Source organism: Gelidibacter algens, from assembly GCF_001678675.1.
In the GTDB taxonomy this organism is placed as follows: domain Bacteria; phylum Bacteroidota; class Bacteroidia; order Flavobacteriales; family Flavobacteriaceae; genus Gelidibacter; species Gelidibacter algens.
Genome location: NZ_LZRN01000002.1, coordinates 1 through 208,657, shown reverse-complemented (window position 1 = coordinate 208,657; position 208,657 = coordinate 1). Strand labels below are relative to the sequence as shown.

The window sequence follows — 208,657 nt, the reverse complement described above, 5'->3', positions numbered from 1 at the left end:
AAGATATAATTAAAGATAAATTTTTGGGACCAATATTATTGACTCTATTTTTTATGCTTTTTAGTATTAAAAAAACAAATGATTTACTTTTCCTTTTAATCTTTTTGCTGATTATACTAGCTGTTTTATGCTTGGCATTCTATCTGCGAAAAGACTTTTATATCATAAAATTCTCAGCAGATTCTGAATCCACAAACATTGAATACCAAAGGAACTTTTCGGAACAGGTATCAGACAAGTTTTCAATTCACTCAAAATCAATTAAAACACTAGACTTCAGTTCAAAATCTTTTCTTGAACCATTCCATAAAATATCGATTCGATATGTAGATGAAAGCGGACTTTATGATAAGAAGACCTTTAAAACTAATGACGACAAAACATTTATCGAACTAATTTATAAACTGAAATAAAAACCTAAGCACAACACCTAAATTAATTGCTTGGTCCTCGCCTACTTTTTAAATCCTGCGGACTTCCTAAAACCAGTATTACTTTGGAGAGTTTCGTGTTTTTTACGCCAAAGCTTCTATACCATAAACTTTTCTCAGAATTCCAGAGCGACATTCAGCTAAAATCAAATTAGACCTAATAATCAATTTTTTTGTTTATTTTTAGAAGGTGCGCTTATTACTTGAACAGATCATACAGCAAGCTATTATATTAAAATAATCCTTAGTTCATTGAACTTTGTAACAGATGTAGTTAATCTTTAAATTATGGGAATAGATGTTAAACCACCAACTTCCTTCTGGGTCGTGGCTACTTTTACACTTTTGTGGAATATAATTGAAATATATTTTAGTTCTTTTGAGATTGATTTTCTACAAGAAAATTTGACTGTTGAGGAATTTGAAAACATACAGTCGATACCTTTTTGGTATACTATTGTATTTGTAGTTGCACTATTCTCTGAGATATTAGGTAGTTTTATGCTTTTTATGAGAAAAAAAATTGCAACTAAATTTTTTGCAGTTGCATTACTTACTTTGCTATTTGTAGAATTTTACTGGCTATTTGTGGTCGACATTAAAAAAACGTCAATTGTATTTTCTTTATTTATACCTGTTGCAGTTATTGCGATAGCCGCATTTCTTTATGTATATAGCAAAAGAGCCACTAGAAAAGGCTGGCTCAAATAGACTAAGATGAGTTGATTTTTATCTTTCGATAACTAAAAGATTAAAAAAACCAGCAGCTACTATTGTTTCATTTCAAGGCGTTACCTCCGTCCATCGCACCTTCTTTGTATTTGCCTTCTGGTAAATTAAAGATGCCTCAATGGGGCACACAAACAGTATCTAAGCTATTGCTCGGTCTGTCCTCACTTGGGAAATCCTGCGGATTGCCCAAAGCTAGTTTTTATTTGCCAAATTAGGTGCTTGAACCACGTAACAACTCCTAAAGATAAAGGTTCCGCACAAGCTGAAAAAAACCGAACAACCATTAAAAATCCGAAATGAAAAACACCAGCGCCCAAACACAACATTTATTTTACCCCAACGTAAAACGCCAACACATTATAAAAAGAAAGAGCCTATCCTGAATTTATTTCGGGAAGCTGTTTCTTTCTTTGAACACCGAAATAGACTGCCTTCAAATAAATGAACCAAGAAATCCAATTATAAATTATTACATTTGCATCTGATGCAAAAACACAATCACATAAAAGCACTGTTATTTTTAGGCATATTCAGTCTATTTCTTTTGCATCAGATTGTACCACATTTACATCACCAACACGAAGTTGAGCACTCTCATAAAGCTGTTGCACATAGTGAAAGTCATTCTCACGATGTTCCAGAAAAGGAAAGTCCTAAAAAAGGGCTTTTAGATTTATTTTTGGAGGTACATATACATACCGTAGGTTCTAATGAAGTATTGGTAACACACGAAAGTAGCGTAAAACATCTCAAGTTTAAAAGGAATGTAAATACTTCAATTTATGTTAATCATTATAGCCTTTCTATAGACTATGATGAAGCCGAAAAGGTAGCGGTCTATCAACCCCCCAATACATATTTCAATCCTTATCTCTCTTGTCTCGATTCCAGAGGCCCACCATCTTTAGGTTAATCATTTAGGCATACTTTACCTTGGGTAAGTATTCCATTTTACAAATTCAGACCTGTCTGCCCACCCGGATGAACCGTTCGGGCGGGCCGACGGGCATGATTAAACCTAAAATTTCACACAATGAATAAATACATCGTATCTGCAATTTGCGGGTGCCTGTTCTCTGTTACTGGCTTCTCACAAACTATTAATGTAGAGGAACTGCTAAACCAAATAGAACAGAACAATATAGAGCTAAAAGGCTATCAAGCGTTTATTGAAAGCCAGCAACTCGAAAATAAGAGCACTAACAATTTGCCCGACCCACAGCTGTCTGGATATTATTTGCCTTTCGGAGATAATACAACCGGAGATTATACCGAATATGAAGTCTCACAATCTTTTGAATTTCCGACGGTTTATGGGGCGCGCGGCAAATGGAACGCATCTAAATCGGAGCAATTAGCATCCGCATATGCTACAAAAAGACAAGAAATCTTGTTGCAAGCAAAGGGCATTGTTTTAGAACTTGTTTTCTTACAAAAGCAAAAAGCGATTGAAACCGAAAGGAGAACCCAAAGCAAGCAGGTTTTCGACCAAATTCAAAACCTTTTTGATAAAGAGCAAGTAGGTATTTTAGATTTGAACAAGGCGAAAATTGCTTGGATTCAAGAGCAATTTGTTGTGCAACAGATTGAAAGCGATATCCAAATTCAATTATCCATACTTAAAACATTGAATGGTGGAAATCCTATTGAGGATATTTCATCGCAAATAGTTTTGCGAGCTGAAATTGAAACACTTGAAAATCTCTGGCTGGAAAAATTGACAAACGACCCTCGATTGCAAGAATTGAGGGCCAATGAAGAAACTTCGCTTCAAAAAATAAAATTGGAAAAAAACAAGGTGTTGCCCAATTTGGCACTTGGCTACAATTATCAGGGTGTCAGCGGAAGCAACTATTCTGGTCTTTATGGAGGTGTTTCCATTCCGCTTTGGAACAGCAAGAACAAAGTAAAAGCTGCCGAAGCAAATTATGAATATCAGCAATCCAATACCCAAGTCATCACGACCTCGCTTTATTCACAATTTCAACAAACCTATAATCGCTACGCGTTGATGCTCGAAAAATACAAGGAGTATCAAACCACAATGGACAATTTAGATAGTGAGCAATTACTTTTTAAGGCTTATCAGTTGGGCGAGTATTCGTTTATGGATTATTATGTGGAGCTTCAGTTTTACCGAACAGCAACGCATAGAATGCTGCAAATGGAAAAGGAATTACAACTGCTTCAAGCACAATTATTAAAACATCAATTATAACTTTTAAAATAAAATATTATGAAAATTTCAAAACTAATATTCGCAATCGCGACGGTTTCAATTTTTACACTAACATCTTGTAGAGATACAGAACCAAAATCAGAGACTCCTGAAGAACATGGTCACGAACACGATGCCAATGGAGGCCATATGAACGAGGAACCTGTGGAGCAAGAAGAATTTGAAGTAAAATCAGATTCTATGGAAATGAAAGAGGAAACACACACGCACGATAGCGGTGCAGAACATCACGACCACTAAAAAAACAAAAGGTATAACAGATGAAAACCTTATGATTATTTAATCATAAAAGGATCTATGTGACCACAAAAAAAATATCAGACCCATGAAATATATAATACTAGTAGTGTTTGCCTTTTTGGCAATGTCCTGTAATAACAAGGCGGAAGATGCACACGCACATAATCCTGATGGAACGCACGCAGGTGAAGAAATTCCTCGTTTGGGCCATACCATTTGGACGGATAAAACAGAATTATTTGTAGAGTTTCCTGCCTTGATTGTTGGTAATCAAAGCAGATTCGCAGCTCATTTTACAGAATTGGACGAGCACCAACCCATACATGAAGGTTCGGTTTCGGTTAGTTTGATAAAAGGCGATAAAGGGTTGCGCAATACTGCTGAAGCACCTTCATCACCAGGTATATTTTCGCCAACCATTCAACCTAAAGAAGCAGGAACCTACCAACTTGTTTTTGAGTTGAAAACACCTGACTATTCCGATAAAATCACGATTGATGACGTTACCGTTTATGCAAATACCGATGATGCTATAAAAGCGTTGGGTATTGCTGAAGAAGATGGGAGCATTTCGTTCTCAAAAGAGCAGGCTTGGAAAATCGATTTTCAAACCGCGCCTGTGGTTTCAGGTAAAATTTACGAGGTCATCAACACCTCTGGCGTTTGGATGCCTTCACCCGGTTCTGTAAAATCGTTGGCAGCAAAATCCAATGGTGTGGTTGATTTTAAAGTCAACAACCTTACGGAAGGTACTGCAGTAAAACAAGGTCAGTTATTGATGAGTTTAAGCAGTCAAGGCTTGGCGTCCAATAATTTGAGTACTGAAATTGCTAATGCACGCAGCAGTTTTGAACAGGCAAAATCTGAATACGAACGGAAAAAGGAATTGTTCGAATCTAAAATTATCCCAAAAGCTGAATTTGAAAAAGTGGAGAGCAATTTTTCAATAGCTAAATCCAATTATCAATCGTTGACATCGGGAGTTTCAGGCGGAAGCAAACAAATCCGCGCACCTTTTGATGGGTTTATTAAATCTATTACGGTTTCCAATGGGGATTATGTAGAGCAAGGGGTTGCGTTGATTTCCATTGGCACGCACCAATCCAAAGTTTTGAAAACCCAGTTAGCACCAAGCTACGGACTTTCAATGGAGAATGCACAAGATATTTGGTATCAAACCAAGGATGGGCAATGGAAAAATATAAAAGATGGCGAAGGAAAAATACTTTCTATTGGTAAGGATGTAGAACGTGAAAACCCATTGATTTCGGTTTTTGCCCAGGTAAATGCAGAGGTCGATATGCCAGAAGGAAGCCTGACACCAGTTCAAATAGCGATGGGAGATGCCACCCAAAACACAATGGTTCCTGTTAATGCCTTATTGGAAGATTATGGAAGTTATTCAGTAATCGTGCAACTTTCAGGAGAAAGCTTTGAAAGAAGACCTGTGAAAATTGGAAAGCGCAATGGCGAAAATGTAGAAATACTTCAAGGTCTGGGAGTGGGCGAAGTGGTCGTCACAGAAGGAGCGTACCAAGTTAAAATGGCTTCAATGTCAGGCTCAACACCTGCACACGGTCACGAACATTAATAAGTTGTGAGTTGTGGGTTGTGAGTTATGAGTAAGGATGTCACAAATTGAACATTCAGATTCAAAAATTGGCTCTGTGTTGTTTCGAGTGCATAACGGTTTACTCAATAATAGTTATTACTTAATTTCTCTGTGTAACTCCGCGGAACTCTGCGAATCTCTGTGTAATAGCTATAACGCAGAGATTCGCAGAGACGAAAGAGATTCACGGAGAGATTGGTTTAATTTCTGATAACATATCTGTTAATTAGGCCATTGCATTTTGCCCACAATATTCAACATAGAACCCAAAAATTAAACATTAAAAATTAGAAAAAGATGTTAAACAAAATATTATCAATTTCACTTCATAATAGATTGCTCATTCTGTTGGGAGCGGTTGCGTTGAGCGTGTTGGGCATCTATTATGCTCGCACAATGAATGTTGACGTGTTCCCAGACCTTACTGCGCCAACGGTTACAATCCTGACCGAAGCGCACGGAATGGAATCTGAAGAAGTAGAAAAATTAGTGACCTATCAATTGGAAACCGCCCTAAATGGTTCGCCTAATGTGAGACGGATCCGTTCATCATCCGCAGCTGGAATTTCCATTGTTTGGATAGAATTTGAATGGGGAACCGATATTTATCGGGCACGGCAAATTGTAAGTGAGCGCATCCCGATGGTTCGTGAAAATTTACCCGAAGGTATTGGCGCACCAACAATGGCGCCTATTTCATCCATTATGGGCGAAATAATGCTGTTGGGAGTAACCTCCGATAGCCTATCGCCAATGGAATTGAGAACTTTATCTGATTGGACAATAAGACCGCGTATTAAAGCGATTGGTGGCATCGCGAATGTGGTGGTGATTGGCGGCGAGTACAAACAATACCAAGTATTTGCCAACCCTGAAAAGATGAAGCATTACAATGTAAGTCTTTCTGAATTGGTAGAGCACGTTAAGGAAGCAAACACCAACGCTCCAGGCGGAGTAATCAATCAATATGGCAATCAATACATCATTAAAGGAAGTGGTAGAGCTTATGCGTTGGAAGATTTGCAGGAAGCCGTTTTAAAACAAGTGAATGGGCAAACTATCAAAATAAAAGATGTGGCAACTGTTCAGATTGGTGCTGCCGATAAAATTGGTGATGGTTCTTTAAATGCAAAACCAGCAGTTATCTTGACCATTTCAAAACAACCCGATGTCAACACTTTGGAACTGACTGACCGCTTGGATGTAGCGATTGCCGATTTAGAAAAAACCTTGCCAAAAGGGGTCAACATCAAAAATCACATTTTTAGACAATCCGATTTTATTGATGCTTCTATTAGCAATTTGAACCAGACCTTATTGGAAGGTGCATTCTTTGTCATGATAATTCTGTTCATCTTTTTGATGAATTGGAGAACAACCTTAATATCCTTATTGGCAATTCCTATTTCATTATTAGTGTCCATCATTATTTTAAAATGGTTGGGTTATACCATCAACACAATGAGTTTGGGCGGTATGGCAATTGCGATTGGTGCTTTGGTGGATGATGCCATTATTGATGTAGAAAACGTGTATAAACGCCTGCGCGAAAACATCAGAAAACCAAAAGAAGAACGTGAATCAACACTTACGGTTGTACGTGATGCTTCGGTAGAAATACGAAGCTCTATCATCATTGCAACCTTAATTATTATAGTGTCTTTTATTCCCTTGTTCTTTTTAAGCGGAATGGAAGGACGTTTGTTGCAACCGTTAGGTATAGCATTCGTGACTTCGGTTTTAACATCGTTGATTGTTGCAGTAACCGTAACACCAATTTTGTGTTCCTATTTATTGGATAATGAAAAGCTTTTAAAGAAACAATCCGATGGTACAAAAGTGGAACGTTGGTTACAGAAACATTATGGCAACCTATTGGAACGTGCCACTAAAATTCCTAAAACGATTATTGGAACTACAGTAATCGCATTTATCATTAGTATGCTGGTTTTAACCCAATTGGGACGGAGTTTTTTGCCCGAATTTAATGAAGGCTCTTTGGTTATTAGTGTCGTTGGCCCACCCGGAATGTCTTTGGAAGAAAGTAATAAAACAGGGAATTTAATAGAGACCATATTACTGGATTTACCGGAAGTAGAAGTCGTAACAAGAAGAACTGGAAGAGCACAATTAGATGAACACGCACAAGGCGTAAATGCTTCGGAAATTGACGTTCCTTTTGTTCTCGAAGACAAAACTAAAGAAGAATTTTTTGAAGAAGTTAGAAATAAATTGAGTATTGCACCAGGCGTTAATATTACCTTGGGACAACCCATTGCCCACCGTATTGACCATATGCTTTCTGGTACTCGTGCCAATATTGCCATTAAAATATTCGGTTCAGATTTGCAACGTTTGTTTGAAGTTGGAAAAAGTGTAGAGCAAAACATCAAAGACATCGATGGATTGGCAGATGTTGCGGTTGACCAACAAATTGAAGTACCACAAATACGCATCCAACCCAAACGTCAAATTCTTTCAGCGTATGGAATGACAGTTGGTAATTTAATGGATCAAGTAGATATTGCATATGCAGGCGAAGAAGCAGGCGAGATTTATGAAGGACAGCAGTATTTTGATTTGGTGGTTCGCTATGAAAAACCATTTCGGGATACTATTGAAAATATTGGCAACACCTTAATCAGTTTACCAAATGGTGGTCAAACCACTTTGGGCGAATTGGCAACGATAGCTTCAGTAAGTAGTCCCAACACCATCAATCGAGAAAATGTACAACGTAAAATTGTAGTGGCTGCCAACGTTCAAGGCAGGGATTTGCATGGTGCTGTAAACGAGATCAAAGAGGTTGTGGCAAATAATGTGAATATGCCAGAAGGCTACCGTGTGCAATATGGCGGGCAGTTTGAAAGCGAATCTAAAGCCTCGCAATTACTTTTGATAACCGCAATTATTGCCATAGCTATCATATTTCTGTTGCTTTATTACGAGTTTAAAGATGTGAAACTGGCTTTTATAGTCTTAATAAATCTGCCATTAGCTTTAATTGGTGGTATCTTGATTGTGTATTTTACATCAGGCATCATCAGTATTGCAGCAACAATAGGTTTCATTAGTTTGTTTGGTATTGCAACTCGCAACGGCATCTTATTGGTTTCCCGTTATGAAGATTTAAGAAAGGAAGGAATGAAAGGATTTCAGTTGATTAAAACTGGCGCATTGGACAGATTAAACCCAATTTTAATGACAGCCTTTACAACAGGCCTGGCACTAATCCCATTAGCTCTAAAAGGAGGCGAACCCGGAAGTGAAATACAAAGCCCAATGGCTGTGGTTATTTTGGGTGGGTTGCTTTCTGCTACGGTTTTGAATTTGGTGGTCATTCCTTGTGTGTATCAATTGGTTATTAGAAAACAGTAGTTTTTATTACAGAATGAAATTTAAATTAGGGCTGTTGTAAATATAACGACAGCCCTAATTTTTTAACCGATTTTAAAAATAATCTGACAGCCTGACTTAAATAGACCATTTATAAAATAATTCAGATTGACAAAGCCAACACTAAAAGCCATATACATTTGTAATTACTCATGGTTTTAATATTTTGTTTTGGTGTTTGTGACTATTTCACATTTCGCGCAAAGCCAACACGCCATCAAAATCACAAGCAACCAATTGAAATTCAGTTTGGCATAAGAAGAACTAAATCACTATGGACTAAAGTGCCATAGTATTTTTAAAAAAGACTGAAAGTCTGTTGCATTCGTGAAATATACAGTAAATGATTTACGACTGTATTTTCAATGAACCAATGAATTCGTGAAAATTCGTGAAATTCGTGTCAAAATTTTTAGAAGCTAAAGCGAGATGCACTAAAGTACATAGTTTTAACTAAATCTGAGACCAATTAAATAGCTTTATCGCGAATATTTTGGAATTTCTTATACATCTGGTTTTACAATGCTTCACTTAATTAAGTACATTAGGATACGTAAAAACAAAGGATTTTTGGAAATTTCCCAATTACCCTTAAAATAGTAATCTTATGAAAAGAAATGGATTCATTGCAGCACTTCTTACGTTCATGACCATACCACTGTGGGCGTTTACCCCAATTGAAAAAGTGACCAAACGTAAAGACAAAGGATTTAAAATTAGTGCGGGCGAAGGCCGACTACATGGGCATTTAAAACTAAAAGGTGTGAATTCCAATATTTTGGATCTTAAAATATCCGGTACGGACACCAATGGCGACCTGGCAATATTTGAGCAGACCTCGCTTTCCCCAGGACGTGGAACACCATTGCACATTCATAATTCACAGGACGAAATATTCTATGTTATTGACGGTGCGTACTATTTTCAGGTAGGAGATGAAAAATATCATATGGCCGTTGGAGACAGCATATTTTTACCACGTAAAGTGCCTCACGCATGGACACAAAAATCAAAAAAGGGTAGAATGAACGTGATCTTGCAACCGGCCGGAAAACTTGAAGATTTCTTTGTTACAATGGCAGCATTGGACCACGAACCTACCCCAAAAGAAATCGAAAATATTTTTGCGGATAATGACATGCAAGTTGTCGGACCACCTTTGAAACTATAATAATCCCAATTCAAAACCCGATTTCCTAAACTGAATTGAAGCAATAGAATTCTTTATGTTAATCTTTATAGCAAGCAGTACAGAAACCAAATTTTCAGACCTTTTTACTAAGACCGCCAAATTTTTAATTTATCTAAAAACTGATAATCTGCACGAGATCCATCAAAAAAATAAAATACATGATACCAAGGAAATTGCATTAAATTGCGAAACAGAATAAAAGGAAATGCCAAAGTGACACTTTCCCATTTCTAACACCACACCAATGCAGATGATTTTTTTATATCGTGTCAAAGCGACTACATTAACATAAAAACTTAAAAACCTTACCAACCTATAACGCATGCTACTAACCTATTATCTACTATCGGGACTGTTCATCTTAGTTTCCACATTACCATTTATAACGCATCAGCATTGGATGTTTCGGGTTTGGGAGTTTGGACGGATCCAAATAATGTTTCTTCAATTGATCACCCTAGCCATAGGACTTGTATTTATAGAAGATAGAACAGCATTTTTTTGGAGCACCGTACTCGTGCATTCAGGGCTTTTAATTAACCACCTCATTATCTTAATTCCGTATACCACCTTATACAGCAAAAATAAAAAAACCCAAATCCCGAAGAATGCCCAGACCATTTCTATACTATCAGTAAATGTTTACCAATTTAATGATCGGTATGATGAGTTGTTAAATTTGGTTATGGAAGTCAAACCTGATATCTTACTTACCATGGAATCCAATCAGGCTTGGGAAGATGCCCTCACTGAAATTGAAGGCGACTATCCCAACTTCAAAAAAGTAGCTTTAGAAAACACCTATGGCATTCATTTTTACACCAAACTAAACGTAAAATCCCTGAAGGTTAACTACTTTATTGCAGACGATTTGCCAAGTATTGAGGCCGCTCTGTTCACTGAAAATGGAATTCCTTTTACCTTTTTTGGGGTCCATCCACCGCCGCCAAGCCCTACCGAAGAGGACACCTCAAGAGAACGTGACGGAGAGTTGCTTTCTTTAGGCAAGAAGGTTATAGAAACCAAGGGACCAGTCATCGTTGTTGGCGACTTTAATAATGTTGCTTGGGCAAAATCGTCAATTTTATTTAGAAAAACTTCAGAATTAATTGATCCGAGAATCGGCCGCGGATTTGTTTCTACATTTCACGCCAAATACCGATTGCTAAGCTTTCCTATTGATCTTTTTTTCCATTCTACAGATATTTTTATTCAAGATTTTAAGACGCTGCGCGCTATTGGAAGCGACCATTTACCGCTTTTCTGTAGTTTTTTTATCGACAAAAACGAGGATATCCAGGAAGAAGAAGTAGAAACACTGGAAGCCGGCGAAAAGGAAGAAGTAGAAGAAATGATTGCAGATGGGATTGAAGAAGAAGGTGATCGGCCTGCTGTTGCTACAGAATAAGATTGTGTGTTGCAAAAAAAAGGAAGTTCAAACAACATATTACCATAAGATAATCTCATGACTAGAAGACGAACTGACGGAATTGGAGCTTTTTTTAGAGATGTTCAGCCATCCCGACAATTTTAACCATAGTGACTTATACAGGTTGTTTCTTCTTTTCGTTATGAATTTCTTTTCGAAATCAACAGTGCATTAACACTCCCTAACTAATGGCAAAGAAAGGATTGGAATACGATAAATTTCAAAACCTTATGTTTTTTTTATAATAGAGCTACAAAATATTTTGTTTCTTAAGGCTTACAGAAAAAACATTAATATGAAAGCAATTCATATCACCACATCCGGAGGCCCAGAAGTATTACAATTACAGGAAACCCCAAAGCCAACACTTGAAAAGAACCAAGTTTTAATAAAAGTGAAAGCTGCAGGCGTCAACCGTAGCGACGTTATCACCCGTAAAAATATGTCTGCCTATGGCAAAGGGTCAAATGAGACGGTGATCCCCGGGTTGGAAGTTTCTGGTATAATCACCGAAATTGGGGCGCATGTAAACGACAAAAAAATTGGTGATAAAGTCTGTGCGCTTATTGCAAGCGGGGGCTATGCTGAATATGTTGCTGTTGAAAGTACGCACTGTCTTCCCGTTCCTGAGGGTATAAGTTTGACTGACGCTGCGGCAATTCCTGAAACTGTGTTTACGGTTTGGTTCAACGTATTCCATTTGGGGAAACTTCAGCCCAATGAAAAATTACTGATTCACGGTGGCACCAGTGGCATTGGCACGATGGGTTTACAAATGGCCAAAGCTTTGGGCTCTACAATCTACACGACCGCTGGCACTGATAAAAAAATTGAGTTTCTTAACAAGATGAATCTTGGCAAAGCAATAAACTACAAAAAGGAAACTTTTGAAGAGGTCTTTAAAGATGAAAAAATAGATGTCATTTTAGATATGGTTGGAGGAGATTACACTCAAAAAAATCTCGATATTCTGAATAATAAAGGACGCCTAATTAATATTAACGGCATGAAGAGTACTGACGTAACTATTGATTTACGCACCATAATGAGTAAAAACCTGATCTTGACGGGAAGCTTTCTAAAGCCGCAATCTGCTGCCGTGAAAACCCAGATTGCGCAGGACGTGGAGAAAACGATTTGGCCATTATTCCAATCTGAAAAAATTCACCCTATTATTTACAAAAAATTTCAACTTGAAGACGCTGCAGAAGCGCATAAGCTCATGGAAAGCAGCAAGCATATTGGGAAGATTTTATTGACCATGGAGTCATAACTTGAGTGCGACCTAATTTTAAGCTGCTCTAACAAAGCGAGGCCTGCAAATGGATACCCAAAGGCATTAGGGTTGAAGAAATTGAGATCATAGCCTATTACTTTGTCATTCAATTCATTATAAAAATTATAATTTCAATCTTTCTTTTTTTAAGTTATATTTAGCAAACAGAAAATTGAACTCTATTGCCTTTTGCAACAGGTCATGTATTTTAATTATAATCTAATAACAATTAATTATGAAAAACCCTCATTATGAAAATGCGAGCTCCAAAATTGTTGAAACATTAATCAATCCTACTTTGATCCATTCCACACCTACTCCCCAGAAAAAGAGCCACTTTATGCGGCTTTTAACTTTCGGAAGCATCTTGTGTTCGTTGTTGTTCATTTCCTGCACTGATGACACCATCGAAACTGACGCCTCAGTTCCTGACACCAAGGCCGACCTTGCGTTTACCTTGGCCCCTGCTGAGAGCGAACTGATACGCATTGATGGCACATCAAGTAGCTCTGAAGAAGAATTTAATAGAGCCTCAAATGCAGCTGGAAATGACCGTGGACGGTTTAATATCACATTTAGATATTTAGTTGATTTGACACCTAGGCAACTTGATGTGTTTGAATCTGCCGCAGCACGATGGGAGCGAATTATTATAAAAGATGTTCCGTCATTTACCGGGACTCTTCCTTCCGCCTTTATAGGTGTCCCCGCTATTGAAGGCACCGTTGATGATATCGTGATTGAAGTAGTCATTGCGCCAATTGATGGCCCTGGTAGAATTCTTGGCCAAGCAGGACCTCGCTTTGTTCGTAATAGTGATAACTTAACATTGAGTGGTGTGATGTTTTTTGATGTGGATGATCTCGATTTTCTAGATGAATTGGATCTATTTGAAGATGTGATCGTACACGAAATGGGCCACGTTTTAGGTATTGGAACCTTATGGAACTTTAACAGAATGTTGCGTCAAGGACCCAATAGCAATCCATATTTTACTGGAAAGTTTGCGAACATTCATTGGAACGCTGAGGGTGGACTAAATGAGCTTCCTATTGAAAATATGGGAGGCCCAGGTACTAGGTTATCACATTGGCGTGAATCTTTGCTTCGTAATGAACTGATGACAGGCTTTATTAATTTAGGCGAGAATCCGCTAAGTCGTATCACAGCCGGTTCATTAAGAGATCTTGGGTATGGCAGTGCGATGGTTGGAGAACAATATGATTTACCAAAAGGAACACCTGGAGTTGATATCAATGAACTTGCAGCAAGCAGATCAGATCAAGGTATAAATATTGCAGAAATGGAAGTTATTTTGGAGCCTATTGGTGTCGTATCCACTAACGAGTAATGTGATAAAATTGTAACACTTCATTTAATTTATAAATCTAAAAAAGAGTTTGATCATGTCCAGATGGACGAGATCAAACTCTTTCTTTTATCTTAACATGATCAGATTTAATTGTATAGGCTTCCCCTAATTAGAACTGCTTATAATTCCAATGTTCTTTTCAACCTTCTTTTTTATTTCAATTATAATGATTGTTTCTGTAACTATTCTCTGCAGACACTTCAAGAGTTTACTAATATACAGTCTATGTCATTTATGAGCATCCTATGGTCCTTTTTTAAATGACAACTCTTGAATACTATAGTATCTGAGAATTAAAAAATTATTCAAGGCCTTGTGATATATCAGTAGGATAGCGATTGCCTTTTCATTCTTAATTTATTTCAGTATATTAGAATGAATTTCAATTATTAAAAAGAATCGCATTATCCTTTTAAATACCGACGGGCACTGACCTAAACGTATTGCATTTGCGAACTTATTTTAATTTTAGGAGCAGCGTTATTATCATAAATAAAATTAAGTGAATTATGAGCAGAGGATTCGTCAAAGAAGATGATCAGGAAGAAGTTCCAATCGTACCCCCAAGAGCTGATTTGCCAGAGGGCACCATTAACTATGTGACCCAATTTGGCATGGACCAACTCTTGGCTGAAAAGGAATTGTTAATTTCTGAACGGGATGACTTGCCAATGACCAACGAAACTGAAAAACGGATCTCCACCAATTATATCAATGCCAAATTACAACTGTTGAATAACCGCATTGCTACCGCAAAAATAGTGGACCTTAGCATGCAGCCACAAGATGAAGTCCGATTTGGAGCCTTGGTAAGTTTAAAAATTGGAAATGATAATAAAATCCAGAAGTATCAAATTGTTGGCGTTGATGAAGCCGATATTGCTAAGGGGAAAATCTCATTTATTTCGCCCATTGCAAAGTTATTGACCGATAAACATGTGGGCGATACAGCCCTATTGAAACTGGCTACAGAAGATCGGACTTTTGAAGTGATGGCCATTGTTTACCCGTAACAGCAAACATTAGCCCACAAGAACCCTTAACCATAATCCATAAAAAAACACGACTAAATAAAGTCGTGTTTTTGTGTATAACAATTCTGCTTCAGAATTTAAAATCATTTACCGCGAGTAGTTAGGCGATTCTTGAGTAATGGTCACATCATGTGGATGGCTTTCATTGATTCCTGAAGAGGTGATTTTCACAAAGCGTCCGGTCTCCTTAAGCGTTTCAATGTCTTTAGCGCCACAATATCCCATACCAGCACGCAAACCTCCAACAAATTGGTGGACGCTTTCAAAGAGGTCCCCTTTGTAAGGCACACGCCCTACGATACCTTCTGGTACCAGCTTTTTGATATCATCTTCAACATCCTGAAAATAGCGGTCCTTACTCCCCTCTTTCATGGCGTCTACAGAACCCATCCCCCTATAGGTTTTAAATTTCCGCCCTTCGTAAATGACGGTTTCCCCTGGAGATTCTTTAGTTCCTGCCAATAAAGAGCCCAACATGACGGTATCGGCACCAGCAGCTATCGCTTTAGGGATATCGCCAGTATAACGAATACCTCCATCAGCAATTACTGGAACACCAGACCCTTTAATGGCTGCCGCAACTTCCAACACCGCAGAAAACTGAGGGTATCCTACGCCAGCAACCACACGGGTTGTACAGATAGAACCAGGTCCGATCCCTACTTTAATGGCATCAGCACCAGCTTCAACCAGATACTTTGCAGCTTCAGCGGTTGCAATATTGCCTACCACAACTTCGAGGTTAGGAAATTGTTGCTTGATGGCTTTCAAAATGGTTACCACTCCTTTGGTATGTCCGTGAGCGGTATCAATAATTACCGCATCAACCCCTGACTTCACCAGAGCTTCTGTTCTATCAACCGCATCAGCAGTTACACCAATGGCAGCTGCCACACGTAATCTACCATACGTATCTTTATTGGAAATGGGTTTTGTAGTCAATTTTGTAATATCTCTAAAGGTGATTAAACCGGCCAGATTATAATTCTCGTCAACAATAAGCAGTTTTTCAATTTTGTTTTTTTGGAGAATACCTTCAGCATCTTGCAAAGACGTGCCAACCGGGGCGGTAACCAAATTTTCTTTGGTCATGACCTCCACAATTGGGCGTGAGCTGTCTTTTTCAAAGCGTAAATCACGATTGGTGACAATACCTTTCAATTTGCCGTGAGCATCAATGATAGGAATACCACCAATACTGTGCTCTGCCATGTTTTGTTTGGCATCCAGAACAGTTGCCGTTAATGGCAAGGTCACAGGATCTGTAATCATGCCACTTTCCGCACGTTTCACCTTTCTTACTTCATTAGCCTGTTGTGCAATACTCATGTTTTTATGCAACACCCCAATACCACCTTCTCGCGCCATAGCAATAGCCATCGCACTTTCAGTTACTGTATCCATAGCAGCAGAAATAATAGGAATATTAATTTTAATATTACGAGTAAATTGAGTTTGGATATTGACTTCTCTTGGTAGAACTTCAGAAAAGGCTGGGACTAAAAGGACGTCATCATAGGTCAATCCTTCACCTACTATTTTGCTTTCGTGTGCTGTCATTGCAATTGTGGTTTAATTGCGTGCAAAGATAATTAATTTAATTGGAAAACTTTTACGCATAAAAAATTAAAGCCGAATTCTTCGTTAAGGTTACCGCATCCCTTCAATAGTTATATTGAGAGACGCGTCACCTCAGATAGCGTTATTAAAACTTAATTTGAAGAGTGGCATACCAATTTTGAGGTGCTGAAGGAATAATTCCCGGTCCTGGATAACCTGTTGCACGCCTCGTAAAGTAGGCGTTATCCAAGAGATTATTGATTCCGGTTTCCAATTTAAAGCGTTTGTAAGCATACGACAAAGACACATCCATAACATCATAATTTGGAATTTCTCCAATGACACCACTGATATTTGCCGCTTGTGAATTGGTCGCATCTGTAAACTGTTGGGAGAGATATGTATATTGGATATTGGCCAAAAGATTTTTATAGCCAAATTTCAGTCCTGTTTTGATATTCACATCTGGAACAAATTCCACCTGATTTCCTTTCACATTTTGTTGTTCAGAAGCTGTATATTCTGATGAGATAAAAGAGGAGTTTATAAAATAATTTAGACTAAAATCGTTATTGAGTTTTAAGATTTTTTTCAGATTAAAATCGAATAAGGATTCTACACCGTACAAAACGGCATCCCCGACATTGCCACGTTCACTGATAACGCGACCATCTGAAAGTCCTTTTTGAACAAATCCAATGCGACCGTTATAAAATAATCCGAAGACACCCAAATCATAGGACACTGTATTTTTAAAATTACCACGCATCCCCAAATCTGCAGTAAATCCTTTTTCATCCGTAATATTCGGATTGATGGCGAAAGCAGGATTATTGATATTGATGTCAGCATAGGTTACTGAACGGTAATTTTGGGAGAGGTTGCCATACATTTCCAATCCTGTGGTTGGTTTATAACTTAACCCCAATCCCAATAACACAAACGAACGCTCAAAATCTCGGTTGTCTTCTACCGCTTCCTCAAAAATCACATTGCCAGCGGCGTCCGTGTTGATCCGTTTATAAAAACCTTCGCTTTGAGTTTTTATGTATTCAAATCGAAAACCTGGCGTGACCGAAAATTGATCCGATACGTAAAGAATATTTTCTCCAAAAACAGCCACATTCAAATTGGGAAAATCAAATTTGGATTGACTTGGATAATTGGGAAATCGCTCCGATTGAAGTTCAAAATTTGGGCCGATGCCATCGCTACCTGGGCCTTGCTGCTCTGAATTATTGGCACGATAAAATTTAGTTCCCAATAAAAATGTCGAGGCTTTATTAAACACTTCATATTTACTTAGTATTCTGGCTTCAAAACCGTAGTTTTTAAAGTCGCCTTTGATCAGATCGCGTTCAGTATTGGGGTCGATTTGATCCACACGGTTGGTTCTGAATCCGAGTGAATAACGGGACGCATTCAGTCCGAAGGCATTGAAAGTGAAATTGGTATTTTCCGAAAGTTTATGATCAAATTTCAAATTGTACAATAACCAATCTACCTGAAACCAATTTCTGGCTCTGTTGCTTTGGTAAGGATCTTCTTCAAACATCTGATCCGTAAGTCCGCCACCTTGTTGTGCCAAATAGCGCAAATAGCTCAGCTCGCCTGTGAGTGACGTCTTATCATTAAATTGATACCCAATGTGTGCATATGTATTTTTGGATTCAAATTCAGAATTTGGACGAAAGCCATCACCTTTTTTATAGTTGAAATAGCCATAATAACTCCACTTATTTTTTGTGCCACTGACGCTGGTAAAATTGGTGTATAGTCCATTGCTGCCCAAAGTGTTTCTGGTAATCAGCTCAAAGGGCTTGCTCGGATTAGGTTCTTTCATCTTAAAATTAATCAAGCCGCCAAACTGCGTTCCGTATTGTAGCGAGGCAGCTCCGCGAATGATCTGAATTTCTTTTAACCCTTCAGACGCTGGCGTATAGTAACTTTCGGGATAGCCCAAAACGTCAGCACTGATATCGTAACCATTTTGTCGGGTATTAAAATTTGCGGTACGATTGGGGTCCAAACCCCGTCCACCAATATTGAGCTGCAAACCAGCATCATCATTTTGGTAAATGTTCAATCCTGCCACTTGGCTATAAATTTGTCGTGCGTTATTAGTTGCCAAGTTTGCCATGGATTGCTCTACCAAAACCACTTCGGTTTTCTTACCAGCAAAAATAGCGGTGCCTTCCACGTCCTTTAATCGGGATAATTCAAAAACTTTAGTCTTTCTAGCTGTGATTTCCACTTCTGACAAAGCAATTCCCAATTCATCCATGGAAACGTTTAAAACCATGTTGTTGTCCACTTGAATTGGCAATTCTTTCACTTCAAATTCATACGAAAAAAAGACAATCGTAAAACTACTTTTTGTGATTTGGAATTCGTAAAATCCTGATGCATCTGTTTTGGTCAACAACCCTGTAAGCTTATCATAAACCTCTACGTTAGCAACAGGTTGTTGGGTTTGTGCGTTGGTGACAATTCCTGAAATGGTATTTTGCGATAGTGCAGAAACACTCATCAACAAAACAAAAAATACTTTAAAATCCTTTAATCTCATAATGAAATGGTAAAATCCAGCTTTTGTGCCGGAATGATTCTTTTTCTTTATATAAGTCCACCGTGGTATCAATATAAGGCTGACTTAAACGGCCGTTAAGTGCCACATAACTTGTGGCATACACTTGAATGTTTTGATGCCCTTGGCGTTTAAAATGATCGCCCAAATAATGCGCATATTCCAAAATAAAATCAGGCTGGAAGCTCATTTGTTTTTCTTGCAAAGGCGTTAAAAAATCTGAATTATCCACCAAAAAACCTTGTCCCGTTGAAGCATCTACAATTTTAAACGTGGTGTAACCCATTTTCTCCATCAACATCACACGCCATGAAAACCGATAGCCTTCTTCTGTCCAAAACAATTCATTGGGATAAAATAGATAGCGCACAGGAAATACTAATTGAACCACGAAAAACAATGTGATGACTGGTACTACTAATTTAGGAGATTTGTAACGGTAACTTTTTAGGTCGAACTTCTCTATATTAATTCTTAATGGTTTGAAAATAAACCTAAAACCATCCAAAATGCGTTGGTGCACGTCTGCATCAAAAAATATAAGTGCTGCTACAATCATGACAAACGGAAACATCCCGATAGGAAATAGCACACGTGTAAATACATGAAAGAAAACGACCAAGGCGAAGGCAAACCAGCGGGTTCGTTTATAGAGCAATAAAAATGGGATGCATAAATCGTACACCATTCCAGACCAACTCATGGCATAATGGAACCATTCCTGTTGCATAAAGGAATTTCCTAAAAACGGCAAATCATATTTAGAAGGCAGCCAAATTTTTAAGGGCATGGCCTTAAAAAGCCAATCCGAATTCAATTTAGCAAGACCAGCATAAATGTATACGATGCCAATCAGCAATTTGATACTGTCGATGGTCCATTTAGGTATTGAAGTATAGGTTTTCCGCTTGAGAAGATTGTCAACCGAAAAATAGGCGTTTGCAGGTAAAAAAATCATCAAGAAACTCAGGATGCTAATGAAGTAATAATGATTGAGATAGGTGGTTTTGTCCATAAGCTCAATGTAAGTAAAGCTCAAAAAGAATGTGATGATAGCCAAGCGATATTTTAATCCAATTGCCACTAGAAAGGCCGAAAGACCACAGACTGCAAAAATGAGATAGGTATAGTTGCCAATAGGCTTGACCCACTCAAAACCATAATATGAAAAATGAAATTTGGGCTGAAGGTAGAGCGTTTCTATCCAGCCATTCAACCAAAAACGCACCATACTGATGAGCATCATGATGCCAAAACCAATGCGAAATACTGCCAATGGTGCTGGAGGCGTTTGCAGTTTGAAATATGTTGTGAAACTTTTGTACATGAAACCAAAAAGAAGATTCTCTAGGCATGTAAAGAATCTTCCTTATTTTATTTATTTATCCTAATATTAATCACCGTCTGCATCCACATAATCAACACTGATGTTAAAGGCCTGAACCATATCCACCTTTAAATAAACCACAGCCATTTGCAGCACGTCATAAGTATCTGTCATTTTTGAATTGTCAGCGGTAACCTGTTGGCTGAAACTTGAATTCAAACCCTCAATTTTAGTTCTCGCTAAATTGAACTGGTCATTAATAATAGTACTTAAATTTTGTCCCCCTCTATTGGTGTTTAAATGTTCCAAATACGTTTTAAAACTTGCACCCGTTGCAGAACTGTTGAACGCTTTACCGTTGAACACATTTTGAACTGCATTTAAGGCTTCAAGACTCAATGCTTTTGAAACCTCCTGATTGTAATAGGCCTCCACTTTTTCTGGTAAGGGGGCTGTAGAAAAAACACCCGCCGGAATTCCGAATTTATTTGCACGTAAACCTTTTTCGTAGTAAAAGATATAATCGTTAACAAATTTGTTCAGTGAACTTGTGGCTGTGTTTTGCGTGGAGTTCACAAATTGATTACGATAAACCGTTGTCCAATCGGTGATCACTTGTTGCGTCAAGCTATCCATTTGGTCGATAACCGCCGTCAAATAATCTTTGTAACCTTGAGCGTTGGCATCAGAAGCGTATTTTGAAAGTATGCCAGCATCATCCGAGGCAACGCCATACAGCAAGTAATCCAAAGCTGGAAAACCTTGTGCGTCATGGTAATTGGACGAATTTAAATCATAACTTCCAGTGTTTACGCCAGTTTCAATATCAGAAACCGTTACAGGATAAATGTTCATAAAGTAATAATACTGATTTAAGGCTTCAGCTTTTCCGATGTTGAACATTTCCACATGTTGCCAAGCTTTATAGGCCGTGAGCCAATTGGTTCGAGCTGTATTCAAAGTGCTTTGATTAGGTGTTGCCACAAAGCTCTCAATAGCACCTTTTAAGGTGGACAATTTTGGACCAAAATCCTGATAGGATGGAATGATAATATTATCTGCGAGGTTTGTCAATAATGCGGCACGGTCAAAATCGTCAGTAGTTCCTCCTGATGGTGAATCATCTGAAGTGCTACAGGAAACAATGAGTGCCAAACCGAGGAATAAAACAATTTTCTTAATCATGGTTATCAATTTTTTTAATTCGTGCAAATTTTAAATAGCAGTGATTGCATTCCTAATAATGCAATCACTACAACATATTCTTAATTTTAATCAGCTGCCGCTGCCACGGTAAAGCCAAATTTTGCAGCAATGGCAGCAGACATGCTGTCTAAAGTTTCAGGCGTTACATCCCAAAATCCATTGCTTTCCATCAATTTTGCCATAAAACCAGTCACCTCTTCATGCGTAAAATAGGGTGCATCAGTATTTGGTTGTCTTGTAAATTGCAAGCTATTGATAAATCCGAGCCCTTCAGATAATTCATGAAACGCTCTTGCAGTATCTCCAGCTGCCAATTCTTCTTTTCCACCTTGCAAATAGTGGACTGCACGAACGGCTATTACAAGTGAAATGTTTTCTCTAATAATCGCAACCTGTGCATCTCTTACGTCGTAATTTTTAGCTACAATTGCAGCTCTCCCCAATTTTAGGGCATCATAAACGGCTGAAGCGGTACCCGCAAAATCAGGATCAGCATCGACTTGGTTTAAATAAGTGTTCAAGAAACTGTCTGCATCCAACACTGGAGATTCAGGGTTATCTTCATTCCCGTACAAATAACCATAAGCCTCGTCCCATTTGTGTTCCATGGTAGTATACGGTTTTCCGTTTTCGACGACATCCTTATTATTGTTATCAATGTTTGACCCTTCATCCAAAACCGAAGTGCTCAAATAATTGTTTAACATTTGGTCGGTCATTAAAGCGCCAATCAATGTTTTTGATATGGCTTGATTCAATTCAAGACCCTTAGCGTTCACATATCTAATAGACCCTCCGCCTGCTTGTTGCAATTTACCAGCTGTTCCAGTAGTTGCAGTGACGTCCTTATTTACAAATACAGTAGTTGCCTGCTGTTCAATCCATGAATCCATAAGATTTTTGATGTCATTTGAAACCGTGGTATTGGCAGAAAAATAATCCTTTGAAGCCGCTACTTTACTGCGAATATTTTTACCAGATGCGTTTAACTCAGCATCAGAAAAATTATTTTCACCTTCCATATGCGAAAACATTCCTTGCAAATCGGCAGCTGTTTTCGTATTATCGTTCAAGGCTGAACTGAATGCCATTGCCATTTGAATTCTGGTGGTTTGACCCTCAAAATTAACGGTGGAATTACCTCCTCTTGCAAACTGATAGGTTAATGGTGCTTCCACTTGTGTGTTTTGGTTGTTACTATCATCATCGTTAGAACATGATGTGAAGAGCGTTGAAGTGATCGCTATTCCTAATAAAATTTTTCTCATATTTATTTAGTCTTAATATAAATAGTGTTTTGATTCGAGCACAAAAATAAGTCAGGATTTTGAATCTCCAAAGCTTATTTAGATTAATTTAAAATAGATGAATTCAAAAAGGAATAGATTATTGACAATGAGCTTATTGGAAAGTGTTAAAATTTAAATCTAATTTCATTGTATTTAGGGCAAACATGAGAATTTTTTCAATGATAAGCCGTAAAAACCTTAGTAGCCTCGTTATAGGCACTTTCAAAACTCAAGGCATTGAGGTCATTATTTTGTTGTGACGTAAAATAGGATAACAATTTTTCAGTGGGCATATTCCCGGTCAATTCATCTTTTGCCATTGGGCAACCACCAAAACCTTGAATGGCACCATCAAAGCGCTTACAGCCGGCTTTATAGGCGGCATCAACTTTTTCATGCCAAGATGTAGGCGTGGTATGTAGGTGAGCTCCAAATTCAATATGCGGATATTTTGGAATCAAATTAGAAAATAGATAGTCAATATTCTCAGGGTTGGAATTACCAACGGTGTCGCTCAACGATAGTATCTTGACGCCCATTTTTGCCAAACGCTCAGTCCAATCGCCCACAATATCCACATTCCATGGATCTCCGTAAGGATTTCCAAAGCCCATAGAAATGTAAACCACAACTTCTTTGTTAGAGGTATCAGCGATTTCTAAAATTTCGTTTAAGGCTACCACAGATTGCGCAATTGTTTTGTGGGTATTTCGCATTTGAAAATTCTCAGAAATTGAAAACGGATAACCCAAATAGTTTATTTCAGGATGTTTTGATGCTTCTTCAGCACCTCTTGTGTTGGCAATGATGGCCAAAAGTTTGCTTTGAGTTTTTGAAAGGTCCAATTTGGAAAGCACCTCAGCGGTGTCTACCATTTGAGGAATGGCTTTTGGAGAGACGAAACTACCAAAATCAATGGTATCAAAACCAACCCGTAATAACGATTGAATATACTGCACTTTCTTATCCGTAGGAATAAAATTCTTAATGCCCTGCATGGCATCTCTTGGGCATTCAATAATTTTTACGGTGCTAGACATGTATCAATTTTCGATCCCCAAAAATACTATTATTTTTCTGATGCCCATAATGGTGAGTTGATAAAAGGAAAATGGAATTCGCTATCAAAGAAATAGAGGCCATTTGATCAAAAATTCAAAGTTCAGAGAACAAAATGAGCATTGCAATCCCAAGGAAAACAACAATCTGCAGCCATTTTAAGAAGACACCTATACCCTTGTGCTTTGTGATGTAAGATGAAATAGCACCAGATAATATGGCAATTGTAGCAAACACAAGAAAAGATACGATGATGAAGAGAACGCCTAAAATATAAAATTGAGCAACAGTATTCAAGCTGTCACTGAATAAAAAGCCAGGAAAAAATGCCAGAAAGAATATAGATACCTTAGGGTTCAGGACATTCATTATAAAGCCCTGCTTAAACAATTGTACCGTGCTTTTTTTTGGTATTGAAGTGCTCCCAAGACTGATATCGCTGCTACTTTTATAAACTTTAAAAGAGAGATAGATCAGATACGCTGCCCCTAACAATTTCAAAATAAAATATAAGGTTTCATTCGCTTTTATAAGGGCTGACACGCCAAAAGCCACTAATGTGGTGTGAACTAAACAGCCGGTCATCAATCCGATTACCGTGGCCAAACCAAATTTTCTGCCATGGACCAAGCTTTGCATCAAGACATAGATGTTATCAGGACCAGGAGAAATTGCCAGTGCAAATGTGGCAATCATAAATGATATGAGGAGATCATAGTTCATCAACTACGCTTCATAAGTGCTTTGTTAATGTCCTTAATCAATTGAGGCCCTTCATAGATAAAACCGGTATACAATTGAATTAAATCAGCGCCAGCATCCAATTTTTCTAAGGCATCTTCAGCAGTATGAATGCCGCCTACCCCAATGATTGGAAAGGCCTTGTTACTTTTTTCTGAAAGAAAGCGGATAACTTCCGTTGACCGTTTTGTCAAGGGTTTACCGCTTAACCCACCCATTTCATTTTTATGTTCTGAAGAAATACCCTCGCGGGAAATTGTGGTGTTTGTAGCAATAACACCGTCTATTTTTGTGATAGCAACAATCTCGATAATATCTAAAAGCTGCTCATCCGTCAGATCGGGTGCAATTTTTAAAAGAATAGGCTTTCGTTTTTCCTTTAGGTTATTTTTATCTTGAAGCGTTTGTAGCAAATCAGTCAGCGGTTTCTTTTCTTGCAAGGCGCGAAGATTTGGCGTGTTGGGAGAACTCACGTTGACCACAAAATAATCTACAACATCAAAAAGTGAATCGAAGCAAATTAAGTAATCATTTACGGCCTCTTCATTGGGCGTGTTTTTATTTTTACCGATGTTTCCACCAATCAATACTCTTTTACCCTGTTTAAGGCTAGCGTTTACTTTCAACCGTTCTACTGCTGCTTCCACCCCACCGTTATTGAAACCCATACGATTGATAATGGCCGAGTCTTCTTTCAATCTAAACAAACGAGGCGTCTCATTTCCTGGTTGTGGTTTTGGCGTGACGGTGCCAATTTCAACAAAGCCAAAACCCATATTGGAAAGTTCCTTATAAAGCTTGGCATCTTTATCAAAACCAGCAGCAAGTCCGACAGGATTTGGGAATTTCAACCCAAAAAGTTCACGTTCAAGAGAATTATTTTTTACCTGATACATGTTCCTAAATACACCCCCAAGGCCTAAATTATGTGCACGGCGTATCAGTTTAAAGGTGAAATAATGGACAGCTTCAGGATCGAATAAAAAAAGAAGGGGACGAAGAATAGTTTTATACATAGATTGCAAAAATAAAAAACTACCCAAAGATAGGGTAGTTTTTATGGTGATTCAATTTAAAAATTATTATTTGAGCGATAAGCTTAGTCTTGCGAACAAAAATCGTCCACCAACGCCAAACTGCTGAGCTCTTCTTGACCAGTCAAAGCGTCCGTCACTTCTATTATTGCCATCGCCATTAATATCTTTACTTGCACGATCTGGATACATATCAAACAAATTATTTGCACCAACCGTAATTAAAAAACTATCTGACAGATTGTAGCCTATTGAAAGATCAGTCACTATTTTTGAGCCAAACACTTGCTGTAGAGCTATATTTGTTGTCGCTTCAGTAACTTCTCCAAAATAAACATTTCTCAAAAAGAAATTGAGCTTGCCTGTACTTAAGGTATGGGACAGATTTACTTTGGTTCTTGGGACCGCTTCTTCTAAATAGACACGGCTATCTTCTGGGAAATAAGTATCTACTAAACCAGCATTCTCAAGAACACGAGACGCTTTGATATCTCCAACTTGTTTGGTTTTCGATAATGTTGCTGCCAAATCATTTTTCAGCACCACATCATTCCCTATGTTGATTTTATGGGTGACCACCAAGTCAATACCTTTTGATTCAGTGTCAATAGCATTGGCAAAAAAGGAAGCTGCAGTAGCATTGGCTTGAGACAATAGTTTTGCCAATTCTTCATTTGCCGCATCTATGGGGTCACCACTGCTATTACGTTTTGGAGTAAACTGTCCTGTATATACTACTCGATCGTCTATTGCAACAAAATAACCATCTAGCGTTATATTGATGCCTGCGTCAGGCAATTTTACAGTAAAGCCCAAACTTACACTTTTGGAGGTTTCCTGCTTGAGCTCTGGAATTCCCAATAAGTTAGCCGCACGACTATCATTTGCAAATGTTCCAACTTCTTGTGGATCTCCGTTTTGATCAAAAATTGTAGAGGTAGAATTGAAATATAATTGGTGCAATGACGGCGCCCTAAAACCAGTATTACCAGCAATCCTTAAATTTAAACTATTATTTACTTTATATAATGCCGCTAATTTAAAGTTAATAGTTGATCCAAAATCAGAGTAATTTTCAAAACGAGAGGCAAGACTCAACAGAAATGATTCAGTAACATCGGCTTCCAAATCAATATATCCTGCAACACTATTACGACCTCTATCCACTTCATTTTTTGGACTAAAACCTGGAAACACTTGTGAGCCACCTGGTCTTTTAGAGCCAAAAAAGTCTACAGAAGGTTGTTGACTAGCTAAGGTCACCACTGCGCCTTGAGCCGTATACTGTGCATATGAATCTTGTTCTCCTGCCACTATTTGGTAATTTTCGAGACGGTATTCTGCTCCAAATGCGACGTTAAGCCCTGACAAAATATCTTCATAAAAATGGTTAAGATCCAAATTCACTGTATTTTGTGCAAAGTTAAAACCACCGGCATCAAAAGTGGTTGGCGATGCATTTTGCAAAGACGCATTGAATGTATTACCGATGGTATAGAGAAATGCATTCTTGCCATAGGTGTTACTAAAATCAACATTCCAATCTCCTAATTTACCTTTAACCCCAACAGAAAGCGATTGGTCTGTAATGGTTGAATTGATTTCTGGTAAAAACCCATTGATATAAGCCGGGGTATAGGTCCGGCTTTGGTTAGGCAAACGGTAAAACCCTGCTGAATTTCCAGTACGGGAACTTAATCCTCCAAAAGAATACACCTCAGAACCATTATCATCTAAAGGCAAGGCCATGTTTGCAAAAAATCTACCACCCCTTACTTTAGATTGCCCCACTCTCATATTAAAATCTGATTTGGTCAGGTTTCTACTGGCCAATTCAGCGTCTGTGTTATTTGCCCCTAAAATTGTACGAAGTTCGCCCTTGGTGGCGTTAGGATCGAGATTAAAACCTGCCTGATTTCCATAATTGATCACATCACTCACATCATCATCCAACAGTTTTTTTAGATCATAGCCATCGTTTGAGGCAAAACGTTCAATAGTATTATACCTATTAAAAATAGAGCCTTCCCATTCTTTCATACGGTTATAGTCGTCTCTGTAATCAAAATCCCCAGTGAAATTAATATAGCCACCCCTGTCTCCAAGTTTTAAACCATAGTTTGCACTGATGTTAGTTGTGGCTCCATCAACCCCACCAGTTTGTTCATTAGAATTTTTTGAAAAATGAGCGCCGGTGGTGATATTAAATTTCAGTTCGTCTGTTGAATTTTCCAACACAATATTAATGACTCCGGCAATGGCATCACTCCCGTATTGGGCGGCTGCACCATCCCTCAATACTTCAATACGCCGAATAGCTACAGTAGGAATAGCATTCAAATCTGTCCCAACACTTCCCCTACCAAATGTTCCGTTGACATTGACAAGTGAAGAGGTATGCCGCCTTTTACCATTAATAAGTACTAAAACCTGATCTGGTCCAAGACCTCTAAGAGAGGCAGGATCGATATGGTCAGTTCCATCTGCAATAGTTTGGGTATTGGAGGAAAATGAGGGTGCAACAAAATTCAGAATCTGATTAAGATTTACCTGCGGACTGACTGCAACAAGTTCTGATACATCGATCACATCCACTGGAGCCAATGAATTAACAGCAGTTCTGGAAGGGTTTCTACTGCCTATTAATGTGATTTCATTTAAAGATACTCCTGGTTTCATGGTGACATCCAGTGTGGTTCCTTCTACTGTTTTTTCTAAGGTATTATAACCAACATAAGAAAAAATCAGTTTGTCGCCTAGAGCTGCCTTTACCTCGTATTTACCGTCGAAATCAGTAATAGTACCCACTAAAGTGCCTTTAACCACTATGGTGACACCACTTAAGGCTACGTTGTTTTCATCAATTACAATACCCGAAACTTTTTGGGCATACAGTGAATAAGAAAAGACAATTAAACAAAATAATAGATAATTTTTCTTCATAATAACTAGTTTTAAGGATTAATAAGTTCGTAATTCTTTAATAAAGAACGGAATACCATAGAATACCATGGATCGCCATGAGATTCATAGATTTCATATTTTGACAAGTATCAAAAACTAAATCGGTCCTGTAAGCCTTAACAATTTAACTTATAAGTTTTAGGACTGTTTACTTCAAAATACCAATGCTTATGTATACACTATAGTTTAAAGGGCGGCTAATTGAAAGAAATGGGGAGTAAGTATAAAAAAATGAATTATTTGATTCGAATGTAAACGCCAATTAAACTCATCCTGATTAAAATTTTTAAAGAATGAAGTTAAAAAAACAAAAAATGACATTTTCTTGTAAAATCATTAAATATTTAATTACCTCTTAACCAAATATATGAAAACAATTCAATATAAAAAGTAAATAAAAAAATAAAGAGATTTGAGTTAGGATCATATATTGAAAATATTTACGCGAAACATCCATGACAGGCTTAATATTATTTTGAATATGCTTTATTTTGCATAATAAAAGAAAAAGATATGATTGAGAAACAACACATCATTGATAGATTTATAAGTTATGTCACTATTGACACCGAGTCTGACCCTAATTCTGAAACTACACCGAGTACCGAAAAACAATGGAATTTGGCACATGCACTTGTGAAGGAACTCACTGCCATTGGCATGAAAGAAGTTTCCATTGACCAGAATGCGTACATTATGGCAACACTGCCAAGCAATGTTGACCATAAAGTTCCTGTGATCGGATTTGTATCCCATTTTGATACCTCTCCTGATTTTACTGGCGCCAATGTCAAACCTCAAATTATTGAGAATTATGATGGCAAGGACATTATATTAAATGCTGAAGAAGATATTATCCTGTCCCCTGATTTATTTGATGATTTGCTACAGTATAAAGGGCAAACATTGATCACGACTGATGGTAATACGCTTTTAGGGGCTGATGATAAAGCGGGAATTACAGAAATTGTATCGGCTATGGAGTATCTCATCAAGCATCCAGAAATTAAGCATGGTGAAATTAGAATTGGATTCACACCTGACGAAGAAATTGGTCGTGGTGCGCATAAATTTGATGTCGAGAAATTTGGCGCCGAATGGGCCTACACGATGGACGGTAGCCAAATTGGCGAATTGGAATATGAGAATTTCAACGCTGCAGGCGCCACAGTAAAAATAAAAGGAAAGATTGTGCACCCTGGTTATGCCAAGGGCAAGCTCATCAACTCCATGTACATTGCTACCGAGTTTATCAACTCTTTACCAATGCTTGAAACTCCTGAGCATACTGAAGATTATCAAGGATTTTTCCATTTGGCAGGCATGCAAGGCAGTGTTGAAGAAACGGTTTTGAAATATATTATTAGAGATCATGACGAGAATCATTTTAAAGCCCGAAAAGAAGCGATGCGCCAATTGACTTTCGATTTGAACACACAGTACGAGAGAGAAGTGGTAACCATTGAAATTAAGGATCAATACTTCAATATGAAGGAAAAGATTGAACCGGTAATGCATATTGTTGACATTGCAGAAGAAGCTATGATGGCGCTCAACATTAAACCGATCATCAAACCTATAAGAGGCGGCACGGATGGTTCTCAATTGAGCTATATGGGCTTGCCATGCCCAAATATCTTTGCAGGAGGCCACAATTTCCACGGTCGTTATGAATATGTTCCTGTGGAGAGTATGATCAAGGCTACCGCGGTGATTTGTAAGATTGCTGAGTTGGTGGCTTTAAAGAAGTAGGCAGTGTTCAGTGTTCAGTGTTCAGTGTTCAGTGTTCAGTGTTCAGTGTTCAGTGTTCAGTGTTCAGTGTTCCGTGTTCCGTGTTCAGTAAAAGTAAATTTCTAATTAACTTATCGAAATAAATTCTATAGAAGACTGTTTTTGATGTCAATTCTCATTCTGCTGAAGCATTCAATGTTTTATGATACGATAAATGAGCTGCACTAAATTGGAGATAATTTGAAAATGAAACTCTAGCTTCTCTGATCTCTTTAGGAAGCAAATTATGGATTGGGTTGAATACTAATAAAAACTGCTAAAACTAAAAAAGCCACTTTGCAGTGGCTTTTTCTAATTTTATAAACAAAAATTATTTTGTTGTTGTGGTTGTTGCAGTAGTTGCAGGATCAACGTTGAGTTTGCTACTCATCTCCATTGAAATGGCAGAACGATCAAACTTGATTTTTCCTGCCAAGGTTTCAATAACACAGCTGCTATCTTTATCATTTAGGTCAACTATTTTACCGTGCATTCCGCTTTTGGTAATAACTTTGTCACCTCTCTTTAATTCACTTGCAAATTTCTTTTCCTTTTTAGCGCGTTTCATTTGTGGTGCAATCATAAAGAAATACACTACAGCAAACATGGCGATAAAAGGTAAAAACGAACTTATTCCTTCCATTTATTCTTAATTATTATTCGTGGTTATGTTAATCGTGGTTATGGCCTTCGTGACCAGGTTGTGTGCTCGATTTTCGAGCGGGTTGTTGTTGCATTATTGATTGTGCTCCTGACGCATCCATAACGGGCGCTTGAGCATTAGGACCGCCTTCTATCATAGCTTTGATTCTAACAGTCTCGGCACCCTTTTCAGTATTGGTGGTCATGGTAATTGATTTGGTAACAACGCCATTTCCTTTGCCATCAAACTCTACTTTAAATTGACCTGTTTCTCCTGGAGCAACTTGTCTTGTCCAATCTGAAGGCACAGTGCATCCACAAGTACTTTTAATGTCACTCACTATCAATGGAGAGCTCCCTGTATTTTTGTATTTGAAAATAGTCGATACAGGCGTCCCACTTTTTATTGTTCCAAAGTCATGCTCAGTCTCATTGAAATCAATGGCCGCAGCGTTTCCTGAATTGGCATCTCTTTGTGCAGCTTCTGCAACATTTTCTGATTTTATTTTTGCTGTAGCATCCTCCTTACAGGACATAAATGCTACCATACATAGTGCACTAACACCTAACATTATTTTTTTCATAGTATTTTTTTTTAGTTATTTGTACAGTTATTAATAGATTTGAGAATGCAAAAATAGCGATAATTTCTTATTACATCAACCCTCGTCCTATTTTATTTAATTCGCCGTTTTCTTTATATTCCTTAACTATTTTGTCCAAAATTCCATTAATAAAGAAACTGCTTTTAGGTGTCGAGTATTCTTTTGCAATATCAATATACTCGTTAATGGTTACCTTTACTGGTATGGATGGGAATTTTTGAAATTCACAAATTGCCATCTGAAGTAAAATTGCGTCCAAACTTGCAATACGGTCAGCATCCCAATTTGTCGTTTTAGCTGCCACCTCTTGATTGAATTTTGACTTATTTAGTACGGATTTTTTGAACAACGTAGTCGCAAACTCCTTGTCTTCAGTATCCTTAAAAAGTTTTGGCGTAAAATAATTGGCTTTGTTTTCTTTCTTTAATTTACGGAGCAATTTCAAAATACCGGTGTTGACTACTGGCAAATCATCCAACCAGGTTAGTTTCTTGTCTTCAATATAGTCATAAAGCTTCTCATTTGGCGCAATGATTTCACTAAACACATCCATAATAAAGTGTTTATCTTCTTTAAAGTCAGAAACCGTATTCGTCATATAATCCTTATAAAGTGTACTCTCTAAAATGCTCTTAAAAATAATGTCGACATATTCAAAATCTAGGTACCAATAATCCATTTTACGATTTTCAATCTCAATTTGAAGTGCTCTGTCTTCTCTTAAGATTTGTAAAACTTGATTATTTATAAACTTTTTGTTGGGATTTTTTTCTTCTTGTGTTGCTAAAATTTTCCGTTGGGATTTTTCCTGATAATCTTCTGCGCGCTTTTGTACTTCAATTAAAAGCGAGAGCATCAAAAGATGCAAATCATACATGTGATCAAGACTTTGAAGCAGGAATCTCTCGTCTTTTTTGAAATCATCACTTTCTCCACCATCAAACGCATAAAGGGTTTGCATCACTTTTATACGAATATGTCTTCTGTTTAGCATTTGTAAGAACTTATTAAATTAAAAAAGGCGAAAAGTGTCATTGACTTTTCGCCTTGCAAAAATAGTATTAATTTATAACTTCAAAACAATATCGTAAGATATATTGCTCTTATTTTGAATGTTCGCTCTTTCGTTTTGCGATTCGTTCTTTGGCTGTATTAACCGCAGCTACATTAGGAGTCACGTCATTTGCCTCGGAGCGTTGCAGAATTTCCAAAGTCGTATTGTAAATATTTTCTGTTTTACGTATAATTTCCTGTCTATCATAGTTTTCAAGTTCCGCATACACATTAATGATGCCTCCGGCGTTGATCAAGAAATCTGGCGCATAAACAATGCCTCTTTCCTGCAACATCACCCCATGTCTATCCTCAGCCAACTGATTGTTAGCTGCGCCAGCGATGATTTTGGCTTTCAATCTATAAATGCTGTCATCATTTATTGTAGCGCCAAGTGCACAAGGTGCATAAATGTCCATGGCTTCACTATATAAATCCTTTCCAGTATAAATGGAAACGCCATATTTGCTTCTCACGCTCTCCAAACGTTCTTGGCTAAGATCAGTAATGGTTACTTTCGCACCTTCATTAACCAAATGCTCCACTAAAGCTTCTCCAACATTTCCGATACCTTGGACGAATACCGATTTATCTTCCAAAACATCAGATCCAAATTTAAATTTTGCAGCAGCTTTCATTCCCATAAAAACACCATACGCAGTTATTGGAGACGGATTACCCGCACCACCTTTACTTTCAGAGATTCCCGTAACATAAGGGGTCACTTCTCTTACCGTATCCATATCTTCAGTAGTCATACCTACATCTTCCGCGGTAATATACTTTCCACTCAAAGAGTGCACAAACTCACCAAATTTGCGCATCAATTCAGGTGTCTTTTGAGTCTTGGCATCGCCTATGATAACAGCTTTGCCACCTCCTAAATTTAAGCCTGTAATTGCCGCTTTGAAGGTCATGCCACGAGAAAGTCGCAACACATCATTCAAAGCTTCCCATTCATTGGCGTAATTCCACATTCTTGTACCACCTAAGGCCGGTCCTAAAACCGTATTATGAATGCCAATTATTGCCTTTAAACCAGTATCTTTGTCATTGCAAAAAACAATTTGCTCGTGATCATCAAAAGAAAGTTGTCCAAAAACAGGATCTGCCTTTGAAAGTTCTTTACCACTAATAACTTTTGAATTCATATCATTAAAATTATTTCAACGTTTTTTAGATTATCTAAAAATTAGGCTCAAAAATAGAGCAATATTAAAGTATGAGCAAAAATATAGTCGCTAAATTATCAAATCGTCAATTCAAAAACGGCCCACTATTATAAATGAGAGAGTTACAGCACGTTAATAAATATTTTTACAAGTACAGATATAAGTTATTGGCAGGAGTTTTAATTACGATTGTCGCAAGGATTTTTCTCCTTTTTACGCCAGAATTAGTTGGTAATTCAGTAGATGTTATTGACAATTACAGAAAAGGTGTCACTACAGACCTAGATGTGGTCAAGAGTAAATTGCTTATAAATGTCCTTTATATTGTTGGTGCTGCAGTTATAGGTGGGGTGTTTACCTTTTTGATGCGGCAGACCATTATTTATGTGTCTCGACAGATAGAGTATGATCTCAAAAACGAAGTGTATCAACAATACCAACGCTTGTCCTTAGATTTTTACAAATCTAACCGAACCGGAGATTTGATGAGCCGTATCAGTGAAGATGTAGGAAAAGTGAGGGAATACGCAGGCCCTGCCCTCATGTATAGTATCAATACTGTAACACTGTTTGTAATTGCGCTTATTTTAATGTTCAATTCCGCGCCTACACTGACCTTGTACACTATTATCCCATTACCCATCCTTTCCTATTTTATCTATATTTTAAGCAAATCTATTCATAAGCGAAGTACCATAGTTCAGCAATGGCTTTCCAAACTTTCTACATTTACGCAGGAAACTTTTAGTGGTATTAGCGTTATCAAGTCTTATGGAATTGAAGGTGGCACCAATGCTGATTTTGATAAACTTTCTGCAGAAAGCAGACAAAAAAATATTGACTTGGTTAAAATCCAAGCCCTATTTTTCCCACTGATGATCTTCTTAATTGGTTTAAGCAACATCATCGTGATCTATATAGGCGGTAAACAATATATAAATGGTGAAATTGAAAGTTTGGGGGTGATTGCAAAATTCATCATCTATGTCAACCTCTTAACATGGCCTGTAGCCACTGTAGGGTGGGTAACTTCTGTAATACAACAGGCAGAAGCTTCCCAAAAAAGGATCAACGAATTTTTAAAACAGGAACCAACTATAAAAAACAATGTTACTGAACCTTCCCATATTGAAGGTAACATTGAATTTATAAACGTGTCCTTCACCTACCCTGACACCAATATTCAAGCCTTGAAAAATGTAAGTTTCAAACTCAATAGAGGTGAGACATTGGCAATTATTGGCAAAACAGGTTCTGGCAAATCGACCATACTAGATCTTATAGGACGCTTATACGATGTGACATCAGGTGAGATTAAAATTGATGGGACGCCTATAGAAAATTTGAATTTAATAAGTTTGAGGGATCATCTTGGTTATGTGCCTCAAGATGCCTTTTTGTTTTCAGATTCCATAAAAAACAACATCATGTTTGGCAAGGAAGACGCTACTGAAGAAGAAGTGATCAATGCCGCAAAAAATGCCGATGTCCATAAAAACATCAAAGGGTTTACCAAAGGTTATGATACTGTTTTGGGCGAACGGGGCATGACGCTTTCTGGCGGTCAAAAACAGCGTATTTCCATTGCAAGGGCTATCATTAAAGCGCCACAAATTTTGTTGTTTGACGATTGTTTATCTGCCGTTGACACTGAGACCGAAGAAAAAATATTGAACAACCTTAAAACCATTACTAAAGGCAAAACGACTATTATTGTGAGCCATAGGGTGTCTTCGGCTAAAAGTGCCGACAAAATTATTGTACTTGACCAAGGTAAGATCATACAAACAGGTGCCCACGATACTCTCATTGGTGCGGATGGCTATTACAATGAACTCTATATCAAACAACTTACACAAAACGAATAGGGTCTTCCAAATTTTGATGGTTTAAACATCAAATTCGGCATATGCGATAAGCACTGCTCAAGGATAGACCAATTCACTTGCCAGTATCACCAAAAATCATCCCAAATAACTAGCCATTCTTAATGAGTTGCAAGAAGATTCTTATCAGTTAGTTAAAAGAAATAACAGAAATTGTTGGTTACTATTCTTTTTTTTTAGATTTTTGGTACGTAAACTGTTACTAATTAAAATAAAAATATATGAGTGATCACGGAATGATGGAGAAAGAGGAAATATTCTCTAAAGTATTACGCGCAGGAAGAAGAACCTATTTTTTTGACGTTAGGGCCACAAAAGCTGAAGACTATTACCTTACTATCACAGAAAGTAAAAAATTCACTAATGACGATGGTTCTTTTCACTACAAGAAACATAAAATTTATCTTTACAAAGAAGATTTCAGCGAATTCAATGAGATTTTAAAGGAAATGACAGATTATGTTGTCAATGAAAAAGGTGATGAAGTGATCAGCGAACGTCATCAAAAAGATTTCAAAAAAGACGATTTTGATTCTGAAGACCACAACTCAAATTCTGAGCCAGTTAAATCAGCTGAAAGCTTTACTGATATTAACTTTGAGGATATCTAATCTGAAAACACATAAAAAATATTACCAAAAACCGGTACATTCTGTAGCGGTTTTTTATATTTAAACGTTAACTAAACCTATGAAATTTTTATATTAAACGCTTATGAAATTTTTGTATACTATCATTCTTTTATCGTCGTGTTTCATTTTTGGCCAAAAACAAACGGATTTATCGTATTATTTACCGCAAAGCACAAGTTACAATAAGGCCATTCCAACACCACAATCAGTCATAGGCCATGAGGTTGGTGAATGGCATATTACCCACGACAAACTTGTGGAATACATGAAAGCACTGGCTGAGAGCTCAGAAAGAATCACGCTAGAAAACAGAGGCATGACGTATGAAGGCAGGCCGTTGATTTTGCTTACCATTACCTCTCCAAAAAACCATCAAAATATTGACGCCATCCGTCAGCAACATATTGCGGCCACTGAAGACAATGCTTCGGTAACCACCAGCAATATGCCAATTGTGGTCAACCAAGGCTTTTCCATTCATGGAAACGAAGCAAGTGGCTCCAACGCAGCACTTTTGGTGGCCTATTATCTTGCTGCCGCAGAAAGCAATGATGTGAAAGAGATGCTGGATGATATGGTGATTCTTTTTGATCCCTCATTCAACCCTGACGGCTTGCAACGCTTTGCGTATTGGGCAAATTCCAACAAAAGCAAAAATTTAAATCCAGACCCAAATGACCGCGAATATTCTGAAGTGTGGCCTGGAGGGAGAAGCAACCATTATTGGTTTGATATGAACAGAGACTGGTTGCCAGTGCAATTGCCAGAATCAAGAGCAAGATTGGAAACCTTTCACAAATGGTTGCCAAACATCCTTACAGACCATCATGAAATGGGGACTAATTCTACCTTCTTTTTCCAACCCGGAATCCCGAGCAGGACGCATCCACTAACACCAAAATTGAACCAAGAACTGACCAGGCGTATTGGAAATTTCCATGCTGAAGCCTTAGATAAGATTGGATCTTTCTACTACACTGAAGAGAGTTTTGACGATTTCTACTATGGAAAAGGATCCACGTTTCCTGATATTAACGGCGGTATCGGTATTCTTTTTGAACAAGCCAGTTCTAGAGGCCATGTTCAGGAAAGTGAAAACGGCCTTTTGACCTTTCCATTTACCATCCGCAATCAATTTACAGCAGCTTTATCAACATTGGAAGCTGCGAAAAACATGCGTGACGTGACCATCGATGGCAAAAAATTCAAGAAAGGTTATAGCTACGTCATCCCAAAAAATCAAAAAAACACGCGATTGATCAATGCGATGTTTGAAAAGCGCACGACATTTGAAGACAGTTTGTTTTATGATGTATCTGCCTGGACCTTCCCATTGGCTTTCAATTTAGATTATGTTGAAGGCGCGGCCTCCTCAAATATGGGTGCAGAGGTAACGGATTTGAAAATGAAACCTGGACAAGTATCTGCAAAAAGCAATTATGCCTATTTGATGGAATGGCATGAGTATTACACTCCAAAAGTGCTTAATCAAATTCTTAAAAGTGATTTACGTGCAAAAGTTGCCATGGAGCAATTTGGCGCTAATGGTAAGGATTATGATTATGGCACCATATTGGTTCCCGTTCAAAACCAATCTAAAGATGCCGATGAACTCTACAACTTTTTGAATGAACTGGCCAAAGAAGGACATGTGCAAATAGATGCGGTTTCTACAGGTTTAACAAAAGGTATCGACTTGGGTAGCAATCAATTTAGAGCATTGACACAACCAAAAATAGCATTAATTGTGGGCAGTGGTGTGTCGCCTTATGACGCTGGAGAAATCTGGCATTTACTTGACCAACGCTATGATATGACCTTGACAAAATTAGATACTGACAATTTAGAGCGTGCAGATTTAAGCCGCTACAACACCATCATCTTGCCAAGTGGTAGCCTCAGTAAAAGCGCTGCTGAAACCTTAAGAAAGTGGGTTGAAAATGGTGGTACACTCATTGGTTTTGAAAGCGCAGTACGTTGGTTGAACACCAACAAATTCATGAAATTAGACATTAAAAAATCCGAACGTATCGCCAAAAATGTAACTTATGGGCAACGCAGTGATTACAATGGTGCCCAAGTGATTGGTGGTGCTATTTTTGAAGCGAAACTGGACCGTTCACATCCTATCAATTTTGGATATAAAAATGACAAACTTCCACTATTTAGAGGTTCTACCCTATTTATAAATCCTGACAAACAGAGTTATAACAACCCCATTCAATACACAAAAAACCCCTTATTGAGTGGATATATTTCCAAATCAAATTTAGATAGTCTGGCGTTGAGCGTCCCTTACCAAATGCAACGTATGAAACGTGGAAAAGTGGTTGCATTTACAGACAATACCAACTTTAGAGCATTTTGGTTTGGCACCAATAAACTGATGATGAACGCCATCTTTTTTAGAGAAGAATTATAATTGAATGGCTTTTAAATTAAGCACAGATTGAAGTCAAAATAATACATAAATCAACCCAAAATTGAGTCTTCCTTAATTTTGGGTTGTTCTGTTAATTGCCGTAGCTCATAAAATTAGTCAAGCCCGACACCACTTTTTCGCAAGAATTGATAAAGAGATTGCGCAAATGGTGTTTATGTTTAATCTTAAAAATATTTCAAACTACAGGTGAACCGTTTTTAACCAGTATTTCGGGACTCAATAAGCAAACATCCTGATCCTTTACTGCACCAACCACCAAACATTCACTCATAAACTTTCCAATCTGCTTTTTAGGAAAGTTCACCACTGCTACAACCTGTCGGTGCAACAAGTCTTCCTTTGCATAAAGTGTGGTAATTTGTGCGGAAGATTTTCTAGTGCCAAGGCTACCAAAATCAATAACCATCTGATAGGAAGGGTTTCTTGCTTCAGGAAAATCATTGACTTCTATAATAGTGCCAACCCGCAAATCAACTTTGGTGAACTCCTCAAAAGTTATTATCTTTTCCATGTTCAAATTTTAAATTAATTTACAAGATAAAAAAATAATAGTATGGCCCAAACTCCTTCAAACATGTTGCCTCTAGGCACGAAAGCTCCAAATTTTAGATTATTGGATACTGTAAGCGATGAAAAGCTTTCCTTGGATGCTTGCAAAGGCGTTAAAGGAACGGTCATAATGTTTATTTGCAACCATTGCCCATTTGTTAAACATGTAAATTCAAAACTCACAAAACTAGCAAAAGATTATAAATCTAAGAGCATTGATTTTATAGCAATTTCGAGTAATGATGTCACCAATTATCCACAGGATGGACCGGAATATATGAAGAAAATGGCTGTGGATGAAGGGTATATTTTTCCGTATTTATACGATCAGACCCAAAGCGTTGCGAAAGCATATAATGCAGCCTGTACTCCAGATTTTTTTCTTTTTGACTCCAACTTGGAATTGTTTTATAGAGGTCAGTTGGATAGTTCAAGACCAGGAAATGATATTCCTGTGACAGGAGAAGATCTGATCAATGCACTTAACGCACTGTTGAATAATAACCCATCGCCTGAAAACCAAAAACCGAGCATTGGCTGCAATATTAAATGGCGGAGTGAAAATGAAAAATAAACCAAATGGTCGCCGTTAAGAAAATATAATATTGCATTAGACCATACGTACTAAAAAAAGGAACACAACTCATAGAAAAAAATAATTTTAATTATAGGCGTTGTGCTGGTTCTGTTTATCATAGTGTTGTATTGGTCATTAAACAGCACCCCAGAAAACTTTAAAACCTCAACCGTTGTCAATTTGGATACTATTGATAGCATCAATTTTAAAGATTATGATTCATTAACCATTGCTGCCAGCACGTTATATAAAGCAAACGACTTAAAAAAATTGATGCAGGGAGAGCACTACCGTGACGCATGGTCTACACCCATAAAAGTTAAGGTGGCGTTTTTGGACACCCTTTTAGGTGGGCTTACCGTTATAGAGGAAGGTGGTGGTAACCAGACCAAATCTTTAAAACTTGAGGACAGCATTGGTAATAAATACACGTTAAGAAGCGTCAACAAGACACCCGCGCCTCTAGTGCCGGAATTCGCCAAAACCCTCGGACTTGAAAATATCATCGTAGATGGTATTAGTGCGCAGCACCCCTACGCCGCTACAGTAGTAGCTTCTTTGGCAGAGGCGGCCCATGTACAACACACCGCTCCAAAACTGTACTTCATTCCCAAACAAGACGCATTAAAAGATTATAATGACACTTATGGAAACAAGCTTTTTCTTTTTGAGCACGAAACCGAAAGCAGTACCAATTGGACGTCCATCAAAAACGTTACTGAAATTGTAGAAACTGATGACCTTCAACTCCTAAAACTAGAACGTGGTAAGACACTTAAGATAGATGAACACGCCTTGGTAAGAGCACGTTTATTCGATTTGGTTATTGGTGACTGGGACAGGCATGCCAAACAATGGGGCTGGATTATCAAAGAAGAACAGAATGGTCAAGTTGCAATTCCGCTGCCAGCAGATAGAGACAATGCTTTTTTTAATATCAGTGGCATCATTCCGAGTATTTTGGCCAATAAAAATGTCACGCCTGAAATGCGTCCTTTTGATAAGGATATCGATTACATGCCTGGACTGATCCACGATTTTGATGTCTATTTTTTAAAGAGCACTGAAGAAGCTGTATTTATTGAAGAAGCACAACAATTGCAACATCTCTTAACAGATTCAGTTATTGAAAATGCCCTTCGCCTATGGCCGTCACAGCTATACGATCTGGATGGCAAGACTATTGAAAACAAGCTTAAAAGCAGAAGGGACGAACTGCTCATTTATGCCAAAGCATTTAAACGTATTCTGAATGAAAAAGAATATCCTTCAAAACCATTGAAAGGGTCAGAAGACCTTGAGCTTAATGGCCACTATTTAAAATGTTTTGAATGTTACTAAACGCGGAGAATTTCACATATAAAAAAAACAGTCGTAAAACCGTCTTTTTCAAATTTGAGCAAAAAATAATCACTTTAACGCCGATTCTAGGGCGTTAGCTGTCATACTTAAAACACATTAGAAGGCTCCAATACCGCAAAAATTCAAATTATAACGCTAATCACTTTTCGTTAAATAAAAGTAAAACCTGCCCAATTGCAGCTAAATAAATGTATTTTGAGGCTTCTACCTTATGAAGTATCTCATCTTTTTAATTATTACACTAAGCACGTCAATGAACGCACAACATATAATTCCTGATTCCATCTCTGAAGAAATCCATAAAGCCTTGGCGTATTATCCTGAACTGCAAGAAACGTCCATAGAGTTTAGATTCAAGGAAAACATCAAAAAATCAACAATGCAGGCAAGACCAACATTTGACAGCTTTTTTAGAAGTCGGAAAAATAGATCCTATGTGGTGCTTATCAGCGAAACCTTTAAAATTGCAGATAAAAAATTCCTGACCACAAATATTCCTTCAGATGTGTTGGTTGGGTGGATTGGTCATGAACTAGGGCATATTATAGATTACACCAATAGAAGCAAACTCAACCTCTTATGGTTTGGAGTAAAGTATGTGATGTCTGACAATCATATTGTGGAAGCTGAACGTGCTGCAGATACTTACGCGGTACAGCACAATATGGAAGACTATATTCTTAAAACAAAGGACTTTATTTTGAACAATGCCGAGATACATGAAGCTTACAAACTCCGTATCAAAAAATACTATTTATCACCTGAAGAGATCATGGACATTATTGACAAAAGAAACACAGCAGCAAAAGAAACTGAGGCTATTGTTCAGTAACAAACTGCTCCCATTCCTCAAACTTATCCTCATTCATTACTCGTTCCATTTTTACTTGGCCACCTTTTTTCTTGTTGGCACCACTCCACTCATAAAAGATAGACGGTATTATACGTTTGACCTTTACACCTTTTAAAGCCTTACTACGGGCAACTTTATAGTTTTTGTTGGCCTCTTTTAAAAAATTGTCCAAACTTTCTGCTATTGCCGCTTCATTAAGATCATCTTCAGTACCAATATACCAGCAATGGTAAAATTCTCCATCTTCACAGCGTTTCGCACAAATAGTATATTCAGGAATTTTTGTAGAGAACTCCGCTTCCAAATGCTTCATGGCATCATCCATTTTGTTGACGGATAATTGCGACCCCACAGTATTTAAGAAAAACTTAGTGCGCCCCGTAATTTTAATTTCGGCACGGGCCACATCTGTAAAAGCAATAGTGTCTCCAATTTCATAGCGCCATGCACCACTAACAGTACTCATTACCAATACATAATCTTGATCTAATGTGACGTCTTTCAATGTTACAGACGGCGCATCCGTAATTAATGCACCATCATCATTGATATACTCTGGTTTGAAAGGGACAAATTCAAAGTACACCCCTTCATCAGTTACCAATTTCATAGCATCGGTTTCTGGTCTTGATTGAAATGCCACAAAACCTTCCGATGCCAAATAGGTATCAATTACAGTGATGGAATGGCCCATTAACGCATTGAAACTTTTTTCATAAGGCCCAAAAGCTACACCACCTGACGTATACACTTGAAGATTAGGCCAAATGTCGTGGATATTGTTCAGTTTGTGATGACTGATAACTTTTTGAAGCATAAGTTCAATCCAAGATGGAATCCCACTTAAGGCGCCAATATCCCAATTTTCTGCATTCTCGGCAATTCTTTGCACGCGAGCATCCCAATCGTCAATTTTAGAAATCTCCTCTCCTGGCTTGTAATATGACCGAAACCAAAATGGAATATTACTGGCACTAATCCCACTTATTTCGCCCTCCAAGTGGTCATTGTTTTCTTTTAGTTCTGTTGAACTTCCCAACATCATGATTTCCTTTTCGAAAAAATCACCCGGAAAATCAAAATTACTCAGTGCGAAAACCTGTTGAATACCTGTTTTTTTTATCGCCTCTATCATATCATCAGTTACAGGAATGCGCTTGCTAGAATTTCCTGTAGTACCAGAACTCAAAGCAAAATATTGTGGATGCCCTGGCCATGTGACGTTTTCTTCACCTTCCTGAAGGCGATACCACCATTCTTTTTGAATTTTATTGTAATCAAAATAAGGCACTTTGTTTGCAAAAACATTTGCCGGTTCTTCTGATTCCAGTATGGATTCAAAGTCATAATGTTTTCCGAAAGCAGTGTCTTTAGCTTTAGTTAAAAGCTTTTTTAAAACTGCTTGCTGTTCTTCAACAGGATTGTGCCCTGAAGAAAAAGATTCTTTGACATCAATGAATCCTTTAATGATATTACCGAGTATTGCCATGGGCTAAAGATAAAATACGATTGAGTTTATGCGGCTATTTTTCTGCATTCTTCTGCACACTTTCTACAAGATTCTGCGCAATTTTGGCAGTGTTCATGATCATGTTGGCCACATTGTTCTGCACACCAATCGCAAATATCAGCACACAATTTGCAGTATTCCGCTGTATAGTCACTGTTTGCTGACATCATTTTGATGCAAACCAAACACGCATCAATACACTGGACACAACATTTGGGACAGTCGTTCATACTTTTCATCCCAGCCATTTGAATGAGACAATTTTGACAGTCTACCAAGCACTTTTGGCAGGCTTCAATACAATTTAGATACGCTATATTCATGATATAAAGTTTTACGCAATTTCTTTAATTCAGAAGAGAAAATGTGTTTCAATTGATAAAAGCTTTAACGCTAATCCTTTATTTTGATGGGCTATTGTAGTGTATTCCATAATTATCACTACTTTGATAAAAAATAAATATTTGTGCTCCTAAAGAAAATTTTATTCGGGTTTGGCATCATTGCCATAATTTTTACGTTAATTCCATTAATTCCAACAGATTACTGGTGGATACGGATGTTTGATTTTCCACATATTCAGCTGACGACCCTCACTTTTATTGCAATTGTTGTCTATTGCATCAAATTCGATTTTAAAAACATTAAAGACTATGCGTTCATCTTAATGCTCATCGCCTGTTTTATTTATCAATTTTACAAAATAGTTCCTTATACACCCTTCCATGAAAAAGAAGTTATGGCTGCAACAGTGACCAATACGATACCAAAAATAAAATTGTTAACGGCAAATGTCTTACAGAAAAACGAAAATAACGACCATTTAATAGACCTCATTAAAGAATTGGACGCAGACATTATGGTATTTACGGAAGCAAATAAACGTTGGAAAGATGCCATAGTTCAAAACCTTACTTCAGATTACAAATACAAATTAGAACTACCTCTAGAGAACACCTACGGCATTTTAATGTATTCCAAACTAGAACTCATAAACCCAGAAGTGAAATTTTTGGTAACCGATAGCATCCCATCCATACATAGCAAGGTACGCTTACCTTCTGGAGATGTGATACAACTTTATGCCATCCATCCCACACCACCAATGCCACAAGAAAACCCCTTGTCTACAGATAGAGATGCGGAACTTATGATGACTTCTGCATTGGCACGTGAATCAGAGGTTCCTGTAATAGTTATTGGCGATTTCAATGATATTCCATGGTCATCTACCTCCAAACTGTTTCAAGCCACAAGTGAATTGTTGGATATTAGGGTTGGACGTGGTTTTTTCAGTACGTTCAATGCCCAGAAGTATTTATTCCGATGGCCTTTGGACCATGTTTACGTGTCTCCCGAGTTTAGATTATTACATATGAAGAGTTGCGAATCAATTGACTCAGACCATTTTCCATATTATGTAGAATTGACTTTTGAGCCAGATGGTGCCAAAGAACAATTGCCCGAACCAGCCACTAAGGATCAACTAGAAAAAGCGCAAAAACAGTTGGCGAAGCTCAAAACAAAAAATGAGTCCTGAGGAAATTGCTTTAGGCCTGTGCCCACTTTTGCGTTGCGTTTTGTAAAATCTCCCATAGGCTTTAGGCTATTGCATATCAAATTTTAAAATCATTCTTGGTACTTGTGCAAACTGAGTAAGAACAACATTCCTTAATAAAAATACATTCTAAGACTACAAGTTGTCCAACTGATTATCTGTTCCTTTATCACTGATTGTCCAAAAGAATCCCACAAAAAAGAATTGATCTGCAGCGGGACGCAAAGCTCTCCTTGAAAAGCTGCCATTGACATCTGCTGTATTTGCATATTGGTAGCCGTTGATATTCTTGAAGCCCAAAGCATTATTCACTGAGGCATACAGTATCTTTTGGGGACTTAATAAATACGCCCAATTAAGGCTCAAGCTGTTATAAGATTTTGTTTTGGCATTCAAAAATCCTTCCTGATTAGGATCGGTGTAATTTCTTCCAGAAGCAAAACCATAACTAAAACCAACCTGACTTTTCCAATCGTCTATCCAATATTTAGCCACTACTGAAATATTGTGGGTATTGACAAAATTAGGCTGTGCGGCACTAGGATAGTTTTTATAATCACGTTTTGTATCCAAAAATGAATAACTCACCCAATAATCTACATTCTTGATGTTCTTATTATCACGCCAAAACAAATCAATACCCTTCGCATAGCCACTGCCTGTGCTTTTGAAATTACTATCAAAATCAACAAATTCAGTATCGTATTTTACCAATCGTTTATAGTTTTTATAGTAAGCTTCGGCCCTAAAAATTCGGCCTTCAGCATTGTATTGATAGTTAAAGATATAATGGTCAGTATGCTGCGGTTCAAGATTCTGATCAAACTTTAAAATGTCATTACTTGGGTTTTGATAGAAATTACCATAGGCAAATGACACTTGGCTATTTTTGGCTGTCTTATAGGCCAATGATAATCGGGGCGCAACGGCAACAGACTCGAACATTTGGCTATAGTCTGCACGCAATCCTGCTTTTAAGGCCAATTTTTTTGAAAAAATAACATCCGCTTCAACAAATGAAGCTGCTATGTTGTTAGTGAACCCGTTAGTGGCAGATGACACCAAATCGTCTTTGTAATATTCATTAAAATGGGTTGAAAAATATTCGGCTCCAAGAGCCAGCTTCAACCGATTGCTAAAGCGGCGTTTAAATTTGAGTTTGGTGTGGTATGAATTTTCAATGTTATCGATATCGCTGTCCATAATACCAACATCGGTTTTAGCATGCGTATAGCTCAACCCGCCAAAAACAGTCCAAACATCGGTTAGCATACCTTGATAAGAGCCATTAAAATAGAAGTTTTTATTGTTGAGTTTAAAATGGACCCCATCAGTGCTGTTGATGTCTTCTTGGGTCAATTCAAAATTGGAGGTATCAAAAGCACTGTAAAGTTTGAGTAGCCCAGTCTCAAAATGCCGTCTATAGACAGCTTCACCTGAGGCGGACTGAAAAGGTTTGTCCCATTTATTTCTATCCGGAAGCAAGGCAATATAGGGCGCCAGATTAATATAAGAGGCATTGGCGCTCAACGAACTTTTATCCCACTTTTGAGTATTGCCAATGCCACCACCCAAGGTCATAATGGCAATATCTGTTTTGTTTTGATCGGGTTCATCAATGGTATTGAGCAATAAAACGCTGGAGAGCGCCTGGCCATATTCTGCCGAATACCCACCAGTGGAAAAGGTAATGCCGTCAAATAAGAATGGCGAATAACGGCCGCGGGTTGGTATATTATTGGTTGTCGGACTATAAGGCGTAAATACACGAATGCCATCTATGAAAATTTGGGTTTCATCTGCCTCGCCACCACGTACAAATAAGCGGCCGTCTTCAGCCACGGTTGATGTTCCCGGCAAGGTTTGCAACGCCCCAACAAAATCGCCCAAGGCACTTGCGGTTGTTACCACATCTAAAGGCTTCAGTACGGAGACTTTACTATTATCACCTGCTTCAAAGGTTCCGGCAGAAAGTACAACAGCATCCAAGGCGTTCACATCTTCCATAAGTTTGATCTGTAATGCGGTCATTGTTGAAACATCAGCTAGCTTTTTAAAGGTTTCAAAGGACAAAAAGGAAATGACCAAGGTCTGGGTTCCTGTCTCGCTCGTTCTGAAAGAAAAGAATCCTGAAATGTCAGTGGTGCCGCCATCATAGGAACCTTCCAAGTATACATTGGCGCCTTCAATCGGGAATCCTTTAGGATCCGTTACCTTTCCTGAGATTGTAGTTTGGCTAAAACTTTTGATAAGTGCGAAAAATAAAAATAAGGTCGGTAAAGCTTTCATAATGATCGATTGATTAGTTGATGGGACAAATGTGGACCGAATCAAACAGAATAAAAATTCATAAGTTCCCAACTGTCATAATTGGAGGATGAACTGGCAGAACGGCTTATAATGTGCATAATACTTTCATTTTAGTATATTAGATCCAAATTCCCAACCATGCTCACCAAAACTGACAAACTATTTACCTCCATTTTTATACTGCTCATTACTGCTGAGCTCATTTGTGGCAGTATACAAAGCCTTTCAGCATGGCATTACATAACCAAACCTTCTCTGCTAATAGCTTTAACAGTCTTCTTTTATAGCCAAAGTAAAGGGTTGGCCTCAAAAACAAGAATCATTACGGTACTGGCGCTCGTTTTTTCTTTGCTGGGCGATGTGCTTTTAATGTTTGTGGACATGTCACCGCATTATTTTATGCTTGGTTTGGTTTCATTTTTAGTGGCGCATGTATGCTATTGTTTGGTTTTTCTGATCTATAGAAATCCTAAAATAAATCTTTTAGGGGTAAGTGCTGTTTTTTTTATTTATGCCCTAGGTCTTTTTTATCTGCTTAAAGATGGTTTGGGCGACTTGTTAATTCCAGTATTAATTTATATGATTGTCATTTTAATGATGGCCATTACGGCATTCTTAAGACAGAAAAAAGTACCCTCAAAAAGTTTTATTTTGGTATTTTTAGGCGCGTTATTGTTTTTAATTTCAGACAGTCTTTTAGCCTTGAATAAATTTTATATGCCTTTAAGATTTTCTAGCATCAGCATCATGCTCACGTATGCCTTGGCACAATATTTCATTGTCTTAGGCCTTTTGAAACAGCGATAGCTTTTATCAATAGTAACAGTTTAAATATATAATAATCAGGTATATATGACATTTTATAACAACTTTTAATTTAACCCATATATACTTTATTTTTCTTTAAAAATAAACTCAAATTCCTGTAACAATTTCCACAATTCCTCTACTAACACTATAACTAACTACCCGATTTGGACAAAGAATTAGAACATAATTTTGTTGCGTTGCTAGAAGAGCATCAAAACATTGTGCATAAAGTTTGTAGACTCTATACAAACCACAGAGAAGCGCACAATGATTTGTTTCAGGAGATCACCATACAATTATGGAAAGCTTACCCTAAGTTTCGTGGCGATGCAAAATTTAGCACTTGGATGTATCGTGTTGGACTTAATACTGCCATCACCCTATACCGAAAATCTAAACGCACAATTAATACGTATGAATTAGAAACGTTTCAGTTTAAGATTAAAGCTGAAGACTATGACGATACGGAAGAACAACAATTAAAATTATTATATGATGCCGTACGCCAACTCAATGATATTGAAAAGGCACTTGTATTTCTTTATCTAGAGGATAAAGATTACAGAGAAATAAGTGAAACCTTAGGGATCAGTGAGGTTAATGCAAGAGTGAAAATGAACAGGATCAAAAACAAATTAAAAACAATCCTTAATCCGTAATCTTATGGATGAATTAGAATTATTAAAAAACATTGGAAGAAGGAGGAGATCGAGTACCCTCACGTCTCTGCCAATGCTATCTATAAAATGATCTTAAAAAGATCATCGTCCATCGTTAAGTGGATTTTCATTATCAGTCTCTTGGAATTTGCCCTATGGACAGGACTTTCTTTATTTTTTAAAGACTCGAAAAACGCACAGGAATTTGACAAAATGGACTCTGATTGGCTTCTCATTCCATTATCCGTTGTAGGATATTTGATATTGGCATATTTTTTCTTTTTATTCTACAAAAATTTCAAACGCATTTCAGCGACTGACAATTCCAAAGTGTTAATGGAGAATATTTTAAAGACTCGGAAAACGGTTAAAAACTATGTATTTTTCAATTTAGCATTAATGGCCACAACCGTTATTGCTGTATTGTATATTGAGTTTGACCAGGATAAAGCGTTTATCAGCAAAGCTCAAACTGCAGCTGCCAACGGTGAGGTTTTTATTTTCTACGCGAAGACCATCCTTATTGTTGCGGGAGTATTCGCGGTTTTTGCAGGTATTTTACTGTTTTTCTATTGGCTGATTTATGGCCTATTGCTCAGAAAACTCAACCGGAATTATAAAGAATTGAAAAAGTTGGAAATGTTGTCTTAACTAAAAGTATTTCCTACTCCTTAACTTTCCATTTACGGAGTTTGTTAAGCTGTTCTTGTGCCATAATTTCGTCTTGCGGAATAACTTTCAGGAATGAAGGATGCTGCTCAATGGCATATTCAATTTTTTCTACAATCTGATCTATGGATTCGTTCTCATAGTCAATCACCAGAGGTTCTTTAATTTCCATGGACTGAAGAATGTTCTTTTTTTTGATGCGGATACCTTTTTTATCGAAAGAGCGTCTAAAGCCATCAATCACAATAGGCACAACAACTGGCTTGTATCGTTTAATAATGTGAGCTGTCCCTTTTCTAATAGGTTTAAAAGGCGTTGTTGTGCCTTGCGGAAATGTGATGACCCATCCATCATCCAAAGCCTTGGAAATAGCCGTAATGTCACTCATTTTAACCTGACGGTTCACCTCTTTACCTTCTGCCCTCCATGTACGCTCAATACTGATAGACCCCACATAAGCCAATATTTTTGGCAATAATCCAGAACTCATGGTTTCTTTAGCAGCCACATAGTAAATGTTCAACTTCGGGTTCCATAAATAACCAATGTTTTTGATACTATCATCACGGTCACTCAAACTGGCATTGAACACGTGGAACATGGCCACCACATCAGCAAAATAGGTTTGATGATTGGAGATGAAGAGCACGTTGGTTTCAGGCAAATTTTTAATGATTTCAGAACCTTCTATTTGAAGTTCATTAAAACCCCTAAATCGCCTATGAGTCATGGCACCAACGATGCGGATAAGCCATTTTTTTACAAAAAGTATATGTCCAAAAGGGTTTCTTTTAAATAATCCCATTATTTCTATTTTCGAATTACGAACCGCTGAAAACAAACAAGGTCATTTCAGCATATTACAGAACACAAATTTAACAAAAACCTCAACTTAGAGCACTGTTTTTAACAAGTCTTTTATTTCACTGAGCATCATTGCTGTTGCGCCCCAAACCGTGTGCCCGTTCAATTTGAAAACCGGAACTTCAACCTTCTTATTCAACGAGGTCATTATCATTTGGGAAGTAACATGGTCATCATTCAAAAAATCACTGAAGGTCACCTCTATCAAATCCTCAACCTCATCATCTTGTTTAAGGAATCGTGGCGTTTGCATCGTGATCCCCAAAAACGGATGCACGGTAAAATTACTCGGGGGAATGTATAATTTGGTCATTTCTTTCAACACTGTAATAGTGCCTAATGGAACGCCTACTTCTTCAAAAGTCTCTCTCAATGCAGCATATTCCAAAGACGGATCATCGGCTTCCAACTTACCTCCCGGAAAACCAACTTGAGCGGAATGGACGCCCCTATAGGTTTTTCTCAATATCAAAATCAACTTCGTATTTTGCGCCACGTCAGGATAAAACAATGCCATAACTCCAGCTTTTTTTGCAGTTTTCATAGCTTCTTCTTGCTCAAGAATCAGATCGTTACGATAAGGTGGCGACATTTTAAACTGCGAATCATGGCCTGGAAGTGGAATATGTTCTATTTTTGAAATAGATTTTAAAAATGTATCAAAATTCATTTAGTCATGAGAATTTTAATGTTTATTAGCGTATTTTTTATATTTCTCAATTGTGAAGATAAACAATCCCGTCAACAAAAAAACAATTCAAATATAGATTCCTTGGCTACTGTTAATAGTGAGGACAAGAAAAAAGCACCTAAAATAAAACAACGCAAATTTCCAAAACTCACTGATAAAAATGCGATGGACTTCTTTCTGGAGTACGAGAAGGAAAACAAGGAAAACAAAGTACGCATCACCACTGATTTTGGAACCATAGACATTCTTTTGTATGATGAAACAAAATTCCACCGCGCCAATTTTATCTTCTTGACCAAGCAGGGCTATTTTGATAACACTCAATTTTATCGTGTTGTTGAAAATTTTGTCATTCAGGGGGGCAGTAGTGATGACATGTCCATAGCCGAAAGACGGCGTAAAATTGGAAAATACCTCCTCCCCAAAGATACCCAGCATGGTTTTTTGCACGACAGAGGTGTTATTAGCATGCCAAGCAGTGAAATAGAAAACCCATATAAAATGGCCTCCCCCTATCAATTTTTTATTGTACAACAGCAAGGTGGCGCGCATCATTTGGATGGTGATTATACAGTATTTGGAAGAGTAACAGACGGCATGGACGTTGTGGATAAAATTGCAGCACAAAAAACCGATGACGGCGAATGGCCCTTAAATAACATCTATATCCAAAAGGTGGAAATTATAAATTAATTAAGAAAACTGCGCCCCAAATTCAATATCTTGAAAAACTTTAAAATCAACATTAATTCAATGACAAAAAACAATCTCAGACACATTAAAACTCTAGGTTTATGTGCGCTTATCGCCTTTACAGGCTGTAAGGATGAAGCAAAAAAAGAAGATACTATGGCTAAAAATGACAACATTCTGTTACAGGAATGGACAGGTCCTTATGATGGCGTTCCCGCATTTGATAAGATGGACATCAGCGATGTGAAGGAAGCTGTTGAAAAAGGAATGGAACTAGGTTTGGAAGATATTGAAAAAATAGCCAATAATCCTGAACCTCCAACGTTTGAAAACACCATTGCTGCCATGGAGCGCTCAGCAAAAGAGCTTGATCGTGTTTTTACATATTATGGTATTTTGAGCAGTAATATGTCTTCTCCTGAGTTTAGGGACATTCAAACAGAGTTGGCTCCTAAACTGTCAGATTACAATTCTAAAATTTCCCAAAATGAGAAATTATTCCAGAGAATTAAAACTGTTTATGAAGCGTTACAAAGCACGCCCTTGGAAGACGATCAACAACGTGTGGTCGACCTGACCTACAAGAGTTTTGAGATGAACGGTGCCAATTTGGATGCAGAGAAAAAGAAGCGCTATGCTGAAATCAATAAAGAATTGTCATCACTCTACACCAAGTTTTCAAACAACGTCTTGCATGATGAAGAAAATTATGTGACCTACTTGAACGAGAACCAATTAGGCGGATTATCAGAATCATTTACCAAATCTGCAGCAAAAATAGCCACAGATAAAGGTCAGGATGGAAAATATGCTATTACCAATACACGATCTTCAATGGATCCATTTTTGACCTATTCTACAGAACGCGAGTTGCGTAAACAAGTGTGGAACAATTATTATGCTCGTGGTGATAATGCTGACGATTATGATAACAACGCCTTGATTGCACAAATCTTAAAACTCCGTAAAGAGCGCGTAGGCTTGATGGGTTATGATAATTATGCAGAATGGCGTTTACAGGACAGAATGGCAAAAACACCAGAAAATGCGATGGACTTAATGATGGCTGTTTGGCCAGCTGCCATTGCAAGAGTGAAGGAAGAAGTAACTGACATGCAAACAGTAGCCAATGCCAATGGTGATAAAATTACAATTGAGCCTTGGGATTACCGCTACTACGCTGAAAAAGTACGTCAAAAGAAATATGATCTAGATAGCGAAGAAGTTAAGCAATACCTACAACTTGACAAATTAACCCAAGCCTTGTTCTACACTGCAGGCCGTTTGTTCAACTACGAGTTTACGCCAGTTAAAGAAGGTACAGTTCCTGTTTTCCATGAAGATGTAAATGTTTGGGAAGTGACTGATAAAGATACTGGAGACCATATTGGATTATGGTATTTAGATCCGTTTGCTCGTGAAGGGAAACGCTCTGGCGCTTGGGCAACTACTTACAGAAGCTATACTACTTTTGATGGTAAAGAGACCGTTCTGGCCTCTAACAATTCCAATTTTGTAAAACCTGCTCCAGGCGAGCCTGTCTTAGTTTCTTGGGATGATGCGACCACATTTTTCCATGAATTTGGACATGCGCTGCATTTCTTCTCTTCTAACGTCAAATATCCAACATTAAATGGTGGCGTAAGAGATTATACTGAATTCCAGTCGCAGTTATTGGAGCGTTGGCTTTCTACTGACGAGGTGATCAATCAGTTTTTGGTACATTATAAAACTGGCGAACCTATTCCGGCAGCATTAGTAGCTAAAATCAAAAAAGCATCCACCTTTAACCAAGGCTTTGGAACTACAGAATATTTGGCTTCGGCATTAATTGATATGAAATTACATTTGGCAGACCCTGAAAATATTGATATCGATAAATTTGAGCGTGAAACCTTGAACGAACTCAACATGCCAAAAGAAGTAGTGATGCGCCACAGAACACCACAGTTTGGACACGTATTCTCAGGCGAAGGTTATGCCACTGCATATTATGGTTATATGTGGGCAGATGTGTTGACCAGTGATGCTTCTGAAGCATTTAAGGATGCTCCTGGCGGATTCTATGATGCAGAACTTGCTGAAAAATTGGTGAAATATCTCTTCGCACCGAGAAACTCAATGGATCCAGCAGAAGCGTATCGCTTGTTTAGAGGACGTGATGCTAAAATTGAAGCCTTAATGAAAGATAGAGGGTTTCCTGTTCCACAGAGTTAATTAACTAAAATCCTATAAATTGAAGCCACGTTTTTTGAAGCGTGGCTTTTTTTATGGAAACTGTTTGAGCCGAATATTGATGAAATGTATTTAAGGATTTATAAACACATCCATTGTACGGGTTATTTGAGTATATTTGTACGTATAACTTTTAACGAATGGACACAAAATTGACTTTAAAGCTTAATCAAAAGATCATAGAGAAAGCGAAAAAATATGCTTCGAATAAAAACATGAGCCTTTCCAGAATAGTTGAGTCTTACCTTCAATCATTGACGACAGAGAGCTCAAATGATGAATTTGAAATATCTCCTTTTGTCAAAAGCATTGCTACCGGAAAACAGGTTCCCACCGATTTAAATTATAAAAAAGAGTATTCAGACTACCTTCTTGAAAAACACAAATGAGTAAAAGACTGTTCATAGACACCAATGTTATGTTGGATCTATTGGGTGAAAGAGCACCATTTTATGAACCGATAGCTAAAATTGCAACCTTATCCGAAAAAGGGATAGTGACGATGGTAGTATCACCCATTTCATTTGCTACGGTCAATTATTTTCTTTCAAAATTTGAGAATTCAGTAATTGCACGGGAAAAACTAAGGAAATTTAGCATCATTAGTGACATTTGCGTGCTTAACGAACAGACCATTGAAAAAGGACTAAATTCCTCTATCAAAGACTTTGAAGATGCCCTACAATATTTCCGTGCTACAGAATCAGAATGCGACATCATCATCACAAGAAATGGTAAGGATTTTAAAAAATCCTTGATTCCGGTAATGACTGCCGATGAATTTTTAAATAGCTTAAAAAAAAATAATTACTGAAGTAATCTTGATGTCTATTGGACATTCGACAGGAGTTTTAACCTATAGCTAAATAGGTTCCTCATTTTTATAGAGGCTCGGTAAGCTAATCTTGAATTTTACGGCAACCAATCTCACGGTGATCACGATAGATCCTGCGGCCATAAAGATGATATTATCAGGTATTGGAAATTGTCCTAAAATAAAATAGGTAATTCCTCCCAAAATACATGCTGTTGCGTAAATTTCCTTTCTAAAAATCACTGGGATTTCATTACACAGAATATCTCTGATCACCCCACCAAAACAGGCCGTCATCGTGCCCAATGCAATACAAATGATGGGATGCAAACCTGCCGCCAAACCTCTTTCGATACCCACAACTGTGTAAAGTCCAATCCCAATAGTGTCAAATAGAAATAAAGACGTACGCAAGTAATTAATTTTCTGCCTGAAGATCACTGTAAAAATAGTAGCGCCAAATATCACATAGACATAAGTGATATCAGTCATCCAAGAAACGGGTGTGATTCCAATCAAAACATCCCGCACCGTTCCACCTCCTACTGAGGTTACAAATGCAATGATAAGAACACCAAAGGCATCCATTTTTTTGTCCATCGCAATGGATACACCAGAAATAGCGAAGGCAATTGTCCCAAGAATGTCAATGGTTTGAAGAAACATAATCTGTCATTAAAAAATTCAGCATTCAAAGATAGCAACACGTTTTGGGAATTAGAATTTTAATACCTAAAAATATGGAATTGTTGTTTTTTAGTTGTGATTGCAGTATGAGCATATAAAAAAATTTGCTGGTACATAAGCTTTATAAATTGTTTGCAAGCTGCACGAAGTTGATGGTATCTGTTTTATAAAAAGAAAACTTGGCTTTGAGAGATTCGCCCAAAAAATTTTGAAAGACTTCAATTTGAGCGCAGTCTAAAATGGTACTATTCTGATTTAAAATCCATTTGAAATTTGCTCTCTGAGATCCCGCCCGAATGCGGGATAAGCGATTCGCACAAGTTTTGTGAAAAACAAACACGCTATATATAATTTAAATGGAACTCGGTGAGATCCCGCCCAAATGCGGGATAAGCGATTCGTGCAAGTTTTGTGAAAAACAGTTACGCCTCATAATTTAAATCGACCTACCTGAGATCCCGCCCAAATGCGGGATAAGCGATTCGCGCAAGTTTTGTGAAAAACGTGTATACTACATAACCTCAATGGCACTATCCGAGATCCCGCTCAAATGCGGGATAAGCGATTCGCGCAAGTTTTGTGAAAAAAAACACCCTATATAATTTAAATGGAACTCGGTGAGATCCCGCCCAAATGCGGGATAAGCGATTCGCGCAAGTTTTGTGAAAAACAAAACTTGGCTCTCTGCTTACATGCTTTGGGTATAATAATTATAATCTTTTAAAATAGTGTCGATAAATTGAATATCGTTGCCATTGATTGCGGTCACTCCAATCACTTCTGTTATTTTGTTTCGCAACTTAATCAGCGTTTGGTAGTCACTGGCCAATTTTGCCGTGGTAAACGTGTCTTTTATAATTCGCGCATCATTATCTGACAACTTAATGACCGCTGGATACGTTGGTTTGTAATCTTCATGCAAATCTTCTAAAATGGTGTGACTGATATTGACCTTGTCCTTCAACATAATCACCGACGTACCTGCAGCCATGTCTCCCAAACGTTGTGATCTTTTACTGAAAAGAATCACGAAAAATCCCAAACCTAAAATGTAAATATCCACAATTCTAAAAAACCATCGCACCACATAATCTGAAAGTGAGGCTTGATACCCATCAATTTTAACGACCTTTATCTTCATGATTTTTTTACCAATAGTCTGACCTTCCATAAGGGCTTCCAAAACCAAAGTATAAAAGACCACTGGCAGGCCAAGTAATGTATTGAGTCCAACCTGAGACCATTGGTCCATATCCTGAAAAGCACCAACGCTCATATTCAAAATAGTGATGTAACCAAGCTTGATCAAGGTATCAATAATAAAGGACAACAAACGTTCTCCAGCTCCGGCAGCTGTAAAATTTATTTTTACATTTTGAGTGGTGTTAATTTGTAACTCTGACATTTTATTTTTTAATTTAACGACCGTATGAGAGAAGTTGCATTTATTAAGCAAAATAAAGAAAAATGGTTAAGTTTTGAGACCGCTGTTTTCAATAATGATTTTAAAAATCCTGATGAACTCGCTTCACAATACATTCAACTCATCAACGATTTATCTTACGCACAAACTTACTATCCCAAAAGTAAAGTAATTACCTATTTAAATCAATTAGCAGCCAAAGCTTTTCAAAAAATTTATAAAACGAAGCGGGAAGACCGCAATAGAATTGTCGCTTTTTGGAAAACAGAAGTCCCTTTGATCATGTATCAATACCGCAAATTTGTATATATCGCTTTCATCATATTTACCCTTTTTACAACCATTGGCGTAATTTCAGCCGCAAATGATGGCGAGTTTGTCCGCTCCATTTTAGGCGATGAATACGTCAATATGACTTTGGAGAATATTGAAGCTGGCAATCCTGTAGCGGTTTATAAAAGCGGCAGCAATTGGGGCAGTTTTATTGGGATTACGGTAAACAATTTGCGTGTGGGGATCATTGCTTTTATCCTTGGCGTTTTTGGCGGATTGGGCACTGTGTATATTCTGTTCAAAAACTGTATCATGCTGGGCTCATTTCAATATTTCTTTTATGAAAAAAATGTGTTCTGGGAAAGCGTCAGAGGCATTTGGATTCATGGATCTATGGAAATTTTTGCCATAGTCATTGAAGCGGCAGCAGGTTTGATTTTAGGAGCAAGCATTTTATTTCCTGGAACACATTCAAGATTCACCTCATTTAAACACGGTGCAAAAACTGGTATTAAAATAGTCATCAGCACTTTTCCGTTCACCTTTTTTGCTGGATTTTTAGAAGGTTTTATCACAAGATATTCCCAAGAAATGCCCAAAATGATTTCTGTTGGCATTATCTTGGTCACGTTAGGATGTATTAGTTACTATTATTTAATATATCCTTTTTTGGTAACTAAAAAACTCAAAGAAAAATTGATTCCCATAGTCGCTTAAATGAAACTTAATCTGACGCTTATTTTTATGGTCTGCTTGTTCTTGCCCAGTACAAAGTCTACACTTTGGGCTACTGCCACTATGCAACAACCGCAAACTGAACGCCAGTTTAGCAATGGTTTTAAGGATGATTATTCTGGCAGAAAGTATGATTATGAGGGAAAAGCTAAAGTACGCTCCGGATCAACACAACAAGGCCAAGACGCTGAGTACTCTGAAGATCAGCCCGATATAAAAGAAGACAATATAACCAATGATTTTTCATTTGACTTGAGCGCCTTCAACTGGTTGTTTGTTCTTATTCTGATTTTTGCCGTAGGTTATTTAGCATATACACTTCTAAATGAAGGGAGTAGCAAACTCTTTTCTTCAAGAAACAATGAACAACTAAAATCTTACAGCGAGATCACTGCTGAAAATATAGCACATGCCGATATCAAAACGCTCATTACGAATGCAGAAAACACAAATGACTACAGATTGGCTATTAGATATTATTATTTATTGGTACTAAAACAATTGACCCTCAAAAATTTTATAAAGTTTGAGGACGATAAAACCAATGCCGATTATATGAATGCCATCGCTTCCCAAAAGTTCAGCAAAGGTTTCGCGTATACCTCCTATCTTTATAATTACACCTGGTATGGTGAGTTTACGTTGGATACAGAGCAATACCAACTGGCTAAAAATAGTTTTGTAAAACTTATTAATGAGGTCAATTCATGAATAAGACCTTAGCCATCATACTTGTTATTGCTGCTACCATCGTCACCATCGCCATGACGCTCGATTATAGCAATAGGCGCACTATTGATTGGGAAGAGAGCTTTAATGAAAAAAGCAACAAGCCTTATGGCGTAAGTATATTTTACAAAGAGTTGCCAAAACTTTTAGAAGGACAGAAACTAAAAACCATTTATTATACACCTTATAATTATTTCTACGCCAATTCAGAAGATGGTTATGGCGATCATGTAGCGGAGGGCAATTATGTTTTAGTTGGCAACTCAGATTATTTGGAATTGGGAGACATTGAAGAACTCCTACTGTTTGCAGGGCGTGGGAATACACTTTTTATGTCAGACTATACGTTCCCACAAACGTTGTTGGATACCTTGGATATTGCGATTGATGTTGTTCAAAACAAAGACAGCATCTCACAATTAAGTTTTACAAATCCGAATTTAAAATCAAAAAACTCAACAATTGACAAAAACGAAAGTTCATCCTATTTTTCAGAATTTGAACCTGAAAATTATACCGTTTTAGGCTATGTAAATGGTAACCCTAAGCTCACCAACTTCTTGGAAATTCCTTTTGGCGAGGGCACCATCTATTTGCATTTGGAACCAAAGGTGTTTACCAATTATAATATACTAAAGGAGCAACGCTACCGCTATACTGAAGGCGCCCTCTCCTACTTGCCAAATGCCACTATATATTTTGATTCGTATACCAAATATTTTAATTCTCAATATGGTGATGCAGAAGAAAAATCAGATTTAAGTTGGTTCCTACAGCAGCCCGCCTTTAAATGGGCGTGGTATTTGACGCTCATCTTAACCTTGCTGTTTATGGTTTTCAATGCAAAAAGACGGCAACGGATTATTCCCATCGTCAAACCATTGGAAAATACAACGGTTGGTTTTGTAAAAACAATTTCCAACCTTTACTACGAAACCCAAGATCACAAAAATCTCATCGATAAGAAAATCACTTATTTTTTAGAGAAGATACGATCCGACTATAATTTAGACACCACCACCTTAAATGAGGAGTTTATAACCAAGCTTGCTCAAAAATCTGGTAAGAGAAAAGAAACCGTTAAAAAAACCATTAATTTCATCAATTGGTTACGGACAAAAAATGAGTTTTTTGAAGAGAATCTTTTAAAGCTCAATAAACATATTGAAGAATTTTATTCATAAACCCATGGAAGAACAAAAACCTATTGAAGGACATACACCAGTAGAACACACGCCTGTTTCAGATAATTTTCAGGAAGAGACAACGCAGGATTTAAAATTCACCAACCGTTTAGACCTCTCTGAATTGCAAACCAATGTGCAAAACATTAAACATGAAATAGGCAAAGTCATTGTTGGGCAAACCGATATGGTAGACATGCTTTTGGCTTCCTTACTTGCCAAAGGCCATTCCTTAATTGAAGGTGTTCCTGGCGTTGCAAAGACGATTACTGCCAAATTAATGGCGAAGTCCTTGAGTGTTGGATTTAGCAGAATTCAATTTACGCCAGATTTAATGCCAAGTGATATATTGGGAACTTCAGTGTTCAATTTGAAATCAACCGAATTTGAGTTTAAAAAAGGACCTATTTTCAGCAATATGATCTTGATTGATGAGATCAACAGAGCCCCAGCAAAAACACAAGCGGCATTGTTTGAAGTCATGGAAGAACAACAGATCACCATTGACGGCAATTATTACAAGCTAGACTCCCCTTTTATGGTCTTAGCAACCCAAAACCCCATCGAACAAGAAGGCACGTATCGTTTGCCAGAAGCACAATTGGATCGTTTTTTATTTAAGATCAATGTCAACTATCCAAATCTTGAAGAAGAAATTGAGATTTTAGTGCGTGAACACAATCTGCAAGACCGTGTCAAAACGGATGCGATCACACCTTTTTTAACAGCAGAACAAATTGTCCACTACCAAGCCCTGGTGACTCAAGTATTGGTGGAAGAACACTTATTGAAATATATTGCCGATTTAATTATTGCAACACGCAATAATCAGTTTTTATATTTAGGCGCTTCACCTAGAGCGTCCATTGCGATTTTAAAAGCCAGCAAAGCGTTTGCAGCCATGAGTGGTCGGGATTTTGTAACTCCTGAAGATATTAAACGCGCCGCAATCCCGGTGTTGCACCATCGTGTGATTGTAACTCCAGAACGGGAAATGGAAGGCATCTCAAGTACAGATGTAATTAAGCAGATTATTGAGAATGTTGAGATTCCGAGGTGAGATTTAGTTAGCAGTTTCAGTCTCAGTCTCAGCCTGGCTCGGCAATAGAACAGAAATAGATCAAAAAAACATGAGTATCCTGATGTATCGGGAGTAGCAAAAATCCATTATAACCTTGAAATTCTTTACACCATTTTACATACAGCCTCGGTTTTTTTATAGTGGATTGTTCATTATAATACTCTTCGCGTTCAGTTATTTTGTTCCTGTTTTATTTGGTGTTGCCCAACTCTTAATTTTAGTGCTGCTTTTATTGTTTTTTTTGGATATGCTCATTGTATTTATGGGTAAAGACAAAATTGTTGGTCAACGGTTGCTACCTGATAAATTCTCAAATGGCGATAAAAATGAAGTAGAGATTAATATTATCAGCGCTTATCCATTTGCGATTTATCTGACTATTATTGATGAAGTTCCCATTCAATTTCAAGAACGGAATTTTAAGCTTCACTTAAATATCACACCCAAAAAGGAGGAACACATTGCCTATACTCTCAAACCTACAGAACGTGGCGAATATCATTTTGGAAACCTTAATATTTATGCGTCCTCAAAAATAGGCCTCGTAGCCAAGCGCTTTCGTTTTGATGCTGATGCCATGGTGCCAACTTATCCTAGCTTTAAACAATTGCGAAAGTTTGAGCTCCTTAACATCAATCATAATTTGCAAGATTACGGCGTTAAAAAAATCCGAAGAATTGGCCATACCATGGAGTTTGAGCAAATAAAAGATTATGTTATTGGTGATGACTTACGCACAATCAATTGGAAAGCCACCGCTAAGAAGAATAGTTTGATGGTCAACCAATTTCAGGATGAGAAGTCGCAACCCATTTATTCCATTATCGATAAAGGTCGTGTGATGAAAATGCCGTTTGAAGGCTTGAGTTTATTGGACTATGCCATTAATGCCACCTTGGTGATCAGCAGTATCGCTTTAAAAAAGCACGACAAAGCGGGAATGCTTTCTTTTTCCAAGAAGGTAGAAAATATGGTGGTTGCACAGCGCCGAAGTTCACAAATGCGCTTTATTTTAGAATCGCTTTACAACGTAAAAACCGATTATTTTGAAAGTGATTTTAGCCGATTGTATGCCAACATCAAAAGACATATTACGCAACGTAGCCTGATCTTGCTCTATACAAATTTTGAAACTTTAGATAGTCTCAATCGGCAATTGCCCTACTTAAAGGCCATTGCTAAAAATCATTTAATTGTGGTGATTTTCTTTAAGAATACCGAATTGAACAGTATTGTTAATGAAAAGGCGGCTACCATTCAGCAGGTTTATGATAAAGTTATTGCTGAAAAATTTGCATTTGAAAAACGCCTCATCGTTCAGGAATTAAAAAAGTATGGCATCTATTCTATTTTAACGACACCAGAAAACTTGACCATCGACACCATCAATAAATATTTGGAGATTAAATCGAGAGGCTTGCTTTAAGTAAGTCAGCAGTCTTCAGTTGGCAGTTGGCAGTTTTAGGTCTTCGGTCTTCGGTCTTTCAATTGACAGTACGCATTCCATGTCTGCCGATAGGAAGCTTCGCAAAAGCTATTGGAGGGGCAGGCTGTGTTCAGATTTAAATGGGCATATTCGTGAAATCGTTTGTGGCCAATTGTGCATAATACCTTCAACTTCGCCATAAAAAACATTTCATCCCCATAAATCAACGCTTCAGTAAACGTTTTTGTGAACTGCTAAGCAGTTTAAAGATATTTGATCCATCATTAACCTGTAAATCAATTTATATGAAACATTTATTTTTAAGTATCGCAATCTCAGTGACCTCCTTTTTAGGATTTTGTCAAGAAACTGAAGGACACAAAATCACAGTTACCATTGATAATGTAAAAAATGACAAAGGGCATGTCTTACTTGGCCTTCATACTAGTGAAGATTTTATGAAAGGAACTGGAATACAATCTCAAAAAAGTGAGATTAAAAATGGAAAGATCACTATTACTTTTACAAACGTCAAACCCGGAACCTATGCCATTATGGCTCTGCATGACAGCAATGACAATGAGCGTATGGATTTTGAAAATGGGATGCCCCTAGAATCCTACGGGATGTCAAACAACCCGGTGAGCTATGGGCCACCTCAATTTAGTGAGGCTAAATTTGAAATGGGTGAGGAAGATGTGGAGATGGCTATTCGATTTTAGTTTTCCCCTCTAATATTCTTTAAATTAGTATAGCACCGATGAACGAAAAATGGAGAATTCATTAACTGAATTCTCCATTTATTTTAAATCACAAAAGTAACTTGACACTTCGTGCTTCATGCTTGAAACTTTATACAGTCTCGCCCAACCAAGCTTTCATCATCCACACCGTTTTCTCTTGTTCAGTAATAAAATCACTCATCATAGAGTTGGTACCTTCATCTCCAGTTTTGTCGGATTTATCTAAAATCATACGCTCAATACTTAGCAATTCAGATAAAGAATGTACAATCAACTCTACAGCTTTTTCATCTTGGGAGATGTTTTTCCCCACTTTTACTTTTGCTGTCTTCGTGTAATCCTCAAATGTGTGTAGTGGCGTTTCGCCCAAAGTTAAAATTCGTTCTGCAATTTCATCAACCTTCAAATTGGCATCGGTATAAAGCTCCTCAAATTTTACATGTAAATCAAAAAAACGTTTCCCTTTTATATTCCAATGGATGCCTCTCAGATTTTGATAGTATACTTGAAAGTTCGCTAATAAATCATTTAAATCTTTTGCCAAATCTTTGGTTTTTTTGGTATCTAAGCCAATCGTATTTAATGTCATCTTCTTTAATTTTTTTCGTTCTTTCAAATTTAAGGTTAAATTAACTCAAGCGACTATAGTTTTTATAGATAGTTTTTATATTTTTATAGTTTAAATGAATAACCATGACCATAACGCAATTAACCTATGTATTAGCCATTGCTGAACATAAAAATTTTACCAAGGCTGCTGAAAAATGTTTTGTAACACAACCCACACTAAGTACCCAAATACAAAAATTGGAAGAAGAATTAGATATTCTGATCTTTGATCGTGGTAAAAAACCTATTGAATTGACAGAAGTTGGGCGTAAAATTGTCCATCAGGCCAGAAATATTGTCAATGAATCTGACCGTATCCAAGATATTGTAGACCAACAAAAAGGATTTATAGGTGGCGAGTTTAGAATTGGCATTATCCCTACCATCATGCCCACTTTGCTGCCGATGTTTTTAAAAGCTTTTATTAAAAAATATCCGAAAGTGAAACTTAAAATTGAAGAGCTGACCACTGAAGACATCATCCAGCGTATTAATGATGGACATTTAGATGCGGCCATTGCTGCGACACCTTTAGAAAACAGCAATATTAAAGAGCGTGTACTTTATTTTGAGCCTTTTGTGGGATACATTCCTGAACATCACCGCCTCTATAAAAAGAAAACCATTGACGTCTCTGATCTAGAGATAGAAGACATGTTGCTACTTGAAGATGGCCACTGTTTTAGGGATGGCGTGATCAATTTATGCAAAGCATTTAAGGATCAAACTAACGAAAATTTTCAATTGGAAAGTGGCAGTATTGAAACCTTGATCAAGCTTTCCAATGAAGGATTGGGAATGACACTCTTACCGTATTTGCACACTGTTGAGCTTAACGAGAATCTGAATCACAATCTTAGGTACTTTAATGAACCGTCTCCGGCACGAGAAGTGAGCATTATTTACCATAAAAGTGAATTAAAAATGCAAATTATTGACGCGTTGCACAACGTGATCTCTGGAATTATAAGAGGTGCAATTGCATTTCAAAATGTAAAGATCATCAGTCCACTAGCAAAATAAAAAAGCGACCTGATGGTCGCTTTTTATTATGTTTTTAAATAGATTAAACATTGATTTAAGTCTGGATTCTGTAGGATCAAAGATTTGATAAAAACCTTTAGCTCTTCAAGTTCATAAGGTAATAGTCGATGAATTGCTTTTTGGACTTCCCTACAGAACAACGCAGTATCAAAACTGACTTTGCTTAGTACAGTTTTAGTGTACTCAAACATTGCTCTTGCCATGATTATTTTAGTTTAGGTTATGATTAATTAAGTAGATTTCAATAATAGGCAGTTGCTTTTAAGTTGTCTAAATTTAGTAAAAAAAATGACATTAGCCTACAACCATGTAGACTTTAACAAATTGGATTTAACCTTGCCTTTAAAACCGGTTGTCTCCATCCAGTATATTGCCCAATCCACCAAGAATACTGCCTTCTCCCCTATCTTTTCCTCCACCTTGTGGCGCACTTGCCCATACTCGGGCTGCCAATCTACTAAACGGCAACGACTGAATATAGACAGTTCCCGGGCCTTGGAGCTTGGCATAAAACAACCCTTCACCACCAAATAATTTGTTTTTAATGCCACCTATAAATTCAATATCATAATCTACATCTTGCGTAAATCCTATCAAACATCCTGTATCTACCCGCAAGGTTTCTCCAGCTTGAAGCACCTTTTTGGCCATGGTGCCACCTGCATGAACAAACGCCATACCGTCACCTTCCAATTTTTGCATGATAAAACCTTCACCGCCAAAGAAGCCTCGTCCTATTTTCCTCGAAAATTCAATACCCACGCTCACCCCTTTTGCAGCACAAAGAAAAGCATCCTTTTGACAGATAAACTTGCCTTGGAATTCTGTGAGATCAATAGGAATTATTTTACCTGGATAAGGAGACGCAAAGGACACGTTCTTTTTACCAGAAAGGGTATTGTAAAACGCAGTCATAAACAAATTCTCACCTGTAAGAATCCGTTTTCCAGCACCTAATATAGAGCCTAAAAAGCCTTTGTTTTGCTCAGAACCATCACCAAAAATGGTTTCCATTTTTATACCATCGTCCATCATCATAAAGCTTCCGGCTTCTGCAATGACGCCTTCTTGTGGATCGAGTTCGATCTCCACATATTGCATTTCTTCGCCGTAGATCCGGTAATCAATTTCGTGTGCTGTCATGGTTGTTATTTTTATTATTATTTTTAATTCTTTGCTATATTGGTACGGAATTTTTCAAAATTGTTACAAAGGGTTAAAATTCCATATCCTTCATGCTTCTAACTTCTGACTTTTATCGTCCATTCAAAGTTAAAATTTGAAACTTCAATACCATCTTCATTGGTACCAACTGAATTCATCCAAATAGTCTGTCCTTCTCCAGTCTCAATAGTTTTCTTTAGTGCTGCATCAACTTTTTTACCATCAGTGCAAACAAAATTAATACGTCCCGTTGCCTTTTTCGTAAAGGAAGCATTGTTATTGGCTACTAACATTGATATGGGCTTGCCACTATCTTTTATTTTTGACATTACCAATGCGCCTGTTGTCAACTCCGCAGCCATACCTTGTACAGCCCAGAACATTGAATTAAATGGATTTTGATTGATCCATCTGTGTTTGACACTTACTTTACATTGCTCATCATCAATAGACTTTGCTCTCACGCCACACAAATAGGCCGATGGTAATTTGAAACCCAAAAATACGTTGAGTTTTCTTGGAGATATTTTCATCATAAATATTTAGGTATCGCTAAATTATCGAATTTATTCCAAATTCCAATTTGTTAATTTTATGTTAAAATATACTACTATGTTTTACATAATACCTTCTTTTGGATATATATTTGTATAAGCAACTATTATATACTTTTAAAATGATCGACAACCATCAAAAAAATATCGCAACATTCATCCATTTATCGACCTTTTCAAGATTCATAATTCCTTTTGGAAATTTTATTGGTCCCATAATCCTATGGACGATCAATAAAGAGAAATCTGAATTTATAGATGCACATGGTAAGCAAGCCATTAATTTTCAAATTAGCATTTTATTATATGCTGTAATTTTGGGCGCGTTGACCATTCCATTTTTTATTTTCAATCTTTTGTCTCATATCGATTTTTTAGATTTTAACGGATTTGATAATGTCCACATTAATATAGGCAAGCCTTCGCCTCTACTTTATATTACTGGCGGTTTTGGGGTTTTGGCTATCATAGGATTTATTCTAGAACTTATATTTATAGTCGTGGCAAGCTTAAAAGCTAGAGATGGCGAATTTTATAAATATCCTTTGACCATCAATTTTTTAAAATAGTATTTCATCAACCCGCCCTTACCGAAAAGGCGCGTCAGGCCGGGTAATCAATCAATCAAAGAATGAACAGTTTAACATTAAATCAAGAGAACATGACACAAACATTGTCTACCATCATCAATCAAACACAACACAGCTCTTATGCATCCCAAAGCTTTAGGAGCATAAAACTATTATTAAACAAAAGAACAGACTTATGAAAATTGAAAATACAAAAGCACAAATGCGTAAAGGTGTTCTAGAATATTGCATACTCTCCGTCCTAAAAGATGAAGATGCCTACGTAGCAGAAATTTTAGACACCCTTAAAAACGCAAAGCTGCTTGTCGTGGAAGGCACAATATACCCTCTACTGACAAGGCTGAAAAATGCCGGCCTTTTAAATTACAGATGGGAAGAATCTACCTCAGGACCACCCCGTAAATATTATGGTCTTACAGAAACAGGCAAATTGTTCCTGAAAGAATTGAATACCACTTGGAGTGAATTACAGAACGCAGTTAACTTAGTAACCAACACAAAAAAATCAAGAAATGAATAAGACAGTCAATATAAACTTAGCAGGTATATTTTTTCATATTGATGAAGATGCATACTTAAAATTGCAACGCTATTTGGAGGCCATCAAACGTTCATTTACTGACTCTCAAGGTCGTTCTGAAATTATCGCCGACATAGAAGCACGTATTGCAGAACTCTTTAATGAGCGCGTTCAAAACGACAAACACGTCATTAGAATAAAAGAAGTTGATGAGGTGATTTCGATCATGGGTCAGCCAGAGGATTATTTGGTGGATGATGAGATTTTTGAAGATGAACCACAAACCAATTATCAACATAAAAACAACAGCAGCTTTTCTAAAAAATTATTTAGAGATACAGATAACTCATACATTGGTGGCGTTGCCTCAGGACTTGGATACTATTTAGGGATTGATGCGGTTTGGGTGCGTTTAATTTGGATCCTTTTAGCCTTAGGCTCTGGAGGAACATTTGTGTTCATCTATATCCTCTTTTGGATGCTGGTTCCTGAAGCTCTCACTACTGCCGAAAAGCTGACTATGACTGGAGAACCCGTCAACATTAGCAACATCGAAAAAAAAATAAAAGATGGGTTTGAAAATGTCTCACAAAACGTTTCTGATGCCGTAAAAAATATCAATTTGCCCAAACAAGGCAACCGAATCAAATCAAGTTCCAAGAACTTTTTTGATACCATAGGCGATATTATTATGTTCTTTTTAAAAGTGTTTGCAAAATTTGTAGGTATCCTCTTGATGATCATAGGAGCCGGAATGCTCATTGCCTTAGTGATTGGATTATTTTCAGTGGGTGTTGCTGATGCCATACATATTCCTGGAATTGACTTATTTGATGCTGCTAACGCTTCAAATGTTCCTATTTGGCTAATGTCAATGCTCTCGTTCTTCGCCATTGGTATTCCCTTCTTTTTCATTTTCTATTTGGGACTGAAAATATTGGTGAACAACCTAAAGTCTATAGGAAATGTTGCAAAATTCTCATTGTTTGGTTTATGGCTTATAGCCATCATAGGTTTGGTCATTGTAGGCATCAAATGGGGTAGCGAATATTCTGAAGAGGCTATGGTTCAACAAACCGAAAGTTTCAATATTACTGCCAAAGACACACTTTACTTAAGTATGGCCCACAATAGGTCATACAGCAAACAATTTGGAAGACACAGCAACGACTTGAAACCTATATATGATGAAAACGATCGTAAATTACTTTATTTAACTGATGTTAGCCTCATTTTGAAGTCCACAAGAGATTCCGTGGCCTCTATCAGGATTGATAAAAATTCAAGAGGAAATTCGTATCAAAATGCTAAAATGCGAGCTGAAAAAATCAATTACAATTACAAATTGACAGGCAACAGACTCGATCTTGATGGCTTTTTAACGACTGCTTTTGAGAATAAATTTAGAGATCAAGAGGTTGAAGTAACGCTGTATTTACCTGAAGGAACGGTCTTGTTTGCTGATAAGAACACAAACTCTTTCCATAGGAATTCTAATTTCAGCTTTAGTTCTGATTTTGGAAATTATAAAGAACATATGACATTTAAGAACAGTGACGATATCTTTGAAGATGGCTTGGAAGGTCATTATCTTCAGATTTCAAACAACGAAATCAAATGTTTGGATTGTCCTGAAGATTTTAAGATCAAGGTGGACATCAATGACGATGGTTCTGAATTGAAGCTAGATGAAAATGGTCTCAAAATTAAAAGTGACAGTAATTCTCTCGAAATCAATACTAATGGTGTTAAGTCTAATAATGAAAGGGTTAGAGTCAATATTGACAGCAATGGCATTGAAATAACATCAGACGACAATTAACAACCTATCATTATAAATCAACAGTTCAAGTATTTAGGTTGGTCATCAACAACTATTTAATAGATATTTGAATTAATAATCAACCTGCTACGACATTGGCGTAGTTAAAAAACCAACAATTATGAACACATTAATTAAAATTATCGTGACCTCCATTCTGAGTTTAAGCCTGTTTTCCTGCAATTTCGATTACAATTTTGGCGTTAAGGGCAACGGAAATGTGACTACTGAGGAGCGCACTATCGAAGGAACTTTTGACCACATTGAAGTGAGTCGTGGACTTGATGTCTATCTCACCCAAGGCGACACTGAAAGCTTAACAGTTCAGGCAGATGAGAATTTGCATGACATTATCATTACTAAGGTTGAAGGCAATACGCTCAAGATTTATGCTGATGAGAACATTAGCTATTCTGAAGCACAAAAGGTAAAGGTGAGCTTTAAAACTATTAGAAAAATTTCTGCTGCCAGTGGTAGTGATGTTTATGGAACAAACACCATCTCATCAGTTGATTTAGAACTTGATACCGCCAGTGGCAGTGATATGGATTTAGAGGTAAAGGTCAGCAATTTAGTATGTAATGCAGCAAGTGGCAGTGACTTAAAACTTAAGGGGGCGGCTGATACTTTGGTAGCTAATGCCTCTAGTGGGAGCGATATTAACGCAACAGACTTGATGACCTTAGTTACAAATGCCAAAGCATCCAGTGGTGCTGACATTAAAGTAAATGCGTCCAAAGAACTGACCGCCAAAACTTCAAGTGGAGGCGATATAACGTTTGCAGGAAACCCTGAAAAAATCAATAAATCTGACGATGTATCAAGTACTGTAAACCAGCACTAACACGAGAAATTTAGCAGTCCACTAACGTGTTTTTAAAACCATTTCAAAGCTTGTTAAAAGTTTGGGATGGTTTTTGTTTATATTTGTTAGTATAAACCTTAAATCGTTAAAATGAATAAAATCATTTTTACATTTCTATTGGCACTTATTTCCACCGCCTACACCTCTGCACAAGATGAAGAGAAAATCAAAGGTGATAGAAATGTGACCATAACCCAAACCTATATTGATCCATTTAACAAGATTGTTGTAGGCGAAGATTTTTCTGTTGAAATTATCTATAACAGCAAACCTTCCGTTGAAATTGAAACAGACAGCAACCTTCATGAATACGTTATTTTTGAAGTAGTTAATGGCACCCTAACCTTTAAAACTACCAAAAAAATCACCTCCAGTAAACTCATGAACATTAAGGTCAACTACACTGATGGATTGGAAAACATTGAAGTTTTGGAAGATGGTGAAATCCGTTCTTTGACCTCTTTGGAGTTGAAAAACGCGACGCTAAAAACGACAGGATCGTCACGCGCCTATCTGAATATAAAAACGAATGAATTCAACTACACAGCATCAGATAAGTCAAAAGTAAAATTGAATGTCAATGCCACCAACGCTGTCATTATTCTTAATGATAATGTGAAGATGGATGCCTTGCTCAATTCAAAAACAGCTAAAATTGACCTCTATCAGCGTGCCACCGCTAATTTGGAAGGCACCTTAAATAGCACTCAGTTGCGCGTGGACAATTCATCTACCTTTAATGGAAAAGAATTTTTGACCACTACCTGTAGCATCATTGCTGAAATGAGTAGTGCAGCTACCATACGTGTCAATGACACGGTAACTATTGAGGCCACCGGTAATAGTGAAGTGTATTTATATAACGAACCAAAAATAACCTTGATTAAGTTTGTTGGAACTTCAAAGCTACAGATGAAAGAGTAAAGAAAATTATAAGTTAGAAATACTAAAAGTGCCAAAAGTTTAGTTGATAACTGAACTTTTGGCACTTCATAATTTAAAATATTTTTAACCTTTAGTAATTGGTAGCCGTATTAACTTCAAAAGTAGAATCTATTGCAGCTAAATAGCGTTCAGCGTCCAAAGCGGCCATACATCCCGTACCTGCAGCAGTAATGGCTTGCCTGTAAACATGGTCTGCGGCATCCCCAGAAACAAAAACACCTTCTACATTAGTTTTTGCAGTTCCTGGTATATTGATGATATAGCCTGTTGGATCCAACTCTAAAAAGTCTTTGAAAACACCAGTATTTGGTGTGTGCCCAATAGCGACAAAAAAGCCGGTTACAGCAATTTCACGCACCTCGCCGCTTACATTATTTTTTACTCGAACACCTGTCACTACTTGCCCATCACCCAAAACCTCCTCGGTATCAGTATTAAATAAGATGTCAATATTTTTGGTGTTTTTCACTCTTGTCTGCATAATTTGTGAAGCTCTAAACTCATCACGTCTTACCAACATAGTTACTTTTTTGCAAAGTTTTGAAAGATAATGTGCTTCTTCACAAGCAGAATCACCTGCTCCTACAATAACAACTTCTTGATTTCTATAAAAGAATCCGTCACAAATAGCACAAGCAGAAACGCCTCCACCTAGTTTCAAATATTTTTGTTCTGATGGTAAGCCTAAATATTTCGCAGATGCGCCTGTGGAAATGATTACAGTTTCACAGTGAATTTCCTTGGTATCTTGCACCCACACTTTATGTACATCTCCTGAAAAATCAACTTTTGTAACCCAGCCGTCTCTGACATCAGTTCCAAAACGTTCAGCTTGTTTTTGCAACTCTATCATCATTTCAGGTCCTGTAATACCATCTGGATATCCTGGAAAATTTTCGACATCATTTGTGGTTGTCAATTGCCCCCCTGGTTGCGCCCCTTGGTAGAGTACTGGAAACATATTTGCTCTAGCTGCATAAATAGCAGCTGTAAATCCTGCTGGTCCTGACCCTATAATTAGGCATTTTACTTTCTCTATTGAATCTGACATCATATGTATTACATTTTTAACTTAACAAAAATAGATATTTTGATACAAAACCCTCCATAATATCATTAAAAGTTATTATTTAACAATTGCTTTTGACAGTGTATTATTTCGTCTTTTTTTTATATATTTATTTTTTTACCCACATTTCCATATACTTGACTTAGTGTTCTATTCTTCAAGTGTTTAATGGATATCAAAATAGGACAAAATAATTCAATATCTTAATTATAAAATCAAATGGGCGTGATTTCAACAGACAAAAACGAAATAAAGTTGTTCTTTCATTCTGAAAGTTCAATTGGAAAGCAAGTACTAGCATATGTTTTGGCTTCTGAGAAGAAAATACTAACTATAGATATTTCAAAAACTAATGTTACCGGAACCCAATGGGTTGAGTTGGCCAAAGGCTTGGGAGTTTCTATTTCAGATCTAATCGATCAGGAACATCCCGATTTTGTAAAAAATTATGGAGATCATCCAAATTTGGACCAGGAAGATTGGTTAAAATTACTCGACAAACAACCCGAAGTGCTCACTAAGCCAATTGCCATTATAGGAAATCAGTATGTTCAACTCGAATCCGAAGCGGACTTTGTAAAATATATTGAACCAGATAGTAAAGACGTAAAATAAGAAGAGGCCGTCATTAAAATGACGGCCTCTTTTCTTATAAAAATGTAGATCCTACATTTATTAGTTAACAGCATCTTCAACATCGTCAGCCGCATCTTCAACTGCGTCTCCAACATCATCTGCTGCTTCTTCCAATTCAGTCTCATTTGTTTCTCTACAACTGGTAAAAGTTGTCATTGCCGTTCCTAAAGAAAAAAGGATTGCAAAAGTCATCATTAGTTTTTTCATAATTTCAATTTTGGTTTAAAGTTATTAAATATAGCTTTTATTTTTTTAATCCACCTCTCAAGAGAGATAAAATGAAAAGCACTATAAAAATAAAGAAGAAAATTTTAGCTATTCCAGCGGCACCTCCAGCAATACCACCAAACCCTAAGATACCAGCGATAATAGCAATTACTAATAAAAATAATAGTCCAACGTAACATTAATTTTTTGATTTTAGTTAATGTACAATAAAGGTACATTTTAATAGAGCATAGGCCTTAACGTAATCAAAAGAGAATTTAACTCAAAAGCATGATATCAAAAAACGGCACTATTTCATGGACGGTATCAAACGGCTATCAATTTCATAAGTAAACTTTAACGAAATGTGATCTGCACATAACCTATTAATTTGATCTATTGAAGTTGATCTATCAAGCCATTGCTTTAGTTCATCAGCATTTAAAACGAGCGGCTTCAAATTGGAGATATTTGGAATGTTCTTAAAAGATTCATCTACGTCAGTAACTACCAAAGAGCATGTTAAAAATCCATCACTAAGTTCATTAAAGATGGCCGCTATTGGAAATGGTTCAAAATTTGGAAGATGTACATGGCACCTCTCTACAGATCCTTTGGTCAAGAAGGTGGTATAAAAACCAGAAGCAATAACCACACATCGTCGCTTTTCAAGCGCTTTATTGTAGACTTTATGGTCATTTTGAAGCAACTCCTTTTTAACATTCAAAGTATTGAAAACATCTTGAAAGACACTCCAATTGTCCTCAAAATCTTCAGGTAAAAGCCCCCAGATGGCGTAACTAACCTTTTTAGGTTCAGAAATTGTAATCACAGAAACCGTTGACTCTTTTAATCCCTCAATAAATTCTTCAGGTTTATAAAGGTTTGGAAATTCAAAAGTTACGTGAAATTTTTTTTCAATTAATTCCTTACTGGCGATGTTGGAGATTTTGTAAAACATTGTTAAAAATTCTGTATCTAAGTAACATCTATTTAATCGTATGATTTAACTTGAATGCTTCAATTAATAACGCAAAAAAGGCATCATTTTGTTTTGAACTAGATCATTGGATATAGAAAAGGACACCTGAAAAAAGTGCCCTTTGAAATATACATGTTTATAATCATTAGTTAAGATCTTCCAATCTTTTAATTTTTGTAAGACCTTGTTCTATGGTAGTTTTTTGAGACTCCAACAATTGTTTTGTTGAACCAGGAAGAGTACTTTCTTTAAGCACATCATGATATTCATCTACTGAAGCTTTTTCACCTCTGATGGCTTCTTCCAACATAGACTCATCATCGTCAGCTGAAAACCATGATTTAACTTCCATCCACGTGCGATGTGTCGCTCCTGCAATACTGCCACCTTTGTCTGGCTCTTGACCAAAATTCTTCATTTCCGATTTCAATTGGTGTCCAAAATCGTAGCGTTCCTGAGCTTTATTTGAAAAATATGTTTTAAGCCCTGAATGTTCTGCATTTTCAGCTGCTTTCTTGAAACCCTTCTCGGCGTCATAGGTCTTCTCAAGCAAATCGTTTAATTTGTTACCTAATTTATCTGTGTAATTACTCATAATTGTTGTTTTAAAGTTTTTATAAAGTTACATGTCAATACTATAAACAGTTACTTCAATACAGTGGAAAATTGACGCATTTAATTTAGGTTCAAAATATTAACCTTTTGTTCACTTTCGCTAAGTTCTTTTTCTTGTTGAACTATACTTATTCTGGTTAGGTCATACGTAATTGCAATGTAAAGTTGATGGGTTCTGTTGGTATTGAATAAGGAAGTTGATAGAACAATTCTCGGAGCTCATTTAGTGTCAAACTTTTTATTTTGAGGATCAAACTTATCTGCTTTTTGTTCTTTAGCCTCGAGAATAATAAGAATTAACAGGGTCAGCGTAAGACAAAAGAAAACCTCAGCATTTTGAAGTGTTGCTGAGGTTGTTCTCCCTAACTAACCAACCAGTGTATAGAGTACTAGACTCTTTTTGTATACCACTAAATTATATAGTTAGATCTGTTCCGGCGATCTCTATTCAAAAAAAGATTGACTGTATTCAGTTTTATCTTTTCGTATATCTAAAATATTATAAATTTGTGAAAGATTTTTAAAATATTTAAGATGGACTGAACACTGTTTATATTTGTTTAAAACAAATTTGCGTTCTGAATCTTTTTTTTGCTTACTCTCTATTTTTTTAAAAATTTATCGTGCCAACCTTTTACATATTTTGAGAATGTTATGATACAAGTAGTCACCAAAGCTGAGAGCACTGAAGATGCTTTAAGACAGATCCAGGATTTTTTGGGAGGAGATATTAGCGAACGATGGGGAGAATACACCTTAGCTTTTGACAATGACATCGCAAAAGGCTGCATCAGATGTATTACTTTTGACTGGGGCGTAAGTTTAATGGAATTTGATGCCATATTCTTTGAAGATATTCTGTTTATTGATGATAATGAGAATAGCAATCCTATACACTTCTCATATTGCTCGCAGGGCTACTTCAAACATCGCTTTGAGGACCAAGATGAATTTAACACTATAGAACAGTACCATTCTTCCATCGTAGTTGCCAAGAAAAAGCTTAGACATTTTACGCTTTTTCCTAAAGGCCTACATACTATTATTAACAATATCCGTATTTTAAGAACCGAATTTAAAAAGAAACGTAACAATCAACTCTCAGAACTTAATGAAAAACTTCATAAGGTATTTGTAGATGAAAACCATGAAGATGCATATGCCTATTACAGTCCCATCCATTTAAGAATGGAAGATCATGTCAAGGCTCTTCGAGATCTTAGCACTTTAGGCATAACTCGTATCCTTCAAATAGAAGGTGAAATTTACCACTTGTTGTCCATGCATATTGCACGACATGATAGATATCAGAAAAATGAAGCTGTACCAAACTCTTTACTAAAGGATGAGTTGAAAACCATTAGAAGGCACGCAAAAAAAATATTGAATGATCCATCCGTAAGTTATAATTTAGATCAAATTTCTAGAGATTCTGGGCTTTCTCAAGCCAAATTACAGGAAGGATTCAAATTCTTGTATGCCAGAACGGTCACAGAATATATCAGACATATACGCCTCGAAGCTGCTAGAGATCTTATGAATACAACAGATTTGAATATTTCTCAAATTGTGTACACAATAGGTTTTACCAGTAGAAGTTATTTTTCTAAAATCTTTAAGGACAAGTATAAATTGACACCACACGAATTCAGAAAGCAGATTGTTGTTTTAAATGTTGAAGAAATTGAAAATTGAAAATTTATTTTCCAATAATTTTTTTTAATAATACAAAAACACCGTATTTTCCAGCAAATTTCAAGCCCGTACTCACCCAATTGAATGGTCTTAAATCTTCTTGAAATTCATTTTTGACGACCTTTAATTCTTCCCACGCAATTTCTCTTTCAAGTTTAAGCTTATTCAACTCATAATCAATATCATCAAAGGATTTATAGCTTTTCATAGTTTAATCTTTAAAAATTTTGATTTGAATTTTTTTAATTATTTGTTCATCAATCAGGTATCTTGCCTTGTAGATAATCAGAGCCACTATTAAAAAGAGAACACCAACAATTAGATAACCCAAGGACACGTGGCCCAGTAAATGACCCAGATAAATAGCCAAAGCAAAAGCCAAAAAAATTAAACCTATAAATAATACAGCCCCAATAATTAAAGCCTTCCCAACCATACTAACGGTATAAGAAACTTGCTGAAAAATTTTTAATTTAACATACTCGCGAGTTTTATCAAAGTATCTTTCTCCAATATCTGTCGCTTTATCGGAAGTATTATTTATAGATTCAAAAATATTCATAATTTAGATTTGTGATTTTTGGACTGGCGATTTTTGTAGTGTTTTGTTTTTTTCTTTGAGCTCAGCCAATCTGCGTTCCAAAGTCGAAATGACATCTTCAGCTTTATGGCTTGTATCAGAAACAATAGACTCTACTTTTTCGTCAAGAGTCTGTTTTTTATGGCCTACAGTGTCTACAATATCATCTTTCCAGCCTGCAGCTCTATTAGCCAAATGTGATGCTCTATTAGCAATATTCTCTTTTGCTGCCAAAGCGCCCTCAGTAAGTCTTTCCTTAGCAGATATAGCTTCATCAGAAATTCTTTGTCTCGTGTTAACACCTTTATCGGGTGCGAATAAAATTCCTAATGTTGCTCCAATTGCAGTACCAGCCAAAATGCCGATAAGCGTATTACTACTATTATTTCCCATAATATTTTCTCGTTTTTTAAATTGTTAATATTGATTTACAAGTTCTATCAAATTTATAATTAAAAATTAATCTCTGTTAGCTCAAAAAAATAAAATGTTAACTAATACACAATTGTTCTTGCAGACCTTAATTATTTCATATATTTTCGATAATGACTCGTCTTTATTATAATAAAAATAGACTTATTAACCAAAATGTTAAATCAATTTACGACGAAATTAACATAAAACAAGGCCAATATGAATAATTCCATCAAGACTGTTAATCCTTTTAACAACAATTCTATAAAAGAATATAAATTTCACACCTCTCAAGAACTTGAAGCTATTTTAAGTACCGCTAACGATAGGTTCTATGAGTGGCGAAATACATCCATTAAAGAGCGCTGCAGGCTCTTATCGAGTCTTGCACAAATTATGGAGGACGATAAACAAGAGCTGGCTGAACTGATGACTCAAGAAATGGGCAAACCTATAAACCAGAGTATTTCAGAAATTGAAAAATGCGTCTCACTCTGTGATTTTTATGCCACTAACGCTGATGATTTTTTAGCGGATGAACTTATAGAAACCGATGCCTCTGAAAGTTTTATAAGCTATGATCCTTTGGGGACTATTTTGGCCATTATGCCTTGGAATTATCCGTTTTGGCAAGTGATGCGGTTTGCGGTACCCACATTAACTGCAGGAAATACCGCGATTTTAAAACATGCCGCCAATGTCACAGGATGCGCTATGGCCATTGAACAACTTTTTGAAAAGGCTGGCTATCCTAAAGGTTGTTTTACCACCATTTTAGCAGATCATGATGCCATTGAAAATCTAATAAGTAATGACATCATTAAAGCTGTCACGTTGACCGGAAGTGAAAAGGCTGGTAAAAAGATTGCTGAAACTGCCGGTAAAAATTTGAAGAAAACAGTATTGGAGTTGGGTGGCAATAATGCATGTATTATTTTGGATGATGCTGATTTAGACAAATACATGGCCGTTATTGTAAATGCCAGAATGCAAAATACTGGACAAAGCTGCATTGCAGCCAAGCGATTTATTGTTACTGAGAACATTTATGATACCTTCTTAAAGCGCTTTAAAGAAAAAGTAGCAGAACTAAAGTATGGGGATCCAATGAAAGAAGATACTACTTTTGGCACCTTGGCAAGAACAGATTTGGCAGACACTTTAAAAAAGCAAATTGAAGATTCCGTTACTCTTGGTGCAACCGTAGTTATGGGAAACAAACAAGACAATGCTTATTTTGAACCAACAATACTTACGGATATCACTAAAGATATGCCCGTCTTTAAAGAAGAAACATTTGGTCCTGTTGCACCTATTATGAAAGTCAAAAATGCAGAAGAAGCTTTTAAAATGGCCTCAGAAACCAGATATGGTTTAGGCACTATGATTTTTACACAATCTATTGAAGTAGCCCAAAACCACATTGCGACTATTGAAGATGGCGCCTATTTTATAAATGAACTTGTAAAATCTGATGCACGACTTCCTTTTGGCGGCACTAAAGCTTCCGGTTATGGAAGAGAGCTTTCTAAGGAAGGCATCCACGAATTTGTAAATAAAAAAACAGTTTATATTAACCACTAAAGAAACACCTATGAGTTTAATTAAAGAAGATGATGAAAAAACGCGAGATTATATTTTGCAAAAAGATAAAACCACAAAATCCACAACCTTATTTGTAGCCATAGTGCTCATTGTTTTGATAGTTGGGGTAGTTTTATCAGGTTTGTATTTCGAATGGTTTTAAGAACTAGTCGACAGACATTAGAATCACGGCGCTGTTTATTGAAAAAGAACTTGACACGAAATATGGAGTGTTAAATACTGAATGCTTCTTTTTGGGCAAGCGTCGTTTTAATTTGATTTTTAAAATATTACTATTTCAGAACTTATTTAGTAATCTCGAGTTGCACATAAACAGGAAAGTGATCTGAAGGAAACTTGAAGTCAATGGAGCTTGAAAACACAGCATACTTCTTTACCCTAATTTGATCAGAAACCATAATATAATCAATGCGCCGCGTTACGGGTTCGTTATATTTAAAGGCATTAGATGTGCCTTCAGGTCCAAAGACTACTTCGGCTTCTTCTTTAGAATCCTTCATTTTAGACATTATAACTGATATCAATTCTGAATCAGGTTCTACATTAAAATCACCCATTAAAATTACGGGAAACTGTTGAGTGTTAAGGTTTTTAATCTCCTTCAAAATAAGCGTCATGCCTTCCTTTTGAGCAATTGTGCCAACATGATCTAAATGGGTGTTGAACACCCAAATTTTTTGGTTACTTTCTTTTAATGTAAACAGTCCGTAGGTGCAAACCCTTGGATAAGCGGCATCCCAACCCTTGGATATTGTTTCTGGCGCATTTGAAAGCCAAAATGTGTGTGCTTGTTCTACTGTTATTTTTTTGCTATTGTAATAGATTCCAGCATGCTCACCTTCTTGCCCACCATCTCGCCCTTCGCCGATAAATTTGTAATCTTTTAAGGCTTCTTTTAAATCTTTTACTTGATTTGGTCTTGCTTCCTGAACTCCAAGAATGTCAGGTTCTAGGAACATAATTTGGGAGCTTAAAAAATCCTTTCTATATGGCCATGCATTTTCTCCGTCAGACGCAATATCCAAACGTACATTGTACGTCATTACATTTAACTGCTGGCTTTTGGCACTTCCAAATACCATCAAAAAAATGAGTAGGTAAAATATATTAAACTTCATAATCAATTATTGAAATAATGCCTATGTGGAGCTACTTTAATGAGTTTCTCAGTAGCGTGTTGATCTGTTCCATAACTATTAAAGGCTTGCAAGCTTTGCACCTCTAAATAAAAAAATCAAACCTAATCTATCCCGTGGTTAATCCAACAAAATATCCAACATCTGAATGGCGGCATCACTGATTCGAGTTCCAGGGCCGAAAACTGCCACCGCACCAGCATCAAATAAATATTGGTAATCTTGTTTAGGGATGACGCCGCCCACAATCACCATAATATCTTCACGACCGTAATTTTTCAATTCTTCAATCACTTGCGGCACTAAGGTTTTATGACCAGCTGCCAATGACGATACACCTAAAATATGTACATCATTTTCCACTGCTTGTTTGGCAGCTTCTTTTGGAGTTTGAAACAGTGGCCCAATATCCACATCAAAACCAACATCAGCATATCCCGTTGCAACCACTTTGGCCCCCCGGTCATGACCATCCTGTCCCATTTTTGCAATCATGATGCGCGGTCTACGCCCATCTTGATCTGCAAATTTATCGGCAAGCTCCCGTGCTCTTTTAAAGGAGCTATCGTCTTTTATTTCTTTACTGTACACGCCTGAAAATGATTTTATCTGAGCTTTATATCGACCAAACACTGCTTCAAGCGCATCACTGATTTCACCCAAAGTAGCACGTTCTCTTGCTGCTTCTACTGCTAAAGCTAACAAATTACCTTCGCCTGTGCGAGCAACTTCTGATAATTTTGACAATGTCGCCTTAACTTTTTCAGTATTGCGTTCAGATTTTATGCTGTTTAAACGTTCTATTTGTGAGATTCTAACGGTTTGGTTATCGACTTCCAAGGTCGAAATTGGATCTTCTTTTTCCAACCTGTACTTATTGACCCCTACAATAATGTCCTGTCCAGAGTCAATACGTGCTTGTTTTCGAGCTGCGGCTTCTTCAATACGTAATTTTGGGATGCCCGCCTCGATAGCTTTCGTCATGCCTCCAAGCTCTTCAACTTCCTCTATTAATTCCCAAGCTTTTTGGGCAATGTCATGGGTCAGTTTTTCAACATAATAGCTTCCCGCCCACGGATCGACCGTTTTCGTTATTTGGGTTTCTTGTTGGAGAAACAATTGTGTGTTACGCGCTATACGTGCAGAGAAATCGGTTGGTAAGGCTATGGCTTCATCCAAGGCATTAGTATGCAAACTTTGAGTACCTCCAAAAGCAGCAGCTGTCGCTTCAATGGTGGTTCGTGCCACATTGTTGAAAGGATCCTGCTCTGTTAAACTCCATCCAGAAGTTTGGCAGTGGGTACGTAATGAAAGTGATTTATCGTTTTTAGGCTTAAATTGCTTCACCATTTTTGCCCATAACATTCGGGCAGCGCGCATTTTGGCAATTTCCATAAAATGGTTCATCCCAATGGCCCAAAAGAAAGTCAAACGCGGTGCAAAAGTATCAATGTCCATGCCCGCTTCGAGTCCCTTTTTGATATATTCCAATCCGTCGGCAAGGGTGTATGCCAATTCAATATCAGCAGTAGCACCTGCTTCTTGCATGTGGTAACCGGAAATACTGATACTATTGAATTTCGGCATATTCTTGCTCGAGTATTCAAAAATATCAGAGACGATTTTCATAGAAGGTGTGGGCGGATAAATGTAAGTGTTCCGAACCATAAATTCCTTTAAAATGTCATTTTGAATGGTGCCTTCCAATTGCTCAGGTTGCACACCTTGCTCTTCAGCCGCCACGATGTAAAATGCCATGATGGGCAATACAGCACCATTCATAGTCATGGATACACTCATTTTATCCAAAGGAATTTGATCAAATAGAATTTTCATATCCTCTACCGAGTCAATAGCCACGCCTGCTTTACCAACATCGCCCACCACACGTTCATGGTCAGAATCATAACCTCTATGGGTTGCCAAATCAAAAGCTACCGACAATCCTTTTTGTCCTGCCGCTAAATTTCGTCTGTAAAAAGCATTGCTTTCTTCGGCCGTTGAAAATCCAGCATATTGACGGATCGTCCAAGGTCTGCGCACATACATGGTTGAATAGGGACCGCGAAGGTTTGGTGCCAGTCCAGCTATAAAGTTGAGATGCTCTACGTTACTTAAATCATCTTTGGTATAAGTAGGTTGAATGTCAACGTCTTCCGCAGTTTTGAAGGTTTCAGATTGAGAAGATTCAAGACGCGTTCTCTCATCATCCGTCATCAGTCTTCGGTCCAGTTTAATATGTTGCAAATTCTTTCTACTCATTATTTTTTCTTTAAAAGATATTAAGGTCACTATCTTTTGATGAATGACATATCAATTTAATCACAATTTTAGATTCATAACAGAATAATGAATAAGATAGGGAAATGTTTTAAGCATCTTTATTCTCACATTATCATATCTCAATTGACAACGTAAAGGTTCACTTTTAATACTCTTGAGACTTTCTGTAACTGATCCATAAAATCTACCAGAAAGCTTGGGATTTATATTCTTATAATAAGCGATTGCTTCCTTAAATTCAATTTTAGCTTCAGGAAGAATTACTGTTTTATAATTCACCTTCTATTTCTTTCAAAAAATCATCGATATCCGTGACATCCTCCGGATTATTTAAATAGTTCTCTGTCCGGTCCCTTACGCGATCAATCTGCCATTGGGGGACATTATATTCCGAATTATCAGACTTCTCGGAAGGAAAAATAATAACTTCTACCTGATTCGCATCAAAATCATCCGGAAGCACGATAGTAATCGTACGATTCTTTACGCTTACAATTTTTCTTATTGCTTCCATAAGACACTTATTTAATTTATTCTTTTTCCAATCGTTTTTGTTCAACAGTCTCCGCCAAACGTTTTTCAATAATAGGCTCTATTAAGGTTTTAATTGGATTTTTCTTGACGAAAGGATACAACTCCAGTTCATGCTTCATTTTGTCATCAGCATTGGGATGTTTATTGGTGCCTAATAGAATCAATTCGCCTTTATCAAACTTTTCTTGCTCTTGTGCGGCACTTTCCTTAATCTTCTTTTGAATAACTCCTTCTTTAAGTTGGTGTAAAAATCCACCGGAAGACTCTATGTTCTTGAACAACTCCAAAGCCTTTTCTGCTAATTGATCGGTTAGACTTTCAATATAATAAGCACCATCTGCTGGGTTATTTACCTTATCAAAATAACTTTCATGCTTTAAAACTAATAGTTGGTTTCTGGCAATGCGTTCTCCAAATTCATTGTCTTTGTGATAAATGGCGTCATAAGGCACATTAGAGATGGTATTTGCACCTCCAAGAACGGCGCTCATACATTCCGTAGTAGTACGCAACATATTGGTATTGTAATCGAAAAGTGTTTTGTTGCGTTTTGTTGGTTTTACAAAAATTGAGCACTCTGGATGGTAGCCATACGCCTCTGCCAAAGAGCGCCATAAGTCTCTTAGCGCCCGGAGTTTTGCAATTTCAAAGAAATAGTTGGTTCCTACCGAGACGTTGAAAATTACTTTAAAAGATTGTTTGTCTTCTTCTGAAAGCACAGCGTCAAAATGATTTAAATATTCATTGACATGTGCCAAAGCGTAAGCCAGTTGTTGTACCATGTTGGCACCAGCATTTTGGTAAAGACCAAGATTGACAGTACACGTATTAGTATTGTTTACAATGGTTTCAAATTCGGAATGGTCCGCTTTTAAATTTGTGAACCAATTACCTGTTTTAGCAAGATTTCCTATAATATCGGTTTGAATATGGATGTTTTCCTTGCTTGGGATAAAAAGGAATTGTTTTACAAACCTGGCAGACAAGAATTGACATTCAAAAAAAACTGTGACCTTTGCTAAATTGATATTGACCAAGAGGTCTTTGATTACGACATCTTCAGAAGGCAGAATAAATTTGATGCTTTCAGCACCGCGTTCAAGGGCATTGACCGCTTTCAGATTTGATTTTTCAGTATTTGCTACAAAAATTGTTTGGCAAATCTCCCATTCTGTGGCTTTCGTGCCGGAAACATCTGGAAGTTTTTCAAACTCATCTGCATGATAAAAAGGCTTTACGTGAATGCCCTCATCAGTTTTCCAAATGAGCGACTCATTATAGTCAGCGCCTTTTAAATCATATTGGATAAGCTGTTTCCATTGTTTGGATGATGCTTCAGGAAACTCTTCAAATAGCGTTTTAGTCATGGTCATCTTGATTTTCTATACTATCCTCATATTCGATAATATAAATTTCTTCATTGTCTCTCTTCATATAATATTTTTCTCGAGCCAGTCGTTCAAGACCTTCTTCGGTACTCAAACCTTTTATGGCTTTCTTGTCTTTTACGATCTCTTTTTTATAATAATCCCGCTCATCTTCCAAATCGTTCATTTCTGAATTCAATTCACGGTGGATCAAATACGAATTGGCATCAAAAAACAGCATCCACACTGCAAACACAACACATATGAGCACATACATGTTTTTAAGTGGTTTAATATATTTGCGATTGATTTTCAAGTTATACTAGGCGTTGGTTAATGATAGTCTTTACAATATCTACTGCTACGGTGTTGTACTTATTGTTTGGGATGATGATGTCAGCATACTCTTTCATCGGTTCAATAAATTGCTGATGCATTGGTTTGAGTGTATTTTGGTAGCGCGCTAAAACTTCATCCAAATCCCGACCACGTTCTGAAATATCGCGCTTTAAACGTCTGATCAAGCGTTCATCACTATCAGCATGCACAAAAATTTTGATATCAAACATGTCTCGCAATTCTGGATTTGTCAAAATCAAAATCCCCTCAACAATCATCACTTTCCTTGGATGCGTCAGGATTGTATCTCCCGTTCTATTGTGCTTTATGAAAGAATATACGGGTTGGTGAATGTCTTTACCTTGGCGCAAATCTTTCAAATGGCTTTCCAACAATTCAAAATCAATAGATCGCGGATGGTCAAAATTAATTTTTAGACGTTCGTCAAAATTTAAATGTGTGGTGTCTTTATAATAGGAATCTTGTGAAATAACACCTACCTCACCTTCAGGCAATTCATTTAAAATTTGATTGACAACGGTTGTTTTACCGCATCCTGTGCCCCCAGCAATTCCTATAATCAGCATCTTTTAATGTTTAGATTTCAGGGCAAATTTAACCAAATATTAAGAACTACTAGGGCTCAATTTTAGAAACTTCAACAGGCGTTACAATTTTGCCATCCTCATTTCCCCATGAATTTAAAATATAGTTCATGACGTCAGCCACTTCATCATCAGAAAGTCCCAAAGCCGCCATGGCACCATAATACGTCGTGCCATTGACGACAATTTCGCCAGATAGTCCGTACTTAACCGCATGAATGCTTTCTTTACGTTTGTTCAACAAATAATCGGCACCTGCCAGAGGAGGAAAAGTACCGGGCGCCCCCTCGCCATTTGGCATGTGGCAGTTCATGCAAAAGTCTTCATAAATCACCGCACCACGCACCATACTTTCTTTTAATTCTGGTGTTTGTTTTGGGGTGGAATCACAAGAGAATAAGACACTTAAAAATATAATTATAGCTATCATTTTCATTACTATTTTTTAGGTAAAAGCTTAACAATTCCCTTATTTTCAATGCCTACATAAATATATCCATCGGGTCCTTGGTTTATTGTTCTGACACGGCCCAGGCCATCTAAAAGTCGTTCTTCCTTTACTACTTGTCCATCTTTTAAAACTACCTTATCCACATATTGGAATTTTAGCGAGCCTACCAATAAATCACCTTTCCAGCCCGGATAAATATCGCTAGTAATAAAAGCCATTCCGCTTGGTGCAATTGAAGGATCCCAATAATGAAGTGGTTGCTCCATACCTTCTTGCGCGGTTATATCTGTGAACTTGGTGCCCACATAATTGATACCATAACTTATAACTGGCCAACCATAATTGGCGCCTTTCTTAACAATATTAATTTCATCGCCACCTCGAGGTCCATGTTCATGTGTCCAAACTGCTCCTGTTTCTGGGTGCAAAACCATTCCTTGCGGATTGCGATGGCCATAGGAATATATTGCTTTTTTAGCATTCGCATCATTGACAAACGGATTATCATTTGGGATGGATCCATCGTCATTTAACCGATAGACCTTACCTCCATCTCTGGTAATATCTTGTGGATTTACATCGCGCTCGCCACGATCACCTATGGTAAAATAAAGATAGCCTTCATTATCAAAAACGATACGTGAACCAAAATGCTGACCTTTTGTGGTGTTTGGGGTAGCTTTATATAGTAATTCCTTATTTACAAGTGTATTATTTTGAAGTTTGGCGCGCATCAATGCCGTGTGACCACCCTCTTCTTCTCCCTCAGAAGACGCATAGGTGATATAAATCCACCCATTTTCTTTGTAATTGGGATGTAGAGCAATGTCCAACAAGCCGCCTTGGCCCCTGTTATAGACTTCCGGAACGCCTTCGACCATGGTTTTTTTACCTTCCTTAAAATGGATGATTTTCCCTTCTTTTTCATTGATCAACATAGAGTTATCGGGTAAGAATACAAAACCCCAAGGAATAGATAAATCTGGAACAACAAGTTCAAAGTCGTGATTGGTATTTACTGGATTTTTATCTTGCGCACAAGAAATGAATCCGACAAATGCGAATACTAAAACAGCATATTTTTTGATTTTCATACGATTAGAGATTAATCCATAAATTTAGAAATAATAATTGTTACAATTTAAAGAAAAGCTATATATTTGCACCTCGATTTCAAGGAGTCGACAACAGATAACCACTTCGGGGTGTAGCGTAGCCCGGTTATCGCGCCGCGTTTGGGACGCGGAGGTCGCAGGTTCGAATCCTGCCACCCCGACCATTAAAAGCCTAAAAAATCAAAGATTTTTTAGGTCTTTTTTCATTTGGCAGCATTGCCAACGCAGTTGAGCAATAGTGGTCAAATGAGAAAAGCCCTAAAACCGCTTTTCGTGGTTTTAGTATTTTAATGAGCAACGACTCTAAACTCAGGATCAATGAAGTTAATCCTGTCTCCATATTCATAGGAAGGTGGTTAAGCCCTAAAGCGTGACCACGAAAGAACCTAGTAATAAGTCAAACAACTAAAAGGTGTGCAATCAGGTGCGCACTCTTTTACCAGAGAAACCACTTTTCTTGCCTTTTGAATGATGATTTCAAAATGCAACCTCCATAGTTTCAAAATAATTTTTCCATATTCTTACTGTAACTAATGGACACAATTAAGAGTATCAAACAGATGCCTATTCCTCATACTTTACAATTTAACTAGTTTATCTTTTATGTTTTTTTGTACTTCAACCACTACACTTTTGTTTGGAGAAGCAATTTGGCGATTAATATTCTCACCTCATCGAAAAGTGAGAAAATACTCCATCTCAAAGGCTATTGCTTATCCTATCTCATTATACATTTGCACAACCAAACCAACCACCTACACAACTAATGAAAAATTTTACCTTACTTTTCGCATGTTTATTACCGCTTTTTATTTTTTCACAAGATGATCTAGCCAAATGGTCTTCAGAAAGTTACGCTCCATCTATCACAAACGAATATGTAAACCCTGCAAATACGGCAATTTCTGTTTCAGGTATAAAAATGGAGACATATAATTACGGAACGGCCGACACATTTTTTGAATCATCAAAATGGCCCACTCCACAAAAATCTTCACGAGGACCAGATTCTAAAAAGTATATCCAATTTAAAATAGCTCCAAAAGCAGGTTTCAGACTTCAAGTAAATCAATTTAATTTTACAGCCAGAACTCAAGGAATTCCAACAGAATTTAAAATTGAATATTCTAAAGTGGCGAATTTCTCTTCCGGAGTTGTAACATTAAGAACTGAAACTGTTTCTTCAACTTCTTACGTAAATTATACTAATAATTTTCCCATTGATACGGTTGTACTTTCGAATGAAATACTATATGTAAGAGTGTATGTTTATAACACAAATAACAACTTTCACATAAAATATGATAACGCAACAAACACAGGCACAGCGTTTAAAGGAACTGTACTTAGCAATACTATATTAGCTGTAAATGATATCAAAAATGTTGATTTAAATACCTCCACTTCAATAGATGTCTTTGCCAATGACTTCGCAGGCCCATCTGGGACTATCAACCGTATTACTACTGTAACAACGCCAAGTAATGGACTAGGAACTGTGACCATTAATGCTAACAATACATTACAATTTGTTCCAACAACAAATGCCATTGGAACAACAACTTTCAATTATACAATAACAGGAAATAGTAGCACATCAACCGCGACAGTTACTGTAAAAATTTCAAATCCGATTATTGCGGCATGGAACTTAATTAAAGATAATGATGTTTCTTATCAAATTTCCTCAGTCACCGCCAGTGCATTATCAAATAACGGCGCCACATCGCTCTACAGCAGTTTGGGAATGACCTTGGCTAATTTTGATGGAAGTGATTATCAACACTTCCGCTTTTTCGATATAAAAATCAAACCTAAGGCAGGGCAATCTATAGATGTTTCTCAATTGGTTTTCGATCAAGAGCAACTTCTTTCTGGAAAATCGGCTGGTCCAACTGATTATTCCATTCGTTATAAAGTTGTAACCACAGAAATACCATCAGATTACGATTTTTTTGGTAGTTCAACCCTTCTTATTGATGAATCAATTTCGTCAAATCCAGCTAAAGAAATTCCTTTGACCGTAAGCTTAAAGGACAACGAAACATTACTAATAAGATTTTATGCGAATAAAGCTAACAATTACAACTTTGCAGGATGGCGAATTAAAGCAAACTCTCTAAAATTACGCGGCACAGTAGTAAAGCCATGTGCGCCTCCTACCAATGACAATGCATTTGGAGATGAGCTGTGGAATGGGTATGTATATACCTATACTGGCAATAATAATAATTTTGAAACTGCCACCTATATTGGAACCGTAAAAGAGGATATGATTTTTGATAGAAATTTAAGTTCCGGTGCTGTGGATGGCAAAGCCGGAACCAGAAACATACCTTGTGTGACACCTCCAATAAATCAATTCATGGTGCGCTATAAAAAGAAAATGACCTTTGGCCCAGGAGATTACAATTTTATAGTTGGTGGTGATGATGGCTATCGTTTGAGCTTGGATGGCGGTAATAATTGGGTAATTGATAACTGGACAACACACTCTTATGAAGTAACATCTAAGTTGATAAATTTAAGTGGCGAAAAAGATGTGGTTTTAGAGTATTTTGAACAGTATGGTGATGCTAGGGTTTCATTTTCTTATCGCAAGGTAGAAGGTAACACTCTGGTTTATGGCGATAACACTTGGAATGTGTATGGTTTCAATAACAATAATACTGGTAACGAAATTTTAGTTCCTATTGAAAATTACAGAGGTTTTTATAACCAATCTACGCTGGGTGTGAACACTAAGGATATAAAAAATAATGGATGGGATCAACAACTATCGCCATCGTCTTCTGAAGGTTGGCAAGGCGCCCCAGTTTCAAATGATAATTTTACGATTGCACACAAACGTAAAGGCTTTCCTTGTGGTAGATACAAGATCATCATGTCAGAATGGGATGATAAGGCAATCCTTTTTATAGATGACGTTGAGATATGGAAAGTGGATACCTGGTATAATAATAGGAACTCTTTAGAACTAGGCACATATCTTTTGAACGAAGACTCTAAAATAGAACTCAGATTGAAAGAAAACTATGGAGACGCAGGAATTAAAATGGAATTGATTAACATCCCGTATGTGTTGAATGCAACTTCAGCTCCATCAGCTGCAGAAGTAAAAGGAAGCGCTCTCAGAATTGAAACTAATTTAACGCTTTCTGAAGACTTAGAGGTGTGTTCCTGTACTGTAGCCGCTGGTTATACCTTAACTATTCCGGAAGATAAAACCTTATTGATTCATGAAAATCTGACGGTTGAAATCAATGCCAACATGGTTGTGGAAAACAACGGTAGCCTTGTTCAAATTAATGACAACGCCGTAAACACCGGTATCATAACCGTAAGAAGAACAACGGCACATGTAAAAAGATACGACTTTACGTATTGGTCAGCTCCTGTAGGCTCAGGCTTTACGTTACACCAATTATCTCCAAAAACATTGGGAGACAAATATTACAGTTATAATTCAACAGGTGGATGGGTTATGCATCGCAATGGAAATCAGGCCATGGAAGCCGGTAAAGGCTATATTGTTAGGGCTCCTCAAGACCATGATCTCAAATTGGCCAAAAAATATGAGGCTACGTTTGTGGGAACACCAAACAATGGCATCATTACTCAAAATATTGCTGCTGAACTGTATAGCTTGATTGGAAACCCTTATCCGTCGGCAATTAACGCTGACGCCCTCTATGCTGAAAACAGCAATGCCATTACTGGGACATTCTATTTTTGGACGCATAATACGTCACCAAACGGAACAAATTCTGGTAGTCATGCTTACAATTACTCCTCTGATGATTATGCAAGCTATAACTTGGTCGGCGGCGTTAAAACCACAAAGACCGCGTCAGGCGGTAATGCACCTACAGGCAACATAGCTTCAGGACAGAGCTTTTTTGTAACAGGAACAGCAAGTGGTGGAGACCTTAAGTTCGACAATGCAATCCGAGTTAAGAAAGGTAAAAATACGCAGTTTTTCAGATCGAGCGATATGGTTACACCTGAAAAGGAAGCAGTAGCAATTGAAAAGCACCGATTGTGGTTAAATATCTCTAACGATGCTGGTAGCTTTAACGAGACGCTAATAGGCTATGTTACTAATGCAACAGACGGATTAGATCAAGCTTTCGACGGTGTCAGCTTTTCTTCTGGAAATACAATCCTTTATTCAATTGTAAAAGATGAATCCCTCGTTATTCAAGGTCGTGCGTTGCCCTTCTCAGATCAAGATAGTGTTGCATTAGGTGTAAAAATTGGAACTGCAGGACAATATACAATCAACATGGATCAATTTGATGGACTTTTTGCCGATCAGAACATCTATTTATTTGACAGTTTGACAAACACTTTTCATGACTTAAAAGCAACTGATTATGTTTTTACTTCAGAAATAGGCACGTTCAACTCAAGATTTCAAATTCGATACGTCACTGATAACACCCTTGGACTGGATGTTCCAATACTCTCAAACCGTGATGTTATCGTGTATCCAACAGGAAGTCAAATTGCAGTAAAATCTAAAAACTTGACAATCGATACTATTCAGATATATGACTTGACGGGAAGATTGATTTTTTCTAAAGCTAATGTAAACACTAATGAATTTGTAACTAGTGGTTTGAATATTGGTACTCAAGTAGTGATCGTAAAAGTAAACTCAGATGACACACAATCAGTTTCTAAAAAAGTAATGATGAATTAACAAAAGTTGAGCTAGTTAATTAATACATGTAAATTCTACCTGTCCTAGGATACACATAAACGTATTAAGGTTAATTTTTGTATTCTTTAGCGAAAATTCATTTACCATAGTGTCAAAGATTGGGTCGAGATTACTGTTAATTATTGCGTTGTTATCAAAATAAATACCATCTAGTTTAATGCGCTTGACTGCCGCGTTCTCCTTGTTTGGCATCATCATAGAAAGGAACCCCTATAATCAAGAAAATCAAGTCGGTAAAAAAATCAACTGTGACAACTTGCACATTTTTTGCGCAAAAATTAGATGCCCATCGATTTCTCTTTCAATGAAAATTCCACCATCATTTACTTTATAATATCAAACTTACTAGTGGCAGAAATGATGTTTATCATATTGGGCGATGTGTTTGTTAAAACACACGACTCACTTAGAAACCCAAATTTTACAGCCCCGAACCCAATTTTAAAGAAAACATAATTCTCCTTAACTCTAAGTTAATCACACATAAAAACTTGTTTAGAATAGTTGCCAAAAGTTGTTTCAACCGATAAAGGAGGACAATAAATTTTGCATTTATAGTTGTTGAGTTCAGACGCTTATTAAAAATTCTTAGATTTAGAATAATGGTTTGTAGAAAATATCTACCTTCCTCCAATAAGTGAACAACTTGATTTAGACTTTAATTAAACACTACACTAATCCAGTATTGATTGCTATAATTTGAATTCAAAACAGAAAAATCATCTTTTATAACAATTCAAGGTTTAAGAATAAAACAACGAAAAAATAGAAAAAATAAGCCATTTGTACTTCAATTGTTTTTTTAATCTTGTCAGGCACCAGTTGCCGTTCCCTGAAACATTCCAAAAAAAATTTCGACACCAAAAAAAATGAAGTTTACATAGATTCGATGATGACAAATGCAATTGAAAACGGATTTTTTCCTGGGGCTCAAATTGTCGTGGGTAGCAAAGATTCTGTTTATATCATGAAAAATTATGGGTATCATGATTACTCAGAACAACACCAAGTAAAAACAGATGATGTTTACGATTTGGCTTCTATGTCCAAGGTTTTGGGAACAACCCTAGTAGCAATGCGTTTGGTTGGAGAGGATAAGCTAAATTTAGACGATAACTTGGGTGATGTAGTTGCCGTGTATAAGAATACGGCCATTGCTGATTTGAACCTTTTTGAATTGTTAACGCACACAACAGGGCTAAAATCTGGCATAACTTTTTATAAAAACCTGCTGTCAACACCCGATGGATTACCGTTTTTGAGTAGTGAAAAATCAGAAGATTATCCTGAACTATTTGATAATGTGTATGTCAATAAAAATATTGTTTACGATACAAATTACCTCTCTTTTGAAACCAAAGACAATTATGTTCAGATTTCTAAAAACATGTGGTTGAATCCCGAATTTTATAAAACGGTGTCTGATCAAATAGCTCTGGCCCTTATCAACCCTAGAGGAAAGTATTTGTACAGCGATTTGAATTTGATTCTTGTACAACAAATGTTGGAGGCAAAAACTGGTATGACATTGGATGAACTGGCCAATAAAAATTTTAGCGAGTTAGATCTTTTGAACATTGGATACAATCCTTTGAAATGGACTTCTGAGCAAAATGTGATTCCCACCGAGATTGATAATTTTTTCAGAAAAGATACCTTAAAGGGTTATGTGCATGATGAAGCTGCTGCCATTTTCGGTGGGGTTTCAGGAAATGCGGGTTTGTTTGCAAATGCAAAATCCATCTCTGTAATTTGCCAGATGCTACTCAACAAAGGAAAGTATCTGGAACAACAAATTCTAAAAAGAAAGGTCATTAGAAAATTTAGAAAATCGCCACTCGCAACAAAGGGTATTTACCGTGGGATCGGTTTCGATAAACGAAAACCCAATGAGTTTTATAAGAAAAATGATTTCGGCCACACGGGCTATACCGGAACTTTTTTCTTTTTGAATCCCGATAACAATAGGTTTTTAATTATTCTTACCAATCGTGTACACCCAACGCGAACCAACACATTGATGTATAAAGATGATTTTTGCTCGAAAATTTGGAAACACATCAATAATTTTGAATTATAGGTGAAAGACACTACATCCAAGGATTAAATCATGCAATCATTTTACCCTAATTTATATACAACTTACAGCAGTTTCTTTTCCACAAAAAATAAAAGCAGACGCACTGAATTATACTGAATATTACCTTTTATGAATATTCTCGATGCAAAGCCGTCGGAGAATGTATTAAAAGAAAGTTTATATCATTTGATGAAAACCGTTTCCTCATCCTGTAAAATCTTTATTATATTTGTTTGGCAGCAATCTTTGCCACTCTTTTGATACCTCCACTTATATGAAATATTCTACAGTTCTTTTTTTTAGCCTTTTTTAGTTTCATACTCGGGTGTGACAAAAAAACTCCCTCAGAGAAAATAGAATCCGTCTCCACAGACCATCATTTGGAAAAATCGACTGCCAAAACGGACAGCGTATTTAAAACAAAAAAAGTATATGTACCCGTATATTCTGACATCTACCAACGTACGAGAAATGACAGGACCTTATTAACCTCTACCCTAAGCATCCACAACACAAGTGAAACCGATACCTTATACATAAGCCGCCTGGATTATTACAATACCGAAGGAAAACTGGTAAGAAAGTATATTGAATCTACCATCTTTTTAAACACCTTCGAAACTTTAGAATATGTTGTAGATGAAGAAGACAAAACCGGTGGCTCAGGTGCCAATTTTATAATTGAATGGTATGGAAATGAAAAGCTAAACCCTATTTTTCAAGCGGTTATGATTGGTGGCTTGGGTAATAAATCATTTTCATTTACTACTGACGGTGTTGAAGTTTATTGAATTTGAAACTTCAGCAGTCTCGTCAATTAATTCTTTATAATTTTTCAGCTATTTCTGAAAGCTTCCCACTTTGTTGGCTCACATTAATAAGACGAGATTTAAATCAAAATCATTCCACAACTTCTATTATATACCATGGTTCTAATGCTCTAATGAAAGTAATTTTATAAATTGAGCATCTCTAAGAATAATATGTCACACCAATTTTGATTATTCAGGGAGGTAAAGATTACCGAGTGCCAGTTGAGCAAGGCTTGAGTGCTTATCAAGCGGAGCAGATGTTAGAAATAGAAAGTAAGTTACTTTATTTTCCTAATGAAAACCACTGGGTACTAAAACCCCAAAAATGCGTTGGTATGGCTAAACGAGTTTTTTCAAATGACTCAAAGAAACACTTTAGTTGTAATGGCCATTTTTATAATTAATAGCTAAACTTATTAAATTTAAACAAACACCAATGAATTTCAGTCTTACAAAGAAAACCACAGCCTTATTTTGCTTATCATTATGTTTATTGTCGGGAGTTACAACTAACGCCCAAGGTAAAATAAAAAACATGCCAGGATACGATCAGTATCAAAAAATGGCATCGCAATTATATAGCTCTGTACAAAGATTATCACCTAAGGTCGACTGGAGCGCAGACGGTAATACATTTACTTATATTGAAAATGACACCGTACATACATTTGATGTCAATAAAAAGAAGGTTATTACATCTGAAGTTTACAAGTCGCCTCCAAGAACGCCATATAGCGGACAGGGCAGACCAGCACGTGGGAGACAATATGCATCGGTCATTTCACCTGACGCCAAATTAAAAGCATTTACAAAAGACAGAAACGTATACATCAGTAATCCTGATGGCAGTAATGTTGTAGCCATAACCAGCGATGGTAATGAGGAAAATCTTGTAAAATACGGAATTGCAACATGGGTATATGGCGAAGAGCTGGGCCAAAATACAGCAATGTGGTGGTCACCTGATAGTAAAAAAGTCGCTTTTTATAGATTTGAAGAAAAAGATGCTCAGATGTATTATGTACTGTATAATCAGACAAAAATACAAGACTCGCTTGAAGTTGAAGCCTATCCAAAAGTGGGGGCTAAAAACTTGCCGGTTGACTTGTTGGTGTACGATTTGGAAACTAAAAAAACCATTACTGTTGATACTCGTGACGGCAAGCCGTTTAATGATGGTGCCATTGGCACGTATTTATATGAAATAGACTGGTCTCCTGACGGAAAAGAATTGCTTTTTCATAGCACCAATAGGAAGCAAGATCTTATGGAGTTCAAAGCCGCCAATCCTATCACTGGTAAATCTAGAGTTGTGGTTAGGGAAGAGTGGGTTCCTAGTTTCACGGAAAATTCTCCTGAAATCTATAAGCTAAAAGACAACCAACATTTTATTTGGGCTTCTGAAAGAAATGGTTTTAAAAATTATTACCTCTACAATTTCAACGGAAAATTAGTCAACAAACTGACCCAACACGATTTTGAAGTGGACAGAATTATTGAAGTTGATGAAGCAAAAAAGCTGGTCTACTACATGGCAGCTAGTGGTGACAATCATATGAAAATGCAGCTGCATCGTGTCAACCTTGATGGCACCAATGATGTTCGTTTAACAAATCCTGCCTACCACCATTCGGTTGTTTTATCCCCTACAGGATCACATTTTATTGATATTGCACAAACACACAACAGTCCTCCTTTTATGAACCTCGTGAACGAAAAAGGAAACGTGATTGCAGAACTTTTAAAAACTGATTTATCAAAATTTGAAGCGTTGGGCTTTAAAACTGTGGAAACATTCGAATTCACGTCTGCAGATGGTGAAACAAAATTGCACGGTATGATTCACTTTCCATCGCAATTTGACCCTACAAAAAAATATCCCTTAATTCTGAGCAATTACGGTGGGCCAGCAACGAACGCTTTTACGGAAACTTTTCGTCTCCCAAATCCAATCACTGAATTTGGTTTTTTAGTTGTGAATATAGATGGAAGAAATGTTGGTGGAAGAGGTAAAGAAATGCTCGATAAATTATATGGAAATTTGGGCATTGTGGAAATGGACGATTTTGCAGCAGGTATAAAATCATTGTATGACCGTCCTTATTTTGATAAGACTAGAGTTGGTGTGTATGGAACGTCGTATGGAGGAACAGTTGCAGCTATGAGTCTGTTAAGATTTCCAGAGGTTTATCATGCCGCGGTAGCCAATTCGGCAGTAACTGACTGGAGAAATTATGACAACATTTATACAGAGCGCTATATGAACTTATTGGAAAATAATAAGGAAGGGTATGAAGCATCTAGTGTCATGAACTATGCAAAGGATTTAAAAGGAGAATTGATGATTTTTTATGGTACTAACGACAATAATGTACACCCATCAAATTCTCTGCAATTAATACAGGCTTTGCAGAAGGCTGAAAAAAGCTTTGAAGTACAAGTGGGTCCAGACCAAGGGCATACCGCTGTAAATTTCAGTAGAATGATGGAATTTTTCATTCAACACTTAATAATGAAATGAGAATTATAGGAGAATTATTTTTTTAAAAGGCAACAATGTTATTCGCTGTTTGAGAATGCACACCCACCTATAATTAATAGTTTTACTTGTAGGTGGTTGTGCTTTCATTCAGTTTTTAAAGGTGTAAACTACGGAACCATTAGAATAAATCAAAATCTATTCAGTTTAAAACTATCCACGTGCATGATTGGACTCAAAAATTCGATATTTAAAAAGACCTACCACAATGGCGCCGCCAATTCCATTCCCCATCAAAGTAATTAAAAGAAACATGAGATAGTCGGTCAGGGTTATGGCATCAGAATGCAAAAAAGCCCCAAACACTTCAATATTACCAACAATACTATGATGAAAGCCTACAAAACCGATGGTTCCCGTTATTAATGTAATGATAACAATGCGCGTCAATGTTGTTGTGGTGCTATTCAAAAGCCAGGTCAGGAGCCCCATAAGCCATCCTGCAAAAATAGCACTTACCAAAAGCACCCAATAATCATGGTCAAGAACATGAGTCCCAATAACAACCATCGTCTCCTCATTAAATACATTGAGTTTTGAAGCTAAAGACCCAATAAAAAAAACAAAAGCAATGCCACCGATGACGTTGCCAATGATAACGATTCCCCAAATTTGTAACAGTTCCCAAATTGATCGTTGCCCATTAAGAACTGGTAAGGCCAACACGGAAGTTTGTTCAGTAAAGAGCGCCGATTTACCCAAGATAACAAGAATAAAACCCAACGGATATACCAGTCCAAACAATTTATAAATAAACGTATCATCAACTGAACCCTGCAAGAGAAAAAATACAGTACAGACCAAGACATAACTAAAACCTATTTCAAGTCCTGCAATGCCAGCACTCAAAAACATGGCTCTTTTTTTTATTTTAAATATTTCTTCCCCTTCATGAATGACACGGCTGAGAATTTCTGTATACTTATTTGGTTCTTTAACTTCCTCTGACTTTTTTTCTAAGTCTTTTTGATGTTTCTCTTGATCTTTATTTTCCTCTTTCATAAATAGCAAATTATGTATAGACGTTTACACAAATTTAAGGTTTTTTATAGTTATCGTCTTCAAGTCTGAGTATGTAATCATAAAGAAAATAGTCAAAAAACGTTAATAGTATTGTAATACATCCTATTAAAAACCCCATTACGTTAAGCTTTTCTTAATTACACCCGATTAAAGCCTCAAAACCTTGGCAGCCACCCTATAAATGATAATTTTGTAACTTATAATAACATTAAAAAGGATTTATGAGTCAAGTAAAGAAAAACGATACGGTAAAAGTACATTACACAGGAAAATTAACCAACGGACAAGTTTTTGACAGTTCATTGGAGCGTGAGCCATTAGAAATCACCATTGGTGAAGGCAAATTGATTCCTGGTTTTGAAAATGCTATTCTTGATATGCAAGTGAACGATAAAAAAACAGTTGAAGTAGTTAAGGAAGAAGCTTATGGCGACGTTCAAGAAGAATTGTTTCATCAAGTACAAAAAGACCAATTGCCACAGGATATGGAACCAGAAGTTGGAATGGGTCTAGCATCTAAAGGGCCTGATGGAACAGAACATCAGTTCAGAGTGGTTGACATTAAAGATGACCACATTGTGGTGGATGGAAATCATCCATTAGCAGGTCAAGATTTAGTTTTCGATCTAGAATTGGTTGAGATTAAATAAAGATCTAAGAGTTTTATATAAAGCCATTTACTGATGTAAGTGGCTTTTTTTGTTTCCATTAAGGGCTAAACTCTAAACAACTAAACGGCTAGAGCTTACTCTGTACTCTCCATCAAAGCATTATACCATCAATCCTTCTACCTCACCAAAATCCAAACCACCATACGTGCCTGAACTCATCAACAACAGCGCTTTGTTCTCAAAACTTTGCGAAAACAAAAACGCTCTAAAATCATCAGGATTGGTATAAATAATTAAATCGTCACGTTCAAAAGCATCAGCAATTTCTTCTTTTGACACGGCATTCATCTTTTTAATTTCCAGCGCGTGCGGCGAATAGAACACGACCGCAACATCAGCGGCATCTAAGGTGCCTTTATATTCTTTTAGAAAATTAGCATTCAAGCTACTATAAGTATGCAACTCCAAACAGGCCACAACGGTTCTTTCAGGAAACTGTTCTTTTACGGCATTGGTTGTTGCTTTGACCTTACTTGGCGCATGCGCAAAATCTTTGAAAGCAATGCTATTGCTACCCTCTCCTATTTTCTCTAAACGTTTGCTTGCCCCTTTAAAACTGGAAATGGCCTCATAAAAATCATCTTCGTCAACGCCCATGTGTTGGCAAATCCATTTGGCACCGGCAAGATTATTCAAATTATGCTTCCCAAAAACTTCAATTGGCAAGGGGCCTTCTGGAGTTTCCAAAAGGGTTTCGCCATTGTCTACAGTATACGCTGCTGTGTGGTATGGTAATTTTCTGATGGTGTTTTCTGAAGCTTCCACTACCCTTTTCACTTCTAAATCTTCCTCATTATAGGTAATACTTCCACCATTGACGATGCTATCCACAAAAATCTCAAACTGTTCCACATAATTCTCATAGGTTGGAAATACATTGATATGATCCCAGGCAATGCCACTCAACAAGGCAATATTTGGTTGATATAAATGGAACTTTGGACGTCTGTCAATAGGAGAACTCAAATATTCATCCCCTTCCAACACAATAAAATCATTGTCATCTGTCAGTTTTACCATCACATCAAAACCCTCCAATTGTGCACCTACCATATAATCTACATCAATGCCATGGTAATGCATGACATGTAAAATCATGGAAGTAATGGTCGTTTTGCCATGACTTCCACCAATGACTACGCGGGTTTTATGTTTGGACTGTTCGTATAAAAATTCAGGATAGCTGTAAATTTTCAAACCTAGCTCTTGGGCTCTCAAAAGCTCGGGATTATCTGCTTTGGCATGCATTCCTAATACAATGGCATCAATGTCACTATTGATTTTTTCAGGAAACCAACCGAAGTTTTCTGGCAACAAGCCTTTTTGTTTTAATCTTGATTTGGAAGGTTCGTAAATCTCATCATCACTGCCTGTTATTTGAAACCCCTTGTTGTGCAAAGCTATGGCAAGGTTGTGCATTGCACTCCCACCAATGGCTATAAAATGTACGTTCATAGTCTAATTTTGAAGATTTCAAAGATAACTTTTTGATGCTAAAATCAGGAACTGCTTTGCTAAGTTTTAAAAAAGAAATCACACATTGTCCATTTTCAAATAGTAATGGATGTTATCAATTTCTCAGAACTTGAATCAAAGATTGATTTTCAAAATCAAAAAGTGCTTCGGCAATTAATAAAAGTCTTTATAAATTAGGATTTAACGCCAGTTTATTGAACAATAAAGCTTTTGAACTTAATAACTTATTTTGTAACTCTATTGCTTTTAGTTTGGCATCTATTAGCTTACCTTCTCTGCTGTTAACTAGAAAAAGTGAACTCTCTCCAAGTGTAAACTTCCGTTCTTCGGCAGTGAGCATTTGTTCATAGTCTTCAAGAACATCTTCAAATATGCTATTCTGAACAGACAGAGAGGCCAGTTCTTTTTTCAGGGCTTGAATTTTATTCTGAAGTGTCACTTTTGTGCTTATCATTTCATATTCAGTATCCTTGAGTTTTAGTTTAGCAAGCTTCAAATCTGCACGTTCCTTTCTCAAAAATAATGGAAAACTGATATGTAAACCACTTTTATAAGCTGAAGCGCTGAACGATCTGACAACTTCTGGTGTTTCTGATAAAAAATTATACTGCAGGTCAATCTTTGGTAAAAGCAGATTCATTTTTAATCTTTTATTCAAAACAAACTGCTCATATTTAGTGGACAACGACTTAAGTTTTGGATGTTCATCAACCTGAAACATTTCTGTAATTATCAAATCAATATTTAAAGTTTGGTCAACAACCAATGCACTGTTTACATCGGGGATGATAGTTTCTTCCAGCTCAATAGGCACATTATCATTTATCCACAAGTAATTTGACAATTCGAGTTTGGCCTTCATTAATTTTAAGCGTGAATTTTCTAGATTAAGCTTGCGGTCATTAACTACAATTCTTGCTTCTATGGAATCAATTGTAGGCAACTCGCCTACTTCAACATATTTTTTGACGCCTTTAAACCTTACTTGTGCATTGTAAAGGAAATCTTCGAAAATTAAATTCTCATTATAAGCTTGGAGCCAATTAAAATAACCTAGCGCCGCCTCGTACAATACTGTATTTACCAAAATATCTCTATCTGCCTTAGCTTGCTCACGATAAATTTTCGCTTGTTTTAATGCCACCATGCGTTCATTGATCAGAAACCCGCGAGCAATGGAAAACGACACACCTGCACTGTACAAACCTTCATCTGGAAAGGTGTTTTCAGGATTGAGAAAAACCCCGTCTGCATCTTCAAACGCGCCTTTAAGTTCTATTCCATACCATGTAGGGATTTTGAAAGCAGCATCCAACGTATCATAGTATACGGCATCTTTGAATTTTTTTCGAGCATAGTCTACTTCCATTTTTGGATCAAACCCACCTCTTGCCTTCATTAATTTCGCCTGACTTTCATCAATGAGCAATTCTGCCTGCTTTACAATGGGATGATAGGTTTTAACAAAACCCATAAACTCATCAAATCGCAAGACATCTGATTTGAAGGTCTGCCCATTAACGTAGACGCTTAGGCTACAACATAACATCAAACATGCATAAAACTTGCTATTTAACATCAGTAGAAGATTTTGAAGATTTATAGTAATTTGGTGGAAACCCATTAATCTTACGCCACAGCTCATACCAAATTGGGACATCTTCTAAAAGTGCCAAAGTTTGCGCACCAGAGCCAACCCTTATTGCTGTGGGCCACGCATTTTCTTTATCATCTGGCGCTAAGAGCACACGGTATTTTCCATTATCGCTGATAAAATTTTCAATAGCCATTACCTTTGCTCCATAAGTACCATAAGAAACATCTGGCCAACCACTGAATACTATAGCTGGCCAACCATCAAACTGAACCCTTACCTTTTCGCCTACATGTAATAACGGCAAATCTATAGGTTTGATATAGGTCTCTACCGCCAAATCAAATTGTGATGGCATTATGCCCACTAATTGTTCGCCTTCTTTAAATGCTTCTCCAAGTCCGCCTCTCAAGGCCTTATTGATAAAGCCGTCCTGTGGCGCGGTAATATATTTCATTTGGTTTCGAATCTCATAATTTGAGTAAGCGTTTTCAAGCTTACTCACTTGCGCTTCTGTGTCAAACTGATTGGATTGGGCAGTAAATTGATCGCTTTGTGCCTTGGATATTTTATCATTGTAGGAAGCCCTCACAGTCGAGATATCCACAACGGCATTGATAACCTCATTTTTACTGACCAAAAGTTTATTTTCTTGAGATAGCAATTTGGCTTGTGTTTCCTGTAATTTTAATCTTTTTTCTTCAACATCCTTTACGGCCTTTAAACCTTCTTCTTGCAGTTGAACCGTTCGCTCATATTGACTTTGCGCGATATTGAAATTAGTACGCGTAGCCTCCAAGTCAATACTATCTGTTTTGACTTTTAGTTTTGATTGGGTCAATTTATTTCTCGCCTGTTCAAGTTTCAATAAAGATTCTGTATTTAAAGCCTCAATTTGGCGCTCAAGTGCCTTTACTTTTCCGGTATAAGAAACCACTGATGATGATTTTGCCGCAATTTGATCACCTGTTCTTTGTACAAGATTCGGATCAAAATAATCGCTTTTCACTTCTGAGATCTCTAAAATGGTATCTCCTTTTTTAACAAAATCACCCTCTTGTACAAACCATTTTTCAATACGTCCCGGAATTGGAGATTGTATGGTTTGAGGTCTCTGATCTAATTTGAGGGTCGTCACTTGACCTGTGCCATTAATTGTTTGTGTCCAAGGCATAAACAACAAAATAAATATGAACACGGCAAAACCAATCAGAAGTCTATTGAAAATCTTGAAATATTTTACCTGTAACACCCGTTTACCTGATACATAAAGAGACATATCAAAGAGTTTATCTACTTTATTATGAGAGATATTCAACATAAGTCTAGCTATTTTTTATAATTCTACCATCCTGCAATTCAATAATACTTTTACATACCTTCTCCCAAGTAGGGTTCTGGCTCACAACAACCAAAGTCCATTCATGTGATGCATCCGTTAAGAACTTCATAATCTTTTTGCTCTCAGCTTTATCAAATTGATCCAGAGGATCTTCAAGCAATAGCAGTTTAGGTTTTTTTACGATAGCTCTTGCCAAAATAATTTTTTTAGCTATTGTATTAGATATCCGCATTCCTTGTGGATATAGATAGGTATCTAGACCATGGGATTGTTCCTTAATAAATTCAATTAAACCCACACTTTCAATAGCCCAATAAATATGGGCATCTTTAACCTCTGGATTTCCAAAAGTGATATTCTCTCGAATAGTCCCTTCAAAAGGTACTTCTTCAGAAAGAGACAGCCCCACTTGAGAACGATATGTATTGATATGGATATTTTCCATAGAGAATAAATCTAGAAAAATAGCCCCTTGATATGGCTTCACAATACCGGCAATGATTCTCAACAAGCTCGATTTACCGGATCCATTTTTACCTTTTATGAGGAGTCTTGTGTCAGATGTGATTATAAGATTTATCCCTGATAAAATAGGTTGACCTTTGTCAGGCACTCTGTACATCACATCTCTCAATTCTATTTTATAATTATTATCAAGTAGAATTTTTTGTCCTTTTTGAGGTTCTAAATTTTTATCGACCACCTGTCCAATTTTGTCTAAAGATGTCATGACATCATAAAAAGATTCCAATCCGGTAATGAGCTTATCCACAGAAGCAATCACCAATAAAATAATGATTTCAGCAGCTACAAATTGACCAATATTTATTTCCTGATTCAGAACGAGCGCACCTCCAATAGTCAATAGTCCCGCTGTTACGATCACTTTAAAACCAATCATCTGTATAAATTGGATCACTAGAATACGGAAATGCTTTTCTCTAGAATCTAAATATTTCATGACCAATGCATCATTTTTCTCCAACGCCAATGTGGTTTTTCCTGAGAGTTTGAAACTGATTAAAGAACGGGCAATTTCCTGAATCCAATAGGCTACCATATATTTATGTTTGGACTCTTCCAAACTTGTTTCCAAGCCTTTCTTACCAGTAAGTTTAAACACAGTGAAAACGAGTAGCAGTAACAACATTCCGAAAAGAATAAAAAACGGATGATAAAACGACAGTAGAATTAATGCAAATAAAATTTGCAATACGGCAGCAGGAACATCGATTAAAATTTTAGTCAATCCTTTCTGAACGGTAAGTGTATCAAAAAATCGATTGGCCAATTCTGGAGGATAATATTTATGGAGTTCTTCCATCGTCATTTTTGGAAAACGATACGTAAACTCGAATGAAGTCCTTGTAAATATCCGTTGCTGTATAGTCTCTACAATACGCATTTGCATGAGTCTTAAAACCCCCACGAAAGCAACACCTAAGGTTACCAAAACAACAAGTAATATCCAAGAGGTGGTAATTTGTGCCCCTTGGATCAAATTGATGATTGTTTGAATTCCCAGAGGCAAAGACAAGCCAACAATACCTGAAAAAATGGCATAATAAAATACTTGTAAGACCGCGCGTTTTTCTAACTTAAGAAGTCCGACAAGTCTTTGCCAGGGCGTCATAATCTGATTGTTCATAATTCTGTTATAGAGTATTTGAAGTGGAATCTATAAAAATTGAGAAGGAAGGACATCCTTATCGCAATCTGTAATAGACTTGAAAAGGGCTGAAATAATATGGATGCCAGCCGCCTTCAATTCTGTGGTGCAAGAACAAGTTGGTACTTCTCCCAACCCCAATACCACGTGGTCAAACTGACGAGGAGTTTATGTTTAATTTCAAAATAATGGTATATCGAGCTTTCGTTACTCTCAATCTTGGCACCTAATTTTTTAAATGTGAATGCATTAAACCCTATTTCATCAATTATAAAAATATTATGTTTACTAATAATTTTACCTGAATTAGATGATCCAGGATCTTTAATAAACACTTTTTTAGGCACAGCTATTTTTAGATTTGAAAGTAAATATATCATGAATAATAATTTTGACTGCAAAAATAATAGTATTACTATCATATTCGCACATAAGTATGTTATTATTTTCAAAAATTAGTGGCTAAAAATCTTGTTCACTAGAAAATCACACACCCTCGTTATGCCTATTTTATCTTAAATTGATCTGTCTTCTAGAAAAGAGATCCATAAAGGCTAGCTCAATAGTAATAAAAGAGAGCTAGAATGGACACAAATTACCATTTGAATAATCAGCTCATAGATAAAAATTAAAAAAGCATTCTTAAATGACCTATATCTTTAAAATGTGCACCTTTTCAAGTTTGAATGGCTGTATATTGGGCAACTCAGTAATAGCAAGATCTATATACTTAATAGCTGCCGACTTCTTTTTTTGATGTTTGTAAATTTGCGCCAATCGGTAATTGGCCCATGCTTTCGGCACGCCATCTTCCGCAGAATAATTTTTAATATAAAGCTGCAAATAGTTTTCGCCCTTATCGAGCTGAACATTGTATTCGGCAGCAACCTTTCCTATCTGATAATGCAGCGCATTGTGATTGTGCTTACCTAAAGCGGCTTCCATATTGGCAATAGCCTTATCAGGTTGCTTTTGGGTTTCATAAAAGTTGGTCAGCTTTTCGAAGCAATTTAAAGAACCGCCCTCTGTAATGGCGAGTTTGTAATATTTTTCTGCCAACGCTGGCTCCTTATCATACTCATATATATAACCTTTGGCCAAATACCCATCTACTTTTGATAGATTTTGCAATTCATCAGCATATTTAAGTGACTTGCTTTTACTCCCTCCAATAATTCCTGGCAATTGCATATACAACTCCACTAACGCCCATCGGGCATCAATATGTTTGGGATCTAATTGCGCCGCTTTTGTGAATGCTTCTCTGGCATCGCCGATAATGCCTACAGCTTTCAATTTATTTATAGACAAGGCTTTCATACCCAAAGCACCGCCGTATTTGTAATGATAATTGGCAGTTCTAGGACTTAAGTCCACTAATTTTTTATAATTTTCTATAGCTTCATCCCATTTTTTCTGATGCCCATAAGCATCACCCAATAACTCTATACCCTTTAAGTCATCTGGATGATCTTTTACATAAGAGACCATAAGATCCTGCGCTTTAGTAAATTGTTTAGAATCGAAAAGTTTTTCAGTTTTTTGAAAATCTGTCTGACCTAAAGCCGCCACAGAAAAAAAGAAAAGATAGAATAAGAATTTCATATTGGAGTTTCTGAATTCAAAAATAGTCATTGTTATGGTATTGTTTTTGCTTAACGATAAAAAGTTAACTTCAAAATGAGTTAACTTCCCTCAAGCAAACGCAGTTCTCACAATTTCTTATAGTTAGTAAGAGAATTTGATAGTAGCTTACGAAAAAAATTTATTCAGGATTAAATTATTCAACATGATGAAACACATTATCGCCTTCTCTATGGTCATTCTTTTCGCAAATTTTGCACAGGCACAATCTAAGAGTTATGAAAATCTTTGGAAACAGGTGGAGAAACTCGATACTGAGGGTTTGCCAAAATCGGCATTGGAAGTTGTTGAACAGATTTCCAAATTGGCAGTTGCAGATAAGAACACCTCACAACACATTAAAAGTTTATTGTACCAAAGTAAATATGCGCTCGTTTTAGAGGAAGATGCACAACTGAAGATCATCAACAATTTTAAATCACAAATTACTACGAGTGAGATCCCAACCAAATACATTTTAGAAAATATGCTAGCCAATCTCTACTGGCAGTATTTTCAGGAAAATCGGTATCAATTTTATAATAGAACATCCACCGAAAGTAAAGTTGACACTGAAGATTTTAGAACTTGGGATTTGAGAACCTTGTTTGAAGAGATTGATAGTCACTATCAAAATTCACTTAAAAACGGCTTGATTCTGCAACAAACACCGTTGGCCAATTCTGATGACTTATTGCAAAAAGAGAAGGATTCAAAACTGTACAGACCCACACTTTTCGATTTTTTAAACCATAACGCTCTTGAGTTTTACCAAACCGATGAAAACAGCATCACCCAACCTGCCTACAAATTTATCATTGATACTCCTAAGTATTTATCGGATGCCCAGACGTTTTCAGACTTGGATATCACACATCAGGATTCGACCTCCCTACAATTGAAAGCGCTCAAGATTTACAAAAATTTAATAGCCTTTCACCTAAAAGACAAAGCGCCTTACGCGCTCGCCGATGTGGATATAAAACGACTCCATTTTATTAAAAATAATGCCACCTTTCCTGATAAAGAGACTGTTTATTTAAATACACTCAAACAAGCTTCTGAGACCTATAAAAGTCATGAGGTGTCGGCGCTTTATGATTTTGAAATCGCCTCGTTTTATTACGAGCAAGGCCAGAATTTTGATCCTAAAACCAATGCGGATGTCCGCTGGAAACTTAAAGACGCGATTGCTATTTGTGATGCCGTGACGCAGCGTTTCCCAAAAAGCAAAGGGGCCGAAAAATGTACTGTTTTGAAGACGATCATCTTAAAACCTAGCTTACAGCTAACAGCAGAAAACACTATTCCTATTCAAGAAAATAGTCTCCTATTCGTGCGCTACTCCAATTTGAACAGCTTAAAATTTAAAGCCTACAAGCTGTCTGAAAATGAGTTGGAGACCTTCAACAAGACCTACCGACAAGAAGAGCGCTTCGCGTTTATAAAAGGTTTAGCAGCCTCGGAAGAATGGCAAAGCCAACTCCAAGACGAAAAGGATTTTCAAGTGCACACCACTGAAGTTGTGGTTCCAAAACTTAAAAACGGACAGTATCTTCTTGTAGCTACCCCTGATTTTTCAAACGGTGAATTTTTCGCGTTTAAGACGCTTCAAGTAACCACTATGGCTTTGGTTACGAAATCTGATGCCAAAAGAGAATTGTTTCAGCTCATCAATCGCACCAATGGAGCACCTATAAGTGGCGCAAAAATAACCGTTACCTATCAAGAAAATTACAACAACAACTTTAAGACGGAAAATTTCCAAACGGATAAAAATGGTGAATTTAGTCTGGAAAATTCCGAAAATCACTACTATAACATGGACGTCACCGCCGTTTATAATCAAGAAACTGCATCCTTCAAGGATTATTATAGCAACAATTATTACAATGAAGATGACCCTCAAGAACAGATTACTTACACGCCGTTTCTATTTACTGACCGAAGTATTTATAGACCCGGACAAGTGGTTTATTTTAAAGGTATAGCCACAAAAAGGGAAGAAAAAAAGACCACGGTTTATGCAAATCAGTCAGTAAAAGTCACTCTTAAAAACACGAATGATGAAGTGGTGAAGGAATTACAACTTAAAACCAACGCTTATGGTTCAGTTTCTGGAGAATTCATCTTACCAAGAAATGGTCTGACAGGCAGTTTCAGTCTCGTTATGCATGCTGGCAGCTTTGGTTATACTACCATTTCTGTGGAAGAATATAAGCGACCAAAATTTGAGACCACTTTCAACCCGGTTACCGAGACCTTTAAAGTTAATGACTCTGTTACCGTAAAAGGAAAGGCGCTGGCCTATGCAGGCAGTAACATTACAGATGCTAAAGTGGTGTACCGTGTACATCGTAAAGTTCAGTATCCGCGTTGGTATTATTGGTACCGACCTTGGTTTAACAGTGAGCCACAAGAGATCGCCCATGGCGAAACAACTACCGATAAAGACGGGAACTTCGAAATTACTTTTAAAGCCATTCCTGATGAAAGTGTGGACAAAACTGATTTGCCAGTCTTCAATTATGAAATCACCGCAGATGTCACTGATATTAATGGTGAAACACGCAGTGCTACCACCGTTGTAAATGTTGGTTACCATGCGCTTTTAGCGACTATAATCATACAGGAACAGTTAGACAAAACAAAGAAAAACCACCAACTAACGCTGAGTACAAGTAATTTGAATGGCGAATTTGTAGCCGCTCAGGGTACTATCAAGATTTACAAACTTGAAGCACCAGAAGAAGTTTTAAGACCACGCCAATGGCCGGCACCAGAATACCCCGCACTTTCTCGTGAAGAATTTAAAAAACTATTCCCACATGAAGCTTTTCAGGATGAACATAACCCTGAAACTTGGGACAAAGGTAAGATGGTTTTAGAGAGCGATTTTGATACTTCCAAATCAAAAGAAATTGACTTGGGAAGTATTAAAAAATGGGATTCGGGAAACTATGTGATTGTTTTGGAGAGCACCGACAAATTCGGTCAGTTAGTAAAAGATCAGGCTAGAACGTTTGTGTTCAGCCCAGAGGACAAAACCCTTCCAGACCATCAGCTATTCAGCGTTTCCACAGATCAATCTACTTATAAAACAGGTCAAAATGTTATCATCACTTTTGGCAGTGCTGCAGAAGATATGGTGGTTACAGTTGATGTAGAAAAGGATCAAAAAATTATCAAAACCTATTTAATTCCGCTGAGCGATAATAAAAAAACAATTGCCGTTCCTGTCACGGATTCAGATTTGGGCGGATTTGCCATACACTACAGTTTTGCGGCATTTAACAGTTTTCAATCGGGGACAAAAACCATTTCGGTGCCTTATCCAAAAACAGAGTTGACCATCGAAACTAAAACCTTTAGAGATAAATTAGAACCAGGAACCGATGAAACATGGAGTTTCAACATCAAAGGTCCTCAAGGTGATAAAGTAAGCGCTGAACTACTGGCAAGCATGTATGACATGTCCTTAGATCAGTTTCAACCGCACCAATGGCAATTTAGTCCGCTATATCAGCCTTTGTATTATAGCCAAAACAAACGGCGCGCCATTAAAAGTTTTGGAAGCGGTGCTTTTTACGCATATGTGCCAACCAATACTTTAGGCTATTCAGATCAAAACTATGACCAATGGAATTGGTTTGGATTTCATTTTGGTTATGGGACAGCGATTAGATTAAGAGGCAATGCTTCAATAACTGTAGCTGAAAACATAGAAATGGAAGATTCAGAAGGAAAAGCATTGGAGACTCCTTTTGTCAAAGGAGCTGGAAATGTTGAAAAAGATTCCTATGATGCTCTTGCAGCACCTGAATCAAAACCAAAAGAAGATCTAGAATCCGTTGCGATCCGCAAAAACCTTCAAGAAACGGCATTTTTTTTCCCGCACCTACAAACCGATGCGGAAGGCAATGTCAGCTTCAGTTTCACAACACCAGAAGCTTTGACCAAATGGAAATTGCAATTGTTGGCGCATACTACATCATTGGAAAGTGCAACCACATCTTTAGAAACTGTGACCCAAAAAGAATTGATGGTCATCCCAAATGCGCCTCGATTTTTACGTCATGGGGATACGATTTCAATAAGTACGAAAATTGCAAACCTCACAGAACAGCCATTGTCCGGAGAAGCCATTTTACAGCTTTTTGACGCCATAACCGGAACTCCTATTGATGCGCAACTTGGCAATGCTGAAAACAGAACGTCTTTTTCTGTAGATGCAAAAGGGAATACCCAAATCACTTGGAACCTAACTATTCCTGATCACGTGGATGCCGTTCAATATAAAGTAATAGCAAAGTCAGGTGCTTTTAGTGATGGCGAGCAAAACGCACTTCCTGTGCTTTCCAACAGAATGTTGGTAACGGAAACTTTACCCATGTGGATTCGTTCCAATGAAACGCGAACCTTCACTTTGAATAAATTAAAAACCAATACCTCAACAACCCTTAAAAACCACAAACTGACTTTGGAGATGACCTCCAATCCGGCGTGGTATGCCGTTCAGGCACTCCCCTACTTAATGGAATATCCTTATGATTGTAACGAGCAAATTTTCAGCAGATATTATGCGAATGCGCTGGCAAGTCATATAGCGAAAAGCAATCCGAGAATTAGGGAAGTTTTCGACCAATGGGCTTCTCAAGATGCTTTAATGAGTACTCTTGAAAAGAATGAAGAGTTGAAAAACATTCTCATTCAAGAAACACCTTGGTTGCGTGACGCCCGATCTGAAACAGAACAAAAGAAACGCATCGCCTTATTGTTCGACATGAACAAAATGAATAACGAATTGCAATCGGCACAGCGCAAACTTCAAAACAACCAAATGACCAATGGCGCTTGGGCTTGGTTTAAAGGCGGACGGGCAAACCGATACATAACGCAACACATTATTACTGGGTTTGGGCATTTGAAACAACTCAATGTCAGCACAGTCGAAGGGCCTTCTGATCAAATAATTAAAAAAGCCATCGCTTATTTAGATGCCGAATTTATTCAAGAATACAAAGACCTTCGCAAATTCGATAAAGATGCGGACTTGAGTAAAAACCATTTGAGCTACACGCAATTGCATTATTTGTATCTGCGCAGCTTTTTTCCTGAAATAACCAGAACCAAAGACCTACAAACCATAACCACCTATTATCAAACACAAATCCAAAAGTATTGGTTGAGCCAATCGTTATATGCCAAAGGATTGATGGCGATGGTATCTCATCGTGCAAAGGATTCCAAAACTGCTGAGAAGATCTTAAAATCATTGAAGGAAAACAGCATTACCTCTGATGAATTGGGCATGTATTGGAAAGACAATAAAGCATCTTGGCATTGGTACCAAGCGCCCATTGAAACACAGGCCCTTATGATTGAAGCTTTTTCGGAAATCCAGAACGACACCAAAACAATTGATAATTTAAAGATATGGTTGCTTAAAAATAAACAAACCAACAGTTGGAAAACTACCAAGGCCACAACTGAAGCGGTTTACGCGTTGTTGTTGCAAGGTAGTGATTGGTTAAGTGTTACAGATATGGTTGATGTTGCTGTAGGTGGTGAGAAAATAATGCCTTCAACATTAGAAGATGTGAAAGTAGAAGCTGGAACCGGTTACTACAAAACATCATGGAGTGGATCTGAGATAAAACCCGAAATGGCAAATGTGACCTTGACCAAAACAGGAGACGGGATTGCTTGGGGTGGTTTGTACTGGCAGTATTTTGAGGATCTGGACAAGATTACTTTTGCTGAAACTCCGCTACAATTAAAGAAAAAACTGTTCTTAAAAACCAACACCGATAAAGGCGAACAGCTTTCTGAAATGACTCCTGAAACTGATTTGAAGGTTGGCGATTTGGTAAGAGTCCGCATCGAATTACGAAGCGATAGAGACATGGAGTTCTTACATATGAAAGATATGCGTGCTGCAGGTTTTGAACCAATTAACGTGATCTCAAGCTATAAATACCAAGACGGGTTGGGCTATTATGAAAGCACAAAAGATGCCGCCACAAATTTCTTTTTCGACTATCTGCCTAAAGGCATCTATGTGTTTGAATATGATTTACGTGTTAACAATAGCGGGAATATGAGCAACGGCATCACAACCATTCAGAGTATGTATGCGCCTGAATTTACGAGTCATAGTGAAGGGGTACGAGTTAATGTGGAGTAAAGGGAAAAGTGTGAAGCTGGAAGCTAGGAGTTAGGAGTTAGGAGTTAGAAGCTGGACGCGAGAAGTTGGAAGCTGGACGTGCAAAACTGACAAAAAACCCTTCCCTTACTTCAAGGGAAGGAGGATTTAAGCTCAGAAAAGAGCTTAAAGACGGAAGGGTTAAAAATCACAACCCTGAGCAGTCTAGCATCTAAAATCTAACAGCGAAGCGGTCTTATATCTATAAAAAAATCAATCAATATACCCCATCTTCTTCATCCATTCATCATTGAACATTTTACCTACATAGCGGCTGCCATGATCATGGAATAAAACCACAACCACATCATCTTTTGTAAAGTGGTCTTTTAATTGCAACACCCCTTTTATGGCTGCACCTGCTGAATTCCCTAAGAACATGCCTTCTTCTTTTGCCAATAATTGTGTGTACACGGCGGCATCTTTATCGGTTACTTTCTCAAAACCATCGATAATATCAAAATTGACATTTTTCGGGAGGATATCTTCACCAATCCCTTCGGTCACATAGGGATAAATTTCCTTCTCATCAAAAATACCAGTTTCGTGATATTTTTTAAAAACGCTTCCGTATGTGTCAATTCCCCAGATTTTAATATCAGGATTTTGCTCTTTCAGATATTTCCCTACGCCAGAAATTGTGCCACCAGTACCAACACCAACCACAAAGTGTGTAATCTTACCATCCGTCTGTTTCCAGATTTCAGGACCCGTACTCTCATAATGAGCTTTGGTATTGCTTAAATTGTCATATTGATTCACATACCAAGAATTTGGCGTTTCTTCACCCAAACGTTTGGAAACCGAATAATAGCTTCTAGGATCTGTCGGTTCCACATCTGTAGGACAGACAATAACCTCAGCACCAACCGCACGCAGAATATCCATTTTTTCTTTTGATTGTTTATCGGAAAGCACAAAAATACATTTGTAACCTTTTACAATGGCAGCCAAGGCCAACCCCATGCCGGTATTGCCCGAGGTTCCTTCAATAATGGTGCCTCCAGGTTGCAATCGGCCATCTGCTTCAGCATCTTCAATCATTCTAACCGCCATTCTATCCTTAACAGAGTTGCCTGGATTGAACGTTTCATATTTGGCCAAAACCAAACATGGTAAGTCTTTTGTTAATTTGTTGAGTTTTACCAAAGGGGTGTTCCCGATAGTTTCAAGTATGTTTTCTGCGTATTGCATGTGTTTCTTTTTAAGAATGCAAAGGTAAGGGGAATTTTTGATTTACTAAACTTAGAACTGTTATGCTTAATTATTACACAGAGATTCACAGAGGGTCACAGAGATTTTTTTATGGAATATACGTGTATAAGGGAAAAACATGACTATTGTGATAAATCCTTATTCTGCCATCAACTGCAGACTGATGACTGATGACCGAAGACTGAAGACTGATCACTGAAGACTGAAGACTGAAGACTGAAGACTGCAGACTGAAGACTGATGACTGATGACCGAAGACTGAAGACTGAAGACTGAAGACTGCAGACTGAAGACTGAAGACTGCAGACTGCAGACTGATGACTGCAGACTAAACTAATCAAACCGCATCGCCTTAACCGGAGAAATTTTAGTAATGATCACTGACGGAATTAATAGCATCAACAAACACACAACAAAGGTTCCAAAATTGAGCATCAAAATATAGTCTATATTGAGATACACAGGAGCTTGGGTAACATAATACACCTCAGGGTTCAAAGTCACTAAACCAAAATATTTCTGGGCCAACAACAATCCCAAACCGATTGAATTCCCCCAAAATAATCCCAGTCCAATCAAATAGGTTGCGTTGTATAAGAACACTTTTCTAATACTCCAATTATTGCTTCCCAAAGCCTTGAGAATACCAATCATTTGGGTACGCTCTAAAATCAAGACCAATAAAGCGGTAATCATATTAATACCAGCTACAAGAATCATAATGCCGATAATGCCATAGGTATTGTTGTCAAAAATACTGATCCACTCAAAAATGGAGACGTACTTTTGCTCCACTGTGGTTACATCGAGGTCTGACGGAATGGTATCGTAGATTTCCATGCCTTTGGTTTCAATTTGATTGAAATCGTCAATAAAAACCTCAAAATTCCCTACTTGATCTGCATTCCATTTATTGAGACGTTGTACATGACGAATATCCCCCATCACAAATTTTTCATCGAGTTCCTTAAATCCGGAATTATAGATCCCCACAATTTTAAAGGCTCTTAACCAAGGCATCTGATCAATACTTTCCTTTTTAAAAACGGTTTGAAAACTATCGCCCACCTCGAATTGCAAACGGTTGGCCAAATATTCTGAAATAACAACGTCATTGCTCATTTCACCGGAATAATCAGGGAGTCTTCCTTCAGTGAGAAAATCTTTAAAATAGCGCCAATCATAATCGGAGCCCACCCCTTTGAGTACGATCCCTTCAAAATCAGTTTCTGTACGGATCACCCCAAATTTGGTAGCCGTAGCTTGGATATGGCTAATACCGGCAACGCTTTCAAACTCAGGATAAAAATCTTGGTTTTTGCTGATTGGAATTTCAGATTCGTCAGACGCATTACTGTCAAAATTAGTAATGGTCACATGGCCATTGAAGGCCACCACCTTATCTCTTATTTTTTGCTGAAGTCCGATACCCGTTGCAATCGCAATAAGCATTACCACAATACCGATAGCAATGGCAGCAATACCAATTTTTATTATTGGTGCTGACACACTGCTTTTATAAGCTTTGCTGCCAATAATACGTTTCGCTATAAAAAACTCGTAATTCAAAATTTTCAGATGCTGTTAAAGATGTTCAAAAATACGTTTTTCCAGATAATAACTGGAATTGTTTTGGGATTGATTTCTTGTGGAAACGGTTCTAAAAGTACAAAGTATGAAGTACAAATTACAAAGACTGAAGACGCTTTAAAAATGGAAGAAGCTCAAAGCGCGGCGCTAGAAGAATTACGACTGCAAAAAAGTATGTTTTCCTGAACGGAGCTTTAGAGGTACTGCAGATACCGACAAAAAAAGCCTAAAACCGGAACAACTATATCTGTTATTCGAATAAAATAAGATTTTCTAGGTTGACTTAACATCGTCAATAGTTGTTGGTTTCCGATACTTGTGAAATGGCTGTTTTAATAACGCTTTGATATTTCCATTTGCAATTTCATCAGGAAAAGTATCGACGCCATAGATTATTTTCTCTCGATCTAAAACCATAAATGTCCCAAACAATCGGTCCCAGATTGAAAAGATATTCCCGTAGTTAGAATCTGTATATGGCAAAACGTAGTGATGGTGGACCTTATGCATGTCTGGAGATACCAGAACATAGCTCATGAGCTTGTCCAATTTTTTTGGCATTTTAATATTGGCATGGGTAAATTGTGTGGCCACTAAAGACATGGATTGGTACAAAAACACTAAAGCAATGGGCGTGCCTATGATAAATACGCCGAAAAGTGTGAATGTAAACCTAATGACACTTTCCAATGGATGATGGCGGTTTGCGGTTGTTGTATCAACATTATGATCTGTATGGTGCACCAAATGCACCCGCCACAAAAGCTTCACTCTGTGCTCAACATAATGCGGCAAATAGGCCCCCACAAAATCAAGCAACATCACACCCAATAAGGCATATAACCAAAGTGACATTTCTGGCAACCAGTTGATGATTCCGAAGTCGTTGATTTTGACCCAATCGGCAGTTTTTTAATAATAAAAAAGCCAATCCGAAATTTATAATAACTGTTGTTAAGGTGAAGAACATATTAGGGATGGCATGTGTCCATTTTTTATAGGTGAACTTAAATAAGGGCAAAATACCTTCCAACAGCCAAAACAACGTAATACCCCCTACAAGAATAAGACTTCTGTGGAGTGATGGGATGGTTTCGAAATAATCGATGATCGCTTCCAATAGGTTATAAATGGAGATTGGTGATTAATTCAGCTTTTCTCAAATTTACTAAAGAAACTTTGCTTTTCCATTGCTCAGCATCCTTTTTATCATTCTTAAGTTGATACGCCGTGTAATACAGAAAAGCAAGCAACCCCTCATTAGTCTCATCAGTTTCTGACCCGTCATACTTTTTTAGCTGCCGAAGTACCTTTCCAGGTCGGTTTCTTATGAGGTCTTGAGATAATCTCAATAAGTTGCTCTTATTGGTTAGATTATTCTTATCGTTCACATCACTTTGCAACACATACTTATCAGCATTGTCTAAATACATGTTGGCCATATTAATAACATCCTTTCTGAGTTTTTCATCAACCAAAATGGCATAATCCATATATTTAAATGCCAAACGAAAAGCGGAATTGAAATCTTTGTGCTCAGCATAATTGCCCAATTCAGCCTTCAAAAAAGAGGTATTTAAAGCATATCTACTGATGAATTCTGAGAGATTAAAATAAGCTTCCGGAGACACAGATCTATTCAGGATAAAACCATTAACATCCATAATCTTGATATTGTCATCTTCAAATTGAGCGATATAGCTTCTATTGCGCGTATCTTTTATCTGATCATACAATTTGCCATAAAGATCTTCACTCAACTTTACAGGCACAAAATACTCCCAAATAATTTGGTTGATCTCCTGATGGTCAAACATGTTATCAAAAACAATCTCGTTCCCTTTTGCATCATTCATAATTACAGGATATGGTATTAAAGCCGCATCTTCCCATATCACGAATAGAAATTTGTCCTGAACTAAAGCGATGCGTTTTGCAGCATCAAAAGATGTCATCCACTGTTGTGAAAAACACAAACTAGAGGCCGATAAGATTACTATTAAAAACAGAATACATCTTTTCATGGCATAAACTTTATAGTTTTATACGTCGTTTCATTTCTTCTACAATATTAAAGGCTGCAGGACAGATAGCGACATTTTTTAATGTAAGGTAGGAAATTTGTTGAAATTTCTTTCTATCGGTATGTGGAAATTCTCTACACGCTTTTGGTCTGACATCATAGATGGAACAATAATTATCTTCACCCAAAAACGTACACGGAACGCTTTGCAATACATAGTCATTATCTTCATCTACTCTCAAATATTGCTCAATAAATTGTGAGGGTTTTAACCTGAAGTGTTTTGCTATTCTATCTACATCTTTATCTGTAAATAGTGGCCCTGTCGTTTTGCAGCAATTGGCACATTTAAGGCAGTCGGTTTGTTTAAATTCTTCCTCATGCAATTCCTCCATGATATAATCAAGCTGCTTTGGTGGCTTCTTTTTGAGTTTGGTAAAGAAGGTTTTATTCTCCTTATGCTTATCTTTGGCGAGCTTTGGAAGATTGTGGATAACGTCTTGCATTGTGCGAAAATAACACTTTAGATAAGAACTTATGATTTTCGCAACCACGCAATTTAAAAACAACTTGCAATGAAAGACCTTTTTGGGAACGCTTTATTAGACTATTTCAATGGCGATTTTACAGAAAACATTATCACGTCCACCAATATTTCTGAGGACGATGAACTACCACTCGCCTACTTATTCAGAGCTTATGGTGAAATGCCTAAATTAGAGCAAAAAGCTTTGCAACTTACCCATGGAAAAGTGTTGGATGTGGGTTGTGGCGCAGGAAGTCATAGTTTATATCTTCAAGAAAAAGGTTTTGATCTGAAAGCGATTGACATCTCAAAAGGTGCTGTTGAAGTTGCTACAAAAAGGGGTGTCAAAAATGTAAAATTGAACTCTATATTAGAAGAAACTGAAACTTTTGATACCATTTTATTATTGATGAACGGCACGGGAATTTTTCAAGAACTCACACAACTGCCTCACTATTTAAAACACCTCAAAGCTCTTTTGAATGTTGATGGTCAGATTTTAATTGATTCTACTGATATCAATTACATGTTTGAAGACGATGATGGTGGGTATTGGCAAGACATGCATGCCAATTATTATGGTGAACTTGATTACTTTTTGAGTTACAAAGGTGAAGAAGAACTACCAATGAAATGGCTCTACCTCGATTTCAACACCTTGCTAACTGCCAGTAAAGCGGTGGGGTTAGAATGCGAATTGGTAATGGAAGGCGAACATTTTGACTATCTGGCACGTCTATTTAAAAAGAACTAACGCAGAGATTCTCAGAGAATAATTTGCGTGTATTCTGCGATTATCCACGCCATCTGCGGAAAAAAAAATTCGCACTCAAACTAGATTTGAAATGAAAATCCTCCCGCAGATTTCGCGGATTGACGCAGACAAAAAATTATTGTTTTTCTCCTCCCACAAAAGTGTTCTCCACTTTGATATTTGGAATGTCATGCACCTCAACAGTCATAATATCTTTATCAAGAATTATAAAATCCGCAAATTTCCCTTTCTCGATACTTCCCTTTTCGTTTTCTTCAAAATTGGAATAAGCTGCCCAAATGGTCATTCCTTTTAAAGTTTCTTCCCTGCTCAGTGCATTTTCCATTTGATAGCCATCTTTCGGGAATGCTTTTAAATCCTGACGTGCTACTGCGGCATAAAATGTCAAAAACGGACTCACCTGCTCCACCGGGAAATCAGTTCCTAAGGCCACCTTACCGTAAGCGTCCAATAACTGCTTGTAGGCATAAGCGCCTTTGATGCGTTCTTCTCCTAGTCGATCTTCCGCCCAATACATGTCAGAAGTAGCGTGAGTTGGTTGAATAGACGGCATGACGTTTTTGTACAAGTCAAAATCTTCAGGAGATATAATTTGCGCATGCTCCACACGCCAGCGTCTGTCAGAATTATCTTTTAAGAGTTTATTATAAGTTTGCAGAACCGCATGATTTGCAGAATCTCCAATAGCATGCGTATTCATCTGAAATTCAGATTTAGCAATACGTTCTGCAGCGTTATTAAAGGTTTCCAGATCAGTAACCATCAATCCGAAGTGGTTGGGTTTATCACTATAAGGCGCTCTCAACATGGCTCCTCTTGAACCCAAAGCACCATCCGCATAAAATTTAAAACTGCTCACGTTCAGTTTTTCTGTTTTACTCGTGCCTTTTTTCAAGTAATAATCGAGATTCTCTTTTGAACCAGAAACCATCGCATAAATACGCATCTTCAAATCGCCCGTTTGTTGCAAACTATCGATGAGCTCAATGGATTCTTGGGACAAACCTGCATCATCAACAGTGGTCAGTCCGTAATCAAAACATATCTTCTGTGCATCCAAAAGTGCATTTATCAGTTCCTTCTTGGAAGATTTTGGCCAATAGGCCATGACTAGATTTTCTGCATTATCCACCAAAACACCAGTAAGCTGACCGTTTTCAATGACAACTTCGCCCCCATCAACGTTACTATCAACAGTCACATTTCCTAAATCTAAAGCTGCTTGGTTGGCCAAAATAGCGTGACCATCAATACGTGTTAATGCGATGGGTGTATCAGGATACAATTCGTCTAACAAGGCTTTATTAGGAAATTCTTTGACTTCCCAATTATTTTGATCCCAACCACGACCGGTAATAAAATCAAGATTTTTCTCATTTTGAAAATCGCTAATACGCTGAATGATCTCTTCAAAACTTTTTGTGCCCACCAAGTTGACGGCTTGTTGATTGAGCCCCATTCCCAAAAAATGACAATGGGCATCAATAAATCCCGGAACAATGGTTTGCCCATTGGCATCAATTATATTATTTGAAGCGTATTTGTCTTGAATAACTTGAGAACTTCCTATTTCAAGAAATTTTCCGTCTTTTATGGCAAACGCTTCGGCTTGGTCAAAGCTGTCATTCACGGTATAAATATTAGCATTGATAACGATAGAATCCACTTCAATTTTTTCATTTTCACAAGAAAAAATAAGTGTAATAAGAAAAATGGCAACTAGTTTTTTCATTTTAGAGATTGGTTTCTGTTAGTATGATCGTGTTGTAAAAATAACAAAAGCATCCGAGATGTGGATGCTTTTGTTGTATTGAGATGTTTAAGGTTTTTTTTATGTAAAATGCTCGAGCTTTCTCTGTTGTATGCTTCACATTGAACGCTGATGACGCTGCTTGTTTATGATAAAATAGGATTTAATCTGGAATTTAAACCCGCGGATATCTTTTACATCTGTGTCATCAGCGTTCTGTTCTGTTCTCTTTAAAAATCAAACTGATAGGTCGCTCCAGCCAACACCTGGATGCCTTGCACTGGGGTATTCAACCAACGCTCATAATCTTGATTAGCGATATTGTTTGCTTTTAAATAAAATGACAGCTGCTCATTTAAACGATACCCAACATGTGCATTTGCATCAAAATAGCTATCCAAAGTTAGCGTCTCTTTAGGAGGTGCCACTAAAGAACCTGATACAAAAAATTGGTCTTTACGCTCCCCTACGTAAAACAAACCTGCACCGGCAAACCAGTTGTCGTCAATTTGATAATCCAAAAACAAGGAGCCCTTTAAATCAGGTAAGTTCCATGCTTCAGCTTGGGTATCGGTGTTGTAAGAGAAGTATTCAGCTTTGACGCCTAATTTAAAATTTCGATTGACATCTACATTCAGTTCACCTGCAAAGGATATGGTTTTCACATCATCATAGACCATTCCAAATGAATTTCCGTATTGATAATCTTCAGTAGCTCCAATAAATACGGGGTTTGCTACGTACAGAGCTTTGTTGCGTTCATTTAAATAATTCCCGCTAACACTATAGCCAATGCTATTGGAAAGTTTTCCTTTTAGGCCCACAGATGCATTGTATTTTTGATCAGTTGGTGCTACAAAAAGCGTAGGCGAGACAAACGGATTTTCCTGTGCAAAATCATAATAGGAATTTTGCTTCAGCCCACCTTCAAGGCCACCAAACGCAATCATCAGTTCGTCCACCAATCTATAGGTTGCCGTAATGTTTGGATAGATATAGAGATCACTGTCTCCAGCTTCAGTATTGTTCATGTAGACGATATTCACCCCCAAATTAAGAGTCAAATCATCCTCCGTCAATTGGTATGTTGGTGCAATTCCGAAATTGATATTACTGTACTTTAATTCTTCATTAGTATAAAAATTTCTATCAAGTGCGCCTCCTATATAATCGATGGTGACTTCAGTCGAAATCAATTCATCCTGAATAGGAACATCAGCAGATGCCTTTACAATAAAGCGGTTTTCACCAGAACCTTGATTGTCTCCAAATCTTCTAAACCGGGCACTTGCATCTTTAATCAATAGATCTTCAAACTTCACTTTTCCGCCAACATTTCCACCATAAAACGTATGACTTCCGTTGAGCGTATTTGCAGTTGTGGCATCAAAGTAAGGCTGCGGAAGTCCGTACCAATTGTATTTTTGATATAACGCACCGGCATCAACGGTCCATGACAAATCACGCAGCCGCTGACTGTAGTTGACATTGAGTTTGGTATCAATAAAATCGTCATCCATAAGCAGGTCTTCAATCCCGCCGCTAGACGAGTGGTGTGTAAAATAACCACCTACATTTTCGCCTCTGCCCAACTCGTGGTTTAAATACACTTCCCCAAAAATTGTGGTGTAGGTGCCTATGCCCAATGAAGCGTAATTATCATATAATTTGACAGATTTTGGTTTATTGACCGTTTCTGCTTTTCCTTTTGCTGGCGTAAAGGTTGAGGCTACCGGAATGGAAAAAATATTGTATTTGATCTCTTTTTTAGTCGTGTTGGTTTTATCATCCAAAGTGGGAGTTTCCTTTATTTTGAAAGCGTCAGCAACCGTTGGCGTGTAGGCCTTGACTACGGTAACTACTTCAGGATCTAAAGTGTCTTTGGTGCGTTCTTGTGCAAATGTTACAGCGCTTGTCAAGACTGTAATGGTGAACATATATTTGATTTGTTTTAGCATTCTTATAAGTTTAAATTCCAAAAATAAAAGTCCAAATTCCAACAGTTAAAGGCATTGATAATCTAGATTTTTTTCAAAGATTGGCTCTGCCCAATCTCCAATTTCCTGTTTTAAAGGAATTAATTTTCAGTAGTGATTGATGAATTTGTTTTTGCTTGTTCAGCCTTGATGATATTGAGTTGTGTTTGTGCTTCCTGGACGACATCCTTAAATTCAGGAAAATTTGAAATAACACTTTCCAAAATATAAGTGGCCTGAAACGCATCTTTTAAGGCATAGAAATTTTTCGCCATTAACACCAACCCTTTAGCACTATAGTATTTATAACTGCTGAAATCCTTAGCCAATCTTTGTGCCGTGGTATTGGAGGCGTCATAACTACCTTCTTTATTTTTAAAGTAAGCGTTATAATATAAAGCTTCAGCCGCCAATGCGCCAGTCGCGATTTTTTCAACTGTAGCATACGCTGATTTTGCTTTAGATTCGTTGCCCGTTTTGATGGCAGAACGTGCAATAATAATCTGCGCATCGCTTCGCACTTTATTGTCCAATTTTGAACGCGATAAAACTTTTTCAGCATAACTTTCTGCGTCTTTATATTTTTCCTGCTGATAATACGCATTCATCAAGTTCGATTGGGCATAAATGATGTTCTGAGGATAATCGGCTTCGGTTTCCAACTGTTTCAAAAGTGGGATGGCTTTATTCCATTGCGAGCTATTCAAATACGTTTCTGAAAGCTTGACGATGGCCTGTTCTGTAAATTCACTTTTAGGTTTGTTAACCACAAACTCATAGTGCGGTTGCGCATTTTCTGGGAGTGATTTTTTAGAATACAACTCGGCCAGATAGAAATGCGATTTTAAGGCATGGATTCCATTAGGGAATTGGTTCAAATACGTATTGAATTGTTTAATAGCATTATCGGTCTTGTTTTCCAAATACTGCTTTTCTGCCGCCAAGTACGTGGTATTATCCATATCAGCATCGGTCACTTCTACATAATCCAAAGTTTTTACCCATGCTGCGTATTCGTCAACGCGTCCCAAATCAATATAGATCAGACGGGCTGTAGCAACTGCCTGCACTGCTTCTTCACTACTTGGATAATTTCTAGCCACGCTTTTAAACTTGGTCAACGCCTGATCATTCTGACTGGCGTTGTAATAAATAAGACCTTGTCTCAACACTGATTTTGAATTGAACACTGAATTTTTATACTCGGCATTCAAACGGTCATAGGTTGTAATTGCTTTTTCGTTTTGGTTCGCTTTCACGTAAGAATTTGCCAATTCATACATCGCGTCATCTCTTAAGGACGATTTGCTGTAGGTATTGATGAAACTGTTCAATTCCTGAATTTTAGTGCTACCCTGACCGATATACCCATAACTCATTGCCTTTTGGAAATCGGCATAATCTGGTTCTATCTGTTTTAATGCGATGGCTTTATCATATGCTGAAATAGCATCTTGATAGTCTGATGACACAAAATGACCATCGCCCAATCGCAAATAGGCATCGTTCAATCGTAATTTATCATCCTTACGCTCGTTGACAAAACTTTTAAAATGCTCAGTAGATTTTGAATAGTTTTTCTGTTTGAAATACGTGTAACCCAGATTATAATCGATGTTGGTCATTTCAGGGGCACCAGCTGCTTCACTTTGCTGTTTGAACTGTTTAAAACCGATTAAGGCTTCATCATAATTCCCGATGTTGTAATCTGTTTCAGCTTTCCAAAATGTAGCTCTGGCGGTAAACTTTGCATCCCTCGGCTCCTTAATGGATTTTTCAAATAAGGCTTTTGCTTCTTTATAATCACCTTCATTGTAAATCTCAATCCCTCTATAAAAGGTCACTTTTTGATAAGCGACTTTGTTTTCAAAACTGCTTTTACCTTCCAACAATCTTAAGGCTTCTTTATAGTTTTTTGAAGTGATGTAAGAATCGATCAATAAGGTTTCTATTTCTGCTTTGTTTGAGTTCTGAGGATATGTCTCCAAGTAACTCGTCAACACCTGCGGGACAGATTGGTAAGGATTCCCGATTTCATAACTCAGTTTAGCATAATTTAACCACGCATCTTCCTGAATTTTGAGATCAAAATCCATTTGTGACGCATTCCTAAAAGCGTTCAATGCTTCCTGTTTTTTGCCTAAATTGACATAACTTTCACCTAAATGGTAATAGGCGTTTTGCGCCACACTGTTAGTACCACCAATAATTTTATTGAATTCAGAAATGGCTTTTTCAAAATCATTTTGCTTGTAATAAGCGTAACCCAACTGGTAATAATCAGTATTGCTCCATTTGCCTTTTTTGCCTTGGTAAGCAGTCAAATACGGAATGGCCTCCTTATATTTTTTTAGATTGAAATAACTCTCTCCAATTATTTTTGACAATTCTGATTTTTCGCTGGGGTTGCTCTTTTTCATTTGAGCTTCAGCAAGTGTGATGGCCTTTTCGAAATTGCCGAGCTTGAAGTTTAAATCGGCTTGATAATAGGACAGTTTTTCCTGATACTTTTCATTATCGCTCACCTGTTCAAAATATTCATTGGCCTTATTATAATCGTCGCCTTCATAAGCCATAAAGCCGATATAATATTTGGCTTGGGAGCCATATTCTTTAGAATTCAACACCCGATTAAAATACTTTTGGGCTTCAACCTCATCTTTGGTGGTGTACAAACTGTAGCCGTAATTGAATGAGAACCGATCGCGCTCTTCCCTGCCAATATTGCCTTCATCCACTTTTTCGTACCATTTTCTGGCATAGGCATATTTCCCACTATCAAAATAATAATCGGCTACATCCATAAAAGCAGTGTTGCGTTTGGTGCTTGTAGGATATTTTTCAACAAAATCTTCAATAAGGGTATCGGCATTGAGCTGGTTGAGCCTTACTGCGCAATTGGCATAGTAATAGGTGCAATCTGCTTCCAACTGTTCATTGTCAGTTGCGTCTTTCACTTTGTCAAACATGCTCTGAGCTGCTTGATACTGCTTGTTGTTATACAAAGTCAGTGCTTTTTGGTAATCTACCAGGTCATTGGTATAGGTTGCCGATTGTTGTGCGTAAGTTTGCCCTATAAGCAATAGGAAACCTACTAAGAGGGAGAATTTTTTGTGAGCCATTAAGTCCGTTTTTTTTTGACGATCAAAGATACTTGAATCATGAGTCTATAACGAAGGAAAAATTGTTTAATTATACACGGAGTTATTAAAAGAAAAGTCTTCATTTTAGTTGGCAGTCTTCAGCCTGCAGTCTTCAGCCTGCAGTCTTCAGTCTTCATTGTTCAGTATTCAGCGTTCTGTATTCTGTTGATTGTTCATGTTTTGCAGATTGAGACCGTTATCGCCAACTCGATTATAACATTTCCCGCAGAATTCGCATACTTACTCAGAAATGAATCCGTGTCGATCTGCGGGAAATAAAAATAGAGTTGTCGAAGCCAAGAATTGTAAACGGAAGACTGCCGTTCTAAAAATTTGATATTTGACTATTTTAATAATACATTTACAACTCTTAAAAAATGCACGTACAAAAATGTCTCAAACGGTTTTAGAATTAAAGGATGTCTCGATTTTTCAGGGAGACAGCATGGTGTTATCTGAAGTGAATGTAGAAATGACAAAAAGGTGATTTTGTATATCTTATCGGTAAAACAGGAAGTGGAAAGAGTAGTTTTATGAAAACGCTTTATGGCGATTTGGAACTGACCACGGGAGAAGGCCATGTTGTAGATTTTGATTTACGAACTTTAAAAGAAAAGGACATTCCATTTTTGAGACGCAAGTTGGGGGTTGTTTTCCAGGATTTTAAATTGCTGCCCGACAGAACAGTCAATAGCAATTTGGAATTTGTATTGAAAGCCACAGGCTGGAAGGACAAAAATGACATCAAGGAACGCGTTGAGAAAGTGCTCGATAAAGTAGCCATGAAAACTAAAGGATTCAAATTTCCGCATGAACTTTCTGGTGGAGAGCAACAGCGTATTGCTATTGCCAGAGCTTTACTGAATGATCCTGAACTGATTTTAGCCGATGAGCCTACAGGAAATTTAGATCCGCAAACCAGTATTGAAGTTATGGAAGTGTTGCGTGAAATCAATAAAAACGGAAACACCATTTTAATGGCCACCCATGACTACGCTTTACTTTTGCGCTACCCAAGCAAGACCTTAAAATGTGACGAAAATAAGGTTTTTGAAGTGGTACAGCGTAAAGGCAATTAAAATGTATACAGCTTTAAAAAAAATAACTAAGGCTCTAATTCCCAAAAAGTTTCTTTTAAAGCACGAATTTGCACTCAGACGGTTATTTGCTATTCAATATTTAGGAACTAAGCACCACTGCGAAATCTGTAAAACGAAGCTCAATAGGTTTATAAAATTAAAACCTAACGATTTACTTTGTCCTGCTTGCGGGAGCAGAAGCAGAACACGAAGATTATACCATCTACTTTTAAAAGACAACGCTTTACAAGGTAACGTACTTCATTTTTCGCCATCACGCAGTCTATATCGCGTTTATAAAAAAATAGAAGCCATGTCTTATGTCAGCACAGATTTCGAAAATGAATTTGTAGCTGATTACACCCTCGACATCAGAAAAATTGACTTTAAAGATCAGTATTTTGATACCATTATTTGTTACCACATCCTTGAACATATTGAAGAAGATTTTGTGGCGATGAAGGAACTGTACCGGGTTTTGAGCCCCAACGGAAAATGCTATATCCAAACCCCTTTTAAGGATGGCAACATTTATGAAGATGCTTCTATGGTTTCAGAATCTGAGCGTTTCAAGGCCTTTGGTCAAAAAGACCATGTACGTCTTTACTCCATTGAAGGGTTAAAAGAACGTTTAGAACGAGTGGGTTTTAAGGTATCAATCCTTACATTTACTCCACAGGAAGAAGATGTGTTGTTGGGATACCAATCTCCGGAAACGGTTTTAATTGCTTCAAAAACGTAATGAAATCCTTAGAAAAATTAAATTGTAATTTCAAAGTTTCGGTCATTGAAGTTTATAAATAATTTTAATTTTTCTTGTAAACATGAGGATTTTTACGAACACCCTTTTTAAATAGTCTTCTGAGCAGCATTCTTAATTGTGCATCAACATTTAAAATGATATTTGCAACTGTATCATTAGGACGGCCTCTAAATTTGGTGACGTGAAACTGATCTGACAATTTTAAAGAAGAATCACTAAAACAATAATTCGAAATACAGCATCTGTTCCTGTCAATAGTGACTTGATTTACAGAATGCCACGATCGATCATGAGTTGCCATAATCACTAATCGGTTAAACTTACTTTCAATAATTATAGGTTTTTGTTCTGGACCATCAGTCCACAACTCCAAATGGCCACCGTTTTCCAATTTCCAATTAGGAGTAATATAGTATAATAAGTTTAAAACCCTCCACCTAACGCTCAGCATCGTGGGAATTGTCTAAATGGGGATGTAAAAAATTATCTTTAGCCATCAATGATAAACCACCTGCGCACAGTGATTCATCTGGAAAGAGTGACTCAATTCCGCAGATTTCACCAAAAAGTTTTACAATTCTCTTATCTTGAAACGCATATATTACACTTCCAAAAGCTTATCATGTTTATCCATTTGCGCTGAAACATGTTTATATTCACTTACACTTTTCAGAGAGCGCATTTCAGCTTTGTCAGGAAACATGCTGAAACACTTTTGAGCTAGATTTTCAGGCAACAGATCATCAATGTAAAAAAACCCAATTTTTAATCTTGATGCCTCAAAATTCTCTGACAAGGCAGCTCGTTCGCTTTTTAATTTCTTATAAATAAGGTTCGAAATTACTTCTGTTCCAGTTAGGGTCATTATAGCGAGGTTAGAGATATGCGCAATTTAAATCTTTTGTGGCAAAGACAAATTTAAACTTTTAAAAAATGTATTTTTAGATCATATTTGTTGATATGCTTTCAATCCTAATACCTGTTTATAATTACAATATCGTGAGTTTGGTTGAAGAAATTCAAACGCAAACAACCGCACTACAAATTCCTTTTGAGCTTTTAGCTTTTGAGGATGGTTCCAAGTCGAGGTTAAACGAGCAAAATAAGCAAATCAATCTTTTGAGTGGCTGTATGTTTAAAGAACTTGAGGTCAATATTGGGAGAAGCGCCATTAGAAATTTATTGGCACAGAACGCCCAGTATGAACAACTTCTGTTTGTGGATGCAGGCTCCTATCCGAAAAAAAAACCTTTATAAAAGAGTATTTAACATCTTTTCATGAAGATGTGGTTATTGGTGGCATGACCAACCTAGATAAACCACCATCAAAGCCATATAAATTGAGATGGCTCTATACCAAAAAGCGGGAATCGAATTTTAAGAATGGGAAAGTATTTTGTTCATCAAATTTTCTGATTAAAAAATCCGTCATCCAAGCGCACCCTTTTGATGAAAATATAAAAAAATATGGCTGCGAAGATGTTCTTTTTTTTACTGATCTGAAAAAACACGATATATCCATAACCTATATTGACAATCCGGTAATCCATGACTCTGAAGACAGTGCAGACAGCTTTATTTTCAAAACAGAAAATGCAATTGAAAATTTAGTGATCTTAATCGCATCAGGAAAACTTTCAACAAATGCTTACAGACTAACACAAATTTATGAAGGTCTCCAGAAACTAAAACTGGACATGTTGGTAGCCTTCATTTTCTCAAAATCCAAACCCTTATTGAAGAGAAATTTCAGATCTTCATCTCCTTCCATCCTTTTATTCGATTTTTATCGTTTAGGATATTATTGTTCAATTATAAACAAGAGATAATGCCATTCTTTTCCATAATCATCCCGCTTTATAATAAAGAAAGGCATATCAAAGCCACTTTAGAAAGTGCACTGGCACAAACTTTTCAGGACTACGAAATTATTGTAGTCAATGATGGCTCTACTGACGGAAGTAAAATTGTAGTTGATAGCATTAAAGATGCTCGAATCAAACTTTTCAATATACAAAATCAAGGTGTGTCTCACGCAAGAAATTACGGCATAAAGAAGGCCAATTCAGAATTACTTGTTTTTTTAGATGCCGATGATCTTTGGAAAACAAATCATTTAGAAAATTTAAAAACGCTATTTATGTCGTTCCCGAACTGCGGTCTTTATGCAGCCGCTTATCTACAAAAAAAAGATAACGTTTATATCCCCTCCATATATAACAAAATCTTAAACACCACATCTTGGATGGGCATCGTGGAAAATTATTTTGAAAGCTGTTTCATAAACAGCATTGCATGGACCTCAGCGGTAATGGTTCCAAAATCAACCTTAGAAATGGTTGGTAATTTTAATGAGAATATCACCCTTGGCGCTGGTGAAGACACTGACTTATGGATTAGGATTGCCTTAAAATATCCTGTGGCTTTTAGCAATAATGCAACAGCAATCTACAATCTGCATTCTGATAATCGCATTTCCAATTCCAACACCAATTTGAGAAGTTTTATCAATTTGGATGTTTATGAGGATGAAGCTAAATCCGATGCTAGCTTGAAGAAATATTTGGACTTGAATAGATTTTCAATTGCGATTCAGTACAAATTGGTCGGTAACCATGAGAAAGCAAAACTATTGATTGGTAAAATCCATGCTACCAATTTAAATACGAAGCAACGTCTTTTACTAAAAATGAATGGAGCAGCTTTGAGAGCGGCACTAAAAGTGAAAAATGAATTTCAAAATTTAGGAATTCCCTTGAGTAGTTTTAGATGATATGAAGTCGTCATAATCTCTGATATACTCGCTCTCATCAAATTCAGTATTTGCCAATACCAAACACACAGCTCCGGAAGAAAAATTTTCAACCTCTCGCCAGATTCCTGTGGGAATATACAAACCTATATTTGGTTTATTGAGCATTATTTTTTGTCGGTTTTTACCATCATCTACAATCACTTCAAAACTCCCACTTAAGGCAATTACAAAAGACTCTTGTTTGAGATGAGAATGACCGCCTCTATAGGCATCACTAGGAATATCATACAAATAATACACACGTTTTATGGCAAATGGAATGCAATCTTTTTCAATAACTGACAAATGACCTCTTGGATCGGCTATTTTAGGAATATCTATTAATTTAGTTTTCATAAATCTCATCAATTTCACCGGACTTGTGCAGTGTTTTATATTTGAAAATCCCCTTCATTCCCATTTTATACTTAGACGGAATTTGATTAAATGTGATATAGTTATGTCGGAATATAAAAAAGACATACTTCATTAACCAAACATAGCTGAAATTGCCGTAAAACCGATGTGCCAAAGCTGACCGTGCGAATAACGCATTATCACTGCCCATTTGTCCTCCAGAATTCTCGTTAGGATGTTGCACAATAATTTTGGCTACATGAATCATCCTTAAACTTTTATCATAGGCATTTCTTAAAAATGCATATTCCGTTTCACCTTTAAATACAGATCCCACCCCAAAATAGTGATTGAAATAAACTTCTTTTTCCTTAAACAATTCTCTTTTAAATGAGATGACCCAGGTGTAAATTTTCTTTAAGGATTTCTTAGTATGAAGACCTTCCGGAAAATAATCGGCAAACAATTGGCCCTGTTCATTAATCGCTTGAAAAGAAATCATTGCCGCTTCCGGATGCTTTAAGTATGCGGCTTCGATTTGCTGTTTTAAATTAGATTGATAAACAATGTCATCATCGCCCATTAAACACACATCAGCAGTTGCATTTCTGATGGCCAGATTACGACTTGTAGGCGAGCCTCTTTCAAAGGAATTGATGACTTTTACATTGGAACGATTTGAAACCAGTAATTTATCTTCATCTGTTTGGTTGACAATGATGATCTCAAAATCACTAATATCATTCAATGCAAATATTGCATCCAAAAAACTCAAATCCACTTTAAACATGGTTGAGATAAGTATTTCCAATGATATCTTCATAAAGCAAGACCTTCTAAAACGTGTTTTATTACTTTTGTTACAAAAGTAATATTTTTATGCGAATATTGTTGGTTGGTGAATATAGCAGACTTCACAATTCTCTTAAAGAAGGTCTTGAGGCTTTAGGGCATGACGTTTCTATAATTGCCAGTGGCGACGGTTTCAAAAATTATCCCGTTGATATTAAGGTTGACCATTCCTTTTATCATCCTGTATTAAAAAAACTTAAAGTTGGCTTCTATAAGCTAACTTCTATAGATTTAGGCGCTTATGAAATTTATCTAAAAGTCCGATTAAATTCTAAAAAATTGAGAGGTTTTGACGTTGTTCAATTAATCAATGAATTTTCTTTAAAAACCAGTCCCGATTTAGAAATCAAGATTATAAAACATCTGTTAAAACATAATAGTAAACTATATCTACTCTCTTGTGGCATTGACTACCAATGTATGCGTTATATGATGGATGGAAAATTCAGTTATAGCGTAATGAGCCCTTATATAAAAAATCCTTCGCTCAAACCTCAATATAAATTTCAGTTGGCATATTTGACGGATGCTTTTAATAAACTTCACGATTTTATTTATGAAAATGCGCAAGGTGTTATTGCGACAGATATGGATTACCACCTTCCTTTGGTGGGCGATAAAGCTTATGTGGGAATGATTCCAAACCCCATCAACACAGATGAAATAGAATATGTCCTGACAGAAATAAAAGAGAAAATTAAAATATTCCACGGCGTTAACACTTCCGCAATCACTAAAAAGGGAAATGACTATTTTACGGAAGCACTCAAAATTATAGTCTCCAAATTTGGAGATCAAGTAGAAGTGACTACAACTCACAGCCTGCCTTATGAGAAATACATAAAAAGTTATGATGACTGCCATATTTTAATGGATCAAGTTTACGCCTATGACCAAGGTTATAACGCTTTGGAAGCCATGGCCAAAGGCAAAGTGGTTTTTACTGGTGCAGAAGCGGAATGGCTAGCTTATTATGGAGTTGAAGAGGATACAATTGCCATTAATTCTTTGCCTGACGTTAATTATTTAGTTCAAAAGCTGAGTTGGCTCATTGAACATCCCGAAAACATAGTGGAAATATCAAAACGTGCAAGAGCTTTTGTTGAAAGCAACCATGATTATAAAGACATTGCGCAAACATATGTCAAAATCTGGAATGAAAATTAACAAAATAAAAAAAGTAACCAAAATCACAATTCCATTTTTTTAAAGACATATCAAGTATTACCTCACTTTCATAGGTTTTATTCTTCAGAAGGTTTTGTTCCTTTACTGTCATTCTTTTAGTTTTCCAAAAAGAGAATTTCTAAACACCACCAATATCAAGACCATGTACACCAAATAATTGACAAAATGGGCCATAGTTGCACCTATAACACCGTATCTATCAATCAAGTAAATACTGGCAACATATAAGGTTGCAAATGACAGCGCTTCTGTAATGAGATAGTGCCAAATCATTCTTTTTGCCAAGAGTTGCGTAGCAATGATAACTGAAACAACTTTAATAAAATCTCCGATAAGTTGCCAAAAAAACAGACCCTCAACAGGTGCAAACTCTTTTGAAAATACTACTTCGATAATAATATGTCTTAAAAAATAGATGGCTATTAACAGCAATGCAAACACGGGTAGGATAGTTTTGAAAAGTCCCAAAATCTCATGTCTAAACTCCTTGCTTGTTTGTATTTCAGAAAAGCGTGGCAACACATATAAGGTAAGTAATGACGTAACAAACATTAAATAATACCTTGACAAACGGTTCATGGCTTCCCAATACCCTGCATCAACTAGAGCTTGCGTATCGATGATATGGTTTCTGATAGATAACATCACCAGAGGTGCCGTCAAGGCCGTAAAAAGCGACATCATAGAAAATGACCCGAGCTTTTTGACTTTGTTTATATCAAACAATCTAAATTTGATGAGTGAAAAGAAGGCTACCGATTTAGAAATAGATGCCAACGTAATAAAAAACAATACTACTTCAGAAAGTACAACAGCCAATAACGCTCCTTGGATATGATGGTTATAAATTAGAAAAATAGTCAATAGGGTTCCAAAAATGTGTCCTAGAATTTGGATGGCCACAAGACGTCTAAAATTGGAAAGACCATTTAGAAAAGCAAGAATAACAGAATTAATTGCATAAAAAGGTAACACAGCCGAAATTATTCTAATGAGATAGGCATAATTATCCCCTTCAATAAATACAAAACGATTGATCATATCAGCTCCAAAGAAACAAAATATAGACAACACTATGGTTGAAGCCAACACACAGTAAGATACCGTTGACAAGGTTTGTGAAAGTTTGAGAGTGTCTTTTTTAAATTCGGCAACATATTTAACTACACCGTTATAAAAGCCAAGATTTGAAAATGATTGGAGAGTAGAAAAGAAATCCCTCAGATTCCCAACAAATGCAAGTCCTGAAGGACCGATGTAGAGTGCGATGAATTTTGAAGTAACAAACCCAGCAACTATACGAGTCATTACAGATACTGAATTTAACGAAGCTATTTTAATTAGTAGATTATTATTGATATAGTCCTTAATTTTTTTCATGGAGTCATTTAGAAAAATTAGCCTTCATTATGTTCCTGCAATACCCCAAAAAGCGAACTTCCAAATATCAACAAAATAATGCCGTAATGCATTACATAACTTACAAAGTGTCCCATCACCGCACCTTCAACTCCAAAAACGTCAATTAAATAGACACTGGATAAATACATAACGACCACCAAAAATGTTTCAATAATAATAAATTGGGTAAACATTTTTTTAGCGATAAATTGATAGGCAATAACTATGGAAAGTACCTTTACAAAATCTCCTAAAAGTTGCCATAAAAAGAGCTCTTCAGTAGGCTGAAAATCCTCGGAAAATATTAGAGGGACCAAAACTGAGCGCAATAAATATATGATAACCAATCCTATCCCAAAAATGGGCATGGTTGACTTATAAAAACTGAAGACTTCTTTCCTGAATTCTTTTTTGCTCTCAATCTCACTAAATCTTGGTAAAAAATATAAGGCCATTAATGAATTGATAAACATCAGGTAGTAATCTGAAATCCGCTGCATAGCTTCCCAATGTCCAGCTTCTTTTATGCCAACTTCAGCAATGATATAGTTCCTGATCATAATGGAAACCATAGGGATGGCAATAGCAGTCACCAACGCCATGACAGCATAGGGTGCAAATTTTTTAAGGACACTAAAACTTACATTGGATATTTTTACTGAGGAGACCAAGCTACGTTGATTGACAAACCCCACAAAAGTAACCAGTAAAATGAGCGACGGTGCAATTACTGCAGCTACCAAGGCGCCATCGATATTGTTTTGATAAATTAAAAGCAATGTTATCAAGAGCCCTAAAACTTGACCAATGATACTAATGATGAGTAAAATTTTATACTTTTCAAACCCATTCATAATTGCAAAACTGAACATGTTTAAAGCATAGAAAGGCAGTGCCAGAGCCATAATTTTAATAACATAGGCATATTTATAATTGGCAGAAAACAAGAATTGATTAATGGTTTCAGCATTGTAATAACTCACAAACGCAACTAGAATGGTTGATAAAAACCCTATATAAAAGGCCGAAGATAAGGTTTGACTTAATTTAAAGGTATCATTCTTAACCTCTGCTATGGACTTGACCAATCCATCATAGAAACCCGTAATTGAAAAGGTATGCACAGCGCTCAAGAAATTCCGCAAGTTTCCAATAAGGGCCATGCCTTCAACACCAATAAACACAGCTATGGCCTTAGATGTCAAAATGCCGGCCATAATCTTTATGATAATGGTTGCAGTATTGAGATTGGCAACCCTAAACAAGACATGATCATTGATATAGCTATTAAATTTATTCATTAATAGACGTTTAAAATTTCAACAACCCTATAGACTTCATCTTCAGTCATAACCGGACTTATCGGAATGCTGATAATGGTGTCATGTATTTTTTCAGTAAGCGGAAATGTGTGATGCCTGAAGTTCTCCAGGGCTTTTTGATGGTGTGGCGCAATTGGATAATGTATTAAGTGCCCAATATCATGAGACTGCAGGTAGGCCACAAAACCAGAACGATCAGCAACCCGAATTGTAAATACATGAAACACATGGTCCTTGGCACCGCTATAAAACGGTAATGCTATTTTATCATTGCTAATCTCCTGAAGATAACGTTTGGCGATGCTTTGACGTTTAGCATTGTCTGCATCTAGACATTTCAATTTGATATTTAAAAATGCAGCCTGAAGTTCATCTAACCTACTATTAACGCCTATAATCTCATTAACATATTTTTTGGAGCTGCCATAATTACGCATCAGTTTAAGCGTTTCTGCCAAATCTTTATCGTTGGTCGTGACCGCTCCAGCATCGCCCAAAGCACCCAAATTTTTACTCGGATAAAAACTAAATGCTGCAGCATGTCCTAAATTTCCTGCTTTTTTGAGTTTGGGATTTGGAATTTTTAAATTGGAATTTTCAACTGCACCGTGCGCCTGGGCTGCATCTTCTATCACCAATAACCTGTGTGACGCCGCGATGGCATTAATGGCATTCATATTGGCTAACTGACCATAGAGATGCACTACCAATAGTGCCTTGGTGTTTTTGGTAATGTGCTTTTCAATCTCTTCTGGAGATATGTTGTAAGTCTCCAAATCAGGTTCTACCAAAACTGGCTGCAATCCTGCATTAATAATAGACAAAATGGAAGCTATATAGGTGTTGGCAGGAACGAGCACCTCATCCTTAGGTCGTAATTTGCCCAGATGTATGTAGCCTTTAAATATCAAAGTGAGTGCGTCTAAGCCGTTTGCAGTCCCAATGCAATACTCAGTGCCGCAATAGGTGGCAAAATCAGTTTCAAACCGCTCTACTTCGCTCCCCAGAATATAATGTCCAGAATCCATAAAATGCTTGAACTTATTTTGAAAATCATTTTCAAAACGCGCATTGATTTTATGTAGATCCAGAAACTTTATCATTTCAGAATGGTATGTAATTCTTTATGGTTTTTTATTTCAATTTTATAAAAATCCTGCGTCATTGTTCTCGCTCCAAACCCTTCTTTCCAAAATTGAAGTCCCTCATTAATATTTTTTCCATTATTTTCATTGGAAGTGCCAAAATCAAAATAGCGTTTTTCAGCATACACTTCATTGATCAAATAATCATGCAACGCATCTAAACTCCCTAAGTTGTTTTTATCACCGTTTCCTGATATATATTGACAGTGCGCCACATTTTTCGTTTCGAAAATTGTAGCACCCGCAACAATCTGCTGCCCTTGGTAGACGTTGAATTGTTTTATGTTTTGAGGGAATTTTTCCTTCAGCCACAAAATTTCTTCAAGGGAATGCACTGGTTCTGCATTGTGTTTTATGCTCAAGTTAATTTTCAGAATCGTATTCCAAAATGCTTTAAAATCATCATCGTTTACAATACGCAATTCATGCTTTTGGGCACGTTTAATGCCTTCGCGCCTGCTGCCTGAAAATTTTATTTGATGCTGGTTGTCAATAACTGAAAGGGTGTCTCTTCTTACTAATTGAGCGTTTAGAATAAAATTCAAATAATGAACTTCTTCCGAAGGAATTCGATGATATATTGCCGGAATTTCCTTGAGATAAAGTGTCGTTATTTTATGCTCCTCTAAAAATTTTAAAAGCACTTCAAAACTATGCAATACGGTTTCAAATTTAACATCCTTTAACAGTAAGAGTCCGCCATAAGTTAGGCCTTGGTGCGAGTGGAGCTCATCTTCTACCCTATTGGCAGGCAATAAGCCCACCAACTTTCCTTTTTTAAAGACCATTAATGAAAAATCTTCAAACCGATCTTGATGGTACTCCATAAAATCACGCTGAAATAAAAACGTAGCATTTTTGGAATGAGTTACAAAGGTATTCCAAGCGGACTTGAATTTGGGTTGATATATTTCAATGGAATACGCTTTCAAGGTCAACGCAGGTTATAAAAATTTTTGATTCAAATTGGCTTCCAAATTACAATAATTTTAGTGAAGGTATTAAAATTGCCTACATTTAATAGAGGCTAATTACATTTCGTAATTCTCATGCGTCGTCAGAAACAAAAAAAAGGAACTCCAAACGGAATTCCTTTTTATATAACTATTTAAGATCGATCGAATTAATTCGCTTTACCTCTCTTACGTTCCGTTTCTGTCAACAAAATTTTACGCAAACGCAAAAAGTGAGGAGTTACCTCAACATATTCGTCCTTTTGGATGTACTCCAATGCCTCCTCTAATGAGAATTTTACCGCTGGAATGATGCGTGCCTTATCATCTGCACCTGAAGAACGTACGTTGCTCATCTTTTTGGTTTTGGTAACGTTAACCGCCATATCATCGCCACGAGAGTTTTCTCCAATAACCTGACCTTCATAAATATCTTCTCCCGGATCAACAAAAAACTTGCCTCTATCCTGTAATTTATCAATAGAATATGGAATTGCCTGACCTTTTTCCATAGATACCAAAGAACCATTCTGACGTTCTGGAATACCACCTTTCATTGGTTGGTATTCTTTAAAACGATGCGTCATAATTGCTTCACCAGCAGTAGCGGTCAACAAGTTGTTTCTTAAACCGATAATTCCTCTTGAAGGAATCATGAATTTACAGATCATACGCTCGCCTTTGGCTTCCATACTCAACATTTCACCTTTACGAATAGAGACCATTTCAATGGCTTTACCTGAAACAGCTTCTGGTAAATCAATAGTCATTTCCTCAATTGGCTCACATTTTACACCATCAATTTCCTTAATGATTACTTGCGGCTGACCAATTTGAAGTTCATAACCTTCACGACGCATAGTTTCAATCAATACCGATAAATGCAAGACACCACGGCCAAAGACCATAAATTTATCTGCACTATCCGTTTCTTGCATGCGCAACGCTAAATTCTTTTCAAGTTCTCTAAGCAAACGATCTTTAATATGTCGGGAGGTTACAAACTTTCCATCTTTACCAAAAAACGGAGAATCATTGATGGTAAACAACATACTCATGGTAGGCTCATCAATAGAAATGGTTTTCAACCCTTCTGGATTTTCAAAATCAGCAACGGTATCACCAATCTCAAAGCCTTCCAATCCAACTAAAGCACATATGTCTCCAGTTTGTACCTCATCAACTTTTCTACGGCCCATACCTTCAAAAATATGCAGCTCTTTAATTTTAGATTTCACGATTTTTCCATCGCGCTTCACCAAAGAGATATTCATGCCTGTTTTTAAAATACCGCGTTGTAAGCGTCCAATTGCAATTCTCCCAGTAAATGATGAGAAATCTAAAGACGTAATCAACATTTGGGTAGTCCCTTCTTCAATTTTTGGATCGGGAATATGCTCAATAACCATATCTAATAATGGTTCAAGAGAATCTGTTGGATGTTTCCAATCTGTACTCATCCAATTGTGCTTTGCAGAACCGTATACGGTTGGAAAATCCAACTGCCACTCTTCAGCACCAAGTTCAAACATCAAATCAAAAACAGCCTCATGTACTTCCTCTGGTGTACAGTTTTCTTTGTCAACTTTATTAATTACCACACATGGTTTCAATCCTAAATCAAGAGCTTTTTGAAGTACAAAGCGCGTTTGCGGCATTGGACCTTCAAAAGCATCTACCAAAAGCAATACGCCATCAGCCATATTCAATACACGCTCAACTTCACCGCCAAAATCCGCGTGACCAGGAGTATCGATAACATTAATTTTTGTATCCTTATAAATTACGGAAACGTTTTTAGAAGTAATTGTAATACCTCTTTCACGCTCTAAATCGTTATTATCCAGAATTAAATCGCCAGTATTTTCGTTTTCACGAAACAACTGACAGTGGTACATAATTTTGTCAACTAGGGTTGTTTTACCGTGGTCAACGTGTGCAATAATTGCAATGTTTTTTATTTTTGCCATATATATGGTGCCTTTTTTTAAGCGCGCAAATGTACGATAATTTTTTTTTACAAGTTGTTAAGAAGGCGTCTGATTTTGATTTTTTTTTGAAAGCGCACTATTTAAGTTGCTTAAAAAGAGGCTTTTTACTTTATTGGAGCGCATAATTTTTAGTCCCTCAACTCTCGAAAAGAAGCTAGATCGTAGATGTTGGAAAAGAAGCTAGATCCTAGATGAGAGACTTGAGACAACGGTTCTAAAATCATAATGAGAATTTTGTCTTCCAATTCAAAATATTTAGCCCAAACACGTTACATATTTATTTTACCAATCGAATATGCAATGATTTTTCCGACAGTGCCGTCATTATTAAAATTAACAATAGCAACGCTTCGGGAGTGCGTTAGAATTTCAGGTTGGATTGAATGCCTTTATCTGTAAACCTCATTGCAAGATTTCAAAATTCATCCATAAAGTAGTTCTGAATGTTATATGTGAATTCCCTATTTGACAGACACAACATCACGCAATATTTTCCGTAACTTTGCATTTTTAAAACACCCAACAAATGACTCTCAACGACGTTCCTAAATTAAAACATACTAACGCCAATAATTTCTTTCTACTTTGCGGCCCTTGTGCCATTGAAGGTGAAGAAATGGCCTTACGCATTGCAGAAAAAGTATTAAAGATTACCGATAATTTAAAAATTCCTTATGTTTTTAAAGGGAGTTTTAAAAAGGCAAACCGAAGTAGAATTGATAGTTTTACAGGTATTGGTGATGAAAAAGCATTGAAAATACTGCGTAAAGTTTCTGAGACTTTTGACATCCCAACGGTAACCGATATCCATGAAATTTCTGATGCAAAAATGGCTGCGGAATATGTTGATGTTTTGCAGATTCCGGCATTCTTGGTGCGGCAAACTGATTTAGTCGTAGCTGCTGCCGAAACCGGAAAAATAGTCAATCTCAAAAAAGGACAATTTATGAGTCCGGAAGCCATGAAACACGCCGTTCAAAAAGTGAAAGATGCAGGCAATGACAAGGCATGGATTACCGATAGAGGCACGATGTTTGGCTATCAGGATATGATTGTTGATTTTAGAGGCATCCCTACCATGCGCCAATATGCACCGACCATTTTGGATGTTACGCATTCTCTGCAACAGCCAAACCAAACCATTGGAGTTACAGGCGGCAGACCAGATATGATTGAAACCATTGCCAGAGCTGGTGTGGTCAACAACGTGGATGGCCTATTTATCGAAACCCATTTTGACCCAGCAAATGCCAAAAGTGATGGCGCCAATATGCTTCACCTCGATAATTTAGAAAAATTGTTGACTAATTTGGTGGCGATCAGAAAAACAGTCAATAGTTTATAGTGATCAGTAGTCCCGCCTTCGCAAAAGCTGCGGAAGGGCAAGCAGGGGTCAGTAATAAAATAAATAATAGCATTAGATAATATCACGTTTTGGATATAGAAATTAGACAAGCAACCTTAGACGATTTACCGGAAATCACCTCCATCTTTAGAGACACTATCCGTACCGTAAACAGCAAGCATTATTCTGAAAAGCAAATTCAAGTTTGGTCTTCTGGTGCTGACGACATTGACAAATGGCAAGAGCGCATTGAAAAGTTTTATTTTCTTGTGGCAGAAGCGAAGCAGCAAATTGTGGGCTTCTCTTATCTTACAAACGGAAATAAAATGGATGGGTTGTACGTACATAAAAATTTCCAGAGACGAACCGTTGGGTCAAAACTGCTTCGCATTATGGAATCGAGAGTATCTGTCAACGGCTTTGATGTTCTGAAGTGTGACGCGACCATTACGGCTTTTGATTTTTTTGATTCCCACTATTATGAAGTGGAGAAAAAACATAAAAAGAATTTTAAAGGTTTAGCTTTTGAACACTACCTAATGTACAGGGAACTTTAATATTTTATTTCAGGATTTAAAATCCGGGTATGCCAAAAATCGAGTTAAACACTTTCATCACTGCAAATAAAACGTTGGTTTTTGATTTAGCCCGTAGCATTGATCTTCACAAAATTTCAACCCAAAATACTAAGGAAACAGCAATTGCTGGAAAAACCCACGGACTGATAGATTTAAATGAATCTGTGACCTGGTATGCCAAACATTTTGGAGTGTATCACACGCTGACATCAAAAATTACAGCATTCAATCCACCATATTATTTTGTTGATGAAATGGCGTCTGGTATTTTCAAAAGTTTTAAGCACGAGCATCATTTTAAAGATTTAGACGGTGGCACATTAATGACTGATGTTTTTGAATATGAATCGCCTTACGGGGTTTTGGGCAGATTAGCTGATCACCTTTATCTTCAAAAATATATGACCAAGTTCCTTAGAGAGCGCAATCAAATCATAAAGGAATTTGCGGAATCTGATAAATGGAAAAAAGTGATCCCAACAACTAATAAAACTTATGCTCCCTAAACTTATAGGCCTGCTTTACCATTTCTATAACAACCACATCATCAATTTCATCTAAGGTTTTATAGCGCAATGATTTCATGCGTTTTCGTTTATCAGTAACTAACAATTCTGTATATGTTGTAAAACGCGCCGCATTCCAAAATACCAAATCCACATAGCCTTTGGTTTGGTTGATATAGCAAATAGGACGCTTATCTATATAAAAGAATGGCAAACTCCATTTAAATAATAACTCAGTATCAGGAACAGTCACCTCAATCAGCATTTGTAAATGCATCATGATGGAACGATATGGTTCTGATTGCTTTAGGATGTAGGCTTCTGCTGGTTTCAAGGTTTTTTAGTTTCTGGTTTCTGTTGTTTCTAGTTTCTAGTTTCTAGTTTCTAGTTTCTAGTTTCTAGTTTCTAGTTTCTAAAGTTTATCGTTTTAAATAGTAGAAAATAGGAATGGTAAGAAATTTTTGAAATTTTAATCAGAAAGAACGTGACTTTGATTTTGGATAAAAAAATCATTAGAGGCATCCAAAATGTACCCTAAACTATAGCTGTCAAGAATGCTATGACCTTCTTTTTGCAGAATCTCCAGCTTCACATCCTTGTTATATTTTTTCAACTCAAAAAACATTTCTTCCGCTTGTTCAACTGAAATGACTTCATCGTTTTTACCGTGAAAAATAAGTAACGGTTTCTTATAATCTTGTGCATAATGTATTGGAGAAATCTCGTTTAAATATTTAGCCTTCTTTGATCCAAGTGCAAAATTCCAAAATTCATAAGCAAAATAGTTATCTTCTTTTTTCTGGGTCTTCAACCAAGCTTTAATATCTGAAGGAGCAGAAACCGCAACTCCCTTTGCATAAAGGTCTGGATACTTCAGTAAACTCATATAAACCGCATATCCACCATAACTGTGTCCAAAAATAAATGTGCTGTTAGCGTCTAAGTTATATTTTTCTATAGCAAAATTAGTTGCATCAGCAATATCGTTAATCATTACTTCATCAATACTATTGACACCAGATAAAACGTGTTCTTTACCAAAACCTGTTGAACCTCTAAAATTCACCCTAAGCGTTGCATAACCTCTATTCGAAAAATAATGAGCATAACTATCTAATTCCCAATAATCTCTTGCCCAAGGACCTCCATGGGGAATAACTACCAGCGGAATTGGTTCACTATTAGAATAGTGTATTGGCAAAGTTACATAACAAGGAATCCTAAAATCGTCTCTTGCTTTGGCAATTACAATTTTTGTTTTAGATAATTTGTAATTATTGAGCTCTTCATTAAAATAAAACATCACGTAATAGGCATCTTCCTTAACTTTATAAACTCCAATATTTCCTGCATTTGTATCACTCCATTGATGGATCAGTAATCTGTCGCCATTTGAATCAGAACCAATGATATCATTAATATAATCTGGATTGTTTTTTATTCAAAGAGGCATGATAGCTGCTCATTTTTGGGGAGAACCATTTAAAATAAGGAGCAATACTTTCAAATCTAATTCCAGCCAAATCTCCATTTGAAAAATCATAAATAAAGGAAATATCTCTTCCATGAGGATCATTCACATCACAATTTGGATCTTCAACCAGAATATCAACAACTTTTTCTTTTGCTAAATCATAAGAAATAAGTTGTCTTTTATCTGAATTTAAATTAGTTGTTATATAGATTATATCTTCTTCTAAACCAAATCCCTCAAAGTTTACGTTCTGACTCAAATAAGACGTAGCATCTATTTTTAATGGAATATCTTGATTATCCATTTTCAGATAAAATTGCTCCCATTTGTTGTTTTTAGAGCTCCTAACTAGATAATCATATCCAGTGTCATTATATCGAATACCTAGTCTTATATTGCCCTCACTATCTAAGATCCATCTGTGTATCTTTTCGTATTTTTCCGTCAATGTACGGTTATTTTTTGACCTGTAAAAATATTTACCCTCTTTATACTACAATACCCACTGTAGTCATAGGTTTGTATTAAAATTTCATTTTTATTGCTATGCAACAAATTGACCACGCCATTAACTCTTATATTTTCGTGTAATTTATATAAATCTCTTGTCAATTGATCTGCCATCCTATCAACAATAAGCGTTGCATTTGTACCATCAATATCGATCGCAAAAATTTCTCCTAAAGATTCATAAATTAAACGTTTGGAAGATAGCCAATAGACATTCTGAATTGCTGTATGTCCAACTGGAATTCGTTTAAAAAGTGAATAACTGTCAATATCTATAACTACAATGTCAATTTCAATATTGTTTTCAACTACTTCTACAAAATATTTTCCGTCAGGAGATATAGAAAAATTATTCTGGGTGGGTTTCTTAAATAATATCTCAGGCGGCACATTTGTACTCAAAGAGTCTTGAGCGTTTACATTACAAAAAACTAAAAAACTAGAAGAATAAAAAGCGGTGTTGGTTTCATAAGCGTTTAGGGCTCAGGGTGAATTATTGAAATAATATCAAATCTAAGTTTTAATTTGTATAAACAAAATAAATATATTAGCTTTGTATTTCAAAGTACTTTACTATGGAATCGAAAGACTATCTAAAAGACATCAGCGAGATTAAAAATATGATGAATAAGTCGTCACGGTTTATTTCGTTAAGCGGATTGTCTGGTATACTCGCTGGTATTTATGCACTAGTAGGTGCCTTTATAGCTCATAATATTATTCAAGAGATTAAGATTATAGAAAATCCTTTAAAACGATTTTTTGTAATCTTTGATACGGTCACTACGCTATTTGTCGTTGCGGTGTCAGTGATTTTACTTTCCATCTTTACGGGAATAGTTCTTACTGTAAGAAAAGCTAAAAAAAATAATGCACGTATTTGGGATGGTTCATCCAAACGGCTCGTCATCAATTTCTTAATACCACTTGTTACTGGGGGTTTATTTTGCCTCGTTTTAATTGATAAAGCAGTGTTCGGTTTAATTGCGCCGGCAACACTGATCTTCTATGGATTGGGTTGTATCAATGCCAGTAAATATACTTTGGGCGACATTAGATATTTAGGATTGATCAATGTTGCTTTAGGGCTCGTCGCTACCCAGTTTGTCGGTTATGGCTTGTACTTTTGGGCCTTAGGTTTTGGCGTTATGCATATTGTTTATGGAGCCGTGATGCATTTTAAGTATGACAGAATTAAGTGAACAGTGTCCACTAGCAGTTGACAATAACACAAGAATAAATTGACCTTTAAAATATGAAATCCTTGCCTTCGCAGGAAGTACTATGAGCATCATCAACAACATAAATAAAGTATTCGATCACAGAATCCGTTTAGGAATCATGTCTGTGTTGATGGTCAATGAATATGCCGATTTTAATACTTTAAAAGAACTTTTGGAAGTCACCGATGGTAATTTGGCAAGCCACGCAAAAGCATTGGAGGCCGCAGCATATATTAAAGTAGAGAAACAATTTATAGGAAGAAAACCCAACACACGTTATAGTACCACTAAACTAGGCGAAGCTGAATTTAAGAAACATATTGAAGCGCTTGAAAAACTAATCAATAAAACATAGTCTCCTCTATTACACTAACAACAAACATTTTTTTTATCAATCAACTTTGAAATACAAAGTACTTTAAACTTTAACTCATGGAACACACTGAAAAACAATCTCCACAGCCCAACAAATTTAGCAATTGGCTAAAAACATCCATTACCGCAAGAATGATCATGGTAGGTTTCTTGATACTCATTTTATTGATTCCTCTTTCCTATATAAATAGCTTGATTACCGAGCGCTCGTTCAGACAACAAGATGTGGTCAATGAAATCAATGACAAATGGGGAAACAACGTCCTCTTATACGGACCCATTTTAAAATTGCCGTATAACACCTATTCTCAAACCTCAACCTTTAACGAAAAGACCAAAACCTATCTCAAGGAAACACAAACCCATATCAATTACGCCTACATTTTTCCCGAAAGTCTGGATGCTGATGTCACTGTGAATTCCAAAACTTTAAATCGTGGCAACTTTGAATCGGCCGTATTTACAACCAATATGGCGTTCAAGGGGCATTTCATACCTACAGATTTGGCTGACAAAGGCATTAAAACAGACGCTATCATTTGGGATAAAGCAAGTGTGATTTTTAAGACTTCCAATTTGAAAGGCATCAAAAGCGAATTGATTTTAAAATTGAATGATAACAGCTACACTTTCCAGACCAATTATAGCGATGACCAACAGTCTAACGATGGACATTTGGACACCTTGGAATCTGGTTTTCTCAAAATCGACGACGCTCAAAATCAAGGAAACTCAGAATTCAGCATGGCAATGTCTTTCAACGGAAGCAAGCAAATCGAGCTGATTCCCGTTGGGAAAACCACCACCATGAGCATGGCTTCCAATTGGCCAGACCCAAGTTTTATCGGCAATTATCTGCCAAATGACGAATCAAAAACCATTAGTAAAGATGGCTTTGAGGCCCATTGGAGCGTGCTCCACATCAACCGGGCATTCTCGCAACAGCATTTGAACAAAATTCCGAATCTTAACGAGTTTGCTTTCGGAACAAAATTCATGGTCATGGTCGATGAATACCAAAAAAGTGAACGCTCCGCCAAATATGGCTTTCTCGTCATTGGGCTTACCTTTCTCATTTTCTTTTTGATGCAAACCATGAGCAAAATTAACATTCACCCGTTTCAATATCTGATGATTGGCATTGCCCTGACCATGTTTTACACTTTATTGGTGTCCATTTCTGAGCACAGTAACTTCCTAAAAGCCTACCTCATCGCCGGCATTTCGGTCATTACTTTAATTGCGCTCTATTCAAAATCAATCCTGACAAACTGGAAGTTCCCAATGTTTATTGGCGCATCGCTGACTGCATTGTACACCTTTATCTATGTCATTATCCAGTTGGAAAACTACGCGTTGCTAGTGGGCAGTATCGGTCTGTTTCTCATTTTGGCCATAGTGATGTTTATATCACGAAAAATTGATTGGAATAACGGATGATTGATACCCATAATAATGTGGGTGTTACCCTGCACTTGCTTTCCGGCAAGAGCAGGGTCGCGCTTTCACCGTACTTCTTAATACTATCCACATGAAATTCAAATTCACTACAGTTTACTTTCTCAGCTTCATCCTGCTACTGCTGACCGAAATCTTGATTGCAACATTCTTGGTCACAGGATTTATCCGGCATACGTTCGGTGATTTTTTAGTGGTGATTTTAATCTACTGTTTCTTAAAAAGTTTTTTGGATACAAAACCAATATACCTTGCTTTAGCTGTGTTGGCATTCTCATTTCTGATTGAGTTTTTGCAACTATTCCAACTTTTGAAACTTTTAAATCTTGAAAACAATCACATGGCAAAACTTATTTTGGGCAGCACATTTCACGTCTCAGATTTAATCGCATACACGCTCGGAATTCTATTTATATTAATTGTCGAATCAAATTATACTAAGCATGCAAGCACTTAAAACACTGCTCTTCAATCGGTTTAAAATTGTAGTTATGTTAATAACTTCAATGGCGTTGAGCATCATTATTTTGGCTCTCCGCATGAAGCTTAACCACTCCTTCTTTTTCCTGTTTCTGATTTGGAATTTGATTTTGGCACTGATTCCGTATCTTATTACTACCTATCTCAGCAGTAAAGCGCACATCAACAAATGGATACTTGGTTTCGGGTTTTGTGTTTGGTTACTCTTTCTGCCCAACGCACCTTATATTCTGACAGATTTGTTACATCTCAATGCCCTTGAAAGCCGATGTATATGGTTAGATGTTTTGGTGATTACCTCATTTGCCTGTAACGGAATTTTACTTTTTTACCTTTCGATTTTTGATATGGAAGTCCTTTTGAAACGCGTGCTGAACGACAGAATTTTGAAATATGTCCTACTGTCATTATTCCCATTAACGAGTTTCGGGATGTATTTGGGACGATTTTTACGCTATAATTCGTGGGAAATTCTGCAAAACCCATTCGCTTTGTTTGCAGATATTTTTGATATTTTAGTACATCCAACAGATCATTTACAAGCTTGGGTATTCACCTTGACATTTGCAGCATTTTTAGGTGTTGGTTATTGGATCTTTAAAGGATTTAATACTGTCGAAAACTAATAGTATCTACAAAAAATTTTGTAGTCGTCTTCTACCCTATTGAGTTCCAGCTTTTAATATATCATCCTCTAAATCTTTATCATTCAATGAATATTCTCTATTTTAGATCCACATTAACTTAAATAGTCCACATGAAAAAAATCACTTTGTATTCATTTTTAATGCTATTGGTATTTTTCTCCTGTAAAGAGGAAGAAGAAAAAAAAGCACAACTACTTACCATGGGCCAATTAACCATCTCCAAAGAGCAACCCTCGCCAGGCGATGAAATCGAGCTAATTTATAACAGTAAAGACGAAGTCGAGGCTTTTTACGCCTATATGGTAGACGACAAAAATTATCCTCTCGACATTGACTTTTCAGAAAAGGATGGCGAACAAAAAGGGTCTATAAAGATTCCAGATTCAGCCGTTGCTCTTGCATTTATCATAAAAGCTGATGACAAATTCGATGACAACAATAAAAAAGGCTATTTGCTACCTTTATATACTAAAGATGGTAAGCAAATAAAAGGTAGTAATGCCGCCACCTCTTATTACGCATTGGGAAATGGTAGCGATTATGGCATCAAAATGGATGAAAAAGTCGCTTTTGAAGCAATTAAAACGGATATGACTGCGCATCCTGAACTTCAATCGGATTGGAATAATTCCTATCTACAAATGGCATTCAGGAATAACAAAGAAGAAGGTAAAAAACTCATTGATGCCTATGCTACTTCTATGGAGAAAAAAAATGATGTTTCTGAAAAAGAGTACACCTCCATGATGCAATTTTATAACATGACCGGAGAGCAAACCAAATATGATTCAATAAAGAACGTAGCCCTTGAGAAATTCCCAAACGGGAATACTGCTAATTATGAAATGGTAGAGCTGTTTCAGAAAGAAACCGATTTAGAAAAGAAAGCGGATATCTTCAAGAATTATGCTGATGCGAACTCAAAACTAGGAAACATAGGGAATTATATGGCTGGCACTTTGACCAGAACATATTATCAACAAAAGGACATGGACAATTTTGAGAAATATGTTTCCATGATTGATGATAAGTCCAGTAGAGCTTCAACCTATAACAACTTGGCTTGGCCAATGGCAGAAAGTGGTGAAAACTTAGATCAGGCCGCAAAAATGTCTAAAACATCTCTTGATCTCATCACTTCTCTAGAAAAAAATCCGGAAGACAAGCCAGATTATTATACGAAAAGACAATACGAAAAAAGTCTCAAATCTTCATACAACATGTATGCAGATACCTATGCTTTGATTTTATTCAAACAAGGCAAGGTGAAGGAAGCTATCACCTATCAGGAAAAAGCACAGGATCCAAAAGCACAAGACCCTGCTATGAACGCGCGCTATATCGAGTATTTAATGGCAGACAAACAATATGCAAAAGCTGCAGATAAAGCCGAAAATTTAATAAAGCTTGGTAATGGCAATACAAAAATAAAAGAGGCTTACAAAACAGCCTATCTTAAAGAACATCCGTCAGCAAAAGATGCGGATCAGAAATTGGCGGCTTTTGATGAAGAGGCTTATAAAAAACAAGTAGCGGAAATCAAAAAAACGATGCTCGATGAAGAAGCGCCAACATTCACATTGAAAGACACAAAAGGTAAGGACGTTTCTTTAGAAGCGCTGAAAGGAAAAACGGTGATCTTGGATTTTTGGGCAACCTGGTGTGGCCCTTGTATCGCATCGTTCCCTGGGATGCAAGAAGTGGTTACTAAATACAAAGACGATGACAAAGTAGTTTTATTGTTTGTAGATACTTTTGAAAGAGACAAGAATAGAGAAAAAATGGTCGTAGATTTTATTAAAGAGAACGATTATGATTTTCATGTGGTCTATGACAATGAAATTGAGGGCAGCAATAACTTTGAAGTGGCTGAAAAATATGATATTTCAGGAATTCCAACCAAAGTTATCATTGGACCAGATGGACGAATGAAATTCAAATCTGTTGGCTATAATGGCTCTAATGAAAAACTGGTTAAAGAAATGGATATTATGATTGACATTTTGAAACCATAAGCAAAATAAAACATTTAAGAAAAAAGCCTGAAATTCAATTTTCAGGCTTTTTGTATATTTCACAGCTACCTCACAGATCTTTATTCATATTATGAATCAGATCAGTATTAATTTTTGAAACCTATTTCCATCGTTTGACAACTGGAAACCAATAGCATCAAAAGATTTAGTATAGTTTCCATTGGCTATATTTTTTTTGGTTATAATTCATAAGAAATTAATCAGAATCCCTTTCTTCTTCTCTTCATTGTTATTTCAGTAGAAATCACACCAAACAACAAATGGAAGCTTAAGTATCTAATAATTCAATAGGCTTTTTATCTAAATGTTGCATGTAATCTCCAGAAATAAATCTGTATCAAAAATAGCTATCGTAAAAAATGATCAGTAAAATCCAAATCTAAAAATAAAAAATAATTTCTCTATGGATTTCGATTTAAAACATAGTGTATCTTTAAGTACTCTGAAAATCAATATCATATGAAAAATTTATTAGTTTCTTCGCTATTTATAGTAAGCCTAATTTTAAATGGTTTTAGCCAAAATGATTCCCCTACAACAATTACTTGGGATACTTGGGGTGTACCGCATATTAAAGCGGACAATTTGGAAGATTTGTTTTTTGCTCAAGGATGGGCAGAAATGCATAACCATGCAAATCACATCATAGAGCTTTTCGGGGTTTCTAGAGGACGCGGAGCAGAGTATTGGGGCAAGGACAAGTTGATAGATGATATGTTGATCCATACATTGGGCTTTTCTGAACTGGCCGATGCCTGGGAAAATACCCAAGACCCCATCACCAAAAAAATCTACGATTCCTTCGTGAGTGGACTTAATGCCTATGCAGAGGCGCACCCAGAGGCAATTGACGAAGCAAATAAAAAATTACTTCCCCTTACTTCCAAAGATGCCAAGATGCACAGCATGTACATCGTTTTTACAAGATTTATAGGGGGTGGAGATTTGGGTCGTGTGCAAGATTGGCCAGACATGGGATCAAACGCTTATGCCATAGGTCCATCTAAGTCAGCATCTGGCAACGCGATGTTGGTCCAAAACCCTCATCTACCATGGTTTGGCGAATTTCTGTTCTTTGAATCTCATTTCAATTTAAATGGTAAGTATATGTACGGCGCCAATCTTGTGGGGTTGCCAGGAATTGCGATCGGATTTAATGACCATCTTGGTTGGAGCCATACGGACAATACCATTGATAATGCTGATACCTATGAACTAGACTTGAAAGATGGTGGCTATTTGATTGATGGTGAAAGGAATGATTTTGAAGTATCAAGCAAAACTATTAAAATCAAGCAAGAAGACGGGACATTGATCGAACAGAACATCCCTATCATGAAAACAAAATATGGCCCTGTGGTTAAGAAATCAGAAGACAAGGTCTTGGCCATAAGAATGGTCGGAATGGACAGGCCGGATATGGCCTTACAATGGTGGAAAATGATCAATGCTTCAAATTTTAATGAATTTGAATCAGCCCTAAAAATGGCTCAGATTCCTTTTTGGAACGTGATGTATGCAGATGATGCGGGCAACATATTCTATCTTTTTAACGGGCTGGTTCCTAAACGGAGTTCTGGAGATTGGGAGTATTGGAACCGATTTATCCCTGGAGGAAAGTCCGCCGATCTGTGGACAGAAGTCCACTCCTATTCTGATTTACCAAAAGTAAAAAATCCAGAGACTGGATGGTTACAAAATTCGAATGATCCTCCATGGACCAGCACACTACCAATGATTCTAAAACCAAGTGATTTTCCGTCGTATATGGCACCCGTTTATATGTCTTATAGATCGCAAAGGGCTGCCAGAATGCTGATGGAAGATAACTCTATAACCTTTGATGAATTGGTTGATTATAAGCTTTCCACTCATTTGGAATTTGCGGATAGAATTCTCGATGATTTGGGAAGGGCCGTTGCAAATTCTGATTCAGATAAAGCCAAAGAAGCCATGAAGGTATTGACTGCTTGGGACAGGGAAGCAAATAATAATAGTCGCGGAACCTTGCTTTTTTATAATTGGGCAGGAAAGTTTAATATATGGAGGGTCAGTAATTATGCTGAAAGTTGGAGTTTTGATTCTCCAAACACCACACCAGATGGTCTTTCCGATCCCACAACCGCTGTCTCATTATTAGAAACTGCAGCGAACGAAATTGAAGCTGGATTTGGCAAACTCGATGTCCCATGGGGTGATTACTACCGCATCACATATGGAGATAAAGATTTACCTGCAAATGGAATGGATGGCGCCCTAGGAACCTTTAGAGTAGCTTGGCCAGGGAGTACTGATGCTACACATGCATATGTTGGGGGTGGCGATTCTTGGGTAGGCGTCATTGAATTTGGCAAAACACCTAAGGCCAAAGTCTTACTAAGTTATGGTAATGCAACCCAAAAAGACTCTCCACACTTTGGTGATCAACTAGAACTTTTCTCCAAAAAAGAATTAAGGGAGGCATGGTTTACAGATGCAGAAATTAAGGCTAATACAAATTATGTAGAAGTATTGAAGGGCAATAAGTTTGTTAGAGATTAACCAATCTAATAGCTAGAATTCAAGAATCAAACACTTAGCGTGTATTATTCTATTCCATCTACATAATCCTGTAAATATTGAAAACGTTCAGTGAGCTTGCCATTCTTTGATATTCTGGCGCGCTTTAGGATTCCGCGCTCATCGTCATTAAAAAATGCAGGAATAACATTTTCTAAAAACATTTCACCAAAACCTTCACTGGCATCTTTAGGAAGTTCGCACGGCAAATTATCAACAGCCATAATGGTTATGGCGTTTTGGGAATCAAAAGCTACTTCCTTTTCTGTTTTGGCATCATAGCCATAAAATGGATCGGCAATTGTTGAAGCCCTTATGGTTGAAGCTACGGGACCATCAATATCACAGCTGATATCTGCCACAAGGTTGATCTTAAAATCTGCCGATTTTGCATCCCTACGGGTGAATAAATAAGGAGCATTGTTGCCATAAAAATGTCCAGCAATAAACATATCCGTTTCTTTGGCATATGGCATAAAATTGCTCTCGTAATCTGAAGGATCCTTGTAGAACTGCTGTTTGCTGCCTACTTTTCCGTCCTTTCGTTTACTATATTCCATCACATCTACCATACAATACACCGGTTCTGTGAATTTTGAAGTAAGATAAAGCGCATCGCTCACTTCCTTAATTTTTAAATGATCCAATATTTCTTTGGCACCATAGGCGACCTTTCCTGTTCCGGAAAGTAGAATTTTAATGTTTGGAATAGTTATTTTATCAAGCTCATCCTTTACACTGCTCAAATCAGATAGTAATTGCACCTTTGGAAGATCAAACAATTTTTCTCGCAATCCTAAAGCTCTAAATGCGTTGTAAGCACCAACCAATCCCGCATAACGGCCAAATCCAATGAGGCGTGCGCCACTTTTTTTGACGATGGTTTCATGATCAAGCAGTTCAATGTTATTTTCAAGAATAGCTTGAAGCAAGTGCCTATTGTAAGGTTGTTTTTTGATGGTATGTGAAAAGAAAAAATAGTGTTTATTGGGAATCAACGCCTCAATTGGCACTTCCTTAACACCAATCATGACATCTGCATCCGAAACATCATCGGTCACCTCAAACCCTAAGGCTCTGTATGCCGAATCCGGAAATATCCTGATGTCACTGGATTCCACAATAAACTCTGCCTCTGGAAATTCCATGCGAGCTTCTGCTAATTTTTCTGGTGAGAATACGACACGTCTGTCTGGCGGATTTTTACGTTCTTTGATGATGGCGAATTTCATTAAAACTTGTTTTTTTATTTCCGCAAACCTACCTATCGGCAGATAGGGGCGGAAATCTAAAGATTAAACCTAAAGATAAATCGGACAATACCCGGCAATAATCCTGTCTTCCAATAAGCAGACAAGCAAATCTCTTTCTAAAAACTGCTTACTGAGGACTGAGGACTGTTTACTAAAATCTCTTTTTGACGAAAATAAGTCGATTTGTAGGCTTTAGCAAGCAATCGACAATTAAAATCTTTAAGACAGGCGCTCAACCTCACTTTCGCTTTTCAAAACGTGGTCGCCATCTTCTTGTTTGATGTAAAGTGCTTTGTTATCGTGTTCGCCGTTTCTTGTGATTTCGGTTCCTTTGATGGTTTTAGTGACGGGGTTGGTATAGGTTTCTACAACCTTACCTTCTGCCTTGCCTGAACCCCAATTCCATTGGACTAATGTTCCTTTTCTGATCATGGTTTTTGTTTCAATTTAATGTTTTTTTATGAAAGGATAATGAACCCATCCTACAATCGTCAAGTGTTTCAATAAGACATTGAAATTCAACTACTTAATATAAGTTCGACTCAAATTCAAAGTTTTGAATACGTTAGTATTTCTTTGAATAAGGTTATCATTATTGAACTAATTTCAGTTCATTGGAAGTAACAATAACTTCAAAAACTATAAATATGAGTCAAAAAAAAGAAACAATTTCACGAATAGGGATGGTGGCCAAAGGCGCTATTTATCTGTTAATAGGGATTTTAACGGCGCTTCCAATTTTCGGATTGGGAGGCAAGACCTCAAGCAGCAAGGGCGCCTTACGTTTTTTGGCAGACCAATCTTACGGACAGGTTTTATTGGTCATTCTTGGACTTGGCCTGTTAGGCTATTTATTTTTTAGAGGGTATCAGGCGATTGCGAACTTAAAAAATCATGATGACAATGCTAAAGGATATCTCATGCGTGGTAGTTATCTAGTTAGTGGTTTAGTTTATGGATATTTAGGATTTACCGCACTCAAAATGGTTTTTGGTAGTTCTAGTGGCAAATCAAGTTCGGTTTCAAAAGTTTTAAATTCAGAATACGGTAATACAATTGCCATTGGCATAGCATTGGTTTTGGTAGGAAAAGCGATTTACGAATTTTACATGGCCTACTCCGGAAAATTTAAAGAAGAGGTTGAGCAGGCAGGAATTGACCACAAGGCAAGAACTCTTTTAACCAATGCAGGCACGATTGGGTTTACCGCTAGAGGTATTGTTGCGGGAATTTTGGCGTATTTATTTTTTAAAGCAGGACTTCAAAATTCGAGCGGTGATCTCAACAGAGCGGACGCTTTTAATTTGCTTCAAAATGAGTTTGGTTCCATCATTATGGCAATCGTTGCTGCCGGGATTGCTTGCTATGGTGTGTTTATGTTGATAAAATCGAAATACCCTGATGTAGATTTACGCTAATTAGGTTTTAATGGGTCTATTATTTTCAAAAATTAATTTTTGGCCTAAATTAACATTGTAAATCAAAATTACTATCGGAGTATATGGAATGAACTTTGCAATAAGATTAAAGAATAATCGCAAGAATCAAAGTTTTTGATATCTTTGCAAGCTGCGTTAGCGATTACTCATGTATTTTTATTTTAACAAATAGGAATTCGTGAACTCTTCGAGTTTGAAGCGACATCCTTTTGCCCCTTCGGCAAAAGATATAGCTGAAAGGGAACGCCCAAATAAATAATATCTAAACGGGGTCGACTGGTTTTGACAGCGAGATTTATTGAACGGTAAGCACGTCGTGTAATGAAATTGAAACACGTAAAAGACTATTTCAAACTTTTAAACGGCGAGAATAACTACGCTTTAGCTGCATAATCCGAATTACAGTAGGATTTGCTAATCTCTACCAGGTAGGGAAGCTAAATGTCTCTTGAAAGCCCTGGTCAGCGGCGGTCAGCTTAGAGACATCGTAAATGTTGACATAGGGAGTGAAGCGCTTTGATTTGCTCTTGAAACTAAAGAAGATAAGTTGTGGGTGGGTTGTCTTTAACCAGCCTGCAATCGAAAACCCAAGAAAAGAATAAACGTGTAGAAGGCCCTTTGATGACTTGTTTGGACGAGAGTTCGATTCTCTCCGGCTCCACTTATTGAGTATCAAAACTCACCAAAAACCCTGTAATCATATGATTTACAGGGTTTTTCATTTTATTCAATATCAATTAAAATCATCTAATATCATCCAAATCGAGACCAATTCGGTGGCCCCAAAAAACGAGGCCTCCGAATGGCACTTAATTTGGATCAAGTCATAAAGTTGTGGGGTTTTAAGATTAAGCAAAAATTGTTGTCAGTCTATACAGGAAGAATTCTATGTTAGTAGAAAACAAACTTCTATCTTAATTAAATAACTAATTCCAAAACACGCTATATAATACTACTAGGATGAGCATCACAGAGAAAGCACCTATGTTGAATAGTGGGCTTGTTTTAAATAAGTCTTTAGTGATGTCAATGCCTTTTTCATCATCGGCGCCATTGTGTTGAAAATAACTAACTAATGCTATAACAATCATTGTTAATATAGCTGTGTATCCCATCTGATCCATAAAAGGCACATCCACAAAAATATAGGATGTTGACCAGCCTTTTGGTGCTACTTTAAAATACATCGCTATCGGAATAGATACTAAGGCACCTACAATCGCTGCCTTATTTGTGGTTTTCTTCCAGAATAATCCTAAAATGAATACTGCCAAAATCCCCGGACTCACAACACCCGTATATTCTTGTATAAATTGAAACGCTTGGTCTATATCACCTAATTGTGTCGCCATAATACAGGCTACTAGTAAGGCTACACCTGCTGATTTTCTACCCATACTTACCGTCGCTTTATCATTAGCATTCTTATTGATATACTGCTTATAAATATCCATGGTAAAAATGGTTGATGTCGAATTTAACATAGAGGCTAACGACGACACAATTGCTGCTGCTAAGGCTGCAAAGGCAACGCCTTTAAGTCCTGTTGGTAAAAATTGCAATAACCAAGGGTAGGCTTTATCGGCTTGTTCTAATGAAGGAATATTATTTAATGCAGCATCGCCCAGTCGCCCCATAATCTCTGGATCGTTAATCATTAAATAAGCTGCTATTCCTGGGATAACTACTATTAACGGAATTATTAATTTTAAAAACGCTGCAAACAAAATTCCTTTCTGAGCTTCTTTTAAAGATTTGGCTGCTAAGGTTCTTTGAATAATATACTGATTGAATCCCCAATAATATAAATTCGCTACCCACATACCTCCTACTATTACACCCAGCCCCGGTAGATTGTTATACTCTGGATTTGATTTATCTAAGATCATGGCAAAACGTTCTGGTACGGTGTCATAAATCGTAGTCAATCCAGCCATAAAACCTGCGCCGTCTGATAAGGTGTTTAATGCTAAATAGGTTGTTATTAATCCACCCAACACTAAAAAAATGACTTGAATCACATCGGTCCAAGCTACAGCTGATAAGCCTCCATATAACGAATAGGCCGCGGAAAACAATGCTAATCCCAAAACACCATACATCATTGGAATGCCCATAATTGTTTCTAATGCCAAAGCGCCTAAATACAAAACGGTGGTTAGGTTTACAAATACATACAAAGCGATCCAAAATATTGCTAAAATGGTTTTTAGATTAGTAGAAAATCGCTTTTCAAGGAATTCTGGAATGGTGTAAAGTTCTTTTTCTATAAATATGGGTAGAAAAAATTTTCCAACTATTATTAATGTGATGGCGCCCATCCATTCATAACTGGCTATAGCTAGTCCTGATGCAAAACCAGAACCGGACATCCCTATAAATTGCTCTGCTGATATATTAGCCGCGATTAATGAGGCGCCAATAGCCCACCATGGTAATGATTTACTGGCTAAAAAATAATCTTCTGCATTTTTTTGATGTCCCTTTTTATCTCTGGAAACCCATAAGCCGACTCCTAATATTAATATGGCATACGCAATAAAGACGAAATAGTCCCAAAATTCAAAATTTGATGTCATAATAGTTTAGTTTGCTTTGCTATTCTTTTAAAAAATTAATTCTTTTAAACTTTGAGATGCTATTTCCGCCGTTATATCTCGTTGTGGTGAACCAAACATCTCATAACCTACCATAAATTTCTTAACCGTTGCACTTCTTAGTAGTGGTGGATAAAAACTCATATGCCAATGCCAATGGCTATGGTCTTTTCCATCCGTTGGTGACTGATGTATACCACTAGAATAAGGAAATGAGGTATTGAATAATTTATCGTATGTTTTGGTGATAACTGATATAGCTTCTGCAAAAAGATTCGATTCTTTTTCTGTCATCTCCAAAATATTTTTTTGGTGTCTCTTAGGCAATATCATCGTTTCAAATGGCCAGATAGCCCAGAAAGGTACCAGAATAACAAAAGACTCATTTTCAAAAATAATGCGTTCTTGTTTTTTTAATTCTTGATTTAAATAATCTCCTAAAAGACTATTTTTGTTTGTATTGTAATATTTTAACTGCTGTGTATTCTTTTTATCAACTTCATTTGGCAGTGTTGACTGGCTCCATATCTGTCCATGTGGATGCGGATTGCTACAACCCATTATAGCCCCTTTGTTCTCAAATATTTGAACATAGTTAATGCTTTTGTTTTTCCCTAGTTCTCTATATTCATTTTGCCATACCTCTACTATTTTAGTGATATCTTTTGGGTCCATATCTCCCAAACTTTTAGAATGGTCTGGACTAAAACATACTACTTTACAAATACCTTTTTCGCTATGTGCTATTAGCAAGCCGTCTTCTTTTTTGAATATTTTAGAATCATTCTGTAAAGCTGCAAAATCATTGGTAAACACAAAAACATCTTCGTATTTTGGGTTTAGTTCGCCATTGATTCTTGTGTTACCCGCACATAAATAACAGGTACTATCATAAGTTGGTCTCTTTTGATTGGAAACTTCTTCGTTTTGCCCTTGCCATGGGCGTTTGGCCCGATGTGGTGATACCAATACCCATTCGCCTGTTAGTATATTTAAACGCTTATGTGAGTAATCTTGTAGATCCGAATTCATACTATTAATCATCTTGATTAGTTATTCAATAATGCCTGTACCATTTGAAAGTGCTACTTCGTATATAGAACAATCTTTATGGAATTGATTTCTATAGGCTTCGGCAACATAGACTTTAAAAGATTCTGTTTCGATTTTTTCTATCAAATTAATGGTGCAACCACCAAAACCACCGCCCATCATTCTTGCTCCTAAAATATGGCTATTCAATTTCGCTTGGTCAACTAAAAAATCTAATTCTTCACAACTTACTTTGTATTGATGTTGTAAGCCTTCATGTGAGGCATAGATTAATTTCCCTAGTAATTCTAAATCACCCGCTTCTATCGCTTTTGATGCTTTGACTGCTCTATCGTTTTCTTGAATCACATAGAGTGCCTTTTGGTAATTTTCGGGCGTTACATTATTCCTTATTGATTCTAAATCATATTCAGTGGCATCTCTAAGTGCTTTTACATTCAGCAAATCTGCAATAGACTCACAAACCGAACGTCTGTCATTATATGCACTATCAGATAAATTATGTTTTACATTAGTATTGATTAATATCAGCTCATGATCTTTAAAGTCAATTTCATAACTCTTTGATTTTACTGTTCTGCAATCCAATAAAAATGCATTGTTCACTATACCAAACATACTAGCATACTGGTCCATGATGCCACATTTAACACCAACATAGTTATGTTCTGCCATTTGTGAGATTAAAATCATCTCATCTTTTGATAAACTCAAATCAAACAGTTCATTTAGACCAAACACCACACTATTTTCTAATGCGGCTGATGACGACATACCTGCGCCTCTAGGAATATCACCACCAAAAGCAATATTAAAATTGCCGATGGTAATATTTCTGCTTTGAAGTTCAGCCACCACGCCCAATACATAATTTTCCCAGCTCCCTTTAGATGAAGGCTTTAAATCATTTAAATAAATCGTAACGATTTCCTCTTTATCTACAGCATAAGCCATGGAAAAACTCTTTGAATCACTTTTTCCTATGGCGGCTATAATACCTTTATTAATAGCTGCAGGAAACACAAAGCCACCGTTATAATCGGTGTGTTCTCCAATAATATTAATTCTGCCTGGGGAAAATATCATCAGTGGTTCTGTTTTAAATCTTTCCTGAAAACTAATTTTAATCTTTTGTATTAAATTGGTATTCATGTTTTTAGTTTAAACATTATCAATATTTAAATTCCAGTTGATTGAGTACGTATCACCGGGCTTCAATGTTTTTAACCCTATACCATTGTTAAAACTATCTGAACCCCCTGTAGTTGGTTCTATGGCAATGGTGTTTTTTTGTGGTGGTGTGTAGAGTTGTAAATAGGAATCTTCTTCAGATGTTCTTAAAGTTAAAACGTATTTTGGTGTTTTAAACACAGTATATTTAGAATTTAAAACAAAACAATCATCTAAAAATTGATTATTTATTTTAAAGCAATCAGCATTCTCATTGATCACAATTTTTTCTGTTATATTTCTTTTGTCTAATTGTAATTTTAAATTGGAATCAAAAATAAGTGAACTATTATGCAAATCACTACTTAAAAAATAGGGATGCCAACCCAAGGTAAAAGGAAAAGGTTTAGAATCAGTGTTTTTTATTTCCACATTTAAATCTATTGTGGTTTCTGTTAATATATATTCCAGGCAAATGACATATGTGAATGGAAATCCGTTAGATTCATTTTTTTCATGATACATAAGTTTTACTGAAGCATATGTTTCAGTACCCTCTTTATGTATAACCTCAAATGTTTTATTATATACCAGTCCATGAAGCGCATTATTCAGCTTCTCTTCATTAATATCAAATTGATAGGAAATCCCTTCAAATGTATAGCTACCATCTTTAATTCTATTAGCAAATGGAAACAGAATTGAAGAAGCATATGTAGTATCATATGCAAATGGTGACATGTCCTTTATCAATTCATGACCTCCTAATGTTAGTTCTTGTAAACTGGCACCTTGGTTAAGATGAATTTTTGCTTTAGACACTTTTTTTTATGCCTATTATTTCTAGATTATTTTTTTTCTGGTTGATTTTGAACATTTTTAAATTTCGCTAAAATTGCGTTATAAAATTTCCACATTTCTTGTCAATGCATGACGCATAAATCTTTTTGCTTTTATTCGAGACTATAAATTATTAACTTAATTTCTCAAATATTCTTTTCTAATACACAAATATATTATATTTTCACATACCAGAACAGAACAGTATATGAAAAATAATTTGTCATTAAATATTGATCATGATAGTGATACTCCAAAATATCAACAAATTGTAAATGCAATCAATGATAGTATTTCAAAGGATCTTATATCAATTGGCTATACTTTACCTTCTGTAAATTCCATTTGTAAGGACTGTAAATTATCTAGAGACACCGTTTTTAAAGCGTACTCAATACTTAAGGATGCTGGTGTTATTGAAGCAGTTCCAAATAAAGGCTATTATGTAGCCAGTAAAACAAAAAAGGTGCTTTTGGTTTTAGACACCCTCAAAGCTTATAAAGAAGTTTTATACCATTCATTTACTAACAACTTACCAGACACAATCATAACGGATGTTCAATTTCACCATTATAATATCGATAACTTTAAAACTATAATCAACAACAATATTGGTAAATATTATAAATATGTCGTGATGGGCTTCGACAACAAAACCATTCCGTCAATTTTATCAAAAATCAGCGATGATAAATTGTTGTTAATTGACTGGAAAATAAACGCTACTAAAGAAAACAATTATGTGTACCAAGATTTTGGGCCATCGTTTTTAAATTCTTTAGAGCAAGGGTTAGAGTTGTTCAAAAAGTATAAAGAGATTCATTTCTTATATCCTTCATTTACTAATCACCCTATTGAAACTGTTGAATATTTTAAAAAATTCTGTAAAAAAAATCAATTTGATTTTAAAATGATTACCAATTCGAAAGAGTTTAATGTTGAAAGAAATGTAGCCTATATAAGTGTCAGCGATAGGATGCTGGGATTATTTTTAGAGCAGTGTAGGGATAAGGAATTTGAACCAGGGGTAGATGTGGGCTTTCTATCATACAATGAAACCCCCATGAAAAAATTCATCTATAAAGGCATCACAGTAGTCTCGACAGATTTTAAGGAACTGGGTACCAAAGCAGCCGAATTTATAATGGAAGACAAGCAAATACAATATTTAGTGCCAACAAAATTAATTATAAGAGACTCATTATAAAAAGATGTATTATATAGGATTTGATATAGGTAGTTCGTCAATAAAAGCTGCTTTGGTTGAAATTTCAACAGGAAAAAGCATTGGTGTTATACAAGAACCCAAAACCGAAATGAGCATGCTTGCTTTGAAAAATGGATGGGCGGAACAAAATCCAGAAGAATGGTGGCGACATATATGTAAGGCTATTGGACATTTAAAAAAGAAATACACAGTCTCAAGAAACCAAATAAAAGGTATTGGCATTTCGTACCAAATGCATGGTTTGGTTTTAGTGGACATTGATGGCAAGCCCTTAAGAAAAAGTATTCTTTGGTGTGATAGTAGAGCTGTTCAAATTGGAAAAGATGCGTTTTTAAACATTGGAAGTGAAAAATGTACTAGCCTATTATTGAACTCTCCAGCAAATTTTACGGCTTCCAAATTAAAATGGGTAAAAGATAACGAAGCAGACATTTATAAAAAAGCTTTTAAGTTTATGCTCCCTGGCGATTATATTGCCTTTAGGTTTTCCAACAAAATAAATACAACCATTTCTGGACTTTCGGAAGGTGTTTTTTGGGATTTCAAAAAGGATAATATTGCCCATTTTCTATTAGAATTTTATGGAATCGATGAATCATTAGTGCCAGATATTGTTGACACATTTGGCTTGCAATCTGTTGTAGATGAAAAAGGAGAATTGGAAAGCGGTCTAGCAGCTGGTACCCCAATATTATATAGAGCTGGAGATCAACCTAACAACGCGTTATCTCTAAATATATTTAACCCTGGAGAAGTTGCTGCTACCTGCGGAACATCAGGTGTCATCTATGCCGTAACCGAAAGTTTATCGGGTAAAGAAAGTACGAGAGTTAATAATTTTGCGCATGTAAACTATAAACAATCAAATCCCAGAATTGGAAAATTACTCAATATTAATGGAGCAGGTATTCAATACAGATGGCTGCTAAAAAATTTATCTGTTCATTCTTATGATGAGATGAATCAATTGGCATCACAAGTTCCAGTGGGTTCAGATGGCGTTTGTATGCTAACCTTTGGTAATGGTGCTGAAAGAATGCTAAACAATATGGAAATAGGCTCCCGATTGGTTAATTTGAATTTGAATAACCATCAAAAAGGCCATGTTTGCAGAGCTGCTTTAGAGGGCATTGCTTTTTCATTCGTATACGGAATGGAGATCTTAAAATCTGATGGTATTAAAATCAATGTTATGAGAGCAGGAAACGATAATTTATTCCGTTCAGAAATCTTCGCTAGTACCGTTGCCACATTAATAAACCAAGAAATTGAAATATATAACACAACAGGAGCTATAGGGGCGGCTAGGGCTGCGGGATTGCACAACGGTGATTTTGAATCTTATGCTAAACTTGTTGAAGAAAACGACTACATCAAGACGTTTATGCCCCTTAAAGATAAAGCTCCTTATTTAAAGGCTTATGAAAACTGGAAAGCTGAATTAAATCTTATTTTAAATAAAATAAACAAAACATAAACTTTTTAAAACATAAAACAATGGCGATTTTAGGAGACAAAGAATATTATAAAGGAATCAAAGACATTAAATTTGAAGGTGTGGCATCAGATAATCCTTTAGCTTTTAAATATTATAATCCAGAACAAGTGGTTGCTGGAAAAACGATGCGCGAGCATTTTAAATTCGCTATAGCCTATTGGCATACCTTCTGTGGTCAAGGATCTGATCCATTCGGATCAGGTACTCAAAAATTTGAATGGGATCAATCCAATAACCCTATCCAAGCGGCAAAAGATAAAGCCGATGCTGCTTTTGAATTTATAAGTAAAATGGGCTTTGACTATTTCTGTTTTCATGATTATGATTTAGTTCAAGAGGGTGCAACCTTTTCTGAATCTGAAGAAAGATTGGATACAATTACCAGCTATATAAAGGAAAAGCAAGCACAATCTGGCATTAAACTACTTTGGGGTACAGCTAACTGTTTTTCAAACCCAAGATATATGAATGGTGCAGCAACCAATCCAGAGTTTAATGTGGTTGCTAGAGCTGGTGGTCAAATTAAACTAGCATTGGATGCCACTATTAAATTAGGTGGTGAGAATTATGTTTTTTGGGGCGGACGTGAAGGCTATATGTCTTTATTAAATACCGATATGGGTCGTGAATTGGATCATTTGGGTCAATTTCTAACTATGGCTAGAGATTATGCCCGTTCTCAAGGATTTAAAGGTAACTTTTTAATTGAGCCTAAACCTATGGAACCGATGAAACATCAATATGATTTTGATACGGCTACCGCTATTGGATTTTTACGCCAATTTGGTTTAGATAAAGACTTCAAAATAAATATTGAAGTAAATCATGCTACTTTGGCACAGCACACATTCCAGCATGAAATTGAAACAGCAGCCAAAGCAGGTATGTTAGGTAGTTTAGATGCTAATCGTGGTGATTATCAAAACGGTTGGGATACCGACCAATTTCCAAACAACATCCAAGAAACTACAGAAGCTATGTTAGTGTTTCTTAAAGCGGGAGGTTTACAAGGCGGAGGAATAAATTTTGATGCCAAAATCAGAAGAAATTCTACAGATTTAGAAGATGTGTTCCACGCACATATTGGAGGCGCTGATACGTTTGCGAGAGCCTTACTAACTGCAGATAAAATTATAGCGTCATCTCCTTATGAAAAATTAAGAAAAGAACGATACAGTTCATTTGATACTGGTAAAGGAAAAGATTTTGAAACTGGTAAATTAAGCTTGTCAGACTTGTATAAAATAGCGCAGGAAAACGCTGAATTACCTCTTAAAAGTGGTAAACAAGAGTTGTTTGAAAATATTATTAATCAGTATATATAATCTAACGATTCTATGGGACTATCAGCAAATACCAGTTATTTATTAAAACTAACCTTAGTTGCAACTTTAGGAGGATTACTGTTCGGGTATGATACAGCAGTGATATCGGGAACAGTAAGTTCTTTGGAAAATTTTTTTGTGCTACCCTTTGGTTTGGATGAAATGAGTGCAAATGCCAGATTGGGATTTGTGGTTTCCAGCGCCTTAATTGGATGTATTATTGGTGGAATTTCAGGGGGCATCATCAGTAAAAAGCTTGGGCGTAGAAATGGGTTGGTTTTAGCCGCCATTTTATTTTTAATATCTGCTATTGGTTCGGCAATGCCTGAAATATTCTTAAAACCTATTGGGGATGCTGACCATACATTTATTTACATATTTATCATTTACAGGATTGTTGGAGGTATAGGCGTTGGGCTGGCCTCAATGCTTTCTCCGCTGTATATTGCAGAGATTGCACCAGCTAAAATAAGAGGTAAATTGGTGTCTTTAAATCAATTTGCGATTATTTTTGGGATGTTAGTGGTTTACTTTGTTAACTATTATATATCAAGACAAGGAAATGATTCTTGGTCAAATACCGTTGGATGGCGTTGGATGTTTGCTTCTGAAATTATTCCAGCCACCTTTTTCCTGGTCATGCTGATTCTTGTACCAGATACACCAAGATCGTTGGTATTAAAGTCACAACCAGAAAAAGCTTTAGATGTTTTAATAAAAGTAAATGGTATTGAGGAAGCTAAAAAAATATTGGCTGAAATACAAAACACCGTAGTAAGTCATTCAGGTAAATTATTTTCATTTGGAATAGGCATTATTGTTATTGGAATTTTACTCTCGGTTTTTCAACAATTTGTAGGTATTAATGTGGTATTATATTATGCTCCAGAAATTTTTAAAGGTATGGGGGCGGGAACAGACATAGCATTGTTACAAACCATTATTGTAGGTTCAGTTAATTTAATTTTTACCGTATTAGCCATCATGACGGTTGATAGATTTGGTAGAAAACCTTTAATGATAATAGGCGCTCTGGGTATGGCCATTTCCATGTTTGCCTTGGGAACAACTTTTTTTACTCAAACTATAGGTATTGCAGCTTTGGTGTTTATGCTTATTTATGTGGCCAGTTTTGCCATGAGTTGGGGACCTGTATGTTGGGTGCTATTATCAGAGATTTTTCCAAATAAAATAAGGAGTCGTGCATTGTCAATAGCAGTTGCAGCCCAATGGATTTCAAATTATTTGGTATCATGGACCTTCCCTCTGATGGATAAAAATTCGTATTTATTAGAAAAATTTAATCATGGATTTGCCTATTGGATTTATGGAGTCATGGGTGTACTTGCCGCTATATTGGTATGGAAATTTGTACCCGAGACCAAAGGAAAAACTTTAGAAGAGATGGAAAACCTATGGAAGAAAAATTAGCTTACAACGACATTTATATCCAGTTGATTACTTAGTTTTTCAATTGGATTTACTTATTAGCCATTGTATAGTAATATATAAAAAACTAGATAAAAGATCAGCAGATAATATGAGATCGTTGGCTGTAGACATTCTCTAATCCCAGCATTTTACTGTTTTCGTTCGATTTATTTAATATATTATTGATATTGGCAATGTTAGAAAAATGCTAAAAAAAAGGAAAGAATAGATATCTCCAAGTTATTCCATTATTGAAATAAAAAACGCCACATAACATCTTAGAAAAAAAAATGCTAGTTTGGCATAATCTAAAGTCAGATTTTATTTTGCAAGCATCTCATCCTCCTTCGGAAAATCCTCGCACACAATCACTCAACTTTACTTATACATAAACGAAAAATCAACGCTACATTTAGTATGTATTCTACACTAAAATTTAATATACTATTTAACAACTTTTATAATATCTAAAGCTTCTTTAACTTTCTGTTTAAGCTTAACATAATCTTTATTCGCAATAATATCTTTTGAAATTAATTGTGATCCTATACCAACACATGTTACGCCTGCATCAAACCATCCTTTTAAATTCTCTTCTGTTGGTGACACACCTCCTGTTGGCATAATATTAGTCCATGGTTGTGGCCCCTTGATACCTTTCACAAATTGTGGCCCGTAGATATCTCCAGGAAACAACTTAATAATTTCACAACCTAACTCTTCCGCTCTGGTTATTTCTGTTAAGGTTCCACAGCCTGGTGACCACAAAATTTTACGCCTGTTACAAACTATTGCTATATCTTCTCTGAGGACAGGAGTTACAATGAAGTTAGCTCCTAATGCTATGTAAAGTGAAGCAGCTGCAGCATCGGTCACAGAACCTACTCCCATAATCATTCCTGGAAGTTCTTTAATAGCATATTTGGTTAACTCCCCAAAAACCTCATGAGCAAAATCGCCGCGTGCAGTAAATTCCATCAATCTAGCTCCGCCATCATAGCAGGCCTTAAGAATGTTTTTACTTAATTCTACATCATTATGAAAGAACAAAGGAATCATTCCAGTGTCTTTCATGGCTATTGCTACTTCTATTCTTGTAAATTGTGCCATTCTATAATCGTCTTAAAATTTAATTATTTATTTTTTATCTGGCTACCCTCCCTGAAGAATCTCCACCCATAAGTTTCTTTACTTCATCTACAGTCACCAAGTTTGCATCACCTTTAATAGTATGTTTTAAACAAGAGGCGGCCACTGCAAAGTTTAAAGCATTTTGGTCATCATCTGGATAGGTTAATAATCCGTAGATTAAGCCACCCATAAAACTATCGCCGCCTCCTACTCTATCTACTATATCTGTGATTTGATATTGATGTGATTCATACATTTTCTTACCGTCATATAAAACACCCGCCCAGGTATTATGCGATGCTGAAATAGATCCTCTCAAGGTTGTTATCACTTTTTTTGCTTTTGGGAATTTTTCCATCATTTGCTGACATACTGATAAGAAAGCTTCTGCTTTTATTTCATGGCCTTGTGTTTGAACACTGATGCCTTCTGGCTTGATACCAAAGTGCATCTCTGCATCTTCTTCATTTCCTAATATAACATCACAGTATGATGTCAACTCGGTCATAATCGCTACTCTATCGGCGCCAAACTTCCAAAGCTTCGCTCTATAGTTTAAATCGGTCGAAATTGTTACACCTAATTTACTGGCTACCTTTACAGCTTCCAAACATGCATCGGCTGCACCTTGTGAAATCGCTGGAGTTATGCCAGTCCAATGAAACCATTCGGCGCCTTTAAACACTTCTTCCCAATTGATCATCCCTGGTTCTATCTCTGCCATAGCTGAATGCGCTCTATCATAGACTACTTTACTACCTCTACTTACGGCTCCAGTTTCTAAAAAATAAATTCCTAAACGATCGCCTCCATAAATAATATTATCAACATTGACCCCGCGTTTACGCATTTCCATCATGGCACATTCGCCTAAATCATTCTTTGGTAAACGGGTTACAAAATCTACTGGAATTCCATAATTGGCTAGTGATACCGCTACATTGGATTCGCCTCCTCCATATACTACATCAAATCTATTAGATTGCGAAAATCTTAAAAATCCTTCTGGAGCTAATCTTAGCATGATCTCTCCAAATGTGACAACTCTTTTCATTTTTTATTATTATTTATTTTTTTAGTTTATTCTTGAAATAATTTTAAATTCTCATTTATTCGTGTCATTTTTGACATTAATTATTGTACATAAGCTGATTTTTATAAGTTGTTACAAAAAGTTTGACTAATCCATTAATTATCATTTAGCTTAAACTTTAGTGCTTTGATTAAATACTTCAACTATCTATAGCAGTTCAAACCTTATTTTTTGGTTATTCACATGGACATAAAATTCACCAGCTTCAAGCAGACGTTTTCCTGTGCTGTCAGGATAGCTTAAATCCCGCATGGGGTCTATCTCAAAACTGTAAATTACCTTATTCCCTGCTTTTATTTCTTTCTTTTCAAAGTGCTTCAATTCTTTCGTCGGTCTTGAAATAGAGCAAACTGGATCTGAAATATACCATAAAACGGCTTCTTTACCGTCCTTAGTTCCTGTATTGGAAACCGTAACCTCCACTTTTAGTTTTTGGTCTTTGGATATATTATTGGTTGATAATTTTACAGGACTATATTCATAAGTTGTATAGCTTAAACCGTGACCAAACCAATATAAAGGCTCCGTTGGTATATCCTGATAGTCGCCCATCTTATCATAAGGGCGGGCACTTTGGCGCATGTTATAGTAGGTCGGTATTTGACCCGTGGTAAGTGGAAAGGTTACAGAAAGCTTGCCAGAAGGGTTTATCCTACCCGACAGAATACCAGCCAATGGGGTTCCGCCTGCAATACCGGGTTGCCATATCTCTACTATGGCATCCACTTGTGGTTCTAACCTTACTAATTCCAAAGGTCTGCCATTTGAAAGAATCAACACGATTGGCTTTCCTGTTTTCTTCAGTTCTGAAACTAGTTTTTCTTGAATAACCGGAAGCGCAATGGTTGAACGCGATGCATTTTCGCCGCTCCATTCCTTTTTCTCTCCCAAACAAATTAAAATGATATCAGACTTTTTAGCTGATGCTATGGCTTCTTGAAAAAGGCTTTCATCTGAACCATCAAAATCACAACCCATAGCATAGTTGAGTTGGATCTGTGAACCGAATTCCTTTTCCAAACCTTCATAGATGGTCTCAACATCTTCAGCCTTTCCATTGAACGACCATGAGCCTAGCAGATTTGATTTATCTTTGGCCATCGGACCTATCACAGCTATGCTTTTAATCGATGATGATATGGGCAGAACTTGTTTTTCATTTTTTAAAAGAACCATGGATTCCTCTGCTAAATTTTGAGCAATGGCAATATCTTCCTTTTGTAAGATTCTATCCTTTTCATCCAAAACAGGTGTATAGGGATCATCAAACAGACCAAGACGAAATTTGACACGCAATACTCTTGAGACGGCTTCATCTATTTGATCCATAGTGATTTTTCCTTCTTCAACGAGTTCTGGGAAATTTTCAACATAGATATTGTCTTTCATGTCCATTTCGATACCTGCTTCAAAGGCTTTCAGGCCAGCTTCTTTTCTGTCCTTCGCAACACCTTGGTAAATAAGTTGATCGATAGCTAACCAATCGGAAACAACAAATCCATCATGCCCCCATTTGTTTTTAAGAATTTCAGTGAGTATATAATGGTTTGCAGATGCTGGTACGCCACTGATATCGTTAAATCCGCTCATCACGGTAGCCGCTCCTGCTTTTATACCGGCTTCGTAAGGAGGTAAATAGGTTTCCCAAAGCGATTGACGCGAAACATCACTATACCGATAATCACGGCCACCTTCAGACACACCGTAGCCTACATAATGCTTTAAACAGGCCGCTATGGAATAAGGGTCTGATAAGTTTTTTCCCTGATATCCTTTTACGGTAGCGACCCCAAACACGGCATTTGTATAGGGGTCTTCGCCATAACTTTCAGAAATGCGTCCCCAGCGTGGATCTCTTGATACATCAATCATGGGAGAGAATGTCCAATCTATACCAGACAGCACGGATTCCTTTGCTGCAATAGCGCATGCTTTTTCAACAAATGCTGGATTCCATGAGCAGGATTGTGCAAGTGAAATGGGATAAACCGTCCTAAATCCATGGATTACGTCAAAACCAAAAAGGATAGGGATTCCAAGCCTGGATTCTTCCATGGCCTTCTTTTGGATACTATTTCTAAAAACAGGGTCCGCACTAAAAAAGATGAGAGAACCTATCCCTGATGGGATTTCTTTTATGGCTTCCCCTATATTGTTTTTGTTTGTGTTTAATCCACAGATCTGTTGAGTTAGCTGAAGTGTTTTTTCTTCTAGAGTCATCTTGTTTACCAAATCTTTAATGCGTTCTTCAATTGGTAATGACTTGTCTTTGTAAGTTGGTTTTGATTCTTTTTGACACGATAATATCGTAAAGAATACTAAAATTATAATTGAGTTTTGAATTTTCATCATAAAAATTTAGCTGTTAACACTTTAAACTATAGCCTTAATTTAAAGAGATTGAAGTTGTTATTACGTTATTTTTATCCTGTGATTTTTCATTAGGTTGTCCTCCTCCCAATGAAAAATCAAATGTGCCTTTTAATGGTAAGCTGTTGCCATTATCATCAAGGATTGAAAGATCTTCATTTTTAAGATTAAAAGTGACCCCCTTGGTTTCACCTGCTTTTAAAATAATACGCTTAAATCCTTTTAAATCTCTAATCGATTTATTTTTTTCATCATTTTTATTGGATACATAGAGCTGAACCACTTCATCGCCATCAAACTTACCTGTATTGGTAACATTTGCACTTACAATAAATTCTTCACCATCGCTTTGAACTATCTCTAAATTTGAATATGCAAAAGTTGAGTAACTCAATCCATAACCAAACGCATACAATGGTTCTTCTTTGAAGTATCGATACGTTCTGTTATTCATATTGTAATCCTCAAAATCCGGTAATTGATTGACGTTTTTGTAAAAAGTTACAGGTAAGCGCCCTGCTGGATTGTAATCTCCAAACAATACATCTGCAATGGCCGCTCCCCCTTCTTGACCAGCATACCATGCCTGAATGATTGCTGGAATATTCTCAGCTTCCCATTCAAAGCCCATAGCGCCGCCGGACATATTGATAAACACCACAGGTTTTCCTGTTGCATGTAAGGCTTTTAGGACTTCTGTTTGCACAGCCGGTAATTCTATATTAGTACGGTCGCCTCCTTTAAATCCTTTTACTGAAACAGGCATGGCCTCTCCTTCTAAACTAGCTGAAATCCCTCCAACGAAAACAATAACATCTGCATCTTTTACACGATTTGAAATTTCTAAAGGCGATAACTTTTCTATAAACCCTGCATCAAATTTAACTTCTGCATTGTCTGAATATTGGACAAGCTCAATAACCAATTTATAGGTTTTTCCTTTTGTAGCTTGGAATGTATAAAAACCGGTTTTTAAATCTGTTTCTATTTTCTTTTCGCCATCTACAAATAATTTACAATGATCATCTCCTTTTAAAGAAAAAGTTACTTCGGCCGTTCTATCTGCAGTGTATTCAGATGTCCAACGCATGGATACACTATTGGCTATGACTCCATCTGCAACAAACTCACCGTCTGCCCACTGAAAATCAACAGTCTTATCTAACTTAACAACTGTTGGTTCTCCCTCAAATTTTGTATTCTTATAATACGCCCCATTAAATCCTTCAACACCGTTGTGGGTAAATAATTTTTGATTGTATTGGGATTTGAACACTTCATTGTCTGCTATATTTACGCCTTGCTCATAGATTATCTCTCCCTTAAATTTTGCTCTGATCCCTTCTACAACAGATGTTACCTCTGATGGAGACCCATAATAATTGGACAATAAAACAGACTCATCAGCCGCATTTGGCCCTACAATAGCAATCTTCTTGATGCTTTTACTTATAGGCAAAGTCTTGTTTTCATTTTTTAACAACACCATAGATTCCCGCGCCATTTTTAGGGCATGTTCTTTATGTTTCTTATGTTCTAGGACAGAAACATCAATATCCGAAAATGGCACCATTGAAGGAGGATCAAACATGCCCAGACGAAACCTGATAGTGAACAATCTTTTAACGGATGTGTTGATATCATTTTCAGTCAACAACCCATCTGCAAGTGCTTTGGACAAGGCATTGTAAGCAGGATCGCTTGAACATTCACAATCCGTACCATGCAACACAGCCGCAGCGGCGGCACTTTCTTTATTGGGATGTGTTTTATGTGTTTTCCAAAAGTGGTTGATTCCACCACAGTCTGATGTCACATAACCTGTAAAATTCCATTTCTCCCTTAAAATGGTGTTCATTAACTTATCATTGGCACAACAGGGCTGCCCATCCAATGCGTTATAAGCGCACATAACGCCACTTACCTTGGCATCAACAATTAAATCTTTAAAAGCTGGTAAATAGGTATTCCATAGATCATAATCCGAAACTTCAGCATTAAACGTGCTTCTATTCCATTCAGGTCCGCTATGTACCGCATAGTGTTTGGCGCATGCCGACGCTTTTAAATAATTAGGGTTATCTCCTTCTATCCCCCTCACAAAGGCTTTACCTAAAGTCCCTGTTAAAAATGGATCTTCTCCATAGGTCTCTTGCCCACGCCCCCATCTCGGGTCTCTAAAAATATTTATATTGGGAGACCAATAGGTTAACCCTAAATAAATACCCGTGTTTCCTTTTTTTTGCGAATCATTATAAATAGCCCGTCCTTCCGTTGCACAATAATCTGCCATGGTTTGCAAAGATGCAGGGTTCCAACCCGCAGCCATACCTATGGCCTGTGGATATGAGGTAACGTTGTACGGACTTCTGGCCACTCCATGTAATGTTTCATTCCACCAATTGTAAGCTGGAACATCCAATCTTTCGATGGCGGGAGCATTGTTAACCATCTGGCTGATTTTTTCCTCTATGGTCATTAAGGAAACCAAATTATCAACTCTTTCCTCTAACGGAAGTGATGGGTTTTGAAATGAATATTTATATTGAACCTTGTTTGAACACGAAACGATACAAAGTATCACTACTAAAAAACTTATTGATATTACTATTTTTCTATTCATCGTTATTAATGTTTTTATTTTAATTATGCTTACTATTTTTTGTATTTAATGATAATCAACACCTATTTTATCTGTATTAATCCCCTCAGAAAGTAAAGTCATTTTATTTTAAATACATTCATCAACCAAAAACAGAATGGACTCATAATTTTTATTGGTGGCATCGGACATTGACATTTCACATGTTTTTGTAGATGCATAATATCCATCACAAGCTATGTTTTCAACGTCCTGCTTTTCATGTTTTGTTGCCGACTTGGTCAATTCCGGAAATAAAAACCCTCTATCGCCAGCCATTCCGCAACAGCCATTGTTCTTTGGCAAAACAACATCTTTTGCAAAATGATTGGCCACATTTAAAAATTTATCCTCAATCTTCAATTTTTCCAAGGCACATACCGAATGTAAAACAATAGTGTCCTTTTGTTTCTTGACTTCTGCTTTAGGGCGTACCATGTCATTTAAAAATTCTACGGCATCCATGATGTTTAACTTTTGGTATTTTTCTTTGTTTTCTGAACTTAAAGCGGGACTAATTTGCTTTAGGGTATAAGCACAAGAACTGACATCTATTACAACTGGGGTTTTTCCGGATTCAGTTGCTTTCCATAGTTTTTCAACAATGGCGTTTGCTGTATATTGATAAGCATCTTCATGCCCTTTTGATGAATATATTTGTCCGCAGCAGTTACTGTTTACATTTTTTAAAATAGTAACAGAAATATGCGATTTTTCACAAACACTCATAAAGGCTTCCATAATATTTTTTTCTTTACCCTCATAATGGCCAAGTAACCTTGAAATACAGGAAGGGAAATAGATGATTTTAAGTTCATCGTTTTTTCTTGAACCCTTAATTTTTAATACCGAAAGTTTAGGTGGTGATGTTATTTGACTTGTCCATAAAGGCGCGCTCGGAATCACTTTTTTTATTGTGTTTGTTAAATTGGTCATCGATCTTTTACCAAAGACACTGTTGATAATGACGCCGGACTTCATGGCCATTCTAAGAGTCCATTGCACGGTGCTAAAGTTTTTAGCAATCCTTAAAGCTATAGAATTTGCTAGGGAAGAATGGTTTTCCCTTCGCAGTCTTTTTACCAAATCACCCGTATTGATATCCACAGGGCAGGCAGTTGCACACAAGCCATCAACGGCACAGGTGTCTAAGCCATCATATTGAAACTGTTCTTTTAATAGTTTATAGTTTGCGGTATCTCCATTGACTTCAAGTGTCTTTAAAGCCCTTCTCACAACAATACGTCTTCTTGGGGTTGTGGTTAAATCTCTGCTCGGGCATTTGTGTTCGCAATACCCACACTCGATACAGGTATCCACTTCACTTTCAACTGTTGGTAACTCTTTTAGATTTTTTAGATGGGTGTTTTTATCATCATTGATGATCACTCCTGGATTTAAAAGCAAATGTGGGTCTATGGATTGTTTTAAGATCTTCATGATGTCATAACCCAATCCGCCCCATTCGGTTTCTACAAACGGTGCCATGTTCCTACCGGTACCATGTTCTGCTTTTAAAGTACCATCATATTTTTCAACTACAAGTTTGACTACCTCTCTAATAAACAAATCATACCTCTTAATTTCTTCTTCCGAATTGAAAGTTTGTGTCACAACAAAATGGATGTTACCATCTTTGGCATGTCCAAATATAATGGCATCGTTATACTGATACTTTTTAAAAAGTTCTTGTAAATCCACGATGGCATTGCGCAATTTTTCGACGGGAAATGCCACATCTTCCAATATCACGGTAGTACCACTGGCTCTCACGGCTCCTACTGCTGGAAACAATCCTTTTCTAACTTTCCATAAGGACGCCATTTCAGAGGGGACGCTTGTAAATTTTGGTGCTTGAATGACCGTTGTTGACACTTCTGATTTTAAAAAGTTTTCTACTTTTTTATGTAAAACTTCAATAGTGTTTTCTTGATATTCCACTAGTAAAGCGGCTGCAGATTCTGGGAGTGTTTTTACAAAATCAGGAATGGAATCCTTATTTTCAACCGCCCTCAAAGAAGCTCTATCCATCAATTCCACCATTAAAGCGCCAGAATTGGTTAAAGGCACTATGGCATCGCAAGCATCTGAGATGGTTGAAAAGTATAATAATGCAGTAGCTTTATGGCTATAATCTGGCACCGTATTTAAGACCACTTCAGAAATAAAGGCTAATGTTCCTTCGCCTCCAATTAACAAATGTGCCAAAATATCAAGAGGATGCTCATAATCAATAAAAGCATTCAATGAATAGCCAACCGTGTTTTTGGTCAGGTATTTTTTTCGGATTCTGTCGTATAATTCAGTGTTGGAAATTATTTTATTTCGAAGGGTCGATAGCTTATTAAACAACTCATTTTCTGAAACCTCAAATCTGTGATAATCATCCTTAATTTCTGTTGAATAGGTATGGCCATTCGGCAGTATAAAACGCAAATATTTTACGGTATGGTATGAGTTTAACTTTACTCCACAACACATACCGCTTGAATTGTTAGATATGATGCCACCCATCATAGCCGCACTAATGCTGGCTGGGTCTGGCCCAATTTTTCTGCTATATCTTTTTAAATGTGCATTGACCATGGCACCTGTAATACCGGGTTGCACACGCACGGTTTCTCCATTTGCTTCAACACTTATATTTTTCCAAGAGCTGCTTAAATCCACCAAAATGCCGTCTGTAATAGATTGTCCGGAAAGGCTGGTACCGCCTGTTCGAAACACTAAAGGAAGGGCGTGTTTTTGAGAAAATTCAAATAAAGAGATGATTTCATCATCGTCAATTGGCTGCACTACCGCTTTAGGAACTAAATGATAAAAACCAGCATCTGAAGCAAACGATATTAAGTCTATATAGCGTGTTTTTACTCGGTGTGCTGGCAATATTTTTTCTAGTTCTATGGTAATGTTCATTTGTAGGTATTATTTATTTATAGTACTAAAACTAAACACGACCACTGCTATCAAACTAACTTTCAGGATTTTCATGTAAGTGAATTTTCAGATGTCATAAGACATTAATAATTTATTATTTTTAAATATTTTTTAGCAAATCGTTTTCCCATTTTTCGTTGTGCTTTCGAATTAAAATGCGAATTATCACCAACACTTTTAAAATTTTTAGTAGTAATTAAATAGGTATTTGGATCATTGAAAGCATGTGCATTAATTTGTTGGTTGATATTTTTTTTATCTGAATCATGCTCTTTAAAGAAGCCAATATTACCCGTTAAAATGGGTAAGTTTTGATTGTCAATAATATTTCTGAATTTCTTAAATAACGCTTGTAATTTATTCTTATAAGTGGTAATTAATAGTGGCTTAGCATCACTTTCTCCTTGATGCCAAAGTATGGCTTTGATTGTGCCATATTTTTTTGCCAATTCAACTTTATCTTTAAAATTCGAAAAAAGTTTTACATTTCTATGTATGGAATCGTTTACCCATTTATCAATAGCGCTACCACCCACAGCCGTAGGGATCAACAAAACTGAAATGGAATCAGGGATATGTTTAAGAATTTCAATACTGAAAGCCATGCCACAATCCAATCCAGACATTTTTGGTTCATAAAAGTGTAATGGTTCCTTAGCTAAAATAATTTCACTTTTACTATTAATAGATAATATGCGATGATTGGATATCGTATCATTTGGTTCTACAAATGCCCTTCCAGCCATATTAGACTGACCCGCCAAAATAAAAATCCAAACATGCTCTTTTGATGGCATTTTACTTGGGTATTCGGTTTTATCTGGGTGATTAAAGGTTCTATCCTGTACTTGACAAAAAGCAGATAACGGTATTAACAAACTTAAAATTAGAAATAGATTTTTCATCTTAATTTTTATCAAAAAAAGCCATCTACGGAAAGGCTAAGGTGTTTTTATGCCACAGCCATGCATTAATCCTTTAATGTAACCTATCCCAAAAAGATTACCTTTCATTTCGTAACCCATATGTTCATTCGATTCTCCTGCCATACTTGGCACATGATCTGAACGTAAAGGACCATCAAAACCAACGTCTTTATACGCTTTTATCATTTTAAACATATCGGTTGGGCCGTTGTCATGGAATGTTTCTCTAAAATTATCTGGTGTTCCTACAACATCTCTAATGTGGACAAAAAATATTTTACCATTTTTACCATGCTTTTGAATCATTTCAGAAACATTTTCATTCATTGTAGTAAATGTTCCTTGACAAAATGTTAATCCGTGAGAAGGACTGTTAGATAGTGATAGTGCTCGATCCATGGCTTTGGCAGAGGTTAAAATTCTACCAATCCCGTTTACAGGACTAATTGGTGGATCATCCGGATGCAAAGCCATTTTCACCCCATTGGCCTCAGCAACCGGCATTACCTGCTCTATAAACCATTGGTAATTATCCCAAATTTGATTTTCAGAAAATGTTCCCCATTTTGATAATGGCTCTTGTCTGGAAGTGTCATAATTAAAACCGCTTACCAAGGCACCTCCTCTTTCTGAAATATTCTTGTTTGTTCTATACCACCCCGTTGCCATAAAATTATAACAAAGCAAAGTCACACCAAGGCGACCCATATTTTCCAACATTTTGTGATATTTTTCAATATCTCGCTCTCTTCCTGGCAGTCCAAGTTTGATTCTATGCATATCAAATTGATCGCCTTCTAAACCGTAAAGATTAAAACCCTCTTTTTCATAAATATCTTTTGATTTTGAAAAAGACTCGAAATCATCAATGGAGGGAGCTCCCGTTAGTTCTGGTGCTAATTTGGCTATGGCATTATGAATACCCATTTGACGGCATAATTGCCACTTCTCATCAGGTGTATTGCCAAAAAAACAAAAATAGATAATTTCATATGTAGATAATTATTTGTTTTTTTAAGGTCATATGGTATCGCCTTATCTTCAATGGCTTTGCTTGCGCAAACTTGTTGTTAATGGCGATTTCATATTAAAAATAACCTCCTTTGTCAGTTATGTCTTTTACACTTTGACCTTCCTTAACCCAACCAAATATTTTCTTTTCATTTTCTTTAATTTCTTCAGCACGCACTAATACTTCATAGGCAATATCTCTTGGCACTACCAAAACACCATCAACATCTCCTAAAACAATATCTCCAGGCTTAATTACAACAGTTCCAATTTGAAGAGCTATTTGATAATGTGTTATTAAACAACGTCCTAAACTCCCATTAGAATGGCGATACTTGTAAAACACTGGAAAATCGGCTTCTAAAATTTGATGCGTGTCTCTAATCCCACCATCTAAACAAGCAGCCTTGATTTTTTTTCCTTTCGCAGTGGCAGTCATGACGCCGCCCCAAGCTGTTGATTGCTCATCATTACTGGTGTCCCAAACTACAAAAGCATTTTCATGCATTTCATCCAGCATTTGAGAACGATATTCCATTTCTCCACTTACTTTGGTATTAGGTGAACTTTTTACTGTAAAAGCAAAGCCTGCAACGGTAGTATATTCTCTTAATGGAATTATATGATTAGGCAATGCTTGGTTTAATAAACAAAACTCCCTAAGCACATCATTGATTGCCCCAGTATATAATTGCTCATAACGTTCTAAAATTTCTTTATCTGAAACTGGAAATTTTTTTGTTGAAACCCCTTCTCTCATTTCAGTAAGTTTGTCCAACTTCATCATACTTACCTCTTTTTTGTATTGATCTACGCTCATGATTATTATGATTTAAATTATTATTTATTATTCTGATGTTATTTTAATGATACTTTTATCTGCAAGTAAAATAGGCCCATCATAAATAGGGATATCCTTAAAAGTATATACTTTTTCATTTTTAGACCACTGTTTTTTGGGAATGGCATACACCTCACCTGTTATGATATCCACATAAACGGGATCATTAAAATTACCATTGGCTATGGTGAAATCGAAGGTATTTTTCTCCATAGAGTTACTCGGAATACATTCACTTTCCCAAATGGTAAATACCTGAAGTTTACTCAACTTGTGTCGGTAACCGTAAATAGCCATTGCTCTATCGGTGCTTTTTATAACGGCAACATCTTCAGGGTTTTCTGGAATATAAGTCTTATTATGTGAGTCCTTTACATTTCTTATTCGTTCCAACGAATTGTCAAAAATGGAAGCTACATGTTGTACCGCATAATAGGCTATTTTTGGTCTGATGGCTTTTTGGGTTGAATCAGATGCAATGAGTCCTTTTACATTAATTCTTGTTATAGGGCCTCCTGTATATGCTATATCAATAATGGTAAACACACTACTCTCTATATCATGACCCAAATCGCCTAACATTCTTCGCGTATCCCATTTTGCTTGTGAAACTTCAGCCCAATCATGATCGCCAATGGCTCCTCTTCCCTTACCTCCCATAGAAGGAGCTCCATTTTCACCTTGCCTTAAAGGCATATTAGGTGCATATTTATGTAGTATGTTCTTTAATTTTTCAACTTTATCGTAATTTGAATCTGGATTATATACATAATCATGATACCCCATATTATCGAACAAATACATTTTATTTTGATCTGCAATTATTTTGAAAAAATCATCTGCAAAATCCAAATCAATATGCCCCATAGCTAAGCCGGATATTTTAGCTTCAGGTTGGATACTTTTAATGATTTCGGCTGTTCTAATATTTAAATGGGCTGTAATTTCAGGAGTATTCATCGTATTATCTCCAAAATTTGGCTCGTTCCATATTTCCCATTCAATGGCTTTGTCTTTATATCTTTTCACGCTGGCAGCAACCCAATTATCCCAAGCCTTTAATGCTTCATCTGAGATTGGAATACCTCCTGCCAAATTTATACCACCGCCGCCTTCATAAATAGTGTTGCCATATGACAATTGCATCCATGGCTGCAATCCTCTTTTAGTAGCATCATTTATGATATGATCTAGCCATTCCCACTCATAAACGCCCTTTTCTTTTTCAGTTTTTGCCCATCCTGTTTGAAGTCGGATACGTTTAATTCCAAGAGGATCTAAATAATCCTTATAAGAATCATAATTTGCATAATCCCTATCCAGTGTTTCACAACCAATTATCCAATTGGAAGATTGAATGTCTTTTGCATTTCGGGGTTGTATTTTTCCAATTAATGATAGCCCCATGTTTTCTTTATCCTGTCCATTGCTATTGCAGTATGTAAACAAGGATACTATTATTATGTATATAAACTGTTTCATAATTTTTTGTAATAAATTAGAATACATTACCAGAATGCTAATGCCCAATAATTCTATGATAGAAAATATAACTATAGCATTAAAAGTTTCTGTTTCATGATCTGATATTCATATTAAACTCCAGAACTTGCTAAAAAACCGCCATCTATTGGAACTACTATTCCTGTTACGAAACCTGCTGTATTTTCATCAATGAGCCAGTTCATACATCCAATAAGTTCTTTAGCTTCCCCAAAACGATTCATAGGTGTATGCCCAAGTACATTAATAGCACGATCCGTTTTATTTCCATTTTCATCAAACATTATTTTTATGCTTCTGTCATTCAAGAAAAAACCAGGAGCAATAGCGTTTACGCGTACCCCTGCTGGTGCTAAATACGCAGCAAGCCATTGAGTGAAATTTGCTATGCCTGCTTTGGCCATTCCGTAAGCACCAACTTTTGAAAGTGGTCTAAAACTATTCATAGAAGCGATATTAATGATACTCCCATGCTTTTGTTTTGCCATATCCTTACCAAAAACAAAAGAAGGAATTACTGTCCCCATGGTGTTTACATTGATAACACTTTTAAAAACATCCATGTTTAAATTAAAGAATCCCTTTATGGCTTCATCTCCATCTAATTCTCTATCATCAAATTCTGTAATGTTAGTTAAGGCTTCCATCTGGTTACCACCTGCACCATTAATTAATACAGTACAACTTCCAAGTTCTTTTAAAATAATAGCATGAGCATTTATTACCGAAGCTTCATCAGATACATCTGTGCTAACAGATATAGCTACTTGTCCCATAGATTTAATTTCTTCTTCAACAATTTTAAGCTTATCTAAACTCCTGCCTAATAAAGCAACTTTATAGCCTTGCTTAGCAAGATCTTTGGCCATCTCAGAGCATAATGTTCCTCCTGCCCCTGTAACTACTGCTATTTTTTGTACTGTGCTATTTTTCATTTAAAATTATTTTTTTGCTGTTTGTATAAGATATATCGGTTATTAATTCATGTAAAATTTCCTCATTCATTGGTATCAGCCCCTTTTCTACCCAGTTACCTATCAGATTACAGAGGATTCTTCTAAAATATTCATGCCTTGAGAAAGACATTATACTTCTAGAATCTGTTGTCATACCAACAAACCTGCTCAATAAGCTATAATTGGAAACAGCCATTAATTGATCTTGTATGCCTGTTAAATGATCATTGTACCACCACGCAGGTCCAAATTGTACTTTTCCTGGTATACCATCTTCCGCAAATGAGCCTGTCAAGGTCGCTAGCGCCTCATTATCAGAGGGATTTAAAGTGAAAATAATCACATTGGGCAGTAGTGAACTTTTTTCAAGCGTATTCAAAAAACTACAGAGACTTTTAATGTTTGCTGTTTTACCAATAGTTGCAAAGCCTCCTGCGGGTCCCGCTAAACGTCGTAAACGACAACTGGTTTCTCTATGTGCACCAATGTGCAATTGCATTGTCCAACCAAAATTGCTATAGCTCTTCCCTAAAAAGCCTAATAAATGAGATTGAAATTGAACAGTTTCAGTAGCTGTAATTGATTTATTGGCAATTATATTTTTAAATATTGAAGCTGCTTTTTCATCTGGACATTCTTGGAAAGTAAACCCTGAATTTAAGGCATGGTCAGATAATTTACAGCCATGCTTATCAAAATACTCTAATCTATCATGTAAGGCAGATTTTAAGTCTTCAAGTGTATTAATTTCCTTTTTATTTGATTGCGATAATTGAACTAAAAACTTCGAAGATTTCCAATTATCTATATCGAGGGCCTCATCTGCTCTTAAAGAGGGTAAAACTATAAATCCGCTTTTTAAGGAGGCTTGTTTATGCACCGATAAATCATCAAAAAAACTATCAGATGTACAAATAGCATCTACATTCCAGCGTTTCATAATATGGTTGGCTGAAAATGATTTATCTTTAAGTTTAATGTTACAGGTATTCCAAATACGTTCAGCGCTTAATGGTGTCAACAATTCATCAATTTCAAAAACTCGTTTTAGTTCTATACACGACCAATGGAATAATGGGTTTCCCATAGTTTTTGGTAATGTTTGTGCCCAAGCATTAAACTTATCCTTATCACTAGTTTCTTTACCCGTAATGGTGTTTTCAAACAGACCATTAATTCTCATGGCACGATGTTTATATGGATCTTCATTAACCCAGAGTTCAGCAATATTGTTATACATTTTATCCGATGCTAAATGTTGTGGATTGATATGATTATGAAAATCTACAACTGGAAGTTTTTTAGCTACCTCATGAAATAATGATTGAGACATCCCATTATCCAAAAGAAAATTATCATGTATAAAATTTTTATTTAAATTCATTTCTTAGTTCTTTTTAAATTTTAGAGTTCCAGTAAAAACCAGCTTAATAATTATGGATAAAACAACACATGCACTTCCTAAGTAAAAAGATATTTTCCCACTACTTTGGGACAATGTTGGGATACTCATAGCACAAAATAAAATTCCAGACGCTGCTATAACAATGGCGAACAAATTTGAAAGTGCTAATTTGAATTTTGGATCACCATCACTAATCTCACTTTTTTGAAGCGGTGTATTTATTTTAGTAAAGAAAGTGTCAACTCGTTTTTTGTACTCATCTTTTGATCTGAAAATATAACTTGCCAAAAAGAATGAAGAGATACAACTAACAATTTGAATTAATGTGCCCATTTCCCATGATACACTAGTAGAAGAAATAAAAATAAGACCTGTTAAAATACCGACAACTACAGTAAAGAAAACTCCTACAGAATTAGTCTTTTTAAACATTAACCCTAAAACTAATGGAATGGCTAAAGGGATGGCAAAGAGCCCTGTTAATATTTTATTGGCTTCAAAAGCACCGCCTAATCTCCCCATATATAATGAGCCTATAACAACCACAATCCCAACTAAAATAATGTTTAACCTTGCAACAAAAATCAGTTTTTTATCGGATGCATTAGGGTTTATTAATTTCTTATAAATGTCATTTGTAAGAACAGCTGACATCACATTAAACTCTGAATTTAAAGAAGACATTGTTGCAGAAAACATAGCGGCAATCATTAAGCCCAATAAACCAGCAGGCAATAGTTTAACAGCTACAGCTACATAAGCTTGCTCAGGATTAGCTAAATTTGGAAGTATATCCGCAGCGGCAATAGCTGGAAGTAAAAAGATAATTGGGAAAACAAATAAAAGTAAGGCGGTACAATATCCAAGCTTCTTAGCCGCCTTCTCATCCTTAACACTATAAAAGCGCTGTATAAAAACCCAGTTACCATTATACTTAAAAAGTATCATTAAATAATAAACCATTAACCACAGAGGTTGACTTTTTGCTCCCGAAAACCATTGAAAATGTTCTGGAAGTTTGGTCATTAATGCACTTAACCCTCCTGTAGCCTCCAGAGAAAGTGGCACTAATAACACTGATACAAAAATTAAAATAATAAACTGCAAAGTGTCCATAACTACAACTGCCCATACACCACCAATAACTGTGAAAAGTGTGGTTATAACTCCAGACCATATAATAGCTTCAAAAAAACTTAGATCTGTTGCTGTAACCAAAAAAATACCCATAGCATACTGTCTCACCATGTTATCTAGAAACCTCATACCAAGGCCCATCCAACCAAATAACTGCTTAATATTGCTATTGAACCGTATTTCTAAATATTCGATGGGGGTCATAATTCTTGAGCGTACCCAGCGCTTTCCAATAAATAGTGCTGCAAAAATAAAGGGTATTATGGTGCACCACAGAACGACCACACCTATTAAGCCATCTTTATAAGCAATCCCTGCATAAGCAACAAACACAAAAGTACTTAATGACCCCATAAAATTGCTAATCGCCGAAATACCCCAAGGGATGGTATTACCACCGGTGAAATAGCTTTTAATATCTTTTATAAACCATGAGAAAAATATACCAACCCCAGCCATGAGCAGAAGATAAATACCGATTGAAACATAATCTAGAGTTTGAAGGGTTGACATACTTCTTTAAGTTTTTACTATTAAATAATTGATGTTTATTTTAAAATAAACATTGAAAAATGAATTCTGAACACTATGGTTTTTCTTAGATTTAATAACAATTTGTTGAAGTTATAATTGCTATATAAGTGAATTGACGATAAACAAATGCCCTAAAAGTAAATCTAGGGCATTTACAGCAATAGCTGCAAAATTCAAACTAACTCAACTTATTAATATTTTAATTATACCCTGGGTTTTGTTCCAATACAGCCCCATTATTTGCTTCAATTTCTCTTTGAGGGATTGGAAACAAATCATATTTAGGTTCATAAGTAGGGCCAGTAAGCCAATTATACTTAACAACACGCTCTCCATATTTACCTACACGGCGCAAAGTAATATGACGTTGCTCTTCAAGATTAATTTCTCTTGTTCGCTCATCAAGAATATAATCTATATTAACATCTCCAGGAGCAACATCAGTGGCACCAGCTCTAGAACGAACTTCATTAATGTCAGCAGCTGCCAAAGCAGTATTTCCTGCAGCTAAATAAGCCTCAGCTCTCAATAAATAGGCTTCTGGTAAACGCAAGTAATACATATCATGATAAGTAGACCCAGCGGCATTAGATAGAAGCAAAGGATTTGCTGGATCAATTAACCCTACTGGATGATCTCCAGGAGTAGTTGCCTTCACAAACCAAGGATAAAATCTCCAACCACCAGCGTTTGCTACTTCAAGTGGAGTACCAATACCTGTTCCTGTATTTTTCGCTCTGAATTGTGATCCTTTTTTTCCAAAAAAAGCAGAAGCTGGATTATCATAGACATAGTCTTTTATGAAATTGTTGTCGTTACAACGCATATCGCCAAGGTAATTTGCAGGCCATATTCCACCACCCGGCATATCAGATGAATTTGAAGTATACGCTGTAGGTTGCAAGAAAGAAACCCCATTTCCTCCAACATTATCATTAGAACGTTTTCCTAAGAAACCAGGCTTACCATCAGGATCTTGAAGCGTCCAAACGGCAGGTACATGATGGCGCTCTAATAAATTCGCAATTTTATTAGTTGATACTATAGCTCCACCTGGAACATCAGTCTCAAACTGGCACACCCATAACGCTTCTCTATTTCCAGAAGCCCTATTTTGGTTCCCTCTTTGCCAAAGATCCCAAAATACATCTTTACCAGAAGCAGTAGCACGAGCACCGAAACGGCCTTTCATCAATCCAACATTGGGATCATTTATTACTTTAGAAATTTCGGTAACAGCGTCTGCCGGTCGCCCTAATGACATCAAAGTTTCACCTAAATAAAAACTGGCAACTATGTTAGAAACCCTACCGTCTTTTACTTTATCGATTGAAGGCATCCCATCCGCAGCATCTCTAAAGTCTATTTCCATTTGATTCAGAATTTCTGTTCTAGTAGCACGAACTCGATCATATACTGGCTCAGCAGAAAATTCTATTACTAATGGAACTCCTCCATATAAATAAACCATATCTCGATAGGCTTTCGCTCTAAAGAACTTAGACTCCGCAATCACCGCTGTTTTTTGCTCTGGGGATAATGCAGATTTATTTACATTATCAATTAATAGATTTGCCGCCGCTACAATTTTAAAGTTCTCTTGATAAAAGAACTCTGATGGATACGTACTAGGTGATAAAGAAGTTTGTAAGGCACCTATTTTTTCAGTAGTTCCAGTCCCTCTAGAAGAAAAGAAAGCATCAGTACCATAAAGCAAAGTGAACGAAATATCGCCAAAACCTTGATAGTATATAAAACGTTCTCTAACGTAAAAATTGGTTAATACCGATTCTATTCCAGAAGGATTAGAATACACGTTCTCAGCGGTATACAGATCAACAGGAACTTCATTTAAGAATTCCTCCTCGCTGCATGAAACTAAAGCAACCAACGATAGCAATGCAACAAAAAATTATTATAATTAGATTTTTTCATTTTAAATATATTTTGAATTTATTAAAAAGTAATATCAATGCCAAGGTTATAACTCTTCATAACTGGCAAACCTGTAGAAGTATTAATTCCCAAACCTGAAACAGTTTCTGGATCCCAACCTTGCCATTTTGTCCAAGTTCCAAGGTTTTTTCCGCTCACATAAAATTTCACACCAACTAATTTTATTTTTTCCAATAGATCTCTATCTAATGTATAACCTATTGATATATCTTGTAATCTAACAAAACTTCTGTCTTTAAACGGTGTAAAATCAACCCCACCAAGATTTGAATTTGCTCTATTAAATTCAGCATTTGGATTACTAGGTGACCAATAATCGATATCATTAAAACGATTATTCCCTACATAGGTAGTTAAACCGTAAAAACCACCTGCACCTGCCCAAGGATCGTTTGGTCCAATACCACCTTGAATGGAACTAATAAAGAATTTGAAAGAGAAATTTTTGTAGGTAAGATTATTGGTAATACCAAATTGATAATCGGCTTCTCTTTGCCCTATAAAAGTCCTATCTTGTTCATCTATAACCCCGTTATCATCAAGATCTTTAAATCTGTAAGAACCCGGTTCATAACCTGTAGGGATAACATCATCCAATTGATAAATCCCATCTTGTACGTAAGTATAAACCGTACCTATTGATTTTCCAATAAAATAATTATTTTGAACTAAATCATCTTCTACACCATCATTGTCTAAATCTTCACCAGTTAAATGAGTGATTTTATTATCATTTGTAGAAAAATTGAAACCTAAATCCCAATTCCAATCTTTAGTTCTCACCGGATTAAAGTTCAAATTAAACTCTATTCCAGTATTTTGCAATTCTCCAATATTAACCCTTATAGAATTAACACCAGATGTAGCACTTAAAGTTCTATCAAATAATAAATCTCTAGTAGTTGATAAATAATAATCTGCACTACCAGTAATACGATTACTAAAAAATCCAAAATCCAAACCAACATTGTAACCCTCTGTTTTTTCCCAAGTTAAATCTGGACTAATTAATCTATTTAGAACAAAGCTATTAACTGTTGGCGCATTATCTCCAAAAACATATTGATTTGAAGGATTTGACGCATAAGTATTTTGTGCTGAGTAACGAGGAGAAGTATTTCCATTCAACCCGTAACTGCCCCTCAATTTAATTAAATTAATTTTAGAATATTTGGATAAAAATGCTTCCTCTGAAAGTACCCAACCTGCGGAAAGGGCAGGAAAATAACCTATCTTATTACCTTCTGCAAATGCGGAATGGCCGTCTCTACGAATGCTTGCATTAAACAAATATTTACCATCATAATCATAAATAACTCTGGCGGTAGTTGATAGAAAAGATTCCTCATAACCACCTGAAGAAACTACAGGGATAAGACCAACACCTAAATTATTAAATCCTAAAGACTGATTTTCAAATTGAGTTGCAGAAGCTCTTGTCGTTTGATTTTCAATTTTGTTATACCCATAGACTAAGGTGGCTTTCAATCCATGCAACTGATCATCATCCAAATGAATATCATAATTCAATATATGATCCATAGCAGTATCATATGTAAAAGAATTAGTCTTTGAAGCCGACCCTAGACCATTAGCTCCATAAATGTTCGAATTATACCCTTGAAACCAACGATAGTTGTTATTAAAATTTAACCTATAATTTAATCCTCGAATTCCAGGGATATCAATAGACAAATAAGCTTGAGCACCAATATTATTTTGTTTGTTTAAATCTTCTGACTGTATAGACAAAAAAGGACTTGTTAAAGAACTTCCGCTTGGATTGATCACAAAAGTTCCGTCCTCATTTGTAGGCGTATATAAAGGACTCATTAAAACAAAGGTTTGTAAGTTAGGTGATTCTCCTGAGCGGTCAGAAAAAGCTCCAAAGGTATTAATACCCACTTTTAACCAATCATTAACTTGAGTATCTATATTAATACGTACTGATTTACGATTGTAATTATCTCCAATTATCCACCCAAGTTGATCCGTATAACCTGCTGATAAAAAGTATGAAGTGTTTTCACCCCCCCCCTTAACACTAAATTGATGATCAACGATATAAGGACTACTATTCTGACCTGCCTCAAACCAATCAAAATCGGTCCCGTTTGAAATTGAATTTTGAAGATCGGCAGATACGGCTACCCCACTATCAAGCAAATAATCATAATTTGGATTAGGTATGGTAAAATCAGGGGCAAGAAAACCTCTGGTATATTGATTAAGCCTAGAGGACTCTATGAATTCAGCTCTATTTAATGTTTTTCTGTCTTTAATAGGGGATTGCATGGAATAATAAGTAGAATAACTTACCTCCGTTTTCTGATTTTTTTTCCCTTTTTTAGAAGTCACCATGATAATTCCATTTGCGGCCTGAGCACCGTAAATAGCTTTACTACTAGGATCTTTCAAAACATCCACTGACTCAATATCTGCTGGATTTAAGTCGGTAAATGCACCACGATAAACAGCACCATCCAAAATAATCAAAACCCCCGTATTTCCTCCTAGAGTACTTCTTCCACGCACTAAAATTGAAGGATCTGAACCTGCAGTTGTGGTCTGACCAATAGTAATCCCTGGAAGTGACCCCTGAAGCGATTGTATTATACTAGTATTTGGAGAATCTTCAAACTGCTTTAAATCAGCAGAAGCAACAGCACCTGTCAAATCCTTTTTCTTTTGAGTACCATATCCTATAACAACAACCTCATCAAGTTTTGCAGCATCTTCTTCCATTGAAACATTAATTGTTGATGACTGTCCTGCCCTAATTTCTTGTGTTAAGAATCCAACAGAGCTAAACACTAAAACTGCCGAAGGATTTGAGACATTAATTGAGTATTTTCCATCAAAATCGGTAGAAACACCATTAGCAGTTCCCTTTTCTATAACATTTACTCCAGGCAAAGCTATATTTTGATTGTCCGTTACTATTCCACTTCTATTTAAGTTCTGCCCAACCATTTGCTGAGAAACAAGAACCAAAACAAGAAGAAAAAAAATTCTAAAAGTGTTTTTCATATTCAATTTAATTTGAAAGTTAAGTATAAAATTTTTATTGAATTATTTATGTTTACGTACACTTATTTGAGTAAAATACACTAATCTCTTTTGCGTTAACGTACACACGAATTAAATGATAATTAAATAAATTACCAAATTTTATTGATTCAATTTAAATATTAATTGTGTCTTTAATTTATTATTAGTCATTTTGTGGTTTCGGAATTCTAAAATTTTCCTTGCTTGAAGCGTATACACTTCTAGCAAGGAATTGAAAATTATAGTGTTGAAACAACAACTACTTCACAAAACGAGCTGTTTCTCCATTAGAAGTGCGAACAATATAAATTCCTGATTTTAAATAACTAATATTTAAAATAAGATCCCCATCTGACGCACCACTCAATACTTTTTGACCTATAGCATTGAAAACAATTACAGATACTGACCTATTATTATTAGATATTACAACCGAACTCTTATCTGGAGAAGGATACACTAATAATCCTTTAGCATCTTGACTGAAATCCCTAGTTGATAATGTTGTAGATGAAGGCGCAAAAGTCACCCCTCTGAAAGTTTGATTGGTACCAGCATCAGAAGTCGCAATTACAGTATATGTCGGATTAGCTGCTCCACCAGAAGTCCAGTCTCCTGTTCTAGGCGTATTATCAATTGTTTGATACAATGTACTTTTAGCCTTTGGAGATGATTCATCAATTTTAATTACATAAAGAACCGGCTTATCCCCTTCTATTCTTCCTGTCATTGCTTGAAAACCAGTAAAGCCGCCAATATAATCATCAGCAGTACTTGTTGTACTAACATAAGTCCATACACCTGAGCTTTTATAATATTTATCTATTCCACTAAATCTTTGAGCAACGTACATCAAATCATTACCAGGTTCCACTGCGTCGACATCGAATAGTACAAGACCGCAATAATTATTAGGAGCGGCAGATCCTGTAAAAGCAGTTGAAGTTGGCGCAGTAGTAGGAGTTGATGCTACACCACTAATGTAAGTAGAAGGATCATTACCACCCGTTGCAACTACCTCATTATTCCAAATACCTACAGAACGAGCCCCTTCAGGGAAATAAGAAGTATTTGATGTACTACCAAAAGTAGCCAGCCTCACCCCAGCATCAGCACTGGAAGCAGCAGTAGCAATAAAAAAAGTAGTACCATCAACAGAAGCTACTGAACGACCACTTCCGCCATTAAAAGCAGCATCGGCAGGTAGAAAATCAGAATATTCAATAGTCTTATTTTTAGAAATACGCACAAGCGAAAGAGCCGCTGCACGTGCCGTACCTGCAGACGTACCATCAAGAGTGTTACGTCCTGTTAACACAATGTAATTCCCGACTTCTGAAGTATTAATCTGACCTTCATAAGCAGCTTTACGATCATCAACCATACGTCCAGTAATTATTGCAGCACCTACTGCTGTGGCGCTGTTAATTACTCCTGTTGTTCCAGTGGTATATTCTTGTAAGCTCAAATTCCTGTACGCTCCAGAGTTATTAGTATCAACATTGTAAGAAACTATTAAGTTTCCATTTGTATAATCTTGTGAATGCATGACAACAGCACTAAAAAATAATAAAAGGGTAAAGAATTTTTTCATAGTTTATGGATTTAGAAGGATTAATATTCAACTTGAAAAATAAATAACAATAAAACTATTGTGAATAAAAGCTTAAAACTGTGCCATCTCCAGAGGATTCAATACAATCATGTTAACGTACACTTAATTTAAGTAAAAAAAAATGCTTTGTTATTTTACGCATATTGTTAACGTACACTTTTTAATTAACACAAATATAACATATTACTCGAACTAACCTAAATAAATTTTTATTTTAACAAAAATATTCTGTTAATTTTCACAAAACCGAATATATTTACAAACATAAAATAGGCAATAAGTTTATAACCATGAATTCAAAACCAACTATAAGAAAGATTGCCGAATTGGCTAACGTTTCAATTGGTACAGTTGATAGAGTTTTACACAATAGAGGTTATGTCGCCGCAAATACAAGACAGCTTGTTGAGAGCATCATGCAAAAAATAGATTATGTTCCAAATACCTATGCACGGAATTTGGTTTTAAATAAAACTTTTAATATCGCTGTACTACTACCTCAACACAAGGAAGGTGAGTTTTGGCACTATCCGTTTCAAGGGGTTAAAAAAGCCATGAATGATTTTAAATCTTTGGGCATAAAAATAAATGTGTATTTATATGACTTGAATAAGAGTAACTCATTTAATAAAGTTTGTAAGAAAGTTTTATTAGAAGAAAATGATGCTGCTCTTCTTTTCCCTGATGTCATGCCTACTGAATCTGCATCTTTTATAAATGAATGCAAGGCTAAACAAATACCTTTTGTATTAATTGGTTCTTACGAAAACAAAACGGAAGCTATCCTAAATATTGGACAAAACTCTTACCAAGGTGGACGGGTAGCAGCTCAATTGTTACAATACGGTAATAACAATGGTACAAAATATTTAATCATTAATATCTTAAAAGCAGAAAACCCAAACTATCGTGTTCTCAAGCGTATAGAAGGTTTTAAAGCTTTCCTCGGACGAAAAAAAAAATAATGATATTGTCGTTGATACTTTTACAATTACGGAAGAAGACCCCCGCCTAATCAAAAAAATTAAAATCAAAATTGATTCTATACCAGAAATAGATGGGATTTTTGTGGCAAATTCAAAATCCTACATGATTGCTGAAGTTCTTACAGAAAACAAGAATATTAAAATTGTTGGCTATGATCTTTTACAAAAAAACAAAGATCTCATAAATGAGGGAGTTATTGATTTTTTAATCAATCAACAACCCTCCCAACAAACCTATCAAGGCATAGAACTTCTATACCGATATTTAGTTATGAATGAAACCCCTCCAGCAATTATTGATATTCCTTTGGATATTGTTTGTACGGAAAAATTAATGTATTACGACGATAGCATTTAATCATAGACAGACAAATATTAAATCCTTTTGCAAACCTGAGTTTGTAAAAGGATTTATATTTGATATTGATTATACATGGTATTGAATAGCTGTTGTTTAGTAAACTATTTGTTATCTAAAACTAAGCCTCCCTTCCCTAGTTTCACTTTTTAGTGAACAGCCAATTTTTTAGAAAATTTTATATCCTGAGAAGAGGCCCCTATCATAATTGTAAAGGATCCTGATTCAAGAACCCATTGCATATCCTTATTATAAAATGAGAAATCTGTGGGATTTAAAGTAAAACTAATCTTCTGCTTCTCACCTGGGTTCAATCCTATTTTTTTAAAGCCTTTAAGTTCTTTTAGTGGTCTTGAGATAGATGAAACATCATCGCCAACGTACAATTGCACAACTTCCTCACCAAACACTTTTCCTGTATTCGATACCTCAACAGTTATTTGGATACTGTCCTCTTTGTTTATCGCATTGGTTGATAATTCCATGTTTGAATATTCAAATTTTGTATAACTCAAACCATATCCAAAAGGGTATAAAGGCGTTGTAGGAATATCTAAATACATATTAGTCCATCGAGAAGGTTTGACACCTTCATTAATATCGTGCGAAGTTCTTTTATAATTGTAAAATATTGGGATTTGACCAGTGTTTCTTGGAAAGGAAATCGTTAATTTTCCAGAAGGATTATAGGCTCCCCAAAGCACATCTGAAACAGCCAAACCTGCCATAGTTCCAGGAAACCAAGCCTCTAATATGGCTTCAGAGTGTTTTTCTACAAGTTGCAAATCAAAAGGACGGCCATTAAATAATACAGTAACGATAGGTTTACCCGTTTTAGATATTGCTTTAACCAATTCTTCTTGAGCTCCTGGTAAATTAATATTCGAAATACTTCCTGCTTCGCCACTCATCCAATACTCTTCTCCTAAAGCTAAAATAACTAAATCTGATTGGGATGCTAATGCTACCGCCTCTGGAATTAATTCTAATCCTTTAGGCTCAAATCCATCCAGCTTTATGCCTTCGGCATATTCAATGGTAACATTAGGACTCGCTGTTTTCTTTAAGCCTTCTAAAAGCGAAACGACATCTTCAGGTTTTCCTTGGGAATAATCTCCACCCCACCATGAAAACATATCTTTTTTACGTGTAGCCATTGGTCCAATTACTGCAATCTTTTTAACATTGGAATTAAGCGGTAATATACTATTGTTATTCTTTAATAAAACCATGCTTTCTCTTGCTGACTTTCGTGCAAATTCCAAATGTTTTGGATTAAGTAAAGTTTCCTTTTCCCTATCCACATCAAAAAATTTATAGGGATTATCAAACAAACCTAATTGCTGTTTGGCATGCAGCACCCTTCTTACGGCTTGATCAATTACCGAAACATTAACTTTGCCTTCCTCAACCAATACTTTTAAATATTTTAAATATAAACCACTGGTCATATCAACATCAACACCTGCGTCAATGGCCATGAGAACAGCTTCTTTTTGGTCTGCAGCTACCCCAATCTTAACAAGATTATTAATTGTTGACCAATCTGTAATTAACATGCCTTTAAAACCTAACTCTTCTCTTAAAATAGTTTTAAGCAGTTTTTGGTTGGCCGTGGCAGGAATTCCGTCAAACGTTGAATAGGCAGTCATTACACTTCCTACACCTGCATCAATGGCAGCTTTAAATGGGGGAAGATAAATCTCCCTTAAGGTTCTTTCTGAAAAATCTGAAATATTATAATCCCTGCCTGCTAGAACTGCACCATAACCCGCAAAATGTTTAACACATGCCATCACACTTTCTCCGCTGGTCAAATCCTTTCCTTGAAAACCTTTGACCCTGGCTGCTGAAACCAAACTACCGTAATAGGGGTCTTCCCCTGCGCCCTCGACTATGCGTCCCCATCGTGGGTCGTTTGTGATATCAACCATAGGCGCATAGGTGAGATGGATTCCACCCGCTGCTGCTTCTTTTGCAGCTATACTAGCTGATTTTTCAATATTCTCTAAATTCCAACTGGCCGATTCCCCTAATGGCGTAGGGAATATGGTTCTATAACCATGTATCACATCTTCTTGAAATAATATAGGGATTCCCAAACGGCTTTGTTCAACAGCCATTTTTTGCAATTCATAATTTGTCTTGGCTCCATTGCTTTTAAGGATCCCTCCTATTTCTCCGTTCTTGATGCTTTCATTAAAAGAATTTGTTGTATTGTTCTCATTTACATAAGTAGCCAAATTTAATTGACCTACCTTTTCCTCCAAAGTCATTTTCTTTAAAAGCAACTCTATCTTGTTTTTTGCATTATCACTGTTTTGGGCAACTATTATTTGTGTTGTTGCTATAATTACCAGCAAAATTACCCAGACCTTTTTATTATTCATAATGATTTTTTTGTGTTATTTACTTTCCTTTTTTATTCCATGTTGTGATCATTCCATTAGTTTGACCTGCATCGGCAAACGGTACGAGATAGATTTTTTCTGTACGCCCATTTACTTCTGCATTTAAAGTATAAACCTGATTTCCTGACCAATTTTCTGGCAATATGCTGTTTGGCACCTGTTCCAAAAAAATGGCATTTTCATTTAAATAAACATCTTCAGCTTTTACTTTATTTAACTTTTGGTCAAACACCAGTACTTGTGGTCCTTTTTGAATGCCAATGCTATTTGGGTAACTTTTACCGCCATCTAATATTTTAAGCGGAATAGAAAAACTAATTTCAATTTTATCGCCTTTTTTCCACGTTCTGTCAACCTCAATTAATTGCTGACCAGCTTTTTGGGTTTTATTGTTTACTTTAATCGTAAAGTTTTCTGTCCAATATGGTTTACGGAATAGAATCTGAAATTTTGATGTCTTTGATGGATTTACTGAAATTGAAACCTTCCCATCTGATGGAAAGTTTGTATGAGTTACAAACTCAACTTCCGTTTGATCTTTTGTATTCAGTTTAGTTTTATAAACTCCTGGTTCATAAAATAAAAATGTTGGAGTCTGATTAATTTTACCGTTTGAAAACATCGGAACCATAGCTATACCCCTCGGAATACTAGACATGCAACAGGTTATATTTGTACCGTATTCCTTAACTCCCATAAGTGGGGTATAATAACTTACACCTCCTGTCTGTGGGTCTTCAGCACCAATTAAATGATTGTAAACCGAGCGTTCTAATTCATCTAAATATTTCATATCTCCCGAAATACTAAACAATTGATAATTAAGTTGAACCCAAGTTGTAGTAACACACCCTTCTCCCATATGCGCATCATTTTCTGCTGGCAATACATGGTCATCCTGAAAATGCTCCATGGAACTTGTTGTTCCTGTAACATATAAACGTTTAGAAACAATGTCATTCCACGCTAACAATACAGGTTTTAAAAAATTTTCATCATTTGTAATTCGATATAGTTTTGAAATTCCAACGATATTTGACAACATTTCATAAGCTTTGCCATTTGCTACTTTATCCAATCTTTTTAAAGAATCAATATCGGTAATAATGCGAGGTCCTTTTGGATTGTCATAGCTTTTGATAACATAGTAACAAAAATCCAAATATTTTTTGTTTCCTGTGAAACGGTATAAGTCGGTCATGGGGTCTATAACACTTGCAGCTGCCATTCCAACATGTGCACCAGCTTTTATTATATCTTTTTGACCAACGGAGTCACCGAATTTTTCAAATAGTAAATCACCAATTTTTTCGCAAGCAGTCAATGCTGGTTTAAAGCCAGATAATTCATAGTATCTTAATAATCCTACCATATCATATTTATGCGACCACACATCCCAACTTGTCCAATGACTGTCTGCATCATAAGTTCCTAAATACCCGTCTTTTAACTGGGCCGCTATAAGTTGCTGTGCACTTCTATCAATTTGTTCTTTTAGTGCCGCATCACCTTTATTTGCATAGGTATTACAAGCGGCTTCTAAGAATTTACCAACATGCTCCCCAATCCATGAATGCACGCCTGGACGATTAATAAATCCTGCTAATAACACATCTTCATCAACTTTGTAAAGTCTTTGTTGGGTATTAATATCCAACTTTTCCCCTAGCCAACCATCAATGACTGTTCTATCTACATCCGGATTTTGAAATTTTTCATCAACCTTATAGGTTATTATTGGGGTTGCTTTTTTATAAGCTATATTCTCATAGCCATAAACGGCGTTCCAACTATCTGAATATTGAAAATCGTTTACAATTAAGGTGTAAGTTACTTTTATTAATGGTGAAGCAGCTTTATAGTGGAAATCAACAGTAGTTGCTCCAAATTCCAAGTTGACTTCCTTTTTATCTGAATTAACTTTTTCTCCGTTGAAATTATAAAAGTCTGCTACAACACTTCCATTTAGTTTTCTTGTTGAAACATTGGTAATGGTAAATTGATAAATCAAGTCTTTATTTATTACGAGGTCTTTTTCGTTTCCCTTTTTCAGACCTGCATTATATTTGAAAAACAGATCAGGGTTCGCGGACTTGAATTGTGGTACCATAGAGATAGAAAAATGCCCCCAATGTGTAGCTCTAATGGCTATCGTATTTTCCTGATCCCATAATATATCTTCAGTATCAATTAAATAATTTCTATTGGTGTCTCCTGAAGTATTTTCACCAATCAACTTACCATTTAAATAGGTTTCGTCGGTTTGACGAATTTTGCCCACCGAAAGACTCATTGAACCTGTTTTTTCGGACGCTGACTTTAGGCTTACTGGGATGAATACCTTTTTACGAAGCCAAAGCAATCTAACAGCCGTTGTATGGATATCATCTTGCCATTCTAATTTATCAAGTTCAGCCCAGCCAGAATCATTAAAATCTTTTTTGCTGAATTCTGCATTATCTTCTTTCGTTATATATTTCCAGTTTCCGTCAATAATTAATTCTTGTGAGTAAGTATTAGGTACTCCAATTAATGTAAAAAGTAAAATAAATATTATTTTTTTCATCATCTATAAGAATATTATTAGCACTTCTAATTAATATAAAGTTTTAGAGTTCTTTCTTGCTTGCTGATTAGTAAATTTCTAATCGTCATTCCAGACTAGCCACCACGGATTTTATTAATAAGTTTTTCAGCCGTTTTAGTTATTATTTCAGTTTTCAAATTATCATGAGCTGACAATTTAGGAGGTATACAACAAATCATAAAGACCCCGAAAGAAACTGTAATGAATATTTTTTCATTTTAATTGTTTTTGCTACAAAATGTATTGTCTATGTTCTGAAATGTCGTAAACAAGATTCTTAAAGTATTATTTCGATCAATTCTAATAGATAATTCATAACCAAAAAAAACATTTGGGATTATAAATAGTGCTGTTTAATCAATTTTATTAATGATATTCAAAAGCTCCAATATCAGGTGTAGCGTCTCTTGTAAAGTCATTAAAATCAATCGCAGACATTGGAGTTCCTAATGCTTTATTTATAGCAGGGGAGCCAGCCTTTAATTTAAAATCTGCTCCCGCTGAATTAACAAACTGTGGATCTGTGATAATAGCATTTGTACCTGCCGTGGTCGAATTGCCAAACACTAAATTATTGTCCATAATGGCGTAACTTTGATTTTTCCAGTTTATTTGATTTTTGCATTCTGCAAATATGTTATTTCTAACAATAAAATTTGAATTGTTTGCATTATCGGCTTCTATCATAAATGCACAATTTTCCCAATCTGAAACTGTTTTACCTAAACCACAACGCACCACTGTATTTTGATATACACTAATGTCTTTTAAAGGCCCATTATTAACATAACCAGCAAGTCTAATACCAACGCCTTGAATATCATAAACCAAATTATCATGAACTTCAACATTTGAAGCCACACCTCCCTCTTCACTTGCAACAGTAATACCTGAAGTAGTGTTATACACTTTATTAGCGTAGACATCTATATTATTTAAATCTCTTTGATAAGCATCAACATATATAGCAACCCGAATCAAATTGGTCACAATGTTGTGGTGCACCGTACCATTTGCAGAAGCATTTTTAACATCTATACCTTCACCCCCATTATTCAAATCAACCATACGATCTGATACCGTATTGTAAGCAATCTCAAATCCTACAACTGACGCTACTGTAATACATTCATTCGTATTTTGTGCTTTTTCCGCAATAGAACAAGCTTGCTCTACTTTATTATTAATAATAGTAATGTTAGTTGAATTAGCACCAATTATTCCAGAGGAACCTGTATTTTTAGTGTTGCAATTTTTTATGATAATATTACTACTGTTTATGGCTATTACACCCGCCCATTTTGCATTTATAATAGTAAAACCATCTATTACAATCCAACTTTTAGGAGTTGATGCACTAAAACCATCGATGGTAATAAGTCCTCTTCTATCCACCTTGGTACCATCCGCTGATTCACTTCCGTCAATGATTACTTCACCTTTTACTTCCGCTTGATAAATAATGGGCTTATCAGCAGTTCCGGAATTTAACGGCGCTATCTTTATAGTAGGTTTATAGGTTCCAGGCTTTACAACAACTACATCTCCAGCCACAGCAACTTGAGCTGCCTTGTTAATAGTTAAAAAAGGTGCGTTTTTTGAACCATCATGTGAATCGTTTCCTGTAGTAGAAACATACAATGTACCTACAACGGGTGTAGTTTGAGCAGTTACAACTAAATCAGCTGACATATCTCCCGCTAAAAAATCACCATTGGCAGCTTGACTAGCTTTAATATTCGTAGTTCCTGCACCAACAATGGTTAGTGTATTGCCACTTATAGTTGCTACAGTAGTATTGCTACTTAAATAAGTAAACGCTCCAGAACTATTGCTTGTAGGAGGCGTTAAATCAAAAGGAGCATCTCCAACTACTTTAGTTGGAATTGTAAACCCAGTAATTGTAGGAGCTATGGGTGTTGGCGTCGGTGTTGTTGGACTATCATCTTTACTGCAAGAATAAATTATGCTTGTAACCACGAGTATACTTAATAACAAAACTTTTGTTTTCATAATAATTTTATTTTTTATTTCAATGATTAATTTTTGAAGGCCAGAAGTGAATAATAATTAGGTGGATTAAATATTCGTAATAAAAAACCCATTATTTTTCATTCCGTTTAAATAATAATATGTATTTTTATTTTAATTATGTTAACGTACACTCTTTTTTTGAAAAAATAAGTTAACGTACACATAATATATTACAATAATAGAGTAAAAAATGATTACAACAAAATTATTTTTTACAGTAACTTAAAGTAAGCATGTTATTAACATATGGACTCCTAATGACTTTTTGAAATAAAGACGGCAATAGGTATTTGAAAATTAGACGAAAGGATTTATGCGTTTTTATGTTTTTTATAGAACTGGTTTATTAAAAATAATAACATATGAAAACAATACTTCAAGACTTAAAACAATTTATTTCAGAAATTCAACCCTCAGTATCACGATTTCAAAGTACTCTACTTTTTGTATCGATCTTTCTGTGTTCAATCATAAAAATAAACGGACAAACCGCTGAAAAAACTTCAATTGAAAAAGAACTGCTAGCCAAAGCTCGTCAAAATATTGAAGAATATCGTAAAGGAGACGCCTCTCTGGTTTTTACAGATGAACACGGTAAACCTATTAAAAATATTCGAGTTGAAATCAACCAAATCACACAGGACTTTCTGTTCGGAAATCTATGTGAGGAAATATTCAGGCTCACACCAGAAGATGCAACCAAATTTGAGGAAAAATTTATTAGTCTATTTAATTTTACTGAATTGACTGTAAAATGGGAGCCTTATGAACCAAAGCAAGGAATGCCTCAATGGCAAAAATTGCAGCAAAAACTCGATTGGTGTAAAAGGAATAATATCACACCCAAAGGCCATACTTTGGGGTGGACACATTTGGCAGGAACTCCTCGCTGGTTAATGAAATATCCTTTTGAATTAGCTAATGATTTATACAAAGCCAGAATTCAAAACCTGGTTGGAGGGTTTAAAGACCAAATAAAAATATGGGATGTTGTAAACGAGCCCGTAAACACCATACCATGGAAGATGGCTCTTGCCGATACGCTCACAACTGAAGGGAAAATTGATGACGGGACAAGATATAATGTTGAAGGAATTACGCTGGAACAAACCATTCCATGGATCGAAGAATCATACAAATGGGCAGCAGAAGCAGATAAAAATGGGGATTTTATTTTAAATGAGTTTTTTTTGATTGCCAAGCCAGATATTCGTGAAAAGTTCTACCAACTCGTAAAAGAGCTCCAAAAAAAGAATACACCAATAAATGGCATTGGTATTCAGGCACATGAGCCACGTGACATGTGGTTCTCCCCAGTGGAATTAATTAAAACCTACGACAGAATGAATGAACTTGGATTACCTCTTCATATAACCGAATTCACGCCTCAATCTTCAGGAATTCCCATTACAGGTGGATGGCGTGAAGGGTTTTGGACAGAAGAAGCCCAAGCTGATTTTGCTGAGCAGTTCTATATTTTATCCTTTGGGTATCCATCTATGGGTTCCATACATTGGTGGGGATTAAGTGACCGTATGATCTGGTTAAAAGGTGGTGGCTTACTTGATAAGGATTTTAATCCAAAACCAGTTTATACGCGTTTACACAAACTCATCAAAGACGAATGGATGACAAAAAATCTAGTACTGAAGGCTGATAAAAACGGGCAAATAAGCTTTAGAGGGTTTTATGGTTCTTATCAAATTAAAATCACCAAACCAGATGGCAGCTCGATAATAATTGATAGACATCTCACTGAAAATATGGATAATCAATGGTTCCTTAAAATATAAATGTTGTTTAATACAAAACAAAAAAATAATCTCTTTTTCGTTAAATAGATCAACGAAATGTCAACTACAAAATCAACAAAATGCAAAACGAAAAAACTACTTTTTTTAACTATTTTACTATTCGTATTTGGTCACTCCAAGGCGCAATTCATAGACTCTTCCATCGATCGTGTCAAAACGCCTTTAGAAGTAAAAATGAAACGTATTGGGAGTATAAAACCCAAGAGCACCAAAGAAATAACATCTTCAAGACTTACCGTGGGGTGTGAAACACTGGACAGAGACCATACGGTTTGGGACAACTATAAGGATTATTTAGCGCCGCTTGGTGTGAAAAAAATCCGTTTACAAGCAGGCTGGGCAAAATGCGAAAAAGTTCCCGGTGTTTACGATTGGAAATGGCTAGATGACATTATAGATTATGCAGTTGCCAATGATATAGAACCTTGGCTTCAGCCTTCTTATGGAAATCCTGCATACCCTGGAGGCGGCGGAATAAACCTACTAAATAGTCTCATGCAATCTGATGAAGCGTATGCTGCCTGGGATCGGTGGGTGGAAGCTTTGGTAAGCCGTTATAAAGATCGTGTGAAAGAGTGGGAAATTTGGAATGAACCAGATCTTCATGGCCATATTGACGCAGAAACCTCTGCAAAATTAAACATCCGTACAGCCGAAATAATCAAACGCATTCAGCCAGAAGCAAAGATCGCTGGTCTCGCTTTTGCGTCAAACAGCAATCAAGAATACCTAGACCAGTTTTTAAAAGTTATTGCCGACGCAGGTAAGCTAGATTTATTTCATTGGATAAGCTATCACAGTTATACGTTGAGACCAGAAGATGCATATAGCAATAAAAGAGTGCTTGGGTTAAGATCTGTAATTGAAAAATATTCAGATAAAATCCTATTGCGCCAAGGCGAAAACGGTGCCCCATCAACTTATATTCCTTCTTTTGCCTTATCAGAATATTACTGGACGGAATATACTCAGGCTAAATACAATATGCGCCGTTTGTTGGGGGATTTAGGACATGATATTGAAACTTCGGTTTTTACCATTATCGATATTTATTACAATTGGGGCGACCGTGCCGTTCTAAATACGAAAGGTTTGATTCAGTCAGATATTACAATGGCTGCAATACGACCAAAGGTTGCCTATTATGCCGTTCAAAATATAGCCGCCATATTTGATAGTAATATGGTTTTAACCCCTGGTTTTAAATATTCAACTACTAGCAATGAATCACTTTCTGTTTATGGCTATCGACACAATTCGGACAACACCCCTTTAGTAGCTCTATGGTTAGATGGGGAAAATGCCACAAACTCATTTAATACCACAACCATTAGTATTACACTCGAAAATACCACTTTTAAATCTCCTGTTTGGGTTGACCTTATGACTGGAAGTATTTATGACATTGAAAAAGCTCAATGGAGCAAATCAGGAGGTAATTCAACCTTCAATATCCCGCTGTATGATTCCCCTATATTAATTACTGAAAAAGTCGTTTTTAATTAAAAAATGATAATCCCATAGAAAAAAAATTATAATTAAAAAAAATCAATTCAAGTTTGTTTTTGTAATTATCATTAGCATTATGTCTGGTCACCTTTGGGCTACCGACTATTATGTTGATGCCGTAAACGGAAACAACGCCAACTCAGGACTATCAACAACTTTAGCAAAGCAAACCATTCAATCAGCTGCCAACTTAACACTTCCTGGAGATACCGTTTATATCATGAATGGGACTTACAATAGCACGAATGGACCATTATTAACCATCAACATAGGTGGTAATGCTAGTAATTACATCACCTTTAAACCCCTCGCTGGGCATTCACCATTGTTAAAAGCATCCGGAAACGTTTGGGATGCTGTGGTAATTGATGCGTCTTATATTGTTTTTGAAGGTTTAGAGTTGGAGGGCAATAATGCCAACCTTACCCTTGCAGGTGCACAAACATCTTACGAACAATCTAAAACTGCACCGCCAAGTTTTAACGCAAATTTTAATACGAATGCCATATCGGTAGCTAAAACAGGCAATCCACATCATATTATCATTAGAAATTTAAAAGTTCATGATTTCCCAGCAGGAGGGATTGGTGTTGGTGCAGCAGATTATATCACTATAGAAAACAACGTAGTTTACAACAATTCTTGGTACACCATGTATGCTACCAGCGGGATAAGTGTTTTTGGACCAAAAGCAATTGATGCCGTTACTACTTACAAAATAATCATCCGTGGTAACATTTGTTATGGCAACAAAACCCAAATTAAGTGGAGAAGGTCTTTAACTGGAGTTGATAATTTATCAGACGGTAACGGAATTATTATAGATGCAAATAATGGAACTCAAGGCAAACCAGTTTACACAGGTCGCACATTAGTAGAAAACAATGTGTCCTACAATAACGGGGGAAGTGGCATACATGCTTTTCAAGCTGTAAGGGTTGATATCATCAATAATACCGCGTACAACAATGGAACGGTAGTGGGCTATGCGGAGATTTTTGGACAGGAATGTAGTGATGTAAAAATATTTAACAACATCATGTTTGCCCGCACAGGAGGAAACTGCAATGGAAATGATAGTGGTGCTGTTTACGATTATAATTTGTATCATAACGGGCCATCTTTTAGAAATGGAGCGAATGACAAAACTGGCAATCCGAACTTTGTTACCCTTGCGTTAGATGCGACTGCAAACTTTAGGTTACAAAACACTAGCCCTGCGGTTAACAATGGGAGCAATACAGTGGGACAGTTTGCTGCTACAGATATTTTAGGGCTTGCCCGTCCAGTAGGTTTTTCTAGCGATATGGGTGCTTATGAATATCCCACAGTTATCCCAAGAGCTGAAATGAACATTAGACAGGGAATAACTGATGTTTTTGACAATACTGGAAGTTTCGATTTCGGATCTGTTGCCTCAACAACTCCCCAAATTGTAACCTTTACCATTCAAAACATTGGGGATTTAGCCTTGAACTTAACAGGAACACCTAAAGTGGTGGTTACAGGTACTGGATTTTCATTAGAAACAGATGCACCCGATTCGGTTTCAGCCGGTAGTTCGGTTACTTTTCAAGTAAAATTAACTACTGTAACAGTTGGCGTCTATACAGGTACAATTAGTATTGCTAATAGCGATGCCAATGAAAATCCTTATAATTTTGCGATTACAGGCTATGGATACGACGGCACCAAAGCTTTGCAAACCATTACTTTTAATGAGCTTCCTGTTAAAGTAATTGGCAATCCAGATTTCGACCCTGGAGCAACCACAACTTCGGGCTTACCTATTGCTTATACTAGTTCAAATGGTGCTGTAGCAACAATCGTAGCTGGTCAAATTCGTATTTTAGGAGCAGGTACTTCTACTATCACAGCGTCACAAGCAGGAGACGGAGCTACCAATCCTGCAAATAGTTTGTCGCAGATACTTACTGTAACTCCAGTGCTTCCTCCAGCAGGTTCAAATATGATAGCAAACCCATCCTTTGATACAGATACAACAGGTTGGGGTTTTTCTAATAAAAATGGCGGAAGTTCTACTTTGGATATGGTTACATTGCCAGGATATGATACGAATGTGGCTAAAGTTACTGTAACAAACCTCGGTAACAGCACAGGAATCGATAATGTACAGTTGAGTTATAATAGAGTTTTTGTAGTAAAAGGTAAAAACTATTTGCTTTCTTTTAGAGGTAGTGCTGATGTGTCTCGAAATATCAATTTGATACTTCTTATGAGTGGCTCTCCTTATTCGACTATATATAATAAAAGTGCTATCCCTTTAACCACCACACCTACCAACTTTGGCCCTTATACTTTTACGAGTAGTTTTACAGGCTATGTGGATTTTCGTTTTCATTTAGGAGGGACGATCAGTACTCCAGTGTATTTGGATAATATTTCAATAATGGAAGATGTTACACTCGGTGTAAATCAAATAGATTCTCCTAAAGATGTAGTATTTGCATATCCTAATCCTGCAAGAGACCTAATAAATATTAATTTTTCAGGAAAATCTAAAGACAATGTCGTTATCGGTTTATATGATTTACAGGGTCGCTTGCAAAAAGAAAAAAACTACTCGACGATCAATGCGGGTTCAAGCTCAGTTGAATTTGTGGTTGATTCATTATCAAACGGTATGTATTTATTGAAAGTTTCAGACCATAGTGGTGTAATTAAAACACTCAAGATTTTGATCAGAAATTAATTATAATAATTTAATATTAAAATGAATTTGATTACCCTTTAGTTGTAATTATTATTTTTTTGCCAATTGCATTTCATTTGTCATGCTGTGCCTGTCGAAGTTTTATTAAAAAAGTCTTTGGCAAGCCCAGACTGACATCAACATCACAATTACGGTTGCAATTAGACAAATTGACTTTTAAGAATGCAAATAAAATAGGTTTTATTTAATATCAAACAAATTTAAAAACAACGTATTCTTATAATCTGTAAAATTCAAAATCATAAGATTTAGCAATATAGTTTGTGTTTTTACAGGGGCATTTTATAACTCATAACAGAGTTCAACTTTAAAAAAAAACCAAATTAGAATGTTTAAACAATAACCTTAGAAATGAAAACATTATCAATTATCACTTTTATTTTTTTATCCCAAATTACTGTATCTCAAACTTTCAAAGTTGGACAATTCAATCTGAGTATAGAAGGTGAGGACAAAAATTTTAATCGCACTGTAAACGTTAGAACCATTGCACCTGGGGTTGAAGAGCTTGAAATTAGTCTTTCAGCTCAACAAAAAGCAATCCCTTCGCCTATTACAATTAAATTCAAACAAGCTTCAATTGATATTCAAAGTTATTTAGGCCCTTATGGTGCCGATGCATTAAATGAACCAACATCGCTGTATCATTATCCAATTTCTAGAATGATCCCGGTAAGTTTTAACGCTAAGCCTGCTTTTACTTCAGCTATGATGGATCAGCCAAGCATGACATTAATTAATAACAATAATACCAATCGATTAACGCTTGCAGTATCTGAATTGGTTTATCCTACCACATTACAAATTGGTGAGAATGAAGAAAATGGTGTCGGATTTGATATTAAAATAGGATTGTTTTCTTACCCGACAAAGGCAATGGAATCCTATAAAGTTAAAATTCGATTCGACAGTAGAGATATTAACTATAACCTTGCACAACAAGATTTATTGGAATGGTGGAAAACTGAAAACCAATTAAATTTTGCTTCAATCCCTGAAAAAGCACACAATCCTTTTTATTGTACTTGGTATGCTTTAAAAACAGATGGACTAAATGCTGAAAATATAGAACAACAAGCACAACTTGCCAAGGAAATAGGTTGTGAGACTATTATTGTTGATGATGGATGGCAAAAAGCATACGATGCAAAATCGGGTTATTGTGCCTATAATGGCGATTGGGAAATTGATACTACACGATTTAAAGATTTTAAGAAGCACGTTGAAAAAGTTCAAGACCTGGGTTTAAAATATATGTTATGGACAGCGCCAAGCATGATTGGTGAAAAATCAAAAATATATGAAACATTGAAAGACAAAATGCTCTACAAGGCTGACTGGGCTAGCGCTTGGGTTGTAGATCCCCGTTTTCCCGAAGTGAGAAAACACCTTACCGAGCGTTTAGTTTCACTAATGAAAGAGAATAATATTGATGGATTCAAAATCGATTTTATGGATTTGATCAATTCAAGATTTGCTCCCAAAAATTTGCCAATGGGAAATGGTCGTGATTATGAAAGTGTAGAAGAAGCAACCGTTAAATTATTGTCAGATATTTATCTTGCTTGCAAAATCATTAACCCTAATGTTCTTATTGAATACAGACAATTTTTCACAAGTCCTATATTACAACAATATGCAAATATGTTTAGAGCAATTGATTGTCCTAACAACATATTAGAAAATCGTACGCGTACGCTAGATGCTCGTAACTTAAATAAACAGGTCATACACGCCGATCCATTAGCGTGGAATGAAAATGAAACTCCAGAAGTAGCAGCGTTGCAATTATTACAAACGTTTTTATCTGTTCCTCAAATATCTACAGATTTAACCAAAATGAGTGCGTCACATTTAAAAATGCTTCAATTTTTGTTACTACAATGGAATGAATTTAATGAAGTTTTAACCCGAGGACAAGCATACAATTATGGTCCGGAGGCAAATTATACATGGTCAGAGGTTTCCCTAGACCATAAAACAGCCATTGTAGCCTATCAGCCAAGTGTTATAACTCCAATAAACATGAATAAAGATTTACTTATTGTAAATGCAACTCATAAAAACAGTTTGGTATTTGATTGCAGTAAAGATTTTGGAACTCATAATGTATCAATTTACGATTGTATGGGGAAGTTAATCAGAAAAGAAAAAATAAAATTCAAGGGATTAGTGAAAATTAATATGCCAACAGCAGGTATTATCAGAACAAATTAGTTATCTGACATAACAAAGATATCCATAGAAACCATTTAGATGGTTAAATATATTTGGTTGTAAATGATAATTAAAATTAAAAAAATAAAATTAACTAGATGAAATTTAAAGTACATTTTCGTATTCTTACTGTATTGTTTTTGTAGTAGTACTGGTTTTTCTTCAAAA

General features: G+C 36.5%; 167 protein-coding genes, 1 tRNA gene, 1 other RNA gene and 4 pseudogenes. 80 read left to right on the top strand and 93 right to left on the bottom strand.

The genetic code is table 11. The features are described 5' to 3' along the window. The 12 genes from A9996_RS20185 to A9996_RS01745 form a co-directional block, all read left to right on the top strand. A partial coding sequence (locus A9996_RS20185; protein WP_211272621.1) for a hypothetical protein occupies window positions 1–413 on the top strand: 413 nt, incomplete at its 5' end. A gap of 306 nt (window positions 414–719) precedes the next feature. Further along, window positions 720–1,142, top strand: coding sequence for a hypothetical protein (locus A9996_RS01795; RefSeq protein ID WP_066430236.1), 423 nt, complete (start codon window positions 720–722; stop codon window positions 1,140–1,142). 505 nt (window positions 1,143–1,647) lie between these two features. After that, window positions 1,648–2,076: a hypothetical protein gene (locus A9996_RS01790; protein ID WP_066430234.1), complete on the top strand. Its 429-nt coding sequence runs from the start codon at window positions 1,648–1,650 to the stop codon at window positions 2,074–2,076. Between the two features lie 120 nt (window positions 2,077–2,196). Then, on the top strand, window positions 2,197–3,381 hold the full coding sequence (locus A9996_RS01785; RefSeq protein ID WP_066430232.1) for a TolC family protein: 1,185 nt from the start codon (window positions 2,197–2,199) through the stop codon (window positions 3,379–3,381). An 18-nt stretch (window positions 3,382–3,399) separates the two neighbouring features. Continuing rightward, window positions 3,400–3,642, top strand: coding sequence for a hypothetical protein (locus tag A9996_RS01780; protein ID WP_066430230.1), 243 nt, complete (start codon window positions 3,400–3,402; stop codon window positions 3,640–3,642). Between the two features lie 85 nt (window positions 3,643–3,727). Next, window positions 3,728–5,233: an efflux RND transporter periplasmic adaptor subunit gene (locus tag A9996_RS01775; RefSeq protein ID WP_066430229.1), complete on the top strand. Its 1,506-nt coding sequence runs from the start codon at window positions 3,728–3,730 to the stop codon at window positions 5,231–5,233. A 318-nt stretch (window positions 5,234–5,551) separates the two neighbouring features. Then, window positions 5,552–8,632: an efflux RND transporter permease subunit gene (locus tag A9996_RS01770; protein ID WP_066430228.1), complete on the top strand. Its 3,081-nt coding sequence runs from the start codon at window positions 5,552–5,554 to the stop codon at window positions 8,630–8,632. Window positions 8,633–9,257: 625 nt separating this feature from the next. After that, window positions 9,258–9,821, top strand: a complete 564-nt coding sequence (locus A9996_RS01765) for a cupin domain-containing protein (RefSeq protein WP_066430227.1) — start codon at window positions 9,258–9,260, stop codon at window positions 9,819–9,821. 343 nt (window positions 9,822–10,164) lie between these two features. Beyond that, entirely contained in the window at window positions 10,165–11,250 is a 1,086-nt protein-coding gene (locus tag A9996_RS01760) for an endonuclease/exonuclease/phosphatase family protein (RefSeq protein WP_066430226.1), read from the top strand. Between the two features lie 316 nt (window positions 11,251–11,566). Next, the gene (locus A9996_RS01755; RefSeq protein ID WP_066430271.1) at window positions 11,567–12,544 is read left to right on the top strand and encodes an NAD(P)H-quinone oxidoreductase; all 978 of its coding nucleotides are present in this window, start codon (window positions 11,567–11,569) and stop codon (window positions 12,542–12,544) included. Between the two features lie 238 nt (window positions 12,545–12,782). Beyond that, complete coding sequence (locus tag A9996_RS01750; RefSeq protein WP_066430224.1) at window positions 12,783–13,898, top strand: leishmanolysin-related zinc metalloendopeptidase; 1,116 nt, start codon at window positions 12,783–12,785, stop codon at window positions 13,896–13,898. Window positions 13,899–14,428: 530 nt separating this feature from the next. Next, complete coding sequence (locus A9996_RS01745) at window positions 14,429–14,932, top strand: GreA/GreB family elongation factor (protein WP_066430222.1); 504 nt, start codon at window positions 14,429–14,431, stop codon at window positions 14,930–14,932. Window positions 14,933–15,040: 108 nt separating this feature from the next. On the opposite strand, the gene guaB is transcribed toward A9996_RS01745, so the two are convergent. The 9 genes from guaB to A9996_RS01700 all read right to left on the bottom strand — a co-directional run bounded on the left by guaB (window position 15,041) and on the right by A9996_RS01700 (window position 28,699). Next, the gene (gene guaB, locus A9996_RS01740; protein ID WP_066430220.1) at window positions 15,041–16,513 is read right to left on the bottom strand and encodes an IMP dehydrogenase; all 1,473 of its coding nucleotides are present in this window, start codon (window positions 16,511–16,513) and stop codon (window positions 15,041–15,043) included. A 145-nt stretch (window positions 16,514–16,658) separates the two neighbouring features. Then, entirely contained in the window at window positions 16,659–19,082 is a 2,424-nt protein-coding gene (locus A9996_RS01735; RefSeq protein ID WP_066430218.1) for a TonB-dependent receptor domain-containing protein, read from the bottom strand. Then, on the bottom strand, window positions 19,063–20,427 hold the full coding sequence (locus tag A9996_RS01730) for an HTTM domain-containing protein (protein ID WP_066430216.1): 1,365 nt from the start codon (window positions 20,425–20,427) through the stop codon (window positions 19,063–19,065). The genes A9996_RS01735 and A9996_RS01730 overlap by 20 nt, the downstream gene beginning before the upstream one ends. 66 nt (window positions 20,428–20,493) lie before the next feature. Beyond that, window positions 20,494–21,612: an imelysin family protein gene (locus A9996_RS01725; RefSeq protein ID WP_066430215.1), complete on the bottom strand. Its 1,119-nt coding sequence runs from the start codon at window positions 21,610–21,612 to the stop codon at window positions 20,494–20,496. Window positions 21,613–21,698: 86 nt separating this feature from the next. Next, complete coding sequence (locus A9996_RS01720; protein ID WP_066430213.1) at window positions 21,699–22,901, bottom strand: DUF4856 domain-containing protein; 1,203 nt, start codon at window positions 22,899–22,901, stop codon at window positions 21,699–21,701. A gap of 197 nt (window positions 22,902–23,098) precedes the next feature. Further along, window positions 23,099–23,962, bottom strand: coding sequence for a hydroxymethylglutaryl-CoA lyase (locus A9996_RS01715; RefSeq protein WP_066430211.1), 864 nt, complete (start codon window positions 23,960–23,962; stop codon window positions 23,099–23,101). Window positions 23,963–24,077: 115 nt separating this feature from the next. Then, window positions 24,078–24,704 carry a LysE family translocator gene (locus tag A9996_RS01710; RefSeq protein ID WP_066430206.1) on the bottom strand — a complete coding sequence of 209 codons (627 nt, stop codon included), beginning with the start codon at window positions 24,702–24,704 and terminating at the stop codon, window positions 24,078–24,080. After that, window positions 24,704–25,738 (bottom strand): quinone-dependent dihydroorotate dehydrogenase, encoded by a 1,035-nt coding sequence (locus tag A9996_RS01705; RefSeq protein WP_066430204.1) that lies wholly within the window; start codon window positions 25,736–25,738, stop codon window positions 24,704–24,706. The genes A9996_RS01710 and A9996_RS01705 overlap by 1 nt, the downstream gene beginning before the upstream one ends. A 66-nt stretch (window positions 25,739–25,804) precedes the next feature. Next, entirely contained in the window at window positions 25,805–28,699 is a 2,895-nt protein-coding gene (locus tag A9996_RS01700; RefSeq protein ID WP_066430202.1) for a TonB-dependent receptor, read from the bottom strand. A gap of 534 nt (window positions 28,700–29,233) precedes the next feature. Between A9996_RS01700 and pepT the strand changes: the two genes are divergently transcribed. After that, complete coding sequence (gene pepT, locus A9996_RS01695) at window positions 29,234–30,472, top strand: peptidase T (protein ID WP_066430200.1); 1,239 nt, start codon at window positions 29,234–29,236, stop codon at window positions 30,470–30,472. A 349-nt stretch (window positions 30,473–30,821) separates the two neighbouring features. On the opposite strand, the gene yajC is transcribed toward pepT, so the two are convergent. From yajC to A9996_RS01675, 4 genes are all read right to left on the bottom strand, one after another. After that, window positions 30,822–31,133 carry a preprotein translocase subunit YajC gene (gene yajC / locus A9996_RS01690; protein WP_066430195.1) on the bottom strand — a complete coding sequence of 104 codons (312 nt, stop codon included), beginning with the start codon at window positions 31,131–31,133 and terminating at the stop codon, window positions 30,822–30,824. Window positions 31,134–31,161: 28 nt separating this feature from the next. After that, window positions 31,162–31,716 (bottom strand): DUF1573 domain-containing protein, encoded by a 555-nt coding sequence (locus A9996_RS01685; RefSeq protein WP_066430194.1) that lies wholly within the window; start codon window positions 31,714–31,716, stop codon window positions 31,162–31,164. Between the two features lie 70 nt (window positions 31,717–31,786). Then, complete coding sequence (gene nusB, locus A9996_RS01680; protein WP_245905245.1) at window positions 31,787–32,731, bottom strand: transcription antitermination factor NusB; 945 nt, start codon at window positions 32,729–32,731, stop codon at window positions 31,787–31,789. Between the two features lie 109 nt (window positions 32,732–32,840). Then, window positions 32,841–33,941 carry a Glu/Leu/Phe/Val family dehydrogenase gene (locus tag A9996_RS01675; protein WP_066430193.1) on the bottom strand — a complete coding sequence of 367 codons (1,101 nt, stop codon included), beginning with the start codon at window positions 33,939–33,941 and terminating at the stop codon, window positions 32,841–32,843. Between the two features lie 134 nt (window positions 33,942–34,075). Here A9996_RS01675 and A9996_RS01670 point away from each other — a divergent pair, with 134 nt between their 5' ends. From A9996_RS01670 to A9996_RS01660, 3 genes are all read left to right on the top strand, one after another. Continuing rightward, window positions 34,076–35,830: an ABC transporter ATP-binding protein gene (locus tag A9996_RS01670; RefSeq protein WP_066430192.1), complete on the top strand. Its 1,755-nt coding sequence runs from the start codon at window positions 34,076–34,078 to the stop codon at window positions 35,828–35,830. Window positions 35,831–36,069: 239 nt separating this feature from the next. Beyond that, window positions 36,070–36,459 (top strand): PUR family DNA/RNA-binding protein, encoded by a 390-nt coding sequence (locus A9996_RS01665; protein ID WP_066430190.1) that lies wholly within the window; start codon window positions 36,070–36,072, stop codon window positions 36,457–36,459. Between the two features lie 103 nt (window positions 36,460–36,562). Next, complete coding sequence (locus tag A9996_RS01660; RefSeq protein WP_066430189.1) at window positions 36,563–38,902, top strand: M14 family metallopeptidase; 2,340 nt, start codon at window positions 36,563–36,565, stop codon at window positions 38,900–38,902. 196 nt (window positions 38,903–39,098) lie between these two features. Here A9996_RS01660 and A9996_RS01655 read toward each other — a convergent pair whose 3' ends face one another. Further along, a complete protein-coding gene (locus A9996_RS01655) occupies window positions 39,099–39,434 on the bottom strand; it encodes a tRNA-binding protein (protein ID WP_066430188.1) in 336 nt (111 codons plus the stop codon). A 42-nt stretch (window positions 39,435–39,476) separates the two neighbouring features. Here A9996_RS01655 and A9996_RS01650 point away from each other — a divergent pair, with 42 nt between their 5' ends. The 3 genes from A9996_RS01650 to A9996_RS01640 all read left to right on the top strand — a co-directional run bounded on the left by A9996_RS01650 (window position 39,477) and on the right by A9996_RS01640 (window position 42,243). Beyond that, window positions 39,477–40,046 (top strand): thioredoxin family protein, encoded by a 570-nt coding sequence (locus A9996_RS01650; protein ID WP_066430187.1) that lies wholly within the window; start codon window positions 39,477–39,479, stop codon window positions 40,044–40,046. Between the two features lie 102 nt (window positions 40,047–40,148). Beyond that, window positions 40,149–41,390 carry a hypothetical protein gene (locus A9996_RS01645; RefSeq protein WP_248912304.1) on the top strand — a complete coding sequence of 414 codons (1,242 nt, stop codon included), beginning with the start codon at window positions 40,149–40,151 and terminating at the stop codon, window positions 41,388–41,390. A 274-nt stretch (window positions 41,391–41,664) separates the two neighbouring features. Then, the gene (locus A9996_RS01640) at window positions 41,665–42,243 is read left to right on the top strand and encodes a hypothetical protein (protein ID WP_066430185.1); all 579 of its coding nucleotides are present in this window, start codon (window positions 41,665–41,667) and stop codon (window positions 42,241–42,243) included. Here A9996_RS01640 and A9996_RS01635 read toward each other — a convergent pair. After that, window positions 42,230–43,753: a GH3 family acyl-acid amido synthetase gene (locus tag A9996_RS01635; protein ID WP_066430184.1), complete on the bottom strand. Its 1,524-nt coding sequence runs from the start codon at window positions 43,751–43,753 to the stop codon at window positions 42,230–42,232. The two genes, A9996_RS01640 and A9996_RS01635, sit on opposite strands and share 14 nt — an antisense overlap. A gap of 26 nt (window positions 43,754–43,779) precedes the next feature. Continuing rightward, window positions 43,780–44,097 carry a four-helix bundle copper-binding protein gene (locus tag A9996_RS21110; protein ID WP_083993812.1) on the bottom strand — a complete coding sequence of 106 codons (318 nt, stop codon included), beginning with the start codon at window positions 44,095–44,097 and terminating at the stop codon, window positions 43,780–43,782. Between the two features lie 143 nt (window positions 44,098–44,240). Between A9996_RS21110 and A9996_RS01630 the strand changes: the two genes are divergently transcribed. Then, on the top strand, window positions 44,241–45,314 hold the full coding sequence (locus A9996_RS01630) for an endonuclease/exonuclease/phosphatase family protein (RefSeq protein WP_066430183.1): 1,074 nt from the start codon (window positions 44,241–44,243) through the stop codon (window positions 45,312–45,314). 153 nt (window positions 45,315–45,467) lie between these two features. Here A9996_RS01630 and A9996_RS01625 read toward each other — a convergent pair whose 3' ends face one another. Beyond that, window positions 45,468–47,621 carry a TonB-dependent receptor gene (locus A9996_RS01625; protein WP_066430182.1) on the bottom strand — a complete coding sequence of 718 codons (2,154 nt, stop codon included), beginning with the start codon at window positions 47,619–47,621 and terminating at the stop codon, window positions 45,468–45,470. A gap of 159 nt (window positions 47,622–47,780) precedes the next feature. Here A9996_RS01625 and A9996_RS01620 point away from each other — a divergent pair, with 159 nt between their 5' ends. The 3 genes from A9996_RS01620 (at window position 47,781) to A9996_RS01610 (ending at window position 49,762) form a co-directional block, all read left to right on the top strand. Beyond that, entirely contained in the window at window positions 47,781–48,449 is a 669-nt protein-coding gene (locus tag A9996_RS01620; protein ID WP_066430181.1) for a lysoplasmalogenase, read from the top strand. A gap of 167 nt (window positions 48,450–48,616) precedes the next feature. Next, a complete protein-coding gene (locus tag A9996_RS01615; RefSeq protein ID WP_066430179.1) occupies window positions 48,617–49,111 on the top strand; it encodes an RNA polymerase sigma factor in 495 nt (164 codons plus the stop codon). Between the two features lie 87 nt (window positions 49,112–49,198). Beyond that, window positions 49,199–49,762 carry a hypothetical protein gene (locus tag A9996_RS01610; protein ID WP_248912303.1) on the top strand — a complete coding sequence of 188 codons (564 nt, stop codon included), beginning with the start codon at window positions 49,199–49,201 and terminating at the stop codon, window positions 49,760–49,762. 13 nt (window positions 49,763–49,775) lie between these two features. On the opposite strand, the gene A9996_RS01605 is transcribed toward A9996_RS01610, so the two are convergent. Then, on the bottom strand, window positions 49,776–50,585 hold the full coding sequence (locus A9996_RS01605) for a lysophospholipid acyltransferase family protein (protein ID WP_066430175.1): 810 nt from the start codon (window positions 50,583–50,585) through the stop codon (window positions 49,776–49,778). 87 nt (window positions 50,586–50,672) lie between these two features. Continuing rightward, complete coding sequence (locus A9996_RS01600) at window positions 50,673–51,314, bottom strand: NUDIX hydrolase (protein WP_066430174.1); 642 nt, start codon at window positions 51,312–51,314, stop codon at window positions 50,673–50,675. A gap of 6 nt (window positions 51,315–51,320) precedes the next feature. Between A9996_RS01600 and A9996_RS01595 the strand changes: the two genes are divergently transcribed. The 4 genes from A9996_RS01595 (at window position 51,321) to A9996_RS01580 (ending at window position 55,077) form a co-directional block, all read left to right on the top strand. Further along, window positions 51,321–52,028, top strand: coding sequence for a peptidylprolyl isomerase (locus A9996_RS01595; protein ID WP_066430173.1), 708 nt, complete (start codon window positions 51,321–51,323; stop codon window positions 52,026–52,028). A 60-nt stretch (window positions 52,029–52,088) separates the two neighbouring features. Next, window positions 52,089–54,245 carry a M3 family metallopeptidase gene (locus tag A9996_RS01590; RefSeq protein ID WP_066430171.1) on the top strand — a complete coding sequence of 719 codons (2,157 nt, stop codon included), beginning with the start codon at window positions 52,089–52,091 and terminating at the stop codon, window positions 54,243–54,245. Window positions 54,246–54,403: 158 nt separating this feature from the next. Then, a complete protein-coding gene (locus tag A9996_RS01585) occupies window positions 54,404–54,652 on the top strand; it encodes a DUF6364 family protein (RefSeq protein WP_066430170.1) in 249 nt (82 codons plus the stop codon). Continuing rightward, window positions 54,649–55,077 (top strand): type II toxin-antitoxin system VapC family toxin, encoded by a 429-nt coding sequence (locus A9996_RS01580; protein ID WP_066430169.1) that lies wholly within the window; start codon window positions 54,649–54,651, stop codon window positions 55,075–55,077. The genes A9996_RS01585 and A9996_RS01580 overlap by 4 nt, the downstream gene beginning before the upstream one ends. 48 nt (window positions 55,078–55,125) lie before the next feature. Here A9996_RS01580 and A9996_RS01575 read toward each other — a convergent pair whose 3' ends face one another. Beyond that, the gene (locus A9996_RS01575) at window positions 55,126–55,743 is read right to left on the bottom strand and encodes a trimeric intracellular cation channel family protein (protein WP_066430165.1); all 618 of its coding nucleotides are present in this window, start codon (window positions 55,741–55,743) and stop codon (window positions 55,126–55,128) included. A gap of 709 nt (window positions 55,744–56,452) precedes the next feature. Continuing rightward, window positions 56,453–57,169: an RDD family protein gene (locus A9996_RS01565; RefSeq protein WP_066430153.1), complete on the bottom strand. Its 717-nt coding sequence runs from the start codon at window positions 57,167–57,169 to the stop codon at window positions 56,453–56,455. A 24-nt stretch (window positions 57,170–57,193) separates the two neighbouring features. On the opposite strand from A9996_RS01565, the gene A9996_RS01560 reads away from it, so the two are divergent. The 6 genes from A9996_RS01560 (at window position 57,194) to A9996_RS01535 (ending at window position 63,337) form a co-directional block, all read left to right on the top strand. Next, a complete protein-coding gene (locus A9996_RS01560; RefSeq protein WP_066430150.1) occupies window positions 57,194–58,177 on the top strand; it encodes a stage II sporulation protein M in 984 nt (327 codons plus the stop codon). After that, a complete protein-coding gene (locus tag A9996_RS01555; protein WP_146608907.1) occupies window positions 58,178–58,906 on the top strand; it encodes a hypothetical protein in 729 nt (242 codons plus the stop codon). After that, window positions 58,903–60,108, top strand: a complete 1,206-nt coding sequence (locus A9996_RS01550) for a DUF4350 domain-containing protein (RefSeq protein ID WP_066430146.1) — start codon at window positions 58,903–58,905, stop codon at window positions 60,106–60,108. The genes A9996_RS01555 and A9996_RS01550 overlap by 4 nt, the downstream gene beginning before the upstream one ends. 4 nt (window positions 60,109–60,112) lie before the next feature. Further along, a complete protein-coding gene (locus A9996_RS01545) occupies window positions 60,113–61,168 on the top strand; it encodes an AAA family ATPase (RefSeq protein WP_083993814.1) in 1,056 nt (351 codons plus the stop codon). A gap of 115 nt (window positions 61,169–61,283) precedes the next feature. Next, window positions 61,284–62,615, top strand: a complete 1,332-nt coding sequence (locus A9996_RS01540; RefSeq protein ID WP_066430144.1) for a DUF58 domain-containing protein — start codon at window positions 61,284–61,286, stop codon at window positions 62,613–62,615. Window positions 62,616–62,920: 305 nt separating this feature from the next. After that, window positions 62,921–63,337, top strand: coding sequence for a DUF2141 domain-containing protein (locus A9996_RS01535; protein ID WP_066430142.1), 417 nt, complete (start codon window positions 62,921–62,923; stop codon window positions 63,335–63,337). A gap of 130 nt (window positions 63,338–63,467) precedes the next feature. Here the strand turns inward: A9996_RS01535 and A9996_RS01530 are convergent, their stop codons facing one another. Next, a complete protein-coding gene (locus A9996_RS01530; RefSeq protein WP_066430138.1) occupies window positions 63,468–63,947 on the bottom strand; it encodes a Dps family protein in 480 nt (159 codons plus the stop codon). 104 nt (window positions 63,948–64,051) lie between these two features. Here A9996_RS01530 and A9996_RS01525 point away from each other — a divergent pair, with 104 nt between their 5' ends. Continuing rightward, entirely contained in the window at window positions 64,052–64,990 is a 939-nt protein-coding gene (locus A9996_RS01525) for a hydrogen peroxide-inducible genes activator (protein ID WP_066430137.1), read from the top strand. 26 nt (window positions 64,991–65,016) lie between these two features. Here A9996_RS01525 and A9996_RS20365 read toward each other — a convergent pair whose 3' ends face one another. The 3 genes from A9996_RS20365 to A9996_RS01515 form a co-directional block, all read right to left on the bottom strand. Beyond that, window positions 65,017–65,214, bottom strand: a complete 198-nt coding sequence (locus tag A9996_RS20365) for a hypothetical protein (protein ID WP_083993811.1) — start codon at window positions 65,212–65,214, stop codon at window positions 65,017–65,019. A 139-nt stretch (window positions 65,215–65,353) separates the two neighbouring features. After that, a complete protein-coding gene (locus A9996_RS01520; RefSeq protein ID WP_066430136.1) occupies window positions 65,354–66,154 on the bottom strand; it encodes a TIGR00266 family protein in 801 nt (266 codons plus the stop codon). 98 nt (window positions 66,155–66,252) lie between these two features. Beyond that, complete coding sequence (locus tag A9996_RS01515) at window positions 66,253–66,708, bottom strand: DUF4442 domain-containing protein (RefSeq protein ID WP_066430264.1); 456 nt, start codon at window positions 66,706–66,708, stop codon at window positions 66,253–66,255. A 143-nt stretch (window positions 66,709–66,851) separates the two neighbouring features. On the opposite strand from A9996_RS01515, the gene A9996_RS01510 reads away from it, so the two are divergent. The 5 genes from A9996_RS01510 to A9996_RS01490 all read left to right on the top strand — a co-directional run bounded on the left by A9996_RS01510 (window position 66,852) and on the right by A9996_RS01490 (window position 71,450). Beyond that, complete coding sequence (locus tag A9996_RS01510) at window positions 66,852–67,298, top strand: DUF4870 domain-containing protein (protein WP_066430135.1); 447 nt, start codon at window positions 66,852–66,854, stop codon at window positions 67,296–67,298. Between the two features lie 196 nt (window positions 67,299–67,494). Continuing rightward, the gene (locus A9996_RS01505; protein WP_066430132.1) at window positions 67,495–67,839 is read left to right on the top strand and encodes a PadR family transcriptional regulator; all 345 of its coding nucleotides are present in this window, start codon (window positions 67,495–67,497) and stop codon (window positions 67,837–67,839) included. Beyond that, the gene (locus tag A9996_RS01500; RefSeq protein ID WP_066430130.1) at window positions 67,832–69,661 is read left to right on the top strand and encodes a PspC domain-containing protein; all 1,830 of its coding nucleotides are present in this window, start codon (window positions 67,832–67,834) and stop codon (window positions 69,659–69,661) included. Before A9996_RS01505 ends, A9996_RS01500 begins: the two co-directional genes overlap by 8 nt. 121 nt (window positions 69,662–69,782) lie before the next feature. Continuing rightward, complete coding sequence (locus A9996_RS01495; protein WP_066430128.1) at window positions 69,783–70,505, top strand: head GIN domain-containing protein; 723 nt, start codon at window positions 69,783–69,785, stop codon at window positions 70,503–70,505. A gap of 111 nt (window positions 70,506–70,616) precedes the next feature. Next, window positions 70,617–71,450: a GIN domain-containing protein gene (locus A9996_RS01490; protein ID WP_066430124.1), complete on the top strand. Its 834-nt coding sequence runs from the start codon at window positions 70,617–70,619 to the stop codon at window positions 71,448–71,450. Window positions 71,451–71,541: 91 nt separating this feature from the next. Here A9996_RS01490 and trxB read toward each other — a convergent pair whose 3' ends face one another. Further along, window positions 71,542–72,522 carry a thioredoxin-disulfide reductase gene (trxB, locus tag A9996_RS01485; protein ID WP_066430122.1) on the bottom strand — a complete coding sequence of 327 codons (981 nt, stop codon included), beginning with the start codon at window positions 72,520–72,522 and terminating at the stop codon, window positions 71,542–71,544. Between the two features lie 237 nt (window positions 72,523–72,759). On the opposite strand from trxB, the gene A9996_RS01480 reads away from it, so the two are divergent. Further along, window positions 72,760–73,155, top strand: a complete 396-nt coding sequence (locus tag A9996_RS01480) for an arsenate reductase family protein (protein ID WP_066430120.1) — start codon at window positions 72,760–72,762, stop codon at window positions 73,153–73,155. Between the two features lie 60 nt (window positions 73,156–73,215). Here the strand turns inward: A9996_RS01480 and A9996_RS20065 are convergent, their stop codons facing one another. From A9996_RS20065 to A9996_RS01470, 4 genes and pseudogenes are all read right to left on the bottom strand, one after another. Continuing rightward, the gene (locus tag A9996_RS20065) at window positions 73,216–73,383 is read right to left on the bottom strand and encodes a hypothetical protein (protein WP_169817231.1); all 168 of its coding nucleotides are present in this window, start codon (window positions 73,381–73,383) and stop codon (window positions 73,216–73,218) included. Window positions 73,384–73,420: 37 nt separating this feature from the next. Next, window positions 73,421–73,583, bottom strand: a pseudogene (locus A9996_RS19440) (DUF1328 family protein). A 110-nt stretch (window positions 73,584–73,693) separates the two neighbouring features. After that, entirely contained in the window at window positions 73,694–74,344 is a 651-nt protein-coding gene (locus A9996_RS01475; RefSeq protein WP_066430118.1) for an SOS response-associated peptidase family protein, read from the bottom strand. Window positions 74,345–74,510: 166 nt separating this feature from the next. Next, window positions 74,511–74,960 carry a ferritin-like domain-containing protein gene (locus tag A9996_RS01470; RefSeq protein ID WP_066430116.1) on the bottom strand — a complete coding sequence of 150 codons (450 nt, stop codon included), beginning with the start codon at window positions 74,958–74,960 and terminating at the stop codon, window positions 74,511–74,513. A gap of 674 nt (window positions 74,961–75,634) precedes the next feature. Here A9996_RS01470 and A9996_RS01465 point away from each other — a divergent pair. Next, a complete protein-coding gene (locus tag A9996_RS01465; RefSeq protein ID WP_066430112.1) occupies window positions 75,635–76,675 on the top strand; it encodes a helix-turn-helix transcriptional regulator in 1,041 nt (346 codons plus the stop codon). Window positions 76,676–76,679: 4 nt separating this feature from the next. Here the strand turns inward: A9996_RS01465 and A9996_RS01460 are convergent, their stop codons facing one another. Genes A9996_RS01460 through A9996_RS01450 form a run of 3 tightly spaced genes read right to left on the bottom strand, consistent with a single transcriptional unit; the run spans window position 76,680 to window position 77,648 of the window. Continuing rightward, window positions 76,680–76,883: a DUF6327 family protein gene (locus A9996_RS01460; RefSeq protein WP_066430111.1), complete on the bottom strand. Its 204-nt coding sequence runs from the start codon at window positions 76,881–76,883 to the stop codon at window positions 76,680–76,682. Window positions 76,884–76,886: 3 nt separating this feature from the next. Further along, window positions 76,887–77,237: a phage holin family protein gene (locus tag A9996_RS01455; RefSeq protein ID WP_066430109.1), complete on the bottom strand. Its 351-nt coding sequence runs from the start codon at window positions 77,235–77,237 to the stop codon at window positions 76,887–76,889. 3 nt (window positions 77,238–77,240) lie between these two features. Continuing rightward, entirely contained in the window at window positions 77,241–77,648 is a 408-nt protein-coding gene (locus A9996_RS01450) for a YtxH domain-containing protein (RefSeq protein ID WP_066430105.1), read from the bottom strand. 240 nt (window positions 77,649–77,888) lie between these two features. Here A9996_RS01450 and A9996_RS01445 point away from each other — a divergent pair, with 240 nt between their 5' ends. Together A9996_RS01445 and A9996_RS20060 are read left to right on the top strand one after the other, a co-directional pair. After that, window positions 77,889–79,253 carry an NAD-dependent succinate-semialdehyde dehydrogenase gene (locus A9996_RS01445; protein WP_066430103.1) on the top strand — a complete coding sequence of 455 codons (1,365 nt, stop codon included), beginning with the start codon at window positions 77,889–77,891 and terminating at the stop codon, window positions 79,251–79,253. Between the two features lie 10 nt (window positions 79,254–79,263). After that, complete coding sequence (locus A9996_RS20060) at window positions 79,264–79,416, top strand: hypothetical protein (protein WP_169817230.1); 153 nt, start codon at window positions 79,264–79,266, stop codon at window positions 79,414–79,416. Between the two features lie 142 nt (window positions 79,417–79,558). On the opposite strand, the gene A9996_RS01440 is transcribed toward A9996_RS20060, so the two are convergent. From A9996_RS01440 to A9996_RS01400, 8 genes are all read right to left on the bottom strand, one after another. Further along, window positions 79,559–80,392, bottom strand: coding sequence for an endonuclease/exonuclease/phosphatase family protein (locus A9996_RS01440; protein ID WP_083993810.1), 834 nt, complete (start codon window positions 80,390–80,392; stop codon window positions 79,559–79,561). Between the two features lie 138 nt (window positions 80,393–80,530). Then, complete coding sequence (gene scpA / locus A9996_RS01435) at window positions 80,531–82,672, bottom strand: methylmalonyl-CoA mutase (protein WP_066430102.1); 2,142 nt, start codon at window positions 82,670–82,672, stop codon at window positions 80,531–80,533. A gap of 289 nt (window positions 82,673–82,961) precedes the next feature. Further along, window positions 82,962–83,207: a hypothetical protein gene (locus tag A9996_RS01425; RefSeq protein WP_146608908.1), complete on the bottom strand. Its 246-nt coding sequence runs from the start codon at window positions 83,205–83,207 to the stop codon at window positions 82,962–82,964. Between the two features lie 16 nt (window positions 83,208–83,223). Beyond that, a complete protein-coding gene (locus A9996_RS01420; RefSeq protein WP_066430257.1) occupies window positions 83,224–84,594 on the bottom strand; it encodes a methylmalonyl-CoA mutase subunit beta in 1,371 nt (456 codons plus the stop codon). After that, window positions 84,587–84,871 carry an FtsB family cell division protein gene (locus A9996_RS01415; RefSeq protein ID WP_066430259.1) on the bottom strand — a complete coding sequence of 95 codons (285 nt, stop codon included), beginning with the start codon at window positions 84,869–84,871 and terminating at the stop codon, window positions 84,587–84,589. The genes A9996_RS01420 and A9996_RS01415 overlap by 8 nt, the downstream gene beginning before the upstream one ends. Window positions 84,872–84,911: 40 nt before the next feature. Further along, window positions 84,912–85,520, bottom strand: coding sequence for a uridine kinase (gene udk / locus A9996_RS01410; RefSeq protein WP_066430098.1), 609 nt, complete (start codon window positions 85,518–85,520; stop codon window positions 84,912–84,914). A gap of 49 nt (window positions 85,521–85,569) precedes the next feature. Then, window positions 85,570–85,968: a c-type cytochrome gene (locus A9996_RS01405; RefSeq protein WP_245905246.1), complete on the bottom strand. Its 399-nt coding sequence runs from the start codon at window positions 85,966–85,968 to the stop codon at window positions 85,570–85,572. A gap of 8 nt (window positions 85,969–85,976) precedes the next feature. Then, entirely contained in the window at window positions 85,977–87,083 is a 1,107-nt protein-coding gene (locus tag A9996_RS01400) for a PQQ-dependent sugar dehydrogenase (protein WP_066430091.1), read from the bottom strand. Between the two features lie 107 nt (window positions 87,084–87,190). Here A9996_RS01400 and A9996_RS01395 point away from each other — a divergent pair. From A9996_RS01395 to A9996_RS01365, 6 genes and pseudogenes are all read left to right on the top strand, one after another. Further along, a tRNA-Pro gene (locus tag A9996_RS01395) sits at window positions 87,191–87,268 on the top strand. Window positions 87,269–87,870: 602 nt separating this feature from the next. Further along, window positions 87,871–91,809 carry a T9SS sorting signal type C domain-containing protein gene (locus A9996_RS01390; RefSeq protein WP_066430090.1) on the top strand — a complete coding sequence of 1,313 codons (3,939 nt, stop codon included), beginning with the start codon at window positions 87,871–87,873 and terminating at the stop codon, window positions 91,807–91,809. A gap of 910 nt (window positions 91,810–92,719) precedes the next feature. After that, on the top strand, window positions 92,720–93,910 hold the full coding sequence (locus A9996_RS01380; RefSeq protein WP_157487175.1) for a serine hydrolase domain-containing protein: 1,191 nt from the start codon (window positions 92,720–92,722) through the stop codon (window positions 93,908–93,910). Between the two features lie 380 nt (window positions 93,911–94,290). Next, window positions 94,291–94,701, top strand: a complete 411-nt coding sequence (locus A9996_RS01375; RefSeq protein ID WP_169817229.1) for a DUF3124 domain-containing protein — start codon at window positions 94,291–94,293, stop codon at window positions 94,699–94,701. A gap of 197 nt (window positions 94,702–94,898) precedes the next feature. Beyond that, window positions 94,899–95,101 (top strand): annotated as a pseudogene (locus tag A9996_RS01370) (prolyl oligopeptidase family serine peptidase); the annotation flags it as partial. A gap of 57 nt (window positions 95,102–95,158) precedes the next feature. After that, window positions 95,159–97,243, top strand: coding sequence for a S9 family peptidase (locus A9996_RS01365; RefSeq protein WP_066430077.1), 2,085 nt, complete (start codon window positions 95,159–95,161; stop codon window positions 97,241–97,243). A gap of 171 nt (window positions 97,244–97,414) precedes the next feature. Here the strand turns inward: A9996_RS01365 and A9996_RS01360 are convergent, their stop codons facing one another. Next, window positions 97,415–98,263, bottom strand: coding sequence for a formate/nitrite transporter family protein (locus tag A9996_RS01360; RefSeq protein WP_066430075.1), 849 nt, complete (start codon window positions 98,261–98,263; stop codon window positions 97,415–97,417). A 242-nt stretch (window positions 98,264–98,505) separates the two neighbouring features. Here A9996_RS01360 and A9996_RS01355 point away from each other — a divergent pair, with 242 nt between their 5' ends. Further along, a complete protein-coding gene (locus tag A9996_RS01355) occupies window positions 98,506–98,934 on the top strand; it encodes an FKBP-type peptidyl-prolyl cis-trans isomerase (RefSeq protein ID WP_066430074.1) in 429 nt (142 codons plus the stop codon). Window positions 98,935–99,054: 120 nt separating this feature from the next. Here A9996_RS01355 and A9996_RS01350 read toward each other — a convergent pair whose 3' ends face one another. From A9996_RS01350 to A9996_RS01325, 6 genes are all read right to left on the bottom strand, one after another. Continuing rightward, window positions 99,055–100,410, bottom strand: a complete 1,356-nt coding sequence (locus A9996_RS01350; protein WP_066430072.1) for a UDP-N-acetylmuramate--L-alanine ligase — start codon at window positions 100,408–100,410, stop codon at window positions 99,055–99,057. A 187-nt stretch (window positions 100,411–100,597) separates the two neighbouring features. After that, window positions 100,598–102,010 (bottom strand): TolC family protein, encoded by a 1,413-nt coding sequence (locus A9996_RS01345; protein WP_245905247.1) that lies wholly within the window; start codon window positions 102,008–102,010, stop codon window positions 100,598–100,600. After that, window positions 102,000–103,346, bottom strand: coding sequence for an HlyD family secretion protein (locus tag A9996_RS01340; protein ID WP_066430070.1), 1,347 nt, complete (start codon window positions 103,344–103,346; stop codon window positions 102,000–102,002). The genes A9996_RS01345 and A9996_RS01340 overlap by 11 nt, the downstream gene beginning before the upstream one ends. 4 nt (window positions 103,347–103,350) lie before the next feature. Continuing rightward, entirely contained in the window at window positions 103,351–105,015 is a 1,665-nt protein-coding gene (locus A9996_RS01335) for a peptidase domain-containing ABC transporter (RefSeq protein WP_066430068.1), read from the bottom strand. Window positions 105,016–105,131: 116 nt separating this feature from the next. Beyond that, window positions 105,132–105,416, bottom strand: coding sequence for a hypothetical protein (locus A9996_RS01330; protein WP_211272620.1), 285 nt, complete (start codon window positions 105,414–105,416; stop codon window positions 105,132–105,134). Window positions 105,417–105,687: 271 nt separating this feature from the next. After that, a complete protein-coding gene (locus tag A9996_RS01325) occupies window positions 105,688–106,641 on the bottom strand; it encodes a tetratricopeptide repeat protein (RefSeq protein ID WP_066430253.1) in 954 nt (317 codons plus the stop codon). Between the two features lie 187 nt (window positions 106,642–106,828). Here A9996_RS01325 and A9996_RS01320 point away from each other — a divergent pair, with 187 nt between their 5' ends. Further along, window positions 106,829–112,846 carry an alpha-2-macroglobulin family protein gene (locus tag A9996_RS01320; protein WP_066430251.1) on the top strand — a complete coding sequence of 2,006 codons (6,018 nt, stop codon included), beginning with the start codon at window positions 106,829–106,831 and terminating at the stop codon, window positions 112,844–112,846. A gap of 231 nt (window positions 112,847–113,077) precedes the next feature. Here A9996_RS01320 and A9996_RS01315 read toward each other — a convergent pair whose 3' ends face one another. The 5 genes and pseudogenes from A9996_RS01315 to A9996_RS01290 form a co-directional block, all read right to left on the bottom strand. Next, window positions 113,078–114,058, bottom strand: coding sequence for a PLP-dependent cysteine synthase family protein (locus A9996_RS01315; RefSeq protein ID WP_066430067.1), 981 nt, complete (start codon window positions 114,056–114,058; stop codon window positions 113,078–113,080). A gap of 354 nt (window positions 114,059–114,412) precedes the next feature. Next, window positions 114,413–115,648, bottom strand: coding sequence for an ABC transporter permease (locus tag A9996_RS01310; protein WP_066430065.1), 1,236 nt, complete (start codon window positions 115,646–115,648; stop codon window positions 114,413–114,415). A 294-nt stretch (window positions 115,649–115,942) separates the two neighbouring features. Then, window positions 115,943–116,789 (bottom strand): annotated as a pseudogene (locus tag A9996_RS01300) (sterol desaturase family protein). A gap of 4 nt (window positions 116,790–116,793) precedes the next feature. After that, window positions 116,794–117,693 (bottom strand): hypothetical protein, encoded by a 900-nt coding sequence (locus A9996_RS01295; RefSeq protein WP_146608909.1) that lies wholly within the window; start codon window positions 117,691–117,693, stop codon window positions 116,794–116,796. 10 nt (window positions 117,694–117,703) lie between these two features. Further along, a complete protein-coding gene (locus A9996_RS01290; RefSeq protein ID WP_066430058.1) occupies window positions 117,704–118,198 on the bottom strand; it encodes a YkgJ family cysteine cluster protein in 495 nt (164 codons plus the stop codon). A gap of 69 nt (window positions 118,199–118,267) precedes the next feature. Here A9996_RS01290 and A9996_RS01285 point away from each other — a divergent pair, with 69 nt between their 5' ends. Next, entirely contained in the window at window positions 118,268–118,972 is a 705-nt protein-coding gene (locus tag A9996_RS01285; RefSeq protein ID WP_066430056.1) for a class I SAM-dependent methyltransferase, read from the top strand. 136 nt (window positions 118,973–119,108) lie between these two features. Here the strand turns inward: A9996_RS01285 and A9996_RS01280 are convergent, their stop codons facing one another. From A9996_RS01280 to A9996_RS01270, 3 genes are all read right to left on the bottom strand, one after another. Further along, window positions 119,109–120,725, bottom strand: coding sequence for an amidohydrolase (locus A9996_RS01280; protein ID WP_066430055.1), 1,617 nt, complete (start codon window positions 120,723–120,725; stop codon window positions 119,109–119,111). Window positions 120,726–120,973: 248 nt separating this feature from the next. After that, window positions 120,974–122,701, bottom strand: coding sequence for a porin family protein (locus A9996_RS01275; protein ID WP_066430249.1), 1,728 nt, complete (start codon window positions 122,699–122,701; stop codon window positions 120,974–120,976). A 119-nt stretch (window positions 122,702–122,820) separates the two neighbouring features. Then, window positions 122,821–125,841: a tetratricopeptide repeat protein gene (locus tag A9996_RS01270; RefSeq protein WP_066430054.1), complete on the bottom strand. Its 3,021-nt coding sequence runs from the start codon at window positions 125,839–125,841 to the stop codon at window positions 122,821–122,823. A gap of 412 nt (window positions 125,842–126,253) precedes the next feature. Here A9996_RS01270 and A9996_RS01265 point away from each other — a divergent pair. Together A9996_RS01265 and A9996_RS01260 are read left to right on the top strand one after the other, a co-directional pair. Next, window positions 126,254–126,941, top strand: a pseudogene (locus tag A9996_RS01265) (cell division ATP-binding protein FtsE). Between the two features lies 1 nt (window position 126,942). Then, a complete protein-coding gene (locus A9996_RS01260) occupies window positions 126,943–127,683 on the top strand; it encodes a class I SAM-dependent methyltransferase (protein WP_066430048.1) in 741 nt (246 codons plus the stop codon). A gap of 64 nt (window positions 127,684–127,747) precedes the next feature. Here A9996_RS01260 and A9996_RS20360 read toward each other — a convergent pair whose 3' ends face one another. Further along, the gene (locus A9996_RS20360) at window positions 127,748–128,155 is read right to left on the bottom strand and encodes a 2OG-Fe(II) oxygenase (RefSeq protein ID WP_245905248.1); all 408 of its coding nucleotides are present in this window, start codon (window positions 128,153–128,155) and stop codon (window positions 127,748–127,750) included. A gap of 150 nt (window positions 128,156–128,305) precedes the next feature. Next, entirely contained in the window at window positions 128,306–128,569 is a 264-nt protein-coding gene (locus A9996_RS20355; protein ID WP_245905249.1) for a hypothetical protein, read from the bottom strand. A gap of 95 nt (window positions 128,570–128,664) precedes the next feature. On the opposite strand from A9996_RS20355, the gene A9996_RS01250 reads away from it, so the two are divergent. From A9996_RS01250 to A9996_RS01240, 3 genes are read left to right on the top strand one after another with little or no spacing between them, the layout of a single operon-like run. After that, entirely contained in the window at window positions 128,665–128,961 is a 297-nt protein-coding gene (locus tag A9996_RS01250) for a glycosyltransferase family 2 protein (RefSeq protein WP_066430046.1), read from the top strand. A gap of 44 nt (window positions 128,962–129,005) precedes the next feature. Beyond that, entirely contained in the window at window positions 129,006–129,533 is a 528-nt protein-coding gene (locus A9996_RS01245; RefSeq protein WP_066430044.1) for a hypothetical protein, read from the top strand. Next, the gene (locus A9996_RS01240; RefSeq protein WP_066430247.1) at window positions 129,533–130,477 is read left to right on the top strand and encodes a glycosyltransferase family 2 protein; all 945 of its coding nucleotides are present in this window, start codon (window positions 129,533–129,535) and stop codon (window positions 130,475–130,477) included. Before A9996_RS01245 ends, A9996_RS01240 begins: the two co-directional genes overlap by 1 nt. On the opposite strand, the gene A9996_RS01235 is transcribed toward A9996_RS01240, so the two are convergent. Next, complete coding sequence (locus tag A9996_RS01235; RefSeq protein ID WP_066430246.1) at window positions 130,448–130,855, bottom strand: sugar 3,4-ketoisomerase; 408 nt, start codon at window positions 130,853–130,855, stop codon at window positions 130,448–130,450. The two genes, A9996_RS01240 and A9996_RS01235, sit on opposite strands and share 30 nt — an antisense overlap. Then, a complete protein-coding gene (locus tag A9996_RS01230; protein ID WP_111625729.1) occupies window positions 130,845–131,678 on the bottom strand; it encodes a glycosyltransferase family A protein in 834 nt (277 codons plus the stop codon). Before A9996_RS01230 ends, A9996_RS01235 begins: the two co-directional genes overlap by 11 nt. 56 nt (window positions 131,679–131,734) lie before the next feature. Here A9996_RS01230 and A9996_RS01225 point away from each other — a divergent pair, with 56 nt between their 5' ends. Beyond that, window positions 131,735–132,874 (top strand): glycosyltransferase family protein, encoded by a 1,140-nt coding sequence (locus tag A9996_RS01225; protein WP_066430042.1) that lies wholly within the window; start codon window positions 131,735–131,737, stop codon window positions 132,872–132,874. Between the two features lie 108 nt (window positions 132,875–132,982). Here the strand turns inward: A9996_RS01225 and A9996_RS01220 are convergent, their stop codons facing one another. The 5 genes from A9996_RS01220 to typA all read right to left on the bottom strand — a co-directional run bounded on the left by A9996_RS01220 (window position 132,983) and on the right by typA (window position 139,686). After that, entirely contained in the window at window positions 132,983–134,275 is a 1,293-nt protein-coding gene (locus tag A9996_RS01220; protein WP_066430040.1) for an O-antigen translocase, read from the bottom strand. A 17-nt stretch (window positions 134,276–134,292) separates the two neighbouring features. Beyond that, window positions 134,293–135,597 carry an O-antigen translocase gene (locus tag A9996_RS01215; protein ID WP_066430038.1) on the bottom strand — a complete coding sequence of 435 codons (1,305 nt, stop codon included), beginning with the start codon at window positions 135,595–135,597 and terminating at the stop codon, window positions 134,293–134,295. Then, the gene (locus A9996_RS01210; RefSeq protein WP_066430036.1) at window positions 135,597–136,721 is read right to left on the bottom strand and encodes a DegT/DnrJ/EryC1/StrS family aminotransferase; all 1,125 of its coding nucleotides are present in this window, start codon (window positions 136,719–136,721) and stop codon (window positions 135,597–135,599) included. Before A9996_RS01210 ends, A9996_RS01215 begins: the two co-directional genes overlap by 1 nt. Then, the gene (locus A9996_RS01205; RefSeq protein WP_066430245.1) at window positions 136,718–137,695 is read right to left on the bottom strand and encodes a GNAT family N-acetyltransferase; all 978 of its coding nucleotides are present in this window, start codon (window positions 137,693–137,695) and stop codon (window positions 136,718–136,720) included. The genes A9996_RS01210 and A9996_RS01205 overlap by 4 nt, the downstream gene beginning before the upstream one ends. Before the next feature lie 191 nt (window positions 137,696–137,886). After that, window positions 137,887–139,686, bottom strand: a complete 1,800-nt coding sequence (gene typA / locus A9996_RS01200; RefSeq protein WP_066430035.1) for a translational GTPase TypA — start codon at window positions 139,684–139,686, stop codon at window positions 137,887–137,889. 547 nt (window positions 139,687–140,233) lie between these two features. Here typA and kdsA point away from each other — a divergent pair. The 3 genes from kdsA to A9996_RS01185 all read left to right on the top strand — a co-directional run bounded on the left by kdsA (window position 140,234) and on the right by A9996_RS01185 (window position 142,136). Continuing rightward, window positions 140,234–141,052 carry a 3-deoxy-8-phosphooctulonate synthase gene (gene kdsA, locus A9996_RS01195; protein WP_066430032.1) on the top strand — a complete coding sequence of 273 codons (819 nt, stop codon included), beginning with the start codon at window positions 140,234–140,236 and terminating at the stop codon, window positions 141,050–141,052. Window positions 141,053–141,141: 89 nt separating this feature from the next. Next, the gene (locus A9996_RS01190) at window positions 141,142–141,609 is read left to right on the top strand and encodes a GNAT family N-acetyltransferase (protein WP_066430031.1); all 468 of its coding nucleotides are present in this window, start codon (window positions 141,142–141,144) and stop codon (window positions 141,607–141,609) included. Between the two features lie 29 nt (window positions 141,610–141,638). Beyond that, window positions 141,639–142,136: an SRPBCC family protein gene (locus tag A9996_RS01185; protein ID WP_066430029.1), complete on the top strand. Its 498-nt coding sequence runs from the start codon at window positions 141,639–141,641 to the stop codon at window positions 142,134–142,136. Here the strand turns inward: A9996_RS01185 and A9996_RS01180 are convergent. The 4 genes from A9996_RS01180 to A9996_RS01165 form a co-directional block, all read right to left on the bottom strand. Then, a complete protein-coding gene (locus A9996_RS01180) occupies window positions 142,114–142,470 on the bottom strand; it encodes a DUF1801 domain-containing protein (protein ID WP_066430027.1) in 357 nt (118 codons plus the stop codon). The two genes, A9996_RS01185 and A9996_RS01180, sit on opposite strands and share 23 nt — an antisense overlap. A 135-nt stretch (window positions 142,471–142,605) precedes the next feature. After that, a complete protein-coding gene (locus A9996_RS01175; protein ID WP_066430025.1) occupies window positions 142,606–143,439 on the bottom strand; it encodes an alpha/beta hydrolase family protein in 834 nt (277 codons plus the stop codon). A 112-nt stretch (window positions 143,440–143,551) separates the two neighbouring features. After that, entirely contained in the window at window positions 143,552–144,058 is a 507-nt protein-coding gene (locus A9996_RS01170) for a hypothetical protein (protein WP_066430022.1), read from the bottom strand. Then, window positions 144,055–144,522, bottom strand: a complete 468-nt coding sequence (locus tag A9996_RS01165) for a hypothetical protein (RefSeq protein ID WP_066430020.1) — start codon at window positions 144,520–144,522, stop codon at window positions 144,055–144,057. Before A9996_RS01165 ends, A9996_RS01170 begins: the two co-directional genes overlap by 4 nt. A gap of 173 nt (window positions 144,523–144,695) precedes the next feature. On the opposite strand from A9996_RS01165, the gene A9996_RS01160 reads away from it, so the two are divergent. The 7 genes from A9996_RS01160 to A9996_RS01130 all read left to right on the top strand — a co-directional run bounded on the left by A9996_RS01160 (window position 144,696) and on the right by A9996_RS01130 (window position 152,880). Then, window positions 144,696–145,322, top strand: coding sequence for a hypothetical protein (locus tag A9996_RS01160; protein ID WP_066430018.1), 627 nt, complete (start codon window positions 144,696–144,698; stop codon window positions 145,320–145,322). Window positions 145,323–145,404: 82 nt separating this feature from the next. Then, on the top strand, window positions 145,405–145,698 hold the full coding sequence (locus A9996_RS01155) for a winged helix-turn-helix domain-containing protein (RefSeq protein ID WP_066430016.1): 294 nt from the start codon (window positions 145,405–145,407) through the stop codon (window positions 145,696–145,698). A gap of 77 nt (window positions 145,699–145,775) precedes the next feature. Next, window positions 145,776–147,158 (top strand): cell envelope integrity protein CreD, encoded by a 1,383-nt coding sequence (gene creD / locus A9996_RS01150; protein ID WP_066430014.1) that lies wholly within the window; start codon window positions 145,776–145,778, stop codon window positions 147,156–147,158. 91 nt (window positions 147,159–147,249) lie between these two features. Further along, the gene (locus A9996_RS01145; RefSeq protein WP_066430012.1) at window positions 147,250–147,633 is read left to right on the top strand and encodes a ribosomal maturation YjgA family protein; all 384 of its coding nucleotides are present in this window, start codon (window positions 147,250–147,252) and stop codon (window positions 147,631–147,633) included. Next, window positions 147,620–148,282, top strand: a complete 663-nt coding sequence (locus A9996_RS01140; protein WP_066430010.1) for a DUF1361 domain-containing protein — start codon at window positions 147,620–147,622, stop codon at window positions 148,280–148,282. Before A9996_RS01145 ends, A9996_RS01140 begins: the two co-directional genes overlap by 14 nt. Window positions 148,283–148,413: 131 nt before the next feature. Beyond that, window positions 148,414–150,318 (top strand): TlpA disulfide reductase family protein, encoded by a 1,905-nt coding sequence (locus A9996_RS01135; RefSeq protein WP_066430007.1) that lies wholly within the window; start codon window positions 148,414–148,416, stop codon window positions 150,316–150,318. A gap of 480 nt (window positions 150,319–150,798) precedes the next feature. Continuing rightward, entirely contained in the window at window positions 150,799–152,880 is a 2,082-nt protein-coding gene (locus tag A9996_RS01130) for an acylase (protein WP_066430005.1), read from the top strand. Between the two features lie 44 nt (window positions 152,881–152,924). Here A9996_RS01130 and A9996_RS01125 read toward each other — a convergent pair whose 3' ends face one another. Together A9996_RS01125 and A9996_RS01120 are read right to left on the bottom strand one after the other, a co-directional pair. Next, complete coding sequence (locus A9996_RS01125; RefSeq protein ID WP_066430003.1) at window positions 152,925–154,130, bottom strand: NAD(P)-dependent oxidoreductase; 1,206 nt, start codon at window positions 154,128–154,130, stop codon at window positions 152,925–152,927. A gap of 240 nt (window positions 154,131–154,370) precedes the next feature. Then, the gene (locus tag A9996_RS01120; protein WP_066430001.1) at window positions 154,371–154,583 is read right to left on the bottom strand and encodes a hypervirulence associated TUDOR domain-containing protein; all 213 of its coding nucleotides are present in this window, start codon (window positions 154,581–154,583) and stop codon (window positions 154,371–154,373) included. Window positions 154,584–154,798: 215 nt separating this feature from the next. Between A9996_RS01120 and A9996_RS01115 the strand changes: the two genes are divergently transcribed. Beyond that, a complete protein-coding gene (locus A9996_RS01115; RefSeq protein ID WP_066429998.1) occupies window positions 154,799–155,569 on the top strand; it encodes a DUF1206 domain-containing protein in 771 nt (256 codons plus the stop codon). 289 nt (window positions 155,570–155,858) lie between these two features. Further along, window positions 155,859–156,254: a transfer-messenger RNA gene (gene ssrA / locus A9996_RS01110) on the top strand. A 262-nt stretch (window positions 156,255–156,516) separates the two neighbouring features. On the opposite strand, the gene A9996_RS01105 is transcribed toward ssrA, so the two are convergent. The 4 genes from A9996_RS01105 to A9996_RS01090 are packed head-to-tail and all read right to left on the bottom strand — an operon-like array spanning window position 156,517 to window position 161,232. After that, entirely contained in the window at window positions 156,517–158,169 is a 1,653-nt protein-coding gene (locus A9996_RS01105) for a sodium/sugar symporter (protein ID WP_066429997.1), read from the bottom strand. 27 nt (window positions 158,170–158,196) lie between these two features. Then, entirely contained in the window at window positions 158,197–159,219 is a 1,023-nt protein-coding gene (locus A9996_RS01100) for a UDP-glucose--hexose-1-phosphate uridylyltransferase (protein ID WP_066430244.1), read from the bottom strand. Between the two features lie 21 nt (window positions 159,220–159,240). Beyond that, window positions 159,241–160,392, bottom strand: coding sequence for a galactokinase (galK, locus tag A9996_RS01095; protein WP_066429996.1), 1,152 nt, complete (start codon window positions 160,390–160,392; stop codon window positions 159,241–159,243). A gap of 9 nt (window positions 160,393–160,401) precedes the next feature. Continuing rightward, window positions 160,402–161,232 carry an aldose 1-epimerase gene (locus A9996_RS01090; RefSeq protein ID WP_066429995.1) on the bottom strand — a complete coding sequence of 277 codons (831 nt, stop codon included), beginning with the start codon at window positions 161,230–161,232 and terminating at the stop codon, window positions 160,402–160,404. A 226-nt stretch (window positions 161,233–161,458) separates the two neighbouring features. On the opposite strand from A9996_RS01090, the gene A9996_RS01085 reads away from it, so the two are divergent. Genes A9996_RS01085 through xylE form a run of 4 tightly spaced genes read left to right on the top strand, consistent with a single transcriptional unit; the run spans window position 161,459 to window position 166,732 of the window. Beyond that, entirely contained in the window at window positions 161,459–162,457 is a 999-nt protein-coding gene (locus A9996_RS01085; protein ID WP_066429994.1) for a GntR family transcriptional regulator, read from the top strand. A gap of 4 nt (window positions 162,458–162,461) precedes the next feature. After that, on the top strand, window positions 162,462–163,955 hold the full coding sequence (locus A9996_RS01080; protein WP_066429993.1) for a xylulokinase: 1,494 nt from the start codon (window positions 162,462–162,464) through the stop codon (window positions 163,953–163,955). Window positions 163,956–163,975: 20 nt separating this feature from the next. Next, complete coding sequence (xylA, locus tag A9996_RS01075; RefSeq protein ID WP_066429989.1) at window positions 163,976–165,301, top strand: xylose isomerase; 1,326 nt, start codon at window positions 163,976–163,978, stop codon at window positions 165,299–165,301. Window positions 165,302–165,313: 12 nt separating this feature from the next. Then, window positions 165,314–166,732 (top strand): D-xylose transporter XylE, encoded by a 1,419-nt coding sequence (xylE, locus tag A9996_RS01070; RefSeq protein WP_066429987.1) that lies wholly within the window; start codon window positions 165,314–165,316, stop codon window positions 166,730–166,732. A gap of 444 nt (window positions 166,733–167,176) precedes the next feature. On the opposite strand, the gene A9996_RS01065 is transcribed toward xylE, so the two are convergent. The 15 genes from A9996_RS01065 to A9996_RS00995 form a co-directional block, all read right to left on the bottom strand. Then, window positions 167,177–167,842: a bifunctional 4-hydroxy-2-oxoglutarate aldolase/2-dehydro-3-deoxy-phosphogluconate aldolase gene (locus A9996_RS01065; RefSeq protein ID WP_066429983.1), complete on the bottom strand. Its 666-nt coding sequence runs from the start codon at window positions 167,840–167,842 to the stop codon at window positions 167,177–167,179. A 34-nt stretch (window positions 167,843–167,876) separates the two neighbouring features. Further along, window positions 167,877–168,917, bottom strand: coding sequence for a sugar kinase (locus A9996_RS01060; RefSeq protein WP_066429981.1), 1,041 nt, complete (start codon window positions 168,915–168,917; stop codon window positions 167,877–167,879). A gap of 186 nt (window positions 168,918–169,103) precedes the next feature. After that, window positions 169,104–171,308 (bottom strand): glycoside hydrolase family 3 N-terminal domain-containing protein, encoded by a 2,205-nt coding sequence (locus A9996_RS01055; protein ID WP_211272619.1) that lies wholly within the window; start codon window positions 171,306–171,308, stop codon window positions 169,104–169,106. A 34-nt stretch (window positions 171,309–171,342) separates the two neighbouring features. Beyond that, a complete protein-coding gene (locus A9996_RS01050; protein ID WP_248912302.1) occupies window positions 171,343–173,778 on the bottom strand; it encodes a glycoside hydrolase family 3 C-terminal domain-containing protein in 2,436 nt (811 codons plus the stop codon). A gap of 279 nt (window positions 173,779–174,057) precedes the next feature. After that, complete coding sequence (locus tag A9996_RS01045; RefSeq protein ID WP_066429974.1) at window positions 174,058–176,883, bottom strand: FAD-binding and (Fe-S)-binding domain-containing protein; 2,826 nt, start codon at window positions 176,881–176,883, stop codon at window positions 174,058–174,060. A gap of 104 nt (window positions 176,884–176,987) precedes the next feature. Next, on the bottom strand, window positions 176,988–177,809 hold the full coding sequence (locus tag A9996_RS01040) for a sialate O-acetylesterase (protein ID WP_066429972.1): 822 nt from the start codon (window positions 177,807–177,809) through the stop codon (window positions 176,988–176,990). Between the two features lie 36 nt (window positions 177,810–177,845). Next, complete coding sequence (locus A9996_RS01035; RefSeq protein ID WP_282955918.1) at window positions 177,846–178,814, bottom strand: mannonate dehydratase; 969 nt, start codon at window positions 178,812–178,814, stop codon at window positions 177,846–177,848. Between the two features lie 103 nt (window positions 178,815–178,917). Continuing rightward, entirely contained in the window at window positions 178,918–179,661 is a 744-nt protein-coding gene (locus A9996_RS01030; protein ID WP_066429968.1) for an RraA family protein, read from the bottom strand. Between the two features lie 27 nt (window positions 179,662–179,688). Next, complete coding sequence (locus A9996_RS01025) at window positions 179,689–181,164, bottom strand: glycoside hydrolase family protein (protein ID WP_066430243.1); 1,476 nt, start codon at window positions 181,162–181,164, stop codon at window positions 179,689–179,691. 113 nt (window positions 181,165–181,277) lie between these two features. Then, on the bottom strand, window positions 181,278–182,120 hold the full coding sequence (locus A9996_RS01020; protein ID WP_066429967.1) for an SDR family NAD(P)-dependent oxidoreductase: 843 nt from the start codon (window positions 182,118–182,120) through the stop codon (window positions 181,278–181,280). Next, window positions 182,110–183,525 (bottom strand): glucuronate isomerase, encoded by a 1,416-nt coding sequence (uxaC, locus tag A9996_RS01015; RefSeq protein WP_066429965.1) that lies wholly within the window; start codon window positions 183,523–183,525, stop codon window positions 182,110–182,112. Before uxaC ends, A9996_RS01020 begins: the two co-directional genes overlap by 11 nt. Before the next feature lie 3 nt (window positions 183,526–183,528). After that, window positions 183,529–185,196: a sodium:solute symporter family transporter gene (locus A9996_RS01010; RefSeq protein ID WP_066429964.1), complete on the bottom strand. Its 1,668-nt coding sequence runs from the start codon at window positions 185,194–185,196 to the stop codon at window positions 183,529–183,531. Between the two features lie 220 nt (window positions 185,197–185,416). Further along, complete coding sequence (locus A9996_RS01005) at window positions 185,417–187,108, bottom strand: RagB/SusD family nutrient uptake outer membrane protein (protein WP_169817227.1); 1,692 nt, start codon at window positions 187,106–187,108, stop codon at window positions 185,417–185,419. Window positions 187,109–187,173: 65 nt separating this feature from the next. Next, window positions 187,174–190,203, bottom strand: a complete 3,030-nt coding sequence (locus A9996_RS01000) for a SusC/RagA family TonB-linked outer membrane protein (RefSeq protein ID WP_066429960.1) — start codon at window positions 190,201–190,203, stop codon at window positions 187,174–187,176. Window positions 190,204–190,483: 280 nt separating this feature from the next. Next, a complete protein-coding gene (locus tag A9996_RS00995) occupies window positions 190,484–191,818 on the bottom strand; it encodes a T9SS type A sorting domain-containing protein (RefSeq protein WP_066429957.1) in 1,335 nt (444 codons plus the stop codon). Between the two features lie 311 nt (window positions 191,819–192,129). On the opposite strand from A9996_RS00995, the gene A9996_RS20790 reads away from it, so the two are divergent. Both A9996_RS20790 and A9996_RS20785 read left to right on the top strand, forming a co-directional pair. After that, the gene (locus A9996_RS20790) at window positions 192,130–192,804 is read left to right on the top strand and encodes a LacI family DNA-binding transcriptional regulator (protein ID WP_066429955.1); all 675 of its coding nucleotides are present in this window, start codon (window positions 192,130–192,132) and stop codon (window positions 192,802–192,804) included. A gap of 4 nt (window positions 192,805–192,808) precedes the next feature. Beyond that, entirely contained in the window at window positions 192,809–193,183 is a 375-nt protein-coding gene (locus A9996_RS20785) for a substrate-binding domain-containing protein (protein ID WP_346210579.1), read from the top strand. 149 nt (window positions 193,184–193,332) lie between these two features. Here the strand turns inward: A9996_RS20785 and bglX are convergent, their stop codons facing one another. The 3 genes from bglX to A9996_RS00970 all read right to left on the bottom strand — a co-directional run bounded on the left by bglX (window position 193,333) and on the right by A9996_RS00970 (window position 200,194). Continuing rightward, window positions 193,333–195,573 (bottom strand): beta-glucosidase BglX, encoded by a 2,241-nt coding sequence (gene bglX, locus A9996_RS00980; RefSeq protein ID WP_066429953.1) that lies wholly within the window; start codon window positions 195,571–195,573, stop codon window positions 193,333–193,335. A gap of 19 nt (window positions 195,574–195,592) precedes the next feature. After that, complete coding sequence (locus A9996_RS00975) at window positions 195,593–198,163, bottom strand: glycoside hydrolase family 127 protein (RefSeq protein ID WP_066429952.1); 2,571 nt, start codon at window positions 198,161–198,163, stop codon at window positions 195,593–195,595. Between the two features lie 384 nt (window positions 198,164–198,547). After that, entirely contained in the window at window positions 198,548–200,194 is a 1,647-nt protein-coding gene (locus A9996_RS00970; protein WP_066429951.1) for a right-handed parallel beta-helix repeat-containing protein, read from the bottom strand. Between the two features lie 383 nt (window positions 200,195–200,577). Here A9996_RS00970 and A9996_RS00965 point away from each other — a divergent pair, with 383 nt between their 5' ends. From A9996_RS00965 to A9996_RS00950, 4 genes are all read left to right on the top strand, one after another. Further along, window positions 200,578–202,008 (top strand): endo-1,4-beta-xylanase, encoded by a 1,431-nt coding sequence (locus tag A9996_RS00965; protein ID WP_066429948.1) that lies wholly within the window; start codon window positions 200,578–200,580, stop codon window positions 202,006–202,008. A gap of 57 nt (window positions 202,009–202,065) precedes the next feature. After that, window positions 202,066–203,535: a GH39 family glycosyl hydrolase gene (locus tag A9996_RS00960; RefSeq protein ID WP_066429944.1), complete on the top strand. Its 1,470-nt coding sequence runs from the start codon at window positions 202,066–202,068 to the stop codon at window positions 203,533–203,535. A gap of 79 nt (window positions 203,536–203,614) precedes the next feature. After that, window positions 203,615–206,251: a choice-of-anchor D domain-containing protein gene (locus A9996_RS00955; protein ID WP_066429943.1), complete on the top strand. Its 2,637-nt coding sequence runs from the start codon at window positions 203,615–203,617 to the stop codon at window positions 206,249–206,251. Between the two features lie 372 nt (window positions 206,252–206,623). Then, window positions 206,624–208,489, top strand: coding sequence for a glycoside hydrolase family 36 protein (locus A9996_RS00950; RefSeq protein ID WP_066429941.1), 1,866 nt, complete (start codon window positions 206,624–206,626; stop codon window positions 208,487–208,489). The last annotated feature ends 168 nt before the right edge of the window (window positions 208,490–208,657 follow it).

Bases quoted from the DNA above. Each gene is read 5' to 3' on its own strand.
- A9996_RS01280 (WP_066430055.1), bottom strand. From the start codon at position 120,725: ATGAAAAAACTAGTTGCCATTTTTCTTATTACACTTATTTTTTCTTGT.
- A9996_RS01325 (WP_066430253.1), bottom strand. From the start codon at position 106,641: ATGAAATTCTTATTCTATCTTTTCTTTTTTTCTGTGGCGGCTTTAGGT.
- typA (WP_066430035.1), bottom strand. From the start codon at position 139,686: ATGGCAAAAATAAAAAACATTGCAATTATTGCACACGTTGACCACGGT.
- A9996_RS01140 (WP_066430010.1), top strand. From the start codon at position 147,620: ATGCAAGCACTTAAAACACTGCTCTTCAATCGGTTTAAAATTGTAGTT.
- A9996_RS01230 (WP_111625729.1), bottom strand. From the start codon at position 131,678: ATGAAGATATCATTGGAAATACTTATCTCAACCATGTTTAAAGTGGAT.
- A9996_RS01045 (WP_066429974.1), bottom strand. From the start codon at position 176,883: ATGAACATTACCATAGAACTAGAAAAAATATTGCCAGCACACCGAGTA.
- A9996_RS01250 (WP_066430046.1), top strand. From the start codon at position 128,665: ATGCTTTCAATCCTAATACCTGTTTATAATTACAATATCGTGAGTTTG.
- A9996_RS20065 (WP_169817231.1), bottom strand. From the start codon at position 73,383: ATGAAAAAACTAATGATGACTTTTGCAATCCTTTTTTCTTTAGGAACG.
- A9996_RS01360 (WP_066430075.1), bottom strand. From the start codon at position 98,263: ATGAAAGAGGAAAATAAAGATCAAGAGAAACATCAAAAAGACTTAGAA.
- A9996_RS01780 (WP_066430230.1), top strand. From the start codon at position 3,400: ATGAAAATTTCAAAACTAATATTCGCAATCGCGACGGTTTCAATTTTT.
- A9996_RS01550 (WP_066430146.1), top strand. From the start codon at position 58,903: ATGAATAAGACCTTAGCCATCATACTTGTTATTGCTGCTACCATCGTC.
- A9996_RS00960 (WP_066429944.1), top strand. From the start codon at position 202,066: ATGTCAACTACAAAATCAACAAAATGCAAAACGAAAAAACTACTTTTT.
- A9996_RS01685 (WP_066430194.1), bottom strand. From the start codon at position 31,716: ATGAAAAAAATAATGTTAGGTGTTAGTGCACTATGTATGGTAGCATTT.
- A9996_RS01735 (WP_066430218.1), bottom strand. From the start codon at position 19,082: ATGAGATTAAAGGATTTTAAAGTATTTTTTGTTTTGTTGATGAGTGTT.
- A9996_RS01565 (WP_066430153.1), bottom strand. From the start codon at position 57,169: ATGTCAGAGTTACAAATTAACACCACTCAAAATGTAAAAATAAATTTT.
- A9996_RS01055 (WP_211272619.1), bottom strand. From the start codon at position 171,308: ATGATGAAAATTCAAAACTCAATTATAATTTTAGTATTCTTTACGATA.
- A9996_RS01640 (WP_066430185.1), top strand. From the start codon at position 41,665: ATGAACGCACAACATATAATTCCTGATTCCATCTCTGAAGAAATCCAT.
- A9996_RS01455 (WP_066430109.1), bottom strand. From the start codon at position 77,237: ATGAATATTTTTGAATCTATAAATAATACTTCCGATAAAGCGACAGAT.
- A9996_RS01155 (WP_066430016.1), top strand. From the start codon at position 145,405: ATGAGCATCATCAACAACATAAATAAAGTATTCGATCACAGAATCCGT.
- A9996_RS01240 (WP_066430247.1), top strand. From the start codon at position 129,533: ATGCCATTCTTTTCCATAATCATCCCGCTTTATAATAAAGAAAGGCAT.
- A9996_RS20355 (WP_245905249.1), bottom strand. From the start codon at position 128,569: ATGACCCTAACTGGAACAGAAGTAATTTCGAACCTTATTTATAAGAAA.
- A9996_RS00995 (WP_066429957.1), bottom strand. From the start codon at position 191,818: ATGAAAAAATTCTTTACCCTTTTATTATTTTTTAGTGCTGTTGTCATG.
- A9996_RS01040 (WP_066429972.1), bottom strand. From the start codon at position 177,809: ATGAAAAATCTATTTCTAATTTTAAGTTTGTTAATACCGTTATCTGCT.
- A9996_RS01400 (WP_066430091.1), bottom strand. From the start codon at position 87,083: ATGAAAATCAAAAAATATGCTGTTTTAGTATTCGCATTTGTCGGATTC.
- A9996_RS01105 (WP_066429997.1), bottom strand. From the start codon at position 158,169: ATGACATCAAATTTTGAATTTTGGGACTATTTCGTCTTTATTGCGTAT.
- A9996_RS01580 (WP_066430169.1), top strand. From the start codon at position 54,649: ATGAGTAAAAGACTGTTCATAGACACCAATGTTATGTTGGATCTATTG.
- A9996_RS01010 (WP_066429964.1), bottom strand. From the start codon at position 185,196: ATGTCAACCCTTCAAACTCTAGATTATGTTTCAATCGGTATTTATCTT.
- A9996_RS20790 (WP_066429955.1), top strand. From the start codon at position 192,130: ATGAATTCAAAACCAACTATAAGAAAGATTGCCGAATTGGCTAACGTT.
- A9996_RS00975 (WP_066429952.1), bottom strand. From the start codon at position 198,163: ATGATGAAAAAAATAATATTTATTTTACTTTTTACATTAATTGGAGTA.
- A9996_RS01675 (WP_066430193.1), bottom strand. From the start codon at position 33,941: ATGAATTCAAAAGTTATTAGTGGTAAAGAACTTTCAAAGGCAGATCCT.
- A9996_RS01635 (WP_066430184.1), bottom strand. From the start codon at position 43,753: ATGGCAATACTCGGTAATATCATTAAAGGATTCATTGATGTCAAAGAA.
- kdsA (WP_066430032.1), top strand. From the start codon at position 140,234: ATGACTCTCAACGACGTTCCTAAATTAAAACATACTAACGCCAATAAT.
- A9996_RS01290 (WP_066430058.1), bottom strand. From the start codon at position 118,198: ATGCAAGACGTTATCCACAATCTTCCAAAGCTCGCCAAAGATAAGCAT.
- A9996_RS01335 (WP_066430068.1), bottom strand. From the start codon at position 105,015: ATGAACAATCAGATTATGACGCCCTGGCAAAGACTTGTCGGACTTCTT.
- A9996_RS01610 (WP_248912303.1), top strand. From the start codon at position 49,199: ATGATCTTAAAAAGATCATCGTCCATCGTTAAGTGGATTTTCATTATC.
- A9996_RS01700 (WP_066430202.1), bottom strand. From the start codon at position 28,699: ATGAAGAAAAATTATCTATTATTTTGTTTAATTGTCTTTTCTTATTCA.
- A9996_RS01175 (WP_066430025.1), bottom strand. From the start codon at position 143,439: ATGTTTTATTTTAATGAAGAGCTCAATAATTACAAATTATCTAAAACA.
- A9996_RS01725 (WP_066430215.1), bottom strand. From the start codon at position 21,612: ATGATTAAGAAAATTGTTTTATTCCTCGGTTTGGCACTCATTGTTTCC.
- A9996_RS01285 (WP_066430056.1), top strand. From the start codon at position 118,268: ATGAAAGACCTTTTTGGGAACGCTTTATTAGACTATTTCAATGGCGAT.
- creD (WP_066430014.1), top strand. From the start codon at position 145,776: ATGGAACACACTGAAAAACAATCTCCACAGCCCAACAAATTTAGCAAT.
- A9996_RS01050 (WP_248912302.1), bottom strand. From the start codon at position 173,778: ATGGTTAACAATGCTCCCGCCATCGAAAGATTGGATGTTCCAGCTTAC.
- A9996_RS01220 (WP_066430040.1), bottom strand. From the start codon at position 134,275: ATGAAAAAAATTAAGGACTATATCAATAATAATCTACTAATTAAAATA.
- A9996_RS01340 (WP_066430070.1), bottom strand. From the start codon at position 103,346: ATGTTGAATATCTCTCATAATAAAGTAGATAAACTCTTTGATATGTCT.
- A9996_RS01460 (WP_066430111.1), bottom strand. From the start codon at position 76,883: ATGAAAAGCTATAAATCCTTTGATGATATTGATTATGAGTTGAATAAG.
- A9996_RS01085 (WP_066429994.1), top strand. From the start codon at position 161,459: ATGAAAAATAATTTGTCATTAAATATTGATCATGATAGTGATACTCCA.
- A9996_RS01775 (WP_066430229.1), top strand. From the start codon at position 3,728: ATGAAATATATAATACTAGTAGTGTTTGCCTTTTTGGCAATGTCCTGT.
- A9996_RS01160 (WP_066430018.1), top strand. From the start codon at position 144,696: ATGGAATCGAAAGACTATCTAAAAGACATCAGCGAGATTAAAAATATG.
- trxB (WP_066430122.1), bottom strand. From the start codon at position 72,522: ATGTCAGATTCAATAGAGAAAGTAAAATGCCTAATTATAGGGTCAGGA.
- A9996_RS01450 (WP_066430105.1), bottom strand. From the start codon at position 77,648: ATGGGAAATAATAGTAGTAATACGCTTATCGGCATTTTGGCTGGTACT.
- A9996_RS00950 (WP_066429941.1), top strand. From the start codon at position 206,624: ATGAAAACATTATCAATTATCACTTTTATTTTTTTATCCCAAATTACT.
- A9996_RS00965 (WP_066429948.1), top strand. From the start codon at position 200,578: ATGAAAACAATACTTCAAGACTTAAAACAATTTATTTCAGAAATTCAA.
- A9996_RS01585 (WP_066430170.1), top strand. From the start codon at position 54,404: ATGGACACAAAATTGACTTTAAAGCTTAATCAAAAGATCATAGAGAAA.
- A9996_RS01555 (WP_146608907.1), top strand. From the start codon at position 58,178: ATGAAACTTAATCTGACGCTTATTTTTATGGTCTGCTTGTTCTTGCCC.
- A9996_RS01545 (WP_083993814.1), top strand. From the start codon at position 60,113: ATGGAAGAACAAAAACCTATTGAAGGACATACACCAGTAGAACACACG.
- A9996_RS01350 (WP_066430072.1), bottom strand. From the start codon at position 100,410: ATGAACGTACATTTTATAGCCATTGGTGGGAGTGCAATGCACAACCTT.
- A9996_RS01425 (WP_146608908.1), bottom strand. From the start codon at position 83,207: ATGGAAGCAATAAGAAAAATTGTAAGCGTAAAGAATCGTACGATTACT.
- A9996_RS01520 (WP_066430136.1), bottom strand. From the start codon at position 66,154: ATGACAGCACACGAAATTGATTACCGGATCTACGGCGAAGAAATGCAA.
- A9996_RS01525 (WP_066430137.1), top strand. From the start codon at position 64,052: ATGACCATAACGCAATTAACCTATGTATTAGCCATTGCTGAACATAAA.
- A9996_RS01270 (WP_066430054.1), bottom strand. From the start codon at position 125,841: ATGGCTCACAAAAAATTCTCCCTCTTAGTAGGTTTCCTATTGCTTATA.
- A9996_RS01595 (WP_066430173.1), top strand. From the start codon at position 51,321: ATGAGAATTTTAATGTTTATTAGCGTATTTTTTATATTTCTCAATTGT.
- A9996_RS01405 (WP_245905246.1), bottom strand. From the start codon at position 85,968: ATGATAGCTATAATTATATTTTTAAGTGTCTTATTCTCTTGTGATTCC.
- A9996_RS01710 (WP_066430206.1), bottom strand. From the start codon at position 24,704: ATGAACTATGATCTCCTCATATCATTTATGATTGCCACATTTGCACTG.
- A9996_RS01365 (WP_066430077.1), top strand. From the start codon at position 95,159: ATGAATTTCAGTCTTACAAAGAAAACCACAGCCTTATTTTGCTTATCA.
- A9996_RS01620 (WP_066430181.1), top strand. From the start codon at position 47,781: ATGCTCACCAAAACTGACAAACTATTTACCTCCATTTTTATACTGCTC.
- A9996_RS01705 (WP_066430204.1), bottom strand. From the start codon at position 25,738: ATGTATAAAACTATTCTTCGTCCCCTTCTTTTTTTATTCGATCCTGAA.
- uxaC (WP_066429965.1), bottom strand. From the start codon at position 183,525: ATGAATTTAAATAAAAATTTTATACATGATAATTTTCTTTTGGATAAT.
- A9996_RS01665 (WP_066430190.1), top strand. From the start codon at position 36,070: ATGAGTGATCACGGAATGATGGAGAAAGAGGAAATATTCTCTAAAGTA.
- A9996_RS01590 (WP_066430171.1), top strand. From the start codon at position 52,089: ATGACAAAAAACAATCTCAGACACATTAAAACTCTAGGTTTATGTGCG.
- A9996_RS01495 (WP_066430128.1), top strand. From the start codon at position 69,783: ATGAACACATTAATTAAAATTATCGTGACCTCCATTCTGAGTTTAAGC.
- A9996_RS20360 (WP_245905248.1), bottom strand. From the start codon at position 128,155: ATGCTGAGCGTTAGGTGGAGGGTTTTAAACTTATTATACTATATTACT.
- A9996_RS01225 (WP_066430042.1), top strand. From the start codon at position 131,735: ATGCGAATATTGTTGGTTGGTGAATATAGCAGACTTCACAATTCTCTT.
- A9996_RS01245 (WP_066430044.1), top strand. From the start codon at position 129,006: ATGACCAACCTAGATAAACCACCATCAAAGCCATATAAATTGAGATGG.
- A9996_RS01445 (WP_066430103.1), top strand. From the start codon at position 77,889: ATGAATAATTCCATCAAGACTGTTAATCCTTTTAACAACAATTCTATA.
- A9996_RS01505 (WP_066430132.1), top strand. From the start codon at position 67,495: ATGAAAATTGAAAATACAAAAGCACAAATGCGTAAAGGTGTTCTAGAA.
- A9996_RS01380 (WP_157487175.1), top strand. From the start codon at position 92,720: ATGATGACAAATGCAATTGAAAACGGATTTTTTCCTGGGGCTCAAATT.
- A9996_RS01470 (WP_066430116.1), bottom strand. From the start codon at position 74,960: ATGAGTAATTACACAGATAAATTAGGTAACAAATTAAACGATTTGCTT.
- A9996_RS01655 (WP_066430188.1), bottom strand. From the start codon at position 39,434: ATGGAAAAGATAATAACTTTTGAGGAGTTCACCAAAGTTGATTTGCGG.
- A9996_RS01530 (WP_066430138.1), bottom strand. From the start codon at position 63,947: ATGACATTAAATACGATTGGCTTAGATACCAAAAAAACCAAAGATTTG.
- A9996_RS01770 (WP_066430228.1), top strand. From the start codon at position 5,552: ATGTTAAACAAAATATTATCAATTTCACTTCATAATAGATTGCTCATT.
- A9996_RS00955 (WP_066429943.1), top strand. From the start codon at position 203,615: ATGTCTGGTCACCTTTGGGCTACCGACTATTATGTTGATGCCGTAAAC.
- A9996_RS01785 (WP_066430232.1), top strand. From the start codon at position 2,197: ATGAATAAATACATCGTATCTGCAATTTGCGGGTGCCTGTTCTCTGTT.
- A9996_RS01185 (WP_066430029.1), top strand. From the start codon at position 141,639: ATGCCAAAAATCGAGTTAAACACTTTCATCACTGCAAATAAAACGTTG.
- A9996_RS01515 (WP_066430264.1), bottom strand. From the start codon at position 66,708: ATGAAAATATCTCCAAGAAAACTCAACGTATTTTTGGGTTTCAAATTA.
- A9996_RS01100 (WP_066430244.1), bottom strand. From the start codon at position 159,219: ATGAATTCGGATCTACAAGATTACTCACATAAGCGTTTAAATATACTA.
- A9996_RS01790 (WP_066430234.1), top strand. From the start codon at position 1,648: ATGCAAAAACACAATCACATAAAAGCACTGTTATTTTTAGGCATATTC.
- A9996_RS01135 (WP_066430007.1), top strand. From the start codon at position 148,414: ATGAAAAAAATCACTTTGTATTCATTTTTAATGCTATTGGTATTTTTC.
- A9996_RS00970 (WP_066429951.1), bottom strand. From the start codon at position 200,194: ATGAAAACAAAAGTTTTGTTATTAAGTATACTCGTGGTTACAAGCATA.
- A9996_RS01390 (WP_066430090.1), top strand. From the start codon at position 87,871: ATGAAAAATTTTACCTTACTTTTCGCATGTTTATTACCGCTTTTTATT.
- A9996_RS01235 (WP_066430246.1), bottom strand. From the start codon at position 130,855: ATGAAAACTAAATTAATAGATATTCCTAAAATAGCCGATCCAAGAGGT.
- A9996_RS01275 (WP_066430249.1), bottom strand. From the start codon at position 122,701: ATGCTAAAACAAATCAAATATATGTTCACCATTACAGTCTTGACAAGC.
- A9996_RS01720 (WP_066430213.1), bottom strand. From the start codon at position 22,901: ATGAGAAAAATTTTATTAGGAATAGCGATCACTTCAACGCTCTTCACA.
- A9996_RS01715 (WP_066430211.1), bottom strand. From the start codon at position 23,962: ATGTCTAGCACCGTAAAAATTATTGAATGCCCAAGAGATGCCATGCAG.
- A9996_RS01440 (WP_083993810.1), bottom strand. From the start codon at position 80,392: ATGAAGTTTAATATATTTTACCTACTCATTTTTTTGATGGTATTTGGA.
- A9996_RS01315 (WP_066430067.1), bottom strand. From the start codon at position 114,058: ATGCAATACGCAGAAAACATACTTGAAACTATCGGGAACACCCCTTTG.
- A9996_RS01330 (WP_211272620.1), bottom strand. From the start codon at position 105,416: ATGATATATTTACTTTCAAATCTAAAAATAGCTGTGCCTAAAAAAGTG.
- galK (WP_066429996.1), bottom strand. From the start codon at position 160,392: ATGAATACCAATTTAATACAAAAGATTAAAATTAGTTTTCAGGAAAGA.
- A9996_RS01025 (WP_066430243.1), bottom strand. From the start codon at position 181,164: ATGAAACAGTTTATATACATAATAATAGTATCCTTGTTTACATACTGC.
- A9996_RS20060 (WP_169817230.1), top strand. From the start codon at position 79,264: ATGAGTTTAATTAAAGAAGATGATGAAAAAACGCGAGATTATATTTTG.
- A9996_RS01000 (WP_066429960.1), bottom strand. From the start codon at position 190,203: ATGAAAAACACTTTTAGAATTTTTTTTCTTCTTGTTTTGGTTCTTGTT.
- A9996_RS01575 (WP_066430165.1), bottom strand. From the start codon at position 55,743: ATGTTTCTTCAAACCATTGACATTCTTGGGACAATTGCCTTCGCTATT.
- A9996_RS01560 (WP_066430150.1), top strand. From the start codon at position 57,194: ATGAGAGAAGTTGCATTTATTAAGCAAAATAAAGAAAAATGGTTAAGT.
- xylE (WP_066429987.1), top strand. From the start codon at position 165,314: ATGGGACTATCAGCAAATACCAGTTATTTATTAAAACTAACCTTAGTT.
- A9996_RS01490 (WP_066430124.1), top strand. From the start codon at position 70,617: ATGAATAAAATCATTTTTACATTTCTATTGGCACTTATTTCCACCGCC.
- A9996_RS01510 (WP_066430135.1), top strand. From the start codon at position 66,852: ATGATCGACAACCATCAAAAAAATATCGCAACATTCATCCATTTATCG.
- A9996_RS01765 (WP_066430227.1), top strand. From the start codon at position 9,258: ATGAAAAGAAATGGATTCATTGCAGCACTTCTTACGTTCATGACCATA.
- A9996_RS01260 (WP_066430048.1), top strand. From the start codon at position 126,943: ATGTATACAGCTTTAAAAAAAATAACTAAGGCTCTAATTCCCAAAAAG.
- A9996_RS01465 (WP_066430112.1), top strand. From the start codon at position 75,635: ATGATACAAGTAGTCACCAAAGCTGAGAGCACTGAAGATGCTTTAAGA.
- A9996_RS01605 (WP_066430175.1), bottom strand. From the start codon at position 50,585: ATGGGATTATTTAAAAGAAACCCTTTTGGACATATACTTTTTGTAAAA.
- A9996_RS01625 (WP_066430182.1), bottom strand. From the start codon at position 47,621: ATGAAAGCTTTACCGACCTTATTTTTATTTTTCGCACTTATCAAAAGT.
- pepT (WP_066430200.1), top strand. From the start codon at position 29,234: ATGATTGAGAAACAACACATCATTGATAGATTTATAAGTTATGTCACT.
- guaB (WP_066430220.1), bottom strand. From the start codon at position 16,513: ATGACAGCACACGAAAGCAAAATAGTAGGTGAAGGATTGACCTATGAT.
- A9996_RS01500 (WP_066430130.1), top strand. From the start codon at position 67,832: ATGAATAAGACAGTCAATATAAACTTAGCAGGTATATTTTTTCATATT.
- A9996_RS01020 (WP_066429967.1), bottom strand. From the start codon at position 182,120: ATGAAAAATAGCACAGTACAAAAAATAGCAGTAGTTACAGGGGCAGGA.
- xylA (WP_066429989.1), top strand. From the start codon at position 163,976: ATGGCGATTTTAGGAGACAAAGAATATTATAAAGGAATCAAAGACATT.
- A9996_RS01535 (WP_066430142.1), top strand. From the start codon at position 62,921: ATGAAACATTTATTTTTAAGTATCGCAATCTCAGTGACCTCCTTTTTA.
- nusB (WP_245905245.1), bottom strand. From the start codon at position 32,731: ATGCTAAACAGAAGACATATTCGTATAAAAGTGATGCAAACCCTTTAT.
- A9996_RS01475 (WP_066430118.1), bottom strand. From the start codon at position 74,344: ATGTTTTACAAAATCTCCAACATCGCCAGTAAGGAATTAATTGAAAAA.
- A9996_RS01745 (WP_066430222.1), top strand. From the start codon at position 14,429: ATGAGCAGAGGATTCGTCAAAGAAGATGATCAGGAAGAAGTTCCAATC.
- scpA (WP_066430102.1), bottom strand. From the start codon at position 82,672: ATGAGTAGAAAGAATTTGCAACATATTAAACTGGACCGAAGACTGATG.
- A9996_RS01670 (WP_066430192.1), top strand. From the start codon at position 34,076: ATGAGAGAGTTACAGCACGTTAATAAATATTTTTACAAGTACAGATAT.
- A9996_RS01420 (WP_066430257.1), bottom strand. From the start codon at position 84,594: ATGACTAAAACGCTATTTGAAGAGTTTCCTGAAGCATCATCCAAACAA.
- A9996_RS01355 (WP_066430074.1), top strand. From the start codon at position 98,506: ATGAGTCAAGTAAAGAAAAACGATACGGTAAAAGTACATTACACAGGA.
- A9996_RS01120 (WP_066430001.1), bottom strand. From the start codon at position 154,583: ATGATCAGAAAAGGAACATTAGTCCAATGGAATTGGGGTTCAGGCAAG.
- udk (WP_066430098.1), bottom strand. From the start codon at position 85,520: ATGCTGATTATAGGAATTGCTGGGGGCACAGGATGCGGTAAAACAACC.
- A9996_RS01415 (WP_066430259.1), bottom strand. From the start codon at position 84,871: ATGTATGTGCTCATATGTGTTGTGTTTGCAGTGTGGATGCTGTTTTTT.
- yajC (WP_066430195.1), bottom strand. From the start codon at position 31,133: ATGGAAGGAATAAGTTCGTTTTTACCTTTTATCGCCATGTTTGCTGTA.
- A9996_RS01145 (WP_066430012.1), top strand. From the start codon at position 147,250: ATGAAATTCAAATTCACTACAGTTTACTTTCTCAGCTTCATCCTGCTA.
- A9996_RS01480 (WP_066430120.1), top strand. From the start codon at position 72,760: ATGGGCGTGATTTCAACAGACAAAAACGAAATAAAGTTGTTCTTTCAT.
- A9996_RS01080 (WP_066429993.1), top strand. From the start codon at position 162,462: ATGTATTATATAGGATTTGATATAGGTAGTTCGTCAATAAAAGCTGCT.
- A9996_RS01030 (WP_066429968.1), bottom strand. From the start codon at position 179,661: ATGAGCGTAGATCAATACAAAAAAGAGGTAAGTATGATGAAGTTGGAC.
- A9996_RS01345 (WP_245905247.1), bottom strand. From the start codon at position 102,010: ATGTTAAATAGCAAGTTTTATGCATGTTTGATGTTATGTTGTAGCCTA.
- A9996_RS20365 (WP_083993811.1), bottom strand. From the start codon at position 65,214: ATGGCAAGAGCAATGTTTGAGTACACTAAAACTGTACTAAGCAAAGTC.
- A9996_RS01210 (WP_066430036.1), bottom strand. From the start codon at position 136,721: ATGATAAAGTTTCTGGATCTACATAAAATCAATGCGCGTTTTGAAAAT.
- A9996_RS01660 (WP_066430189.1), top strand. From the start codon at position 36,563: ATGAAATTTTTGTATACTATCATTCTTTTATCGTCGTGTTTCATTTTT.
- A9996_RS01650 (WP_066430187.1), top strand. From the start codon at position 39,477: ATGGCCCAAACTCCTTCAAACATGTTGCCTCTAGGCACGAAAGCTCCA.
- A9996_RS01295 (WP_146608909.1), bottom strand. From the start codon at position 117,693: ATGAAAAGATGTATTCTGTTTTTAATAGTAATCTTATCGGCCTCTAGT.
- A9996_RS01130 (WP_066430005.1), top strand. From the start codon at position 150,799: ATGAAAAATTTATTAGTTTCTTCGCTATTTATAGTAAGCCTAATTTTA.
- A9996_RS01060 (WP_066429981.1), bottom strand. From the start codon at position 168,917: ATGAAAAGAGTTGTCACATTTGGAGAGATCATGCTAAGATTAGCTCCA.
- bglX (WP_066429953.1), bottom strand. From the start codon at position 195,573: ATGAATAATAAAAAGGTCTGGGTAATTTTGCTGGTAATTATAGCAACA.
- A9996_RS01755 (WP_066430271.1), top strand. From the start codon at position 11,567: ATGAAAGCAATTCATATCACCACATCCGGAGGCCCAGAAGTATTACAA.
- A9996_RS21110 (WP_083993812.1), bottom strand. From the start codon at position 44,097: ATGAATATAGCGTATCTAAATTGTATTGAAGCCTGCCAAAAGTGCTTG.
- A9996_RS01750 (WP_066430224.1), top strand. From the start codon at position 12,783: ATGAAAAACCCTCATTATGAAAATGCGAGCTCCAAAATTGTTGAAACA.
- A9996_RS01125 (WP_066430003.1), bottom strand. From the start codon at position 154,130: ATGAAATTCGCCATCATCAAAGAACGTAAAAATCCGCCAGACAGACGT.
- A9996_RS01065 (WP_066429983.1), bottom strand. From the start codon at position 167,842: ATGGCACAATTTACAAGAATAGAAGTAGCAATAGCCATGAAAGACACT.
- A9996_RS01730 (WP_066430216.1), bottom strand. From the start codon at position 20,427: ATGTACAAAAGTTTCACAACATATTTCAAACTGCAAACGCCTCCAGCA.
- A9996_RS01115 (WP_066429998.1), top strand. From the start codon at position 154,799: ATGAGTCAAAAAAAAGAAACAATTTCACGAATAGGGATGGTGGCCAAA.
- A9996_RS01795 (WP_066430236.1), top strand. From the start codon at position 720: ATGGGAATAGATGTTAAACCACCAACTTCCTTCTGGGTCGTGGCTACT.
- A9996_RS01320 (WP_066430251.1), top strand. From the start codon at position 106,829: ATGAAACACATTATCGCCTTCTCTATGGTCATTCTTTTCGCAAATTTT.
- A9996_RS01760 (WP_066430226.1), top strand. From the start codon at position 10,165: ATGCTACTAACCTATTATCTACTATCGGGACTGTTCATCTTAGTTTCC.
- A9996_RS01600 (WP_066430174.1), bottom strand. From the start codon at position 51,314: ATGAATTTTGATACATTTTTAAAATCTATTTCAAAAATAGAACATATT.
- A9996_RS01215 (WP_066430038.1), bottom strand. From the start codon at position 135,597: ATGAATAAATTTAATAGCTATATCAATGATCATGTCTTGTTTAGGGTT.